The 230,686-nt window shown below is 44.4% G+C and carries 197 protein-coding genes, 1 other RNA gene and 1 pseudogene (2 of these 199 cut by a window edge); 91 read left to right on the top strand and 108 right to left on the bottom strand.

Going from position 1 to position 230,686, the window contains the following annotated elements; translation table 11 throughout:
- Positions 1-1,130, top strand: partial view of a tetratricopeptide repeat-containing diguanylate cyclase gene (locus tag D1814_RS13175; RefSeq protein WP_118492979.1) — the 3' portion only. 796 nt of this gene lie to the left of the window's left edge; only the last 1,130 of its 1,926 coding nucleotides appear in the window; its start codon lies beyond the left edge, outside the window; its stop codon occupies positions 1,128-1,130.
- 79 nt (positions 1,131-1,209) lie between these two features.
- On the opposite strand, the gene D1814_RS13170 is transcribed toward D1814_RS13175, so the two are convergent.
- From D1814_RS13170 to D1814_RS13160, 3 genes are all read right to left on the bottom strand, one after another.
- Complete coding sequence (locus tag D1814_RS13170; RefSeq protein WP_118492977.1) at positions 1,210-2,097, bottom strand: SDR family NAD(P)-dependent oxidoreductase; 888 nt, start codon at positions 2,095-2,097, stop codon at positions 1,210-1,212.
- Between the two features lie 346 nt (positions 2,098-2,443).
- Complete coding sequence (locus D1814_RS13165; protein WP_118495391.1) at positions 2,444-3,136, bottom strand: SDR family oxidoreductase; 693 nt, start codon at positions 3,134-3,136, stop codon at positions 2,444-2,446.
- A 92-nt stretch (positions 3,137-3,228) separates the two neighbouring features.
- A complete protein-coding gene (locus D1814_RS13160; protein ID WP_118492975.1) occupies positions 3,229-3,780 on the bottom strand; it encodes a type 1 glutamine amidotransferase domain-containing protein in 552 nt (183 codons plus the stop codon).
- 307 nt (positions 3,781-4,087) lie between these two features.
- Between D1814_RS13160 and D1814_RS13155 the strand changes: the two genes are divergently transcribed.
- From D1814_RS13155 to D1814_RS13135, 4 genes are all read left to right on the top strand, one after another.
- Entirely contained in the window at positions 4,088-5,041 is a 954-nt protein-coding gene (locus D1814_RS13155; protein WP_118492972.1) for a YihY/virulence factor BrkB family protein, read from the top strand.
- Positions 5,042-5,216: 175 nt separating this feature from the next.
- A complete protein-coding gene (locus tag D1814_RS13150) occupies positions 5,217-5,450 on the top strand; it encodes a hypothetical protein (RefSeq protein ID WP_118492970.1) in 234 nt (77 codons plus the stop codon).
- Positions 5,451-6,170: 720 nt separating this feature from the next.
- Positions 6,171-8,420, top strand: a complete 2,250-nt coding sequence (locus tag D1814_RS13140) for a marine proteobacterial sortase target protein (RefSeq protein WP_232368883.1) — start codon at positions 6,171-6,173, stop codon at positions 8,418-8,420.
- Positions 8,413-8,976, top strand: coding sequence for a class GN sortase (locus D1814_RS13135; RefSeq protein ID WP_118492963.1), 564 nt, complete (start codon positions 8,413-8,415; stop codon positions 8,974-8,976). The genes D1814_RS13140 and D1814_RS13135 overlap by 8 nt, the downstream gene beginning before the upstream one ends.
- A gap of 25 nt (positions 8,977-9,001) precedes the next feature.
- On the opposite strand, the gene add is transcribed toward D1814_RS13135, so the two are convergent.
- Together add and D1814_RS13125 are read right to left on the bottom strand one after the other, a co-directional pair.
- Positions 9,002-10,003, bottom strand: coding sequence for an adenosine deaminase (gene add, locus D1814_RS13130; protein WP_118492961.1), 1,002 nt, complete (start codon positions 10,001-10,003; stop codon positions 9,002-9,004).
- A gap of 160 nt (positions 10,004-10,163) precedes the next feature.
- Positions 10,164-10,805: a peroxiredoxin-like family protein gene (locus tag D1814_RS13125; RefSeq protein ID WP_118492959.1), complete on the bottom strand. Its 642-nt coding sequence runs from the start codon at positions 10,803-10,805 to the stop codon at positions 10,164-10,166.
- 271 nt (positions 10,806-11,076) lie between these two features.
- On the opposite strand from D1814_RS13125, the gene D1814_RS13120 reads away from it, so the two are divergent.
- The 3 genes from D1814_RS13120 to D1814_RS13110 all read left to right on the top strand — a co-directional run bounded on the left by D1814_RS13120 (position 11,077) and on the right by D1814_RS13110 (position 12,608).
- Positions 11,077-11,625, top strand: coding sequence for a YaeQ family protein (locus D1814_RS13120; protein ID WP_118492958.1), 549 nt, complete (start codon positions 11,077-11,079; stop codon positions 11,623-11,625).
- The gene (locus tag D1814_RS13115) at positions 11,625-11,933 is read left to right on the top strand and encodes a hypothetical protein (RefSeq protein ID WP_118492956.1); all 309 of its coding nucleotides are present in this window, start codon (positions 11,625-11,627) and stop codon (positions 11,931-11,933) included. Before D1814_RS13120 ends, D1814_RS13115 begins: the two co-directional genes overlap by 1 nt.
- A 264-nt stretch (positions 11,934-12,197) precedes the next feature.
- A complete protein-coding gene (locus tag D1814_RS13110; protein ID WP_118492954.1) occupies positions 12,198-12,608 on the top strand; it encodes a hypothetical protein in 411 nt (136 codons plus the stop codon).
- A gap of 98 nt (positions 12,609-12,706) precedes the next feature.
- Here D1814_RS13110 and D1814_RS13105 read toward each other — a convergent pair whose 3' ends face one another.
- Positions 12,707-13,213, bottom strand: a complete 507-nt coding sequence (locus tag D1814_RS13105) for a retropepsin-like aspartic protease (RefSeq protein WP_232368882.1) — start codon at positions 13,211-13,213, stop codon at positions 12,707-12,709.
- A gap of 282 nt (positions 13,214-13,495) precedes the next feature.
- Between D1814_RS13105 and D1814_RS13100 the strand changes: the two genes are divergently transcribed.
- The 3 genes from D1814_RS13100 to D1814_RS13090 all read left to right on the top strand — a co-directional run bounded on the left by D1814_RS13100 (position 13,496) and on the right by D1814_RS13090 (position 16,161).
- The gene (locus tag D1814_RS13100) at positions 13,496-13,864 is read left to right on the top strand and encodes a hypothetical protein (RefSeq protein ID WP_118492952.1); all 369 of its coding nucleotides are present in this window, start codon (positions 13,496-13,498) and stop codon (positions 13,862-13,864) included.
- Between the two features lie 186 nt (positions 13,865-14,050).
- The gene (locus D1814_RS13095) at positions 14,051-14,725 is read left to right on the top strand and encodes a nitroreductase family protein (protein WP_118492950.1); all 675 of its coding nucleotides are present in this window, start codon (positions 14,051-14,053) and stop codon (positions 14,723-14,725) included.
- 263 nt (positions 14,726-14,988) lie between these two features.
- A complete protein-coding gene (locus D1814_RS13090; RefSeq protein WP_118492948.1) occupies positions 14,989-16,161 on the top strand; it encodes a sugar efflux transporter in 1,173 nt (390 codons plus the stop codon).
- A 120-nt stretch (positions 16,162-16,281) separates the two neighbouring features.
- On the opposite strand, the gene nei is transcribed toward D1814_RS13090, so the two are convergent.
- Both nei and D1814_RS13080 read right to left on the bottom strand, forming a co-directional pair.
- Positions 16,282-17,103, bottom strand: a complete 822-nt coding sequence (gene nei, locus D1814_RS13085) for an endonuclease VIII (RefSeq protein WP_118492946.1) — start codon at positions 17,101-17,103, stop codon at positions 16,282-16,284.
- Between the two features lie 209 nt (positions 17,104-17,312).
- On the bottom strand, positions 17,313-18,434 hold the full coding sequence (locus D1814_RS13080) for a zinc-binding dehydrogenase (RefSeq protein ID WP_118492944.1): 1,122 nt from the start codon (positions 18,432-18,434) through the stop codon (positions 17,313-17,315).
- A gap of 405 nt (positions 18,435-18,839) precedes the next feature.
- Here D1814_RS13080 and D1814_RS13075 point away from each other — a divergent pair, with 405 nt between their 5' ends.
- The 3 genes from D1814_RS13075 (at position 18,840) to D1814_RS13065 (ending at position 22,390) form a co-directional block, all read left to right on the top strand.
- The gene (locus D1814_RS13075) at positions 18,840-19,433 is read left to right on the top strand and encodes a hypothetical protein (protein WP_118492942.1); all 594 of its coding nucleotides are present in this window, start codon (positions 18,840-18,842) and stop codon (positions 19,431-19,433) included.
- Between the two features lie 161 nt (positions 19,434-19,594).
- Positions 19,595-20,320 (top strand): transposase, encoded by a 726-nt coding sequence (locus D1814_RS13070; protein ID WP_118492940.1) that lies wholly within the window; start codon positions 19,595-19,597, stop codon positions 20,318-20,320.
- Between the two features lie 45 nt (positions 20,321-20,365).
- Positions 20,366-22,390: a RecQ family ATP-dependent DNA helicase gene (locus D1814_RS13065; RefSeq protein WP_118492937.1), complete on the top strand. Its 2,025-nt coding sequence runs from the start codon at positions 20,366-20,368 to the stop codon at positions 22,388-22,390.
- Positions 22,391-22,543: 153 nt separating this feature from the next.
- Here the strand turns inward: D1814_RS13065 and D1814_RS13060 are convergent, their stop codons facing one another.
- Entirely contained in the window at positions 22,544-22,984 is a 441-nt protein-coding gene (locus D1814_RS13060) for an SRPBCC family protein (RefSeq protein ID WP_118492935.1), read from the bottom strand.
- Positions 22,985-23,159: 175 nt separating this feature from the next.
- On the opposite strand from D1814_RS13060, the gene D1814_RS13055 reads away from it, so the two are divergent.
- The 3 genes from D1814_RS13055 to D1814_RS13045 are packed head-to-tail and all read left to right on the top strand — an operon-like array spanning position 23,160 to position 27,435.
- Positions 23,160-23,987: an SAM-dependent methyltransferase gene (locus tag D1814_RS13055; protein ID WP_118492933.1), complete on the top strand. Its 828-nt coding sequence runs from the start codon at positions 23,160-23,162 to the stop codon at positions 23,985-23,987.
- Between the two features lie 14 nt (positions 23,988-24,001).
- On the top strand, positions 24,002-24,205 hold the full coding sequence (locus D1814_RS13050) for a hypothetical protein (protein ID WP_118492931.1): 204 nt from the start codon (positions 24,002-24,004) through the stop codon (positions 24,203-24,205).
- Between the two features lie 59 nt (positions 24,206-24,264).
- Positions 24,265-27,435 carry a tetratricopeptide repeat-containing hybrid sensor histidine kinase/response regulator gene (locus tag D1814_RS13045; RefSeq protein ID WP_232368880.1) on the top strand — a complete coding sequence of 1,057 codons (3,171 nt, stop codon included), beginning with the start codon at positions 24,265-24,267 and terminating at the stop codon, positions 27,433-27,435.
- A 58-nt stretch (positions 27,436-27,493) separates the two neighbouring features.
- Here the strand turns inward: D1814_RS13045 and D1814_RS13040 are convergent, their stop codons facing one another.
- From D1814_RS13040 to D1814_RS13030, 3 genes are all read right to left on the bottom strand, one after another.
- Positions 27,494-27,946: a DUF3010 family protein gene (locus D1814_RS13040; protein ID WP_118492927.1), complete on the bottom strand. Its 453-nt coding sequence runs from the start codon at positions 27,944-27,946 to the stop codon at positions 27,494-27,496.
- Positions 27,947-28,049: 103 nt separating this feature from the next.
- Complete coding sequence (locus tag D1814_RS13035; RefSeq protein ID WP_118492925.1) at positions 28,050-30,704, bottom strand: ATP-binding protein; 2,655 nt, start codon at positions 30,702-30,704, stop codon at positions 28,050-28,052.
- Between the two features lie 90 nt (positions 30,705-30,794).
- Entirely contained in the window at positions 30,795-31,979 is a 1,185-nt protein-coding gene (locus tag D1814_RS13030; protein WP_118492923.1) for a PQQ-dependent sugar dehydrogenase, read from the bottom strand.
- A gap of 510 nt (positions 31,980-32,489) precedes the next feature.
- On the opposite strand from D1814_RS13030, the gene D1814_RS13025 reads away from it, so the two are divergent.
- The 3 genes from D1814_RS13025 (at position 32,490) to D1814_RS13015 (ending at position 36,228) form a co-directional block, all read left to right on the top strand.
- Complete coding sequence (locus D1814_RS13025) at positions 32,490-33,674, top strand: alpha/beta hydrolase-fold protein (protein ID WP_118492921.1); 1,185 nt, start codon at positions 32,490-32,492, stop codon at positions 33,672-33,674.
- Between the two features lie 92 nt (positions 33,675-33,766).
- On the top strand, positions 33,767-35,278 hold the full coding sequence (locus D1814_RS13020) for a serine hydrolase domain-containing protein (protein ID WP_118492919.1): 1,512 nt from the start codon (positions 33,767-33,769) through the stop codon (positions 35,276-35,278).
- 389 nt (positions 35,279-35,667) lie between these two features.
- Positions 35,668-36,228: a TonB-dependent receptor gene (locus tag D1814_RS13015; protein WP_147402514.1), complete on the top strand. Its 561-nt coding sequence runs from the start codon at positions 35,668-35,670 to the stop codon at positions 36,226-36,228.
- A 175-nt stretch (positions 36,229-36,403) separates the two neighbouring features.
- On the opposite strand, the gene D1814_RS13010 is transcribed toward D1814_RS13015, so the two are convergent.
- The 11 genes and pseudogenes from D1814_RS13010 to D1814_RS12960 all read right to left on the bottom strand — a co-directional run bounded on the left by D1814_RS13010 (position 36,404) and on the right by D1814_RS12960 (position 53,198).
- Positions 36,404-37,228: a LytR/AlgR family response regulator transcription factor gene (locus D1814_RS13010; RefSeq protein ID WP_118492915.1), complete on the bottom strand. Its 825-nt coding sequence runs from the start codon at positions 37,226-37,228 to the stop codon at positions 36,404-36,406.
- Positions 37,215-38,333, bottom strand: coding sequence for a sensor histidine kinase (locus D1814_RS13005; RefSeq protein ID WP_232368879.1), 1,119 nt, complete (start codon positions 38,331-38,333; stop codon positions 37,215-37,217). The genes D1814_RS13010 and D1814_RS13005 overlap by 14 nt, the downstream gene beginning before the upstream one ends.
- Positions 38,334-38,373: 40 nt before the next feature.
- Positions 38,374-39,150: a family 16 glycosylhydrolase gene (locus D1814_RS13000; RefSeq protein WP_118492913.1), complete on the bottom strand. Its 777-nt coding sequence runs from the start codon at positions 39,148-39,150 to the stop codon at positions 38,374-38,376.
- 385 nt (positions 39,151-39,535) lie between these two features.
- Entirely contained in the window at positions 39,536-42,064 is a 2,529-nt protein-coding gene (locus tag D1814_RS12995; protein WP_118492910.1) for a glycoside hydrolase family 3 protein, read from the bottom strand.
- Between the two features lie 107 nt (positions 42,065-42,171).
- Positions 42,172-44,865: a TonB-dependent receptor gene (locus tag D1814_RS12990; protein WP_118492908.1), complete on the bottom strand. Its 2,694-nt coding sequence runs from the start codon at positions 44,863-44,865 to the stop codon at positions 42,172-42,174.
- A gap of 464 nt (positions 44,866-45,329) precedes the next feature.
- Positions 45,330-45,860 (bottom strand): annotated as a pseudogene (locus D1814_RS12985) (IS5 family transposase); the annotation flags it as partial.
- A gap of 236 nt (positions 45,861-46,096) precedes the next feature.
- Complete coding sequence (gene gcvP, locus D1814_RS12980) at positions 46,097-49,006, bottom strand: aminomethyl-transferring glycine dehydrogenase (protein ID WP_118495388.1); 2,910 nt, start codon at positions 49,004-49,006, stop codon at positions 46,097-46,099.
- A 121-nt stretch (positions 49,007-49,127) separates the two neighbouring features.
- Positions 49,128-49,517 carry a glycine cleavage system protein GcvH gene (gene gcvH, locus D1814_RS12975; protein ID WP_118492906.1) on the bottom strand — a complete coding sequence of 130 codons (390 nt, stop codon included), beginning with the start codon at positions 49,515-49,517 and terminating at the stop codon, positions 49,128-49,130.
- A 39-nt stretch (positions 49,518-49,556) separates the two neighbouring features.
- Entirely contained in the window at positions 49,557-50,636 is a 1,080-nt protein-coding gene (gcvT, locus tag D1814_RS12970) for a glycine cleavage system aminomethyltransferase GcvT (RefSeq protein WP_118492904.1), read from the bottom strand.
- 366 nt (positions 50,637-51,002) lie between these two features.
- Positions 51,003-52,139, bottom strand: a complete 1,137-nt coding sequence (gene nagA / locus D1814_RS12965) for an N-acetylglucosamine-6-phosphate deacetylase (RefSeq protein WP_118495387.1) — start codon at positions 52,137-52,139, stop codon at positions 51,003-51,005.
- Between the two features lie 144 nt (positions 52,140-52,283).
- On the bottom strand, positions 52,284-53,198 hold the full coding sequence (locus D1814_RS12960) for a BadF/BadG/BcrA/BcrD ATPase family protein (protein WP_118492902.1): 915 nt from the start codon (positions 53,196-53,198) through the stop codon (positions 52,284-52,286).
- A gap of 428 nt (positions 53,199-53,626) precedes the next feature.
- Between D1814_RS12960 and D1814_RS12955 the strand changes: the two genes are divergently transcribed.
- Positions 53,627-54,475 carry a LysR family transcriptional regulator gene (locus D1814_RS12955; RefSeq protein ID WP_025256097.1) on the top strand — a complete coding sequence of 283 codons (849 nt, stop codon included), beginning with the start codon at positions 53,627-53,629 and terminating at the stop codon, positions 54,473-54,475.
- Between the two features lie 68 nt (positions 54,476-54,543).
- On the opposite strand, the gene D1814_RS12950 is transcribed toward D1814_RS12955, so the two are convergent.
- From D1814_RS12950 to D1814_RS12915, 8 genes are all read right to left on the bottom strand, one after another.
- The gene (locus D1814_RS12950; RefSeq protein WP_118492900.1) at positions 54,544-55,476 is read right to left on the bottom strand and encodes an exopolyphosphatase; all 933 of its coding nucleotides are present in this window, start codon (positions 55,474-55,476) and stop codon (positions 54,544-54,546) included.
- 165 nt (positions 55,477-55,641) lie between these two features.
- The gene (locus D1814_RS12945; protein ID WP_232368878.1) at positions 55,642-56,685 is read right to left on the bottom strand and encodes an MBL fold metallo-hydrolase; all 1,044 of its coding nucleotides are present in this window, start codon (positions 56,683-56,685) and stop codon (positions 55,642-55,644) included.
- A gap of 78 nt (positions 56,686-56,763) precedes the next feature.
- On the bottom strand, positions 56,764-57,639 hold the full coding sequence (locus D1814_RS12940) for a DMT family transporter (protein WP_118492898.1): 876 nt from the start codon (positions 57,637-57,639) through the stop codon (positions 56,764-56,766).
- A gap of 42 nt (positions 57,640-57,681) precedes the next feature.
- Complete coding sequence (locus tag D1814_RS12935; protein ID WP_162889859.1) at positions 57,682-59,241, bottom strand: M28 family metallopeptidase; 1,560 nt, start codon at positions 59,239-59,241, stop codon at positions 57,682-57,684.
- Between the two features lie 329 nt (positions 59,242-59,570).
- Positions 59,571-60,743, bottom strand: a complete 1,173-nt coding sequence (locus tag D1814_RS12930) for an FAD-dependent monooxygenase (RefSeq protein WP_118492894.1) — start codon at positions 60,741-60,743, stop codon at positions 59,571-59,573.
- Complete coding sequence (locus D1814_RS12925) at positions 60,730-62,136, bottom strand: FAD-dependent monooxygenase (RefSeq protein WP_118492892.1); 1,407 nt, start codon at positions 62,134-62,136, stop codon at positions 60,730-60,732. The genes D1814_RS12930 and D1814_RS12925 overlap by 14 nt, the downstream gene beginning before the upstream one ends.
- 43 nt (positions 62,137-62,179) lie before the next feature.
- The gene (gene pepP / locus D1814_RS12920; protein ID WP_118492890.1) at positions 62,180-63,493 is read right to left on the bottom strand and encodes a Xaa-Pro aminopeptidase; all 1,314 of its coding nucleotides are present in this window, start codon (positions 63,491-63,493) and stop codon (positions 62,180-62,182) included.
- Between the two features lie 76 nt (positions 63,494-63,569).
- Positions 63,570-64,136: a UPF0149 family protein gene (locus D1814_RS12915; RefSeq protein ID WP_118492888.1), complete on the bottom strand. Its 567-nt coding sequence runs from the start codon at positions 64,134-64,136 to the stop codon at positions 63,570-63,572.
- 530 nt (positions 64,137-64,666) lie between these two features.
- Here D1814_RS12915 and ssrS point away from each other — a divergent pair.
- The 7 genes from ssrS (at position 64,667) to serA (ending at position 71,581) form a co-directional block, all read left to right on the top strand.
- A non-coding RNA gene (gene ssrS / locus D1814_RS12910) (6S RNA) lies at positions 64,667-64,849 on the top strand.
- 21 nt (positions 64,850-64,870) lie between these two features.
- Positions 64,871-65,767, top strand: a complete 897-nt coding sequence (locus D1814_RS12905) for a ribokinase (protein WP_118492886.1) — start codon at positions 64,871-64,873, stop codon at positions 65,765-65,767.
- A 22-nt stretch (positions 65,768-65,789) separates the two neighbouring features.
- The gene (locus tag D1814_RS12900; RefSeq protein ID WP_118492884.1) at positions 65,790-66,731 is read left to right on the top strand and encodes a nucleoside hydrolase; all 942 of its coding nucleotides are present in this window, start codon (positions 65,790-65,792) and stop codon (positions 66,729-66,731) included.
- 60 nt (positions 66,732-66,791) lie between these two features.
- On the top strand, positions 66,792-68,420 hold the full coding sequence (locus D1814_RS12895; RefSeq protein ID WP_118492881.1) for an ATP-binding protein: 1,629 nt from the start codon (positions 66,792-66,794) through the stop codon (positions 68,418-68,420).
- 31 nt (positions 68,421-68,451) lie between these two features.
- Positions 68,452-69,096, top strand: coding sequence for a 5-formyltetrahydrofolate cyclo-ligase (locus D1814_RS12890; protein WP_118492879.1), 645 nt, complete (start codon positions 68,452-68,454; stop codon positions 69,094-69,096).
- 89 nt (positions 69,097-69,185) lie between these two features.
- Positions 69,186-69,842 (top strand): ribose-5-phosphate isomerase RpiA, encoded by a 657-nt coding sequence (gene rpiA / locus D1814_RS12885; RefSeq protein WP_118492877.1) that lies wholly within the window; start codon positions 69,186-69,188, stop codon positions 69,840-69,842.
- Between the two features lie 509 nt (positions 69,843-70,351).
- Positions 70,352-71,581 (top strand): phosphoglycerate dehydrogenase, encoded by a 1,230-nt coding sequence (serA, locus tag D1814_RS12880; RefSeq protein ID WP_118492874.1) that lies wholly within the window; start codon positions 70,352-70,354, stop codon positions 71,579-71,581.
- A gap of 208 nt (positions 71,582-71,789) precedes the next feature.
- Here serA and D1814_RS12870 read toward each other — a convergent pair whose 3' ends face one another.
- The 7 genes from D1814_RS12870 to D1814_RS12840 all read right to left on the bottom strand — a co-directional run bounded on the left by D1814_RS12870 (position 71,790) and on the right by D1814_RS12840 (position 80,299).
- On the bottom strand, positions 71,790-72,536 hold the full coding sequence (locus D1814_RS12870; protein WP_118492870.1) for a DUF481 domain-containing protein: 747 nt from the start codon (positions 72,534-72,536) through the stop codon (positions 71,790-71,792).
- Positions 72,537-72,749: 213 nt separating this feature from the next.
- A complete protein-coding gene (locus D1814_RS12865) occupies positions 72,750-73,553 on the bottom strand; it encodes a DUF481 domain-containing protein (RefSeq protein WP_118492868.1) in 804 nt (267 codons plus the stop codon).
- A 134-nt stretch (positions 73,554-73,687) separates the two neighbouring features.
- Positions 73,688-74,512 (bottom strand): HDOD domain-containing protein, encoded by an 825-nt coding sequence (locus D1814_RS12860; RefSeq protein ID WP_118492865.1) that lies wholly within the window; start codon positions 74,510-74,512, stop codon positions 73,688-73,690.
- Between the two features lie 21 nt (positions 74,513-74,533).
- Positions 74,534-74,824 (bottom strand): DUF1289 domain-containing protein, encoded by a 291-nt coding sequence (locus D1814_RS12855; protein WP_118492863.1) that lies wholly within the window; start codon positions 74,822-74,824, stop codon positions 74,534-74,536.
- A 187-nt stretch (positions 74,825-75,011) separates the two neighbouring features.
- Positions 75,012-75,722, bottom strand: coding sequence for an SIMPL domain-containing protein (locus tag D1814_RS12850; protein ID WP_118492861.1), 711 nt, complete (start codon positions 75,720-75,722; stop codon positions 75,012-75,014).
- A 177-nt stretch (positions 75,723-75,899) separates the two neighbouring features.
- A complete protein-coding gene (locus tag D1814_RS12845; protein WP_118492859.1) occupies positions 75,900-79,022 on the bottom strand; it encodes an efflux RND transporter permease subunit in 3,123 nt (1,040 codons plus the stop codon).
- A complete protein-coding gene (locus tag D1814_RS12840) occupies positions 79,022-80,299 on the bottom strand; it encodes an efflux RND transporter periplasmic adaptor subunit (protein ID WP_118492857.1) in 1,278 nt (425 codons plus the stop codon). Before D1814_RS12840 ends, D1814_RS12845 begins: the two co-directional genes overlap by 1 nt.
- Before the next feature lie 153 nt (positions 80,300-80,452).
- Here D1814_RS12840 and D1814_RS12835 point away from each other — a divergent pair, with 153 nt between their 5' ends.
- A complete protein-coding gene (locus D1814_RS12835) occupies positions 80,453-81,523 on the top strand; it encodes a LysR family transcriptional regulator (RefSeq protein WP_118492855.1) in 1,071 nt (356 codons plus the stop codon).
- Positions 81,524-81,530: 7 nt separating this feature from the next.
- Here D1814_RS12835 and D1814_RS19615 read toward each other — a convergent pair whose 3' ends face one another.
- From D1814_RS19615 to ampD, 7 genes are all read right to left on the bottom strand, one after another.
- Entirely contained in the window at positions 81,531-81,968 is a 438-nt protein-coding gene (locus D1814_RS19615; protein WP_232368875.1) for a hypothetical protein, read from the bottom strand.
- Positions 81,969-82,104: 136 nt separating this feature from the next.
- On the bottom strand, positions 82,105-83,526 hold the full coding sequence (gene lpdA, locus D1814_RS12820) for a dihydrolipoyl dehydrogenase (RefSeq protein WP_118492851.1): 1,422 nt from the start codon (positions 83,524-83,526) through the stop codon (positions 82,105-82,107).
- A 132-nt stretch (positions 83,527-83,658) separates the two neighbouring features.
- Positions 83,659-85,692, bottom strand: coding sequence for a pyruvate dehydrogenase complex dihydrolipoyllysine-residue acetyltransferase (aceF, locus tag D1814_RS12815; protein WP_118492849.1), 2,034 nt, complete (start codon positions 85,690-85,692; stop codon positions 83,659-83,661).
- Between the two features lie 21 nt (positions 85,693-85,713).
- On the bottom strand, positions 85,714-88,389 hold the full coding sequence (aceE, locus tag D1814_RS12810) for a pyruvate dehydrogenase (acetyl-transferring), homodimeric type (protein WP_118492847.1): 2,676 nt from the start codon (positions 88,387-88,389) through the stop codon (positions 85,714-85,716).
- A 208-nt stretch (positions 88,390-88,597) separates the two neighbouring features.
- Positions 88,598-89,344 (bottom strand): pyruvate dehydrogenase complex transcriptional repressor PdhR, encoded by a 747-nt coding sequence (pdhR, locus tag D1814_RS12805; RefSeq protein WP_118492845.1) that lies wholly within the window; start codon positions 89,342-89,344, stop codon positions 88,598-88,600.
- A 365-nt stretch (positions 89,345-89,709) separates the two neighbouring features.
- Positions 89,710-90,615, bottom strand: a complete 906-nt coding sequence (gene ampE / locus D1814_RS12800) for a beta-lactamase regulator AmpE (RefSeq protein ID WP_118492843.1) — start codon at positions 90,613-90,615, stop codon at positions 89,710-89,712.
- Positions 90,616-90,648: 33 nt separating this feature from the next.
- Positions 90,649-91,197 (bottom strand): 1,6-anhydro-N-acetylmuramyl-L-alanine amidase AmpD, encoded by a 549-nt coding sequence (gene ampD, locus D1814_RS12795; protein ID WP_118492841.1) that lies wholly within the window; start codon positions 91,195-91,197, stop codon positions 90,649-90,651.
- Positions 91,198-91,410: 213 nt separating this feature from the next.
- Here ampD and D1814_RS12790 point away from each other — a divergent pair, with 213 nt between their 5' ends.
- From D1814_RS12790 to D1814_RS12750, 9 genes are all read left to right on the top strand, one after another.
- Entirely contained in the window at positions 91,411-91,929 is a 519-nt protein-coding gene (locus tag D1814_RS12790) for a retropepsin-like aspartic protease family protein (RefSeq protein ID WP_118492838.1), read from the top strand.
- A gap of 32 nt (positions 91,930-91,961) precedes the next feature.
- A complete protein-coding gene (gene nadC, locus D1814_RS12785; RefSeq protein ID WP_118492836.1) occupies positions 91,962-92,816 on the top strand; it encodes a carboxylating nicotinate-nucleotide diphosphorylase in 855 nt (284 codons plus the stop codon).
- 400 nt (positions 92,817-93,216) lie between these two features.
- Positions 93,217-93,666: a pilin gene (locus D1814_RS12780; protein WP_118492834.1), complete on the top strand. Its 450-nt coding sequence runs from the start codon at positions 93,217-93,219 to the stop codon at positions 93,664-93,666.
- Between the two features lie 75 nt (positions 93,667-93,741).
- On the top strand, positions 93,742-94,950 hold the full coding sequence (locus D1814_RS12775; protein ID WP_118492832.1) for a type II secretion system F family protein: 1,209 nt from the start codon (positions 93,742-93,744) through the stop codon (positions 94,948-94,950).
- Positions 94,951-95,103: 153 nt separating this feature from the next.
- Positions 95,104-96,021, top strand: coding sequence for a prepilin peptidase (locus tag D1814_RS12770; RefSeq protein ID WP_118492830.1), 918 nt, complete (start codon positions 95,104-95,106; stop codon positions 96,019-96,021).
- Between the two features lie 18 nt (positions 96,022-96,039).
- Positions 96,040-96,651, top strand: a complete 612-nt coding sequence (coaE, locus tag D1814_RS12765; protein WP_118492828.1) for a dephospho-CoA kinase — start codon at positions 96,040-96,042, stop codon at positions 96,649-96,651.
- A 357-nt stretch (positions 96,652-97,008) separates the two neighbouring features.
- The gene (zapD, locus tag D1814_RS12760) at positions 97,009-97,761 is read left to right on the top strand and encodes a cell division protein ZapD (protein ID WP_118492826.1); all 753 of its coding nucleotides are present in this window, start codon (positions 97,009-97,011) and stop codon (positions 97,759-97,761) included.
- A gap of 97 nt (positions 97,762-97,858) precedes the next feature.
- On the top strand, positions 97,859-98,086 hold the full coding sequence (gene yacG, locus D1814_RS12755; RefSeq protein WP_118492824.1) for a DNA gyrase inhibitor YacG: 228 nt from the start codon (positions 97,859-97,861) through the stop codon (positions 98,084-98,086).
- A 40-nt stretch (positions 98,087-98,126) separates the two neighbouring features.
- Positions 98,127-98,999 (top strand): aspartoacylase, encoded by an 873-nt coding sequence (locus D1814_RS12750; protein ID WP_118492822.1) that lies wholly within the window; start codon positions 98,127-98,129, stop codon positions 98,997-98,999.
- 193 nt (positions 99,000-99,192) lie between these two features.
- Here the strand turns inward: D1814_RS12750 and mutT are convergent, their stop codons facing one another.
- The 21 genes from mutT to D1814_RS12645 form a co-directional block, all read right to left on the bottom strand.
- A complete protein-coding gene (gene mutT, locus D1814_RS12745) occupies positions 99,193-99,573 on the bottom strand; it encodes an 8-oxo-dGTP diphosphatase MutT (protein WP_118492820.1) in 381 nt (126 codons plus the stop codon).
- The gene (gene secA, locus D1814_RS12740) at positions 99,573-102,281 is read right to left on the bottom strand and encodes a preprotein translocase subunit SecA (RefSeq protein WP_118492818.1); all 2,709 of its coding nucleotides are present in this window, start codon (positions 102,279-102,281) and stop codon (positions 99,573-99,575) included. The genes mutT and secA overlap by 1 nt, the downstream gene beginning before the upstream one ends.
- Positions 102,282-102,460: 179 nt before the next feature.
- Complete coding sequence (locus tag D1814_RS12735) at positions 102,461-103,339, bottom strand: M23 family metallopeptidase (RefSeq protein WP_118492816.1); 879 nt, start codon at positions 103,337-103,339, stop codon at positions 102,461-102,463.
- Positions 103,340-103,536: 197 nt separating this feature from the next.
- Complete coding sequence (gene lpxC, locus D1814_RS12730; RefSeq protein WP_118492814.1) at positions 103,537-104,448, bottom strand: UDP-3-O-acyl-N-acetylglucosamine deacetylase; 912 nt, start codon at positions 104,446-104,448, stop codon at positions 103,537-103,539.
- A gap of 213 nt (positions 104,449-104,661) precedes the next feature.
- Entirely contained in the window at positions 104,662-105,828 is a 1,167-nt protein-coding gene (ftsZ, locus tag D1814_RS12725) for a cell division protein FtsZ (protein ID WP_118492812.1), read from the bottom strand.
- A 109-nt stretch (positions 105,829-105,937) separates the two neighbouring features.
- Positions 105,938-107,167, bottom strand: coding sequence for a cell division protein FtsA (gene ftsA, locus D1814_RS12720; RefSeq protein ID WP_118492810.1), 1,230 nt, complete (start codon positions 107,165-107,167; stop codon positions 105,938-105,940).
- A 7-nt stretch (positions 107,168-107,174) separates the two neighbouring features.
- The gene (locus D1814_RS12715; protein WP_118492808.1) at positions 107,175-107,945 is read right to left on the bottom strand and encodes a cell division protein FtsQ/DivIB; all 771 of its coding nucleotides are present in this window, start codon (positions 107,943-107,945) and stop codon (positions 107,175-107,177) included.
- Between the two features lie 2 nt (positions 107,946-107,947).
- Positions 107,948-108,931, bottom strand: coding sequence for a D-alanine--D-alanine ligase (locus tag D1814_RS12710; RefSeq protein ID WP_118492806.1), 984 nt, complete (start codon positions 108,929-108,931; stop codon positions 107,948-107,950).
- 1 nt (position 108,932) lies between these two features.
- Positions 108,933-110,378, bottom strand: coding sequence for a UDP-N-acetylmuramate--L-alanine ligase (gene murC, locus D1814_RS12705; protein WP_118492803.1), 1,446 nt, complete (start codon positions 110,376-110,378; stop codon positions 108,933-108,935).
- Positions 110,378-111,508: an undecaprenyldiphospho-muramoylpentapeptide beta-N-acetylglucosaminyltransferase gene (gene murG / locus D1814_RS12700; RefSeq protein ID WP_118492801.1), complete on the bottom strand. Its 1,131-nt coding sequence runs from the start codon at positions 111,506-111,508 to the stop codon at positions 110,378-110,380. Before murG ends, murC begins: the two co-directional genes overlap by 1 nt.
- Positions 111,501-112,925: a cell division protein FtsW gene (gene ftsW / locus D1814_RS12695; protein ID WP_118492798.1), complete on the bottom strand. Its 1,425-nt coding sequence runs from the start codon at positions 112,923-112,925 to the stop codon at positions 111,501-111,503. Before ftsW ends, murG begins: the two co-directional genes overlap by 8 nt.
- Positions 112,922-114,430 (bottom strand): UDP-N-acetylmuramoyl-L-alanine--D-glutamate ligase, encoded by a 1,509-nt coding sequence (gene murD, locus D1814_RS12690; protein ID WP_118492796.1) that lies wholly within the window; start codon positions 114,428-114,430, stop codon positions 112,922-112,924. Before murD ends, ftsW begins: the two co-directional genes overlap by 4 nt.
- A 21-nt stretch (positions 114,431-114,451) precedes the next feature.
- A complete protein-coding gene (mraY, locus tag D1814_RS12685) occupies positions 114,452-115,534 on the bottom strand; it encodes a phospho-N-acetylmuramoyl-pentapeptide-transferase (RefSeq protein WP_014950432.1) in 1,083 nt (360 codons plus the stop codon).
- Positions 115,528-116,937 carry a UDP-N-acetylmuramoyl-tripeptide--D-alanyl-D-alanine ligase gene (locus D1814_RS12680; RefSeq protein WP_118492794.1) on the bottom strand — a complete coding sequence of 470 codons (1,410 nt, stop codon included), beginning with the start codon at positions 116,935-116,937 and terminating at the stop codon, positions 115,528-115,530. Before D1814_RS12680 ends, mraY begins: the two co-directional genes overlap by 7 nt.
- The gene (locus D1814_RS12675; RefSeq protein WP_118492792.1) at positions 116,934-118,499 is read right to left on the bottom strand and encodes a UDP-N-acetylmuramoyl-L-alanyl-D-glutamate--2,6-diaminopimelate ligase; all 1,566 of its coding nucleotides are present in this window, start codon (positions 118,497-118,499) and stop codon (positions 116,934-116,936) included. Before D1814_RS12675 ends, D1814_RS12680 begins: the two co-directional genes overlap by 4 nt.
- Positions 118,489-120,264, bottom strand: a complete 1,776-nt coding sequence (locus tag D1814_RS12670; protein ID WP_118492790.1) for a peptidoglycan D,D-transpeptidase FtsI family protein — start codon at positions 120,262-120,264, stop codon at positions 118,489-118,491. Before D1814_RS12670 ends, D1814_RS12675 begins: the two co-directional genes overlap by 11 nt.
- Positions 120,261-120,596 carry a cell division protein FtsL gene (gene ftsL, locus D1814_RS12665; protein WP_118492788.1) on the bottom strand — a complete coding sequence of 112 codons (336 nt, stop codon included), beginning with the start codon at positions 120,594-120,596 and terminating at the stop codon, positions 120,261-120,263. The genes D1814_RS12670 and ftsL overlap by 4 nt, the downstream gene beginning before the upstream one ends.
- Complete coding sequence (gene rsmH / locus D1814_RS12660; RefSeq protein WP_118492787.1) at positions 120,593-121,534, bottom strand: 16S rRNA (cytosine(1402)-N(4))-methyltransferase RsmH; 942 nt, start codon at positions 121,532-121,534, stop codon at positions 120,593-120,595. The genes ftsL and rsmH overlap by 4 nt, the downstream gene beginning before the upstream one ends.
- Positions 121,531-121,989, bottom strand: a complete 459-nt coding sequence (mraZ, locus tag D1814_RS12655) for a division/cell wall cluster transcriptional repressor MraZ (RefSeq protein ID WP_012519465.1) — start codon at positions 121,987-121,989, stop codon at positions 121,531-121,533. Before mraZ ends, rsmH begins: the two co-directional genes overlap by 4 nt.
- 426 nt (positions 121,990-122,415) lie before the next feature.
- On the bottom strand, positions 122,416-123,240 hold the full coding sequence (locus tag D1814_RS12650) for a hypothetical protein (RefSeq protein WP_118492786.1): 825 nt from the start codon (positions 123,238-123,240) through the stop codon (positions 122,416-122,418).
- A 175-nt stretch (positions 123,241-123,415) separates the two neighbouring features.
- Entirely contained in the window at positions 123,416-124,174 is a 759-nt protein-coding gene (locus tag D1814_RS12645; RefSeq protein WP_118492785.1) for a SapC family protein, read from the bottom strand.
- Positions 124,175-124,565: 391 nt separating this feature from the next.
- On the opposite strand from D1814_RS12645, the gene D1814_RS12640 reads away from it, so the two are divergent.
- On the top strand, positions 124,566-125,804 hold the full coding sequence (locus D1814_RS12640; protein ID WP_118492784.1) for a dipeptidase: 1,239 nt from the start codon (positions 124,566-124,568) through the stop codon (positions 125,802-125,804).
- A gap of 85 nt (positions 125,805-125,889) precedes the next feature.
- On the opposite strand, the gene D1814_RS12635 is transcribed toward D1814_RS12640, so the two are convergent.
- The 6 genes from D1814_RS12635 to D1814_RS12610 form a co-directional block, all read right to left on the bottom strand.
- Positions 125,890-129,219, bottom strand: coding sequence for an efflux RND transporter permease subunit (locus D1814_RS12635; RefSeq protein WP_118492783.1), 3,330 nt, complete (start codon positions 129,217-129,219; stop codon positions 125,890-125,892).
- A complete protein-coding gene (locus D1814_RS12630) occupies positions 129,212-130,978 on the bottom strand; it encodes an efflux RND transporter periplasmic adaptor subunit (RefSeq protein ID WP_118492782.1) in 1,767 nt (588 codons plus the stop codon). The genes D1814_RS12635 and D1814_RS12630 overlap by 8 nt, the downstream gene beginning before the upstream one ends.
- Before the next feature lie 2 nt (positions 130,979-130,980).
- Positions 130,981-132,414 carry a TolC family protein gene (locus D1814_RS12625; protein ID WP_118492781.1) on the bottom strand — a complete coding sequence of 478 codons (1,434 nt, stop codon included), beginning with the start codon at positions 132,412-132,414 and terminating at the stop codon, positions 130,981-130,983.
- 168 nt (positions 132,415-132,582) lie between these two features.
- A complete protein-coding gene (locus tag D1814_RS12620; protein WP_232368874.1) occupies positions 132,583-133,086 on the bottom strand; it encodes a hypothetical protein in 504 nt (167 codons plus the stop codon).
- Between the two features lie 155 nt (positions 133,087-133,241).
- Positions 133,242-134,330, bottom strand: a complete 1,089-nt coding sequence (locus D1814_RS12615; RefSeq protein ID WP_183037596.1) for an alpha/beta hydrolase — start codon at positions 134,328-134,330, stop codon at positions 133,242-133,244.
- An 84-nt stretch (positions 134,331-134,414) separates the two neighbouring features.
- Positions 134,415-135,155, bottom strand: coding sequence for a glutathione peroxidase (locus tag D1814_RS12610; protein ID WP_118492779.1), 741 nt, complete (start codon positions 135,153-135,155; stop codon positions 134,415-134,417).
- Positions 135,156-135,392: 237 nt separating this feature from the next.
- Between D1814_RS12610 and D1814_RS12605 the strand changes: the two genes are divergently transcribed.
- The 4 genes from D1814_RS12605 to D1814_RS12590 all read left to right on the top strand — a co-directional run bounded on the left by D1814_RS12605 (position 135,393) and on the right by D1814_RS12590 (position 138,968).
- The gene (locus D1814_RS12605; RefSeq protein ID WP_118492777.1) at positions 135,393-136,088 is read left to right on the top strand and encodes an AAA family ATPase; all 696 of its coding nucleotides are present in this window, start codon (positions 135,393-135,395) and stop codon (positions 136,086-136,088) included.
- Positions 136,048-136,371 carry a replication protein RepA gene (locus tag D1814_RS12600; protein WP_118492775.1) on the top strand — a complete coding sequence of 108 codons (324 nt, stop codon included), beginning with the start codon at positions 136,048-136,050 and terminating at the stop codon, positions 136,369-136,371. Before D1814_RS12605 ends, D1814_RS12600 begins: the two co-directional genes overlap by 41 nt.
- 129 nt (positions 136,372-136,500) lie before the next feature.
- Entirely contained in the window at positions 136,501-138,633 is a 2,133-nt protein-coding gene (locus D1814_RS12595) for a tetratricopeptide repeat-containing diguanylate cyclase (protein ID WP_118492773.1), read from the top strand.
- A 17-nt stretch (positions 138,634-138,650) separates the two neighbouring features.
- Complete coding sequence (locus D1814_RS12590) at positions 138,651-138,968, top strand: GFA family protein (protein WP_118492771.1); 318 nt, start codon at positions 138,651-138,653, stop codon at positions 138,966-138,968.
- A 162-nt stretch (positions 138,969-139,130) separates the two neighbouring features.
- Here D1814_RS12590 and prsR read toward each other — a convergent pair whose 3' ends face one another.
- The 3 genes from prsR to D1814_RS12575 form a co-directional block, all read right to left on the bottom strand.
- Positions 139,131-140,492: a PEP-CTERM-box response regulator transcription factor gene (gene prsR / locus D1814_RS12585; protein WP_118492769.1), complete on the bottom strand. Its 1,362-nt coding sequence runs from the start codon at positions 140,490-140,492 to the stop codon at positions 139,131-139,133.
- Positions 140,493-140,573: 81 nt separating this feature from the next.
- Complete coding sequence (gene prsK / locus D1814_RS12580; RefSeq protein WP_118492767.1) at positions 140,574-142,619, bottom strand: XrtA/PEP-CTERM system histidine kinase PrsK; 2,046 nt, start codon at positions 142,617-142,619, stop codon at positions 140,574-140,576.
- A gap of 291 nt (positions 142,620-142,910) precedes the next feature.
- Positions 142,911-144,035: a beta-ketoacyl-ACP synthase III gene (locus D1814_RS12575; protein WP_118492765.1), complete on the bottom strand. Its 1,125-nt coding sequence runs from the start codon at positions 144,033-144,035 to the stop codon at positions 142,911-142,913.
- A 626-nt stretch (positions 144,036-144,661) separates the two neighbouring features.
- Here D1814_RS12575 and D1814_RS12570 point away from each other — a divergent pair.
- The 4 genes from D1814_RS12570 (at position 144,662) to D1814_RS12555 (ending at position 153,089) form a co-directional block, all read left to right on the top strand.
- On the top strand, positions 144,662-145,540 hold the full coding sequence (locus tag D1814_RS12570; RefSeq protein ID WP_118492763.1) for an NAD(P)-dependent oxidoreductase: 879 nt from the start codon (positions 144,662-144,664) through the stop codon (positions 145,538-145,540).
- A gap of 51 nt (positions 145,541-145,591) precedes the next feature.
- Positions 145,592-146,905 carry an MFS transporter gene (locus D1814_RS12565; protein WP_118492761.1) on the top strand — a complete coding sequence of 438 codons (1,314 nt, stop codon included), beginning with the start codon at positions 145,592-145,594 and terminating at the stop codon, positions 146,903-146,905.
- Positions 146,906-147,263: 358 nt separating this feature from the next.
- On the top strand, positions 147,264-149,978 hold the full coding sequence (locus D1814_RS12560; protein WP_118495383.1) for a poly(beta-D-mannuronate) lyase: 2,715 nt from the start codon (positions 147,264-147,266) through the stop codon (positions 149,976-149,978).
- A gap of 84 nt (positions 149,979-150,062) precedes the next feature.
- Positions 150,063-153,089 (top strand): TonB-dependent receptor, encoded by a 3,027-nt coding sequence (locus D1814_RS12555; protein WP_118492759.1) that lies wholly within the window; start codon positions 150,063-150,065, stop codon positions 153,087-153,089.
- Positions 153,090-153,418: 329 nt separating this feature from the next.
- On the opposite strand, the gene D1814_RS12550 is transcribed toward D1814_RS12555, so the two are convergent.
- The gene (locus D1814_RS12550; RefSeq protein WP_118492757.1) at positions 153,419-155,221 is read right to left on the bottom strand and encodes a choice-of-anchor I family protein; all 1,803 of its coding nucleotides are present in this window, start codon (positions 155,219-155,221) and stop codon (positions 153,419-153,421) included.
- Between the two features lie 407 nt (positions 155,222-155,628).
- Here D1814_RS12550 and D1814_RS12545 point away from each other — a divergent pair, with 407 nt between their 5' ends.
- Positions 155,629-156,426 (top strand): M48 family metallopeptidase, encoded by a 798-nt coding sequence (locus D1814_RS12545; protein WP_118492755.1) that lies wholly within the window; start codon positions 155,629-155,631, stop codon positions 156,424-156,426.
- 108 nt (positions 156,427-156,534) lie between these two features.
- Here D1814_RS12545 and D1814_RS12540 read toward each other — a convergent pair whose 3' ends face one another.
- A complete protein-coding gene (locus D1814_RS12540; RefSeq protein ID WP_118492753.1) occupies positions 156,535-157,377 on the bottom strand; it encodes a mechanosensitive ion channel family protein in 843 nt (280 codons plus the stop codon).
- 792 nt (positions 157,378-158,169) lie between these two features.
- On the opposite strand from D1814_RS12540, the gene D1814_RS12535 reads away from it, so the two are divergent.
- The 4 genes from D1814_RS12535 (at position 158,170) to ruvX (ending at position 161,120) form a co-directional block, all read left to right on the top strand.
- The gene (locus D1814_RS12535) at positions 158,170-158,898 is read left to right on the top strand and encodes a 16S rRNA (uracil(1498)-N(3))-methyltransferase (RefSeq protein ID WP_118492751.1); all 729 of its coding nucleotides are present in this window, start codon (positions 158,170-158,172) and stop codon (positions 158,896-158,898) included.
- Between the two features lie 138 nt (positions 158,899-159,036).
- Positions 159,037-159,990 (top strand): glutathione synthase, encoded by a 954-nt coding sequence (gene gshB / locus D1814_RS12530; protein WP_118492749.1) that lies wholly within the window; start codon positions 159,037-159,039, stop codon positions 159,988-159,990.
- Positions 159,991-160,129: 139 nt separating this feature from the next.
- Positions 160,130-160,696: a YqgE/AlgH family protein gene (locus D1814_RS12525; protein ID WP_118492747.1), complete on the top strand. Its 567-nt coding sequence runs from the start codon at positions 160,130-160,132 to the stop codon at positions 160,694-160,696.
- Positions 160,689-161,120 (top strand): Holliday junction resolvase RuvX, encoded by a 432-nt coding sequence (ruvX, locus tag D1814_RS12520; RefSeq protein WP_118492745.1) that lies wholly within the window; start codon positions 160,689-160,691, stop codon positions 161,118-161,120. The genes D1814_RS12525 and ruvX overlap by 8 nt, the downstream gene beginning before the upstream one ends.
- Positions 161,121-161,166: 46 nt before the next feature.
- Here ruvX and D1814_RS12515 read toward each other — a convergent pair whose 3' ends face one another.
- The 3 genes from D1814_RS12515 to D1814_RS12505 all read right to left on the bottom strand — a co-directional run bounded on the left by D1814_RS12515 (position 161,167) and on the right by D1814_RS12505 (position 163,782).
- A complete protein-coding gene (locus D1814_RS12515; protein WP_118492743.1) occupies positions 161,167-161,484 on the bottom strand; it encodes a putative signal transducing protein in 318 nt (105 codons plus the stop codon).
- Positions 161,485-161,617: 133 nt separating this feature from the next.
- On the bottom strand, positions 161,618-162,730 hold the full coding sequence (locus D1814_RS12510) for a PilT/PilU family type 4a pilus ATPase (RefSeq protein WP_118492741.1): 1,113 nt from the start codon (positions 162,728-162,730) through the stop codon (positions 161,618-161,620).
- A gap of 8 nt (positions 162,731-162,738) precedes the next feature.
- Positions 162,739-163,782 (bottom strand): type IV pilus twitching motility protein PilT, encoded by a 1,044-nt coding sequence (locus D1814_RS12505; protein WP_118492739.1) that lies wholly within the window; start codon positions 163,780-163,782, stop codon positions 162,739-162,741.
- A gap of 27 nt (positions 163,783-163,809) precedes the next feature.
- Between D1814_RS12505 and D1814_RS12500 the strand changes: the two genes are divergently transcribed.
- The 5 genes from D1814_RS12500 (at position 163,810) to D1814_RS12480 (ending at position 168,932) form a co-directional block, all read left to right on the top strand.
- Positions 163,810-164,496, top strand: coding sequence for a YggS family pyridoxal phosphate-dependent enzyme (locus tag D1814_RS12500; protein ID WP_118492737.1), 687 nt, complete (start codon positions 163,810-163,812; stop codon positions 164,494-164,496).
- Between the two features lie 62 nt (positions 164,497-164,558).
- A complete protein-coding gene (gene proC / locus D1814_RS12495) occupies positions 164,559-165,380 on the top strand; it encodes a pyrroline-5-carboxylate reductase (RefSeq protein WP_118492735.1) in 822 nt (273 codons plus the stop codon).
- A 20-nt stretch (positions 165,381-165,400) separates the two neighbouring features.
- The gene (locus D1814_RS12490; protein WP_118492733.1) at positions 165,401-165,937 is read left to right on the top strand and encodes a YggT family protein; all 537 of its coding nucleotides are present in this window, start codon (positions 165,401-165,403) and stop codon (positions 165,935-165,937) included.
- Positions 165,938-166,048: 111 nt separating this feature from the next.
- A complete protein-coding gene (locus D1814_RS12485; RefSeq protein WP_118495382.1) occupies positions 166,049-166,498 on the top strand; it encodes a DUF4426 domain-containing protein in 450 nt (149 codons plus the stop codon).
- 343 nt (positions 166,499-166,841) lie between these two features.
- Entirely contained in the window at positions 166,842-168,932 is a 2,091-nt protein-coding gene (locus D1814_RS12480; RefSeq protein WP_118492731.1) for an NADPH-dependent 2,4-dienoyl-CoA reductase, read from the top strand.
- Here the strand turns inward: D1814_RS12480 and D1814_RS12475 are convergent.
- The 3 genes from D1814_RS12475 to D1814_RS12465 all read right to left on the bottom strand — a co-directional run bounded on the left by D1814_RS12475 (position 168,929) and on the right by D1814_RS12465 (position 172,192).
- Positions 168,929-169,264 (bottom strand): VOC family protein, encoded by a 336-nt coding sequence (locus D1814_RS12475; RefSeq protein WP_118492729.1) that lies wholly within the window; start codon positions 169,262-169,264, stop codon positions 168,929-168,931. The two genes, D1814_RS12480 and D1814_RS12475, sit on opposite strands and share 4 nt — an antisense overlap.
- Before the next feature lie 162 nt (positions 169,265-169,426).
- Positions 169,427-171,271, bottom strand: a complete 1,845-nt coding sequence (locus D1814_RS12470; protein ID WP_118492726.1) for a DUF885 domain-containing protein — start codon at positions 171,269-171,271, stop codon at positions 169,427-169,429.
- Positions 171,272-171,550: 279 nt separating this feature from the next.
- A complete protein-coding gene (locus tag D1814_RS12465) occupies positions 171,551-172,192 on the bottom strand; it encodes a glutathione S-transferase family protein (RefSeq protein ID WP_118492723.1) in 642 nt (213 codons plus the stop codon).
- Positions 172,193-172,548: 356 nt separating this feature from the next.
- On the opposite strand from D1814_RS12465, the gene sodC reads away from it, so the two are divergent.
- Positions 172,549-173,091, top strand: a complete 543-nt coding sequence (gene sodC / locus D1814_RS12460; RefSeq protein ID WP_118492721.1) for a superoxide dismutase family protein — start codon at positions 172,549-172,551, stop codon at positions 173,089-173,091.
- 111 nt (positions 173,092-173,202) lie between these two features.
- On the opposite strand, the gene D1814_RS12455 is transcribed toward sodC, so the two are convergent.
- Positions 173,203-173,637: an OsmC family protein gene (locus tag D1814_RS12455; RefSeq protein WP_118492719.1), complete on the bottom strand. Its 435-nt coding sequence runs from the start codon at positions 173,635-173,637 to the stop codon at positions 173,203-173,205.
- Between the two features lie 573 nt (positions 173,638-174,210).
- On the opposite strand from D1814_RS12455, the gene msrA reads away from it, so the two are divergent.
- Both msrA and D1814_RS12445 read left to right on the top strand, forming a co-directional pair.
- The gene (gene msrA / locus D1814_RS12450) at positions 174,211-174,813 is read left to right on the top strand and encodes a peptide-methionine (S)-S-oxide reductase MsrA (protein WP_118492717.1); all 603 of its coding nucleotides are present in this window, start codon (positions 174,211-174,213) and stop codon (positions 174,811-174,813) included.
- 93 nt (positions 174,814-174,906) lie between these two features.
- Complete coding sequence (locus D1814_RS12445; RefSeq protein WP_118492715.1) at positions 174,907-175,428, top strand: DUF421 domain-containing protein; 522 nt, start codon at positions 174,907-174,909, stop codon at positions 175,426-175,428.
- 36 nt (positions 175,429-175,464) lie between these two features.
- Here the strand turns inward: D1814_RS12445 and D1814_RS12440 are convergent, their stop codons facing one another.
- Genes D1814_RS12440 through D1814_RS12430 form a run of 3 tightly spaced genes read right to left on the bottom strand, consistent with a single transcriptional unit; the run spans position 175,465 to position 177,048 of the window.
- Positions 175,465-175,812 carry an AzlD domain-containing protein gene (locus D1814_RS12440; protein WP_118492713.1) on the bottom strand — a complete coding sequence of 116 codons (348 nt, stop codon included), beginning with the start codon at positions 175,810-175,812 and terminating at the stop codon, positions 175,465-175,467.
- The gene (locus D1814_RS12435) at positions 175,802-176,524 is read right to left on the bottom strand and encodes an AzlC family ABC transporter permease (RefSeq protein WP_118492711.1); all 723 of its coding nucleotides are present in this window, start codon (positions 176,522-176,524) and stop codon (positions 175,802-175,804) included. Before D1814_RS12435 ends, D1814_RS12440 begins: the two co-directional genes overlap by 11 nt.
- Positions 176,521-177,048, bottom strand: a complete 528-nt coding sequence (locus D1814_RS12430; RefSeq protein ID WP_118492709.1) for a helix-turn-helix transcriptional regulator — start codon at positions 177,046-177,048, stop codon at positions 176,521-176,523. The genes D1814_RS12435 and D1814_RS12430 overlap by 4 nt, the downstream gene beginning before the upstream one ends.
- A 541-nt stretch (positions 177,049-177,589) precedes the next feature.
- Here D1814_RS12430 and D1814_RS12425 point away from each other — a divergent pair.
- The gene (locus tag D1814_RS12425; protein WP_118492707.1) at positions 177,590-178,849 is read left to right on the top strand and encodes an MFS transporter; all 1,260 of its coding nucleotides are present in this window, start codon (positions 177,590-177,592) and stop codon (positions 178,847-178,849) included.
- A 61-nt stretch (positions 178,850-178,910) separates the two neighbouring features.
- Here the strand turns inward: D1814_RS12425 and D1814_RS12420 are convergent, their stop codons facing one another.
- From D1814_RS12420 to yaaA, 3 genes are all read right to left on the bottom strand, one after another.
- Complete coding sequence (locus tag D1814_RS12420; RefSeq protein ID WP_118492705.1) at positions 178,911-179,264, bottom strand: RNA recognition motif domain-containing protein; 354 nt, start codon at positions 179,262-179,264, stop codon at positions 178,911-178,913.
- A 175-nt stretch (positions 179,265-179,439) separates the two neighbouring features.
- On the bottom strand, positions 179,440-180,882 hold the full coding sequence (locus tag D1814_RS12415; RefSeq protein ID WP_118492703.1) for a hypothetical protein: 1,443 nt from the start codon (positions 180,880-180,882) through the stop codon (positions 179,440-179,442).
- A gap of 503 nt (positions 180,883-181,385) precedes the next feature.
- The gene (gene yaaA, locus D1814_RS12410; protein WP_118492701.1) at positions 181,386-182,162 is read right to left on the bottom strand and encodes a peroxide stress protein YaaA; all 777 of its coding nucleotides are present in this window, start codon (positions 182,160-182,162) and stop codon (positions 181,386-181,388) included.
- Positions 182,163-182,547: 385 nt separating this feature from the next.
- Here yaaA and tal point away from each other — a divergent pair, with 385 nt between their 5' ends.
- The 3 genes from tal (at position 182,548) to D1814_RS12390 (ending at position 185,711) form a co-directional block, all read left to right on the top strand.
- Positions 182,548-183,507 (top strand): transaldolase, encoded by a 960-nt coding sequence (tal, locus tag D1814_RS12400; RefSeq protein WP_118492699.1) that lies wholly within the window; start codon positions 182,548-182,550, stop codon positions 183,505-183,507.
- A 15-nt stretch (positions 183,508-183,522) separates the two neighbouring features.
- Positions 183,523-185,172: a glucose-6-phosphate isomerase gene (gene pgi / locus D1814_RS12395; protein WP_118492697.1), complete on the top strand. Its 1,650-nt coding sequence runs from the start codon at positions 183,523-183,525 to the stop codon at positions 185,170-185,172.
- 362 nt (positions 185,173-185,534) lie between these two features.
- Positions 185,535-185,711, top strand: coding sequence for a DUF3545 family protein (locus tag D1814_RS12390; RefSeq protein ID WP_081765847.1), 177 nt, complete (start codon positions 185,535-185,537; stop codon positions 185,709-185,711).
- Positions 185,712-185,799: 88 nt separating this feature from the next.
- Here the strand turns inward: D1814_RS12390 and ung are convergent, their stop codons facing one another.
- The 6 genes from ung to D1814_RS12360 all read right to left on the bottom strand — a co-directional run bounded on the left by ung (position 185,800) and on the right by D1814_RS12360 (position 195,328).
- Entirely contained in the window at positions 185,800-186,471 is a 672-nt protein-coding gene (ung, locus tag D1814_RS12385; protein WP_118492695.1) for a uracil-DNA glycosylase, read from the bottom strand.
- On the bottom strand, positions 186,471-187,754 hold the full coding sequence (thrC, locus tag D1814_RS12380) for a threonine synthase (protein WP_118492693.1): 1,284 nt from the start codon (positions 187,752-187,754) through the stop codon (positions 186,471-186,473). Before thrC ends, ung begins: the two co-directional genes overlap by 1 nt.
- Positions 187,755-187,909: 155 nt before the next feature.
- Positions 187,910-188,854 carry a homoserine kinase gene (gene thrB / locus D1814_RS12375; protein WP_118492691.1) on the bottom strand — a complete coding sequence of 315 codons (945 nt, stop codon included), beginning with the start codon at positions 188,852-188,854 and terminating at the stop codon, positions 187,910-187,912.
- Between the two features lie 147 nt (positions 188,855-189,001).
- Complete coding sequence (thrA, locus tag D1814_RS12370; RefSeq protein WP_118492689.1) at positions 189,002-191,467, bottom strand: bifunctional aspartate kinase/homoserine dehydrogenase I; 2,466 nt, start codon at positions 191,465-191,467, stop codon at positions 189,002-189,004.
- Positions 191,468-191,842: 375 nt separating this feature from the next.
- Positions 191,843-194,368: an excinuclease ABC subunit UvrA gene (locus D1814_RS12365; protein WP_118492687.1), complete on the bottom strand. Its 2,526-nt coding sequence runs from the start codon at positions 194,366-194,368 to the stop codon at positions 191,843-191,845.
- Positions 194,369-194,449: 81 nt separating this feature from the next.
- Entirely contained in the window at positions 194,450-195,328 is an 879-nt protein-coding gene (locus tag D1814_RS12360; RefSeq protein WP_118492685.1) for a LysR family transcriptional regulator, read from the bottom strand.
- Positions 195,329-195,515: 187 nt separating this feature from the next.
- Here D1814_RS12360 and D1814_RS12355 point away from each other — a divergent pair, with 187 nt between their 5' ends.
- Positions 195,516-196,673: an S-(hydroxymethyl)glutathione dehydrogenase/class III alcohol dehydrogenase gene (locus D1814_RS12355; RefSeq protein WP_118492683.1), complete on the top strand. Its 1,158-nt coding sequence runs from the start codon at positions 195,516-195,518 to the stop codon at positions 196,671-196,673.
- Between the two features lie 53 nt (positions 196,674-196,726).
- Here D1814_RS12355 and D1814_RS12350 read toward each other — a convergent pair whose 3' ends face one another.
- Both D1814_RS12350 and D1814_RS12345 read right to left on the bottom strand, forming a co-directional pair.
- On the bottom strand, positions 196,727-197,371 hold the full coding sequence (locus tag D1814_RS12350) for a response regulator (protein WP_118492681.1): 645 nt from the start codon (positions 197,369-197,371) through the stop codon (positions 196,727-196,729).
- Positions 197,368-198,663, bottom strand: a complete 1,296-nt coding sequence (locus D1814_RS12345) for a sensor histidine kinase (RefSeq protein ID WP_118492678.1) — start codon at positions 198,661-198,663, stop codon at positions 197,368-197,370. Before D1814_RS12345 ends, D1814_RS12350 begins: the two co-directional genes overlap by 4 nt.
- A gap of 173 nt (positions 198,664-198,836) precedes the next feature.
- Between D1814_RS12345 and D1814_RS12340 the strand changes: the two genes are divergently transcribed.
- From D1814_RS12340 to arsB, 6 genes are all read left to right on the top strand, one after another.
- Entirely contained in the window at positions 198,837-199,604 is a 768-nt protein-coding gene (locus tag D1814_RS12340) for a hypothetical protein (protein ID WP_118492676.1), read from the top strand.
- Between the two features lie 228 nt (positions 199,605-199,832).
- Complete coding sequence (locus tag D1814_RS12335) at positions 199,833-200,483, top strand: hypothetical protein (protein WP_232368873.1); 651 nt, start codon at positions 199,833-199,835, stop codon at positions 200,481-200,483.
- Between the two features lie 137 nt (positions 200,484-200,620).
- Positions 200,621-200,965: a metalloregulator ArsR/SmtB family transcription factor gene (locus D1814_RS12330; protein ID WP_025256218.1), complete on the top strand. Its 345-nt coding sequence runs from the start codon at positions 200,621-200,623 to the stop codon at positions 200,963-200,965.
- Between the two features lie 134 nt (positions 200,966-201,099).
- Positions 201,100-201,567, top strand: a complete 468-nt coding sequence (locus D1814_RS12325; protein ID WP_118492672.1) for an arsenate reductase ArsC — start codon at positions 201,100-201,102, stop codon at positions 201,565-201,567.
- 74 nt (positions 201,568-201,641) lie between these two features.
- On the top strand, positions 201,642-202,316 hold the full coding sequence (arsH, locus tag D1814_RS12320; RefSeq protein ID WP_409049186.1) for an arsenical resistance protein ArsH: 675 nt from the start codon (positions 201,642-201,644) through the stop codon (positions 202,314-202,316).
- A 23-nt stretch (positions 202,317-202,339) separates the two neighbouring features.
- Positions 202,340-203,380, top strand: a complete 1,041-nt coding sequence (gene arsB / locus D1814_RS12315; RefSeq protein WP_118492668.1) for an ACR3 family arsenite efflux transporter — start codon at positions 202,340-202,342, stop codon at positions 203,378-203,380.
- 85 nt (positions 203,381-203,465) lie between these two features.
- Here arsB and D1814_RS12310 read toward each other — a convergent pair whose 3' ends face one another.
- Positions 203,466-203,864 carry a response regulator gene (locus D1814_RS12310; RefSeq protein WP_118492666.1) on the bottom strand — a complete coding sequence of 133 codons (399 nt, stop codon included), beginning with the start codon at positions 203,862-203,864 and terminating at the stop codon, positions 203,466-203,468.
- Positions 203,865-204,043: 179 nt separating this feature from the next.
- Here D1814_RS12310 and aceK point away from each other — a divergent pair, with 179 nt between their 5' ends.
- The 3 genes from aceK to D1814_RS12295 all read left to right on the top strand — a co-directional run bounded on the left by aceK (position 204,044) and on the right by D1814_RS12295 (position 208,119).
- Positions 204,044-205,777: a bifunctional isocitrate dehydrogenase kinase/phosphatase gene (gene aceK / locus D1814_RS12305; protein WP_118492664.1), complete on the top strand. Its 1,734-nt coding sequence runs from the start codon at positions 204,044-204,046 to the stop codon at positions 205,775-205,777.
- A gap of 264 nt (positions 205,778-206,041) precedes the next feature.
- Positions 206,042-206,722 carry a response regulator transcription factor gene (locus tag D1814_RS12300; RefSeq protein ID WP_118495381.1) on the top strand — a complete coding sequence of 227 codons (681 nt, stop codon included), beginning with the start codon at positions 206,042-206,044 and terminating at the stop codon, positions 206,720-206,722.
- A complete protein-coding gene (locus tag D1814_RS12295) occupies positions 206,719-208,119 on the top strand; it encodes a HAMP domain-containing sensor histidine kinase (RefSeq protein WP_118492662.1) in 1,401 nt (466 codons plus the stop codon). Before D1814_RS12300 ends, D1814_RS12295 begins: the two co-directional genes overlap by 4 nt.
- A 164-nt stretch (positions 208,120-208,283) precedes the next feature.
- Here D1814_RS12295 and D1814_RS12290 read toward each other — a convergent pair whose 3' ends face one another.
- Together D1814_RS12290 and D1814_RS12285 are read right to left on the bottom strand one after the other, a co-directional pair.
- Positions 208,284-208,844, bottom strand: coding sequence for a DUF3833 domain-containing protein (locus tag D1814_RS12290; protein ID WP_118492660.1), 561 nt, complete (start codon positions 208,842-208,844; stop codon positions 208,284-208,286).
- 57 nt (positions 208,845-208,901) lie between these two features.
- Complete coding sequence (locus D1814_RS12285) at positions 208,902-209,558, bottom strand: chalcone isomerase family protein (RefSeq protein WP_118492658.1); 657 nt, start codon at positions 209,556-209,558, stop codon at positions 208,902-208,904.
- Positions 209,559-209,666: 108 nt separating this feature from the next.
- Here D1814_RS12285 and D1814_RS12280 point away from each other — a divergent pair, with 108 nt between their 5' ends.
- Together D1814_RS12280 and D1814_RS12275 are read left to right on the top strand one after the other, a co-directional pair.
- The gene (locus tag D1814_RS12280; protein ID WP_118492656.1) at positions 209,667-210,587 is read left to right on the top strand and encodes a 1-aminocyclopropane-1-carboxylate deaminase/D-cysteine desulfhydrase; all 921 of its coding nucleotides are present in this window, start codon (positions 209,667-209,669) and stop codon (positions 210,585-210,587) included.
- A 173-nt stretch (positions 210,588-210,760) separates the two neighbouring features.
- Complete coding sequence (locus D1814_RS12275) at positions 210,761-211,006, top strand: DUF4282 domain-containing protein (protein ID WP_118492654.1); 246 nt, start codon at positions 210,761-210,763, stop codon at positions 211,004-211,006.
- 75 nt (positions 211,007-211,081) lie between these two features.
- On the opposite strand, the gene D1814_RS12270 is transcribed toward D1814_RS12275, so the two are convergent.
- Together D1814_RS12270 and D1814_RS12265 are read right to left on the bottom strand one after the other, a co-directional pair.
- Positions 211,082-211,894, bottom strand: a complete 813-nt coding sequence (locus D1814_RS12270) for a sterol desaturase family protein (protein WP_118492652.1) — start codon at positions 211,892-211,894, stop codon at positions 211,082-211,084.
- Positions 211,881-212,309 carry an SRPBCC family protein gene (locus D1814_RS12265; RefSeq protein ID WP_118492650.1) on the bottom strand — a complete coding sequence of 143 codons (429 nt, stop codon included), beginning with the start codon at positions 212,307-212,309 and terminating at the stop codon, positions 211,881-211,883. The genes D1814_RS12270 and D1814_RS12265 overlap by 14 nt, the downstream gene beginning before the upstream one ends.
- 98 nt (positions 212,310-212,407) lie before the next feature.
- Here D1814_RS12265 and D1814_RS12260 point away from each other — a divergent pair, with 98 nt between their 5' ends.
- From D1814_RS12260 to D1814_RS19490, 5 genes are all read left to right on the top strand, one after another.
- On the top strand, positions 212,408-213,445 hold the full coding sequence (locus D1814_RS12260; protein WP_118492648.1) for an AraC family transcriptional regulator: 1,038 nt from the start codon (positions 212,408-212,410) through the stop codon (positions 213,443-213,445).
- A gap of 184 nt (positions 213,446-213,629) precedes the next feature.
- Positions 213,630-214,040, top strand: a complete 411-nt coding sequence (locus D1814_RS12255) for a hypothetical protein (protein ID WP_118492646.1) — start codon at positions 213,630-213,632, stop codon at positions 214,038-214,040.
- Between the two features lie 228 nt (positions 214,041-214,268).
- Positions 214,269-215,471 carry a saccharopine dehydrogenase family protein gene (locus tag D1814_RS12250; protein WP_118492644.1) on the top strand — a complete coding sequence of 401 codons (1,203 nt, stop codon included), beginning with the start codon at positions 214,269-214,271 and terminating at the stop codon, positions 215,469-215,471.
- Positions 215,472-215,660: 189 nt separating this feature from the next.
- Complete coding sequence (nspC, locus tag D1814_RS12245; protein ID WP_118495380.1) at positions 215,661-216,791, top strand: carboxynorspermidine decarboxylase; 1,131 nt, start codon at positions 215,661-215,663, stop codon at positions 216,789-216,791.
- Between the two features lie 252 nt (positions 216,792-217,043).
- Complete coding sequence (locus D1814_RS19490) at positions 217,044-218,399, top strand: CsgG/HfaB family protein (RefSeq protein ID WP_183037597.1); 1,356 nt, start codon at positions 217,044-217,046, stop codon at positions 218,397-218,399.
- 76 nt (positions 218,400-218,475) lie between these two features.
- Here the strand turns inward: D1814_RS19490 and D1814_RS12235 are convergent, their stop codons facing one another.
- Together D1814_RS12235 and rsmI are read right to left on the bottom strand one after the other, a co-directional pair.
- Positions 218,476-218,739 (bottom strand): hypothetical protein, encoded by a 264-nt coding sequence (locus tag D1814_RS12235; protein WP_118492642.1) that lies wholly within the window; start codon positions 218,737-218,739, stop codon positions 218,476-218,478.
- 103 nt (positions 218,740-218,842) lie between these two features.
- Positions 218,843-219,679 (bottom strand): 16S rRNA (cytidine(1402)-2'-O)-methyltransferase, encoded by an 837-nt coding sequence (rsmI, locus tag D1814_RS12230; RefSeq protein ID WP_118492640.1) that lies wholly within the window; start codon positions 219,677-219,679, stop codon positions 218,843-218,845.
- 141 nt (positions 219,680-219,820) lie between these two features.
- Here rsmI and D1814_RS12225 point away from each other — a divergent pair, with 141 nt between their 5' ends.
- The 10 genes from D1814_RS12225 (at position 219,821) to D1814_RS12180 (ending at position 229,175) form a co-directional block, all read left to right on the top strand.
- Positions 219,821-221,836 (top strand): penicillin-binding protein activator, encoded by a 2,016-nt coding sequence (locus tag D1814_RS12225; protein WP_118492638.1) that lies wholly within the window; start codon positions 219,821-219,823, stop codon positions 221,834-221,836.
- A gap of 3 nt (positions 221,837-221,839) precedes the next feature.
- Entirely contained in the window at positions 221,840-222,181 is a 342-nt protein-coding gene (locus D1814_RS12220; protein WP_118492636.1) for a YraN family protein, read from the top strand.
- A 181-nt stretch (positions 222,182-222,362) separates the two neighbouring features.
- Positions 222,363-223,451, top strand: a complete 1,089-nt coding sequence (locus tag D1814_RS12215) for a glycosyltransferase family 4 protein (RefSeq protein WP_118492634.1) — start codon at positions 222,363-222,365, stop codon at positions 223,449-223,451.
- Between the two features lie 175 nt (positions 223,452-223,626).
- A complete protein-coding gene (locus D1814_RS12210) occupies positions 223,627-224,223 on the top strand; it encodes a phosphoheptose isomerase (RefSeq protein ID WP_118492632.1) in 597 nt (198 codons plus the stop codon).
- An 11-nt stretch (positions 224,224-224,234) separates the two neighbouring features.
- Complete coding sequence (locus D1814_RS12205) at positions 224,235-224,822, top strand: BON domain-containing protein (protein ID WP_118492630.1); 588 nt, start codon at positions 224,235-224,237, stop codon at positions 224,820-224,822.
- Between the two features lie 40 nt (positions 224,823-224,862).
- Positions 224,863-226,224 (top strand): MFS transporter, encoded by a 1,362-nt coding sequence (locus tag D1814_RS12200; RefSeq protein ID WP_118492628.1) that lies wholly within the window; start codon positions 224,863-224,865, stop codon positions 226,222-226,224.
- Between the two features lie 125 nt (positions 226,225-226,349).
- Positions 226,350-226,946, top strand: a complete 597-nt coding sequence (locus D1814_RS12195; RefSeq protein ID WP_118492626.1) for a DUF7010 family protein — start codon at positions 226,350-226,352, stop codon at positions 226,944-226,946.
- Positions 226,947-226,973: 27 nt separating this feature from the next.
- Entirely contained in the window at positions 226,974-227,303 is a 330-nt protein-coding gene (locus D1814_RS12190; RefSeq protein WP_118492624.1) for a DMT family transporter, read from the top strand.
- A 16-nt stretch (positions 227,304-227,319) separates the two neighbouring features.
- Positions 227,320-228,558, top strand: a complete 1,239-nt coding sequence (locus tag D1814_RS12185; protein ID WP_118492622.1) for a sensor histidine kinase — start codon at positions 227,320-227,322, stop codon at positions 228,556-228,558.
- Entirely contained in the window at positions 228,555-229,175 is a 621-nt protein-coding gene (locus tag D1814_RS12180; protein ID WP_118492620.1) for a response regulator transcription factor, read from the top strand. The genes D1814_RS12185 and D1814_RS12180 overlap by 4 nt, the downstream gene beginning before the upstream one ends.
- A 7-nt stretch (positions 229,176-229,182) precedes the next feature.
- Here the strand turns inward: D1814_RS12180 and D1814_RS12175 are convergent, their stop codons facing one another.
- The 3 genes from D1814_RS12175 to D1814_RS12165 all read right to left on the bottom strand — a co-directional run.
- Positions 229,183-229,515 (bottom strand): hypothetical protein, encoded by a 333-nt coding sequence (locus D1814_RS12175; RefSeq protein ID WP_118492618.1) that lies wholly within the window; start codon positions 229,513-229,515, stop codon positions 229,183-229,185.
- Between the two features lie 48 nt (positions 229,516-229,563).
- On the bottom strand, positions 229,564-229,839 hold the full coding sequence (locus tag D1814_RS12170) for a hypothetical protein (protein ID WP_118492616.1): 276 nt from the start codon (positions 229,837-229,839) through the stop codon (positions 229,564-229,566).
- 126 nt (positions 229,840-229,965) lie between these two features.
- Positions 229,966-230,686, bottom strand: partial view of a TonB-dependent receptor gene (locus D1814_RS12165; protein WP_118492614.1) — the 3' end only. The gene runs 1,487 nt beyond the window's last position; the window shows 721 of its 2,208 coding nt (coding positions 1,488-2,208); its start codon lies beyond the right edge, outside the window — the gene reads right to left on this strand; its stop codon occupies positions 229,966-229,968.

Raw genomic sequence — 230,686 nt, 5'->3', positions numbered from 1 at the left:
AAACAGCTGTATTACGAATTATTGGTGATACGTATAAAGGTGAAAATAATCTCACCCAAGCCATTGACAACTATCAGGCGAGCTTGAACATCGCTAACGAGCTTGGTAACAATTTATTTAAGGTGAAAGCGCTTTTGCCCTTAGGTGAAACATACTTTCAACAACAAGACTTAATCGAAAGTGCGCGAGCTTTCAAAAAGGCGCTAATCTTTTCTAAGGGTTTACAAAACAAGACTTATCACTTAGCTGCACTTAAAGGTCTACGTGAAGTGAGCTCTGCTTCTGGCCAATTTCAAGACGCCCTTGAATTTGCTGAAAAAGAACTGGCGCTAAGCGAACAGATACAGCTTGAAAACAGCGAAAAAGATCTGGAGAAAGCCAAAGCCAAATTGCTGTCGTTTAAATTAGAAAATGAGGTAGAAGCACTTAAAGAACAGACTCGTTTAGATGAACTAGAAATAGCGAGAAAAAATAATGAAATTGAAATTTCGCGAAAAGAACAACAGATAGCCAACCTTCAATTGTCGAAAGAGCGATACGCAAAGCTAATGTTATCGCTAGTGGTTATCGTATTAGTAAGCATCGCTTTAATTTTATATCGAAGCTACTCCGCGTCGCGACGTAAAAATGAAGAACTTCACTACCTTGCTACTCACGATTCACTCACCGATTGCTTTAACCGGCGCTATCTGTTTGATTCATTAAAAAACCTTTTCTCAGAATCACACGCTAAAAAATCTTCCTGCCTTGTGATGATAGATATTGATCACTTTAAAAAAATAAATGACGACTATGGTCACAATGCAGGAGATGACGCACTCAGAGGCGTCGCACGCGTACTGCGCCAAAACATATCAGACAACGATGTGCTAGCTCGCTTCGGCGGCGAAGAGTTCTGTATAGTCTTGCACAGTTCATCTTTAGAAGATGCTTTGAACTTGAGTGAAAAAGTACGTTCGCAAATTGAAGGTTACGCCTTTGACGAGATAAAGCTAACATGTAGTATTGGTGTTACTTCTCTTGAGCATGGCGCTTCATCCCCTACTGAACTAATAGAGCAGGCTGATAAAGCGCTTTTCTTTTCAAAGGCAAACGGTCGTAATCAAGTTAATGCTTATACCGCTACCTAGGTAGCTATTGTTTGTATTACTTAATTATCCAACCTACCGATTTACTATCCCTAAAAGTCAAAACGAGAAATAACTTCCGTTAAAACGTAACAATGTCATCGTTTTTTAAATGGCCCACAACTGGGCTTAATTCTGCATCTTCAAATGCCGCGTCAATAGCTTTAAATCTACCAGAGGTAACCTTGCGATAATTTGGGTGGGTGTAAATATAAGTTTGTTTTGATTGAAGGGCTTCTATTACGCGCTCTGCTAGCACGGAGGCAGCTATACCAGACTCTACCGCTTTAGTTGCCGCTTGGGCACCAGCTTTGAGCTTCTCTTTATCAATGCGCTTTTCAGCTGCCACAGCGTACTTTTCCTGTCTATTCCTGTACGACTCGTGAATGCGTGTCTTCACAAACGCTGGGCATAATACCGAGGTATGAATACCAAAGGGCTTCAATTCTGGTACCCAACTTTCTGTCATAGATACCACTGCCGCTTTTGAAGCGCAGTAAGCCCCCGCATACGGCATTCCCATCATTCCAGCCATGGATGCCACATTCAATATCCAGCCGCCTTCACCGTGTTCTTTGATGGCTGGTACGCATGCTTGCGCGCCATAAAGTACGCCCATTACGTTGACGTCCATAACCCAGCGCCAGGTTTCATGTTCTGAATCTTCTACTTTACCCGGCGTTCCACCCACACCAGCATTGTTGATCACCATGTGAACCTTACCGAATTTCTCTTTGGCATTGGCAACTATATCTTCCCACTGAGAGTAGTCGGTAACATCCAGAGCACAGGTCAACACATCAAAACCTTGTTCCCGTAATCCCTTGCTCGACTCAGTTAACGTCACGTTATCGATATCGCCCATAACAATATTCATGCCCTGCTGCGCCAACGCCTCTGCCAACGCTAGTCCTATGCCTCCAGCGGCCCCAGAAATGATGGCGGTTTTACCCGCGAACTCTTTAGACATCCTACTCTCCAATTATTGTTGTAGCGCTGTTGGCTTGCTGAGTAAAGCTTTTCAACAGGCACGAAAGAAAGATTCTTTCGTATAGTTAACTAACGCCTCGGACAGTCATTCAGCACTCGTAGAAACAAATAGATTAGGGGTAAACCAACGGGGAACATACTTTATTTGGCTAATTTGGAATGCTTCACGAAATTGATAGGGCACATAACGCCAGATAGTAACTATCGACAAAAGATATAAAGTGAATAAAAGCTTAAAATTGAAAGGTATGAGTTAAATCTGCAAAGAAAAAGGGCAGTGCGCTCACTGCCCTTCTCTAATTTTCGCTAAGCTATGCTGCCCTTTTTTATTTCGCAGGCATCACATAAACTTCTCGAACACAGGCCGACTCATTAGCGCTTAATGCAAACAATACTGACTTTGCTATATCTGCTGGCTGAAGCTTATCTTCCTTAGGCTCGTCAAAAAATGGCGTGTTCACCATACCGGGGCAGATGGTGGTGCAACGACCGCCCCACTCACGCATTTCCTCGGCAAGATTTTGGCCGAAACCATAGGCAAACCATTTACTTGCGCCATAGACAGAACCTTTTAGAGTCACTCTTCCGGCAACCGAGCTAGTAATGATAAAATGACCTTTCGTTTTTTTAAGAAAAGGTAGACTCGCCTTAGCGGTATAGAGTAAACCATTGACGTTAGCGCCTAACATCCCATGCCAGTCTTCTACGTCGCCTTTCTCGATACCAGCAGCTTTGGCGCCTCGCCCAGCGTTGGCAAATACGCCATCTAAACGTCCAAAATGTTCATATACTTGCTCAAATGCGCGGTTCACTTCATCGAAGTTACTCACATCAGCTTTGATAGCGCGAGCATTGTCTTCGCCTAACTCTTTAACTAATACGGTTAACTTATCTTCACTTCGCGCTAAAAGCGCAACTTTGTAACCTGTATCAACCAATTGCTTTGCCGTTTCTTTGCCAATTCCGCTAGAAGCGCCGGTAACTACGATAACTTTGTCGCAAGGTGTGGTGCCTGTCATATCATCTCCCATTTTTAACTCATTAAAATCAATCTGATTCTGCTTCTCTCACAGCTTGGCACTGTGAAGAGAAGCTGAAGTTTAGGAAGACACTATGCAATCATCTTACTAATTTGATCGACGAAGGCAGGGATATCATTAGGATTTCGGCTTGTAACTAACTTATCGTCGGTTACCACTTCCTTATCTACCCAATTGGCACCTGCGTTTTTTAAATCTGTTTGGATACTAGGGAACGAGGTAAGTGTTGCTCCTTTCGCTAAACCCGATTCCACTAACAGCCATGGGCCGTGGCAAATTGCACCTACAGCTTTAATGCTGTCTGTACTGTTTGCCTCCTTAATAAAGTTTACCGCGTCTTTATTAGCACGAAGTACATCTGGGTTTATTTGACCGCCGGGAAGTACAAGGGCGTCGTAGTTATTAAGGTTAGCGGATGATACCTGCAAATCAACGTCTACATCTTTGCCCCAATCGTCTTCATCCCAAGCTTTGATTGAGGTTTGATCTTCAATAGATAAAATATCAACGTGTGCGCCACGCTCGGTGAACATCTCTTTAGGTTGAACCAATTCACTTTGCTCAAAACCGTTAGTTGCTAAAATAGCAATTTTCTTACCCTGAAGATTTTGCGAGTTGCTCATATTTGTTACTCCTTTTGCACGTTCTATCGAATTCCCGAAGCCCTACTAACGTCGCAACGATTAAACAGCGCTACGGATATCGATTTAGTAACAAGTGAACTGCAAATTACAAACCACCCCGTCAAAAAACAGTAAGTTACTATTTTAAATGAAGTTATTCATTGAAGGTTAACTTAAGCCTTTTTACAGGCTTCATCAATTATTTGCACGCTCCATGAATGATTTACAAAGAAGATTAAGCCGTCTTCTTCATTTTGATGTATGAAAGAATATAAACGCGTACTTATCGAAAAAGATTCGAGGAACTATGAGCAAGGGACGATTCAGCCACGCAAAATCTGCATTCGAGCTTTCACTGAAAAGTTGGTGGAGCATAATAAAACGTATATTCACTAGCCTACAAAAAGATAATATTCCCCTTATCGCTGCAGGTGTTGCTTTCTACTGTTTACTGGCGATATTCCCCTTACTCGGTGCAACTATCGCCCTTTATGGGCTTATGGTTTCGCCGCAAGAATTACAAAACCATATGTCGTTACTTGTTAACGTAGTGCCAGCCGATAGCCGGTACATTATTGAAGAACAGCTTACCAATTTAACCGAAAAATCGAGCACAGCGCTGGGCTGGGGCTTTCTATTTACCCTTTTGCTCTCACTTTGGAGCAGTAGTAAAGGTGCTAATGCACTTATTAAAGCGTGCAATATTACCTACAGTGAATCTGAGGGACGAAGCTTTCTAAAAGGAATTTTGGCTCGTGTGACCTGCACCATATTCATGATCTTAACTGTTATAGTCGCCCTAGCCTGCATAACCATTTTACCAGAAGCGATAGTCTGGGTAACGGCAAAGGCTATTAGCGCTGAGCAAGCTACATGGATAACCTGGCCCATCATGCTTGGTTTGTTCAATTTAGCTTTATCAGCGTTGTACCGCTATGCACCACACCGCCGTGAAGCCCAATGGCGCTGGGTTACACCGGGCTCACTGTTTGCCACCATATTATGGCTAGTTGCATCCTACGGCTTTTCTTTTTACTTGAATGAGTTTGCAAGTTACAACAAAACCTATGGTTCGGTGGGCGGCATTATCATCTTACTTATGTGGCTATATATAAGTGCCTACATCATACTTATCGGTGCAGAGGTCAATTCGGCAATAGAGCTTCAAACAACAGCAGATAGTACCAAAGGCGAAGATAAGCCCATGGGCGAGCGAAACGCTTTTGTAGCTGATCATACCCCAGATGATGTGAAACGTTAGCGGTTACAAATTAAGCAACGCGCGGTAACATTGAATACTAATTTGCGAGCAAGTAAGTGAGCCGTGTAATAAGGACTTATTACAAAACTATACCTCTATTCAGTTATATTCATTTAGTGTTTTGTATATCTTTTCCCTTACCCAATGTTGGGTAAATCATAAAAGGAATTATACAATGCAAGAATTAAGTTTTACTGAAATAGAGAACGTTTCCGGCGGCTGTGAAGAGCACTGCTGGGGTGATTTTAGCTGGGGAGGTTTTTGGGCCTCAGTAGGAGCTGGCGCCATAGGTGGAGGAGCTGCTGGTTGGGGCGGCGCTGCCTTGGGCGGCTTATCTAGTGGTTTAGGTTACGCTGGTGGCAAAATAGGCGACAAAATGTCAGAACGCACTACTGAAACTGACGAATAAAAAACGGAGGCTTTTTGCCTCCATTTCAAGGAACTTCTTAATGAATATCTCAGTCCTGCAAATAGTTAAGTATATTGCTTATATGCTCTCAATTATTGTTTTAACCGTTTTTTCGCTTAACACTGCCACACATTATTTCAGTCTCAATGGACGTACAGAAATAGTCGTGACATCAATAGTTGTTTTCATTATTTCACTACTTTGTACTATCGTAGCGAAAAAGCTAAATGTCTTCCCCTCCCCTACAATTAAGCGCTAGCCTGAAAACAACTGCATCTGTATGTAACGTGTTTTTTGGCTAACGCTTTCTAAAGGTGGGTAGTTTTTCGCTGCTATTTTTCGCAGCTTTTTTCGCTAGTGCAGCTCATTTGAAGTTAACGTGTTTAAGTGTTCTGCTTCGCGAATGCCCAGAACAGTAAGCGGAAAACACACTTTCGCCATTTTTCTTCATCACCTCGCCATAATAATTGTTCATAATTCGCCCTAATTGGGGCATTTAATAATAAGCATCGTCACCTAAAGCGAGCTTATTCCATGCTATTTTCCAAAACACCCAAGCGCGACTACTTCAACCCGAGTAATACACATAAGCCCTTGTTTCGCGAGCGGCGACAATCGCTAAAGCCTCACAATCATAAATTGTACATACTTGTGTCATTTCTCTGTTTCTTGCTTGGTGTGGTGTTAAGCCCATTAAGTCGCGCAGAGTCTGGTGAACTCATGATGCAGAGCAAGGACGGAGAGTCGTCACCGGCCTTATTGCACTCAACTCATGTCGAGCTGCAAGTTAATGGCATGATTGCTCATGTCACCTACTCCCAAACGTTTACTAATGATAGCGATAAATGGAAACATGGTGTGTATACCTTTCCGCTAAATGAAAACGCGGCAATAAATAGTATGCAAATGCTCATTGGCGATAGGGTTATACGCGGAAAAATAAAGCCGAAAACAGAAGCTAAACAAGCATTTGATGCAGCCAAAAAAGCGGGAAAGAAAGCCAGCTTAACGCAACAACAACGTCCGAACTTGTTCACTCAACACCTGGCAAACATTGCCCCGAGTGAAAAAATAACGGTTAAGCTACAGTACATACAGCAAGTTAACTATGACAATGGGGAATTTAGTTTCCATCTACCTACAACCCTCACCCCACGCTACATACCGGGTATTACTATCAAAGATTTAAGCGATACTGTTCTTTCTACACACGCTTTCGCTAACAGCGATAAAACTGAAATTAAAAGTAATCAAGCCCCGCAAAGTGTAGGTAACGACAGCAGTCGTATAACTACCAGCAGTCGTATAACTACCAACAACACATTTGTTTCAGGCTGGGCACTACCCACAAATGAAGTCAGTGACGCCGATAAAATAACACCATTTATGGCTCCAGCACAGTCCGATAGCAATACGAATCAGCTTTCTTTCACTGCAACTATAAATTCAGGCATGCCGCTTGATTCCATCAATAGCGCAGGTTACAAACTTAACTGGCACTCTATTGAAAACGCAAGATATCAATACCGCGCTTGGCTTGGTGATAATCACATCACTATGAATAAAGATGTGTGGTTGCGGTGGCGTCCGTCGAAGGAATCTACTCCACAAGCAGCTTATTTCGCTGAAGATATAGATTCAGATCACTACGCGTTAGTTATGTTAACACCGCCTCAAGTTAATCCTGACGATCTTCAAGACTTTCCGCGCGACGTTACTTTTCTCATAGATACGTCGGGTTCGATGGGCGGACGTCCAATTGAGGATGCCAAAGCCGCGTTAAAGCTGGCCATTGAAAGACTAGACACAAAAGACAGGTTCAATATTGTGGCATTCAATACAAGCTACAAAAAACTATTTAGTCAGCCCGCGAATACTAAGCCGCATAACATAAAGACCGCGCTCTCTTTTATTTCTAATTTGCACGCCAACGGTGGTACTGAAATGGCGGGCGCCCTTTATGAAGCGCTAAACGTACAGCCACAAGAAAACAACATTAAACAGATTGTATTTATCACTGATGGCGCCGTGGGAAATGAAGCTGCACTCTTCTCAATGATTCAACAACAGCTAGGTAGCGCAAGGCTTTTTACGGTAGGAATTGGCAGCGCGCCTAACAGCTACTTTATGACCCGCGCTGCACAGTTCGGACGGGGTAGTTATGTGTTTATCGACAACCAGAATAACATTCAAAAAGAAATGCAGCGCTTGTTTAGCAAGCTTGAAAGCCCTGTGTTGAGCAATCTTTCTTTAACCCTACCTAAGGATATGCGACATAAAGACAACGTTGAAGTTTACCCAAAACGCCTGCCTGACTTGTACGCTGGCGAGCCACTGCTCATTAATTTAAAAGTACCCGACCTTACCCACGAAAAGCGCAAACATAGCAATAATTTAGATGACTATATCGCAGTCAATAGCCTTCAGCTTGAAGGTACATTAACCGACAAAGACGGTAATACCCATAAGTGGCAACGCAGTATACAAGCGCGTTATTTAACAGCAGAACGTAACAATAACGTAAGCGATACTTCAGCTAATGCTAAACCACCTCACTCAACACAAAGTAAAGGTATCGCCACCGCATGGGCGCGCAAAAAAATTGCGGCGCTTATGGATGAAAAAGCCCTTGGTAGAGATGAAAACGAGGTTAAAAACGACATTATTAACGTAGCCTTACCGCACAACCTGATTACGGCATATACCAGCTTTGTTGCTATTGAAGAGGTAGTATCAAGACCTGAATCGGTAAACGTTCAATCGCAAAATATAAAAAACCTAATGCCGCAGGGTACGCAAATGCGCGCCGTTAGCTATCCGAAAACCTCTGCTGGAATTAATTTTCACATGGCTATAGGTGCTCTTTCACTACTCTTGTTGATACTGCTCTACACAAGTGAAACTCAGCGTTTTCTTTTAAGGCAATACCGTATTTTTATAAAAGACCAAAGAGTAACGCATAATGGTTAGGCCCAAAGTACTTATAAGTGTATTGCTTATTGCAGCTGTAACCTTTGGGTTTGGCAAAGCTGCGTGGATAGCCTTAAAGGCGGAGTTAGCCCAAGTACTGATTCAAAAAGCGTGGACAGAAACCTTGCAAACGGGCGCTGGAGTTAAGCCTTGGCGATGGGCTGACACGTGGCCCGTAGGACGGTTAGTGCACCCCAAAAGCGATACCGACTTGTATATACTAGAAGGTGCCCAAGGAAATGCGTTGGCCTTTGGCCCAGGAAGACATACCAATGCAGGAGAGTTAGCCAGTGAAACCAGCGTGATTGGAGGCCATAAAGACACGCATTTCGCTTTTCTTGAGAAGGCAAATATCGGTGACGCACTACAACTTCAAACTTCTGATGAGATATGGCACCCCTATCGAATTTCTGCGAAGCGCATTGTTGATATAAAAAACCAAACGCTGAATGTTCAGCTCAATCAAAAAAGGCTGTATTTAGTCACTTGTTACCCATTTCATACCATCGCCCAAGACAATCATTTAAGGTTAGTTGTCGAGCTTAAGCCTTCATAGAATCGAAGCTATGGGGTCAGTGTCGTTACTCTGACCCCACTTTCTTGATAAGCGCGGCTTTCTCGCTTTCGCTTAAAAACGCTATTGCTAGGGCGTTTTCTTGCGCTTGCTTAATATGAGAAGGAGTCAGGCCTGCTTGCTTGGCCGCTACATTAAATTCGTGATCTAGCTCTATACCTTGAACGGCTGGATCGTCGGTATTTAGGCAGGCGAGTATGCCGTGTTCTAAAAAGGTTTTTAACGGGTGTTCCGGTAATGAAGTGACTGTATTTGTAAGTATGTTACTGGTTAAACAACTTTCTATGCCAATGCGCTTATCGCGCAAATAGTCCATAAGCTTAATATCATAAATGGCATTAACACCATGCCCTATTCGCGTAGCACCTAAGTCATTGATAGCTTGCCAAATACTCTGAGGGCCCGCCGCCTCACCCGCGTGCACTGTGATAGCTAACCCTTCTCGCTGCACCTGTTTAAAGTGCTCTACGAACAAGTCACCAGGGAAGCCTTTTTCATCGCCGGCTAAATCGATAGCAGTAATGTGCGTTTTGCACGCCAGTATTGCATCTAACTCTTGTTGACATGCTTTTGCGCCATAAGAGCGCGACAATATCCCTATCAGGTTAACCTTAACATCGTAATCTTTGGCTGCCCTTTTTACACCGTCTATAACCGCTTCAACCACACCTTGTGTAGGCAAACCGTGGCTTTCAGCCATAAAGTAAGGGCTAAAGCGCAGCTCTGCGTAATCAATGCCCTGCCTTGCCGCATCCTCAACGTTTTCAATAGCCACCCTTCTACAAGCATCAAGATTGCCTAAAACCTTAACGCCCCACGTTAGCTTATTTAAAAACGAGACCAAATCCGGCGCGATTTTCATTACTTGAACGTGCGGTCGCAACCCCTCTATCGAGTTACCGGGCAGATCAATATTAAACTGCTGCCCAAGCTCAAGAATGGTTTGCGGACGCACATTACCATCTAGGTGGCGGTGTAAATCTAGAAGCGGAAGTGTGTTATTAATCATGGGAATACGATTTGAATAAGAGCATTCTCAAGTATAACACCTACCGCATTAAACCTCGCTTTCTGCCCGAAAATAACTTTTTTATAGTGGGACAAAACTGTGCTTTTTTGTAAACAATCCCTTATTAAGGACTACGCCTTAATAAGGCTTGCACGAGTCATTACATCTCTTTTTTAAGGGTTTTCGCTACCGCTAATACCAGTTCTGCCGAAGGGCGAACTTTGTAGTCTGGGTTCACATAACTAAATAAAACCTTCCCTTTTTTATCTAGCATAAAAATAGCAGGCGCTGGCAAAACGCTTTTTCCACTTTCACCTTTGGTTAAATCAATACCATAGGTTTTGTACTTCAATTCTGTCACGGTATCAACGTAGAAACCAACGCCGAATTCGCGAATGGTGTCCAACTTATCATCAGATAAAAGTGTAACCAAAAACTCAGTTTCAAGTTTTTGCTCTTGTAAACGCGCAGGCGATTCAGGCGAAATTGCCAATATCTGATACCCCATATTCACTAAGTCTTTTTCAATATCTTTTAGCTGGGCAAGCTGTTCGTTGCAGTATGGACACCACCCGCCACGATAAAAAAGTACAATACTGGGCTTTTGCATAGTCAGCGCTTGTAAGCTTACCGGTGTTCCGTCAGCCATTTTAAGCGTTGTTTTAGGCGCAACCTGGCCATTGAGTAATGGCGTCACCGAATTAGCATCTTCTGCAATGGCTCCGCGCTGTAAAGCATGTACATTTGATGTACCCGCAATACAGGCGAATACCATAGCTGCCATAGCGACGAGTCTTTTCATTAATCCTTCTCCAAATTTATATTCTTATTGTGGCTTGTTTACTGTTTTAGTTATTCGCGCTTCGCGCGATGCCCAAGAACATGACCGAGAAGGTTTGTTTAAAATTTCATTACGCATGAAAATAAACGCGTACTTACCTGCGATATAGGCCTCTTAGCTACAGCAGGCAACGCATTTTACTGGTAATATAGCGTCAAAATTTGCTGTAGCGTTTGTTCGCATGGCACACGAGGCTTTTCTCAAGCCTTAATAAAAACAAAGCAGGATCACCATGGCTCTTAAAGCGACCATTTTTAAAGCTGACATATCAATAACAGATATGGATCGTAACTACTACAACGATCACAACCTTACTATTGCCCGGCACCCATCAGAAAATGACGAGCGCATGATGCTGCGTATTATCGCCTTTATTGTTAATGCGCATGAGCGCTTACAGTTCACCAAAGGGCTGTCTGACGACGAAGTGCCTGATTTGTGGCAGAAGAGCTTTAGCGATGAAGTCGAGTTGTGGATTGAGTTAGGTCAACCGTCAGAACAGCGCATCAAAAAGGGCTGTAATCAAAGTCAACAGATGATGATTTATTCATACGCTGACAATAGCTTTGATGCCTGGTGGAAGAAAGAGCAAAACAAGTTACAGACAAGAAAGAACCTATCAATTTTTACTTTGCCAGAGCCGCTAGCTGCTACGTTGGCTAAAGCAGTTCATCGCTCTATGCAAATACAGGTTACCATTCAAGACGGGCAAGTCTGGTTAACTATAGAAGGTGCCGATATCACCGAAAGCGTTGAAGTAGCTATCGAGAAACACCTGTAATGAAAAAGCTCTCTGCAGTTCAGCTTAAACAACAGGCACTGGTTTTCAGTATAGCCGATAGCTTGGAAGCACAAGGATTTGAAGAACTTGAAGGTATGCAACAATGTTGGTTTGACGTTCAATATCATCAATTCCCTGGTTCTTTACTGCTGAGATTTCAATTCGAAAATGAAGAGACACTGTCACGGGCCGAGCCTGAATTAAAAAAATGGCAGCGACGATTAAGCGCAGCGCTACTTAAAAAAGGTGTAGTTTTGAAAGACATGCGTCGACATCTTGTGTTTACTACGCAAGGTCCAGAAGATTAACCCGCGTAGTACATCACAAAATAACATCTTGCGACGCACTTATTTTCTATAGATCGCACTTTTTTTGTTATAAACCTTTCATTTTTTCACATAAAGTCTACTTACACTTTACTAGATAAGTAGGCTAGACTGGGTTGGTCGAATATTCAGCTTGCCGAATAATACTATTATATGGCTAGTAACACTTAGCCATACGCTGCATGTTCGAACACCATGTTGACCGGTTATAAAAATAGCCACTATCCCAGCAAAAGGAGCTTCATAATGAAAACTAAAGCAATGGCGTTAGCACTACTACTGTCTTTAATGGGCTGTACAGAGTCTAACGACGAAACAAAAAACGAAGTAAGCAAAGAGATGGAAAAGGCGGGCGAGACTACTTCTGAAGCCTATGAAGACGCTAAAGAAGGCGCGGCAGATTCTTGGGATGAAACCAAAGATGCAACATCTGACGCATACGAAGACGGTAAAAAAATGGCTTCTGATGCCTATGAAGATGGCAAAGAGATGGCTTCTGATGCGTATGAAGACGGCAAAGATATGGCCTCTGACGCGTATGACGCAACTGCTGAAAAAGCAGGTGAGTTTAAAGATGCAGCGGCGAAGAAAGCACATGAAGCTTGCGTGAAAATGAAAGAGCAAATGGGCGGCGACGTTAGCGAATGCGACGATTAATTTAATTGCGCAATAAAAAATAGAGAGCGAGCCTTCGGGTTCGCTTTTTTGTTAGTGTTTAATTTAGCGTATAATAAAACTGGGTGTTCTAACTAAGGCTAATCACACCCTGCTAAGATCACAGAATCAGACGTTATCGTTAAGGGGGCAACTCTTAATAACGTATTAATGCCTAAGATGTTATTTCCTTTCGGAAGCACAGCGACCTCCACTGGCCCGACTTCACACGTGTTACCAATTCGAACAGAATTTAACTGATACTGCGATATCTTTACGATTTTTCCATTCGCCATTCTCGCTGCCGAGGTCCGGGTGGCAAGCAACTTTTGGTTGTGTGTTAAAGCATCGAAGGTGGCCTGATTTAGGGTTAGCAGACTTGAGCCCGTATCCAATAAAAATGAGGCATTCACATTCGATTCTAAGGTTGCTTCTAAATAAAGCGTGCCGCCTTTGCTTTGTGAAAGTGGAATACTTTGTTCTATCGCCGACACTGTCGATGTAAAAGCGATCAATAAAGTTGATAGCGCCAGTGACGACACCTTGAATTTTAACTTCACCGCAAGTGTACCAAGTACCGGTTCTAAATGAGTATTAGGTGACAGCAAGATAAAGACCAAAAGCTAAGTGATTGATTTAGCCAGCAGACTCTAAAACCACGCAGTTCCATAGCACCAGAACGGTGCAGCCACTCATTTCCCCTGCACTATGATTAACCATCTAATTTCTATCATGGCCCGTTATCACTAAACGCGCTCGCGCTCCTCTTGATTGCTAAAGTATCTTATAAACAGCTAGGTGATAGCATATGACTATCACCAATCGCCATTGTTTAGAACTTTTTTGGTCATACAATAGACTAAAGTAGCAATTCAATAAGAGGACACAACATGAAATTACGCTATGTATTGGGTTCATTAATTACCGCGGTTTCACTTGGCGTTTCTGCAAATGCAGCACAGGCAATGTCTGCATCAAGCGATGAAACTGTGGATGTGCAAGTTGTCGATTACTCTGGCAAGCCACCGTTCAAACGCAAAATCATAAGCTTATCGGTTAACGATGTTGCACAATTAGAATCGGTAGGGCAAGACGCCATTGAGTATGTAGAAGTGAAAGACGTCATTATGCGCGGTAAGCCACCATATCGCAGAGTGACGAAAATGATGCCAGTTTACGACGTCGCTCAACTTGAGGTACTCGAAGAACAAGCTGACACACAAAAACGCGGTACGCGCCCGCCATTTAAGCGTCACTAATAGTCCTATACAACTTCCCAACTACTTGTAACAAAGCGATTCACTTTTGCCTGGGTGAGTCGCTTTTTTATTGTGTATACATGACCTTCTATTTAACTCTGTACTACAGCATTTGTTTTTCCCTTTTATTTCTAAAAACGCGTCAGAAGCGATAAAGTAATAAAGAACAAAAAAAAGAGATAATAAATGCAGCCTCACGACCATTCACCACTTGATGATTTTATTGAATACCCTGAAGAGCAAATGCTAGCTCGTAGCGAAGAATTCTTGAAAACCATGCAGCGTCGCCACAGCGTTAGACACTTTAGCGACCGCCCCGTTGAAAAGGCGGTTATCGAAAACTGCATTTTGACCGCAGGCACCGCGCCTAGCGGGGCGAACCATCAACCTTGGCACTTTGCCGCAATACAATCGCCCGAAGTAAAACAACAAATACGCGAACAAGCTGAAGCCCATGAACAAGGCTTTTACAACGGTCGTGCTGGGCAACAATGGTTAAATGACCTTAAGCCTTTGGGTACTGATGCAAGTAAACCTTATTTAGAAACAGCACCTTGGCTTATTGCCGTATTCAGCCAGAAGTTTGGTGAAACGGAAACAGGAGAAAAAAGCCAAAACTATTATGTGCATGAATCCGTTGGTATCGCTGTGGGAATGCTCATTACCTCACTTCACAACGCAGGTTTAGCAACCTTGACCCATACGCCAAAACCTATGAACTTTCTAACCGATGTGTGCCAACGACCAGACAACGAGCGCGCTTACATGCTAATTATTGCAGGATACCCAGCAGATAATGCCACCATCCCCGCCCACGCCAAAAATAAGAAGTCGCTTAGCGAGATTGCGAGTTTTCTATAGAGCAAGCGCACACGTTTAGCGTGTGCGCACAAACTTATAAATGCACTCAAGCAGCACAGCTTTATCGAACAATGGATTTGCTGTGCCGTTCCCTCCTTTTTGTCTTATCCATATGAGCACAATTCATGTGGGCCTAATACTATTAACGGCATAGACATGAGAAATTCAGCACTTATAATGCGCCCTCGTTATTAAGGGTTGCTACCTTTTCACTGCGAATTTTGGTCACCCACATTTAACAGCCCCTCGGAGCTTGTACCCTCATGTCATCGCGTCACCCATTTTCACCGCAACTTCCTTTTCTGCTGTTAAGTCTATTAACTGGGTTAACCTCGTCATTTGTTACGCCACTAATGAGCTACTTTCTTATTGACGAGATAAATGTTGAGCCTATATACATCAGTATTTATATGGTTTCCGTGACGTTATCAGGCTTGGCGATCAGCCAATACTTAGGCCACTTGGCCGACAAAGGTTTTAACGCAAACCGCCTTTACGGTCTCACTATGGTTTGCGTAGGCATTGCCATGGTGGCGTTTATCTTCAGCAAGCAGTTCTGGCACGTGTTTCTTGCTGGCGTTTTGTTTATGTCGGTAGGTGCTGGGGCAGTGTCTCAGATGTTGACTGTTTCGGGGCTATGGGCAAAAAACCAAGACATCGATTTAGCCGCTTTTAACTCGAAAGTTCGCGCAGCTATATCTCTTGCTTGGGTGGTAGGCCCACCACTAGCATTTACTCTGGTTGCCAACTTTGGCTTCGCCGCGTCTTTTTCTGTGGCTATCGCTTGTGTGATTGTTGCGACGCTATTTGTCGTTCACGTAGTACCGCCACAAAAAGCCAATCAACAGTCACTTAACACGAGCCTTAAAGGCTCACTGTCGCTGCCTTTTTGGCTAGTTGGTTTGGCGATACTTGCTGGAATGGCTGGCAACGTTATGTATCTATCATCCATGCCCTTATACGTTATGAATGAGCTAGGATTAGCGGAAAACTTGCCTGGGCTAATGATGGGCGTGGTAGCCGCGCTTGAAATACCTACCATGCTGCTTGCAGCCAAATTAGCGCGACGCTTTCCCCCTGCTGGCATTATGGCGGTAGCATTTATTTTTGGCTGTTGCTTTTACGTTGGCGTGTATTTCTCTCAATCAAGTTGGGAGCTCTTAACACTTCAAATATTAAATGCCCTATTTTACGGATTATATGCAGGCATTGGATTGACCTTGCTGCAACAACAAGCGCCCGATTTAACCGGGTTTACATCAGCGTTTTATTCAAATGCAACCCGCGTGGGCATGATGTTAGGTACTATCGGTGCGGGTACAGTGGCCCAATTTTTTAGCTTCAGAGATGCCACTATCGGGTCACTCTGTATAGCCATATTCGGCCTAAGCGTGATGTTGGTATTCATGTTTGCAAAACGACGAGCTCTTCGCTAAGCGGCAGCCTCTTTGAGTTGGATTGCACGCAAAACCCAATCAAAATGAGGTACCGTTTAATACATAATGCTGTTTAAGTCGATACTAGGTTATTTGTCGGCTAAAAGTAAGCGGTTGGTATCACTTCGCCTGACACTGGCTACACCAATAGAGACGTCGCCCGTTATACGTTTGGCGTTTTATTGGAGTGGCACAGATTCTACAAGGCTGCTCTTCCCTATCGAACACCATAAACCGCGTGCCTTCAAAGTTAATGCCTTTTGCTTCAAGCACTTCGCGTAGTTCTGTGTACACGGTATAGCCACCGGTTTCATAACTGCGTTTGCATATTGCTAAGGTGTGATGTGATAAGCTGCGCAGCTGCTCATCATCTAACTGAGAAGGTTTGAGTGAAGGATGAACACCTGCTGCAAATAGTATTTCGCTGCGAAGGTAATTCCCTAACCCTGCCATAAAGCGCTGGTCTAGGTATAGACCACTCAGCGCCCTGTTATAAAAAGCTTTTGAACGTAGTCGTTCTAACACCAGCTCTTCTGTTACCACATCGTTTAACACATCAGGCCCTACTCGCTGCAAAAAAGGGTGCTCGTGAATAGTTTGTGTTGGCCAAATACTAATATCGGAGGCACTATACAAAATAGCACTGTGAGTTTCGGTATGAAGCCCAACCCTTAACTGACGTTTAGTATCAGGTAATTCATTGCGTTTGCAGGTATGCCACACGCCATAAAGTTGATTGTGTGAATACATAGAAAGGGCGTTGCTAAAATGCGTGATTAGCGCCTTCCCACGGGTTTCCATACGCAATACTTTTTCGCCTTCCAATTGTTTAACGTAGAGTTGAAGCTGCGCTAACCCAAACTCTACTTTTTCTAAATGAGCATCTTTTATTACCGCTTCGACTTTGTCCGCAGCGCGACGAATTTCAGGACCTTCAGGCATGTTGTCTCAAATACCTTTTATCTGGGTTACTTTTAGCTCATATCACCTTAAGCGTATTTCCCGCTTACTGTTAGCTGAATGATAATGAATACAAAAAGGGACTGTTGTTCTTTAATGTACTTTAAACCTTAGTTTGTACATCGAAGATCAACAGACCCTTTTTCTAATTTAACTAAAACTCAGATTGCCTTATTCGAACATTCTGCTGATTAGTCCTTGCTTGGCACGATCAGATACTTAGTGCCTGTCTTTTTCGCATTGTACAAAGCCACATTCTCTGGTTGTAGTGCTTCTTCCAGGCTTAACTCTTTGCTGTACGATGAAGCAAAGGTAGTGTTAATCTCCGTAGCTACCTTTTGATATAGCTCGCCCACACGTTTCTTATCAAGCTTTCCTAAGAAGCGCATTAACAACCAGCCACCTATACTCCACGTCATACCGTAAGCGCGGTTTAAAATTGTCGGCGAGAAATCTAAGCCGCCGTAGATATACACTTGTTTATTGCTGTCAGAGCCATAAGTGTTGAAGCCTTTTGCATTTTTACTGCCCGACGCTTCCATCATAGTAAGAATATCGCTAACTAGCTCACCGCCACCAATGGCGTCAAATGCTAGCGTAGCACCAGTGCTGTCGATGGCCTGGTAAAGTTCAGCTTTGAAATTCTCGCTGCTGGAATCAAGTACAATCTTCGCGCCAATACCTTTAAGTAGGTCTACCTGCTCTTGGCTACGAACGATATTGACCAGCTCTACGCCTTCCTCTAAACAAATTTTGTTTAGCATCTGCCCAAGATTAGAGGCCGCTGCAGTGTGAACCAAGGCTTTATGCCCTTCCATACGCATGGTTTCAACCATACCGAGTGCAGTAAGCGGGTTCACAAATGACGACGCAGCCTGTTGCGGCGTAGTGCTATCCATATGAGGTAAACATGCCTGTACGGGCACGCAAGCATACTCTGTATAAGCTGCGCCGGTTAGAATAGATACGGTTTTACCCATCAAAGCCTGCGCTTCAGGGCTGTCACCCGCTTTAACAACCGTTCCTGCGCCTTCATTCCCTATAGGTAAAGTTTGGTCAAGACGAGACTTGATACGGCTTAGCAAAGGCTTGTGTACCGGTGCAACCAATGCATTTTTATCCGCATCGAAGGTCGCTTTATCAAGACTTGCGGGGCCAAACATAGGCCACATATCTGAAGGATTTATCGGAGAGGCTTCCATGCGCACAATCACTTCATGTGCCTTCGGCTCTGGAACATTAACTTCTTTTAGCGATACCTGAAGCTCACCTTCTGACGTAATTAGCGTAAATAGTTGTTTAGATTTATTCATATTGACTCTTGTGCCCTAAAAATTAAAACGCTCTATGTACTGTTAAGCTAACACGCCACCACTATCAGCAATATTTATATTTCGAATAGATATGCGTTTCGACCACTTATACAGCAAAAAAATGGGGTCAGAGTACTTTTTTGTGAACGCTTTTAAGTAGTAACCCAATCGCTACACCAAACGATTCTCCAAATCGGTTTTCACACAAGCGGCACGCCTTTGAAAAATGGGGGCAGAGTACTTTTTTTGCGAAAACTTCCGCGTGCCACCCCGTCATCTGCATCAAGTAATACTGCTACTTTCCCATCACACAGTGCGACATGGCATTAATCGATAAAGTACTCTGACCCCATTACTTGGGTTACACTGTTATGCCTCTATCAACTTGCTATGATGAATTGAGAAATGAAGAAGTTTTATGCATACCTATTACTTGGGCTTACTGGAATAAGCAATGTGGCGTTTGGTAAAGCTGCACCTTTGGTCTCAATTCCTACCCACGACGCGTTTTTTAATTCAATAAAAGCGCACTGCGGAAAAGCGTTTCAAGGGAAAGTGAGTAAGGATAATGTTGGTAATACCTTCGGTGATGCAGAACTTGTTATGCAAGTACGAAAGTGCACAGACTCAGAAATTCAAATCCCTTTTCGTGTGGGCGATGACGCATCTCGCACCTGGATATTAACAAAAACTGGCGCTGGTCTTATGTTAAAACACGACCACAGAAATAAAGACGGCAGTTTCCACTCTTCAACCATGTACGGGGGGCACACTGTAGATGAAGGATATGCCCAAGTTCAATCATTCCCCGCAGACGCCTACTCAAAAGCATTGTTTATAGAGTCTGGGATTGCAGCATCTACTGATAACGTGTGGCAAATGATGATTTACCCCAACCGCTTTAGCTACCGACTAGTTCGCCCGGCGCGCGAAGTACAGGTAGATTTTGATCTCGAAAATTCCATAGCAACGCCAAGCGCCCCTTGGGGATATGAATAATGGGGTCAGAGTACATTTTCTAATTTAGGAGAGCCTACTACGCTATTCTTTTCATCTTTTCAGCTTGCCCGTTAGACCAGTTTTGGCAGGTACAGGGTTGTAGCCTTTACTCAATTCACTCATTTTAGTAGAGAGAATACAGAAAGGGATTTGGTGAAAATATGGCAAGGAAACCTCGTTTGGCTCCCGCAGGCTATCCTCAACACGTCATCCAAAGAGGTAACAATCGCTCAATATGCTTTAAGTGTGAGAACGACTACATCGCTTATATTAGCTGGCTTAAAAAGTTCTCTTCGAAATTTGATGTAGGCATACATGCTTGGGTATTGATGACCAATCACGTTCATTTACTTTGCACTCCTAATCTTGATAACCTTGGCGTAAGCAAGATGATGCAAGCGCTTGGTCGCATGTATGTGAGGTACTTTAACCACAAATATGAGCGCTCTGGAACGTTGTGGGAAGGTAGGTTTCATTCCAGCCTGGTCTCTAACGGCGAATATCTTCTCACGGTTCACAGATATATCGAGCTGAACCCTGTAAGAGCAAACATGGTCGAAAAACCGGTTGAATATAAATGGTCTAGCTACAGAATAAATGCGTTAGGGACACATTCGTCACTGCACAGTCCTCATCCTGTATACCTAAATTTAGGAGCTTCAGAACACCAGCGCCTTGTGGCTTACCGAGCTCTGTTCGATGATGAACTGCCTCAAACTGTCATTGATAAAATTCAAAGCGGTACTCGAAGAGGACTAGTGCTGGGAAGCGATTCATTTAAACAGCAAATTGAAAGCCTAACTGGACACCGCTTAAAGCGCGAAGCGTTGGGTAGACCACCGCAAACCAGTGAACAGTTAACCACTGCTCGCTCGGAAATAACTTAATGTACTCTGACCCCATTTTTTATATCGTAACTTGGAAGCTTATTAATGTACTCTGACCCCAATATTTTACAGCAGCTTTTTGGTTTCTCAGCGTTTCGCGTGGGGCAAAGAGAGGCGGTGGATTCTTTACTTAGTGGGCATTCAACGTTAGCTATCTTTCCTACTGGCTCGGGTAAATCGTTGTGTTACCAGTTCGTCGCTACGCAGCTGCCACATTTAACTCTAGTGATTTCTCCATTACTGGCGCTAATGAAAGATCAGCTTGAATTTTTGCATAGCAAAGGCATTGCGGCAGCTAGCATCGATTCCACATTAACGCCCGAGCAAAACAAGCGAGTGATGAATGACGTGCGTTCAGGGCGGTGTAAAATTTTAATGGTGTCGGTAGAACGCTTTAAGAACGAGCGCTTTAGGCAGTTCATTGAATCCGTTCAGGTCAGTATGTTGGTGGTTGATGAAGCTCACTGTATTTCTGAGTGGGGACATAACTTTCGCCCAGACTATCTTAAACTTCCCGCCTATCAAAAAGAGCTGAATATTCCATTAGTATTGCTACTTACAGCAACGGCCACTAAAAAAGTAAAAGAAGATATGTCGGCCCGTTTTGATATTAGGCCTAACAATATTATTCAAACTGGGTTTTATCGACCTAACTTAAATTTATATGTTCGTCCGGTTCTCGAATCTTACAAAAACCAAGCGTTAGTTGAAGAAATTCACAAACAACAAGGTGCTGGGATTGTTTACGTTACACTACAGCATAGCGCTGAGAAGGTTGCGCAAATTCTGCAGCAGCAAGGGATAGCCGCGAAAGCCTACCACGCGGGTCTAGATAGTGAAATAAGGCAAGCTATCCAACAAGACTTCATGAACAACAAGATTCAAGTCGTTGTAGCTACTATTGCCTTTGGTATGGGCATAGATAAATCGGATATTCGTTTTGTAATTCATTACGACCTGCCAAAATCTATTGAGAACTACAGCCAAGAAATTGGCCGGGGCGGACGGGATGGAGAAGCAGCAAACTGTACCGTACTCGCGAACCTAGATGGGCTTGTCACCATAGAAAACTTTGTTTACGGCGACACGCCAGATAAGAGCGCAATCGAGCGCGTAATCAACGACATTAAATCGCAAACTCCTGCTATACCAAATAAGGCCAAGCAAGATAGAGCTCAGCACGTTGCAGTTACCCAAACTAGCTCATCAGTTGACAATGAAAATGGCGTTTACCAATGGGAAACACAGATAAATAGCTTATCAAGTGCGAGTAACATTCGTCAGCTCCCACTTAAAACCCTATTGGTACAGCTTGAACTGGCTAACGTCATTCGTCCTTTATATGCCTATTTTGCAGAATACAAATTCCGCTTCATTTCAGATAAAGCCACTATATTAAGCCTATTTTCAGAAGAACGAGCGCGCTTTCTAGACGCCGTATTCACGCATTCAAATATGAAGAAAGTATGGGGCGTGGTCGATTTTGATAGTATTTTTCAGCACTACGGCGCAGAGCGTTCTAGAGTTGTAGCGGCCTTAGAATATTTGCACGAACACAATCATATAGAGCTTGCGTCGCGCTTAATTACCGATGTGTACCGTATTAACAACGAGTTACTGCAAAATGGCGAACTACCCAACCAACTAGCGCACTATTTTGCAGAAAACGAGCGTAAAGAGATCGAGCGCATCAGCGCACTTGTAAGCTTTTTCGAACAAGACACCTGTTTAAGTCATAACTTATCAGTGTATTTTGATGATACTCAAGCGCCGAAGGCGTGTGGACATTGCAGTGTATGTAAAGGCGATGTAGCAAAGCTTAGCTATTCATCACCCATACCAACACCCGATAGTGAGCAAGTATCAGAAGCTATAACAGCGCTAAGAGCGCATTTAAGCGGCAAGTTTGAAGGCCCCATTACACCTTCTATTTATTGCCGCTTTCTAACTGGCATGACCATGCCTTTGTTTAGTCGCTTGAAAATAAGACAAGTTGAAGGATTTGGCAGCTTGGAACACTGCCGATATGCCGACGTTTTAAAAGAAGTGAACGCTGTTTTATGCCAATGACCAACTGTACTGGCTATTGAAGGGTCGGTAACGGGCCTGTCTTTAATTAAATTCGTGCCCTGTTACTAAAAAGGGCACATTCCGCTTACTATCTGCCGGTAGCGTGAACCATGTTCATCACGCGTTTAGCGACTTTTTAACGCTAACGTCTGATTACGCCATATTATCAATCTGCTTTAAAATACTGCCGAAAGCACGGCTCCCAACATTTTGAATCTGTTTGTCAAAGTAAAGGCTACCTAAAAGAAAAATGGTAATGTGCCCTTTCGAGCGCCAAGTAACATGCGTTTTTTCACCTTCTTCTTTCAGCGTTATTTCACCTAACTGGTGGTCGTATGGCAAGGGCTTAGACTTTACCACTTTATAGCCCAGTTTATACGGCGGGTCGTAGGCTACTATCTCTTCGTGAAGATTCGAGCCTCCGGAAATAATCTCGCGAACAGCACCCAACCCATTTGTTTCAAGTTTACCTTTGACCAATAAATTTGACTGCTCAATAGCTTTGAATTGCTCGTAGTTAACATGGTCACTTAATATGGAAAAAACTTCTTCGATAGGTTTATTTATGGTTCGCGCTACATGAATCGAAAACACGCTTTAATCCTTTTTATACATTCTTATTAGCGATATTTTTCGATAATAGCTTAAACAAGACCAAACGTTTACTTAATAAAAGTTATCGTTCACGGGCAATCTTGTGAATATAGCAAAAACCTTAATTCTACTTTATAGTGGCAAAAGAAATAGTGTCGCAAACGGTATAGGAAGTATGGGCACCAATAAAAAGGGATCACTTGTTGTGGTCGGCACAGGCATTAGTGTTGCAGGGCAAATGACTATTGCCGCTAGAAGTCATATTGAGAATGCCGATATCGTCTTCATGGGTATTATGAACAAAATTGGCGAGCATGTGGTAACTACGCTTAACCCAAATAGTGTATCGCTAGACGACCTTTACGAAGAAGGTAAATCCCGCGCCCTTACCTATTCTCAAATGGCCGATAGAATTGTCGAGTCTGTAGTAGAAGGCCATAAAGTATGCGTTGCTTTTTATGGCCACCCCGGTGTTTTCGTCACTCCCTCTCATGAAGCTGTCCGCCGTGTGAAGGAGATGAACTTAGAGGCCAAAATGTTGCCCGGTGTCTCGGCAGAAGACTGTTTAATAGCCGATTTGGGCATCGATCCTTCACGCTATGGCTGCCAGTCATACGAAGCCACTCAGTTTCTGTTTCGCGATTACCGCATTGACCCGCATATGACACAAATAATCTGGCAAATTGGTTTAGCCGGAGAAGCCACATTAAGCGTGTTAGATGCAAACCATAGCCAATCTGGCTTGGCCATGTTGGCAGATATATTGGCAGAGCATTATCCAGCGGACCACGAACTTATTATTTATGAAGCGGCGACACTGCCACTTTGCGAACCCAAAATAGAAAAAGTTCTGCTTAGTGAACTCGAATTTGCAAAACCCACTTTAATCTCTACTCTCGTTGTTCCTTCCAAAGGGGTGCCAGCGTATAGGCAAGACCGATTGGCAAAGCTAGGGTTAACAGAAAAACAAGTTACGAATTATAGAAACCCAACTGTAAATTAAAAAGGATAATAAAAATGGCAAAATCTATTCAAGATTTCATGGTTGAACTAGACACTAACAGCAAGCTTATGGAGGCTTACAAAAGCGATCCTGTGGCAACGGCGAAAAAATACGGTTTATCTGCCGAAGATGTAAAAATTATTGCTGATCAAAATTGGGATGAGCTATCTAAGCGCTTTGATGATACCAGTAAAACGATTCGCGTTATTAGCTACTAACTACTAATAAACGAATAATGAAGCTCTATGTTTTGTATATTGTCAGTGTCATTGCATTAATGACACTGTCTGCGCGCGCTTTCGCTGTGCCGCAAGACAAGGCTTCCTCTGCCATACACCAGCTTGATGAGCTAAAAGCACGCATTCAAGAAAACGACCCAAACGTTCAAAATACGTTTAGGGAATTGCATACTTTTTTTGCAGCTCAACCCAATGATTTCGACCATGCACGCTTTTTAAACATTAAGTCGTATTTTTATGTTTTAAAACAAGACTATGCGTCGGCATATGAGGCATTACTAGAAGCCCGGAAGTATGCAAATTCATCAGAGAATACGTTGGCCCTTGCAGAGTCGTATCGCCTAGAGGGTTTAATTCTAGATTTGTCAGGCGAGCACGCTAGTGCACTAGAAGCCATGCACCAAGCGCTAGATTTTTACAATGAAGTTGAAAGTGACCGTGTTCTTTTGGTGTATAGCGCCATGGGCAACGTTTACATGTCGCTAAAAAATTATGAGATAATGCTGACATTTGCGCATCAGTATTTGGCTGCCGCGCAACGTTTTAATAATAAAGAGGGTGAAGGAACCGCCTATTTTTTCCAAGGGTATGCACAACGTGCGCTAGGCGAATATCAAAATGCGAAAGTAAGCCTATTATTAGCTGAAAACTTGCTTCGCGAAGCTAACTATCCTTTTATAGGCATTGTACACAGCGCAATGGTAGAGCTTCACATTGCACAAGGGAATTTGAGCGAAGCATTAAAAAAACTGAATCAAGCAGCAGAGGCCGACCGCCAGGTTGGGTTTCGCTATAACGAAGGCTCTCACCTTCTTCATCTTGTAGACATCTACAAGCAACAGGGTGAAATTGAACTTGCTATTAGCGAACTTGAAGCTGGGCTCGAGAAAGATGTCATTAAAAATGACAAAGTATTGGTCACCGACCTTTTAAACCAGCTTATCTCGCTTCACGAGAAAAACGGAAACCTGGAAGCCGCACTTAACTATTCAAAGCAACATAAACAAGCATTTAAGAAAAGCTTTAATGAGCAGCAGTCGAGACTGATGGCGCTGCACCGCGTGCGATTGGCCGTGTCTGAAAAAGAAGAAACAATAAAGCTTCTGGAAAAAGACAATCAGTTAAAAGAACAACGAAACCTGATCCAACAGAAAAAAAACACTCAGCAACTTTATTTTATTGGCTTTGTAATCCTTTCTTTAGGATTGGTAGTTGGGCTATGGCTTAGAACCCGACTTCAGCGAATAGCCCTCAATACTCTGACGCAGGACTTACGTAAAGCGACCAAGGCTAAGTCAGATTTTCTGGCCCGTATGAGCCATGAAATTCGCACACCGCTAAACGCAATTATTGGCCTTACCAAGCTTTCTCAGCGCGCCGCAGAAGACAAAGAGCAGCAAACAAACCTAATTCAAATTGAGGGCGCATCGCAAACGCTGCTAAGTATAATCAACGACATTCTCGACTTTTCTAAAATTGAGGCTGGCAAGCTGGATATCGAGTCGACGCAATTCAATTTGGATGCATTGGTAAACCAAACTATTAGACTGCATCTAACCCGCGCACAAGAAAAGCATATAGAACTTATACAACATATTTCTCGAGACGTGCCGCTAAACTTAATTGGCGACCCATTGCGCATACAACAGGTGCTCAACAACCTATTAAGTAATGCGCTTAAATTCACTGAAGATGGGCTTATCTCTGTTAGCGTTAGGTGCGCACAAGCTGCAGACGATATTCAGCTTGAGTTTGAAGTGAAAGATTCAGGCGTTGGCTTGAGTAGCGCTCATCAAGCCCAGCTGTTCCAACCGTTTAATCAAGGTGACGAATCCATTTCGAGACGCTACGGTGGCACAGGTTTAGGACTAGCAATTTGTAAACAGCTCACTGCTTTAATGGGCGGCGAAATTTGGGTAGAGAGCCAGTTAGGAAAAGGCTCTATTTTCCACTTTACCGTAAAGGTACAGCAAGACGCGTCTCAACAAATTATTTCTCCATCTAAGCAGCTTTCAGCATTAAAAGTGCTTATAGCCGACGATATTGAAGCTTCGCGAGACGCAATTTCTGAAGCCCTTTCAATGGCCAACATTCACGCTGATATCGCCTCTGGCGGAAAAGATGCGATTGTTAAAATGCGTGCAGCTTTAGGCACATCATCACCCTACGACGTACTTATTTTAGATTGGAATATGCCTGATATAGATGGCCTTGAAGTAGCGGCGATAATGAGTCAAGAATTTTCAGTTAAGCAGCCAAAAGTGATCATGCTTTATGCGTTTGAATCGCCACGTATGCGAGAACAAGCGAACCAACTTGGCATACGTAACTTTATTAAGAAACCATTTAGCACAAGTGAGCTGGTAGATAAGCTGCAAGAGCTATGTCTTAACGTAAAAACTAAAGCCTTGCCTAAAGACAAGCCAACAGTGCCTAACTTGAAAGGCACACGTATTCTTTTCGCAGAAGACAATGCACTAAACCAAAAAGTAACTATTGGTCTTTTAGCTGAAACTAGAGCCTCGATTGAAGTTGCCAATAATGGTTTAGAAGCAATAAGCATACTACGTAAAGATAGCTCATTCGACGTGGTATTGATGGATATCCAAATGCCGGTAATGGATGGATTAACGGCAGCCAAACACATTAGAGAAGAGCTAAAGTTAACCTTACCTATTATCGCTACAACCGCTCACGCCATGCAGCAAGACATTGATAAAAGCCTAGCGGCTGGCATGGATGGTCATATTAATAAACCTGTCGACCCTAATCGCTTTTTTGACGTACTTGTTGAGGTATTGGATAAAAGGCAGTCTTCGGCCACCTCAGCGGTAAATAACGACAAGCTTGTAGCGACTGATTCACTTACGTTAATAGACAAATCAAAAGCCGTAGAAACCTTGCTTGGTGATGAAACGCTTTATAACGACCTGCTTAACGATTTCGTGGCTTTAGAAGGTGAGCTCAGTGCGCTCAAACAAGCTGTTGATACCCATGACTACCCTTCCATCGCAAGAATAGCGCACATCTTCACAACAGCGCTTCGTTATATTGGCGCCTTTCCACTTGCTGAATTAGCAAGCACAGTAGAGCTAACCATAAAGCGCAGCGAGCACAAAACAACCGACAACTTTAATGAGAAGCTAGAAGCCCTTCGCGAAGCTTTGTTGGAATTAAATCAAAAAGTTAAGGGGATGATGGGTGAATAGCGAAGCCTAGGAAAAGGTCTAGGCTTCATTTGTAAAAACAAGCACAGGAGCGCTAATACTAGCCTTCACTAGACTCTTGCGACGCATACTCATTTTTCATAAGCCATGCATATGCTGTAGTAAACGCTGTTTCTTGGAACTGCTTTAAACCAGTTTCAGAGAACGGAACTGCTAGCGGGTTTCTGCGAAGCGACTCTTTGATATCTGTAGGGCTAAATACAACAACCTCTAACCCATCAATTAGTTCGATAGCTGCCTCTAGTTTGAAGCCAATTGCGCTTCCCGCAAATTTACCTTTGCTTTGACGCTGGCGAATGATCACAGCATCAATTTTATAATCTTCGACAAGCTTAGCGAAAGTGCTTTGAAAGCTTTTTAGCCCCTTGGCACTGGTATCGGCAAGGGTTAAGCGGCGCGTACGGCAGTCGGGCAAATGAAACAAACCGTCAGCTAGCGACACCAAACTAATAATTGCTTCATTACCTTTTAAATCTATACCACAGACTTTCATATTTTTTCCTAATTACGTTTGCCTGTTATTATAACCCGTTTCTCGGCTGTTATTCACTTGCGAGTACTTTTCTTTACTTACCACGCTAATACGCGCAGCAACATTAGTTTAGCACTGACTTAATTGTCTCTTTAGACAGGGGCTTTACAAAATGTTCGTCGAACCCAGCAGATTTAGAATCCTCTACGTATTTGTCTGATCCCCACCCGCTTTGAGAGTAAAACTTAACGTTTTCTGCTTCGGGCAAAGCCTTAAGCATTTTAACTAATTCATATCCGTCTATATCCGGCATGCCGATATCAAGAAATGCATAGTCAGGCTTAAACGCGCTAAATGCGTCAACCGCGTCTTTTGGCGAAGTAATTCCCAAAGCAGTAATACCCATCGACTCAGCTAGTAAGCAATAAGCGTCGATAAGGTCGGCATTGTCATCTACGAACATGACTTTACTTTTGCTCTGAACCACCGGCTCGACTTCTGTATTTTCTGTTTGGTCGTAAGCAGTTTTGGAAATAGGTAGCCTCACTTCAAAGGTACTGCCCTGATCGACGCCTTCACTCATCACAGACACTTCACCGTGATGTAATTCCACAAGCTTACTCACTAAGGTTAAACCTATACCAAGCCCGCCCTTGGTATGTGTAGAATGAGCTTCAATTTGAGTGAACATATTGAACACATCTTTTAGCCTATCTTCAGGAATGCCCATTCCGTTGTCTTTAACAGAGACAACAATCATCACACCTTCTTTTCTGATATCTACAACGATTTTCCCAGATTCTTTTGTATACTTGGTCGCGTTATGAATAATGTTTGAAAAAATCTGGCTTAAGCGTGCTTTATCTCCATAAACGGTTACATCTTCTTCTAGACAATTTACCGTAATATCGTGCTTTTTCGCTTTTACTTGCTGTTCAACAATTTCAAGAGAATCAGAAAGCACGTCCTGAATGCTTAGTCTCTCGAATTCAAGCTTTACCTTGCCGCGGGTTATACGAGATACGTCCATTAAATCATTAATAAGTTTGGACATGTATTCGGCTTGACGATTGATAATAGCCGTTACTCTTTTACGCGTTTTATCATCATCAACCGACTCTAGAATACTTGCACCAGACATGATTGGACCTAAGGGGTTTCGCAACTCATGAGCCAATGTAGCAAGAAATTCATTTCTGTAATTATCCTGCTTTTCAAGCTCTTGAATACTTATGTGCATACGCTCTTGCACATCAAGGGCGTATACCAAGAACATTCGGTTTAATCGATTGGCTGTATCGACATCGGCTTTATCAAACGCTGTTGAACGCCCTTTAATGGTTCGAGTATGGATAGTAAACGCCGAACGAGGTTTAAGGCGCTCAGATTTTGGCGCATCTTCTGATTTTTCATTTTCTGCGCCAATCCACTTTTGCACTCGGTGGGTTTCTTTTCTAAACCAAGCGGTGAAGTACTGCTTTTTCTCAAATAGCGGAATGATCATAATACCGGCAATACCATACTCACGCGCTTCGGGGTAATCTTCATATAAAGCATCATTAGTGTAAGGAAAATCGCCTTCGCCACTCGCTTTAGAAAAAATATCTTTAATGAGTTCTATCGGTAAGGTAGCGCCTAAGGTAATGGTTTCATACTGTGAGTGGTAAACAAACCCAGAGCTATTAAGCGCATCTAAAAAAGCTCTTTCTCCGCTTTTCACTACACGACTGATAGGGTTTGCCGGCCCTATCTTGTCAAGCATGGCATCCACAGCCTCGTCGGTAACATACTTTTTGTGTTTGGCAATTTCTTCTTCTTTTGCCAACAGGTGCCAACTGAACAGTTGACTTAAATTCTCGCACTGCAGCCTTACATTTTGGGGTATATAACAGGTTTCGCGATGATGACAGGAAATGAGCCCGTATAACTCTCCATCTGTCACCAAGGAAATAGAAAACGATGCGCGTAGCCCTTGGTTTCTAATGTACTGAAGATGAATGGGCGAGAACGTGCGCAATAGCGAGCGAGTGAGGTCTAACCGCTCTCTTCCCGACTCCTTGGCAGATGGAATTAACTTTGCAGGGGGAAGCTCTGTATCAGGTACTAGCCGTACCCAGTTTGTTTTGTACAGCTCCCTGGCTTGTTTTGGTATGTCTGAAGCGGGAAAGTACAAGTCTTGGTAAGATTCCATATCCTCAGCTTTAGCTTCCGCGATAACCTTACCTGAGTAGTCATCGTTGAACTTGTAAAGCACCACTCTATCCATGTTAGTGAGATATTTAATGGTCGACACCATCTCTTGTGCCATCTCGCGTAGCGATGTCATTTCTTTAAATCGCGGAGCGATAGACATTGAATAAAGCTTTATGAATTGTTCTGCACTATAAGTGTCTCTAAATTCTGTAGCAGGCTCTAGCTCCACGACATAATGATGACCTGAATCATAAACAACCGCTAAATAATCTCGGGCCTCACCTTCTACTAAAAGCGACGAATTTAAAATCAGTTTAATGGGCAGCCGTATTTTGCTCTTCGACACTCTATCGAAGGTTTCTTCAAGAAACGCGCGCTCGTTAGTATCAGAGGAAAGAATATCTAAAAAGTTTTTCCCAATGATCCCCTCAGCAAATATCGTTTCGCAGTTTTCACTGACAATTGAGATATTTAGATCGTCGTAGCTAAACGCAATAAGAAAACCATAACTTTGTACACTTTCGGGAATATGTATGGGTTCGTCTTCACAACGTTCAAAGTTAAAGTTTTGAGGAGATTGAATCATAGAGGTCCTAAATTTTGTATCCGTGTTCCATACTTAAGCTTGAATCAAAAATTATCGCATAGACAAGCCTATTAATAATGCGCTTGCGTTTTAACGGCTTAATTTAATTAAGCGCCCGCCTTCCTTATCTTCAAGCACATAGATATTGCCCATGCTGTCTTGTTCAACTTCACGCACTCGCTTGCCCCACTCGTAACGCTCTGCTTCTTCAACTTTCCATTTGCCTTCGTCGTCTTTATTAAAGGAAACACGAACCAAAGCTTTTGAAGACAAGCCACCAATGAAGCCATTACCTTTCCAATCACTGAACTTGTCGCCTTTATAAATGATAAAACCCGCAGGGCTAATAGCAGGTACCCAGGCTAGTTCGGGCGATTTAAAAATAGGTATATCTTCATGATTAGGAATTTTTACGCCTGAATAATGGTCGCCCTGCGACACGGTGGGATAACCGTAGTTGCGACCTTTCTCAATAAGGTTAAGTTCGTCGCCATGGCGCGGCCCCATTTCGTGAACCCATAAATTGCCGTGTTCATCAAAGTCGATGCCAAGCGGGTTGCGGTGCCCTAACGTCCAAATTTGCTCGGTTACACTACCCTGCCCGTAAAAAGGGTTGTCTTCTGGCACACTTCCGTCTTCGTTCAAGCGTAAAATTTTGCCCAAATTCATTGCCATGTTTTGAGCTGGCGTAAATTTTTGGCGCTCGCCAGAGGTAATAAACAAATAGCCATCAGGCGAAAAAACCATACGATGTGAATAATGGCCGTTACCCGTCATCTTGGGCGACTGACGCCAAATAAGCGTTCTATCAGATAGCTTCGCGCCACTATCAGTAACGCTCAGCGTAGCTCGCTCTATTACCGCACCGCTAAACGCATCGTCTTTTTCATCTCTTTCAATATAGGAAATGTAAATAGTGTTATTAGACGCAAAATCTGGGTGAATAATGACATCACCTAAACCGCCCTGCCCGCGCGCTGTAACACTTGGTACATTGCTTACCGCAAAACGCTTTTGCTGATTTTTATCAAGCAACCAAAGCGTGCCTGCTTTTTCGGTTACCAAACTGTGCCCGTCTGGCAAGAAAGTCATCGCCCACGGGCTGTCAAAAGTAGCTTGTACACTACCGTTAACAGTGGCGCCATTACTGCCTTTCATTTCAATCTGTTTAGATGAGTTTGTCTGGGCAAAGCTACAAAATGAGGTAGCAATAAGCATAACCAATAATGCGGCTTTTCGGCTCATGCGGCTTTTGTGCATATTTGTTGTTTGCATCTGCGTTCTAACCTTTTTAACGGTTTGCGTATTGCTGGTTACACGTTGAGGCGTTAATTACACGTCAACGGGCGGCGCAAATAATTTCAGTTAGCATTAGTTACGTAGGTTTAATTAAAGAGGTTTATATTATTGCTTACGTTTTGTTTTTCACATTTCTAAGTTATGAGGTTTCCATAAACTTTCTTTAATGAAGCCGAGCTTTACTTAAGCCCCGCCTATGTTACTTTCGATGTAGTTTTAGCAACGAAGATAAGGAGGTGATCATATGTCTAGAGTTAAGGTATTTGAACAGGCAGCTATGAGTGAGGGTCGTTCTAGCTAACCCCTTTTACGCAATTGCTCTGTAAGGCTGCCTAGTCAGCCCAGCTCGGAAAGCCGCATCACGTTGCTGATTGCGGCTTTTTTCTTTTTAGCTGGCTATTTTTTGACAAGCAAGAGCGACTATGACAGCGTAGGATAAACAAACTATAAAAAACTCGCGCCTGATAGCGAGAAAGGGAATTTCAAATGGTTCAAAAGCTTGCCTGTGTTTTTATCGGCGCCGTATTTACCCTCAACCTAAGCCTTAGCTTTCACGTAAACGCCAAAGTGCGTGGCGAAGCCGAAGTTAAATCAATAAAGTCAGAAATTTTGAATGAGTCGCGAGAACTGCTTGTTCACTTACCCAATAACTATTCCCGCTATAAAGACACCACTTACCCAGTTTTATATTTGCTAGATGGTCAACGTAATTTTGCGCATACCGTAGGCACGCTAGATCTGCTAAATCAGTCTGGAATGGCACAGGAAATGATTGTTATCGGTATTACCAACACCGAGCGCACGCGAGACTTCACACCTACCTATGATGAAAGCTACAACCAATGGGGAATATCTGGTGGTGCCGACAACTTTTTAGACTTTCTAGAAAAAGAACTAAAGCCTTACGTAGGGGAAAACTATCGCACCAATAACTACGCGATTGTTTCTGGGCATTCATTAAGCGCCCTTTTTACCTTATACGCACTGCAAGAGCGGCCTGAACTGTTTCAAGCTTACTTCGCATTTAGCCCAAGTTTGTGGTGGCACGAAGAAGTGGTATTTCCAGAGGCAAAAGCGTTCTTTGCGTCAGATAGCGACCTTAACAAATACCTTTATATCAATATGGGTAACGAAGGTGGAAACATGCTAAGCGCATACGAACGTTACGCTGAACTACTAAATAGCAGCGAACGAAAAGGGTTTACCTTTGATACCGAGCTAGACACATCTGAAAGCCACAATACGACTGCACTTGCAGGTATGAGCTTGGCGCTTCAAAAGCAGCTTAACTCGTTGCGCCCAACAGGTGCAATTATACAAGAAGGCATTCCTGCGGTAGAGCAATACTATAAAGACCTTTCTGCAAAATACGCTTTTGAAGCAAAGCCAGAATATAAAGCCGTAAACCACGCGGGTTATGCGGCGCTAAACAACCAAGACTTTGACTCTGCCATTGCAATTTTTAAGAAAAATATAGCTCGTTTCCCTAACAAGTCTGATGCCTACGACAGCCTAGCGGACGGTTATGAAGCAAATGGCGATTTAGCCATGGCGCTCGAAATGCGAGAGAAAGCGCTGGCAATGAGCTTTGAAGAAAATGTTGAAAATGGCTCTTATAAAACGCGGCTAGCTAACTTGCAAAAGAAGATTGCGGAAGGTACAGGCGACTAGCTAGTGAGCGCCTGATTTAGCATATTGCTAGCATTGACCGAATAATAGTAGGAACGTACTCTGGTACGTTCACTCGTAATGGAATACACATAATGACATCAATCAAGCTCTTTTCCTCTTTAACACTTTCGTTTTGTTTAGCTTCGTTATTGGGTTGTACAGAGCCTGAAACCCTGTTCCCCCCTCCCTCTGCTGCCGCAGAATCAAAAGAAGCCAACCTTTTGAAAACTGGGCTTGCTGAACGCATTCGAATTGAAGGGCAAGAGGTTGATTACCAATCTTTAGAACAAAGACAAGCGCATTATGATGTACCTGGTGTGTCTGTCGCGTTTATGAGAAATGGGCAAATAGCTTGGACCGTGCAAAGCGGCGTTAAAGATTTAACCACTGAATTGGCTGTTGATGAAAACACGGTATTCCAAGCAGGCAGTATTTCTAAACCCGCATTTGCCGCAATATTAATGAAATATCGCGAAGATAATCCGCTAGATTTAGATGCAGATATTAATACCTTACTCACCAGCTGGCAGTTACCTGAACATGAGTGGACTGAGCAAGACGTTGTTTCATTACGCAGATTATTAAGCCACACGGCGGGCACCACAGTGCACGGCTTCCCCGGTTATGCAGCGGGCGAACCAGTACCTAACTTGCAGCAAGTGCTAGAAGGTACATTTCCCACCAATACGGATGCCGTTGTTGTTGATATTCAACCTGGCACGCAAATGCGTTATTCCGGTGGCGGCACAACGCTTGCTCAGCTTACCTTGCAAGACATAGCTAACGAGCCCCTGCCAACTATGTCACAACGGCTTTTGTTTAAACCTTTAGGCATGACGCGTTCTGGCTTCGAACAACCCATATCGACCAACTTGTCAAACAATATGGCTACGCCGTATGACGGCGACGGTGCGCCAATTAAAGGTGGCCCGCATACCTACGCCACATTAGCAGCGGCTGGCATGTGGAGTACGCCATCAGACATGTTGAAGATGGCAAACGGCGTTCGTAGCGCGTATTTAGGGCAGAAAACCGACTGGATATCGCAAAACACCGCGAAAGAAATGTTAACCAACAATACGCCAAGCATTGAGCCACCTATTGTAGGCATCGGCTTTTTTATCAACATGGGCGACGATGGAGAAATTCTGGGCTTTGGCCACGGCGGCGCAGATGCTGGGTTTATGTCGCAGCTATACCTTGAACTAGATACCGGCAACGGCTACGCCATTATGACTAATGGCAATAATGGAACACAGTTAATAAGAGAGCTAGAAATACGCTTAAAAGAAGCATTAAACGTAGGTTACTCGGAAGCTGAAGTTAAGAAGTTAGTACCCATAAGCCAAAAGGAGCTAAGTAAATACATTGGAACCTATGTGGTAACTACCCCCGTAAATGTTAATGTGGTGCTAGAAAAAACAGCCAATGGTTTTGTGCTCAACGCCTTACCTTATGTTGAGAATGAAGAATATTTTCATGAGGGTGGCGGACGATTTTTTGCAAAGAATGGGAGTAGTGTTCGTTTTGAAGTGGATGATGAAAAAGGGCTGGTTAAGACGGTTATAATGGATGGGAATATTCGGGGGGTTAGGAAGGAGTAGTTGATAAGGTTATAAACGTTAACTTGAGCTATACCGTTTTGTGCTAGTTGCGCCGTTGACATATTCGAAGCCAGACGGCAGCTAGGTGCGTGAAGCAGACGCCCAAGAATAGAATTCTCCGTTAAACAGATACAGCAAAGTTGTTTTAATTGTCACCATGTTGTCTTGTAGTCCTATTTAGAAATTTAACCGATGAGTTAATTCAGTAACTATAGGCGGCAAGACTTGTGAACTTATGCAGTTGAGCTAAAAGAATAGTTCAAGTAGCTCCTTTCGCCCGCTGGGGAAACACATGGCGCCACTTCGTTATTTTGCCTGACATACTGGCGTCTTTTACCTTAAAGTCAAGCTATCCGAGGAACTACGAACTACAGAGATGGTTCACTATGATGGATGACAATCGGAACGAATTCGAGACCGAAGCCCCCCCCTCAACCGGAAATACACGCCGTGTAGAGGCCTCGAGCGTGTTTGTGCTGGGCGTGGTCAACGAAATTGGGGCGGACCATCCGTATTATTTCGTCAAGAATAATGTCCTGCGACTTAAAGGCTACAAATTTCCCTATACCGAAAGTGAAATTAGCCGGGATTTGGATACCGGCAACGGCCACAGCAATGTAAACGTGCCACTTGAAGAGTTATCTCCCCGTGTGTATGCGGCCATTCTGTTTTATGACTATAAAGATTTCGATAGACGCCTTAGCGTCCAGTATCGCTCATCTTACTTAGGTAACGTCAACGGCTCCAGTAATAACCTAGCCTTCATAACGGAAGAGACCATTTTTGATTATCAAGCTTCCTTTGACATCACCGAAAACTTCGACGCGCTTGTATCGGTTAATAACTTAACCGATGAAGCCAATCGCTCATATTATGGTGATCGTTCGAAAACGGGCAATATACAGTATTTTGGCCGTAACTATTTCGTAGGTATCGATTACTCATTCTAAGACACTGCGAAACACTTCGTTCGACCCACTGGGGTTAGCTTCGGCTACCCTTTTTTAATTGATTACAAGAAAAATTGTGTCTTACCGACAACGCGCTTAGCACAACAAACCTTTGCTCCTGAGCTCTTTAAATAAGCGTCATTATGAGCAGCTATAATATCGCCAGCGCAGAGTACTACTGCTCTATCACATTGAGAATTTTCGCTTTTAACTCTTTGCTGTAAGTACGGCTGGCTTTGAGCACCTTACCATTCACCAACTGAACGTTAAACTCTGAATTACGCAGGCTCTCAAGGTGTTGAATGTGGCGCAAATTAACAATGGTAGACTTATGAATTTGCAGAAACTCATCAGGTAACGTGTCGTGCAGCAAGTTTTTAAGCCGGGCCCGCATAACATAAGTTTCACTGCGGGTATGCACACACATATAATCCCCTGCCGCATCGACCCAAAATATATCAACGAAAGGCACTAAAGCGGTGGGGGAGCGGCCATCCTGAATGACTAGCTTTTCCTTATCGACGTAGTAACCTGTCGAATGCAACGAGTCCTGCTCACTCCACGTTGCATGCGGTGCAGATGACTTCGTCATAGACTCCTGTGTAGCAAGCATGGTTGCTTTAGACGTCTGCAGTCCGATATTTTCCTGTACTCGGGCAATGGCCTCGCTCAGACGAGCCATTTTTATTGGCTTAAGCAAGTAATCCACGGCCCGCACCTCAAACGCTCGAATAGCATACTGATGATAGGCGGTGACAAAAATGATCGCAGGATAAGTTTCTGGTTGCAGCGCTTTTAACAAATCAAAACCAGATTCCCCGGGCATTTCAATATCCAGAAAAACCAAATCAGGCATGCAGCGGTTGATAACTATCAGTGCCTCATTAACGCTGGTAGCCTCATCAACAATGTCTATAAACGGAAATTGCTCAAGTCGTATGCGTAACCCTTCTAAAGCGCTGAATTCATCATCCACCAACAAGGCCTTAATTCGCTTCATGGCTTGCTCCCACGGTCACTGGGATCCATATTTTCACCCATGCCCCCCCCTCAGCATTATTGCCGGTCTCAAGCGAGGCGTGACCTTGGTAAATCAGTTTCAGACGTTGCTCGCAATTGCTCAGTCCAATACCGGAGTCTCTCTGAGAGCTGGCAACAACGTCCTCGGACGGGAAGCCTTTGCCATTATCTCTGACTGTTACCAACAATCCTTTATTATGCGTCACGAAATCCACATTAATTGTAATAGGTTGCTCTGGGATCATGCCGTGTTTCAGAACGTTCTCTACCAAGGGTTGTACAATTAGCGAGGGGATCAGGACATTGTGGCAGTCAGGACTAGCCTGAATATTTATCTGCAGACGGGATTGAAAACGCCCTTTCTCAATATCCAGATAATTATTTAGGATCTCAATTTCCTCTGCGACCCGGATAGTCGACAGCGGATCGGTATATAAACTGTAGCGCAAAAAGTCGCAAAGCTGTTCAAGCATTGATATGGCATGGCTCTTCTCATTTTTCAGAATTAATGTGCAGGTCGCATTAATGCTGTTGAACATAAAGTGTGGATTCAACTGATACCGCAGCATTTTCAATTGCGCTTCATTCGCCAAATGCAAGGCTTTGTCGGCTCGTTCGCGCTCTTCTACACTGGTTAGGTAATTTTTAATGCCGTAGTAACCGCCAGTCCAGGTTGCCAGCATGGTTAGTGACGCAGATGTCCAGGTTCCAAAATCGAACCAGGTCATCGGTACCCACCAAGAGCCGTATAGCGCTTGTAGCGTATACCATTTAAATTGCGTCCAAACTAAGGCGGCCACCAATATCAGCATCACATGTTTAACCACCACATATTGCTGCGATGTTGATGCCTGGCGATAAAGCCAGCGTAACGCTAATGTAATGGTAATACCACACAAGGTGTCCAGCACCAGGTGGGGCAAATGAATGCGCCATGGTTCGTTACTGGACAATTTGATCATAATTTCAGTAAGCAGGGCATAAACGGCCCAGCCGCTCAACTGACAAAGCCAAAAAAGTCTTATTCGGGAAGGTAATTTTTGCACAAATATATCAATGCTATTATCGATAACGTTGTTTTTCAAAACGGCGGGCCCTTAGTCTGCCCGCGTTTACAGAGACGATTTAATGTGGAATATATTCAATAAAATCGTAATACGCCCACGCGGCCTGGTTATAATACTGGCCTGGAAAATAAAACGCTTCTGCGCTGTTGTCACCATGCCAATGGTTGATCATAATTTTGGTGTTATCCACTGGCCACGCATAAGCCGGAATTTCATCCTCGGCAATATAGCCATCACCATTATCTTTATACACCACCCGCAAAGTTTGCTCATTGTCTGAAGCATCATAGACATACCAACGAATTTGCGTAGCCGACCAGTCAAACCCGATAGTCAGTAGTTCATTCTGAATATTTAGCCCGAACTGCCCTAGCGGCACATCCTGCTCCCAGCTTTGATACTGACCACCTTCGGGCTGATAAATGACATTAGTATGTACCACATTGCCGAGGCTAGGGAGAAATTCAATATCAATTTCCTGCCATGCCCGTCCGGGTTCATCCCACCACGAAGTATAAGTGAAAAGCGATGACACGGTGCCAGCGGTATTGCCGGTTTTTAATGAGCCTTGGAGTTTACCGTAACTGTAATACTCGCTCGACTGTAATTCGGAACAGGTCCCATCGGAAACCGATAGTGTAATGCCATGGGAACTGGGTGAAATAGCGCCTTCGTTGAAAGTACAACCGAACGGGGTTCCATTAGCACCATTTCGTGCTTGCCATACTGAAGTGTTGTAGCCCCAGCTAAAATCATCTCTAAAATAATCAGCAGCAAATGCCCCCGCACTACTTGTTATAGTGGCCGCGATACACAGCATTGGAAGGGTTTTCATAATACCTCCTGTTTTGAGTAGGTGCAGACAGCCACTAAAAATTAAGTGAGTGACAGTCCGCAAGTGAGTGGAGTAAAACAACAAAATGCCGACCAGTATGTCGAAGTAGCTATCCGCCTATTCACAAGCAATATTTAACCTTTGATAACAGGCAAGAAATCACCTCTAAACCGAAATCCTACACACTGGCTGCATTTTGTTAACAAACTACATACAAAAAACCTTAGCTGGAACGGAATTTCGCTAACCCGAGTGGTAAATACAATGACGCGTGCAAAGCCGCTTTTTATTGAACAAAGAAGCTAGCGTCGATTGCTTAAATTAATCATCATACGACTTCAGCAAAAAGTAGAGGTAGGTAGAGAACCTACCTACTGCTATCAGTTTACTGACAAGACATTACCCTATAGTTTGTCGCCGGATTTTTCGCCAAGGCTATTTCAGCCACAGCCAGGCTGAGTTCACCTTTACCGATGATGCGTAGCGCTGAGTCCGTTGCGTTATCTGAGCTCTCAGTATCCAGACAGTCGGCAGCAACACTAATCCCCACCCATTGTCCCGCTAGCAACACTGATTCGTCTTTATCTATCGCTACGGTGTTCTGACATGTGCTGTCTGAACATTGCACCTGCAATGTAATCGGTGACGAAGACTGCCAGTCATCAAGACGAATTTTCATATTCAGGTAACGCCCTGCAAAAACATCTTCTGCCTGATAAGCCTCAGAGTAGGTCAATATCGCGCTTCCTAATGCCGCTTTCTTCCAACTAAACTTGCGGCCATCTTCCTGATAAGCAAGGTTCACCGATTGCATAGTCAGCGAGCTGCCATCAGGACTAACGCCAGAAGAAGATGCCATCAACGCGATCTTATTTTTGCTATCAGATAATGCCCATTTCACACCATCACTGAGATTGCGAACAAACAATGGCTTCATATCCTGAGTGTTTTTCTCGTCAGCCACTGTGACTGCTTCGCTGACTTTCTCAACTTGTGTATGGTCCTGATATGTGAGCCCATAACCATAAGGGAAGAGCGGGTCATAATTTATGTCGTTTCTATTAAGTAAATATTGATCATCAAATTTTGGCCACGAAAAGCTCAACCTTCCGGTAAAGTCGTAGTTTATTCCGCCTTCAGGTTTACTTAAAATAACATCCGTGACACCCTGCCCTTCAGAACCTGGTAACCACGCAGCGACAAACGCATCAGACTTATTCAATATTGGATTTATCCAAAGAGGTCGCCCACTTAAAAATACAGTAACAACCGGCACCCCCTCCGATTTGAGCTTTTCCAGTACTTTCAGGCTTTTATTATTGTTATCCTCAAACCTTAAGGTTTTTATGTCGCCAAACCATTCGGCATATGGCTGCTCGCCGAGTACAACAACCGCAGCATCCGGTTTTTGTTTGAACATGCCGCTCTCACTGTATTGCACCGTACCACCTGCAGATTCAACACAGTGTTTTATGGCCGCATAAACAGACGTTGCATTGGGAAAATCCGCGTTAGTATTGTCTGTGCCCTGCCAAGACACACTCCATCCGCCGGCCTGCATAGCAATATTATCAGCGCCCTCTCCGGCCACCAAAATATGACTATCCGCCGCTAGCGGCAGCGTATTGCCATTGTTCTTGAGCAGCACCAGTGATTTTCTTACCGCTTCCCGTGCTAAGGTTTTGTGCTCAGTCGCATTAAGCCATTGTGGATGCTCTGCACCTAGTCGCTGTGTAGGTTTGCCTCGTGACAACACACCCCAGCGTATTTTTGCTCTTAAAAACCGCCTAACTGCGTCATCAATTCTGGAAATAGGAATAATACCGTCTTGAACCTGTTTCACCGTATTATGAAAGAAAGCCTCGTAATGCTCTGGCACCATCAGTACATCTACTCCGGCGTTTATGGCGGCAGCGCATTGCTCCAAATCGCAGCCATCGACAAACTTATGGGCATTCCAGTCACTGACAATAAAACCATCGAAGCCCATCTTGCCTTTAAGCACCTCGGTCAGCAGATATTTGTCACCATGCACCCGCTTACCATTCCAGCTGTTAAACGATGCCATAACCGACTGCACTCCGGCTTGCAATGCGGACACATAGCCCGCGGCGTGGATATCTCTTAGCGTTTTCTCATCTAATCGGGTATCGCCTCGGTCAATGCCGCCCTGCGTACCCCCGTCGCCGATAAAATGCTTGGCGGTAGCGATACGGTGGAAGCCCTTGAGAAAATCCTCTTCTGGATGTCCCTGAATCCCCATTACCATTCTGTCTGCGTAGTCAGCGACGATTTCAGGATCTTCTGAATAACTTTCGTAGGTGCGTCCCCAACGGTCATCTCTGACGACCGCCACTGTTGGCGCAAAACTCCACTCAATGCCAGTTGCTGCTACTTCTTTGGCAGTGGCAATGCCAATTTTTTCGATAAGATCCGGATCCCGGGCGGCGCCAAGCCCGATATTATGAGGGAACAATGTGGCACCAAAAACATTACTGTGGCCGTGCATGGCATCGGTTCCCCAGATTGTTGGAATGGTGCTGCCATCCAGCGTCGCGTCAACTGACGCTGAATACATCTCATCGGCATATTTCAGCCAGGTTTGCGCATCCGCTTGCTTGATCCCATATGGCGCAGAATTGCCGCCGTTAAGATAAGAGCCAAAGCCATATTTACGCATTTCGTCAACCGTCAAATAGCCAATCTCTGGCTGAATCATCTGCGCGACCTTTTGCTTCAGCGTCATCCCAGATAGCAACTTTTCTACCTGGCGTTCAACTTTTTCATCATCGAGGTTAGGTTTAGCTTCGACTGACCAATCTACACCTGTTGGTTGTGCAGAGGATAAATGGCAATAGCAAAGCAGAAAAAACAGTGAGCATGTACGCTGCACTGTTGTTTTGAAGTTGTTCATTTCAACATTCTCAATTAGGAATTTAATTACAACAAATTTGTGCGGAATAATGCTACAGGCCTGTTGGGCTAAAGGCCTGTAGTCAGCATCGAAAGTAGACTACCTCGTTAGAAGCTAATCCCAGCTCTGACACCATAGTAGCGTGGCATTCCAAAGCTTCCCTTCCCAATACCTTTACTCGTGTTATTCCAATACTGAACCACTTCATCGGTAGCATTATTGACAAAGACTTCAGCAAACCATTTTTGATTGAGCGGTTCGTATTTGACCGAAGCATTCAACAAAGCGAAGCTGTCTCGAGTGTCATTCATGTAGCTAGTGGTTTCGTCTGGCACCACAAAGTCCATGTCATCCAAGTGCTTGTCCAAATTCCAGATTGTGGAATAAGACTTATCCTTCCAGCTCACATTAAACCAACCATGTAAATACCCGTAACTCCCAAGATTTACGGTGTGGGTATAACTGACATTGGCCGTAAACTTTGGCGTCATAGCCATATTGTTACCCTTCAGATTAGTGGTCAGCGTCTCATTGGTTGGATCGATGGATTCATCATAGGATATGTTAAACAAATATTCAGGATCGTAGTCCCATTTTGTAATCCAATCCTCAGTAACCTTGGCATCTGTCCAAGTGGCATATCCAGTAATTCGTCCACCAGCATAAGGCTTCCAGTCAAACTCAAGTTCAATTCCCTTAATCGTGGAACCCGGGACATTCTGAGTGTAGTACGCTATTACTGGCTGATTTTGAAAATCAAGAACCGGTTGTCCATTGTCATCTAAAATGGGACTCCCCTCTTCATCTTCTACCGCAGATAAGCGCTCTACATTTCCAATAGAGCCCACAGAAGCATATTGCATATCGGTGTAGTCGGTGTAAAAGAACACGGCTTGTAAATTCAAAGAATTATTCAGTAGGCTCGACTTTGCTCCAACTTCCCAAGTCAGTACTTCCTCGGGGTCAAACGTCGTTTCAAACCGCGTAATGTCGCCCGTACGGTCGTTCACCACTTCGTATACGTCACCAATACCACCAGCCTTGAAACCCGATGCGATATAGCTGTAAATCATAGTGTCCGGGGAAACATCGTAATCTAGCCCAACACGAAAATCATGGTGGCTCCAGCTGCCTTTGTTATCGTTAGCAAAGAAGCTTGAATAGATAGACGGGTCCTCAAAGTAGTCAGTAGGCAAATCATTTAGGATGGTGCGTCCAAACCAACCAGGAGCGCATCCATCGGCATTAGAGCAGCGATAGGTGCGGCCTCCTACGTCTTCTTTAGTTTCATCGCTAAAGCGATATCCCAGCGTGAGATGTAAATCGCGGCTCAAGTTATAGGTAGTTTGACCGAAGATCGCCATAGCGTCGGTAGAACGATCCGGTTGATCCCAAAACGCTTTGTCGTCCATAGGATTATCATAATATCCTAAGGTTGTGGTTTTTTCGTGAAAATAATTCACCCCAACAATCCAGATAAAATCGCCCATTTCATCCGACTGCAGTTGCAACTCAGTGGAATAGGACGTAGCACCTGTGCCATCAAGAAAATAAGTGGCTCCATCCCAGGGATCCAGACCAATTTCAGAATCCTGTCGGGATGAACGCTCCATGTCTTCATAGCCCAATAGCCAAACCATCGTCAACTCATCGGTAAGATTATAGTTAAAGGTGTTGCGCAGATAGGTAATATCCAGATTAAGCTCACCAGGCACGTTCACCACTGCCTGATAAGTATTGTCACTTGGCAGTAAATTGTTGCAATCACCACCATATTCAACAGGTCTGCCTCGTAATTTATCGCAGTTAACCAAATCAACATTACCACCGCTTCGATTCACATAGTGTTGAAACACGGTATGGTTCGAAAAATCACCGTCAAGTGGTGCCCACAGCGTACTGATACGAAATGAATATTCATCTGCATTGTTATAAAAATTATCTTTACTTGCTGGCGTTAGTGCTCGTACCTTCTGTGCTTCAGGATCGGTTCCCGCTGCGTCAATCCACCAATTTTCCCGTTGCGTAACGGTACTGCCAATACCTTGATAAGAGTCATCTGAAATTACCGGTGCCGACAGCACCTCATCACTCAACCAGCGTGTATCGTACTGGTTAGGATCGTAATAACCTTCCAGATATGAATCCCGCTTCAATCCCTTGGCAGCAAAGCGAACAGCAAAGTCATCGCTGACCGTAATATTTAAAAAACCGTCCAATACTCTGCTCTGATAGTTACCCGCCTCCACATTTACAGCACCATTAGTACCGCCAAATGAAGGCTTGGCAGAAATCACATTTATACTGCCCACCGTGGAATTACGTCCGAATAAGGTTCCCTGAGGGCCGCGCAACGCTTCAACACGGTCTACGTCATACATCAGGGCCAGCGCGCCTTGCATGCGCGGCGAGTATACGCCATCAAGGTGAACGCCCACCGCTGGATCACCGAGCTCGGTAATGTTTGTGGAACGCACACCACGCATTGAAATCACTGGCGCAGACTGATCGGTGGCGGTTGAGATATCCAGGCCCGGTACCAGATTGGCAATGTCTTTAACATTATTCACGCCATTTTGTTTTAATTGCGCCTCACTTAACGCCGAAATAGCCACTGGCGTATCCATAAGCAAGGTTTTACGCTTGGTAGCAGTGACGGAAATAATCTCCAGACCGAGTTCATTCTCTTGGGTATTTGACTGGATGGAAACTTCTTTTTGCTCTGTTTGAGCTTCCTGCCCGTGGGCAGAAAAAGCCAGGCCAACTAACATGGCCAACGTAATTTTATTGTAATTTTGCATCTATGGTGTCCCAACTTCATATGGCTATTAATTGCAAAGTACTCAACCCGAGCCCTTTACTATCTGTTAACAATTTACATACAAAATCGCGATGCGCGAATGAGTTTTCGCCAACCCGAGTGGTATATACTATGACACGTGCAAGGTCGTTTTTTACTGTACCAATGAGCCGAAAAAAGCAGTCTAAAGCGGCAAAAAATGAAGTGTGATTACATCGAACGCGCCAGGTTGTCTTGTTGCCAGTATTTCTTCTTAATCACACCAGCATTGGCGAATGGGTTTATCATTCTATCCAGATGTCAAATGTCACTAAGACTAGGGAAACTGCGAATAAGTCCTGCAATTTAGTCCTTGAGCCAGCCTTTGCATTCGCCGTCTAATTTTGAACGCAAAATTCTCAATTTTGGCCAATTTACTGCCGTTTTAGGCCGGATTTCGACCTAATTCCGGGCTATTCTCGGATTTTAGACAGATCTTGGCTGTCTTCGTAGCATTTGGTCTACTTTAAACAGGTTCGCCAAGGTGAATAGCATGGCTAACTGCGAGTCATTTTTCATCAGCCCTTTATAGCGTGCGTTGATAAAACCAAATTGGCATTTGATGATGCGAAACGGGTGCTTAACTTTTGCTCGGATGCTGGCTTTTAAATATTCGATGTTGATGGCCGTTTTGTTTTTGCGGGGATGCTTTTTCAGTGCCCGAACTTTTCCGAGACTCTCAGCAATCAGCCATTCCACATCCTTTTCTTTAAGTTCTTCACGCTTCTCTGCGCCTTGATATCCAGCATCGCCAGAGATGAATTCCTCATAGCCATGCAACAGGTTCTTCATCTGATTCAGGTCATGTTCGTTGGCGGCGGTGGTCACCAATGTATGGGTCAGGCCACTCTTGGCATCCACACCAATATGGGCTTTCATGCCGAAGTGCCATTCATTACCTTTCTTGGTCTGATGCATATCCGGGTCACGTTCATTCTTTTTATTTTTAGTGGAGCTAAACGTTGGCCAGAAAATGGCGATAAGTTTAAGCCCGTACCTGAAGGCTTTCGCTTAGCAAATAACCGGAAAGTACTTCCTCCTAAATAAAACTGTATGAAAACAAAAAAGCGAACCAGAAGTGGTTCGCTTTTTTATTTTTACTGACCTCTAAATCCAACTATCGGTTGCAAACTTTATTCGAGTTGCAAACTTAATTCCGATAGTTGCATTCTTTATTCGCAACCTACACTAACCTACTCCTCAACATAACTCTCGATGCTAGGGCATGAACAGATAAGGTTACGGTCGCCGTAAACGTCATCAATACGGTTAACCGTTGGCCAGAACTTGTTTCTGTGTACTTCTGGTGCTGGATACGCCGCTAGCATGCGGTCGTAGCTGCGGTTCCAGTCGCTGTCACAGATGTCTGCTAGTGTGTGCGGTGCGTTGTGTAGCGGGTTGTCAGTGGCATCCCACTCGCCGCTTTCTACTTTCGCAATTTCTTGGCGAATGCTCACCATCGCATTAATGAAACGGTCTAGTTCGTACTTCGCTTCCGACTCGGTTGGCTCAATCATAAGCGTACCTGCTACTGGGAAGCTCATGGTTGGCGCGTGGAAACCGTAGTCGTTTAAGCGCTTCGCAATATCTAGCTCGGTTACACCGCTTGCTTCTTTAAGTGGGCGAAGGTCAATAATACATTCGTGCGCTACGCGGTCGTTGTTGCCTTTGTAAAGCACTGGGAAGTGCCCTTCTAGCTTCTTAGCTACGTAGTTAGCATTTAGAATTGCCACTTCGGTTGCACGGCGTAGGCCAGCGCTACCCATCATTTTGATGTACATGTAGCTAATAGGCAGAATAGATGCACTGCCCCATGGCGCTGCCGATACCGCACCACAGTCTTTGCCTGCGGTTTCTACGTTAACAACCGTGTGGTTTGGTAGGAATGGTGCAAGGTGCGATTTAACACCAATTGGTCCCATACCTGGGCCACCGCCACCGTGTGGAATACAGAAGGTTTTGTGTAGGTTAAGGTGCGATACGTCTGAGCCAATAAAGCCAGGTGACGTAATGCCCACCTGCGCGTTCATGTTGGCGCCGTCCATGTAAACCTGACCGCCGTGCTGGTGAACAATATCACAAATCTCGCGCACGGTTTCTTCGTATACACCGTGGGTAGACGGGTATGTGATCATGGCGCACGATAAGTTCTCGCCCACTTCTTCTGCTTTTTTGCGAAGGTCGTCAAGGTCTACGTTACCGTTAGCGTCACACGCGACTACTACCACTTTTAGGCTAACCATTTGCGCAGAAGCTGGGTTAGTACCGTGAGCAGAGCTTGGAATAAGGCACACGTTTCTGTGACCTTCGCCACGGCTTTCATGATAGCGCTGAATAGCTAATAGACCTGCGTATTCACCTTGTGCACCTGAGTTAGGCTGCATTGAAAGCGCGTCGTAGCCTGTTACGTTAATTAGCCACTCAGCTAGCTCGGCAATCATTTCTTGATAGCCCGCTGCTTGGTCTAGTGGTGCAAACGGGTGAAGCTGACCGAATTCAGCCCATGTTACAGGGATCATTTCAGCCGTTGCGTTTAGCTTCATGGTGCACGAACCCAATGAAATCATTGAGTGGTTAAGCGCCAAATCTTTGTTTTCAAGGCTCTTGATGTAACGCAGCATCTCTGTTTCAGAGTGATACTTGTTAAACACTTCGTGTGTAAGAATGTCGCTAGTACGTACTAAACCTTCAGGAATAGATTTTACGTCTTGCGTGGTTACTTCTGCATCCAGACCGTCCACGGTTAAGCCGTGCTCTTCGCCAAGCAGTACGTCGAATAGCGCAACAATGTCTTCACGTGTGGTAGTTTCGTCAAGCGACACACCTACCGCACCTTCAAGGTCTGCGCGCAGGTTCATGCCTTTTGCGTAGGCGCTTGCTAGTACGTCTTCTTTGTTGTTTACCATTACGGTTAGCGTGTCGAAGTACGTGCTGTGCTTAAGGGTTACACCTTTATCTGCACCTTTCTGGCTAATACCAGTGGCAAGAATGTCGGCGAAGCGGTGAATGCGTTCAGCAATAGTTTTAAGGCCTTGTGGGCCGTGGTACACCGCATAGAAGCTTGCCATGTTGGCTAGCAGTACCTGCGCTGTACAAATGTTCGAGTTCGCTTTTTCGCGGCGAATGTGCTGTTCACGGGTTTGTAGCGCCATGCGAAGTGCTGGGCGACCACGGCTGTCTTTACTTACACCGATAATACGGCCAGGCAGTGAACGCTTGTAGCTGTCGCGTGTTGCAAAGAATGCCGCGTGTGGGCCACCGTAGCCCATTGGTACACCAAAGCGCTGCGCACTACCAAGTGCAACGTCTGCACCTAGCTCGCCTGGCGACTTAAGCATTACCAAGCTCATTAGGTCAGCGGCTACTGCCACAATCCCTTTTTTCGCCTGTACCGCAGCAATGATGTCGCTTATGTCTTTTACTTCGCCTGTAGAAGTTGGGTATTGAAGTAGCGCTCCAAAAATATCGTGCTCTGCTGCTTCTTCTGCCGCACCTTTGATGATTTCAAAACCAAACATTTCGGCGCGAGTTTCTACCACGTCAACCGTTTGCGGGTGAACGTCGTTTGCAACAAAAAACGCATTCGCTTTTTTGTTTTTAGATACGCGCTTAGCAAGGCCCATGGCTTCTGCTGCGGCTGTACCTTCGTCAAGTAATGACGCCGATGCTAGCTCTAGGCCAGTTAGGTCAATGGTCACTTGTTGGAAGTTAAGAATGGCTTCCAAACGACCTTGGGCAATTTCTGGCTGGTAAGGCGTGTACGCGGTGTACCAACCTGGATTTTCTAGCACGTTGCGAAGAATAACGTTTGGTACGTGTGTGTCGTAGTAACCCATACCAATGAATGAACGGTTAATTTTGTTCTTTTCTGCAACGGCTTTAAGTTCACTTAATGCTTCAACTTCTGTCGCTCCTTCACCACATTTTAGTGGCTCTGGTAGCGCAATACCTGCCGGTACAGTTTGCTCGATTAAATCGTCTAGTGAGCTTGCACCAATGGCAGACAGCATTTCTTCAATTTCGCCTTTACCCGGGCCAATGTGACGGCGGATAAATGTATCTTTTTGCTCTAATTGAGCCAATGTAGGGGAAGTATTCGACATAACGTTGTTAAGCACTCGTAATGGTTGCCGCAAGGGCGCGTTAAATCTTTAAGTTAAAAAGGGGCTGAATTATCTTCATGCCCCTTTTCAAATTATGTTTTTTTTAAAACTGCGTAACGAATTACTCTTCGTCTATGCTGTTTTCGTAGCCTTCAGCGTCTAGTAGACCTTCTACTTCAGCCGCGTCGTCAGCTTTAATTTTGAATAGCCAACCGTCGCCATATGGGTCAGAGTTAACGAGTTCTGGTGAATCTTCTAGGTCTTCGTTTACTTCAACCACCTCACCTGAAATTGGCGCGTAAACGTCAGACGCTGCTTTTACCGATTCAGCAACACATACGTCGTCACCAGTGCTTACTGCGTCGCCAACATCTGGCAATTCAACGAAAACCATGTCGCCAAGTAAGCCTTGTGCGTGCTCAGAAATACCTACAGCGAAAACACCGTTACCTTCAGGGCGAACCCACTCGTGCGTAGCGGCATAGCGTAAATCAGTTGGGATGTTGCTCATAATCGTTCCTGTTAATCTTTGTAAACTTAAGAAGTAATTTTATAAAACACTTTTTCCATTGCGAACAAAGGAGGGCTTAACCACTTTTACTGTAACCCACTTTTTGCGCATTTCCACTTCTACTGTTTCACCAACATCACTTGGTACTCGTGCCATCGCAATTGAGTGACCTAGTGTTGGAGAGAACGTACCTGAAGTGATAACGCCTTCGCCGCTTTCTGTTTTTACTTTAAGACCGTGACGCAGCACGCCTTTTTCAGTCATCACCAAGCCTACTAGCTTGTCGGTACCCGCTTCGCGCTGCGCTTCTAATGCTTTACGCCCTACGAAGTCACGTTCTGCCGGTTCCCATGTAATTGTCCAGCCCATATTCGCAGCTAGTGGCGATACTGTTTCGTCCATATCTTGGCCGTACAGGTTCATGCCCGCTTCTAAACGAAGGGTGTCGCGTGCACCTAGGCCGCACGGCTTAACGCCCGCATCTAGTAGTGCTTGCCAGAAATTTTCCGCTTGCTCAGCTGGCACCATAATTTCATAGCCTGCTTCACCGGTATAACCTGTGGTAGCAATGAACAAGTCTTCTGCTTGTACACCAAAGAATGGCTTCATGCCCGCTACTGCTTCTTTTTGCGCTGCGCTGAACAAAGTGGCTGCTTTTTCTTTTGCGTTAGGGCCTTGTACGGCAATCATGGCAAATTCAGGGCGCTCGGTGATGGTTACGTCAAAGCCTTCTGCTTTACTCATTAACCAGTTCATGTCTTTTTCGCGCGTTGCTGAGTTAACTACTAAACGGTAGTTAGTTTCGTCGAAGTGATAAACGATAAGGTCGTCTACAACACCGCCTTCTTCGTTAAGCATGCCGCTGTATAGGGCTTTGCCTTTGTCTTTTAGTTTTGCCACGTCGTTGGCTAAAAGGTACTGAAGATACGCTTTGGCTTGCGCGCCTTTTACGTCAACAATGGTCATGTGAGACACATCAAACATACCGGCGTCTTGACGCACGGCGTGATGCTCTTCAATTTGTGAACCATAGTTAATTGGCATATCCCAGCCGAAGAAATCGACCATTTTCGCACCGGCTTCTAGGTGCTTTGCGTGTAGGGCGGTGGTACTAGACATTCCACTTACTCTTTTTAATTTGAAAGGTAGAAAACGAAATTGAGTATAGTGAGGGAACGTTTATGCAACAAATTGGAAATTTTTATCAATACATTTAAAAAGCAAATGTATTTCTGGAAAAACATGAGAAAAGCAAATATGTAAGCGTTTACCGCTCTTTTAGATAGCTCAACGAAGATCGCGACCTCGACTATCGAACCTGAAAAAACTTAATATCAGATGGTATTTAGAATGAGGGCTTACAATTTAATAGCTACCTTTTTTAAAACGTTGTTTGAGCGCTTGCTGAGCAATTGTTGAGGCCGTTGTAAGAAATATTTAAATACTGATTAGTAGCCTGTTGTAAGTTGTTCGATAACAAGTGTGTTAAACGCATACCTCGCCATTTTGCCAAACATTTGCAAGTGCGTTGTCTTCGCTTAGCTCTACGAAGTTTGCCTTTTGATCTACCGCAATACTGCCTACCCTTTCATTAATTCCCATAAACGTAGAGGGTGTTGCACTTGCCATATAGCTCGCATCTTCTAGCGAAATTCCGATGTCGTTAACGCAGTTAATAACCGCGCCGTGCATGTCTAAGCAGCTTCCTGCAAGAGTGCCGTCTGGCGTAGTAAGCTTGTTTCCTACGCGGGTAATATGCGTATCGAAAAATTCGATAACGTCTTCGTCAGCCCCTACGTGGGCCATGGCATCGGTAACCAGCATTAATTGCGATGGCCCTTTGGTTTTATAGGCAAGTTCTACGGCTTTAGGGTGCAAATGCTGATGATCGACAATAATGCCGCAGGCGTTGTTGCTTAAAAGCGCTGCGCCTACCATGCCAGGTTCACGAGAGGTAAACGGCGACATAGCGTTGTATAAATGAGTAAACCCAGTCGCGCCCGCTTCAATCGCCCTTTCAACCACTTCAAACGATGCATTAGAGTGCCCTAGCGCTACAATAACGCCTTGATTTACCAAGTCGCGAATAACATCACTCGAGGTATTTTCAGGGGCTACGGTAATCATAACCTTGCCGAGATTTTTTCGGGTATAAGTGGCAAGCTCTCTGTCGGTGAGCGGGCGAATGTATTTCGAAAGGTGTACACCTTTTTTCTCAACGCTTAAGTGCGGCCCTTCAAAATGAATACCTTCAACGCTTGGGTGGCCGCTTTCTATCGCTTCACTTACCGCATTGGCAGCGCTTTCGATAGTTGCTATGTCGTCGGTAATAAGCGTGGGGAATAATGTGGTGGTGCCAAACTTACGATGGGCTTTAGCCATTGTGCTTATGCTTTTAAACGTTGGTGCGTGATTAAACATTACGCCACCGCCACCGTTCACTTGTGTATCTATATACCCAGGAATAAGCCTGTTAGACACGCGTTCAGAAATTTTTTCGCGCTGTTTTTTTGAATTAGAAAGTGCTTCGATGTGAGTAATTACGCCCTCTTTGATCGTGAGTACTTGGTCTTTTTCCCACTTACCATTTATCAAAACGTTTTCGGCTAAAATTGTTTTCATCATTGGGCTTTCACTTTCCTAATTACGTGCGGTTGTAGCAGAGTTTTTTGCTGCTTCTAACGTTGTTTAAATCGTCGCATTTTTCGTCGCTCGTCTCATTTCTTACATCGAAATTTGCCAAGTGACCTTATGGCTTACTTGCCGTTATTGGTCATCATGTATTGCCTTAGCATACTTGATAGCGCCCTGCTCTGGCGATAGTTCACATGCTTTTAGGCGCGTACGGGTATTCTCAGAAAAATAAGGTACATACACATTGCTTAACCCACCAATTAAAGCAAGTTTATACGTATTATCACCTAGAAGCCGCTGTGCCATAGTTTCTAAGTATTCTGCCCCTTCTTTAAAGATACGAACCGCTTGGTTATTACCTTCACGTAAAAGCGGTAGCATACAGGGTGCTAAACGCGCGTAGTGATGAGTACTAAACCCAGCACATTTAGCCACAATCTCATCGGCATTTGAGGTACCAAGCTCTGCATATACTTTTTTGGCGAGGCCATCAGGGCTTCGAATATTGTCTATACATAGTAAGGTGTGCTGAATAGCTTTTAAACCCAGCCAAGCGCCACTGGCAAAGTCGCCGACAGGAAAACCGTGCCCACCTAAGTCTGTAAACTTATCCTTATTGAATACGGTGCCAGCCGAGCCCGTACCCACAATAATTACTGCTCCGGGCTTGCCGTTGTGAGCGCCTACGCAGGCAGCATGTAAATCACTTAGTATATAAAGCGAGTGAAAGGGGTGCGCCCAGGTTTCAAAGCGCGTTTTCGCGGATGTAATATTAGCGCCAGCAAGACCGGCTGCTACTACGCATTGTGACACTGTGATAGGTGTTATGGAGGCATCACTGCTTTGTGAAGCTAAAAAGACGTTGGCAGATTCAATAGCCTTTTCTACTCCATCCAATATAGAGGTTTTAGCAAGTTCTGCGTTTCGCATTATATTAGCGGGGCCGCTAATGCCCTCACCTAGCTGCGTGCCGTTCTTATCTTGTAGTATGACTCTGCACTTAGTACCGCCGCCATCTATACCGATAAAATACAGATCAGAGTTCATTACGTGTTCTCGTAGTTAACATCATTCATTACATACCTAGCCAGCACATCGTTTTGCGCAGGTAACTCACTTTAAATGCTCAACACTTCTTAAATCGACACGCTGATTTAAATTTTTTAAAAGCGCCGTTAGAGCGTAACTGTTTGCTGCTATTAGTTAATTATCGTATCGATATTTACTTGCTAAAGCCTATCACAATTGCGCTTAGCTTAACCTAGTTTGCTACGTTTGTTAGCTTGAATTCGTGAATTCATAAACGTGAGTACGCTTACTCTACATTGACGTGCGGTACTTAATAGGGCGTATTCACGCTCGCTTTTATACAGCTAACAACGTAAATCTTATCTAAGTTGAGAATATGGGCTTTCAGTGCCATACATTTACAAATACAATAACAAAGGGCACTTACATTAATAAACCTGATAGATATGAAACAGCTTTCTCTAGATACCTTACGCACCTTTGTTAGTGTTATTGAGCTTGGTGGCTATGCAAAGGCCGGCGACTTTTTGGGTCGCTCTCAACCTGCTATTAGTTTGCAAATCAAAAAGCTTGAATCGCAGCTAGACAGAAAGCTGTTCACCAAAGTAGGTCAACGCCATGTACCTAGCGCCGATGGAAACTGGCTTTACCCAAAAGCGAAAGAGCTTCTAGAGCTTAACGACAATATCTTTAGAAGCCTTACTCCTGCGCCACTAAGCGGCAGATTACGTTTAGGTATTCCAAATGAATTTGCCTCTACTCTATTACCGGGCTTAATTGGTGAGTTTTCAAAGCGCTATCCAGATGTATCGTTAGAGGTTACATCGGCGTTAAGTCGCGATCTGCTTCACCCGTCTCAGCGAGATCACTTCGATTTAATATTGGCACTGGTGAACCCAGATGAACAAACCGAGGGAGAAGTAGTAATAGAGGATGATGTGGTTTGGGTAGGTGATACCTCTCACCCTTTGGTAGGAAACAATATACCACTGGTGCTAGCGCCAGATGGCTGTATGTATAGAAGCCGGGTGATTGAACAGCTAAAGCAGCAAACCTTCGCTTGGAAAATTAGTTACACCAACGCCGATTTAGGCGGTTTAGTTGCCGCCATTCAACAAGGGCTTGGTGTTACAGCATTAGCAAAATCAAGCTTACCGGCAAATTTAGCAGTACTAAACCACCCGCACCTGCCCAAGCTAGGAAAGGTCAACATCTGCCTGTTTAATCAAGACACCCAGCACCCAGTTATCAGCAAAACCCTCGCAGAATTTTTCAAAGTGCGCCTAACGCAATAAAAAAGGGGTCAGAGTAAAAAAGGGGTCAGAGTACTTTTTCTGCCCCACCGCTTCTATTCTAGTTAACGCTAGCCATCATTTGTGATGGTGTCGATAAGCTCAGCAAGCACAGTCTCTGCTTTACTAGTTTCAACTTGGCAGGTACCCGCATTCATGTGGCCGCCGCCACCATACTTCAAACACAGTTCACCCACATTGGTGTTAGAGCTACGATTTGTAATGGACTTACCAATTGCAAACACCACGTTCTGCTTTTTAAGCCCCCACATTTTGTGGATAGAAATGTTGCAGTCTGGGTACATGGCATAAATAACGAAGCGGTTCGTGGCGTAAATAGTCTCTTCTTCGGTTAAATCGAGTACCACAAGGTTATCGTGTACGGTAGAGCACTTAGCAATTTGCGCCTTCGCCATTTCATTGTGCTCGTGGTACAAACTCACGCGCTCGGCCACGTCTTCCATTTGCAGTATTTCTTCAATGCTGTGGTCTTTACACGCATCAATCAGCTTCATCATTAGCTGATAGTTCGAGATTTTAAAGTCTCTGAAACGACCAAGCCCAGTACGCGCGTCCATAATGAAATTCATAAGCACCCAGTCGGTAGGCTCTAAAATTTCTTCTTTTGAAAACTGCGCTGAGTCGCCTTTATCTACCGCGTCCATCATATCTACTGAGATATTAGGAAATTTCTCGGCTCCACCGTAATAATCATACACTACTCGAGCGGCTGACGGTGCTTCTGGGTCGATAATATGATTCTCGATATCGCTAGCGTTTCGTACGGTTTCACTAAGGTGGTGATCAAAGGCTAAATGGCAGCCTTCTACGTAAGGCAAGTTAGTTGTAATGTCGTTTTCAGCGATGTCTATTTTGCCGTCCTGCATGTCTTTAGGGTGCACAAACAAAATATCATCAATCATGTCTAAGTCTTTCAGTAATACTGCGCATACTAGCCCGTCAAAATCACTTCGGGTAACTAATCTAAACTTTCGTTCTGACATCACGTGTTTCCTTTATTAACGATTATCAGGTAAGTGTAACAGCTAGTAAAAATTTTGAGAGATTACCTATATAGATTTTGATTACAAAGTCGTAAAACGCGACAAAAGTATAACTAAAGACCTGATTACTCGAACGTTTACTTACTTCACTATTCCCAACGGCAATTAGAAGATGAGCGACTGACCTTGTGTGGCTAGTATGAAATTAAAGCCTAATTTATTAGCCTGCTCTAGCTCTTTTGATATGACAGAACGTGGGTTTTCTCCTGCTTTTAAACTGTACTTGATGTGGCTTATCACAATATTTATGTCTGGAATCTGGCTTTTATCTTCAACTAGTTTGTAAAAGCGAGTAAGTTCTTGCATTAACCACTTAGGCGTAAGGTGTCCGAACAGTAGATTGTCAGGGCAACTGTTATCAAAAGACACTTCAATAACCATACCTCTTAGCGTTTTGCTTCGCATTTGCTGTGCGAGGTAGCGCCATATTACGCCCAGCTTTCCTTCTTTCTCGACATCGTCGGTGCCAGTATCACCAAAATAAACAAACATATCGTCGCCACTTTCAATAACAAAAGCCGTCGATTCTAAAGGGTGGCTTAAACTAAAGGGCGTTACCGTTAAATTGGTGCCTTCGATGCTAGTAGAATGTTTCGGTGCCAAATCGACAACATCGTATTTGTTTAGCTTTGGCTCTAAGCCTCGATTCGTAAAGTTTGCCCATGCCTGCCAATTAAAGTAGGTCGCCCCCATGGTGTCGTTTACTGACTTTAAGGCATATATGGGTTTATTGTTATCATCTGGTGAAGCCACGAGTAACCCTGCTACATGGTCAAGGTGACCATGGCTAATCAAGTATGCAGCAACGTGATTATGCAGTATATTGCCGTTAGCTCGCAGGTTATCGTCGGGCTTGCTTTTTAAATTGTCAAAAGCCCCTTCTTCCAGCGCAACATCAATGCCATTAACAATGCTTCCTGCGTCTAGGGCAACATAGCGTTCCTCTTCTAAACTTCTCAGTAAAAATGCGCTCAAATTGCCGTCTTTAATACCGCCTGTATCGCCTAATGTAACAAGTTGAAATGCAGGCGCAACGCTTCTTTTGCTTGCTTCAATGGCAGTGTCGTATTCCTTTTCACTGTCTTTCACTGATACAGTGCTGCAAGCGCTTAGCGCTGAGAAAATCAAAAAGCCAAATATATATTTCAAAATTTCTTTATCCCCAAAAAAAATATCTATTTCTTAGGCCTTTGAAAGCTGAGCAAAAAAAGGAAAAATTACAGAACATCAAGCCCACATCACCATAATAGCGGCAACGCCAATTAAGAGCAGCCCAATAATTTCGCGTTTTGTAACTGCATTTTTTAGCCAGTAATGTGAGAGTACCAAGGTAAGCAACACCTCTAACTGCCCAAGTGTTTTTACCAGCGCAACATGCTGTAGTGCCATGGCCGTGAACCAACAAATTGAGCCCAAACAACTTACCGTGCTAATCGCTAGCACCTGCTTTCTAGCGCTTATTAATTGCTTAAATACAAATGGTTTAGTTAGCGTAATATAACCACTTAAAGCTGCCGCCTGAACGCAAAGTACCCATAAAAGAACCCAAGCTGCTGCAAGGGTGTGTTGTATATTAAGTATATGGCTAGCTTCACGCACTAATAAAGACGTGAGAGCAAAACAGGTGCCACAGGCAAGACCAAGCAACATAGTTTTTAAACTAATGCCTTGAAGCCTATTCCCACTGCTTAATACAAATACAGCAACACCGCCTATGACTATGCCAGCCCACCCAAGGGGTGTTAAGTAACTGCCAAAAAAGAGCATGCCTACCACTCCCGCCACTAAAGCTTCACTTTTTGCCAAGCCTGCTCCAATAGCGAAGTTTTTTTGCTTAAACAAAATCACCATAAGTGAGGTGGCCGCTATTTGAAGTAGGGAAGCGCACAAGATCACTGCGATAAATGAGCCCGTAAATTGCGGCAGCTTGCTGGTACTACTGCTATAGAGAATAAGCAAATAAACAAGGGCTATGGGCGGAGCCAAGATAAAGCGTGATAGCGTAACACCTGAGGTGTTAACTGAACTACTTAGTTTGCTTTGCAGCGCATTGCGCACGGTTTGCATGATTACCGCGCCCAATGTGAATAAGACCCAACTCATTAGCGTCGCACTACCTTGAAATTCGTATTTTAACCTACCGTTTTAGCGTGTTTTAGTATCGTTAGTTTCGCTACCAGACAACGCCTGTAGACGCTTTGCTTTGAAGTCACTTTCGCGCTTCCAATAAGGCCATACATCACCTTGGGCATAATGAGTAAGCATGGTTCCAATAAGAGATAGGTCTTGTTTTACGCCACCTAATGTCCAGCTTTGAAGATAGTCATCGTCTGCTTTGTGGTAGCGTTTAGCGATAAAGCTTGGGTCGGTATCGCCTAAGCTCATAAACAAAATAGAGGGAACGCCCTGTTTGGCAAGTGCGAAATGATCAGAGCGGAAGAACAGGCCATTTTGAGGGCGCGGGTCCATCTTAACGGTTCGCCCCTGTAACGCTGCTGCCGTCGCTAAATCATCTTCAATAGATAGATAGCCTTCGCCATACTGCAAGATATAATCCACATCATCGTTTACATTCATGCCGTCGATATTTAAAAATGCTACCATGCTCTTGGTGGGTACAGGTGGGTTATTGGCAAAATAGTCAGCTCCCAACAAACCGGTTTCCTCTGCGGTAAACGCACTGAACATTATAGTTCGAGAGAATGCTTTTTCCGTTTTTGTAAGCGCGTCGGCAAGGGTTAATACACCCGCTGTGCCTGACGCATTATCTACCGCACCATTGTAGATGGTGGTTTTGCCGTTCTTCTCCACTTTACCAAGGTGGTCCCAATGCGCGTGCAGCATTACCCACTCTTCTGGCTTTGAGGTGCCTTCTATAATACCGGCAACATTCTGCGATTCAGCATGCTCGATAGCATTGGTGAATTTTAGTGAAGCTTTGGTGTTTAAAGAGATAGGCGTGAAGCCGGGCTTGGATGCTTTTCTTTTAAGCTCGCCGTAATCTGAGCCGGCTTTTTCAAAAATCTCCCTGGCAGCATTAAGATGAAGCCAACCCATCACGCCTACTTGTGACGCATTATTGTTGCCATCAACTAAGCTGAACTTGGTATTAGAATTTGAGTTTTCAACAACGCCCCAGCCGTAGCCAGCAGGCATGGTTTCATGAACAATGAAAACAGCTTCTGCGCCTTGCCTAGCGGCTTCTTCGTATTTGTATGTCCAACGACCGTAATAGGTCATGGCATTGCCTTGAAAAAGGTTTGGATCTTTAGAAGCAAAACCTGGGTCGTTTACCAGCATTACGACCGTTTTTCCTTTAACATCAAGGCCGGCGTAATCATCCCAGTTGTACTCGGGCGCGTTTACACCGTATCCCACAAAGATCAGCTCACTATCAGTTAGTGAGTATTCATTTACTATACGTTGTGTTCGAGCAGTAAATTCGCTTCCCGCTTCAAAAGAAAGGTCGCCAATACTTAATGAACTCATGTCACTAGGCGTAATTTTCGCGAGAGGAACCGCTTGAGTATAGCTTTCACCAAAAGCTGGTTTCAGCCCTAACTTTTTATACTTTGCCACCAAGTATTCTACGGTTTTCTTCTCGCCTTCTGATAACGGCCCTCGCCCTTCAAACTCATCACTAGCCAGGGTTTTAACATGCTCGCGATAAACGCCTAAATTAATAGGAACGTTACCAAGCTTCATCTTCTCACTTGTTAGCGTTGCCAAAGATGCTTCACCAGCGTTTTTGATAGTAGTTTCTGCATTCGCTAAGCTAATAGAAAGAGCAGTGGTAAATAGAGAGGCGTAAGCGAAAGACAAGACTCGAAAAGGTTTGAAAAGAGAAATAGTCATAAACCGTTGGTACAAATAAAAAAGGATACCGAAGAGTATCCTTTACCGCTAACTATCTCAACGCCAAGAATGGGGTCAGAGTACATTACTTAGCTTTGCTCAGCGTAAAATCGAAATAATGTACTCTGACCCCATTATTGAAGCTGTGAAATGTACTCTGCCCCCATTATTTTTTGGGTTTAAAGGCCCATGGCGTGGCTGACGAAAGCGTTTTTGATGGTTGTGAGTTTGTCTGTGGCTGAAAGCCCTATGCCGCGAACTAGCTTTTTGAGCGGGTCGTTGCCGTCAAATAAGAATTTGAAGCCGTCCATTGCAGCTATCATTTTTGTGGCTTCTGTTTTACGGCTTCGCTCGTAGCTTCTAAGGTGCTTGTATAAACCGATATCTTTACCAGCAGCGCTTAGACTGATTAGTGACTCGGCCAGCGCGAGGGCGTCTTGCATTCCGAGGTTTGCTCCCTGCCCGGCTAGCGGGTGAATGGTATGCGCAGCATCGCCCACTAACACCACCCCATCTTTGGCCCATTGCCTTGCATAGCGCATGGTTAATGGAAACGCGGCGCGCTCGGTTTCAAGCGAAATAGTGCCTAGAACGCTATTACTTGCGGCGGTTAACGCATGGCAAAAAGCGTTATCATCCAACGCCATCAGCGCGCTTGCTTGCTCTGGCGTTTGCGACCAGACAATCGAGCAGACATTTGGTTCAGCCATTGGAAGAAGCGCTAGCGGGCCTGTGGGCGTAAACGCTTGTCGCGCCACATTGTTGTGCGACTCGTCGGTTTTGATATTAGCTACAATAGCTGTGTGCTCATAATCTTTAAAGGTAATGGGCAAGCCAGCTTGCTTCCTTACAAAAGAGTTAGCGCCGTCTGCGCCAACAAGCAATCTGCAGCTTAGCACGTCGTCGTTGTCTAGCATCAGCATGGTTTGATTCGGGCCAGCTAATACTCTATCAATACTCGCAGTAATCAACTCTACATTAGGCTGCGCTTCCACAGCTTTAGACAGTGCATTAACTAAAGCTTGATTCTCTACAATCACACCAAGTGTATCGCTACCCATCTCGTCACATGAAAAATGTATATCACCAAAGCTGTCTTTGTCCCACACATGCATTGCAGTGTACGGGTTGGCGCGGTCTTGTTGTAAATGGGGCCACACATCAAACTGTTGCAGCGCTTTAATATTAGCCTGATTGATTGCGCTAACACGCGCCGTCGGCTTATCTGCAAGTGCCTGATAGCAAGATGACTTGTCGATAATCGCTACATTTAGTTCACTGTTCTTGAGCGCAGCGGCTAGGGTTAACCCTACAATTCCGCCACCCACTATTGCTATATCAACATGCTGCATTGTTATCTCTATTTCCGTGTGGTGTTACGCCATAACCCGTGGTGTGCTTTACAAAGGTTTTCTTCACTTGCGGCATCATGCTTAATGCAAGTAAGGAAACATTTCTGCCTATAACGGTAGGAAAATACTGGTTGGAGAAAGTTCGCACTAAGGTATCGGTAAGTGCAATCGTGTTGTCGCGATCTTTTTTACGTTCGTTCGCATAGCGTTGAACGATAGCAAAAGCGCCAGCGTCAAAGTCAGCGCCACCTTCCGCTTGCTTTTTTTGAGCGTTTTCTTGCGTAACCCCTCGCGACATAGAAAGCTCAGATACAGCACTTTTTAGTACAGACTCTCTTTTCAATACGGACTCTCTTTTTAGTACAGATACTAAGGCACTCAAATCGCGTAAGCCCAAATTGAACCCCTGCCCCGCTATAGGATGTAGCGCCTGCGCAGAATTCCCCACCACTACCGTTCGGTGGCTGGTGACTTGCTGCGCTTTAGTAAGCGCCAATGGATAGCTAGCCGTATTACTCACTCTTAGTATTTTGCCCTGACGATAACCGAAAGCTTGTTGAAGCGCGTTAATAAACGATGCTTTATCCATTTCCATAAGTGTTTTAGCGGCTTGTGTTTCTAACGTCCATACCACTGAAAAACCATTGCCATTTGCTTTTACGCCGTTAATCTCACTATCAAAGGGTAAAAAAGCAAGGGGGCCAGAATCGGTAAAGCGTTCGTACGCTTTGTTTTCATGAGGCATTTGCGTATGCACGTTAAATACGATGGCGGTTTGGTGATAATCACTGACTGTTTTGGTAATACCCACACGCTCGGCTAAACCTGAACGACCACCATCTGCAAGTATCAGCAACTTAGTGGTTAGTACATCTCCACTATCTAGCAAAACGTCTACATGGTCGCGGTGCTGTTCAACGCCGGTCACTTTTGCAGGCGCTATGTGCTGATACGCTGTACTTGCATTTGCAGCTAGGCGGGTGAGTGCACTTAAACTTACTACCTGGCCAAACGCGTCGATGTGATAATCTAGGCTATGCAGGTTTAAAAGGCCAAGGTGTCCCTTATCGCTAACTTCTATCTGCTTTATTTTGGGAGGTAGTTCGCCGTTGTGCTGTTTTGCTAAATCATCGAGGCTTAAACCAACATCGGCTAATTCGTTAACCGTACGCCTTGCTAACGCAATAACTCGTGTATCGGTAAACGGGTTAAAATCGTTGAGGGTGGGGTTAGTTTCTTTTGGATCTGCAGCGTCAATCAGTGCGACACTTAATCCGCTATTTTTACCTTCAGCTTTTTCAAAAGAAATGTTCTCTGAAAGTGCTTTAGCAAGCACGGTCCCTACAATCCCACCACCGATAATAACTACATCAACCGCTGCTGATTCCACTATATTTGTCTTCCCGTCGCTTTAGCTCTAGCGCTTTTTTGTTGTTCTAATTTTTCGCCATTAGTGATTCGATTTCATCAATCTCTTTAGGCACTTCAGAGGTCAGAATTTCTACGCCCGACGCTGTAATAACCGCATCGTCCTCAATACGCACACCTATACTCTTGTACTTTTCAGGCGCTTCACTGTCTTGACTGATATAGATACCGGGCTCTACCGTTATAACCATTCCAGGCTTCAATGGGCGGTCCTCGCCGTCAATCTTATAGTTACCGACATCGTGCACATCAAGTCCTAGGAAGTGACCTAACCCATGCATATAAAACTGGCGCCAGCTTTCGTTCTCAAGATTCTCTGCCACACTACCTTCTAAAACACCAAGGTCAACTAAACCTTGGGTAATAATTTCCACGCTGTGAAGCATTGCTTCAGAAAGCGTTACGCCGGGCGCTAACATATCCAGTACGCTTTTTTGCGCTTTTAATACAACGCTGTAAATTTCGCGCTGAGCGTGACTGAACTTACCATTTGCAGGAAACGTTCGGGTAATGTCTGCAGCATAGCCTTGATATTCAGCACCGGCATCGATCAAGATCAAATCACCGTCATTTACCTGTGCATTGTTTTGTGTGTAATGCAAAATACAAGCATTATCACCGCTTCCTACAATAGTGCTGTAGGCCGGAGAACGGGCCCCCGCCATGGCAAACTCGTGGTGAATTTCGGCTTCTAGTTGATACTCGTAACATCCAGGCGCAGCAAATTTCATAGCCCGTTTATGAGCTCGGGCACTTATGTCACCCGCCGCTTTCATCATTGCCACTTCACAGGCAGACTTAAACAGTCGCATTTCATGCAGTTGGGGGCGTAAATCGTGTACCGCGCTAGGCGCTAATGATTCTTTTGGCGCTTCACGCAAAGTATTAAGGGCTTCAGTAAATAGTCGGTCGTGACGTTCGTTATGACCTAAAGCAAAATACACATTATCTTGACCTTGAATGGACGCCAACAAGGCCTCTTCTAATTCATGCGTATTAAACGCTTCATCTAGGCTAAATCGGGAAAGCGCAGCTTCAGCACCGACTCGCTTACCGTGCCAAATTTCAGCGCTTTTGTCTTTTTCCTGAACCACCATAGCCCGATAACTCTCGCCGTAACGAGGATGATTAGACAATATTAACCATGCATCAGGCTCTTCAAACCCCGTTAAATACCAAAAGTCGCTGTCTTGCCTAAAGATATACTCGGTGTCTCGGCTTCGCGTTACTAACCCCGCGGCAGGCACTATACACACACTGTTTGGTTGACACTGTGCCAGCAGCCTGTCTTGTCTGGCAATAAACTCTTGAGCGCTAATCATAAACAAGGAAACCCTAAATAAATCAATGCAAAGTAAACTGCGTAAAAAGTCGCTATATTTTACTTTTCTCTAATTATTAGTGTACGGATGGCGTGTCTTGTTGATCATCAAGAAGTGATTGACCAAGTTCACTGAAGCATAAAATAGCTGAGATTTTCACGTACTCTTCCACTTCAAAGAGCGCTTTTTCAGATTCTTCATCAGCATCCATCGGTTCTTCCATACGAGAAATATCAGAGAAATCTTCAAGGGCTTCTTTGACATCGTCAGAACACTGCACTAAATCTTGCTGGTGTAAACCAAAACCAAGCATAAAGCCCTGCACCCAGTTAATAAGCGCAGCACCCCGGTCGTTAATAGGCGCGTGGTCTTCTGGAAGCAATAAGCTAAGCGCAAATTCAGGCTCTAACAACTGCTGACAGGTTTGATTGAAAAGCGTATTGAGGAGATGTTGAATTTGATCGCTAAACGCATCACCTTGATTGATGGTTTCACTTAGGGCTTCCAACCACTTTTGATCGGTCAGTGACATGCCACCACAAAGCATTCCGGTCAGAATGCCGTGCACTTCTGCCGCATCTACAATGATACTTTGCTGTGACAATTTATTAGTTACGCTATCGTAATCGAGCTGTTTTTCCACGATTCGTTCTCTTTATTTAAGATGAGTTGAGATTTCACAGCCCTTTTCGATTTGGCCGTTACTCCGTGATGGCGTTAATACTAGCAAAAATCAATATACAAAGCCTACTTTTGACAATTTAGCGTGCGGTGTTCAAACAGCGCTTTAATAGCAAAGTTTATACTTTGTACAATACACGCAAACATTGTTTACTCACTGTTCAAACAACCGCGAATTGGCGTTAATTTAACGAAATGAACACCTCTATCCCTAGCAACGAACGCATAATTAAACTAAGATCTACGTCACTGGATAAGGAATTCCTCTCGCAGCAGTATTTAAAAGACTTGTAAGTTAGTAACTAAATTAGCTGTTTGGTTATTATTGAGCTTATCTTATATGCGTGTATAATTGCTGACCAATTGGTCAAGAAAATAGTATTTTTTTACCGCTGTTATATTCACCACGCAAAATAGTTATAAAGCGCTTTATGTGATCCTCTTCACTGGATCTTGCGTTTGTTATACCCTGTTGCGTTAATACAACAACAATGTTTCCTGGGATGTTTGCTAGTTCATTCATGTCCCTGGCCGATGCTTTAAACCTAGGAAGTTGAAACAGCTGCTATTGTGCAAGCTCGACACGTATCGAGAAGCCTACGGCAATTGTGATACTTCCGCCCTGAACTTTTCGGTTCACGGGCGAAACATGAACAGCGGCATTCTGGGAAGCGCCCTCTTTCGACGGAAGAAGAAATGGCAATAATAAATTTTGGCTCTATAAATATTGACCACGTTTATCAGGTAGACCACTTTGTACAACCTGGGGAAACGTTGGCCTCAACCCATTACCAAACTTTACTAGGTGGTAAGGGTGCAAACCAGTCGATTGCTTTAGCGCAAGCAGGTGCAGACGTACGACACGTCGGCAGCATTCACGAAAACGACGCCTCTTTCAAACAAGCCCTTATTAAAAAAGGGGTAGATTGTCGTGGTGTTAAGTGTTCAGAAGTCCCTTCTGGTCACGCTATCATTCAAGTTACGCCTAGCGGCGAAAATGCCATTGTGCTTTTTGGTGGTGCTAACCAAACCATTACAGCCAAAACGGTAATGCAAGCGTTAGACGATACTCGCCCCTCAGATTGGGTACTAACCCAGAACGAAACCAGCAGCATTGAAGAAGTACTTCGCCAAGCAAAAGAAAAGCAGCTAAAGGTCGCCTTTAACCCAGCCCCTATGAGCGAGTCGGTTAAGCAGCTACCACTGGAATGCGTTGATTTACTTATTGTCAACGAAACAGAAGCGGCAGCCATAACTGGCAAGGAAGAATTTGAAGATATTGTGACAGTGTTTAAAGAACAATGGTCACACTGCGAAGTTATCATTACACTGGGTAAAGCAGGCGTAATGATGCTGCGTAAAGACGAAGTAATAGAAGTAAACGCTTTTTCTGTAGATGCAGTTGATACAACTGCAGCAGGCGATACCTTTATCGGTTATTTTTTATCTGCCTACAGTAACCACACCGACGCTAAACAGGCGTTGCGTCGTGGCTGTGCCGCTTCAGCGATTGCAGTAACTCGTGAAGGCGCAGCACAAAGTATTCCAACACAAAAAGAAGTGGATCGTTTCTTAGCGAAACACGCCAACTAGCAAGACGCACTGAGAAAATTTGATGGCACATAAGATCATATTAGATACGGATCCGGGGATTGATGATGCAATGGCGATTTTTTTCGCTTTCCAATCTCCAGACATTGAAGTACTTGGTTTAACCACAGTTTACGGAAACGTTCCGGTAACAATGGCTGCGCAAAATGCGCTAACCCTTTGTGAAATGGCAGGTAAGGACATTCCTGTAACCAAAGGTGTAGGCATGCCGTGGGTAGGTCCTGAGTCAACGTACGCACACTTTGTACACGGCGAGCACGGCTTTGGTCATATTAAGCCTGAAGCGCCTAAAACCGAGTTAGACCCTCGCAGCTCTGCGCAGTTTATCGTTGATATGGCGCGTAAATATCCAGGTGAAATCACGTTAGTGGCGATTGGTCCATTAGGTAACTTAGCCCTAGCTCTTCGTCTTGAACCCGAACTACCTAAGCTAGTTAAAGGTGTTAGCATAATGGGTGGCGCGGCGTTTGTACCTGGCAACGTTACGCCTGTAGCAGAAGCAAATATTTGGAATGACGCCCACGCGGCAGAAATCGTATTTGCGGCAGATTGGGAACTGACCATGTTTGGTCTAGACGTGACTAATTTCACGCCATTCTCGCCAGCGTTTGTTGACAAGCTCGAAGAGAAAAACAATACGCTTGGTGGCTTTGTAAAAGAAAGTGCTCAGTTCTACATGGACTTTTACTCACAAAACCGTGAAGACCGTGTATGTTTCTTTCACGATGCATTCCCGATTGCTCACCTTCGCCACCCAGAGTTATTTGAACTGACTGAAGGTCACGTTCGCGTTGGTACTGGCACGCTAGACAGAGGCCAAACGGTGGTTGCACCAACTGGTACAACACCTAGCCCACTTTGGAACGAAGCTAATACCATTAAAGTGGCAACTAAAGTTGACCATCAAAAACTGGAACAACTATTCGTAGACACCTACGCTCTGTGATATGTTTAAGGGATTGTGAATATACAGTCCCTTTTTTATTTCTGCGTTAGGTTTTTATAAATGGAAGCAGCTGCACTCCCTAAAAATGAAGATGAACGTCTTGCCGAACTACTCAGTTACGATGTTCTTGACACTGAAGCGGAGCAGCTTTTCGACGACCTCACAACGTTAGCTTCTCAAATATGCGAAACCCCCATTGCACTTATTAGTCTTATTGACCCTGACAGGCAGTGGTTTAAGTCTCGCGTTGGACTAGATGCAGAAGAAACTTCCCGGGAAATAGCCTTTTGCTCGCACGCTATTTTGCAAGAAGAAGTGTTTGAAATCCCTAACGCAACGTTAGACCCGCGATTCCATGACAACCCTTTAGTAACTGGTTCGCCAGACATACGCTTTTATGCAGGCGCGCCGCTCATTACTCCATCGGGCCACGCTATTGGTACGCTTTGCGCCATCGACCGTATGCCTAAAACGTTAACTGAAGCGCAAAAAACGTCATTGCAGACATTAAGCAAATCAGTGGTCGCACATTTAGAGCTAAAGCGGAAAAATCGAGAACTTGAACGTACTAGTCAATTTAAGTCCGACTTCCTGTCCTACGTCAGCCATGAAATCAGAACGCCGCTTAACGCGATAAACACGTTCAGCCGGCTTCTTGAAGGCGAAGCTCAAAAATTAGCTTTACCGTCATCTTTTACCACCCCACTTTCACATGTAAGCCAAAGCGGCGAAAGGCTTCTAGAAATCGTAAATTCGGTATTAGATATCAAGCAAATAGAAGCCGGTAAAATGCGCGTAATGGCACGAGCGGTGAATACAAGTGACTTCTTTACACATCTTTTTTCGTTAACTAAGATTCGCGCAGAAGACAGCGGTATTGTATTTTCCACCAGCATTGATAAATCGGTCCCCGACTCGTTATTTTTTGACGACACTAAATTTGGCCAGGTTGCACTTAATTTGCTCTCTAACGCGATTAAATTCACCAACAAAGGGAAGTCTGTAAGAGCGCTAGTAAAATACAAGGGTGGAAAGGTTGTATTCAACGTCATAGATGAAGGCATTGGCATTAGCGAAGATGATCAAAAGCGACTCTTTGAGCCTTTCGAACGGATGGGTAACGCCCAAGAGATAAGTGGAACTGGCTTAGGCTTAAATATATCTAGGCGTCTTATCGAGCTTATGGATGGGACGATTAAAGTTAGCAGTAAATTAAATCACGGTACCCGCATAAGCGTAACCTTGCCCGCCGATGCGCTAAGTGCGAACCAATTCGTTGAGGCACAACCACAAAGCTTTGTAGCACAAGTTAACACTGATAAATCTGCAAACGTGTTGGTGGTTGAAGACCACTATATAAACCAAGTGGTTATTCAGACTTTGTTTGAAAAATTAGGTGTATCGCTTTCTGTGGTAAGTACTGGCGAAGAAGGCGTTGAATATGCTAAGTCTAACCCTGTCGACTTAGTACTAATGGACCTTAACTTACCCGGCATTCAAGGCGATGAAGCGACGACGCAAATAAAAGCTCACAAGCCAAGTTTACCTGTTGTAGCATTAACGGCTGACGTAATAACTGAGTCAGAGTATTTGCGAGAGCGGGGTCTTGACGACGTGCTAACCAAACCTATAGACAATAGTGAGTTGGTTCGCGTGCTCAATCACTATTTAGGGCAGAAGAACCACTAACAGCTCTTCACGCCATGCAAGGTTGCTCAATATGCAAGTAAGCGTTTCACAGGAAAAACAGAAAGCTAGAGCCCAACTTCGTAAAGAGCTTCGCGAAGCGCGCCGAAGTTTACCTGACGAACAGCATGAAGAGGCTGCGCAGTGCATCGCGGCTCAGCTAAACACCCTACCTTTTGTCAAAAGCGCCAATACCGTAGCGGGGTACTTGGTTAACGATGGCGAGGTAAACTTAAAATACTACATTGAATCAACCTGGCAGCTCTCGCACAAAAAGTTCGCATTGCCTGTGCTACACCCTGTATGCAAAGGGCACCTGCTATTTTTAGATTACACCCCTCACTCTCAGCTAATTAACAACAAATACAATATTGAAGAGCCTGTATTGTCTTGCGAAAACGTTATTCCCGTTACGCAATTTGACGTTATTCTTATGCCGCTAGTGGGGTTTGATACAAGCGGCAACCGCTTAGGTATGGGTGGGGGCTATTACGACCGCACCTTAAGCTTTACGCAACGCAAGTTGAATACTCAATCGGCCTTAAACCAACATAATCCAAAATTAGTGGGTATCGCTCACGATGTTCAAGAAGTTGATGCCCTTCCAATTGCGCCATGGGATGTGCCGCTTGATGCTATTGTGACCCCTTCTCGCACGCTTATATTCACTAAACCGTAATTTCACTATATCAAAATGCGCATATGAACTTATGGGTTCATGTGTACTTATAAGTTACACTTGTAAGCAAAATAAGTTGGAGAGTTACCATGGATCAGAACGCAAAGAAGCAAGCCGTAGCCCAAGCAGCCATCGACTATGTTGAAGCTGACAGTATTGTCGGTGTGGGTACAGGCTCGACTGTTAATTTTTTCATTGAAGAGCTAGGAAAGATCAAGCACAAAATTGAGGGCGCTGTTTCAAGTTCAGAGGCATCTACCGAGCGTTTGAAAGCCTTAGGCATTGAAGTGTTCGAGTTAAACGAAGTCAGCAACCTTTCAGTTTATATCGATGGAGCCGATGAGGTCACCGAGCATAAACATATGATTAAAGGTGGAGGCGCAGCACTTACCCGCGAGAAAATTGTAGCCGGTGCCGCGACCACGTTTGTTTGTATTGTAGATGAAAGTAAACGTGTACCTGTTTTAGGTAGCTTCCCACTCCCTGTAGAAGTTATTCCTATGGCTCGCTCTTTTGTCGCTCGCGAACTGGTAAAACTAGGGGGCGACCCCGAGTACAGACAAGGCGTTGTGACAGATAACGGCAACGTTATTTTAGATGTTCACAACCTTGAAATACTAAACCCTCGTGAATTAGAACAAAATATAAATAATATTCCGGGCGTAGTGACTAACGGTATTTTTGCGTTACGTGGCGCAGATATTGTGTTAAGTGCAACCGATAGTGGTGTTGAAACTTTTAAGTGATAGTCTTTTGAGTGACAGTCTTTTAAAGGAAAATTAAGCACGGCGAGTATCGAACCAAAACGAGCTGTTATTTAAGTGTGCGCTGGTACTGCATCGCAAGAAGCGTTATTACTCGCCGGTTTATTTAGTTAGCACATGCGTTATAGACGGTTAAACCGTCTGTATCGCAGCTTTTTGTTGAAAAGCTAAGCGAAATACTGCTTTCAACTTAGCGTGTTTTCTGTTAATTTCCGTTTAGACGTCTAGATGTCTTCAACTTGAAACATTTAACGTTCAGCAGTTACGTTGCTTAAGGCTAAAAACCTTTTACCGTAGCAATTAGCGTGTGTTAAAAAGCTAAATAGCAGGCGCTAATATAAAGGCTCTATTGGCAATAATGCGGAGTTACCGCAGTAAAGTAGCGCGTTATTTAATGTTTACTATTTGACGCATGCTACCCAAACGTACATTAGAGTTTATATTTGGCACTGTCAGCAAACCCAATTACATCAGCGAGAGATAGCGAGTTCATGAGCAAAGTTTCATTAGAGAAGGATAAAATCCGAATTTTGTTGTTGGAAGGTGTTCACCAAAGTGCTTTGGAAACACTACAAAGCAATGGGTACAGCAACATTGAATTTCTCAAAACCTCTCTTCCCGAAGATGAGTTAATTGAGAAAATTAAAGACGCCCATTTTGTTGGTATTCGCTCACGCACTCAAATTACCGAGAAAGTGGTTGATGCTGCACAAAAACTTGTTGCCATTGGTTGTTTCTGCATAGGCACCAACCAGGTTAATCTTGAAGCCACACAGCGTCGTGGCATCCCCGTTTTCAACGCGCCATTTTCTAACACCCGCTCGGTTGCCGAACTTGTTCTTGGGCAAATTATTCTTTTGCTTCGCCAAGTGCCAAGCAAGAACGCCAAAGCACACCGCGGTGAATGGGAAAAAACCGCAGTAGGCTCTTATGAAGCTCGCGGTAAAACTCTAGGTATTATTGGCTATGGCCACATAGGTACACAGCTTAGTATTCTTGCTGAACACCTTGGTATGCGCGTTCAATTTTTCGATATCGAAGACAAGCTAGTGCTGGGTAACTCAACTCAGGTAAAATCGCTTGAAAAGCTGCTTAATACCTCTGATGTGGTATCACTACACGTTCCTGAAACGCCGCAAACCCAATATATGATTGGCGAAAAAGAATTGTCGCAAATGAAAAAAGGCAGCATTCTTATTAACGCATCGCGCGGTACAGTAGTTGATATTGACGCACTGGCTAAGGCACTGGAAAATGGCCATCTCAACGGCGCTGCCATTGACGTATTCCCAGTAGAACCTAAGTCTAACACTGAAGAGTTCGAATCTCCGCTTCGTGCGTTTGACAACGTTATTCTTACTCCTCACGTAGGCGGAAGCACACAAGAAGCGCAAGAAAATATTGGTATTGAAGTAGCGGGTAAGCTAGCAAAATACAGTGATAACGGCTCTACATTGTCGGCAGTTAACTTCCCTGAGGTATCACTGCCTGAGCACACTGGTCGTTCGCGTTTGCTTCATGTACATAAAAACCAGCCAGGTATTCTTACGCAAATCAACAAAGCCTTTGCGGAAAAAGACATCAATATTGAAGCTCAGTATCTACAAACCAATTCAGAAATTGGTTATGTAGTAGTAGATGTTAAAGAAGATCGCGGCTATGAAGCATTAGCCGAACTTCAACAAATTGATGGTACGATCAAAACCCGTATTCTTCACTAAAAAGCGTTTTTTTCGACAAGCTTTTTTTGAAGAAAAACGGAATAAAAAAACGCTGCAACATTGCAGCGTTTTTTTGTATCAGTCTTTCTGTTATATGCTGTATTGGCCTGGTTCTAGTGCCACCTCGGCGATAGCCTAAAAAAGGTTCAGCAACATATAACATTGCGCGCCTAAACCCATGTTAAAAGGCTTAGGCACTCAGCAAAGCTTAGAAGAAGTTGTAAACTAAGCTTACAGCTGTTTCTGTATCAAGTTTTTCTACGTCTTCATCAACGTTTGTGTTGTGATCCAATTTAAACGAAAGACGCATAGAAAGGTTTCCGCTGATCGTAGCAGTAAGAGCAGATTCAGCACGTGACTTCGTGTTGTCAGAACCCACTTCAGTACTCACGGTTTGCGTGAATTTAGCAGTATCAGAAATTTTCCAAGAATACGCTGTTGATGCACGAACAATCATGCTATCTAGATTTTCATCTTCTTGGGTTTCAATGAACGAGTAACCAGGACCGATTGAGTATTCAAGGGTGTGGCGATCATTCTCTAGCACTTTTTGGTTCCAACCCGCAGCAACCGTTGATTGATAGTTAAAGTTGCTAAAGCGGTCGTCTTCATAAGATGCGAAAACAAATAGACGGTTATCAGGGTTTTCTAGCTTATAGTTACCCTGAGCTGAGCCGAAGAACTTTTGAGCTGATGTATACTCAACGTCTTCGCCATTGTCATCTTCTGTGGTTTCTTTTTTATATAGACCTTCAAGGGCGTAGTCATTGCTCCACTTTTCCAGCTCTTGATGCGCAGTAATACCCGCACTTATTGAAGTCGTTTCAGTGTTACCTGATGTAGATATGAAGCCAAGCTCCCCTTCCATTGTAAAAGGTTTTACTTCTTTATCTTGAGCGAATACGGCAGGAGAAAGAGAAATTGCAACTAGAGATGCAAGCACTTGCTTTTTCATTGAACAATCCTATTGATTATCGGTCCATTCGTTGTACGCGACACCTTAAGTACTACAAGGCGGTACAACACGAGTTTTAAAAGAGGTCTGCTAAATAGCGTCACAAATAAGCCAACGCTACAAGCAACGGTGCGCAGTGTACATTTTCAACGCTCTCAGTCAATCCACCCGCGGTAAAAAGCCCGTATTAAGCCTTAAATTTACACTAATTGACTAAAAAAACTGATAGACCAATGCTACAGATGTCTCTGTGCTTAATGCCGCGACATCTTCAGGCGTGTCGGTTTCATGACTTAATATAAACGACAGTTTCATCGCTAATGAGCCAAATACATTTGCTGAAAGTGAGGTTTCGGAGCGGGACTTAGTATTTTCTTCACCCGCCTCTGTGCTCACGAATTGACGCAGTTTCGCACCTGAGCTCCAGTGGTATTTGTACTCGGCAGATGCGCGTACTATTACCCCATCATTAACAATAGTATCGCTGTCTTCCTCTGCTTCGATAAAGGTATAACCTGGCCCTACACTATAACGAAACTCACTGTCTTCATTTCGCCATACACGCTGTGACCAACCCGCGGCTAATGAAGCTCGGTGCTCATAGCCTGTAAATTTATCATCTTCATAATCGCCATACATAAAAAGGCGGCGCCCGGGCGTAAGAAGTTTATAGTCGAATTGCGCGCTGGTAAAAAAACGCTGTGCGCTAATGTCGCGTTCTGTGGTAGGCGTACCGCTTTCTTTGTAAAGCAGCTCTGCAAAATAGAGACTACTCCAGTTTTCGGTTTCATGGTCGGCATTTACCGCCGCTTTAACACTTGCAGCAGATGTATTGCCAGTATTGATAAGAACACCTAGCTCTCCATCTAGTGTAAAACGAGGTATTTCGTCATCAGCATCGGGAGTAAAATCGGCGTGATAAAGGGTCTCAATAAGATCTCTTGCATGCGCTGAGAAACACATACAAATGCAAAGAGCACCTACAACTAGATGTGGCCGGAAGATTTTTGTAAACATAATCTGTTTTTACGTTGAGCTTTTTAGTTATTAGATTACGTCTAAATGAGACGCTTATAATACCAATCCTCTGGAAGAGCTTTACTGTGTTTTACAGTATATCAGTGCTGTAACAGAATTGAGACACTGTGAGCTCAGTGAATAAGCGAGACAATTTTTGCTGTTTCTTGCTCAGCATATTCAATTGAATTACTTATCACTTCCATGTCGAGACTTACTGTATTGGCTATCTCAGGCGTAAAAAGTTCAATGTCAGCATAACTTTCTTTATCAAGTTGACTAAGCGTTATACGACTAGCAAGCGCAAGGACACAAATATCAACATCAGAAGAGTACTTTGCTTCGTCGTTCATAAATGATATCGGATAGTACAAACCAATAGGCAAGTGCCATTTTTCCAATATGATACCGCTACAATGTGCAAACGTAAAACCGAAATGGGCCAACTGTTCAATATGTGGCAACTCGCTTTTTTGAGCATGACGGTAATCGTCATAACGCTTAGGTTCTTTTTTAGCGATAATGAGCTCACTGAGATTTTGGAGAATTCCCATTACAAAAAAACGTTCAGCGCCACGAAGGTTCAGTCGCATCGCTAGACTCTTCGCCACCATGCCGCAGTAGACAGAGGCATTCCAGTGCTTGTCCAAGTCAATTAATATAGTATCGAAGTGCTTAAAAGCAGTGGTTGCCGTTTCAGCAATGACTAAATTATAGAGCGCTTCGCCACCGATCACGTTAATAGCCTTTGTCAAAGACGCGATTTGAGAGGGAAAACGAAAAAGTGAACTGTTGGCTAGCCGCAGAACCTTTGCAGTTAGAGAAGGATCAGCGCTAACTAATATAGCAATGTCTTCGATACTAGAACGAGGATCATCTAGCGTTGAGCGCAAGCGAACGCATATATCGGGTAACGTAAACGATTTCGCAGCATACGAAACATACTTATCTAACGGCATCAAAAAATTCTCTAACTCTTTTTAACTTCTTTCAGGCGGCTCATCGAAAAGAGAAAACTGTTCTGTTGCCCCCTCACCTTTGAGTTCTTGCGCTTTGCGTAACTTTGCCATCACTGCTTTTTTACGTCTTACACATGCACTGATTATTTTTCGTTTTGTTGCATCATCAACTTTAAGCCAATAGAGTCGCTCATCTCGACTTCTATAGCAGCCTTTGCAAAACCCTCTTGGACCAGACTCGCAAACACCTACACATGGACTTGGAATTTCGAAAAATTCAAGCTGCTGGGACTGCGCTTTAGGGTCCTTCATTTCAGGCTCGCCACCTTTAATTAATAAGCGTAAAGCGCTAAAATACTCAGCGCTTCTTTAAATTAAAACGTATACCCGCAAATCTAGCCACTAGACATTAGCAGTAATCTAATACACAAAGTGCACAAATGCGCGAACTAGCCGTGTCTAGTCAATTCACGTTGCCAGTCTTAGCATAGCATGAATATCAATCGACAAGCGTATATTGAATGGTAGACACCACCCTTACTTTCTTTATGTGTGGATGATGGCTGTCACGACTAGAAATACTGAACTGCCCTTGGTTAGCACGTTTAATTTTGCCCAGCGTACTTTTTGAGTCTTTGGCAAACTTTTCCGCCACCTCTCGTGCGTTAAGCGTAGCCTCTTCTATCATTCCGGGCTTAACTTCATTTAAACGAGTAAACACATAATCAGGTTGGGCGCGGTAACTTTGCTCAGATAAAACAATGCCGGTTTTAATAAGTTCTCCAATTTGCTGCATAAGGTCTCGCACCTTTTCAACCTCATTGGAAAAGACGGTTACTGTTTGGATAGCGCTGTAGCGAAATGGCGCTTTTTCACTACTTCCATATTGCTGTGCTAATTTGTCGTTTATTTCGGGCTTTCCAATAGTAATGCTCTCAGCGGGAATACCTTTCTCTTTTAAAAAGCGAGACACTTGAAGGCTATTTTTCTCGATATGATCATATAGCTGAGGTAGGTCGTTGCCTGCATCGACAAACTGGATAGGCCAAATGACTTGGTCAGCGATATATTCGCGCTCGGATAGCCCTTTCACCGTAACCACCCTATCCCACGTTTGCATATCATTCATTGATGAAGATACCTGAACGCCGAGCAAAGACACCGCTACCACCATGCCCAGCGCCATTACTATTGCCGCACCTATTTTCATTTGAAACTCCGTTCTGTCTACTGTGCTTTTCAATTAATCCTAAGGATATAAGCAAATATAAACTTTTCAGTTTTACAAAACGAGATGAATACTGACCAATGGTGGCAAAAAAGAGGCCACTCAAATGAGTGGCCTAAAGAGCCCCTTAAGAGGGCAACGCTTGGGTAGACGGGAGAGTTAACCTTTACGCTGTATGAGGTAATAAAATACCGGGGTTAAGATAAGTCCAAATACGGTAACACCTATCATGCCTGAGAATACCGCCACGCCCATGGCTTGACGCATTTCTGCACCCGCTCCAGTAGAGATAACCATAGGTAATACCCCCATGATAAAGGCAATTGATGTCATTAAAATTGGACGTAAACGTAAGCGGCTTGCCTCTTTAATTGCCGAAAGCGCATCCATGCCGCTGTCCTGCAGCTCTTTAGCAAACTCGACAATAAGAATGGCGTTCTTTGTAGCAAGACCGACCAATACAATTAGACCAATTTGGGTAAAGATATTGTTGTCACCACCGTAAATCTGAACACCAATAAGGGCGCTCAATAAGGTCATAGGAACAATCAATATAATTGCCAGTGGTAAACGAAGGCTTTCATACTGTGCAGCTAGCACTAAGAACACGAGAAGCACAACCAGTGGGAATACAAAAGCTGATGCATTACCGGCTAATATTTGCTGATAGGTTAACTCTGTCCACTCGTAGGTCATTCCTAGCGGCAAGGTTTCAGCCAAAATCTCTTCGATGGCCGCTTTCGCTTGGTCTGACGAATAGCCAGGCGCTGGAGCACCATTGATTTCGGCGGTAACGTAGCCATTGTAATGCATCACTCGGTCTGGACCGGCGCTATGCTGAACGTCTAGGAATGAACCTAGCGGTATCATTTCACCTTGGCTATTTCTGATTTTAAACTGAGTTATGTCGCCTATCTCTTGACGATATTGGGCATCAGCCTGCACGTTCACTTGGTAAGTACGACCAAACAAGTTGAAGTCATTTACATAAAGCGAACCTAAGTAAGCTTGCATCGTGGTAAATAACGTATCGATGTTTACCCCTTGGCTCACTGCTTTTTCACGATCTACGTCTACATCAAGTTGTGGCACGGCTACAGTAAAGCTTGTGAATGAACCTGTTAGCGCTGGGTGCGCCCACGCTTTACCTATCACTTCCTGGGTTACACGCTCTAGCTCTTCAAAACCTAAGTTTCCTCTATCTTCCACTTGCAAGCGGAAGCCACCGATAGTGCCTAGCCCCATAACCGGAGGTGGCGGGAAAATAGCGACATAAGCCCCTTTGATAGAACCAAACTGCTGATTGAGTTTTGCTGCAATAGCACCTGCAGATAATTCTGGTGACTGTCTTTCACTAAAAGGCTTAAGCGGCGTAAATAAAATTCCAGAACTTGGGCTATTAGTAAAACCGTTAATATTTAAGCCCGGAAACGCGACGGCATCTGACACGCCAGGGTGTTCCATCGCAATGCGAGACATTTCACGGATCACCTCTTCCGTTCTGTCTAAACTCGCCGCATTAGGAAGTTGCGCGAAAGCAACCAAATATTGCTTATCTTGACCTGGAACATAACCCGTAGGTGTAGTGGCAAACTGGTTATAAGTAAGCGCAATAAGGCCTGCATATAACACAAGTACAATGCCGCTTTTACGGATTAACCCGCCTACTGCGCCCGTGTACTGCTTTGACCCGCGCTCAAAAACACGGTTGAAAGGCGCAAAAACAAAGCGACCAAATACTTTATCCATACCGCGCGTAAGCCAATCGTTTGCTTTACCGTGAGGCTTCAATAGTAGAGCAGATAAAGCAGGGCTCAGTGTTAACGAGTTAATTGCAGATATTACCGTTGAAATAGTGATAGTAAGTGCAAACTGTTTATAGAACTGCCCTGTTAAGCCGCTCATGAAAGCCGTTGGAATAAATACGGCAGCCAGAACCAGCGTGGTAGCAATAATCGGCCCAGTTACTTCTTTCATTGCTTGGACAGTAGCGTCAAATGGAGACTTACCTTCGGCAATATTTCGCTCTACGTTTTCCACTACAACGATGGCATCGTCTACAACAATACCAATCGCTAACACTAGGCCAAATAAAGACAGCGCATTAAGAGAAAAGCCCATTAACTGCATAAAGGCGAATGTTCCTACCAGCGAAATAGGTACAGCAACTAATGGAATAATGGATGCACGCCAAGTTTGAAGAAACAGTACAACTACAAGAACAACAAGCAATACGGCTTCTAAGAGCGTGTTTACTACGGCCTCAATCGAGCCTCTTACAAACACAGTAGGGTCGTAAACAATGTCGTACTCTAGGCCATCGGGAAACACCTTTGAAAGCTCTGCCATGCGCGAACGCACGTTGTCAGATATTTCTATGGCGTTTGAGCCTGGCGCTTGGAATATTGGAATTGCCGCTGCTGGGTTATTGTTAAGCAGCGATCTTAAGGCATAATTGTTCGCCCCAAGCTCAACGCGAGCCACATCTTTAAGACGCGTAATCTCGCCGTTCTCACCCGTCTTAACAATGATATTTTCAAATTCGGCTTCGTCTTTTAAACGACCGCGCACATTGATAAGCAGCTGAAATTCACTGGTGCCTGTCGGCTGCGCACCAAGACTTCCTGCCGCAGCTTGCTGGTTCTGTTCCGCAATAGCCGCTGCGACATCACCAGGGTTTAATTGAAGTGCTGCAAGCTTGTTAGGGTCTAGCCATACTCGCATGCTAAACTCGCCTGCACCGAATAGACGTACTTGCCCTACCCCATTTATTCGGGCTAGTTCGTCTTTAACAAACTGGTCAGCATAGTTTGAAAGATACAGCATGTCATAACGATTATCGGGCGACGTTAAATGCACCACCATGGTTAAATCTGGTGATGATTTTTCGGTAACCACGCCTAAGCGCTGCACTTCTTGAGGCAAGCGTGGTGTTGCGCGATTCACACGGTTTTGTACCAGCGTTGTCGCTTCGTCTGGATCGGTACCGATAGCGAATGTAATCGTTAAGGTCATGCGGCCGTCACTGGTAGCTTGAGAAGACATATACAGCATATCTTCGACACCGTTAATTTCTTGCTCTAACGGCGTGGCTACGGTTTCGGCGATAACTTCAGGGTTTGCGCCAGGGTAGTTCGCGGTTACCACCACAGTAGGCGGCACCACTTCAGGGTATTCAGTAATGGGCAGTTGCCAAACGGCGATGGCACCACCAATAAAAATAAGTAGGGAAAGCACGCCCGCAAAAATCGGGCGGCTAATGAAAAACTGCGAGATATTCATTACTTAAGACCTGCCGTTGCTGTACCTGAGGTAAATGAACCACCAGATAAAACATCTTCATACTGCGCCATGTTTTGGCTTACTTGCGTAGCGTTATCAACACGTGACTGCCAGTTGGATAAGTTTGCAAGCGCATCTTCATCACCCATGGGGACTTTATTTGCGGCAACTTGTGCACCAGGGCGCACACGCTGTAGGCCATCAACCACAATAGTGTCGTTAGCATTTAGGCCACTTGTGATAATGCGCATGCTGCCCACTTTGTCACCCAGCTTCACTGCACGGTATTCCACTTTGTTTTCGTCGTTGACCACTAACACAAATTTATTATTAAGGTCTGTTCCAATGGCTTTTTCTTTAATTAGAATGCCTTGTTCTTCGGTATCACCTGCCAATTTTAGATGCGCAAACAAGCCAGGGATTAAACGCCCTTCATCATTGTTAAAAACTGCGCGAACTCGCAATGTACCTGTATTGCCGTTAACCTGATTGTCGATAAAATCGATTTGACCCCAATGGTTGTACTCAGACTCGTTAGCAAGACGCATCGCTACCGGCTGGTCGCTTACCGCCGTCGACGCACTTTTATCGCTGTTAACATAATTTAGGTAAGTCTGCTCATCTATATCGAAATATGCGTACAAACGGTCAGTCGACACTATACGGGTTAGCTCTGTTTGTCCCGCTGTAACAAAGTTACCTTCGGTAATATTGGCTCGCGATACACGCCCAGATATAGGCGCTTCAACACGAGCAAAGCCACGATTTAAGCGTGCAACTTCAAGTGCAGCTTGAGTTTGGTTTAAACTTGCTAACGCTTGATTCTTTTCTGCCAAACGGGCATCAAGTACTTCTTCAGACACCGCTTGGGTTTTGCGCAATTTGAAGGCGCGGTTGTAGTTTTGTTCGGCCAGTTTCACGCGGCTTTTCGCTTCTTCAAGCTGAGCGGTTAGGCGATTCACTTCTGCTTTAAATGAACGGTTATCGATTAAAAATAAGGTTTGCCCTTGCTCAACGTACTCACCTTCATCAAACGCGACAAAATCGATATAGCCTGACACGCGAGGTCGAAGTGCAACAATGTGAGGCGATTCTAAACGGCCTGTGAAATTATCCCACTCGGTTAAACGCTGAGTCACCACGGTAGCCACATCAACAGGGACACCTGCATTTGCGTTTGCGCTCATTGATTGACTTGGATCCTGCTCGTCACCACCGCATGCAGCGACTAACGCGGTTAGGCTGACTATTGCCAATAAACGGGTAAAAGTATTCATTGCAAGATTCTCTAAAAAGTTAAACTAAAGTTTGATGCCGCGCATTATGCATATGCCAAAAGAATAAAAATAATTATATTTTTATATGCAACACATCACATGATGTTATATATTTAAATTCAAGCATAGAGAAGAAAGACAGCGGAGAAAACGATGCGTCCACACGACTTAAATTTATTGATGATTTTCGATGCCATCATGACTGAAGGTGCTATTACCCGAGCGGCTGACAGGTTATCAATGACGCAACCGGCGGTCTCTAATGCGCTATCTCGGATGCGCACCGCCTGGAACGACGAGTTGTTTGTTAAAGATGGGCGTGGTATTCAACCTACCTCTTTCGCTAAAAACCTTTGGGGCCAAATACAAGGCCCTCTAGGCGAGCTTGAAGTTGCCGTTAACCCCACCGATTTTAACCCTGCTACAGCAAAGCGTACTTTTCGCATTGCAGCCACTGACAGCATTGTATCTATGGTGTGGGCGCCCCTGCGCAAAGTTATTGAGAACGAAGCACCTGGCATCAATATCCATGCGATTCCCAATTACGACATGGAAACGGATAAAATACTTAAAGATGCAGAAGCTGAGCTGACTTTCTCTAAATACCAAGAGCCTGGCTCTGTGATTCGTGCAGAGCACGTTCTTGACCCAAGCTGGGTTGTAGTTATGCGGCCCGATCACCCATTAGCAAAATCACAGCTAAGTTTAGAAGACTTTATCGAAGCTGATCACTTATTAGTGTCAGTGACTGGCGATGTTACTGGCCCAACCGATCAGGCGCTAGCAAATTTGGGGCTTAAGCGACGTGTAGCTATGTCGGTCAATCAGTTTCACAACGCCGCACCTTTACTTAAGGAAAGTAACCTAATTTGCGTAGCCCCATCATTAGTGATGGAAAAGGAAATCTTCTCTGGAGAGTTAGCGGTATTTGAAACACCTGTGGAGATAGTAAGCACTCCATTGTCAGTGATGTGGCATAAGCGCCAAGACCAAGACGCAGGCTTGCAGTGGCTTCGGAGCTTAGTGGTTAAATTTATACGTGAGCGTGTTCAGCGCCACGAAATGCTGCTTTCTCAATGCTGCCGTAAAGCGTATTGCGCTGACACTGTGAAGCGTTTTTTGGAAGAGCGCAATATGGGTTGCGACGAATTTACGCCCGCGCATTTACAAACACCAAGTAACGATGAAGAAGCAAAAGTTATAGTTGGAAAAGAGACAGCCTAAGCGTTTATTAGTCAACCTCTAAAAAGCAGCCTAGGGAGGCTAACCAGTCAAGTGCATCATTTTCAGAATCACTGAAATAGCATGATAAATTGGCCGCTGAATAGACGCGCTCGAACTGACTTTTAACCAAAGCGGGTATATCTGCATTGCTCGTAACAAAAGCACACGCTTGCATACCGTATTGCTTTCTAAGACGCACAGATTCAATTAAAGCTTGCTCGGCATCTGGAGTTAAAATTCCCACACCTTGCACAAAGATCAAAAAGCCCCACGGCTGTCCACCTAAAGGTATAGCGAGTTTTTTGACATCTTCGTGATAGTGTTGAAAAAGCGCTTTTGTTACGACCCCCTTTCCGTCTAGGCGAATAATGTTACCTTTTAGTTCAACGGTATATTCGCCAAACTTCGACTGTACTTTAATTGGGTCTTTAATATTTCCTGACATCTACCACCGCTTAGTATTTTCTGACGCCTAACATGTATGTTCGGATTGAGCTTTGAAATCACATTTGAAATAAAAGTGTAGTACAAAAAAACCCGCTTAAAAGCGGGTTTTGAAAGTAATTTAAAAAGAAGCTATTTTACTTCTTTTTCTTCGCTTTAGGGTTCGGTAGGTCAGTAATGCTTCCTTCGAAAATTTCAGACGCAAGACCAATAGACTCATTAAGCGTTGGGTGAGCGTGGATAGTTAATGCTACATCTTCAGCATCAGCACCCATTTCAATAGCTAGACCGATTTCGCCAAGCATTTCGCCCGCGTTTGTACCAACCATTGCGCCACCGATAACACGGCCTGTTTCTTTTTCGAAGATCATCTTGGTCATACCATTAGTTGCATCAGATGCAATGGCACGGCCTGAAGCTGCCCACGGGAACGTTGCTGTTTCGTAGCTTACGCCCTGCTCTTTCGCTTCTTTTTCAGTTAGACCAACCCAAGCAACTTCTGGCTCAGTGTACGCTACTGAAGGAATAGCACGTGGGTCGAAGTAGTGCTTCTGTCCAGCAATTACTTCTGCAGCAACGTGACCTTCGTGAACCGCTTTGTGCGCAAGCATAGGCTGACCTACAAGGTCACCAATTGCGAATATGTGGTCTACGTTAGTACGCATTTGCTTATCAACATTGATAAAGCCACGGTCGTCAACGTTTACGCCAGCTGCATCTGCGCCAACTAGCTTGCCGTTTGGCTTACGACCAACAGCAACAAGTACTTTGTCGTAGCGTACTGGCTCTGCAGGCGCTTTCTTGCCTTCAAACGTTACATATAAGCCATCATCTTTAGCTTCAACCGCAGTAACTTTGGTTTCAAGCATGATGTTAAACTTGTCTTTGTAGTCTTTCATGAATACTTTCATGATGTCTTTGTCAGCTGCAGGAATTAGCTGATCTAAGAATTCAACCACATCGATTTTTGAGCCAAGTGCTTCGTATACTGTACCCATTTCTAAACCGATGATACCACCGCCTAGTACTAGCATTTTCTCTGGAATGTCTTTCATTTCCAGCGCGCCAGTTGAGTCGATTACGCGGTCATCTTCTGGGATGAACGGTAGGCTTACAGGCTCAGAACCCGCAGCGATAATCGCTTTCTCGAAAGTAATAGTAGTAACGTCGTCACCATTTTTTACTTCTAGGGTGTTTGCGCCAGTGAACTTGCCGTAGCCTTGTACATGCTTGGTTTTACGCATTTTAGACATTCCGCCAAGACCGTTTGTTAGTTGGCTAACAACACTGTCTTTATATTCGCGGATTTTGTCTAAATCGATGGTAGGCTCGCCAAACGTAACACCATGGCTTGCAAGGTGCTTCGCTTCTTTCATCACTTTTGCAACGTGAAGAAGGGCTTTTGAAGGGATACAACCAACGTTAAGACAAACACCACCAAGCGTGTCGCGTGAGTCTACGATAACTGTTTCAATACCTAAGTCAGCCGCACGGAATGCTGCTGAATAACCGCCAGGGCCGCCGCCCAGTACCACCAATTGCGTTTTAATTTCGCTCATTGTGAACCTCAATCCTGTTCTTGTAGGGTCATGCTATTACTTTTGTGTAATAGCATAACCTAAATGCCACCAAATGGGCTTATAAAATCGTCGAAAATGTTACTGATATTGTAAACTTTTTCGACCTTTTACTTAAAGTATGATTCTGCGTAAGTCAGTTAGGTTTGCAGCAACCTCAGTAGAGAATCTTGCACCTACCGCACCATCGATTACTCGGTGGTCGTAAGACAAGCTTAGCGGCACCATTAAGCGCGGCTCGAACTCTTTACCATTCCACTTAGGCTTCATCTCAGACTTAGATACACCTAATATGGCGACTTCTGGTGCATTTACAATAGGCGTAAACGCCGTACCGCCAATTCCACCTAGGCTAGATATAGTAAACGTACCGCCCTGCATGTCGGCCGCTTTAAGCTTGCCTTCGCGGGCTTTCTTAGATGTTTCGATAAGCTCGCGAGAAAGCTCTTCAATACCTTTCTTATTCACATCGCGAATAACAGGTACAACAAGGCCACCCGGTGTTTCAACCGCAATACCAATGTTGATGAACTTCTTGATGATTAAGCTTTCGCCGTCGTCAGAAAGTGATGAGTTGAATACTTCGTATTTCTCAAGGGCTTTCGCTACCGCTTTCATTACGAATACCAATGGCGTGATCTTAAGACCAGACTTAATCTTCGCGTGGTAAGCGTTTTGCTCTTTACGGAAGTCTTCCACTTCAGTGATGTCGGCTTCGTCGAACTGTGTAACGTGCGGGATAGTCGCCCAGTTACGGTGTAAGAACGGACCAGAAATCTTTTGTATACGAGAAAGCTTTTGTTCTTCAATCTCACCAAACTTGCTGTGATCAACAGGTTTAACTGGCACGATTTGAAGTACGTTGTCACCCGCTGGCGCACTGCCAGAAGCTGCTGCCGTGCGAGGCTTAGCAAGCTCAGCTTTAACGTAGGCTTGAACGTCTTCTTTCAAGATACGGTTTTTAGGGCCTGAGCCGTTAACTTGCGTCAGGTCTACACCAAACTCGCGAGCGATACGGCGAACTGAAGGAGAAGCATGCGCTTTACCATTGCCTTTCGCTGCTGGCGCCGGGGGTACGGGAGAACGACCTTGCGAGGCTTCTTGCTGCGAAGCTTGCTTAGGCTCTTCCTTTTTAGGCGCTTCTTGCTTAGGCGATTCAGCTTTAGGCGCTGATGACGCTTCGCCACCGCTGGTCTCTAGTTTAACAACTAGTGTGCCTTGCTTTACTTTGTCGCCTGTTTTAATAAAGACTTCTTTGATAGTACCTGCATGTGTTGAAGGTACATCCATAGTGGCTTTATCAGTTTCTAGCGTAATAAGACCGTCTTCTTTCTCAACCGTATCGCCAGCCGATACAAGTACATCGATAACGTCAACTTCGCCGTCTTCACCAATGTCAGGCACGGCTACTTCAATGGTTTCACTACTTGCAGACGCCGCAGGAGCTGACTCTTGCTTTTCGCTTTCCTGCGCAGCCGGTGCAGATGCTTCAGAAGAAGCATCGCTAGACGCCGATTCACTTGAAGACGAGCCTGAGCCCGCTACTTCAAGCTTAATAACAACTGTACCTTCTTTCACTTTATCGCCAGTGCTGATGAATACTTCTTTCACCGTACCTGCATGTGTTGAAGGAACGTCCATGGTTGCTTTATCGGTCTCAAGGGTAATTAGTCCATCTTCTTTTTCAATGGTGTCGCCCACTGAAACCAATACATCGATAACGTCAACTTCGTCGTCAGAGCCAATATCTGGTACTGCGACTTCAATCACTTCGCTGCCGCCAGACGCAGCAGGTGCTGCGTCTGACTTGCTTTCTTCTTTCGGTGCTTCATCTTGCTTAGGCGCTTCTTCTTGTGAAGCGTCGTTTGAAGATGATTCTTCAGCAGCGCTCTCACCAGCACTATCACCACCAGCAACTTTCATTTCACCAATCACGTCGCCTTCTTTGATTTTATCGCCTACTGATACAGATAGGCTTACAATCTCACCTTCAAACGGTGCTGGGATGTCCATTGATGCCTTGTCACTTTCAACAGTAACAACGCCTTCATCGGCTTCAATGTTGTCGCCTACGGCAACACATAGCTCGATAACTTCAACTTCGTCACCGCCTACATCGGGTACGATAATCTTTTGAATATCTGACATATGTAAAATACCTTATCTGGCTTACGCGTAAAGTGGGTTAAGTTTTTCAGCGTTAATATCAAAACGCTTAATGGCTTCTGCTACCACTTTCTTCTCAACGTCACCACGCTGAGCCAATTCGTAAAGTGATGCAACCACAATGTATGACGCATTAACTTCAAAGTGAGTACGCAAGTTTTCACGGCTATCGCTTCGACCAAAACCGTCTGTACCTAGGCAGCGGTATTCAGTTTCGATGAACGCGCGTACTTGGTCTGAGTAGTTCTTCACATAGTCAGTGGCAGAAATCGCAGGGCCTGCGTCTTTGGTAATAACCTGACCAATGTAAGGGACTTTTTGCTCAGCTTCTGGGTTTAGCATGTTCCAACGTGCTACATCTTGACCTTCACGGGCTAACTCGTTGAACGAGGTAACAGAGTAAACGTCAGAAGATACGTTGTAGTCTTCACACAGAATTTGTGCCGCTTTACGTACTTCGTTCAAGATAGTACCTGAGCCCATTAGCTGTACGTTAAGCTTAGACTTGTCGTTTTCAACGCGCTCAAGCTTGTAAATACCTTTAATGATTTGCTCAGCAACATCATCACCTTCTGGCATTGCAGGGTGCTGATAGTTCTCATTCATCAACGTTAGGTAGTAGAAGACATTTTCGTTGTTACCGTACATGCGACGTAGGCCGTCTTGAACGATAACCGCTACTTCGTAACCGTAGGTTGGATCGTAAGTAATACAGTTAGGAATTAAGTTCGCCTGAACGTGTGAATGACCATCTTGGTGCTGTAGACCTTCACCGTTAAGCGTAGTTCTACCTGCTGTTGCGCCTAGTAGGAAACCACGCGCTTGGCTATCACCCGCTGCCCATGCAAGGTCACCAACACGTTGGAAACCAAACATTGAGTAGTAAATGTAGAACGGAATAGTTGTAGCGTTACACGTTGAGTAAGACGTACCCGACGCTACCCACGATGCCATTGCGCCTAGCTCGTTAATACCTTCTTGCAGTACCTGACCTTTCTTATCTTCGCGATAGTAAGCTACTTGGTCGGCATCTTGAGGAACGTATTTCTGACCTTCGTTAGCATAAATACCTACCTGACGGAATAAGCCTTCCATACCAAAAGTACGGGCTTCATCAGGAATGATTGGCACTACACGCTTACCAATTTTCTTATCTTTCAACAATGCGTTAAGTACACGTACAAACGTCATCGTTGACGATACTTGACGGTCGCCTGAACCTTTCAAAATAGCATCGAATGCGCTTAATTCTGGAACTTCCAACTGCTCTTCTGCCTGTTCGCGGCGAGAAGGCAGGTAGCCCCCTAATGCTTCACGACGTGCGCGAAGGTATTTCATTTCTTCGCTGTCTTCGTCGAACTTGAAGTATGGTAGTTCTTCAATTTTCTCATCAGCTACTGGAATATTAAAACGGTCGCGGAACTGTTTGATTGACTCAACGTCCATTTTCTTCACGTTGTGCGCTACGTTTTGCGCTTCACCTGAAGAACCTAAACCGAAACCTTTAACCGTTTTAGCAAGAATTACTGTTGGGCGACCTTTGGTATCAATCGCTTTTTGGTAAGCTGCAAATACTTTAACTGGATCGTGACCACCACGGTTTAGACGCCAGATGTCATCGTCAGACATATTTGCTACAAGCGCCGCTGTTTCAGGGTACTTGTTGAAGAAGTTTTCACGTGTGTACTTACCGCCTTTGGCTTTACAGTTTTGGTATTCACCGTCTACCGTTTCACCCATAAGCTGAATTAGCTTGCCAGATTTATCACGTGCTAGGAGTTCGTCCCAGTAGCTGCCCCAAATCACTTTCACTACTTCCCAGCCTGCGCCGCGGAACGTACCTTCAAGTTCTTGGATAATTTTGCCGTTACCACGTACCGGGCCATCTAGGCGCTGTAGGTTACAGTTGATAACAAACGTTAGGTTATCTAGGCCTTCGCGAGACGCCAGACCGATAGCACCCAAGCTCTCTGGCTCGTCACACTCACCATCACCCATGTAGCAGTATACGCGCTGACCTGAACAGTCCTTAATACCACGGTTAGTTAGGTACTTAAGGAAGCGTGCTGTATAGATAGCTTGAAGCGGACCAAGACCCATAGATACGGTCGGGAACTGCCAGTAATCTTTCATCAAGTGAGGGTGTGGGTAAGACGATAGACCATCGCCAGCGCACTCTTGGCGGAAGTTATTCAACTGCTCTTCCGTTAGGTTACCTTCCATATAAGAACGCGCATAAATGCCCGGAGAAATATGGCCTTGAGCGAAGATAAAGTCGCCGCCCTGATTTTCATTAGGCGCTTTGAAGAAGTGGTTAAAGCCTACATCGTAAAGCATAGCCGATGATGCAAAGCTGCCAATGTGGCCACCAAGCTCTAGGTCTTTTTTCGATGCACGCAATACGATCATTAGTGCGTTCCAACGAATAGCCGCACGGATGCGCGCTTCGATGGTCAAGTCGCCAGGCATGTTTGGCTCTTGCGCTGCAGGGATAGTATTGATGTAGGCAGTAGTAGCGTCATACGGTAAATGCGCTCCGCTGCGACGTGCTTTATCAATAAGTTTTTCGAGTAAATAGTGGGCGCGTTCTACGCCTTCCTCTTCTAAAACCGACTCAAGCGCATCAATCCACTCTTTAGTTTCTTGAGGATCTACATCTTGGTGCATCATATCAGACATGGTGCCATCCTATTTTTTGCTTATATAGAAAATCCTCCCTTAGCATTGCCTCTATCTTAAAGGCGCTAAAAGAAGGAAAACTAAATTACGTTGTACTCACAGTGACCCAATCTGGCTCACCTGCTTTTGCAGTGGCACAGGAAAAACCTGACCGGCCTCTGCGAATGAATAGCTAACTAGCCCTTATTACGAGGGTAAGACTAGGTAACTAAATCTCTAATCGTCGCAATGCGCGCTGTACGCGGGTATCGCGTTGATTAATAGTTAATAGCGTTTTTTCAATAAACGCTAAATGCGTGTTACATGCCTGGCGGGCAGCTTCAGGGTCGCGAGAAGCGATAGCTTCTACAATTTCACGACGCTGCTTTGCGATGTCTTCCACCGCTTCCGGGTGCGCAGCCAGCATGTCAAAGTTTCGTTCAATATTGTCCACCAGCATGCTTTGCATGGTGCTCATTACGTGCAACAACACCATATTGTGTGATGCTCTTGCCATAATGATATAAAACTGTCCTAGCGCCTCCGCTTGGGCACGCTTGCTTTCGTGCGCTTTGGGCGTAGGCACATTGTTTAATGCTTGCTTTAATGCATCGTAGTCTTCAGGTTGACCACGAAGTGCCGCGTAGTACGCTGCCATTCCTTCTAAGGCATGGCGAAATTCAAGCAAATCGAATTGAGTTTCAGGGCGCTGGCTTACAAGGTCCATCAGCGGATCTTTCATGGCTGAATTGAGGTTGCGATTAACGAACGTACCGCCGCCTTGCTTACGCTCTACCAGACCGCGCGCTTGCAAATTACCAATGGCTTCTCTTAATGATGGACGAGATACATCGAATTCAAGCGCAAGCTCTCTTTCTGGCGGTAACTTTTGACCGGCCAATAGCGTACCGTCGAGTATCATTGACTCGAGTTGTTCGGTAATTACATCAGAGAGTTTTTTTCGCTGCTGACGCATGCGCTCAACGTATCCTTCTATTTAAACCATGCTCTATAACAATATCGAAGATATAAGAGCGGTGAATGTAAAAAATAATCATGGAAAATTTAAACACAAACACAATTGGTAATACCATTTTACCTATCTAGTTTAAGGCAGATCGTTTTCGAGGTAAATACTCCCAAGCATAGCAAAGCCTAGATGATTTGCTCGGTGTTAAGCTTTATTGTTGAATTTGTTAAGAAAAGTATTCACTATGAAACTGGTCTGATGAGAGGCGAAGTGGAAATTAGATTAAGCGAAGCGCCTGATCTACATACAAATAATAAATAGACCAAACGCTCTTATTAGCAAGACGCTTTAGTAAATGTTAAAAATAATGATTATGCCAAGCTGCCTACAAGGGTTAGCGCTGCCGTTATAACAAGTAGAAAAATAACATTACGTTTTGCTAACTTTACTAGCACTTGGGGTTCAACTGCTGCATTTTCGGCCTGTAACTGCTGTTCGTCTGGGGTTAGCACCTCGGCTTTCGAGGAAATTTGCGTCAGCACGTCGTAGGCAGGCACGTCGAACTGGAGCGCGTGTTTTAACCATTCAGGCAACGCCCTTGAGAAGTGCCCCATCATCAGCATGCCGAAGGCTGTCACACGAACAGGAATATAGTCGAGAGCGAACATCAACCTACCCGCCGCTGCTTTTAGTGGATGATTAGCGTTACATAAAGCTTCAGTGGTGCTTCTACTTAGGCAGTAAAACAGTGCGCCCGGTGCGCCAAACGCTATAAACCACAGCATCACCGCCGCGTAGTGCTGGTAGTTTAGCCAAGTAAGGTGCTGGCCAAAACTTTTACCTTCTGTGCCCGCACTGCCGTCGCTTTCATTTCGACTTGCACAATGACCCAGCTGGTCGGTATACATACTACACGCCTGAAGGTCTCCTCGGTCGGCGGCATTCAGGAAATTCTTATAAATGCCCCTTAGTACCGGACAGCCAATACATATGAAGAGCACTAGACTTTGCTCTATAAAGGTAAGGAATGCGCCAAACAACCAGTACTCAATAGCTCCTAACACAAATGCGGGAAGTAAAAGGTAAAAATAAAGCGCAATTGACGAAGCCTTCTTATCATTACCTTCGCTTTCTTCTTCTGTTTCTTGGTATTTGATTAAACCTTTATCTTTAAGAAAAGCTCGATATTGCGTGGCATACTTTTCAATATGCCAATTCGAAGTTTTTGTTATCAGTCGCTCAAGACTAAGCACTAATAGCAGGCTCATTAACATCATAGGTATCGCGTTCCTTTTTTTCAGCGACCTGGATCAATTAGTGTTCTTCAATCCAGATACGCCCATTCTGTATTTTGCCCAATCGAAAGCAACACCGGGGTCGGTTTTTCGCCCCGGCGCAATATCATTATGACCTACAATACGTCCTAAAGTGATCCGAGGATAGTATCGAGTGATAAAATCAGTGAGCTCGCCGAGAGCCTGATACTGCGCATCAGTAAAAGGAAGCGTGTCTGTACCTTCCAGTTCGATGCCAATAGCATAATCGTTACAGCGATTGCGGCCTTGAAAGGTTGAAACACCTGCATGCCACGCCCTTTGTTCAAAGGGTACGAACTGTTCTATTTCGCCAGTTCGATAAATCACACAATGAGCAGAGACCCGTAGCCCGGCAATTTCCTTATAAAACGGATGGTCATCAGGGTTTAGCGTACCGGTAAACAATTGTCGTATGCCAGGCGTACCAAATTGTGAAGGCGGCAATGAAATATTATGTATAACTAATAAGCTGACATCAGCATCGTCAGGACGAGCGTCATAATGTGGACTTGGGGTGTAGTTCGCTTTGTTATAAAGCACCATAGTATTTGCTTCGGTAATTGATTTTCTGGGTAATAGCCTACATTGTATGAGGATATAAGTGTATAGGGCTATAAGCGCTATAAGCCATTTCTAAAACACTATTTAAATGGGCAATATTAAAGCCGCTGTTTTAATAGGTAGGCTAAGTGAGGGCCTCAATAAAAAACAGTACATCATTGCTATTAGTAAGGCAGTTATCAATAAGGTAAAAACATGAATGAACAACAAGACCCGACGACCTCAGCGGGCAAATGGATGGTTGCCCTTGCATGGATTTGCGGTTTCGGTTTACTTGTTTTTGTCTTTTCTGACTTACTAGAAAAACAAATAAACCCAAACAGCGAGCCCACGTCCGAACGGATTGGTTCACAAACTGAGGTACGCCTTAAACAAAACCGCCAAGGGCATTATGTGACCACAGGCTACATCAACGGTGAGGAAGTCATATTTCTTGTTGATACGGGTGCCACTGATGTAGCGGTCCCCGCACACTTAGCGAACAGGCTTCAACTAAAAGCCGGACGTGAGGGTTTAGCCAGTACTGCCAATGGCGTAGTGAGGGTTGCCGAATCGACAATTGACACCTTACGCATTGGCGAAATTGTTGTACGTAATGTAGACGCAAACTTGAACCCCGGTATGCAAGATGACCATATACTGCTTGGAATGAGTGTTCTTCGCCAATTAGAGTTTACTCAGCGCGGAGAATGGTTAATATTGCGTACCCTTTGAATATATAAATAGCATAGATAAAAGCGATGAAAATGACATCACCAGATATGCAGGCGATCAGAGAGCAAGTATCAAACGCGCTTGTAGAAGATCTTGGCGGCGAAGTAAATGCTGCAAACGACATTACCGCTAACCTGATAGATGAAAGTGTAAACGCCAAAGCGACTATTATTACTCGCGAACCTTGCGTGGTTTGTGGAATAGCTTGGGCTAATCAAGCATTTGCGCTTATTGACGAGTCGGTGTCGCTAACCTGGCATGTAAAAGATAGCGACAAGGTCGAGGCTGACACAGTATTAGTGAGTTTGGAAGGCTCTGCTCGCGCTATATTAACTGCCGAACGTACAGCGCTTAACTTTTTGCAGACACTTTCTTCAACAGCTACAGTGACTGCTTTTTATGCCAAATTTTTAGCCGGCTCTAACACTAAAATTTTAGACACCCGCAAAACTTTACCCGGACTGCGCTATGCACAGAAATACGCAGTACGTTGTGGCGGTGGTCAAAACCATCGCGTAGGTTTGTTCGATGCATTTCTAATTAAAGAAAACCACATTTTTTCTTGTGGAAATATCGAAAAAGCCGTGAGTCGAGCGAAAACCATGATGCCGGGTAAGCCTGTTGAAGTAGAGGTAGAGAACCTAGCTGAATTCGAACAGGCCCTTTCAGCGGGTGCTGACATAGTTATGCTGGATAATTTTTCTAACGAACAGATCCAACAGGCAGTAGCGCTTAATAAAGGCCAATGTAAACTGGAAGTATCAGGAAACATTACTGATGAACGACTGGCATCACTTGCGCAACTAGGTGTAGATTACATTTCATCTGGCGCATTAACCAAACATGTTCAGGCAATTGATTTGTCGCTTCGAATTACTTTGTCGTAGTAGAGCAGTTTATAAGGCGTTTTAGTTAGCTAACTCGGTGTCAACACCTAAGTTAACTGCGATGCAAGAAAGCGTGAGTTGTAGTATGATCAAAGATACTAGAACTCACGAATATCCCCAGTTATTTCTCATCATGTTTTGCTGTGTATAGATAGATATACGTAGATAAGTCATTAACTTTTATACGAAAGTACAAGTGATCACGCCTGCCATAGCGCAGCTATCCATGTCATACTGCAAAAGCTAGACATACGTATATTTGCCTATACTTGTCAGTAACAAATAAAATTCTATACTGAGTATCAAGTACCAGGGGCGTTGAAAAGGACGACTCGGGTATAAACGTCAATTTGAATTAGATTTTAAACTTTACGTGTTATACACGTCCCGGAGAAAAACCATGATGAACATGAATAACAAAAACCAAAAAGGTTTCACACTAATCGAACTAATGATTGTTGTAGCAATCATCGGTATTCTTGCAGCAATCGCGCTTCCTGCTTATCAAAACTATACGCAGAAAGCTCGTTTCACTGAAGTTACCAATGCGACAGCAGCAGCGAAAACAGCTGTTGAAATCTGTGCTCAAACAGTCGACGATTCACTAGCGACCTGTGATGGTGGTACCAACGGAATCCCAGCAGATATCACCGCGTCAACTACCGGCTACACAACTGCTATGGTAAGAGTTTCGACATCTAACGGAGCTATCGTTGCCACAGCGTCAGGTGATTCTGGTGTAACTCAGGCAGATGGTTCAACTCCTGCAACCTACACATTGACACCAGCAGTAGCTGCAAACGGAAACGTAAATTGGACTGCTACTTGCAACCCTACAACTCTTTGCTAAGTACAATTGCTTACATTTAACAAAGAAAAACCCAGTTCAATGCTGGGTTTTTTGTAATTTTTTAGGTTTAAGTTTATGGCAAAGGCTGCGACTATATTTACTTGGCAAGGCAAAGATCGCAAGGGACAAGCTCGGAAAGGCGAGATTTCTGCCACATCACTTTCTGAAGCAAAGAACCTTTTGCGTCGCCAAGGTATTTCTGCCAATAAAGTAAAGAAACTAACTAAGCCCCTTTTTGGTGGCGCAAAAAAAATAACTCCCGCTGACATTTCCGTTATCTCTCGTCAAATTGCTACTATGCTGGCCGCTGGCGTTACTTTAATTCAGTCTCTTGAAATGATCGCTCAGGGGCATGCGAACCCGTCAATGCGCAAACTGCTTGGCGAAATAACCGAAGAAGTAAAATCGGGTAATCCACTTTCTTCAGCACTCAGAAAACATCCTCTTTACTTTGATGACCTGTATTGCGATTTGGTTTACACAGGCGAACAGTCGGGTGCTCTTGAAACTATTTACGACCGTATAGCCACCTATAAAGAAAAAGCTGAAGCACTAAAATCAAAGATCAAAAAAGCGATGTTTTACCCTATCGCAGTTTTGGTGGTTGCTTTTATTGTTACAACCATCCTACTTATTTTCGTTGTACCTCAATTTGAAGAAATATTCAGCAGTTTTGGCGCTGAACTGCCTGCATTTACTGTATTTGTGCTGGGAATTTCGCGATTTGTGCAAGACTACGGTATTTTTATCGCCATGGGAGTGGCAGCAGCAGGCTTTATGTTTGTGCGAGCGCACAGACGTAGCCAAAAGCTGCGCGATAGCGTAGACCGCAATATTTTAAAAATTCCGGTTATAGGTGAAATACTTAAAAAAGCCAGTATTGCCCGCTTTACCCGTACCCTTGCAACCACCTTTGCTGCAGGTGTTCCACTAATAGGCGCCCTTGAATCTGCCGCGGGTGCATCTGGCAATGCGGTTTATCGTGATGCCATTTTGTATATACGTAAAGAAGTAGCAGGCGGTATGCCTATGCATGTAGCCATGCGTGCTACCCAAGTATTCCCTGATATGGTCACGCAAATGATTGCCATTGGTGAAGAGTCGGGCGCGGTCGACGAAATGCTGAGCAAAATTGCCACCATTTACGAAGCAGAAGTTGACGACATGGTAGACGGTTTAACCAGTTTACTTGAACCTATGATCATGGCTGTACTAGGCGTAGTTATTGGCGGCTTAATTGTGGCCATGTACTTGCCTATATTCGAAATGGGTAACGTGGTATAACTTGCACATATTGCTAGCTTTGTGATTATTAGTTTTACGATTGCTAGCTCTATAAATGTGAACGATTTGGGCGACGCTTTTTAGTGGCGCCCATAAGCAAGGTTTAACACCCGACTTTTCCAACCACTATTATAACTAAAAGATCTGCACTTCATGGACGCCATAATAACACTTAGTCAGCTCTACCCTGCTGTATTTTATTCTCTTGTTTTCTTTGTAAGCTTAATGGTGGGCAGCTTCCTAAATGTTGTGATTTACCGCCTGCCTATTATGATGGAGCGCAGCTGGCAACAAGAGTATGAAAGCTATTTTAGTGATAGCGCAAGTGGCAAGGAAAACGACGGCGCCACTATATCTGCCGATGACAAGTCCCCCGTATCCACAGATACATTCAACCTAGTAAAACCTGACAGTACCTGCCCAAGCTGCGGCCACAAAATTCGCGCGTGGGAAAATATCCCTGTTATCAGCTATCTATTTCTAAAGGGTAAGTGTGCTAAATGCAAAGTAGGTATTTCAATACGCTATCCACTTGTTGAACTTTTCACTGCTATAGCTTGTACCTTCGCTGCTTATCAGTTTGGCGTGACTTCACAGGCAGTGTGGGTGGTAATCTTCACCTATGTGCTTGTTGCACTGCTGTTTATTGACTTAGATAAAATGTTGCTTCCCGACCAGTTAACACTGCCTCTGCTTTGGCTAGGTTTACTGCTAAGTACACAAAACATATTCGTAGGCACTACCGATGCTATTATCGGTGCAGCGGCAGGCTATTTAAGCTTATGGTCTGTTTACTGGCTATTTAAGTTAGCAACAGGCAAGGAAGGCATGGGCTATGGCGATTTTAAACTGCTCGCGGCACTTGGGGCATTTACTGGCTGGCAAGGCCTACCTGTTATTATCTTGTTGTCTTCATTTGTGGGTGCCATTGCAGGCATACTCATTATGGTCATTCAGAATAAAGGCAAATCGTTAGCTATTCCTTTTGGACCCTATTTGGCTGTGGCAGGCTGGCTGACGTTGCTTTTTAAAGATGCGATCATCGCTACCTATCTCGGCTACGTGCTTTAACAACAGGGTTTAGTTGATATGGACAAACAAAACGCGTTCGTAGTGGGCCTTACCGGCGGTATAGGTAGCGGTAAATCGGCAGCAACGGCCGTTTTTGAAAACCTGGGTATTGATATTGTTGATGCTGACGAAGTCGCACGTGACGTTGTTGAAGTAGGCTCAGAAGGCTTACGACAGATTGCCGAGCATTTTGGAGAAACGATTTTGCTAGAAGATGGAAGCCTTAATCGCGCCGCCCTTCGCGAAAAAGTATTCGCCGAAGCAGAAGAAAAGCATTGGTTAAACGGTTTGCTGCACCCCTTTATTCGCTCTCGAATGCAGCAGCTTATTAGTGAGTCGACCTCATCCTATTGCATTTTATCTGTGCCCTTACTTGTTGAAAACAAACTAACCGAAATGTGCAACCATGTAGTGGTGGTAGATTGCCCAGAAGTAATGCAGCTTGAACGAGCGTTAAAACGGGACGGCAGCACTGAGCAAACTATAAAAAGTATTATGGCTTCGCAGGCTACACGTAAAGAACGCATTGATGCGGCAAATGATGTACTTGATAACAGCACAAGCCTAGAGGCGCTTGCCAGTCAAGTGTTAACTCTACACCAGAAGCTACTAAGCCTTGCTTCAATGTAAACGTAAGCGGTTTGCAAAATAGCAAACCGCTTCTATCTCTACTTGTCATATCTACCGTTACTGTCTGGCTTTTCTGCTTGCCACTTTTACCCAACTGTTCTAATTCGCTCTGCTGTTTCGTTCTTCTGTTTCGTTCTTCTGTTTCCGTTTGAGGCCTTACCATTCTTTTCTTATAACGGGCCTTCCCGGTCAACAGAGTTACTTTTTGAAACTTTTTTGACCAATTAGCGTCAAACTATGCATTTGTCGAACAAGTAGACTTGGCTTAAATGCCTTGATGCTTTAGGCTTGCTGTTATTCGCCGCACTACAAGGTTGTAGTGCAGTTTCTCTAAGTCTATGTGTTTTAAGGGGTTCCATGGGTAGCGCTGTATTCGAGTTTCCACTAAAGGAAAAAGTACGTAACTATTTACGTGTTGAGCAGCTGCTTGGGCAACTTAAAATAACCGCCAAATCAGAACACACGCACCTTCAGCTTGTGTTCTTTGAACAACTTTTTGAACTTCTCGACCTAATAGAAAGACTGGATCTTCGTTCAGATTTAACCAAAGATCTTGAAGCCCACGAAAAGAATTTAGTCTACTGGTCGAAACACCCTAAAATTGACAGTAAAGCGTTAGAGCAAGCGCTGAAAACCGTGCTTACCTTGAAGCAAAAGCTGAAAACAGACCGCCGTTTTGGTAGCGCGCTTAAAGATGATAAATTGCTTAGTGCTATTAGACAGCGCTTTGCCATACCCGGCGGCGCATGTAGCTTTGACCTGCCAAATTTGCACTTTTGGTTACAGCAGCCGCTTGAACAGCGTCAAATCGAAATTGCACAATGGTTAGAGACTTTAGGGCTTCTTGACGATGCTATTGCTGTTAGCCTATCGTTCATCCGCGAGCGAGGTCAGTTTGTAAATGCGGTGGCAGAGAACGGCTTTTACCAAGGTGTGGCGGAAGATAAAAATGAACTTATTCGCGTAAAGTGTAGCGTAGACGAAGGCTACTACCCAACCCTAAGCGGTAATAAGTACCGTTATGCCCTGCGCTTTATGTTGTTTTCTCCACAAGAAAGCCAAACAAGCTCAGTGGAAAACAATATTCAGTTTCGCTTAGCAGCCTGCTAAACTTCGGTTCTATTCAATGCTTTTCAACTTTTTTCGTCTTGGGCACGGTTAACTTTCTTGATCTGTGCCGCAATGACGTATTTCACTGGAGTCTACTATGGAAGTGAAATGCCCTATTTGCGCCAAACAGGTGGTGTGGGCACCTACAAGCGAATACCGCCCTTTTTGTAGCAAAAAATGTCAGCTTATTGATTTAGGCGAATGGGCTGCAGAAGACAGAAAAATTGCCGGCAAGCCTGCAGAGGAAGCCACGCCGAAACATATAGACGTGGAAGAAATTGAGGCGATGTTAGCACAGCAGTCTGACGACTTTTTCAAACACTAATTTTATAGCCGCATTTTCACACTAGTAAAAAGGAATAGTAATGTTTAACTCTATCGCACTTGTTGGTGGTACTCATGGCAACGAGACCAGTGGTATTCAGCTTATTCGAAACTGGCAACAGTTTGGGCTACCTTCGCGATTTAATGAGCTAAACGTTTCATTGAACATAGCCAACGAAGCTGCCCTAGATGCTAACGTGCGTTTTGTAGAAGAAGATTTAAATCGTCAGTTTACCTTTGAGCGTTTATCAGATAGCAACACCGCTAAAGAAGCTGTGCTTGCTAAATCATTGAATCAAAAGTTCGGGCCGAAAGGTAATTCAAATACCGACTTCGTTATTGATATTCATAACACCACCAGCGAGATGGGCGCTACGCTCATTATCTTAGAAGCAGATGAATTTCACGTACAGCTAGCACGGTTTGTTAAGCAACAAATGCCTGAAGCAAATATTCTAGTGGAGGATGAAAAGCCTTATTTAGAGCATGGCTATCTGTGCACTACGGGTAAGAAAGGCGTAATGATTGAAGTGGGTGGTCAGCCTCAAGGCGTATTAAGAGAAGATGTGTACCTTTTAACACAAACCATGGCCGAAGCCATTTTAGATTTTTGTGTAGCCTATAATAAGCAGGAAATAAAAACAGACGTATTACCACCATGTGAAGCATTTCGTTTGGGAGAAAACGTAAGTTTTCCTTTAGACAAAAATGGCAATCGCACCGCTATGGTTCATCATTCATTGCAGGACAATGACTTTAAGCCATTGTTACCCGGCGCTCCCATGTTCAGAACCTTTGACGGCAAAGATATTTTGTGGGGCGGAGAAAAAGAAACCTACCCTCATTTCATTAATGAAGCGGCGTATTTCAAATTGGATGTTGCATTCGCCACTGCAGAGCGTATAGAGCTCTAAATATACGCTTGCAGGCGGGGAACTGTTTCTATTTAAATGAGCCACCCAAATATGCTATTTAAATGCTATATAAATACCATTTAAATGCCCTGCAGCTTAAGTGAACAGTATCCCTGTCTGCTTATTTGAATTAGCGTGTTGGACTTAATACGCTGATAAAAAAATGGCCACATCTTGATGTGGCCATTTTTTATTACTGCAATGCGTTGATTATAGGGACGTTCGCTTCTGGGAAGTCTTCGGCGTTAAGCGCCTGCACATTTACCCACCGCGACTGTTGACCTTCTTTGCCATGAGGTTCACCGGTAAAGTCTAAAACGCGATGAACGTCTAGCTTAACTTGCTTATCGCCATAGTCATGGGTGATAACAATCACTGGCTCACAGCGATTAACGCTAATTCCCACTTCTTCAGCAAGTTCACGCTTTAAGGCGTGAAGCACGGTTTCGCCTGCTTCCACTTTTCCGCCTGGAAACTCCCATTTCCCGCCTTGATGAGCATTGTCAGGCCTAAGGGTAATAAATATGTCATCGCCGCGGGCGATAACGCCCACAGCAACATGTACCACTTTCATTACTTAAGCTTACCGTGACACTGCTTATACTTTTTACCAGAACCACAAGGACATGGGTCGTTACGGCCTACTTTTGCGCCTTCGCGAACTTGGGTACGCACTTTGTCACTTGCCTCTTCTGGCGTTGCGTTCGCTTCTTGGTGTTCAAAGTTCTTAGGCACATCGTCAGCTTGACGACGTTGCTCTTCTACTTTTTGCACGTCTTCTTCAGCTTGTACTTTTACACGCGCAAGAATGGTGATCACTTCAACTTTAAGAGCTTCTAGCATTTGCGAGAACAAAGCAAACGACTCACGCTTGTATTCTTGCTTAGGATTTTTCTGCGCATAACCACGTAGGTGAATACCTTGACGTAAATGGTCCATGGCAGCCAAATGCTCTTTCCAGTGACTGTCTAGGTTCTGAAGCATTACCGCTTTTTCAAACTGACGCAGTACTTGTTCACCTACCACTTCTTCTTTTTGCTTATAGGCGCTTACCACTTCACCTAAGATTCGCTCGCGAAGCTTCTCTTCATAAAGCTTGTCGTCATTTTCAAGCCATGTTTTGATTGGCAAATCTACGGCGAAATCGGCACGCATACGCTCTTCAAGGCCGCTTACATCCCACATTTCCTCTAACGATTGTGGTGGAATGTACTCATCGACAACGCTTGAAATAACATCTTCACGGATGGCAGCAATCGTCTCGCTAATATCGCCTTCATCAAGAAGTTCATTACGCTGTTCGTAAATAACTTTACGCTGGTCGTTGGCTACATCATCGTATTCAAGTAGCTGCTTACGAATATCAAAGTTACGGCCTTCTACTTTGCGCTGTGCATTTTCAATGGCGCGAGTTACCCATGGGTGCTCAATGGCTTCACCACGCTCCATACCCAGACGCTTCATCATGTTGCCCATTTTTTCAGAGGCAAAGATACGCATCAGCGCATCGTCTAATGAAAGGTAGAAACGGCTTGAACCTGGGTCACCCTGACGACCTGAACGGCCGCGAAGCTGGTTATCTATACGGCGAGACTCGTGACGTTCTGTACCAATAATATGTAAACCACCTGCTTCAAGTACGGCATCGTGGCTTTTCTTCCATTCTGCTTTAATCTTTTCGATTTGTGCTTCAGTTGGATTTTCAATCTTCTCAACTTCCGCCTGCCAGTTACCACCTAACACAATATCGGTACCACGACCTGCCATGTTGGTTGCAATGGTTACCGCACCAGGCTTACCTGCCTGAGCAACGATATCCGCTTCATGTTCGTGGAATTTAGCGTTAAGTACCTTATGCGGGATTTTCGATTTTTTAAGAATACGAGAAATCAGCTCTGAGTTCTCGATAGAAACGGTGCCCACAAGCGTAGGCTGACCACGTTTAACGCACTCTTTAATGTCTTCGACGATGGCTTCGTATTTTTCTTCTGCAGTAAGGTAGATGAGGTCCGCCATATCTTTACGTTGCATAGGGCGGTTAGTTGGTATAACAACCGTTTCTAAGCCGTAAATATGGTTAAATTCAAAAGCCTCTGTATCGGCAGTACCTGTCATACCCGCAAGCTTGTTATACAAGCGGAAGTAATTCTGGAAAGTAATTGAAGCAAGGGTTTGGTTTTCATTTTGAATACGAACCCCTTCTTTCGCCTCTACAGCTTGGTGCAAACCTTCAGACCAGCGACGGCCTTCCATAGTACGACCCGTGTGCTCGTCAACAATAACGATTTGGTCTTCTTTAACAATGTAGTCTACGTCTTTCGAGAACAACTTGTGCGCGCGAAGTGCCGCATTGATGTGGTGAAGCAGTGAAATATTACCTGCAGCAAAAAGCGATTCACCTTCAGGCAACAAACCTTCTTCATGAAGGATTTCTTCTACATGAATTTGACCGCGCTCGGTAAGGTGGATTTGTTTTGCTTTAAGATCGATAGTGTAATCACCGTCGCCTTCTTGGCCTTCTTCATCTTCTTTTTCTTGCTGAACAAGCTTAGGAATAATGGTGTTAATACGGCGATAAAGCTCTGAACTATCTTCAGCTTGGCCAGAAATAATAAGTGGCGTACGGGCTTCGTCAATAAGGATGGAATCAACTTCATCCACTACTGCATAGTTAAGCGGGCGCTGAACGCGGTCTTGCGGGCTAAACGCCATATTGTCGCGCAGATAATCGAAACCGAATTCGTTGTTGGTACCGTAGGTAACATCTGCTTGGTAAGCATCGCGCTTTTGCTCGGGTGACATTCCCGGTACGTTGCAACCTACGCGCATACCTAAAAACGTGAATAACTGATTACTCCACTCAGCATCACGTCGTGCCAGGTAGTCATTCACGGTAACAACGTGAACACCTTTACCCGATAGTGCATTTAGGTAAGTTGGCAAAGTAGCGGTAAGGGTTTTACCTTCACCGGTACGCATTTCAGAAATTTTGCCTTCATGTAGTACCTGACCGCCAAGCATCTGAACGTCGAAATGACGCATACCGTAAACACGTTTACTGGCTTCGCGCACCGTAGCAAAGGCTTCAATAAGAATACTGTCTAGGGTTTCGCCCTTTTCAATGCGCGCTTTAAATTCGTCAGTTTTGGCCTTTAGCGCCTCATCGGAAAGCTTTTCAAATTCTGCTTCCAGTGCATTGATGGCATCTACGTTTTTGCGTAATTTTTTTAATAATCGGTCGTTTCTACTACCGAATACTTTTCGAAGGATGCTTGAAAACATTAGCTTTTATATTCCACTACTTGTCGAGGCGCCGCACATCGTGCACAGCTAAATTAAACGTATAAAACACAACATTAAATACGCTGTGTTTTGCGATGTTCTAAAATTATGCTTCTCCGTTTCAAATAACCTCATTTAATAAGGTATTTTCCACGAGAACTACCTGGCTGCTACCTAGTCTACTTTTTGTAAACGAAAGGTAGAGGATCGATTGGTTTTCCGTTTCTTATTACTTCGTAGTGGACATGAACGCCGGTCGAGCGCCCTGTATTGCCCATTTTTGCAATTGGCTCCCCTTTGGTCACCACATCACCTATTGAAACAGTAAGGGTGTCGTTATGCCCATATCGGGTAACAAAGCCATCACCGTGATCAATTTCTACTAGTTGGCCATAGCCGTAGCGCTCCCCTGCCCAGGTTACAATTCCTGCAGCAGTTGCTACTACGTTTTCCCCTGCTTTACCTGCGAAGTCTAGCCCTTTGTGCATGGTAGGTTCGCCGGTAAACGGGTCGGCCCGCATACCATAATAAGAAGACAACCATCCTGACTCTATCGGACGACCAGATAATTGGCTCTGTTCGTTGATATGGTGACCCCTTACCAAACTTTCAAGCATAGACAACTGTTGAGACTTTAGATCAAGAGACTGCTCTAGTTTGGCTATTTCATGAAGGACAGGATCGTCGTGGAGGTTTTCCGGTATCGATACCGGTACGAAAGCGTCCAGGTCAGCCGCTGACATACCTAATTCTGTTGCGATTTGCTTACTCTTTTCATCAAGCAGCGATGTCTGTGCAGACAATTCTGCGACATGAGTAAGCAATGCTTTTAATTTTACCGTGGTTTGTTGTTTAAGCGCTTCAACGTCTTTTTGTTTTTCGCTGACTTCTGTTTGCGCTAAACGAACGCGCGCAACGTCTTCTGACACAGATTCAGTAGAGCGGCTCGACACTAGCATAAAAATAGACGAGAGCACGGTCGCACTCACAAGCGTACGGACACTAATACTGTGCCTGTAGCGTTTATTTTTACCTGCTAATGTGATTGTTAATTTCATACCACGAAGAATGTTTCTGTTTCACGCCACTTTTTCAGACCACTGTGAATAGTTTTGTAGACAAAAGCAAAGACCTTTGACTGATTATTTTTGTGTCACGTGGGTGAAATTTATATTAATTATTCGGCTACTGTATCATTTATTTCAGTAAATGCCATACGAAAAAAAGCCGCCCGTTAGGCGGCTTTTTGAAATTCTTACGCTAACACGGGCTGAGCATAACGAATAGGTGCCGTTTCCTGCGAGTCGTAGGTCACGAACTCCCAACACTCTTTTTGCGCAAGTACCGCATTTAATAGCTTGTTGTTAAGACCGTGCCCAGTCTTATAAGCACGCAGCTCACCAATCAAACTATGACCGCCAAGATATAAGTCACCAATAGCATCCAAAATCTTATGCTTTAAGAACTCATCATCGTAGCGTAACCCTTCTGGGTTAAGCACGCGGAACTCATCTAGCGCCACTGCATTTTCCATGCTTCCACCCAACGCTAGGTTGTTAGCATTCATGTACTCCAAGTCGCGCATAAAGCCAAATGTACGAGCACGACTAACTTCGTTTACATACGAGCATGAATCAAAATCCATAACCATATGCTGGCGAGTCTGGCTGATTACAGGGTGGTCAAAGTCAATCTGAAAATCGACACGAAAGCCGTCGTAAGGTACTAACTCGGCCCACTTATCACCATCTTCTACACGAACTGGCTTTTTAATACGAATAAACTGCTTAGGCGCGTTTAGCTCTTCAACACCGGCAGATTGAAGTAAAAATACGAACGGGCTAGCACTTCCGTCCATAATTGGCAGCTCGTTACTGTCTACTTCAACAATAATGTTGTCGATACCTAAACCCGCAAGCGCAGACGCTAAGTGCTCTACCGTCTGGATAGTTACACCGTCTTCATTATTTAGACACGTACACAGCATAGTATTACCTACCGCATTCGCACGCGAAGGTATGTCAACATGTGGTTCAAGGTCAACACGCCTAAACACGATACCCGTGTTTGCTGGCGCAGGTCGGAGAGTCATTGTGACCTTTTCCCCTTTATGAAGCCCAATTCCGGTCTCTTGTACCGATTGCTTGATTGTACGTTGTCTAATCATCTGCTTAAGCTTTTACCTATTAAAAAAGCGGGCGCGAATTATAGTGAGTTATTACTCACATGTCAAAAAACACCCGTCCTGGCAAGTTTTACCTTGTCAGATTACGCATCTTTTTGACCTATCCACGCGAAATTCTTCACGCTGTGTAAATACATCCTACTAAGTAAGACAACACAAACGTAAAATAATTCCCTTCCTTTTCAGGCAGCTAAATTAGTCTGCCTGCTTGCGAAGAAACGCAGGAATATCTAAATACTCCAAATCGTTATCTGGCTGAGCACTGTCGTCAGCTTTCAGCGCTTGGTTGCCCTCTGTACCACCTACTGCAGAGCGCGGTTCACTTGTCTGTGAATTACCGTATTCTTTAGCTGGCTGTGTAAGACGAGAACCTTCTGCGCTTACTAATGAAATGTCAGGCTTGCGCTCTGCGCCAATGCCGGTCGCAACAACCGTTACGCGAAGCTCATCCGTCATTTCCATATCGATAACCGTACCCACAACCACGGTCGCGTTTTCAGATGCGAACGCTTTAACTGCGTTACCCACGGTCTCAAATTCATCAATCGCAAAATCTGGTCCCGCTGTGATATTCACAAGAATACCCCGTGCACCTGACAGGTCGATATCTTCAAGAAGTGGACTGGCGATAGCTGCTTCAGCAGCTTCTTCAGCACGGTCTGGACCGCTTGCTGCACCGCTACCCATCATAGCTTTACCCATCTCAGACATAACAGTACGTACGTCTGCAAAGTCAACGTTGATCAGACCTGGGCGAGTAATAAGCTCCGCAATACCCTGAACTGCACCGCGTAGAACGTCGTTTGCCGCGCTGAATGCTTGCAGAAGCGGCGTACCTGGCCCCATTACTTTTAATAGCTTTTCGTTAGGAATAGTAATTAGCGAGTCAACATTGTTAGCAAGCTCTACAGTGCCTTGCTCAGCAAAAGAGGTACGCTTTTTACCTTCAAATGGGAACGGCTTAGTCACTACCGCTACCGTAAGAATACCCATTTCTCGAGCAATCTTCGCTACTTCAGGTGCTGCACCTGTACCTGTACCACCGCCCATACCGGCCGTGATGAAAACCATATCGGCACCGTCTAGCGCCTGACGAATGGTTTCTCTGTCTTCTTGCGCAGCTTCGCGACCAATGTTCGGATCAGCACCCGCACCTAACCCTTTTGTTACGCTAGAGCCGATTTGAAGTGTAACGTCTGCACTTGAGCTGCGAAGCACCTGTGCATCGGTGTTAACTGCGATAAATTCTACGCCTTCAATGCTTTGAGACACCATGTGCTCAACAGCATTACCACCGCCGCCACCGACACCGATGACTTTGATTACGGCTTCTTCGCCGTGACTATCCATTAATTCGAACATACTTACTCTCCGGTTGTACGTCTTTTTAAACACTACGCCAGGTCATTCCCTTAGGCTATTTGCTTCCTGCTAGCCTTAATGCCGTAGCTATAGCGCCCCCAAAATAAAATTAAAATTCACCTTTAAACCAGCTTTGCACTCGATGAAATAAGCTTTCACCGGGTTTCTGCGTACTGGACTTCTTATTATCAGACTGTACTTTGCCATATTGCAGCAGTCCTACAACTGTCGCAAAGCCAGCATCATCAACGTATTCGGACAAGCCTTTTACATTGATGGGTTTGCCCACGCGCACGGGCATCTGGAAAAGTTCTTCGGCAAATTCCACAGCACCTTCCATCTTAGCGGTACCGCCAGTAAGTACAAGACCTGCTGCGATTTGCTCCTCCAGACCGCTGGCACGAATTTCATCATGTACCAGCTCAAAAAGCTCTTGGTAGCGAGGTTCAATGACCTCAGCTAGCGTATGGCGAGACATGACCCTAGCCGGGCGTCCACCTACGCTAGGCACCTCAATACTGTCTTCCATACTCACCATATCTTTCAATGCACAGGCGTAATTCACCTTAATTTCTTCTGCATTGCTAATAGGCGTTCTAAATATTTTAGCGATGTCGCTGGTAATTTGATTACCCGCAACCGGTATAACTGCCGTGTGGCGAATCGCACCATCTGTGAATATAACCATATCCATAGTACCGCCACCAATGTCAACCACACATACGCCAAGTTCGCGTTCATCGTCAGTTAACACTGCATAACTTGATGCCAATGCTGAAAAGATCAGCTGATCGGCATTAAGTTCACAACGCTCAACACACTTCACCATGTTTTTCGCCATATCGTCGGCACAGGTAATAATGTGAGCATCAGCTTCCATTCTTACTCCTGACATACCGATTGGGTTTTTAATGCCTTCTTGTACATCAATGGTGAATTCTTGAGGTAGCACATGAAGTAAACGACGTTCCGCTGCAATCGGCACACTGCGCGCTGCATGAATAACGTTATCTACATCTTCTTGTGTTACTTCTTGGTTATTAATCGGTACCATACCGTTTTCGTTTTGGCATTTTACGTGACGTCCCGAGATAGACATGAAAACTGAAGACACACGGCAATCTGCCATTAACTCCATCTCGTTTACTGCACGCTGTACCGACTTAACGACCAGGTTTAAATCGTTAACGCCGCCCTTATCCATGCCTTTCGATGCATGGGTGCCCACGCCTACGATACTGATTTGATCGTCTTCTAGTAATTCACCCACCACGGCCTTTACTTGGCTGGTGCCGATATCTAGCCCTACAATCAAATTGCGTTCAGCAGGTTTTGACATGGTTTCCTTAACTCTCTTTATCTGTGGCGCTGTCATCTTTCCATCCGACTGCTACGCCCGTGTCATAGCGAAGGTCGACGTATTTCACCGCCTTCTCTTGTTGCGCCAGAAGTGGATACACATCAATAAACCTTTGTAGTCTATCGATAAACTCCTGGCGTCCTAAATTCAATTTAATGCCGTTTTTCAACTGCACTTGCCATGCAAATCGTTCACTCAATGACAATTCGTCTATTGCCATGTCTGTTGTTGCAATCAGCGCGTGCATGGCGTTGTAGCCTTCAAGGGCGGTTTTTTCACTACCACCTGGGCCGTAAAGACGCGGTAAGTCTAACTTCACGCCCTCGTTATTAAACGTATCCCCATAAGGGTTTAACAACAAATCTTCATTCCATTGCGCAACAGGCTGCTGCTCAACCAAATAAATTTTTAACGTATTTGGCCATTTTTTTCTCACTGATGCGCGGTAAACCCAAGACTGCGCTTCAACCAGCTCAAATACTTCATTAACGTCGAGCGCGAAGAAGCTTCCTGGCTGCGCTTGGCGAATTAAACGCTCTAACTTGGTTATATCGATGTGCTGATAATCACCAGAAAAATCGATAACCTGAACCGGCATTTGCTGTTCGTCCTGCAAATACTGGTTTGCTTTAAGCCCGCCAAATACTAATCCAGCAATTACAAACAGTAAGAAAGCGACGCCGCCCCATACTGCCGTTTTGCTTTTGCCTGCCTTTTCAGAAGCTGGCTTATTTTGATTAGTATTGGTATCAGCCACATTTACGCCTTGTTTGCAACGTCATCAAAACTGGTAGAAAGAATACTTAGTACCAGTTCATCAAATGTTAATCCTGCAACTTTGGCTGCCTTAGGCACCAAACTCTTTTCCGTCATGCCAGGAACCGTATTCGCCTCTAGCAAGTAAAATTGCCTTTGGTTGTCCTGCATAACATCTATCCTTCCCCAGCCGCTGCCAGAAATAGCGTCAAATGCACGAGATGCTAATTTCGCTAACTGTGCTTCTTGCTCTTCAGACAAGCCGCTTGGGCAATAGTATTCTGTTGTATTATCCTGATATTTCGCAGCATAATCATAGAATGTATGTGGAGTAGACATGCGAATAGACGGCAACGCCTGCCCCTGTAATACAGAAACAGTAAATTCGGGGCCGTCTATATACTGCTCTAACAGGACTTGATTATCGTATTTAAAAGCGTCCTGAATGGCAGTTTCGAGTTGTTTAGCGCTTGTCACTCTCGCCATGCCAATACTCGACCCTTCTCTGGCCGGTTTTACCATGACTTCATTCCCCAATTTATCCATTATAGCGCTGCACTTACCAGCTTCAAAGTGCCTTTTATCAGCAATTTCATATTTTGCAGTGGGTAGACCTAAACTTTGCCACACTTGCTTAGTATGAATTTTATCCATTGCCAGCGCAGAGCCTAAAACTGGGCTCCCCGTATAAGGTATTTTCAAGAACTGAAGCGCACCCTGCATAGAGCCATCCTCACCGCCACGACCGTGCAGCATGATTAGCGCTCTGTCGACTTTTAATTCGAGAAGGTCGGTTAGCGGTCGTTCTGCCGGGTCAAATCCAAAGGCATCCACGCCTTGCCTTAATAGCGCCTTTAATACCGCGTTCCCTGAATTGAGTGATACTTCGCGCTCTGCAGAGTCACCACCAAGCAGTACAGCCACTTTACCGTATTCGCTAGGTGAATGCGTTTTCTGTGAGTGAATACTTACTGAGGGAGTAAACATTTTATTTTCCTTCCTTAGCAAGTGTTGCAGGCTCTAACTCATGTCGAGCCAAAAGCTTGGCAATTTGTCCAATGTTACCAGCACCTTGAGTCATGACGATGTCGCCGTCCTGCATAATATTAGCCAAAATAGCCGGCAAGGCGTCTTTGTCGCCTACATATACAGGCTCTATTTGACCGCGTTGACGAATGGAACGACACAGCGCTTTACTATCAGCACCTTCAATAGGCTGTTCGCTCGCAGCATAGACATCTAGAAGCAACAGTGCATCAACGCTCGACAGTACTTCAACGAAATCTTCATAGAGATCTCTGGTTCGTGTGAAACGGTGAGGCTGGTAAACCATGACTAAACGTTTATCTGGCCAGTTTGCGCGAGCCGCTGCGATAGTTGCTCTTACTTCCGTTGGGTGATGACCATAGTCATCCACCAAACACACCTCGCCTTTGCTGGTATTAAATGTGCCTAGCTGCTCGAATCGACGACCTATTCCACCAAAGCTAGCTAGTGCACGGACAATAGCATCGTCATCCACGCCTTCATCGCAAGCCACTGCAATAGCAGCTAGGGCGTTAAGCACATTGTGATTGCCGGTGAGGTTTAACGTAATATCTAAGGGTTCACGCTCTGGGCGAATAACGGTAAAATTCGCTTTGCCGAATGACAGTGAAACGTTTTCTGCACGGTAGTCATTGTGAGACTCAAAACCGTAGGTAAGAATGCTTCGGCCTATACGAGGGCGAATTTCTTGAATATTCGCATCGTCACCGCACACAATGGCTTGTCCGTAAAATGGTAGGTTCGACAAAAACTCAACAAAGGTATCTTTTACTTTCGAGAAGTCTCCGCCATAGGTATCCATATGATCCGCTTCAATATTGGTCACAACCGATACCATCGGCTGCAAATGAAGAAACGATGCATCGCTCTCATCAGCTTCTGCTATGAGGTAACGGCTTTTACCTAAACGGGCGTTAGTACCGGCACTGTTAAGCAAGCCACCGATAACAAACGTAGGGTCGTACTCGGCTTCTGCGAAAATTGTTGATATCAAACTGGTTGTGGTTGTTTTGCCGTGGGTACCCGCCACTGCGATACCGTGACGGAACCGCATCAATTCTGCCAACATTTCAGCGCGGCGAATGATGGGTATACGCTTCTCACGCGCTACGATTATTTCAGGGTTTTGCTCATTGATAGCGCTAGATACAACAATAACGTCCATGCCTTCGACATTTTCAGCGCGATGACCTATTTTCACATCAGCGCCTAATTCACTTAAGCGCTGCGTCATTGGCCCCTCTTGAATGTCAGAGCCAGCAATTGCATAACCTTCGTTCAGCAGTACTTCTGCAATACCACCCATACCGGCACCACCGATGCCGATAAAGAATATATTTTTAACCCTGCGCATTTGCGGGCTTTCAAATGGGGTTTTAAAAACCATTAGTCCCCTACTCCTACCACACTTTTAACGTGGCTTACTACATTTTCCGTGGCATGGGTGCTCGCACATGTTTTTGCAACGCGCCCCATATTCAAGCAGCCTTCAGGGTGTTGTAACCACTGACGCACCGCCTGCCCTAAATTTTCTTTTAATACTGATTGAGCAATCATCAGTGCGGCATTTTGCTTCACTAACGACTGCGCATTTTTCGTTTGATGATCGTCAACTGCGAACGGTAGCGGAACAAAGATAGCTGCACGACCCGCTGCTGCAACCTCACTCACCGTAAGTGCACCTGCTCTACATACAATAAAATCTGCCCATTCGTACGCTGCAGCCATGTCCTCAATAAAATCGCTGACATCAACTTTCGACATATCAGCGCCTACAGATTTATAAGCTTGAGCAACATTTTCACTGTTACCTCTACCGCACTGGTGCTTTATTGATAAGCCTTCTAGTACACCGCATGTCTCGGGCACAGTTTCATTCAAAATCTGTGCGCCTAAACTGCCGCCAACCACAAGCATATTTAAACCTTGCTTGTGCTCACTGGTGTTTTCAAGAGGGTTTGCACGAGCGCCTGCGCTACTATCTTCAGCTTTGGGCATCACCTGCCAAATTTCATCGCGAACAGGATTGCCAACAGTATGCACTTTATCCGCAGCCCCTGAAAATTGTTCTTTAGCATCGTTAAAGCCAAGCAATACGCGACTTGCGATTTTGCTAAGAAGCTTATTGGTCATACCCGCCGCTGCATTCTGTTCATGCACTATCACAGGAATACCTAAGCTTTTTGCTGCAACCCCGCCTGGGCCACTCGCATAGCCACCAAAGCCAATAACAATGTCAGGTTGAAGACGCTTTATGATGCGTCTTGCTGAAAATAAGCTTTTGACTAAGGCAACGGCGCCTTGAAGACGTGCCGATACCCCTTTACCACGAAGCCCTTTTACAGGAATAAAGTGGATAGGAATATTGTGCTTGGGCACAACTTGCGCCTCCATTCGCTCGGCAGTGCCTAGCCAATGGATATCCCAGCCTTTATTTCGAAGCGCGTTTGCCACTGCAAGACCTGGGAAAACATGGCCGCCTGTGCCACCTGCCATAATTAAGCAACGCTTAGCCATTGTCCGCCTCCTGCGCTACGCGCGCGAGTATGGCTTTAATGCCAGCTTTACCTTCATCTTCTACGCTTGATGTTTTAGCGCTAGGTTTAGCTTCGACCGTTGCTGTAGAAAAATCGGCTTCATCGGCCTTGCTTTCTGCCCTTGCCTCACCCTCAGCATGTGACGCTTTAGATTTGGACGCGTTTGTAGGAATAGGCTTTTTACGGCGAGCTTTACTCTTACCGGATTTGCTGTCGCCCCGACCAATCGCCTGTACGCCATCAACACGTAATTCAAAATCGATTCGAAGTAATATGGCTACTGCTACTGACATAATAATAAGTGACGAGCCACCGTAGCTAACCAACGGCAGTGTTAACCCTTTGGTGGGCAGGATACCGGCGCTTGCGCCTATATTTACCGCCGTTTGGAAACTAAACCAGATGCCTATGCTGTAAGCCATATAACCATCAAACGCCCGCCCTTTTTCAAGTGCCTTGTTACCGATGCTCAGCGCACGCAACACCATCCATAAAATAAGACCAAGTACTGCAAGCACCCCAACAAAGCCGAGTTCTTCAGCTAAAATAGCCATAACAAAGTCAGTGTGTGCTTCGGGTAAGAATTCCAATTTTTGCAAACTATTGCCAAGGCCTTGCCCAAACCAGTTCCCGCGGCCATAGGCCATTAAAGACTGGGTTAGCTGATAACCCGCACCAAATGGGTCGGCCCAAGGATCTAAAAAAGAGGTAACCCGTTTCATTCGGTACTCTTCGAACACGATAAGCGCTACAACCGCCAATATGCCGGCAAACACCAAGGCGAAGAACTGCCAAAGTCGTGCACCCGCTAAAAACAACAAGCCAATCGTGGTTGCAAACATCACAACGACCGTACCTAAATCTGGCTGTAGCAGTAACAACATCGCTAACGCAAAGAACACCACAAGGGGCTTAATAAAGCCTTTTAGATTTTCAGTAACTTCTTCGTAACGACGAACTAAATACCCAGCTAAATACGCAAAGAAAAAGAGCTTAGCTGGTTCGGCCGCTTGAATGGTGATGGGCCCAATCGCCAACCACCGGGTACTACCGTTTACGGTTCTTCCCACTACCAGTACCGCCAATAATAACGCGATAGCCGCAAGCAGAAGGTAGGGGTTGGTCATGCGCCAAAACTGCATAGGCAAATTCAGTACGACCATTGCGGCAATGATGGCTCCAACAATATAAATACCGTGGCGAATAGCAAAATAGAAGGGATTGTCATGCAGTCTATCAGCCACCGGCATTGATGCTGACGTAACAATAACAACTCCAATGCTCATTAGCGCGAGCGCAATTAAGATAAGCGTCACGTCATAGGGGTGCGATGCCGAAGATTGTCCGTCGTGCTTCGCGGCAAATAGCGCGCTAAGTTTAGTAGAGGCAGTCATCATAATTCAGCCTCCACTGCACCGTTGTTCTGGTTATGTAAATTATGTAGATCGTGTACATCTTGCTTAAACACGTTACCGCGATGTATATAGTTCTTAAACATATCTAGGCTTGCGCACGCAGGTGAAAGCAGTACTACATCACCAGGAACTGCAAGCCTTGTGGCCGCTTTTACCGCATCTTTCATGGTTGCCACACAAGTAGTATGCGCAAAACTCTTTTCAAACAGATGGGCATCTTTGCCTAAAGCAAATACGTGAGACACATATTGACTTAGATAAGGCGTAAGGCAGTCTATATCAGCGCCTTTAGCGTCTCCACCGGCAATAAGAACAAGCTTACCTTCTAGGGTTGGAGCTAACCCTTCAAGGGCTGCAACTGTGGCACCAATGTTTGTTGCTTTAGAATCGTCGATATAGCGAACGTTGTTTACTCGCGCTATTTCCACACAACGATGTGGTGCAGATTTGAAACTATGTAGGTGTTTAACCGCCGTTTCAGGCGAAACACCTAGCTCAAAGCAGAAGCCTAACGCAGCCATAATGTTAAGCACGTTATGCATGCCCGCTAAATGAATATCGTTAAGGGAAATAAGCTTTTCGCCGTTAAACGTAATGTATAGGCTTTGTTTATCGTCTGAGCCACTGCTTCTATCTTCAAAAGGCGCAATCGCAAATCCTGTGTTCGACTCTCCCAGTCCATATTCAATAATATTTTTTGACGCTAACGCACCTTCATTGGATACGATATTTGATGCAGCATTACACTTTGCCTCAGCAGTAATCTGCTCGTCTGGCGCTACAAACTCACCGTCGCGCCATACAACCGCAGATTTCGCATTATCAAAAATCCGATGTTTGGCATCGATATATGCTTCAAGGGTACCGTGACGGTCTAGGTGATCATCAGAAATATTAAGTACAGTGGCAGCTTCAAGCACCAGGCTAGACGTAGTTTCAAGTTGAAAGCTTGATAGCTCCATCACCACGACATCTGCATCGCTTTCCAATGCTTCAAGCACAGGGCGACCCACATTGCCTGCTTCAATGCTCTTTACCCCACAGGCATTAAGCAAATGGTTCACCAACAAGGTAACCGTGGTTTTACCGTTAGAGCCTGTTATGCCAACAACTCGTTTAGTTGGCATAGTACTATTTTCAGATGTATTTAAACGGGCAAACAGCTCGACATCACCAATGACTTCTACGCCGCACTTTTGCGCTAAGGCAACCTGTTCAATGTCTAATGCAAGACCCGGGCTTAGTACTAAGGTGTCAACGCCATCGAAGTAATCAGCACTTAAGGCATTGCAAGTGATCTTCTCTGCCATAAAAGCTTGTATGCCAGAGTCGAGATCACCATCAAGGTCAACAGGTGCAGTAAAATTAGCACGGGTATCAAACGCTTTAACCCTAGCCTGCTTTTGCAACAAAAAGCGCACGCAAGCCTGACCTGTAACACCTAGGCCACCGACTACATAACTATGCTCACGTACGTTATACGACATTACTATTTATCTCTTTACCGCTTATCTAAGTTTGAGGGTAGCAAGCCCCACCAAAACCAAAATGATTGAAATGATCCAGAAGCGCACGATAACCCGCGGCTCCGGCCAGCCCTTCAATTCATAGTGATGGTGAATAGGCGCCATGCGGAAAATACGCTGGCCACGCAGTTTGTATGAACCTACCTGAAGGATGACCGACAGGGTTTCCATAACAAAAACACCACCCATGATGATTAACACCAGTTCTTGGCGTACCAGTACAGCTAACACACCTAATGTGCCGCCTAACGCTAGTGAGCCAACGTCCCCCATAAATACTTGTGCCGGATACGTGTTAAACCATAAAAAGCCTAAGCCTGCACCAACCATGGCGGTACACACAATCACCAGTTCACTGGTGAGTGGAATATGAGGAATATTCAGGTATTCGGCAAAGTTCGCGTTACCTGTCACATAGGCAAAAATGGCAAATGCGCCTGCAACTAGTATGGTTGGAACGATGGCTAAACCATCCAATCCATCAGTAAGATTTACCGCATTGCTGGTACCTACAATGGCAAAGTAAGTAATGATAATGAAGAACGCACCTAACTGTGGAAACACTTCTTTGAAGAAGGGTACCAGTAGCGAGGTTTCAGCACTTATCGTTGCGCTGCTGTATAAATAGAATGCGACGCCTAATGCAACTACCGATTGCCAGAAATACTTCCAGCGCGCGATAAGCCCTTTCGAATCTTTGCGGATTACTTTTCTATAATCGTCAACAAATCCGATAATACCGTAGGCCACAACCACAGTTAGGGTTACCAGCACATAGCGATTAGTCAGGTCAGCCCAAAGCAGACCACTTACTACAATGGCCGCAAGGATCAGCAACCCGCCCATAGTGGGTGTACCGGATTTTGATAAATGGCTTTGCGGGCCATCATCACGCACCGTTTGGCCAATTTGCATGCGCTGCAAATAACGAATCATCTTAGGGCCAATAAGAATGGCAATAAGTAGTGCGGTCAGCGTGCTTAAAATTGCACGAAGGGTAAGGTATGAAAATACGTTAAACCCTGAATCAAATTGTGTCAGCCAGTCGGCTAGCCAAATTAACATGCTATTCGCTCCCGACGGCTATCGTGCTTTCCCAGCGTAGAGGCCTCGACTGCCTCTACCACGCGTTCCATTCTAGAACTGCGTGAACCTTTAACTAAAATTGAAATATCGCGCTGCTGCACTAACAAATCACTCTCCATTGCGGCCAACAAACTTTCAACATCGCTGAAATGGCCACCATTTTCATTAAACACAGCACTCGCTGATTGACTCAAAACACCCATGGTATACAGGTAGTTGATTCCTTTTTGTTTAGCGTATTCCCCCACCTGCTCGTGGTAAAAACGCGCCTTTTCACCCAACTCTTTCATGTCGCCTAGCACAAGAACGCGAATGCCTGAAAAGCTACTTAGTGTATCAATTGCTGCATTAACAGACGCCACGTTGGCGTTGTAGGTATCATCTAACAGGCGAACTTGCTCGGTGAGCTGTTTTACATTCAAGCGGCCGCTAACTTGCTTCATGGCAAGTAAGCCGTCGCGCACATTTTCTAACGTGGCGCCAACTTGTAGTGTTAGCGCAGCAGCAACAAGGGCATTCCCCACGTTATGAACGCCAGGAATGGTAAGCTGAATAGACATCTCACCGTGTGGGCAAACCAAATGGAATGCGGCGCAGCCGTCTAATCCAATGGTGATATCTTCTGCTCTAAAGTCGGCTTTGTTTTTCTGCTGCGGGGAAAACGTAAGCGTTTTAGTTTGTTTAAGCTTGCCTTGCCAAAATTCGGCAAATTGACTGTCGACATTGACTACTGCCACACCATCATTGTCTAAGCCTTTAAAAATTTCACTTTTGGCTCGCGCCACACCTAGCAAGCTGCCAAACCCTTCTAGATGAGAAGCGGCGGCGTTTACGATAGTGGCTACGTCCGGCTTAACAAGGTTCGTGGTATAGGCGATTTCACCAATATGATTTGCGCCTAACTCCATAACCGCATATTCATGCTGAGGCTCTAAGCGCAGAAGGGTTAGCGGCACGCCGATATCGTTATTGAAGTTGCCGTTTGTGGCTAATACATTACCTCTTCGCTCCAAAATAGCGGCGCACATTTCCTTTACGGTGGTTTTACCGCTGCTTCCGGTGATGGTAATGGTTTTTGGCGCCACATACGATTTTACCGCCGCACCTAACAGACCAAGTGCTTCTTTGGTATCTTCAACCACGATGACAGGTAGCGAGGTCGCTACGTCTTCACTGGCAATAACTGCGCTTGCTCCGGCTTGTTCTGCCGTTGAGATAAAGTCGTGGCCGTTGAAATTTGGGCCTTTCAAGGCCAGATAAACTGCGCCATCTTCAAGGGTACGGGTATCGGTACTTACTGCAGATACTTCGATATCAGCAGCGCCTTTTAATAATTTCCCATTAACCTTTTCGGCTATCCATGACAGCGTTGTTGTTATCATTTGCTGTACTCCTGTTGCAGTCGCGCCACAACTGCACGTTCGTTATAATTAGTCTTTTTGTTACCGATAATTTGGTAATCTTCATGGCCTTTTCCGGCCACAATGATAATGTCGCTTTCATGCGCATGCTCAAGGCAGTGGCGAATAGCTTGCTCGCGGTCCGGTATAGATACTGCCAGCTCAGAATTTTTTAAGCCCGCAATGATGTCCTTGGCTATAGACTCAGGACTTTCGCTTCTGCTGTTGTCGGTGGTGATCACAATAGCGTCAGCGCCTGACTCAGCAGCCTGGCCCATCAAGGGACGCTTACCTTTATCACGGTCGCCACCGCAACCAAACACACACCACACCTTACCTGTGGTATGGAACTTGGCGCTTAACAGCACTTTCTCCAGAGCGTCTGGCGTGTGCGCATAGTCCACTACCAAGTTGGCCGCCCCCGTTACAGGAAATACTTCCATTCGCCCGGGTACGGGCGCGATGGCATTTACCGCGTTAACCACGTCATCAAAACGCTCACCTTCAGCTAGTAACGTACCTATGGCGCTAAGTACATTGCTGATATTAAACTTTCCGAATAATGGCAGCGAAATAGCTGCACTTCCCCAAGAACTTACAAGCTCAAAGCTACATCCACCTGCATGATAAGAAGCATTTGTGGCGAAACAATGGCGACTTTGTGGATTGTTATGTTTGCGCAATAGTCCACTTTCACCGTTTCCATCCAGACCACTTTCGTCTATCGCTGTCCAGATTCGTGTAATCGTCTTATCTGCTGCGCCATCCCACCTTTTACTTTCATCATCATTAGCATTTAAAACCACAGTCTTTAAACCGGGCTGCTGAAGCAGCAAGCGTTTGGCTTTGCCGTACTCTTCCATAGTGCCGTGATAATCGAGGTGATCTCGAGTGAGATTGGTGAAAACAGCGATATCGGTTTTTACTGTACCAAGACGCCCCTGAACCAATGCGTGAGAACTTGCTTCAAAAGCCGTATGGCGCACTTCGCTTTGCACAAAGTCTGCCAACAAATATTGCATACGTATGGCATCGGGCGTGGTGTTCTCCGCTGGCGTGTTCGACCACTGGGTTTCATCGCCCTCAAACACACTACTCCCTAAGGTTCCTATGCTTGCGCTACGTGTACCTAATGCGCTCTTAATCTGTGTAAGCAGTTGAACTGTAGAGGTTTTCCCGTTAGTTCCTGTCACTGCCACCGTGGCCATTTTTTGTGCGGGATAGTCATAAAATGCAGCAGCTAATGCAGAAAGCATTTGTGGTAGTTCATACAGCGAAATGATGACGCTGTGGTCGCGCATTTCCATTTGACCATGGGCTCTACTGTCTTCAGTTTGCGCCAGAATTACACGAGCCCCTAAACTTATTGCTTGTGGTATAAAATCGCGACCATCACGTTCATGCCCCTTAACCGCTACAAACGCTAAGCGCGTATTCACTTCACGGCTGTCTAACGTTAAACCTTCAATGCGAATATCTGGGGCATCTACTCCAAATTTTGCTAACAAGGCTTTAATACTTTGAATAAAGGCACTAACTACCACTTTGACCTCCCATCAGTAAACGACTTGAAGTAACCTGTTTGTCATCTGGTGTCACGTTTAGCATGTGCAGTGCACCACCCATAATTGACGAAAATACAGGTGCTGCGGTATCCCCTGCGTGATACAAATCGCCGCCTGGTTCGTTGATCAATACAATAGTGACTAGCCTTGGGTCAGACACTGGAGCAATACCGGCGAAAATGTTGACATACTCTTCCCCGTAGCCGCCAGCGACCGCTTTTCTGCTGGTACCTGTTTTGCCCGCTACGCGATAGCCTGGAACTGCCGCTTTGGTTGCCGTGCCGCCGCGCTGGGTTACGCTTTCCATCATTTGAACAATGGCTTTTGCGTTCTCTTCACTAATTACTCGCTCTGATTGAGCTTGCCATGAAGGTTGCTCAGGCGATTTGATAACATTGAGAGGTGTTTTAACGCCGCCGTTTGCCAATGTCGCGTAAAGTCTCCCCAGCTGTGCCGTGGTTACAGAAATGCCGTACCCAAATGACAAGGTGGCTAATTCAAATTCAGACCAGCGACTACGCTCATGGAAAATACCACTGCTCTCGCCGGCCATGTTAAGCCCGGTATCACTCATAAGGCCCATGTTGTAGTAAGTATCAAGCAGGAACTGTTTAGGAACAGACAGCGCCAGTTTCGATGTGCCCATGTTCGAGGAGTGCTGAATAATTTCTTCTAGCGTTAGCTCGCCATAGTTGCGTGAGTCTTTTACTAGACTGCCGCCCAAACGCATCCAACCTGGGTTAGTGTTTACTGAATCTTCAGGCTCAACTTCACCGAATTCTAATGCAGTAAGCACTGCCAGTGGCTTCAATGCTGAGCCCGGCTCGAACGCATCAGTAATAACTCGGTTACGCATTCTGTGCGCAGACAGTTTGCTTCTGTCGTTCGGGTTGAAGGAAGGTGCATTAACCATTGCCAATACGTCGCCGGTTTTTACATCAATAACAATGGCTGAAGCCGAACTTGATTGATAATAAATCATGGCTTCTTTGATTTCTTTGTAGGCTAGAGCCTGAATACGCTGGTCGATGGTCAGCTGCAGGTCACCAGCTTTTTCACCCGACTTAGTCTCTAAAATTTCAACCTGACGTCCTTTCGCATCGCGGCGTATTTTACGAGAACCCGGCGTGCCCGTTAGCCACTCGTTATACATGCGTTCTAAGCCTTCAACGCCTGTGTCATCAACATCGGTTACGCCGATTAACTGCGCTGAAACTTCACCTGTAGGATAGTAGCGGCGGCTCTCGCGACGCAGATAGATACCTGGAATATCTAGTTTATCAACGTACTCTGCCATGGCCGGCGACACCTGACGCTGTAGATAAACGAAGCGACGCTTGGGGTTAGCCACTTTTTCTTTCAATTCATTAACGTCTTGGCGCAGTACATCCGCTAGCGCTTCCCAGCGGCGCTCCTCTTTGAAGCCTTCATTTTCATGAATAATTTTTGGGTCTGCATAAATGGCGCGAACAGGAACACTTACCGCTAGCTCAACACCGTTTCTGTCGGTGATAAGGCCACGGTAGGTCGGCATATCACGGGTTCTAAGCGTGCGGTTGTCGCCCTGTTGAATAAGCTCATCAGGCTCAATAACTTGAATGTAGGCTGCGCGTGCCGCTAACACGCCAAACACTAACATGATAACAATAAGCACAACCACAAAACGCCAGTGCACTAGGCTTGGCGTTACATTTTGTTTTGCACCTGTCTTTTTGCGTTTACGAGAAAGTGCAGATGTACTCATTTTAGCCTCACCACTACTTCGTCGTCTGCCGTGGCACGGTACATTTCTAACTGCTTTTCAACCAGGTTTTCTATGCGGTTATGCTCAGTCAACGCTCGCTGTTCGAGCACGAGGTTACGCCACTCAACATCAAGCTCATCCTTCTCTTGCATAAGGTCTTCAAGGGCAATGACCTGCTGTCTGTTGTGATGGCTGCTGAGCGTTACCGCCATAGCACTTGTGATAACCATTAAATACAACAAAACCCGCAACTTGTTGCGGGTCAAATCTGAAACAATTATTAGCAGTAATTTAAAATTAGTGCTGGCCTTGTCTGGTATGGCTTTGGTCATAACTTTTCTGCCACACGTAATACCGAACTGCGGGAGCGAACGTTGTTCGCAATCTCCTGCTCTGAAGGTTTTATTGCTTTACCCAGAGCTTTGAGCACTTTATCTGCATCTATTTCAGCTTGGGTTATCGGTAAATTGTGCGGTACAACTTTCCCTTTACTTTGATCCTTAATGAAACGCTTTACTAAGCGGTCTTCTAACGAGTGAAATGAAATAACGGCTAAGCGGCCTTCTTTTGCTAAGACTTGAGTAGCCGCTTTAAGGCCCACGCGAAGTTGTTCTAGCTCAGCATTGATATAAATGCGAATACCTTGGAATGCACGGGTTGCAGGGTGTTTGAATTTGTCTTTTACAGGTACGGCTTCATCAATGATTTTGGCGAGCTGTGCAGTACGCGTGATAGGTGTATCTTTACGCGTGTTAACAATAGCGTGAGCAATGCGCTTGCCGAACTTTTCTTCGCCAAACTCTTTAATAACCTGCGTAATGTCTTGCTCTTCTGCGCTAGCCAGCCAATCAGCAGCACTTTGACCGCGAGACGTGTCCATGCGCATATCAAGGGGACCGTCGCGTAGAAAGCTGAAGCCGCGTTCAGCATCGTCTAGCTGAGGTGAAGATACGCCTAAGTCCATTAGCACACCGTCAATCTTACCGGTTAGCCCTAACGCGTCAATTTCTTCTGCCATATCTCCAAACGGTGAGTGGATAATGCTAAAGCGCATATCATCGGCAAAGCGTTCTGCTGCTTTGATTGCTTGTGGGTCGCGGTCAAAGGCGATGAGGCGTCCGTTTTCACCTAGTGCCTCTAGAATATGCGCTGAATGCCCACCACGGCCAAACGTGGCGTCAATGTAGATACCGTTCGGTTTAATCGCTAAAGCTTCGATGCATTCGTCAAGCAATACTGAAATATGTTTAAATTCGCTAGGCTGCGTCATAGAGAAAAGTCCTGTAATCGTTCGGTAAGTTCAAATTCGCCTTTGCGTTCGGTGTCTATATCAGCTTCAACTTGTTGTGCCCAAATATCGGCATCCCAAATTTCGAATTTGTTTAACTGACCAACTAACATGACTTCTTTTGAGAGTTTTGCGAAACTTCGCAGTGGAGTAGGAACAAGAATACGCCCGCTTTTATCCATCTCACCTTCTGAAGCATATCCTAGTAGCAATCGCTGCAAGCGACGCTCGGCTGGGATCATGCTTGAAAGTTTAGAGAGTTTAAGCTCAATCTCTTCCCATTCGGGAAGTGGGTAAAGCAGCAAACAACTTTGTTGTGTATCGACTGTGCAGACCAGTTGTCCCTGACAATCATCCAGCAGCGACTGACGATACTTCGTCGGTATAGCCAGTCTGCCTTTTGTATCCAGATTGATTGCGTTAGCGCCGCGGAACATTCCCCTAGCCTTTTATTATTTGCTCTTGGTTTTCTTGTTTTTTGAGTACTAATCTGCAAAGTGATGATGATTTGATCCACAATTCGCCACATTTACCCACTGAGATACAGTTTAGGTATCAATGATCCCCACTGTCAAGTAGAAAAAAGGCGTGAAGGCCGCATAAACACTGGGTTCAAACTGGTTGGATATACAGTATTTTTAGGAAGTGTATGATTAGGCGTGTAAAAAAGATTAAAAAATATTCAGGTGGGTAAAATTAAACTTAAAATTTATCGATGAATGGCTGTTTTTATCTAAATTGAATGCGTTGCTTAACATAAAAGCAACCTCTAGGAATAAATGCAAAAAAAATGAACTACCAACCGAAGTTGATAGTTCATTGTTAATAATTACTAGCTATCAATAGCTGATGGCTAATCTACTTTAAAAACGGTAAGAAGCTGTGAGCGATGCTACGTCGCTTTCGATATCGCTATCAAAATCTGTTTCATAGCTTGCCGCTACTGAGAATTGCTCATTCACCCAGTAATCTAAAGCCACCCCTACAGTTTTTAAGTTGTCAAAGCCGTCTGGCGCATTGGTGTAGCTATAGCTGCCTTGAACACTTAGACCTGGGCTAAAGAAGTAACGCGCACTTCCAGATAATACATCAACATCATCGGCAATGTATTGGGCGGCGAAGTCCCAACCGGTTCCCCCGTTACCTACTGTGGTATAGCGAGTGAAAACTAGAGGTGAAGTTTCATTCTCGCTTTCGCTGTATCTATCTGTACCGTCATTAATATCGTAGCTGGCGCGCTGATAAATTACCCCTGCGCCTATTTGCCATTGACGTGACAAGTTAAATCCTACTTTTAAATCGATATTGGTGTAATCTTCATCACCAAAGTCGTCGTCAAATTTACTGTGGGCACCTTCAATGGCTAGCATCCACGTATCGTCGAAATAAAAAGTAGTACCTAAGTTAAACACGTCGATACCATCTAAATTAGCGTAACCACCAGACAAACTAGATACGCGTTGCAGATATGGGTTAATTAAATAAGCGCCGCTGTTTCCGCTAACTTCATCAAGGTAGCGCACATATCTAGCACCGTAGAGGTTGTCATCTACCCCTTCAAGATCGACCGCGGTTACTTGTACTTCGTTTTGTGTAGCTGCATGTGCCGCTGAGACTGAAAATACTGAAGCCGTAATAAGTGAAAGTGCGGTTAGCGTTGTTGAAAGTTTATTAGATTTGATGTTCATGTCTTTTGTCCTTAAAAAATGTGTTGGGAACGACGTGTAATAACACTACGCATAAGATAAGACATTAAAACTTAACGGATTCTGAACGAAACATGACGAAATATGAACATAGTGTTTAGACATAAAAAAACCCGCGACGAAATCGCGGGTTTTTACATTTAAGTTTGAAGCGCGTTTACGCGCTTGGCGCTGCTTCTTCTGCTTTAACAGCAGAAAGCTGCATGTTGCGAATTGGGTTGTCTGTATCGTTTGAAAGCTCAACAAGACGATTAAGCTGACCAACCGACATCATTACCGCATAGATTGCACCTAGGAAGCCTTGTTTATGTAGCTCAAGTACTTGCTCTTCAGGTAGCTCAAGAAGTTTTTTCTCGTTAATGCTCATCATGCCTGTAACATTGCGCTGCTTACCGTCTTGGTAAGTAAGGCGAATTTGAATTGGATCAAGTAGGTCTAGCTCAACAACTTTCGCTACAAAACGCTGTGTTAGCATTTCGCTATTCGCTAGGTCTGCTAGGAACTTCTGACGGCTATCAAGGAACTCGCTTGCTTCACCAGCTTCAGTGAATAGAGCTTGGCCTTCATCAGAAATAAGGTCAGAGTTTTCGTCAATGTAAACGCCAAGCTTGTCGCCGTCTGGACGTACGTCAAACGGATAGCGAAGGATGTTCATTGGAACGTGAGGTCCTTTCCAGCTATCGCCAGTTAGGAAAAGGTTTTGACCTTGCTCCATACCAAGCATAGTCACAACGTGGTGACGCTTAGACGCAGTGTCTTCAATGAACACTAGCGGCATTGTTGCAGCTAGTTGTGCAAATTCACGGATAGTTGCCGCTGCAAGGTGTGTGTTTTTCGCAAAGCTGAAAGATGTGTTTACCGCGACCTTTAGGTCTTTATGCTTTTCTTTATCTAGCGGTACAAAATTAATAGCCATATTTATTTCTCATACTTGTTAGCTGTGGCCCCGGCTTAATTATGTGAGAAGAGCGGGTGCCACTAAAAAATTACGTCGGCCGCGCTGATGCATATTTGACATCGATAATAAGCGGAGCGCTTGGGAGTATCCCGTATTCGCGCAATGAAGTCACGCAGTCTTCACCATAACAAGTTTTAAATTTTTATTGCAATGTAAACTTGAGGTAAACAAGCACAAGCGCTCTAAAAATGAGCAATATCGACTAATTTAAGGATTCACGAGATCAATTTGAAGTAAATGCGTAGCAAGTAAAAGCCTATTGTCGCGGTGTGCATTATCCTTTAGTCTCGTAGTGCTATTAAGTTAGCGGTTGTTGACCTAAGCGATAAAAACAAAATAAGGATTTTCTATGAAGGGGCGCTTTCCACTTTCATCTTGCGCATTAATTATTTCTGCGCTTTTTGCTTCACACTCTGTCATTGCTGACACTCCCACGTATTCAGCATCTGAAAAAGCTATAAAGATTGCACAAGAAACTATTATTGTAGATGGCCATATTGATGTTCCTTATCGCGTTAAGGAAAAATGGGTAGATGTTACCAAAGCCACCGAGGGCGGAGACTTTGACTACCCTCGTGCGGTATCTGGCGGCCTGAACGCTCCCTTTATGAGTATTTACGTGCCTGCTAGTTTGGACAACTCACCTGAATCTACCCAGCTTGCCCATGAACTCATCGATTCAGTTGAAGCCATTGTTGCCCGCGCACCGGATAAATTTGCCATTGCTAAAAGCCCTTCTGACGTAAAATCTCAATTTGAAAAAGGGGTAATTTCACTGCCGATGGGTATGGAAAATGGTTCTCCAATTCAAGGTGATTTGGCGAATCTAAAGGCTTTTTACGAGCGTGGCATTCGCTACATTACACTTGCTCATAGTCAAGCTAACCATATTTCTGACTCTTCGTATGACTTGCGTAGAAAATGGAAAGGCCTTAGCCCGTTTGGCAAAACCCTGGTGGGCGAAATGAACAACATTGGCATTATGCTGGATATTTCTCACGTGTCCGATGACGCTTTTTATCAGGTTATTGAGCTAACAAAAGTACCGGTCATCGCATCGCACTCTTCACTGCGCCGTTTCACCCCTGGCTTTGAGCGCAACATGAACGATGACATGATTAAAAAGCTCGGCGAAAATGGCGGCGTGATCATGATTAACTTTGGTTCTAGCTTTGTGTCTAAAGAAGCCGGCAAATGGCGCAGCGGCCTTACCGCTGCACGTAAAGCGCTGATTGAAAAAGAAGGCGAAGACAGCCCTAAGCTAGAGAACTTTGAAGAGAATTATCGCAAAGAAGTGCCTTACCCTTATTCAACCCTTGATGAAGTGCTTGACCATATCGATCACGTGGTAAAACTAATTGGTGTCGATCACGTGGGTATTGGTTCAGACTATGACGGTGTAGGTGACTCACTACCCATTGGGCTTAAAGACGTGGCGAGTTTTCCAAACTTAGTACAAGGGTTGCTTGATAGAGGTTATAGCCGTACCGACATTGAAAAGATATTGAGCGGCAACCTTTTGCGCGTTTGGCAACAAGTTGAAGAATATGCGGAAGGTTATGCGAAAGATCACGCGGTAGCGCACTAGTCGCGCGACGCCTAAAAAATGAAGCGTAGGGAAGCGTGTTATCGTTTCCCCATGCTTTATCTACGCTATTGCACTTTCAATTCTATCATTTTTTGCGTGACACAATTAAGTAAAACGCGCTTGGCAATACCAACAGCGTTAATACCAGTGCACTCGCCATACCGCCTACCATAGGCGCCGCAATTCGCTGCATCACCTCACTTCCGGTTCCAGTGGCATAAAGCACAGGCAACAAGCCCACAATAATAGAAAGCGAAGTCATCATTACAGGGCGAAGCCTTGCCGAGGCGGCATGGACAATAGCCTTTTTCACAAGCTCATCTTTTTTAGTGTTGCCATTTTCTGTTGCGTGGCTAGTAAGTGCTTCTGATACATATTGGTTTAGATAGACCAACATGATAACGCCTATCTCTACCGCTACACCTGCTAAGGCAATAAACCCTACGCCTACCGCCACCGACAGATTGAAGTTAAGAAGGTAAAGCAACCATACACTGCCCACCAGCGCCAACGGTAAGGTAGCAAGTATGAGTGCCACATCGCGAAGACGTTTAAATGCCAGATAAAGCAAAAGGCAGATAATGGCTAACGTTAGCGGTATAACCACCGACAGTTTTGCTTTCGCGCGCTCAAGGTAAGCAAACTGCCCCGCCCACGTAATGGAGTATCCAGTGGGTAAATCAAGGTTCTGTGACAAATGACGTTTCGCGCTATCTACATAGCCCCCTAAGTCAATACCTGTGGCCGAGTCTGACGAGATATCGATGTATACCCATCCATTTAATCGGGCATTTTCGCTTTTAATCCCCGCCGGCCCGTCGTCAATACGCACAGTTGCCACATCTCCAAGAGTAATGTGAACACCGCTTGGCGTGACGAAAGGCATGGATGCTAAAGATTCAGGCGTATCGCGGTAGTGCTGTAAAAAACGCATGGCGATAGGAAAACGCTCACGCCCTTCCACTGACTGCGTAACCACTTTGCCGCCCACTGCCGAGCCCACAATACTGTGAACATCGTCTATCGTCATGCCAAAACGCGCCGCCAACTGCCTGTCGATATCGATATAAACGTAGCGGCCACCTACTACCCGCTCAGCATATACTGATGCTGTGTTGGGCAGGTCTTTAAGCAGTGTCTCTATATCCTTTCCGATGGCTTCAATCCCTGCTAAACCAGGCCCCGCAATCTTGATCCCAACAGGGGTTTTTATCCCGGTTGCCAACATGTCGATGCGGGTTTTAATTGGCATGACCCACGCATTGGTCAGCCCAGGAAATTGCACCAAAGCGTTAAGCTCGTCTTTGAGCTTTTCAGTGGTCATGCCCGCCCTCCACTGCGCTTTCGGTTTAAGCTGAATGAAGGTTTCAATCATCGTCAATGGTGCAGGGTCCGTGGCCGTATCGGCGCGTCCAATTTTCCCGAATACCGTTTCAACCTCGGGTAAGGTTGCAATAAGCTTGTCCGTCTGCTGTAAAAGCTCTCTGGCTTTACCCACTGAAATACCCGGGTAGGTTGTAGGCATATACATCAAATCTCCTTCGTCCAGTTCGGGCATAAATTCACTACCTAGTTGGCTTAACGGCCAGTACATGGAAAGCAACAAGCAAAATGCCCCTGCCAAAGTGAGCAGTGGGTAGTTAAGCAGCCGCGTCAGCAATGGTTGATATACGCGCTCTAAAGCTCGATTTACCGGGTTCTGGGCTTCAGATCGTATTTTTCCGCGTACAAAATAACCCGCCAGCACAGGAACTAAAGTAATTGCCAGCGCCGCAGCTGCTGCCATGGCATAGGTTTTGGTAAAGGCAAGAGGCGCAAAAAGACGCCCTTCTTGCGCTTCCAATGCAAAAACAGGAATAAAGGATACGGTTATAATTAGGAGCGCAAAGAATAAAGCTGGGCCAACTTCTGTGGTCGACTTAGTCACCAGTTCCCAACGTTTGGCTGCCGAAAGCGGTGCAGATGTCGACGCAGAGATTGGTATAGATGCTCGCGACTGGGCATTCCCTGAAACGCCCTGATTTGCTGAAATAATTTCATTTGCTGAAACACCCTGACTTGCTGAAACCCTTTGAGTGGCTGAAACCCTTTGAGTGGCTGAAACCCTTTGAGTGGCTGAAGCTCCCTGACTTGAAAAAACAGCATGCTGATGAATGTGCTTGTGTAAATTTTCAACCACAACAATAGCGCCATCCACCATTGCACCAATAGCGATAGCAATGCCACCTAAAGACATGATGTTGGCATTAAGTCCCTGCAGCTTCATTACGATAAAGGCGGCGAGAATACCAATAGGCAAACTGATTAGCGCAACCATCGATGAACGTATGTGAAACAAGAAGATAGCGCATACCAAACCAACAACCAGCAATTCCTCCACTAGCTTATTGGTGAGGGTATCGACGGACTTATCAATAAGGGTGGAGCGATCGTAAACGGGGACGATATTCACCCCTTCCGGCAAGCTCGCTTTTAATGTATCCAGCTTAGCTTTAACCGCATCGATAGTGGCCTTTGCGTTTTCGCCATAGCGCATAACTATAATGCCACCCACGGTTTCGCCATTCCCGTTTAGTTCTGCAATACCGCGGCGCATCAACGGGCTTTCTACCACTTGAGCTACATCGTTAATTGTTATGCTAACGCCGTCCTTGATAACGCCTGTGGGCAACGCCAGTATGTCGTCAATGCCCTGAATATAGCTTTGCGCACTAACCATGTACTCTGCCTCGGCCATTTCAATAACCGAAGCGCCTGACGCACGGTTACCCCGTTTAAGGGCAATGTCTATCATGGATGGCTGAATGTTATAGGCACGTAATTTTTCAGGGTCGACAACAACTTGGTATTGTTTAACCATCCCTCCAACAGACGCAACTTCAGATACGCCTTCAACTGACTGAAGCTCAAACTTTAAGAACCAGTCTTGCAACGCCCTTAACTCACCAGCATCTAGCGCATTTGGCTGTCTAGCATCGTTTTCCAACGCATAAATGTAAACCCAACCTACCCCAGTGGCATCTGGGCCTAGCTGAGGTGTCACGCCTTCAGGAAGTTGCGAAGATACTTGGCTTAAGTATTCCAATACGCGGCTTCGAGCCCAGTACATGTCTGTATCATCATCAAAGATAATATACACGTAGGCATCGCCGAAGAATGAATACCCTCGCACTGTCTGTGCGCCAGGCACTGACATTAGCGTAGATGTGAGTGGAAACGTCACCTGATCTTCCACCACTTGTGGCGACTGACCGGGATAGTTTACTTTCACTATAACTTGGACATCAGATAAATCAGGGATAGCATCAACGGGGGTGTTTTTCACCGCCCAGACACCCGCAATACTGAGCATAATAGCGCTCAGCAATACCAGTATTCTATTGTTTACCGACCAGCGAATTACCGATTCAATCATGGTGCATATGTTCCTTATGATTTATCGATTTTTGTTCTGCCGACTTATGCTCCATCGATTTATGAATCATTGACTTATGAACTGTGGGCTCCAGAGCATCGCTTTGATCTCCATCGCCCTTCCGCTCGCCCGCATTATGTTTATGATTACTGTGAACTGAGTCATGCACCATGCTCTTACCCAAGGCACGCTCACTATGTTTACGCATATCAATAACTGTAAACTCTTCGCCAGTCACAAAGGTGAAAACGATCTCGTCGCCCTCTTTGAATTTAGATACGTTAATATGCTTTGAAACTGCAAAAGACATGGTCGTAGGGCCTCGATTCCACTTTTCTATGGGGCCACGGGCAATAACTATTTCTGCATTGTGTTGTCCTTCACCTGCCTTGTTTTTGACGGGTAATTCGATTGATTCAATAGTACCTGTTGTCGTGGCCTGGTGGTTGGGCGCTTCCATTCGCTTAAAGTCACTGCTTTTCGAAGACTCCGAATCAATTAAGAATTGTGCTGATACCACAACATTATCCTCAGGCAGCAAACCTTCTGTAACTTCAAAGTGCGTACTATCACTTTGCCCCAGAGTGACGCGTACCGACTTAAAGTTGCCATCGCCATCACTGAGTACTACTTTTGCGCCCTCAGCCGTGCGAATAACGGCACTGCGAGGAACCAGTAACGCAGCCTTACGTTGAGTAGGCTTTATTCCAACGTGGGCAAACATATTGGGCTTTAACGTGTGGTTGTTATTGTCTAGCGGTATGCGCACTTTCAGGGTTCGCGTTGTTTCTGACAAAGACGGATAAATATACTCTACGTGGCTTTCCCATTTAGCATCGGACCCATGATCCATTTCGTCGAGGGTAACCACAGCGCTATTATGAGGCGCTATGATTTGCGCGTATTTTTCAGGTACCTCAGCAATTACCCACACAGTATCTAGCTGTGCGATACTCATTAAGGTTGTACCGGGCTGAACGTAAAACCCTTCTCGAATATTCAGCGCTTCTACCACTCCGCTTTGTGGCGCGCTAAATGTGACGGTTTGGGCAACCCGTCTACCTTTAGTCAGGTCATCGATGGCGCGCTGCGACATACCTAATGTTTTGAGACGTTCAGCGGCCCCAGATATTAAGCGAGAGTCTCCTCGTTTTAATGCTAAAACGTATTCTTCTTGTGCACTTACCAGTTCTGGGGAGTATAAAGTGTAAAGCGCTTGGCCTTTTTCGACTTGTTCGCCTTGAGACTTAATAAACAACCTATCGACCCAACCCGATACTCGGGGGTGAATGTGCACAATGCTGTCCTCATCATAAGCCACATTGCCTACCGCCGTTACGGTCTGTTGAAGTGAGCCAATGGTGACAGGGGCAACGCTAACCCCCATATTGTGCTGCACATTTGGTGGGATCATTACCGTACCCGGCGTGCGAGCATTGCCTTGCATAGAGGACTCTGTATCAGTGGCGTATACCGGCACCAAGTCCATTCCCATCGGTGACTTTCCCGGTTTGTCACGGCGATAGCTGTCATCCATAGGGGCTACCCAGTATAGCGGGGCTTTTTTTCCGCTATGGGCAGTTTTATCGCTATGGGCATTTTCATCATTTCCGTGTTTTGATGAGTCAGATAACAATAATGAGGCTAAGCCGAACGCTAACAGGCCGCCGAATAGTAGACCTATTAGCAAACCTTTCGTTAGCGGGCTATTCAAAACAGCGCTTTTCGATTGAGTTTTGTAATTTGATGAAAGCGTCATATTTACTGCTCTCTCTGCAAAAGGTTGGCGTTAGATGACAGGTACAAATAAGCAAGCGACGCCAAAGTTTTTGCCCGCTCGACCTCAATTTTGAGTAGGTCTTCCTGCACTTCTACTTGCTTGAGGTTGGCATTAACAACATCATCGATATCGCCGGTGTCTGTGGTATAAGCTGTCAGCTCAGCTTCAGAAAGCTGTTGTACTTCGCCAATTAACGTTGTTTCGTAAAATGCTTTCCTCTCACTTAATCCCGATAGCCGTGATTTAAGCATTTCTGCCTTTGCCGCAAGCTCATTTACTTTTAATCTAAAGTCGGTCTCAGACGCATTCACCCTTGAAGCCGCCGATGAAATTGAAGCGTCTTGGCGGGATTTATTGAAAAACGGAAGATCTACCTGAACACCCAATGACACAAAATCAGCGCGGCTCGCGCCGTTTTGTGCGTCTTGCCTGTATCCATAACTAGCTTCAAAGGCCCACTGAGACTTAGTTTGCTCTCGGGCTATATTAAGATCTTGCTTTTCTATCTGAGTTTGAAACTGAAGCAGCATAGCCTCGGGATGATGCTGTAATATCGAGAAAGGTTCGCTGCTGTCGATGAAGGCTAAAAGTGAAGCAAGGCTTGTATAGCTGCGATTTAAAATAGCATCTAGTTCTAGAAACGGCTGCCCTGACAGTGACTTTGACTTTGACTCTGACTTTGATAGCGCCAGCGGCAGGCTAACGGCTTCATCCAAAGGCGCACCAAGCCACTTTGAAAGTGCAGCTCGTGCTTCATTTTCTTGCTGATAAGCCTGTATGTATTTATCGTCTAACGATAACAAAGCTAAGCGTACCTGAAGTACGTCCTTCTGAGCTGCCGCAACGACACCTTGGCTGTATCTTGAGTCAGTAAAATCGAGAAGTTGAGTAAGCAATGACCTTTCTTGGTCTAATAAGCCAATGCGACGTGCAGCGTAAATCCAGTCGAACCAGGCTATAGTGACTTCACGTTTAAGCCACGCCTTTCTCGCCTGGCTCTCTATCGACATTTTGCTGGCCATAACCTGATATTTTTTCTGGCTGTACTGATTTTCATTGCCTCTTGGCAGCTGCTGTTTCACACCTACCCTAAATTGCGTCATCGGCTCTTGGTCTAGCGCTAAACCATCGGTAGGTAGATTTTGTACCGACACCGAAATTTGTGGGTTTTCCCAATATGATGAAGCCTCAGCTTCTGCCTGAAAGCCATGTTTGCGATGTTCGTTCCCTTTAAGTAAAGGATCATGCTGAATGGCTAACTCAAGCGCGTGTTCAAGACTTAACCACTGCGCTCTGACAGGCTGAGCAAACAATAAGAAAAAAGAAAGTACGAAAAATACGGTGAAGACAGCGCTTATTTTATAAAACGCCTTAGCACCTTCACTTTCATTATTAGGTACCAGATAGTAGGTCATGGTTTACATCACTTTTTCGGTTGTAATACGTGTGGGAGCAGCCTAACTTTCGTGGTGTTTAAGGCTTAGCACGTATCACATAGACAAAACTCAAAGGCACTTTCAATCGCAGTAATGACGTCTTAGATAAAGTGCACATGTTCAGCGAAACACGTCCGCTAGATAGATCTATGCTGTGAAAAGTGATTTAGGTGGGCGAAACTGCCCGAAGTGAGGAGATGTACGCTGCCCCAGAATAGGTGCAGTGGCAGCCATTCTCGCTACCGATACTTCGGTCTCGACTGTAGGCTGAATAAGCGCACTAGCGGTAAGATTATAACAGTGTTCGGCTGGACAATTACATTCATCTTTACAGCAAGACATATCGCTCATTTGCACTGCGCTCGCGCTATTAACGCCTGCATCGCCGAGTTGGGCGCCGTTAAATTGGGCCGGGTTGCTCATACTGTTTTTAGCACTTAAATCTACGTGTTGTGATGACAATTCTTGGTGCTGACAATGTGTATTAGCAGACTCAGGGGTTGGAACCTGATGGTTAGCATGAGCCGCATCCGACTGCGGTGTCATCACCGACGCTGAATGCACATGATTGTATGAATGCTCAATAGATACAGCGCTGCCTGACGACACAAGAGCCATCATTAAAACCAGTATAAATACCAACGACCCCATGTTGGTAGGTCTATACCGTTTAAGCGTGGAATGAAGCTGGAAGCTGGTCAATTACTGTACTCTGGCCATTGCTGTATCGACTGAAATTTCACCTAGATGATAGCGTGATGTTACCGAGCAGTAAAGCCCTCGGCGTGGGCCATCACGCTTGCTTTTTATTTAAATTGCGACAAGTAATCTCGCAGCATTAAGCCCATGGTGGGAAATAGCGGGTTTGCTTTGGGCACCGCACATTCTTCCTGCTGATTTACCATGTTTGCATTGAAGTTCATTTTATTCAGCAAATTCGTATTTACCACGAGATCGGCGTGGCACAACCCGTACGACTCATCGATAACAAAGAAGGTATTCGGCCCTTGGCTTGCTTCCATCAACTGCTCTATGCCGTGAATTGGCGTTGTTACGTCAGCCTGAGAATGAGCGGCAAACAATGGCACTTCCAATTGCTGTCCTTCTTCTACTTTTTCGCGAATGGTATTTATCAGGTCCATCAACTCTAACCCCGCTAAACCCGCCACATTGGGATATTTATAAGGGTTTGGGCCATGAGTTTGATAGCTTCCATCAATAATTCTTGCTAAAAGTTTAATCCCCCAAATTCGAGACATACTTTCAGCATTATCAGACAACGCCAGCGCGCCAGAAAACAACATAAGACCATCAATATTATTTACTTCGCTTCCAGTACTATCCAGATAATGTTCAACTGCCAAGGCGCCGCCTGTAGAAAAGCCACCTACAAGCAAGGTATCACCCATGCTATCAGCCAATTTAATGACTTCATCAACGTGTGACTGCCAGCGCTCAGCTAAATCCCAGTCAGACATGTCATCATCTGCATCTCGTTTACCATGCCCAGGTAAAAGCGGCACAACTACGGTAAAACCCTCATCAAATAAGATGTCGGCGATTTCACGCATGAAGAAAGGTGAGTCGCTTAGGCCGTGGATGAGCACTGCCACTTTGCTACTTGATTTTTTGGTCAGCATGAAAGGTGAGTTGCCTTCGTTGCGCAATACATTGCTGCACACAGAAAAACGACTGAGTGCCGTTTCTCTACACGGCTGAGTTTGCCCCCATTCTTTTTCGTAAAATGCTTTAAATTGATTTTGCAGATCTGAAAAACTTCTGCTTTTCATTTCGCTAGTATCGGGCATAGATAAATTTGCGGCTATAGCCATATTTGCACTTAAAAGCGCAACAATACCTGTGAGCATTTTTACAAAAAACTTCGATGACACCATTATTCTCCGCTACGGATAATTAATAAAAAACGGGAGCAGTTTACCATGCTCCCGTTTCTTGTGAGGATTAATACGTAAATTACGTTAGCTAAAGTAAACCTCTAGATCGTCAGAACCACCGATGTGCTTACCGCCGATGAAAACTTGCGGCACGGTTTCGCGGCCACTAATCGCTGTTAAGCTTGTTAATGACGCGCCTTTGCCCAGCACAACTTCTTCGTATTCGAAGCCCTTTTCATCTAGCAACTGCTTAGCTTTAGCGCAGAAAGGGCAGCCAGGTTTTGTGATAATAGACACAGGAGCATTGGTTTGCTCTTCTGGCGCAATGTAAGCCAGCATAGTATCTGCATCTGACACTTCAAACGGGTCTCCAGGAACATCTGGTTCGATAAACATCTTGTCTACAACGCCATCTTTGACAAGCATCGAGTAACGCCAGCTTCTCTTGCCAAAGCCTAGATCCGCTTTATCTACAAGCATCCCCATGCCGTGGGTAAATTCACCATTGCCATCTGGAATCACTGTTATATTAGCGGCTTCTTGGTCAGCCGCCCACGCGTTCATAACAAAGGTGTCATTTACTGAGATACATACAATGTCGTCGATACCGTGCTTAGCAAACTTTTTTGCTAAGGCGTTATAACGCGGTAGATGCGTGGACGAGCAAGTGGGTGTAAATGCACCGGGTAAAGAGAATACCACTACGTTTTTGCCAGAAAATAATTCATCTGTCGTTCTCGTCACCCATGCATCACCCTCCCGACATGGAAACGACACGCTTGGTACTTTTTGGCCTTCTTTGGAAGTGAAGCGACTTTCTGACATAACAACCTCTTATCGGTAATTTCTACTGTAAATTTTCATTTAAGAGTAGAAGACTAGAATGAGTACTGTCACAAATCAATAGGTATTATCTTACATTCGTTAATATCGATTTTGATGCTGAACCTCGCCTCTAGCCTGCCTATGCTTTTTATCGAGGTTGAGTACAGTCGTGTCATCACTGACAGTCTCCGTAACGCTCAACATTTTAACGTAAAGCGATATTCGAGGGTTATCACCATGATTATTTTAGTTGGTGGGGAAAAAGGCGGTAGCGGAAAGAGTTGCCTAGCACAGAACATTGCAGTGTATCTTCGCACTGAAAAAGGCGCCAAGGTGTTAATGGTCGACTGCGACCCACAGCGAACGACCTCCGACTGGATCCAAGAACGCAAAGCAAATCCTCGTCTTGCTGAAATTAACTGTGTTCAGTTATATGGGAAAATACGTAACGAATTGCTCAGCTTGCGACAGTACTACGATTACGTCGTCATCGACTGTGGTGGTCAAGACAACCTTGCATTGCGCTCGTCAATGGCAGTTGCTGATCATATCCTTATTCCGCTTAGGCCTAAGCGTCGCGACCTTAAAACTGTGCCTCATATGGAAGATATTCTGTCTACTTGTAAAATGGTTAACCCTAAAATGAACGCGGCCTTTGTCATTACACAGTGCCCTTCGCTTCCTAGTTTAGCTAACCGCATTCTAGAGGCAAAAGAAGTGTGTCGTTCATTCGGCATCCCTGTTTTAAACGCTGTCACCTTCAGTAGAAACATGTATGACGATTCTGAGGAATCAGGGCAATCAGTGATTGAGAGTGAACCCGAGGGTAAAGCCGCTACGGAAATAAGAACGCTGTTTGAAGAGCTATTGGCTGGCAAATTGGAGGACGCTTATGAGTTTGCTCAACCTCAAAAAGTCGAAGCCGTTAGCTAAGCCCAACCTTCGTTCGATAGAAGATTTTATTGATGATGCACTGCTTTATGCGCAGGGCAAACTTGATAAGCAAGAAGAACAGGAAAGCAAATCTAGCGGTAAAACAGTAAATGGCCAGAGCGTTGTACCCATGAGAAAACCGGCAAAAACGGAAGGTATGCGTCACGCTACCTTTACGTTAACACCGCAGTGTATTGAAAAACTAGCAGATTTAGCTCACAGGACAGGAAAAGCAAAGTCAGCGCTTATTCGCGAATGGATTGAAGAAAACAGCAAAATTTAAACGAAAGTATAAATCCAAATACGTATAAGATTCGTTTTATCCTTCAAAATAATAAAGTTGCTAGGCCGAAGGCCTATTGAGATACTTAGTGTTAAGCGTATTCTGACAGCGTATAGGAGATACAATAGAATGGGCCGTGGAGGAATAAGCACAGCGCGCGTGCTATTGTGTGCCCTAGTGATCGCTGTACATCTAATACCGAGCAAACCGGTAAAAGCATTCGAACTGTTTCATGCTGAAGTTACACGGATCGAAACCCTGCTCAATGCTAAACAGTATGCAGATGCCGACAGCACAGCGCTCTTGGTACTAGAACAGGCATTGCAACAACGGCAAATGCCTGCAGATACTTTTTCATCACTGGGACAACTACTGCAAAGTGCATCTCGCTTTGAAGTATCGAAAGCTATTTTTAATGCTGCTCTAGAGCGTTACACCCTTGAAGGCCGCCTCAATAAAATGGCATTAACGCTTCTACAGCTCGCCACTTCCGAGCGACATCTGTCGAATTATACGAATGCAGTAACCTATATCAGGCGCGCCATGTCTATCGCACAAATTGAGCGCGATGATATTCTAAAAGCTCGATTGAACCTTGAACTCGGAATTATTCAACAGGAACAAGGCGAAATAGAAGCGGCTTTAGAGCCGCTGAAACAAGCACTGCTATACTTTCGCGAAAATGACATGGCTAACGAAATGAGCCTTTCCCTACTTCGCATTGGAGAAATTTATAGCTTACTTAACCAAGCTACGTTGGCCCACACCTACTACCAAGATGCATTCGATAGCATTCAAAGTTCGGGGAACCTTAAACTGCTTGGTTCAATAAAAACGCGTATGGGCGAATTGTCGCTAAAATCTGGTGCTGTCAAACAAGCCATTAAAACCATAAATGAAGGCCTTACTCTCCTACTTACTACCAATGACGTCGGTGCCATTGCACAAGCAAAGATGCTAATGGGTAAAGCGTTAGTTGAGGATGGCGAGGTTGCTAAAGCTAGAGCACTTCTACAAGAAGCCATGCAGTTCGCAAGTTCATCAGGGCAAACAAAACTAATGAAAGAAGGACGGCTCGCCCTTGCTCAAGCCTATATGAAAGAGCAAAACTTTGAACTAGCACTCGCAGAAGCGAGAACGGGTACTATTGATGCTCGCAAAAATAGAGATATTCGGGGGCAGCTGAGCTTTCTTTCATTGCAGCTTAGTGCTTTTGTATCCTTGGGTGAGTTTAAAAAAGCCTTGGACGTTCAATCCGTCATTCAACAGTTGCGTGAAGTACTTCTCGATTCAGAAAACAAGTCTGCCATCGAAGGGCTTCAGGCGGAAATAGAGCTTGTGCGTCAGTCCCGTACGCTAGAAAAACTGGAAGAGTCGAAACAACTTGCACTTGCCCAAGCGGAGCGTGAAAACTTACAAACTACCTTGTTTTGGAGTATATCTCTAGCAGCCCTGTTACTGACATTTTTAGTTTGGAGTCGTTACAAACAGCGCCAACAAACTATTATTCTGCGCCGCGAGGTCAGACAGCAAACGTTAACACTACAAGAGAAAAACCAAGAGCTGGAGCGAGCCTACAAAACCTTAGAGGAAGTAAGCTTACGCGACCCTTTAACCGCCTTGTACAACAGGCACTATCTAGAGTCGCAGCTTCCAGGCGAAATTAGGCGCAGTCAATTTTCAGCAAGACAAAACCCAAATACCAATAAGTCCAAACAAGACTTACTCTGCCTTCTGATTGATATCGATCACTTCAAGCGGATCAACGACGACTATGGACACATGGCGGGAGATAGGGTGTTATCGGCATTTGCCAGTGTTCTAAAAGAGGTGTTCCGACAAACCGATCTTATTATTCGGTGGGGCGGCGAAGAATTTTTGGTAGTGTGTCGACAATCAAACAGAGAAGAATTACCAGAGCTGGCAGAGCGTTGTCGGGAAATGGTAGCTCGCACACCTTTTGATATCGGGCTAGAAAAGCCTATCTACATTACCTGTAGCATTGGTTTCTCACTCCTTCCCCCAGATAAAGAAGATGATTTTGATACCGCATGGAAACGCACGTTTGCGGTTGTAGACTACGCGCTATATGCAACCAAGCTGTCCGGTAGAAACGGCTGGGTGGGCGTAATAGAAACCCTCGAAGCACCCAGAGCGCAACCAACCTTATTAGATACTAAGTTCAACTTTCCTGGTTCAAGAATTGCCACGTCTTTCAATAACGTGGCCAGCATTCAATGGCCAGACACCCTCGATAACTAGCAGTAGAGGAATGAGATATGTATAGAGGAAGCTGCAGCTGCCAAGCCATTCAATATGAAATTGAACATATTGACGAGTTTGAAGCCGACGATGAAACACTCACTCAGACAGATACAAGTAAACTGCGTACGGCAGTTGAAAAAGAACGACTTGTCATTGACTGCGCCCCTTCCGCGCTAGCCGAATTACATCAAGCAAACGGTGAAACACACCATGTATGTAACGTGTGTGGAAGCGTGATATGTATAGAAGTAAGCCCAAATAAAGTGCTACTTGACGTAACCTTTAGCGGCCACGACGCTCTAGCCGAGCCTCACCGCCAATTTATCTTATAAAACGGCGATGGTCAGTTGAGCTCAGTTCAGGTAAGCTCAGTTGTATAAAGACAAGCGATATATAGCAAAGCCTAACCCTTGTTAAATGGCGCTAATGAAAAGGGTGAGATGCTTATCCCTCGCCCTTTTCGCTTGAGCACCCACAGCGGTGGTGACAAGCTTTTAGTCACTGCTTTTAATGTCTTCCATGTGATACTTATCAATTAACGAATAAAGTGTTGGTCGGGTAACGCCAAGCAGCTCGGCTGTTTTCGACATATTTTTATCCGCTTTTTGGTAAGCCCTTCTAATGGCCCGACTTTCAGCTATTTCCCGCACTTCTCGTAAATTTAATGTTTCAGGCTCATCATGGGCATCTACAGGCATAAGCCCTAGGTCGTCAGGCTGTATAACCGTGCCCTCAGCCATAATCACTGCTGACTTGAGCTTGTTTTGCATTTCGCGAATGTTGCCCGGCCATTTGTGAGCTAACATGGCATTGACGGCCGTTTCTGAAAAACTCTTAGCTTTGGCTTTAAACTCTTCGCGATAAATATTTAAAAAGGTACGAGCAAGCAGAATAATGTCTTGATCCCTTTCCCGCAGCGGCGGGATCATAATGGGCATTTCGCCCACTCGATAATATAGATCTTCTCTAAAGGTTTCTTGCGCGACCATGGATTGTAAATCTCGGTGAGTCGCACAAATCACGCGTATATCAACCGGAATTTCATTGCGTCCACCCACCCGTTCAATCACTCTCTCTTGCAAGAAACGCAGCATCTTAGCTTGCAAACCAATAGGCATATCGCCAATTTCATCTAGAAATAGCGTACCGCCCTGTGCCGTTTCAATCTTACCTATAGTGGTCTTATTAGCGCCTGTAAATGCCCCTTTTTCATACCCAAACAACTCACTTTCCAGCAAGTTTTCGGGTATTGATGCACAGTTAATAGCCACAAAAGGTTTCTCTTTTCTGGGGCTATGTTCATGAATGCTGCGCGCAAACACTTCTTTACCCGTGCCACTTTCACCAAGCAACAGCGTACTGATATCGGTATTGGCAATTTTCTCGGCGCGGCGCACCACCTTTTGAATAGCCTCGCTATTGCCTACTATCCTTGACATACCTGAACGAGTGCGCGCTAGGATACTGTTCTCATGTTCTAATTTCGACAGGTTTAAAGCGCGATTGACGAGTAATTTAACAGTGTCTGAGTCGATAGGTTTTTGATAAAAATCGTACGCCCCGAAATCAATGGCTTTAAGCGCATTTTGCTTATCACTGTTACCCGTGACAACTATGACCTTTGTTCTCGGCGCCAATTTAATGATGTCGTGAAGAATTCGTAAACCCTCAGAAGCGTTGGCGGGGTCTGGTGGAAGCCCTAAATCTAGTGTAACAACTTTGGGTTCAAAACGACGCAGCTGCGCAATGGCAGAAGTATGATCGTCAGCAAAAACAACATTGTAATCCGTAAGACTCCATTTAAGCTGTTTTTGAATGCCTAAATCATCATCTACTACCAAAATGGTATCGGTCATTTCATCATCCTATTAATCTACTTCATCCATCCAAGGAACGTGGATTTTGTCACGCAAGCATCCACTTTCTACTTATTCGTTCTATCCTATCGGAAAATGCAGCGTAAAACAGCTACCGCGTCCCGGTTCACTTTGGACCGTTAGTTTACCACCAATAGACTCGATATAGGTTTTAGCATCGTAAGCGCCAATTCCCATACCTGCATTTCCTTTTGTGGTATCAAAGGGTTTAAATAAACGTTCTTCGATAAAGCTTTTTTCCATACCCACGCCGGTATCTTCTATCAACACAAGTTGAGTATCACTGTCGGAATTAGCAGTAATCACAACATCAACCTCGCCGTCATCGCCTGTTGCTTGTTGCGCGTTACTGATTAAATGGTAAAAGACATTGGCTACTTTTTCTTTATCAACAATAACGGCCGTTTCTTTAAGCACATGCACTTTAGGAATAGGTTTTAACCCTGAGCAACGGCTGCTTACCACATCCTTAGCCACATCTGATAGTAACAGTTCAGCGTCTACCCCTTCCTGTACCGCCTTTTTATCAGTGAGTTGCTTTAGCATTTTTTCCATTCTAGCTTTAGTATGCTCTAAGGTTTCGAATGTATCGTCGATAAACTCAGGATTGTGCTTATGTTGTTGAGCGTTCGCCAAAATAAGGTCCACTTGAGCAAGCACATTTTTTAAATCGTGAAGTACGAATGCAGACATGCGATTAAATGCAGCAAACTGTGCATTTTCAGCCACTACTTGTGCCGCCTCATGGTGCTGCATGTATGTACCTACTTGCTCAGAAACAGCAGTAAGATAGTCTTTAACTTCCCAATTGAGACTAATTTTTTCCTTATCTCCTGGCGAGAGTAAGGCAAATCCCCATAACCCACCGTCTTTCAGGAAAGGTACAAAGAGCTGGTACCCCCACTCCTTCAAAGCATTGCGGTCTAGCTTTAAGCCTTCGTAATCAAAGGGCTTAACCAGATAAGCATCCGTATCAATGATCCAACCGTTTTTATCACTGTATTGCGCTAGGGTTTCTAACGTAGCGCAAGTAGCTCTGTTTTGCGCTTCGCTGGTCGCATTTATAGTAGGAGATGCCTCGGCCACGCGTTCATAGCCATTTGCATTCACCTTAAAGAGTTCGCCCGATTCATATTGAATTGCGTTTAGCATGCCCGTTAGCCCAGCGTGATAAACATCTGATGACGAATCCCCAGTCCGAGTCAGCCATTGGGTTAATTTCACCCATTCAACGCGATAGTCGAACTGATTGGCAAAAAAATGTTTCGTTATAAAAACTTTTATTTTGGTACGAAAGGCATTCGATAAAAATACGGTGGCTAACAAAGCAAATGACATCACCACGAGGATAATTTGTACGGTAGCGCCCCAGTTACCCCCCACATAGTTTATGGCATAGCCAACCACGGCCATGACGAATAGGTAACCACCCGCCACAAGCAATAATGAGCTATGTAAAACCACATCACGGGATATAAATATATCTATCCCCCAGTGATGAATACGGCGAATTGATATCACAAGCAAAGGCATGAGCAAAAAGTAGATATAACCCCGTGCAGCGATATACCCAATTTCCACTTGGTTAACCATGGTCGCATTAGCGTAGGTTACAAACTCGAACAAGTTCGTTGCGCCAAGATAAATAATAAGCGGTTTAAACGCCCACTGCTCTCTTCCCGCTTGCCGGTAGACAACCTCTAAAAGTACAAGAACTTCTAAAGATAGTACGATTAAAACGAGAAAACTCCACGCAGGGTTAATTGCCAACAAATAAGGTGCAAGAAGCGCGATAAGTGCTGGAGCGACGATAATCAGCGTAATAGGACGTTTTAATACAGCAGCAATATTACTGAAATTGGTTTGAATACAAGCCGACAGAAACAGAAGCCAAGCCAACTGCTTCACAACATCAATGCTTAATAGCCAACTAAGAGAAATGGGGCCGAACAGCGAGGTAATTAAACTCGTCGACCATAAAAAAGTGGCAGCGGTCGCAACGACAAGCAGGTGCTTGGCTACGCCTGGCTTTCGTACTGTTAGTAACAACAATAAAAGGGCTAGGTGCGCCAGACTATTTAGCCCATAGCCTACATCTGAAATCATCCTTTTATCTCACCTTTATTATCATTATTAGGAGACATAGATCTACGTACTAGCAGATCATTACATTGATAATACTCGATTTGTTCCGTCCATGTTAGATGCTGCATTAGAAGCTGCAAAATTCTTTCTCTTTTTCTGTACAACTCCTAATTAGAAGCAAGAACCTTTTTTATGCTGGCCACCTTTTGCTATTGCTGCATCAGATAGAGCATCTAGTTGAGTAAAACGGGTTTAACAAACATTTAACTTACGTTCTTTGTGGTGCGCAGGCCAAACCTGCGCTTTGAGCTTTTACCGTTTACGAACTACCAGTGAGCCAATTGAATAGCCTGCTCCGAATGAGCACAGCACCCCGATATCGCCAGAGACTAAATCTTCATGATTCAAACCGAAGGCAATGACAGAACCCGCAGAAGCTGTGTTCGCGTACTCATCTAGTACAATAGGCGCTTCTGTCCTGTCTGCGTCGCGACCTAACAAGCGCTTACAAATCAATGTGTTCATGTTGATATTGGCCTGATGCAACCACCAGCGCTTCACACCTTCAGGTGTAATGTCATGAGTTGCTAGGTGCGCTTCAATATGAGCCGCTGCCATTGGGCATACTTCTTTAAATACTTTGCGCCCAGCTTGGTGGAAAAGCTTGTCAGGTCCGTAAGGGTCGACATCTTCAGCACGTGTCATATAGCCAAAATTCGAACGAATATTATTTGAAAACTTCGTCAGAGCCTTGGTACTAAGTACATCATAAACGTGTTCACTTTTAGCCGTTTCAGCGAGCTCTAACACAGTTGCTGTTGCTACGTCACCAAAAATGAAGTGGCTGTCGCGATCTGCGTAATTAATTTGAGGAGAAACCAGCTCAGGGTTTATAACGAGTACGCGGGTAGCATTGTTAGCACTCAGCATCTCATAAGCGCGATGCATACCGAAGGTTGCTGCTGAGCAGGCAACTAACATATCAAAGCCAAAGCCCTCAATATTCAGTGCTTCTTGTACTTCGATAGCAATAGCTGGATAGGCGCGTTGTGTGTAGGCACATGATACAATAACGGCATCAATCTCACTCGCACTCACGTTCGCGGAAGCCAGAGCCAGTTTAGCTGCCTCAACGGCAATTTCTGCCTGATGAGAAAGTTCATCATCTGTTCGCGGCGCAATTTTTGGCTTCATTCGAGTGATGTCCAGCGCCCCCTCTTTTTGATAGATATAGCGACTTTTAATTCCCGACGCCTTTTCAATAAACTCTGCACTTGAGTAAGGTACGGCGGCTACATCACCCGCATCAATTTTAGCTTTATTTTCAGTGTTAAACGCGTCGGCGTATGCGTTATAACTCTCTACTAACTCTTCGTTGGAAATACTGTCTTTTGGGTGCCAAACACCCACACCACTAATCACTATCTGTTGAGACATAAGCATTCTCTATTATCTGTTAACACTTCTGGCTTTTAGAACGTCGCGTTACTTCGTGTCCTTCACGCAACGGCGCCAGTGCAATTAAGCCTAATCGTACCTTTTATTAGCAATACGACTGCGTTTTATGAGCTATAGCTTACCTTAATCCTTTGGCGGTGTAACTATGGTGAAAGTCACGCCGCCCCTTGAAACAATTAAATTGTGGCTGAAAAAGAATTGACTTGACCAATAAAACAACACACGTCGCCCCAGTCAGAAAAGAATTGTTTATTCTAGGATGCAAACTCAGCATTTTTTTTCATCACATGAACATTTCGACAAAGCAAAAAAATAACACTATTAATCAGCATGTTAAATGACGTAAAAAGTGACGACACAGAATACCTGACAGATAGGTGCGCCTAACATTCCTACAATTCATTTACAAAATAATGACCTCCACCTCGATATTGGTTGACAAATTGGCAAGATAGAAATAGGGTTTAGACATTAAATTGGTAATAACAATAGTCTCTCGATTATTAAGTGTCGGCTTTTCGGCAATAATCTGTTTAGGACTAGGTGATACCAAAGATGACGAGGTTGTATCTAACCTTCGAAATTTTACTTATGAGGAAAAGATAATGTCTAAACCATCAATTGGTTTCATCGGGCTTGGTCTAATGGGCGGCAACATGGTTGAAAACCTTTTAAACAAGGGCTTTCCAACCACAGTTATGGACTTAAACCCTGACGCAGTTGCTAAGTGCACGGAACGCGGCGCTAAGGTAGCAAAAACAGGTAAGGAACTAGCTGAGAGCGCGGATATCGTCATGCTGTGCTTAACGACGTCGAATATTGTCGAATCAGTAATGTATGCTGAAGACGGTATTATGGCGGGTCTTAAAGAAGGCGCCGTGGTTATTGATTTTGGAACATCTATTCCATCTTCAACAAGAAAAATTGGCGCAGACTTGGCAGCCAAAGGTGTAGGCATGGTAGATGCACCGTTAGGACGTACACCAGCGCATGCAAAAGATGGCCTACTTAATATTATGGCTTCTGGCGATAAAGAAACATTTGAAAAAGTGAAACCTGTACTTGATGAACAAGGTGAAAATGTATTCTACCTTGGCCAGCTTGGCGCAGGTCACACTACAAAACTTATTAATAACTTCATGGGTATGACCACCGTCTGTGCAATGTCACAAGCTTTTGCGGTAGCAGAGCGCGCTGGTGTCGATCGCCAACAGCTTTTTGACATCATGTCAGCAGGTCCATCTAACTCACCATTTATGCAATTCTGTAAAAACTATGCAGTTGATAACAATAGTGATTTAGGGTTTTCTATCGCTAACGCTAACAAAGATCTAGGCTATTTCTTGAAAATGGTAGAAGACTTGGGCACTGAGTCAAAAATTGCTGAAGGTTCATCAGCGAATTTGCAAGCAGCTTTAGACGCGGGTTTGGGTAACGGCAATGTACCTGAAATCTATGACTATTTTGTCAAACTAGATAAGTAGTAAACGAACGCTCTGGCGAAACTATACACAACCTAAAAGAGAAGTGATGCCGTGAAAATTCAAGGTCTACGTTGGTGGGTAATTACACTTATTGCTCTCGCAACAATTATAAATTACATCGATAGGCAAGCTTTAAGCGTATTATGGCCTGCTATTGTAGAAGACTTGTTTCCCGATGAATCAGCGTTAGAAAGGAAACAGATTTACGCTAATATCTCCATCGTGTTTGTTTTCTCTTACGCGTTTGGTCAGGCGATTTTCGGTAAGATTTTCGACTGGATTGGAACGCGAATTGGCTTCGTCCTTTCTATTGGTGTCTGGTCCCTCGCCACTATTGCTCATGCTTTTGCGCAAGGCATGTTGAGCTTCAGTATCTTTAGATCGATTTTAGGGATTGCCGAGGCAGGCAACTGGCCTGGTGCGACCAAAGGTAACGCGGAGTGGTTCCCCACGAAAGAACGCGCGTTAGCCCAAGGTATCTTTAATTCTGGTGCAGCCATTGGTGGCATCATAGCCTTCCCCATTATTGGCTTTTTAACCCTACATTTTAGCTGGCAAGCAGTATTTATTATCGTAGGTGTCATCGGTCTTTTATGGCTATTGCCTTGGGTAATTATAGTTAAAGCTCCACCAGCGATGCACGCATGGATTACCGAGGAAGAGAAACACTATATTCTTTCTGGTCAGCGCACCATGAGCGAAAATAAAGATGAAAATGGTAATGCCAAGGAAATGGAAGAATACAGTCCTTCAACAGGAGAACTGCTTTCTCGTAAAGAGAGCTGGGGTGTAATTATCGCTTCGGCGGCAATCGACCCTATTTGGTGGTTATTTGTATTCTGGATACCTATCTACCTTAACGAAGTGTACGGCATGAACGTTACCGAGATAGGTATATACGGCTGGGTACCATATGTAGGTGCAATGCTTGGTGCATGGTTTGGCGGTTTGTTAGCGCAAAATCGCATAGCAGCTGGCTGGACGCCGAATAAGACAAGGAAGCTAGTTATCACCTTAGGCTGTCTAATAATGCTTCCTGCACTTATCGCAATGTCAGACCCTGGCGCGCCAACAGTAGCTGTTCTTATTATGGCCGTTATCCTGTTCGGTTTCCAAACAGCAATAGGTAACGTTCAAACCCTTCCAAGTGACTTGTTTGGTAAAAGAGCGGTGGGTACCTTATCCGGTTTTTCTGGAATGGCGGCAAAACTAGGTGCTGTAGGGTTAACATCGTTAGTTCCATGGCTTACTGCAGATGGTAACTATACGCCAGCCTTCGTCATCGGAGCATCGTTAGCTATCGTTGCGATTGCGGCCATTTGGCTTCTTATTCCAAAAATAGAAATGCTTAAGCCTAAGCGTTAGTACACCGATGCGCTACCAGAATTATTAAATTGTCTGGTAGCGCTTTTTGTACACAAAGCTCTAGTGTTGCTAGCAAATGACGTTAGTTTGCCCCTTAACCTAAAATCCATCTGAGTGTTACAGAGAAAAGTACTCTTACCCCAGACCTATCTGACCAATTCAGCTCATATCTTCTAATGAGCTAATTTGAAACGCTTTAATTTTCAAGAAATTTAGTAAATTTGCTAGCAAATGTTAATAAATTGTGTTTTTATTAGCATTATTACCAATTTGGTAAAGACAAATACACATATTGGTAACACCAAAACAAAATAAAAACTTTACCACCCTACAATTTAACTCGGAGCACGATGCCATCATGAAGATTAAAGCATTTGCACTTTGTGCCATAGCAGCAGCCATTACGGGATGCGATGTAGATTCTGATAATAACCCTAATACGCTAGGTAGTATCACGCTATCTGGTACGCCAACTTCTGGCGAAACGCTAACTGCCTCAGTCAGTGACCCAGATGGTATTTCATCAGACGTAAACTACTTTTGGTACGCAGACAATCAACTTATTGCTGACGCCAGCGGTGCAAGTTTTACTCTTACTGACGATCAAATTGGTTCGGCTATAACAGTACAAGGCTCTTACACCGACGATGGTGGTATTAACGAATCTCACGTAAGTGAGCCAACAAGTGATGTGATGGCAATAGCGTTTGAATCAAGTATCGCCATCTCTGGCGATGTGGTAGTAGGCGGCATGCTGACTGCGACAGTTTCAGATGAAAACGGTGTAGAACCAGAAAATGTTGTTTATACATGGTTCGCAGATGATGTTGCTATTGAAAATGAAGTTACATCTACAATCACGCTCACAGAAAATGAGTTTGGTAAAGTTATTACCGTATCAGCGACTTTTACTGATAACCGCGGTTTTGATGAAGCGCCTATGTCTGAACCGACAGTCCCTGTAGGTCGTGTAAATTCAGAAGGTGCAATCGCTATTGTAGGCACGCCTACTGTTGGCAACACCCTTACTTCAGAAATTAGTGATGAAGATGGCGCTACCGGTGAAGTGACATACCAATGGTATGGTGATGAGGCTGCGATCTCGGGAGCTACTCAAAGCAGTTACGTTGTTGATGCGAGTCTGGTTGGACAAGTAATTACTGTCGAGGCATCTTACACTGATGATAACGGATTTGAAGAAGTTATCACTTCTGAACCTACTATACCGGTTAACGAGCAAGCTGTAGACGAGGCTGGCTCGATTGAGATAACAGGATCCGTTCCCTATTTGGTAGACGGTGTTTTAACGGCAACACTGACAGACAACAACGGGTTTGACGAAGCGAACGTAGAATACACATGGTTTGCTGATGGCGTAGCTATTGCCGATAGTAACAGCAGCACTTACACACCAAGTGCTAACGCTGGCGCAATTATTTCTGTGGAAGCCTCGTATACGGATAATGATGGTTTTGAAGGTTCTGCATCAGATGCGGTAGATACCATTGTTTACACTACCGTTGTTAACGATAAAGCCGGTCTTGAAAGTGCCCTTAATAGCGGCCTTGCCGACGGCGATGTCGTAGGCCTAAACACCAACGTTTATGCTGACCTAGCACCCATTATGTTAACTAGTGCTGTAACCATGACTGCCGTAGAAGGCGAAACCCCGGTTATATCTGGTGAAGCATGTGTGAATATTGCGAGCACGGTAGACGGTGCTGCGATAAAAGGCATGCGTTTTGAGAACATTGATACGGCATTAGACTCTTACTGTGAAAGCGAAGCCGCTGCAGTTATCTATTCAGAAGGCGATAACTTTACTTTTGCTGAAAACACAATGGATGGTGACCAGACCACATTGAATGAAGAAACTCATCATTGGCTTGTTGTTAATGGTGAAGGCGCAATGATTGAGCGTAATACCTTCCGCAATAGAAACAACGCGGTTAAAGGTTCAGTAATCAAGCTCTCTTCTTCGGGTCTAAACCATACAATTCAGTACAATTTGTTTGAAAATGCGGTTAACCCAAACTTCAACCAATCAAGCCTATTACTTCTTAACGTTGGAAGTACTACGGGTGCAGATGCGGCAGAAGACGCGAACTTTGTTGTTCAGTACAACCGTATTGATAACTTCACTTCAGGCCGTCGCCTAATGCGCGTTCAAACGTCTGGCGCTACTATTCAGGGCAACACTATTATCGATGCTAATGGTGGTATTTCGCTAGAAGACGGTGGGTTTAACACCGTTAATGATAATATCATTATCAGAACAACTGATATTTCTGGTTCAGACGACCGTCCAAGTGGTGTATTGATGACACCGCTCGGCCATACAGTAACTAACAACTACATAGCAGGTATCCGTTCAGGCAACAAAGAAGCTGGCGGCTTAGTATTCACTGCTAACCCATTCTCACAGGCTGACGGCGGTGTACCTAACGCAGGTAACCAAGCTGTGCTTGACGGCAGCGGCGACCTAACGCTTACGGTTACCAATAATACTGTTCTAAATTCACTTCAGCCCATCGTATTTAGTACAGAGATTGGCAGTAAAGCACCAGTAGGCGATTGCGATGAATTAACTGCAGATAACGCCCCTATTCTGTATGGCTTAACCAAAAACTTCTTCGTAATCGACTTCGATGCTAATGCTATTGCTAATGGATTTAACGAAGCAGATAAAGAAAGCACCTTAGGTTTTGCGTTTGACTCAGAAGCAGTGAGCAGTGACCACGCTTTTGAATACGACTGTGATCTAATCAATCACGAAGAATCATTACTTTCTAACAACTTCGGCTTTACTGATAGCTATGCATCAGGCGATGTTGAAGATGAGTCTTGGGTAGACATTCGCAACCTTAACGGCAATGGCGAATTTGATACCGACGGCGCTATCGACCAAAACCCCGCAGACAATGGCAAGGAAGTGCCAGAGTTTGTTACCGCTACCAACGGTCTAATTGAAACCGACCCGAACGGTGCACAAGCAGTCGCTGGAGCTAAAGGGCTTTACTACATTCAGTCTACTGATGTAGGTGCTGGCTCTACTTGGACAGCAGACAATTAATACATAAAACACAAATACCCTACACATTAAGTCACTGCGCCCTTCGGGGCGTTAGTGCATCGATAACACAACGGAGAAATTGTAATGTCGTTGAAAAGAAGCACACCCTTTGCACTAAATCCAACTGCGCGTTGGGTAAGAGCTGCATTCATCGCTGGTGTAGCCAGCACTGCCGCTTTTTCAGTACAAGCGCAAGAAACGCAAGAGCAGACCGCGGCGGAGGACGTAGAAGTTATTGACGTTGTTGGCTCACGTCGTACTATACAAGACCAGATTTCGATCAAGCGCGAATCTACTACTGTTGTTGACGGCTTATCGGCCGAAGACATTGGTGATTTACCAGCGCTTTCGATTGGTGAAGCACTAGAATCAATTACGGGTGCTGCTTCGCACCGTGAAAATGGTGGTGCTACAGAAATTACTATTCGTGGTCTAGGTCCGTTCTTAAGTGCTACGCACATTAACGGCCGTGAAGCGACTAACGGTAGTGGTGACCGCTCTGTTAACTTCTCACAGTTCCCAAGCGAACTGGTTAAGAAAATTGCTATTTATAAAACCCAAGACGCCTCTATGATTGAAGGTGGTGTGGCTGGTGTTATCGCCCTTGAAACTGTAGCCCCTCTTGATTACGGCAAGCAGCGTATTCAGGGTGAAGTTAAAGGCAACTATAACCCTGACGAAGGCAATGTAGATAATTCACTTCACAGTGACTTAGGCTATCGTGGAACGATAAGCTATGTTGACCAGTTTGAGTTCAACAACGGCTCTGCGTTAGGTATCTCTATCGGTGCCCAGCGTCAGGATATAACTCAACCTGAAGCCGAGTACAGAAGCTCTAGCCCAACGGGTTCGTCACTATGGGCATGTTTAAACGATCCGACAAATACCAATGAAGGCTTTTTCCGCAGCAGCGCTGGCGACTGTGAAGACCAGGTAAGCGGCAGCTCAAACCAAGGCTATAACACGGAAATCGACCCAGAGACTGGTGAGGCAATTAGTGCAGGTTCACCTTATGCGTGGACAGGTAGCTCTCGTAGTTATCGTCAAAACGAAACATCTGACGAACGTGATGCATTCTTCTTAGCACTACAGTTTCAGCCTAATGACGCCTGGGATATTAACACTGACTTCCAGTACTCGAATCGCTTACAGCAAGAAGCAAGGCACGACTTAATCTTCCTACAGAAACGTGCGATACCTGGCTTGACCGGCCCTACATTGGTAACCAATGATGTAGGCGGCATTTTACATTGGGAAGGTCAAGACCGCATTGAAAGCTCTGGTGAGCAATTCTCTCGCGACGAGACTTATCATGGTTTTGGTATCAATGTTGAACACTTTGCTACTGATGCATTAACGTTAAGTTTCGACCTTGCCTACTCAAAAACCGAGCGTGAAGAACTACAAATTTCAAACCGTGCCCGCACCGAAGATAGACAATTCTTCTCATGGGATATGGGCGATGACATTCCTCATTTCACGGTACAGAACTTTGACGTGACTGATATCACAAACTTTTACGATAGCTTACGTACACGTGCTGATAGAGAAAACACGCGCGAAAACGAAGTTAAGTCAGCTAAAGTAGATTTCAGCTACATTCTTGACCATGATGTTTTCGTAAGCATAGAAGGTGGCTTACGTGCATCTGAAATGACATTTGTACAACTTGGTGGTTCTCAGGGTAATGGTTCTAGAACTGAATGGACGTTCTCGCCTACCGAAGGCTCAAGTGACGAAGAAGAAATCGCTCAGGCAATTGCACTCATGCAAGGTTGTCAGATTGACTTCCCGGAAAGTGATTTCTTATCGTCTGTCTCAGATGGTGACATTATTACTCACGTTGATGGCAACGGAAATACGGTAGATAGCGGTACTGGTTCTTCTTGGGCAACGTATGACAACAACTGCTTCGCCCGTGCCGTAGCTGCATCTAATGGCGATGACTTTGCTTACCCTGAGTTAGAATATGAAAACTCGGGAACAATAGATGTAACTGAACGCACTTATGCCGGTTATTTAATGGCAAACTACGACACAGAAATGTGGGGTAAGTTCGTTCGCGGTAACTTTGGTGTTCGTGTCGTAAACACTGAAGTTACTTCAATTGGCTTCAGAAATTCATTTGAAGTTATTGAAGGTGAACTGGGTACACTGACACTTGTTGAAGATGACTCCGTCGTTGAACGCATTGAAGGTGGCGGTAGCTACACTGAGATACTTCCAAGCGCTAACTTTGTAATGGATTATAGCGACGATATTTTACTGCGTGCAGGCATCTATCGCGGTATGTCTCGCGCAGACCCATCAGACCTAGGCTTTAGCCGTACGTTCCAAACAGATGATGAAGTTGCTCCAACCACTATTTCAGACCTAATTGTTGGCGTAAATGGTTCAGGTAACCCAAGTACAGAGCCACTTATGTCTTGGAACTATGACGTTGCCATTGAATGGTATCCGAATGAAGACTCAATTTTTGCTTTCGGAGTTTACTACAAGCAGTTTAACGGTGGCTTCCAACAGCAAACAGTGCTAGAAACCTTTGAGATTGAAGGTGACGATTATGACTTGCCTATTACTAACTCTGTAACAACAGACGAAAGCAGCAGCATCATCGGTATCGAAACCTCAATCGCTTACCGTTGGGATAGTGGTATCGGTGTTAAATTCGGCTATAACTATGCCGACACTGATTACGAGTTTGAGGACAGTAATTACGGTGATACATTTATTACCGACCTTGACGGTAATACTACTCAGTTAACTCAAGGTATCATTCCTCCAGGCGCTGTACCTGGCTTCTCTGAGCATGTATTTAGCGGTCAGGTTTACTACCAGATTGGCGACCTAGATACAGCGCTTATCTACAAGTACAGAAGTGAGTACTTCCAGCCGTATACCAGCAATGGTACTCGTCTTCGCTACGTAGATGAAGTTGGTGTTTGGGAAGCCCGCGCATCGTATAAAGTTAATGAGCATGTACGCGTTAAGGTTGAAGCAATTAACCTATTCAGTGCGCCTAAGTCTCAAGATTACTACGTTCAGGGTAACCTTGGCGAAGTTAACGACTATGGTCCACGTTTGTTTGCAGGTGTGACTGTTAAGTACTAAGCACTTCCAATCGTAGCAAGTAATGCCCTCGCAAAAGCAAGGCATCACTTGACGCTAGAAGGCCCGAGTTCAAGCTCGGGCTTTTTTATTCGCCCTCCACAAACCTTGCAGCAAACCTATGGTAAGTAATGCTACCCGTACTCTCCACTGGCTTGTTAATGCCCGATAACCTGACAGGCTATATACCCTAGAAGACAGGACATACATTGATGAAGGCTCTATATATCCAAAAAGCTGAAAGGTTTAATTGAAGTGATATACCACCAATTTAATGGCAATAAAAAACCCGCTTAGTAAAGCGGGTTTTTGACTAACTATTGAATGTTAAATTACAGCTGGTTTATTTGCCATACCGTTACTGTGCCGCTCACTTCGTTACCCACAACAAGCAGAGGAACACCGCTCGGGCTGTCTTCAGCATTAACAAATACCAAACTTTCTGGCGCAAGGTCGCCAATAACGTTATCGCTAGTTAACCCTTCCGTAAGGTCGCGGTTGATTACATACTCTGAAAACTGAACGTCGTATGGGTTAGTCACGTCGTACACAAAAATTCCGCCCATGCGCTCAGTGCCGATGAATGCATAAGTGCGGTCACCTACTTGCCCCACGGTTAATGCTTCAGGCTCAGGTCCTTTATCCTCTGAACGCGAATCGCTAGCATTTTCGTCGTCACCGTTGTTGAACTGCGCGCCGTGAACTGAAGCGGTAATGCGCTCAAAATCATCGCCAGAATCATAAACCACCAGGCCATTCTGGTCCCAAACGGTGAATGAACGTGCACCGTACGCATATGCCGCATCGTATTCACCATCACCATCCGCATCGCCCATAGCTGCAGTTACACGCAAACCATCAGCTTCACCTGTTGCTTGTAGCATCGCCAACTCTGAATTTGCCGCAGCAGTTAGGTCTTCTACTTTCACTTCATCGGTATACGCAAGGCAACCATCGTCTTCATCAAAATCAACACCACCAGCTTCAGTACATGCAGCTTCATCAGCAGCTTCAAAGAAGTATTCACGGGCGTCGCCTTCGTTCGCTGTTACAATGAAAGTTGCGTCTTTCCAAGTAAAATTAGCGATAGTATCTGGCTGATATACGCCATAAAGGCCAGTATATTGACCAAAGCTAACCGTATCATTCTCTTGGATATCAATGTTAAGCCCAGCCCAAGATTTGGTGCCTAAGCCAACAATATCCACGGTTAATTCTTCTAAATCTAAAATTGCTAAACCATTGTTTTCCTGGAGGCTTACATAGGCAACATCGTTAGTCGCTGTAATATATTCCGGCTCTAGGTCTTTCGCTACAGTCGAGGTGATAACTGTTCCGTTAATTGTGCGCCCTGCTGGGTTTGGGAACATCACGCCTTGTGCCATAAGCTCAGCTTCACTGCCGTTAAGTGCAGTAAAGCCTACAGTAGTACCTGTTTCTTCAGGTTCGCCACTGGCAAGAATGTTGATAACCGAAATAGAACCTTCAGGGTCAACGGTATAGTCATCCGACGGCTCGCCTTCGTTCGCTACCAACACTTTACCGCCATCAGGGGTGAAAGTGACCATATCAGGTAGTGCGCCTACCTCTACCGAGTCTAAAAATGCGGGAGCAGAGCTATCAAGTCCGTTGTAAAACAGCACATAACCGTTGTCAGTTTTAACATCTGCCGGGACTGCAACAGCCATAAGATCACCGCTTATTGCAATACTTGTTAAGCTGCCAAGCACCACGCCGTTAATGTCAGCTGGCAATGCGATCGTGGACGACGTTAGGGTAGTTGTATTAATTGGGTCTGACATTGCTGCTGTACTAACGCCTGAGGCATCAATAACCGCAATTGTATTAGTTTCGCCGTTAGTGGCGTAAATAGTGCTAGTGTCAGAATGATACTGAACGATCTCAGCTGCTGTTTGATTGCCTAAAAAGGCGCGACCCACGATATCCATCGCGATACCGATGGAAGCATCGGTGCCATCGTTACCATCAGTGCCCGGCTCACCTTGTTCGCCCTGTGGTCCCTGTGCCCCTGTTTCTCCCTGAGCACCATCATCACCGTCAAGGCCGCATCCTGTGAGCGCAGCTGAAACTAGAAATGCAATTAATCCATATTTAAACTTGTTACGCACTGCCATTTGATTTCCTTTTTAATTGTTTTTTGTCGTACGTTGTGAGGTCCGAGAAATCTTAAATTTCTACTCTTAGTACACCAGAAAATTTATTTAACTTCTATGTATAAATTAGAATCAGTTTATGACACAAATATTAAGAAGGCAAAAGCGTGTCATTTTTCTATAAAAAAGCACGCACCTAGCCTACTTTACGTCAATTGTAAGAACATATTTCAACGTTTTTCCTACTTACTGAATTCAATAGAAACGGTCACAAACACGAAGCAGGATCTTTAGCGCGAATGTCTAGTTTTATTTGCTCCCGCTATCTGATACTAATACGGTCAAACAGATGTATAAACTGAATGGAATATCATTTTTTGTGACAGCGTCATGAAAATGAGGGTATTCAGCAATCAAAAGGATTAACTATGAAATTGAAATTCACTGCCTCAGCGGTTATTGCTGCTGCGCTCACATTAACTGCATGTGCAACCTCGCCTACCGGTAGAAACCAAGTATTACTTTATTCAGAAGCCCAGCTAGCACAAATGGGCGATCAAGCTTTTTCAGGCATGAAAGAAGAGCTAAAAATATCGAGTAAAGCTGTACAGAATACTTATGTGGAATGCGTTGCAAACGCCATCACAACTCAGGTTCCGACGAGTGTTTTTAGTGGCCAATGGGAGGTGGTGGTGTTTGATGATGAACAGGTTAATGCTTTCGCGCTACCTGGCGGAAAAATAGGTGTATATACCGGATTATTAAATGTAGCAGAAAACCAACATCAGCTAGCGGCCGTTATTGGTCACGAAGTAGGTCACGTTATTGCGGAACACGGTAACGAGCGTATGTCTCAGTCAACGTTAATTAATGTAGGCAGTCAAGCGGTAGGTCAAGTGTTGGCCGCGAACGAAGTGCCTCAATCAGGCCCTATCATGGCAGCGATTGGTTTAGGTGTTCAAGTAGGAGTTCAGCTTCCTTTTAGCAGAACTCACGAGTCAGAAGCCGACGTCATTGGTCTTCAGCTAATGGCAAAATCTGGGTTTGACCCAAGGCAGTCTGTAAATTTATGGCAAAACATGGATGCGGCGAGCGGCGGCGAACGCCCGATGGAACTATTATCAACTCACCCTGCACCTCAGACAAGAATTAATAACCTACAGGCAAATATGCCCGCTGCCTATGCTGACTATCAGGGCACGGCTTATCGACCTAACTGTAAATAAAAGCACAGCCTTATAGGCTTATAGTTTATTTAGTGCCTAAATAATCCACTTATTTTTAGGCAAAAAAAACGCTGCATTTAGCAGCGTTTTTTGTTTCCAAGATAACGGTTACTCACCGTCTTGTTTGTGTAGGTGCACATCCATTTGCGGGAATGGAATTGATATACCTTCTTTATCAAAGCGAAGTTTAACTTGCTCTGTAAAGTCGAACTTAACTGCCCAGAAATCTGCAGCATTTACCCAAGGGCGTACTACAAAGTTAACACTGCTATCAGCAAGTTCAGAAACCGCTACGGTTGGAGCAGGTTCAGCTAGAATACGGTCATCCGCTTCAATCATTTCTTGCAGCACTTGCTTAGCTTTAAGTAAGTCTGCGTCATAACCAATACCAACAACCATATCTACACGACGAGTATCTTTCGCAGAGTAGTTAGTGATGTTACCGCTATAAATATTGCCGTTTGGAACGATGATTTCCTTGTTATCTGGCGTATTCATTGTAGTTGTGAAAATACCAATTTTTTTGATTGAACCAGCGGTACCTGCAGCTTCAACAAAATCACCCGCTTTGAACGGCTTAAATACTAGTAGCATTACGCCTGCTGCAAAGTTTTTAAGTGAATCTTGTAATGACAGACCAATGGCTAAACCAGCCGCGCCTAAAATGGCTACAAGTGAAGTAGTATCTACACCTAGTTGATCTAGTGACGCGACGATAACAAATAGCATCAAGATAGCACTAAGTATCGCTTCTAGAAAATCGACCAACATATCATCGTATTTAGATTTAGCCATTAGGCGTCTAAATACAGACAGAATAAATCCAACTACTATTTTACCGACTACATAAATCGCTATCGCCATTAGGATATTAATGCCCCATGGAATGGCATAGTCGTTTATGTACCTTTCAACATCACTTGCTGAAAAAAGTGAGAGTTTCTCTTCCATTATATGGTCCTTGTCATGGTTAGTTGTAATTAGCAGAGATACGTTAGCAGCTATTCGTATTATCACCAATACATAATAGGGCCAAACAGCGTAAATTCGCCCTAAAGTCTAAGCTTTGTAGGCTCCTGATAGTGTTAGCATTATCCAAAAGTAGCGGTAAGTATCGCTACTTTCGGATTAAATATATACCAAAGTTTAAGTATTGTTTTGCATAATTGTCATACGTTTGTCACTCAGTAAATGCACTATTTTACGCCGAAGCTTGAATGCGCTTTGCTGGCTTTATCACTTTTTTGGAAGTTACCGAGTTTTAAGACATTTTTTTTGATGATTTTTCAGCTTTAAAGTTTTAGACTAAAGTCTCATAAGAATTGATGTAGATTATGGGTTTCGGTCCTTTTTCGCTAATTCTTATGAACGAGCTTTAGCAAACTATGTCACTTAAAGGATTAACGCATGTTGCTTCTCATAACCCTGTTTTCGGTCGTTTTGTGTTTATTTTTATATTCACTACGCACTGATAAAGGAAAACACACTAAGTATGCAAGAGCGGAATACCGCCCAGCACCAAAATCGAAGCCTTCTTCCGCCGTGTTGAAAACCACTTCGAGTAATTCTTCGCCCTCTGCGGCGTAGAGTAAACCTACGAGTCAGGTGATTATTAAAAGATAGGTCGCGTGTTGCCGTTTGTGTAAGTTTTTATTTAATTATTTACATGATGCCGTCGACAGCATTGCAACCTGCATATCCAGACACGTATCATACGCATCAAAACCAAACACCTGATTCCTTATGCGTATACCAAGAGTTTATTATCCCAACCCAATTCCTTTAGAACAAGAATTTGAATTAACCGAAGATGCGGGTCATCACATCGCTACCGTGCTGCGCATAAAACCCAATCGCCCTATCGTACTATTCAATGGCGATGGCAACGAATACAGTGCGCAAGTCATAAGTGTTCAAAGGAAGAAAGTAACGGTTGAAGCCGATGCATGTCTTTCTTTAGCAAAAGAGTCTCCCCTCCACCTTCACTTAGGTCAGGGCGTCTCTAAAGGCGATAGAATGGACACTGTATTGCAAAAAAGTGTAGAGCTTGGCGTAACAGAGATAACGCCTGTTATTACTGAACGGTGTACAGTAAAGCTTGATGAGTCACGTTGGGAAAAGAAAATTCAGCAATGGCAGAAAATTATTATTGGCGCTTGTGAACAAAGTGGTCGCAATATTATTCCCGTGCTCAACGCCCCAGTAAGTTTAAGTCAGTGGCTGTCCTCCTCAACCAACACTACGCGGTTAGTGCTAGCACCCGGTGCAGAACAAAGTTTGGCGAGACAACCTTATAATACGCAGGGCTTTAGACTGCTTATAGGCCCAGAGGGCGGGCTATCATACACAGAAATCCATCAAGCCAACGAAAACGGTTATCAGTCGGTAAGTTTAGGGCCACGTATTTTACGTACCGAAACGGCGGCAATTACCAGTTTGAGTATTCTTCAGGCACAATTCGGCGACTTTTAAGCCTATATTTTAAACCCATTTTTTTACAGAGCCCTGCTAGGTCAGTAACTTGAAGTATTAGGGTGTGACCCAATATACAAAGATTATCAGCAGGGCTATAAGAGCCGGCATTTTATAAACATTCAAAGTGAGAACATTATGCAATATACCGTTGGCGTAATTATGGACCCCATCGCAAGCGTTAAGCCACATAAAGACACAAGCTTTGCGATGATGCTTGAAGCTCAGCGCCGCGGTGCAAAGGTTGTTTATTTCGAACTAAAAGACCTGTATTTAGACAATGGTAAGCCTATGGGTTTGGGCAAAACCGTGTCGGTTAAAGACCAAGCGACAGATTTCTACGCGATTGAAGACGAAGCAACCCTGCATTTAGGGGATATTGATGTTTTACTTATGCGTAAAGACCCACCTTTTGACAGCGAATTTCTGTACGCCACCCAGATATTGTCGCTGGCGCAAGACGCCGGGGCGCTGGTTGTAAATAACCCTCAAGCTCTTCGTGACTACAATGAAAAGTTGTTTACCTCGTATTTCCCAGAGCATATCCCGAATACTTTAGTTTCGAACAATCAGGCGCTTATTCGTGAGTTTCATGCCAAGCATCAAGATATTATTTGTAAGCCCTTAGACGGCATGGGTGGCGCCTCTATATTCAGAGTAAAGCCTGACGGTAATAACCTAGGTGTAATTATTGAAACTCTGACTCATCTAGGCACGCGCTATATGATGGTACAAGAATACCTTCCAGAGATTAAAGACGGTGATAAGCGTGTATTGATTGTAGATGGTGAAGTAATGCCATACTGCCTAGCGCGGCTGCCAACTAAAGGGGAAACGAGAGGCAACTTAGCCGCCGGTGGCACTGGCCGCCCTCAGCCAATTTCTGATTCAGACCGCGCATTAGCACAAGCCATTGCCCCTACCCTAAGAGAAAATAATATTCTGTTTGTAGGGCTTGATGTTATTGGCAATAAAATTACAGAAATAAACATTACCAGCCCAACGTGCGTAAGAGAAATAGAAGCCGCGTACGACGTAGACATTATGGGCGCACTGTTTGACGCAATTGAAAAGCGCTTAGCCAACAGATAAAACGTGCTTTGCACTAGCCGCCGGCGCGGGGAGTTCGGAAGAGGCCCAACATGGGTGAATGCAGGGCCTTTTAACCTTAGTGTTTGAAGACCCCAAAAGTAAAAGACGTTTATAAATTATAGTAGTAAAAAAGCAAACTATGACGGAATTAAAAAGCCTACAAAATCATTTTCTGGTCGCAATGCCTAGCTTGGACGATCCCTACTTTTCACGCTCACTCATTTATGTTTGTGAGCACAATGCTGAAGGCGCTATGGGTATTGTAGTAAATCAGCCCTCTACTATGAACGTCAAACAACTTCTTGAACAAACCGATAAAGAGTTGACGGTTTCTGAAGACAAAGCAGAACAAATTGTCTTAGCGGGAGGGCCGGTCAACCAAGAACGTGGATTTGTTTTGCATTCGTCGCAAAAGTCTTGGGCATCTAGCCTTAAGCTCGCTCCGGGAATAATGGTTACTACATCAAAGGATATTCTGACGGCTATTGCCAACGATGAAGGTCCAAAAGACGTACTTATTGCTTTAGGTTACGCCGGGTGGACACCCGGGCAGCTTGAAAAGGAAATGCAGGAAAACGCCTGGCTAACCATAGAAGCGGACGAAGAAATCTTGTTTAACACACCTATGCATAAAAGATGGCAAGCAACGGTAAATAAACTCGGTGTTGATGTATGGCAGCTAGCGCCAGGAGCAGGACATGCCTGATCTAGGAAGTCGCACTGTATTGGCGTTCGATTTTGGTACCAAAAGTATCGGCGTAGCGGTCGGTCAGGAAATTACTGGCACTGCCTCACCTCTTGCGGCGCTTAAGGCACGAGACGGCATTCCAGATTGGGCATTAATTGAAAAGCTTTATGAAGAATGGCAACCCCATGTTGTCGTTGTGGGTTTGCCGCTAAATATGGACGGTACAGAACAAGAAATGACCCAACGAGCTCGCAAGTTTGCCAATCGACTCCACGGACGTTTTCGTGTTGCAGTGGAAACCTGTGACGAGCGTCTTACTACTACAGACGCTAAAGCTATGCTGTTTGAGTTAGGAGGCTATAAAAAGCTTACTAAAGATAAAATTGATAGCGTATCAGCTTGCGTGATCTTTACCAGCTGGAGCGAAAGCCAGTACGAGTAGGCGCCTTTGCGCTACTCTTTGTTTTTAATTTTTAGTTTCTGGACTTCTACTTTTCCGCGCCACACTGCCAGCATACATCGAATGCGCTGCCGTTTTCCTCACCACACGCGTCACATCGCCAGTCTTCACTGATGTTATTCGTATTATGTGATTTGGGAACGATGGCCTCTATAACTTTCGATGCTCGCGCATACCAGCTATCGTCGACGAGCCATACCTCCTGCTGAGAATCCTGCCAAGGTAGCTCTCCTATTGCGCCACCAGCAAATTCATTTTTTACCATATAGGGAATAGACAGCGCATCGAGTTCGCTGCGAACCGCCTGCATTTCAAAAGCGTCTTGTGAGGAGAAAAGTTTTTTCAATGACTATCCTATTGCAAAAAATAATGCATACCGCGTAGAGCTTATACGAGAAAGCAGCCCTTGAGCTGCTTTTTAAGTAATTATCCAGGTACCCCTTTTTCAAAGTGTAACTGCAGTACTGAAGAAGCAGTGCCTAGTCATCCATATCAATAGACACATTAGACAAGGTGCCTAAGCTAGAGCCGTCACTGGTATCAAGCTTGATCATTAAGCGCAGATCGTTAGGCGAGTCAGCATGGTGAAGCGCCTGGTCCATATCAATCTTGCCCGCTTTATAAAGGTCATAAAGAGCCATATCAAAGCTTTGCATGCCCTGCTCTTTACCCTTTTTCATAGCTTCTTTTAATGCGCCTATTTCGTTGCGCTGAATAAGGTCGCGCACTAACGGCGAATTAAGCAGTATTTCTATAGCCGCTACCCTGCCCTTACCGTCTGGTGTCGGCACAAGTTGTTGAGCAACAATAGCGCGTATGTTCAGGCTTAAATCGAAGCGCAGCTTATCGTGCTGATCTTTAGGCGCCAAGTGCATAATGCGCTCTATAGCTTGGTTCGCGTTATTGGCGTGTAGCGTTGCCACACATAAATGCCCTGTATCGGCAAACGACATGGCATATTCCATGGTTTCCATTGAACGGATTTCACCAATCAAAATGACATCAGGGGCCTGACGAAGCGAGCTTTTAAGTGCGTCATCGAAAGACTGGGTATCGATACCCACCTCTCGCTGAGTAATTACGCAATTCTTATGCTCGTGGACAAATTCGATAGGATCCTCAATGGTTAATATATGCCCATGAGAATTCTCATTTCTATGCCCAATGAGCGCAGCCAGTGACGTTGATTTACCTGTACCTGTTCCACCTACAAATAGAACAAGACCGCGTTTAGACATAATAATTTCTTTTAGTACTCGCGGCAGACCCAAATCATCAGCTTTAGGAATTTGTGTCACGATTCGACGGATAACCATACCCGCTTGGTCGCGCTGCCAGAATGCTGAACAACGGAAACGGCCAATACCGTCACGTACGATGGCGAAATTACATTCCTTCGACGTATGAAATTCGTCTCGCTGCTTTTCGGTCATCGCTTCGTGAACCAGCGCGAGCGACTCTTCTACCGACGTAGCACTTTCCGTCACTGGCGTTAGTTTACCGTTAATTTTGGCGCTTACCGGAAACTCAGCCGTTATAAATAAATCCGACGCATTGGTATCGACCATTTTTTGTAATAGTGAATCTAGCATAATGGCCTCTAGAAGTTGTTCATAGACTGTTTATCTACTGACTTTGCCGCCGCATCTTCTTTGCTAATGACCCCCATAGCTACCAATCTCTGTAAGCACTGATCCATGGTTTGCATACCATGCGCTTGCCCGGTTTGAATAACCGAGTACATCTGCGGCACTTTATCTTCACGAATAAGGTTTCGTATAGCTGGGATGCCCACCATTATTTCATGGGCTGCAATTCGGCCTCCTCCTACTTTCTTAAGCAGGGTTTGCGATATAACCGCGCGAAGCGACTCCGATAACATCGAACGTACCATGGCTTTTTCCTCTGCTGGGAACACATCAATGATACGGTCAATGGTTTTCGGTGCTGAATTGGTGTGTAGTGTACCAAACACCAAGTGGCCTGTTTCTGCAGCTGAAATAGCAAGGCGAATGGTTTCCAAGTCACGAAGCTCACCCACCAAAATTACATCGGGGTCTTCACGAAGCGCTGAGCGCAGGGCGTTGTTAAACGAGTGTGTATCGCGGTGTACTTCACGCTGGTTTACTAAGCAGAGCTTATTCTCGTGGACAAATTCAATGGGATCTTCAATGGTAAGAATATGTTCGCGTTTGTGCGTGTTGATATGGTCAACCATAGCCGCGAGGGTGGTACTTTTACCCGAGCCTGTAGCGCCAGTGACTAGCACTATTCCGGTAGGCTGATTAATGATGTCTTTAAAAATTTCGGGGGCGCCAAGGTCGTCTAAGGTCAGCACCTTGCTAGGAATAGTACGCAATACCGCCGCAGCCCCGCGATTTTGAACAAAGGCATTAACACGAAAACGAGACAGACCGTTTACTTCGAATGAAAAATCGGTTTCTAAGTTTTCTTCGTACTCTTTGCGCTGCATGTCATTCATAATCTCGTAAACAAGACCATGAACTTGCTTGTGATCGAGGGCAGGCACGTTAAGTTTACGCATCTCGCCATCTACACGAATAATTGGTGGGAGGCCCGCTGATAAGTGTAAATCTGAGGCGTTATTCTTAACACTGAAAGCCAAAAGTTCGGTAATATCCACAACCACTTCTCCAAAACAAGGTGAATAATGCAAACAATAGCAGAAAGACTAGATTCCGCACGAAAAGGAATAGACCAAGCCGCTACCAGTGCACATCGTCCACCAAAAACCGTTAAATTGCTAGCGGTTAGCAAAACAAAACCCGTATCAGATATCATTGAAGCGTATGAAGCGGGACAACGAATGTTTGGCGAAAACTACGTGCAGGAAGGTGTTGAAAAGGTTCAGGAACTTTCCGGGTTCAAGGATATTGAGTGGCATATGATTGGCCCTATTCAGTCAAACAAAACTAAAGTAGTAGCCGAACATTTCGATTGGGTTCAGTCAGTAGACAGAGAGAAAATAGCCCGCCGCCTAAATGAACAACGCCCAGCCTCAATGCCGCCTTTAAACGTATGTATTCAGGTAAACATTGATGATGAAGGCAGCAAGTCTGGCGTAGCGCTTAACGACTTAGCTTCGTTAGTCGAGTTCGTAGCATCTCAGGAGCGCCTTTGTTTACGCGGATTGATGGCAATTCCCAAAGCAAACCCAAGTGAAGAACAACAGCGCGTTACACTATCTAAGCTAAAAGAATTATTTGACCACTACCATACATCACTGAGCAATTTTGATACCCTATCCGTAGGAATGAGTAGTGATATGGCAGAAGCGATTCAACATGGGTCTACCATGGTTCGAATAGGTACCGCTATTTTCGGTAAACGTACTTAGCCACACCTAGAATGCTTAGCCTTGCTACACAGACTTAAATGCAATCAACAAATAGGATTTACATGCAACAGAAAAAATTAGCATTTATTGGCGCGGGCAACATGAGCCGCAGCATCATCAGTGGTCTTATCAAATCTGGGTATTCAAAAGAAAATATTCTTGCGGCAAACCCGTCCACACCAAAGTTAGACGGCCTTAAAGCCGAGTTTGGTATTCACACCACTCAATCTAACGATGAAGCTTGCCAATTCGCTGACGCCATTGTGCTTGCGGTAAAACCACAAATTATGGGTGATATGTGCGGCGAACTGCAAAAAAATAACGACCTATCAGGTAAGTTGTTTATGAGCATCGCGGCCGGTCTACCCGTTGCCAGATTACAAGAGATGTTAGGCGGCGAATACCCTGTGGTTCGTATTATGCCAAATACACCAAGCTTGTTAGGCAAAGGCATGTCGGGTATGTACGCCGACGATACAGTGTCTGAATCTGACAGACAGTACGTAGACGATGTGATGAACAGCGTGGGCGAAACCGTTTGGGTAGATAAAGAAGATGGTATTAACGGTGTTATTGCCGCAGCAGGAAGCAGTCCAGCCTATTTCTTCTTGTTCCTACAAAACATGCAAGAAGAGGCCATGAACATGGGGTTTGATCAAGCCCAGTCACGCCTTATGGTGCAGCAGGCTATGTTGGGCGCAGCTGAAATGGTTTGTAACAACCCTGATCTTGAATTAAGCGAGCTTCGTGCCCAAGTTACGTCAAAGGGCGGCACTACAGCCGAGGCCGTAAATACCTTCATTGATGAAGGCTTAAAAGATATTGTCAGCAAGTCGATGCGGGCAGCCGTAGCGCGTGCTGAAGAAATGGCAAAACAGCTATAACGTTTTAGGAAAAACACAACATGAATGCAACGGTATTTTTGGTTGATACCTTATTTAGCCTTTATTTGATGGTGGTTATTCTGCGCCTTTGGTTACAAATGGTTCAAGCAGACTTTTATAACCCAATGAGTCAATTTGTAGTAAAAGCAACCCACCCTATCGTGGGGCCGTTGCGCCGTGTTATCCCGTCAATCGGCAGATTCGACACCGCTACCTTTGTGTTGGCGATAGCGGTATGCGCGCTTAAACTTATTACTCTTGGACTTATGTTTGGCGGTACTCTAAACCCCGTAGGCATAGCTATTTTATCGGTAATTGGCGTGATAAAAGAAACCCTATCGTTAATGTTCTGGGTATTGCTGTTACGTGCAATTTTAAGCTGGGTATCGCAAGGTCAATCTCCGGTAGACTATGTGCTGTATCAACTAACTGAACCTTTTTTAGCGCCTATTCGCAAAGTCATTCCTCCGCTAGGTGGCCTTGACTTGTCGGTACTGATTGCCATCATCGCATTACAGTTTTTACAGCTTCTGATCCAAGACACTTTCCCTATGTAAACAATGTTTACTACAGGCATTAAAGGTGAAACCTTAGGTCATACAGTATTAGGCAGCGGGTACTCCCGCTGTTTTGTAAAAGAAAAATATGAAGGCAAAGTAAGGTCTATCATGAGTAAGATAAAACAAATTAATAAAGGCTATGTGGCATTTCTTGCTATAGCTATAGCTTGCTTAAGCTTCTCTGCATTTGCCGAACAGAAGAAAACGCTTGGTGAATGGGATGTACACTATATGGTAGTAAGTACGCCTTTTTTAACGCCTGAAGTTGCAGCTAATTACGGTATTGTTAGAAGCAAGTTTAACGCGCTGGTTAATATCTCTGTACTCGACAAAACTTCAGGTAAAGCGCAACGTGCAGACGTAACAGGTACGGCAAAGAACCTCTTAGGCAATGCTCGCAAACTTACCTTCAAGAAAGTGGAAGAAGGCGATGCCATTTATTATCTCGCCGTACTACCGTTTCGCGATCAAGAAACGTTCAGGTTTGAAATAGACGTACAAAAAGGTGCAAGTAAACAGACGCTGAAATTCCAGCAAAAAATGTATGTGGATGAATAGGCAACTACAGGTTACTTTCTTAGGCAATAATGTTTACGCAGTAAACCTTGCCAATGCTGATAATTTGTAACCTCTTTTTACTAAACATACTTTTAAAATTGATAAAGCGAGATAGCCTTAAATGGGTATCTCGCTTTTTTATTGTGTTAAAAAATTGATAACCCCCCTTTACCAATCTGATGCAGTAGTAAATAATCAAGACAACTGGTCGGGCAAGTTAGCTCGTGAAAATTAAAGCATTAGATACTGAAGCTTGTTGATGTGCGATTAAATTTGGTTTCGACTCACTTTAGTTGCTAAGCAACATGCTAGCTGCCTTCATAGCAAAAAATAGAGAATAAATATGAATACGCCCTCGTCTCAGTCTGCACCTCAGACCACCGCGACCCATTCTGCCAATAACGCAAAACAGCAGTCACCTTTCTTCCCTAACCTATTAGCCCCATTGGATTTGGGTTTTACTTCATTTCGCAACCGTACCTTGATGGGCTCAATGCATTTAGGTTTAGAAGAGGAAAAAGGCGGCTTTGATAAACTGGCAGCTTTTTATGCCGAGCGTGCCAAAGGCGGTGCAGGGCTTATTGTGACTGGCGGTATTAGCCCTAACATTTCAGGTTGGGTAGCGCCCTTCGCTGGCAGAATGACGCGCTCTCGTCACGCCAAGAAGCACCGTGTTATTACCGATGCTGTACATAAAGAAGACGGTAAAATTTGTATGCAAATACTGCATTCGGGTCGCTATGGTTATCACCCGCTTGCTGTTTCCGCTTCCCCCATGAAGTCGCCCATTACCCCTTTTAAGCCTCGTGAACTGTCCTCGCGCGGTGTAAGAAGCACAATTAAAGACTACGTCAAATGCGCCAGTCTGGCTCAGAAAGCAGGTTACGACGGTGTGGAGATTATGGGTTCGGAAGGCTACCTCATAAACCAGTTTTTCTGTGAGCGCACCAATCATCGAAATGATGAATGGGGCGGCAGTCTAGAAAACCGAGCCCGCTTAGCAATTGACATAGTTAAAGGTGTACGCGCGAAAGTAGGTACTAACTTCATTATTATTTATCGTTTGTCTATGCTGGATTTAGTTGAAGGCGGCGCTAAGTGGGATGAAGTCGTGTACTTGGCTAGAGAAATTGAAAAAGCAGGCGCTACGCTAATTAATACTGGCATTGGTTGGCACGAAGCGCGAGTACCGACTATTTCCACATCTGTACCTCGTGCAGCGTTTACTTGGATAACCGAACGCATGAAAAAAGAGGTGAATATTCCTCTTATCACCACTAACCGTATTAATACACCTGAAGTTGCAGAATCGGTTCTCGCACAAGGCCATGCTGATATAGTATCGATGGCGCGACCTTTCTTGGCTGACGCACACTTTGTAGCCAAGGCCATGCGCAATGAATCTAAACTTATAAACACGTGTATTGCCTGTAATCAGGCCTGCCTAGACCATGCGTTTGAACAAAAGCGTGCAAGTTGCTTAGTAAATCCACAAGCGTGCTATGAAACCGAACTTACCTTTACACCAACGCAAAACAAGAAAAAGCTAGCGGTAATAGGTGCAGGTCCAGCTGGATTGGCATTTTCAATGTATGCTGCTGAGCGAGGGCACGACGTGCATTTATTTGATAAAGCCAGTGAAATTGGCGGTCAATTTAATTACGCCAAGCAAGTGCCGGGTAAAGAAGAGTTTTATGAAACCCTGCGTTACTTCGACAATCAGCTAGCGCGGGTTGGCGTTACGGTTCACCTTAACACCGAAGTGAACACAGAGAGCCTCGTCGATGAGGGGTTTGATGAAGTGGTGCTAGCAACAGGCATCAATCCACGTAAACTTTCTATTGAAGGTCACGACCACCCTAAAGTGATGAGTTATTTAGACGTATTGCGCGACCACAAACCAGTGGGTAAAAAAGTAGCCATTGTAGGTGCTGGCGGTATTGGCTTCGACGTAGCAGAGTTCTTGGTTGAACACGAACATCTAGCTAACGACAAAGACAAATGGCTAGCCCATTGGGGTATCGATAAAAATTATTCGGCACCTGGCGCACTTAAAGAAAAAGCTATCGAGCCCTCTGAACGCGAGGTGTATTTGCTACAACGTAGGACTTCAAAGGTGGGCAAAGGTCTAGGTAAAACAACGGGCTGGATCCACAGGCAGTCATTGAAGCACCACAACGTTCAAATGATAAATGGCGTTTCCTACGAGAAAGTGGACGACGAAGGGCTGCACGTACTCATTAACGACACGCCTAAGGTGCTGCCTGTCGATAATGTTATTGTATGTGCAGGCCAAGAGCCCTTTAAACCTCTGCAGCAACCTCTAGAAGATGCAGGCTTAACCGTACATATTATCGGTGGTGCTGACGTCGCGGCAGAACTCGATGCCAAGCGTGCTATTCGCCAAGGCGCAGAACTGGCAGCGCGAATTTAAAACTGATCAAACATGATAGCGTTGCCATCTGGGTCCTTTACGATAAAGTGCCCTGGGCCGCTATCGCCTTTCACGGGTACATCTAATGCAATGTCTTGTTCAACTAAGCTAGCCTGAAGTGTTCTAACATCGCTGGGGTTAAAGGTCATAATGTTGTCTTCAAACATACCTTCGAATAAGCCAATCATGGTGTTGCCGTTTTTCATCATTAACCATTTGTCTTCCACCGAGCCACATGAAGGCATAGCTTCAAAGCCTAATGCTTCGTAGAAGGCTTTCGATTTATTAATATCTTTGACCGTTAAACTTAATGAAAATAACCCTAACTCCACCTTGCGCTCCTTCAAACCTTTAGAAAAATTGTACAATTACTACTCTAGTGAAGCTATTCGTCAATATCACTGCTATTGGTCGCAAAAACGAAAAAAGCCAGCAAGGTCTTAAACTTACTGGCTTTATTGTGTATTAAGTTCTACTTAATTTGTCGCTTTTCACTAACTTTTTTGGCTAGCTATCCAGCGGTCAATTTTTTGTTCAAGAATGGCAAGTGGAATACCACCCGTATTTAATACTTGTGCGTGGAACTCACGAATATCGAAATCGTCGCCTAGTGCTTTCTCTGCGCGAGCGCGCAGTTCTTGAATTTTAAGCGCGCCAACTTTGTAAGACAGTGCTTGCGACGGTATAGCAATATAACGCTCTACCTCTGCCACGACTTCTGTGCGAGTCATACCTGAGTTTTCGAGCATAAAATCGATAGCTTGTTCACGGCTCCAACCTTTGGCATGAATACCTGTATCTACCACCAAACGCATGGCGCGCAGCTGTTCATCCTGAAGCGTGCCGTAACGGTTCCATGGGTCATCAAAGAAACCCATTTCATACCCTAGCGTTTCAGAATACAGTGCCCAACCTTCACCGAAGGCTGGTAGGAAGCTAAAGCGCATGAAAGAGGGTAGCGCTTCATTTTCTTGCGCAAGGCTTACCTGGAAATGGTGGCCGGGAGCGCCTTCGTGAAGATACAATGTAACGTTGCCTGTAGTTAAACGGCTAGGCAAGTCGTAGGCATTAAAGTAAAAAGTACCAGGGCGAGAGCCATCTGGCGTGCCCGGTTGATAGGAGCCACCCGCACTAAATTGCTCGATAGCAGGGTCGTAAGGTTTTATTTCTAATTCAGATTTTGGCAGTAGAGAAAAGTATTGATCAATTTTCTCATCCACTTCACGACCAATATCATAATAGCTCTGGGTTAGTGCCTCACGGCTTTCAGGCTTGAATTTAGGATCGGTGCGTACATAGTCGAAGAACTCGTTTAATGTTCCTTCAAACTTTACTTCGTCTTTAATTTCAAGCATATCATTTTTGATACGCTTAACTTCTTTTAAACCAAGATTGTGCAGTTCATCAGGGGTCATTGGCAGCGTCGTTGAACCTTCCACCATCAATTGATAAAGCTTTGCACCACCTTTCATATCGCTAAGGCCAACGCTTCCACGAGCAACGGGAAAATACTCGTCGCGCAGGAAGTCGCGCATGCGTGTGGTTGCATCGTAAATCTCTTGCGTCGCTTTCTCGTAGTCAGCGGTTAAGCGGGCTTTTTCCTCATCAGAGAAACTTTCTGGGAACATGGTAATTGGCCCCCAAAATTGTGACTCTTTGATAGGGATAGCCAGTTGAGTATCTAACTGCTTGATGACACGGTCGATGGTTAACTTAGTTTCCAGCACGCCACTTTCCATGCCTTCGCGAAATTTGCCTATAGCGCGGTCAGAAATAGCAATATAATCTTTGTGGCGAGATAGGTTATTGTCGTAATCTTCAATTGTTTTGAATGGGGCTGCGCCCTTTCCGCTCGCAAATGTTGGATAGAAAGTATGAAACCCTCTAAAGTGATTCACAGGACGTACTTCTGTAAGGGCTTCAATTTCATCGCTCGACATTTCTAGCGAGCGCTCTTGGTTGTATGCGAATACGTCGTAAGCGAGTTTATCGGTGTCGCTTAGCTTACTGCGGTCAATTTGTTTAAGCTCAGATAAATTCAGCAATGTCGCTGTTTTTCCCGCTAAGGCGTGAGAGTCTGTTAAGAAGTCGCCCATTCTGTCTGCGTAACGCATATCGCCACGGAATATAGCCATTATCGGGTTAAGCTCGATATTGCGCTGATCTGCAGCGGCAAATAGCGCAAAAAGTTTTTCGTGCTCAGACATTTTTTCTGTCACTGATTCACTTTTTGGTGAACTCTGCATATCTGCGTGATTGTGTGCATGGGTTACCGCTGAGCTAAGGCCCAGTGCCATAGTTACTGCACTACTGACGAGTAGTGTTTTAAATGATTTCATTTGTGATTACCTTCTTGTTTTATTGTCTCGCCGCTAGTGTTACGCAAGCTTCTGTATCAGCCTTATCTTCTGCTTTTAGGTCAGCTTTTATAACAGCGGCGCTGTCGTTATATGTTTTTGCCCTACAATGACGTAGCAAACTGCTTCGATTATTGGGACCTGAACCGGGTACTTAATATAAAATTTATATTTGATGAATTGTAATCTAATGCACACTCGGCCAGGCGTGTAATTAGCACCACGTCAAACCAGCCCAGGGATGTCAGGCTCTGTAAGTAATTATTCAGGTAAATGAGCCATCTCTTGTCGCCATGCTCTTTCATAGGCTTCACGACCCAATACACGTTTCGCGTAAGCCCCTACATTTTCTGTTTTACCGTCTAGCGTGATATCGAGTTTACTGCCTTTCGCCCACGCCAAAATATGACCTGCTATCACGTCGGTCATGGTAAACAGGCCGCCGCACGCAAATTCTTTGTCGCCAAGCATAGAGGAGAAAACCGGCAATACTCGCTTAAATTCCCATTCCGCTATTTTGCGCATTGGTTCGAGCCTCTGCTCTTTTGGCAGGGCAAAGGTGTGTTTTGCCAAATTCCAAATGGGCTGCTCTAATTCACTGGTAAGAAACATCATCATTTCTTCATATTTTGCACGCTCGAAACTGCCGGACTCTGGAATAAATTCGTGCATGCCGTGTTTTTCAGCTAAAAACGTGACAATAGCAGCGGACTCGGTCAAGGTACCTTCGGGTGTCGCTAGCACTGGAATTTTTGCTGCCGGGCTTATGGATTTGTATTCCTCTGACAGGTGCAGCCCTCGTTTTAGGTCAATCAACTTGTATTCAAAAGGTAAGCCTAGCTCCTCTAAAGCCCATGCCACGCGAACTGAGCGGGTCTTCGGATAACCGTAAAGTGTATACATGACAATATCCTATAAAAACTGAATGTGGGCTAACTGTAAGTCGAATAGGAATAAAGTGCCACTACCATATTGTTACCGAGTTTTACCGCGCTACTTCAAGCTTATCCGCATTCAATTCATTAAACCTAGAAAAAGAATATAGAAATACATTGGGTAACTTTTTCACAGGAACGCTATAAGTCTTGCACCCAACGTGGGGGATTTTTTTGAGAACTGAAAACTATGTATGACCTAAAGCTCACATTAGTAAGGTCTGCGGCACCTTTTCTTTGACTTCGCTCGAACTGGTTTATTTTATGCTGTTTAACTTCGTAGTTGCTCGAAAACGAATCATTAATTTAGTGAAGGAGAATACTATGAAGAAGCGTTTATTTACTACTTTAGCAGGCTCAATTTCTTTGGTCCTAAGTGCTGGGAGTTTTGCCGGCCATCACGAAGAAGGGAAAGAAGTGGTGATGAAAAACTTAGAAACTGGGAATACTATTGGTACAGTTATGGTGAGTAGTCACGATGATGACGGCGTGGTATTCACACCTAAGCTGTCAGGGTTGACGCGGGGAACCCATGGCTTCCACGTTCATCAAAATGGAGATTGCTCCCCTGCAATGAAGGATGGCAAAAAGGTGTTAGGTGGCGCAGCCGGCGGTCATTTTGACCCAGAAAATACCGATAAACACAGAGCTCCGTGGTCTGAGCGCGGTCATGAAGGCGATCTTCCCGTGCTTTATGTAAATGAAGAAGGTGAGGCTACTCAGCCAATTTTCGCGCCAGAACTTGAGCTGGAAGATATTGAAGGTCGCGCGCTAATGATTCATGCAGGCGGCGATAACTATTCTGATTCCCCTAAAAAGCTCGGCGGCGGTGGCAAACGCGTGGCTTGTGGTGTAATTAGCAAATAAATCATAGTTAATATAAAAGAGCGGCTTTGTTAAGCCGCTCTTTTTTTGTTCCGTTGTTTTCAAAAAAGTTCGCATGGTTTTTCAGCAATGTGAGCTTTTTTATTGAAATTGCTAACCCTTATTCAATCGGTATTCTAAGGTAATATTGGCATTAAGAAGTTGAGACACTGGACAGTTCTCCTTTGCTTCTTGGGCTATTTTCTCGAACTCGTCTTCGGTGATCCCGTCAACTTCAGCGTCTAACGTCAATGCCGACTGAGTAATTTCGAATCCGTCATCGCTCTTATCTAGGCTGATTTTAGCCGTTGTATTCAATTCACCGTCTTCATACCCTGCATCAGACAAGGCAAAAGAAAGCGCCATGGTGAAGCAGCTCGCATGGGCCGCACCAATTAATTCTTCGGGGTTAGTCCCTTTTTCATCTTCAAAGCGCGTGTTGAAGCCATAAGGCTGATTGGACAAAGCGCCTGTTTCCGTAGAAATACTGCCCTTTCCTTTTTTACCTAACGGCTTATAAGCTGCACTACCTGATTTTACTATAGACATATTATCTTCCTTACTTTTCTACTTAAATAAATTGAAGCCGAGCCCTCTTAGAGAGCGGAAAAACCGACAACCTAGCGCACGAAGTAAAGCGGTGTTTGATTAGCGTTAAGCAAAGCTGAACTGCCTCACTAAGTGAGATCACAAGTTGTCACGTATTTTAACTCACACGTAATTCCTGTAATGCAAGTGCTCTGCCGACCGAAAGGCTCTTACTCCTGTCCCTGTCGTGGCAGGGCTACAGAGCAGATGGGCAACATCAGATGCAAGTAACTTTGCTACTAGTGAAAGCAGGCTACAGGGTCTGATGAAAATTTTACTTACCCTCTTTTGGCATCAATTGTTTTTAATTCTAGTGCGATACTGTTAATGGCTAGCTAAGCTTCCGCTTTTCCTAAGCGAGGAAAAAGTGATCCATCAGACTGCGATGAAATTTATTGCAGCCTAAACCGTTCTTTATCTAATACTCGTATAGATTCATTAACATAGTCTCACTTTGTGAGTTGAAATACTTAGCAGAAAAATTTAGACATAGCGCACTGCGATATCGCTCTGTCAAAACGTAAAAGGTACAAGATGAAATCTACAATCACCGCTGTGTTGTTCGGCGCAACTTTGAGTGCCGCGGTATTTACACCATCTACAAATGCCGATGAAGCAATTTTAGCTGGAGGCTGCTTTTGGTGTATGGAATCTGACTTTGAAAAATTAGAAGGCGTAACCGACGTAGTCTCTGGATTTACTGGTGGAAGTGCACCAAACCCTACCTACAACGGCAATCATAAAGGGCATTATGAAGCCGTAAAGATTACTTATGACGGCGAAGTGCTTTCTTATGAGGATATACTCGATCATTTTTGGGTGAATATTGACCCATTTGATGACAGAGGGCAATTTTGCGACAAAGGTCCCAGCTACCTAAGCGCTATTTTTGTTGCGGACGATAAAGAACGTGCTATCGCCGAAAAAACAAAAGCTGACGTAATCTCCCAGTTTCCGAATAAAGACGTGGTGACGCCAATACTTGATGCTTCTACTTTTTATCCAATTAAAGGTGATGAAATAGGTCACCAAGATTTCTATAAGAAAAGTCCCGTCCGCTATAAGTTCTACCGCTGGAATTGTGGTCGCGACCAGCGCTTAAAAGAAATCTGGGGCGACAAAGCCATGGGGGAATAAAATAACGCACAGCGAGTTTGGCTAAGCACAAATCTTAACGCTTCAGCTCAACGTATTGTTAATAATCTACGTAAATAAACGGATATTGGTTAAATGTTTAGCGCTAGCCCCACACTCGACTTGTTATGTAGAGGCCTTTTTCTTACCGTGATGGCAATGATATGGGTAGTATTATTGGTGCGTATTAACGGCTTACGTTCTTTTTCAAAGATGACAAACTTTGACTTTGTCATGACGGTAGCAGTGGGCTCATTGCTTGCCAGTGCTTCACAAACTACTAACTGGATAGCTTTTACTCAAGCCATGATTGCAATGGCAGCCTTGTTTATCGTGCAGTCGATCACTGCCAATCTACGTAGAAAATCCGACCAAATTGAAGCGATAATGCAAAACACGCCGGTTATTTTAATGAGAAACGGCAAAATTATTGATGATGCCCTCAAAGAAACCCGAGTGGCGCGAAGTGATTTGCTAGCCAAGCTTCGGGAGGCTAACGTATTAAATCTAGATGAAGTTAGGGCGGTAGTCCTGGAAACCACCGGTGACATCTCGGTGCTACATGGCGAGCACTGCTCAGAGGCCTTGCTAGAAGGTACAAAAAGCGTAAAAGGCTAACTACCAATAAACTTTTCCATTTAGCCCGCGTTATATCTATAGAACATGTAAGGCGCACCAATATATTACGCCAAAAACGGTGACGCCCGCAAAGACAGGTATGCCCAATGTCTTGGTTTTACGCCAAACAAGTATTGTTATGGCTGTTGCAACACATGTGGCAATCCAACTAGATGCTGACGGAGCTTTAGGAACAAGCGAAGCCCCCAACATAGCGGCTATCATTAATGGCCCCAACACACTCAACCAGGTAGGCAAGCGCGCTTCGGAATTGTTGGCTTTGTGTTTATTGAAGTGTCGCTGTGTCCATAACAAAGGAGCAACACGCAATGCATAGGTCCCTATAGCCGCTACGATAATTGCCACCCAAATATCAGTTTGCATGAGACGGTTTCCTTCCAACATGGGAGGTAAGAACATAAAATGTAAGTGCACCAAATAATGCAGCTAAAGGTATAGCCGCATTTTTGAAACTACTAAGCGCAATGAAAAGAGCGATAGAGATAGTGACCAATAAGGTAACCACCCATTGTTTACTGGAAAACTTTGGCGCTAATAGAACAAGAAACAAGGCTGGTAAGGCAAACGGCATTACACTATCTAAAACAGGCCACTTCTGGGTAAGCGAATTTCCCGCTATACCTCCCAGTGCTGTACCTAGAATCCAACTAAACCATGCCACCATTGAAACACCTTTAAACCAATCAACTTTCTTTGCGTCTTCCATAGAGGGTAAACGGGTATGGGCTAGCGCAAAAATTTGGTCGGTAAGCCCATGCATTAAATAGGGCCACGCCTTACTCTGTGGTAAGTAAGGCACTAAGTTGGGCGCGTAAACCACATGACGTACATTAACTAATAACGTCATACACACCGCTAGCCAAAGGGGTGCACCTGAAGCCACCATGGCAACTAGAAGAAACTGCGACGCGCCGGCGTAAATGAACACAGAGATCAGTGTTGCTTCTAATGTTGAAAAGCCAGCTTGAATAGCGATCACGCCAAATGAAATAGCAACCGGGATATAACCTCCTAGCAAGGGTAACCCATCTATAATCCCCTGCTTAAGCCCGCTTTTTGAAGAAATTTGGCTCATTCCGTTGCCTCTTTGTGATAAACGATAGTAATAAGGCAGGTTGCCCAGCCATCCTGCGTTTTGTAGACGTGAGGTAAATCAGCCCTAAAGTCGGTACTTTGGCCGGGGAGCAATAGTTGAGTACTACCAATATTTCCAGCTTCTAAGGAACCGCTTATTACCGTAATGGCTTCCTTTGTTCCAGTCGCGTGAGCCTCGGCTTCTCGCAGTGTATTAGGTGCGACCGACATCCAGTAAGCATCAACATTGGGTACACCCTGCCCTTGTTCAATAAGGCGCACTTCTACCCCATTCTCTCCAACGCTTGTACTAAGGGGCTGAACGAGCTGACCGAAGGGCACGTCTAGTTGTTTTGCCAATCGCCAAATTGTATCTAACGTAGGATTGCCGTTGCCCTGCTCTAGCCTAGAGAGATTAGATTTGGCGATACCCGCCCCTGCGGCTAGTTGAGAAAGCGAGACACCTTTATCTTGCCTAAGTTTCTGCAGATGCCTACCTAAAATATTGAGGGTGGATTGATTCACACGTCGCCAAACTATTTTGTTCTATTTACAGAACGTTCTATATATAGAACGAAGTAAAGTCAAGAAATTTGTTTTTTGACATGAATAATCGTTGAAAGATAAAACCGGCTATGTCAGCTAGCCTTGCATAAAATGTTAATAGTTAGCTGAGTAAAAATGACAGATGTTGAGGACTTTTACGCTCAGAAAACAATCACTTTAGTATTGAGTTAGCACTCATGTGTATCACTGAGAAAATGACGTGAATCAAACCATTAACAAACACACTACATTTAAAGCGCTGAAATGATTAAGAAATCTTATCAGCTACCGTTACTAAATAGTCATTCGCTGCTAAGATCTTAGCTTATTAATGAACGAAAATTGCACAAGCTTGAGGCTTTTGGCCTTATCTGAATAGCCAAAACATTAGCTTTTAAAAATAGAAAACCGGCAGACATACCATTTGCCGGTTTTTGTATTCTAACCTTGTGCAATTGCGCCATGCTCAAGCAGCAAGCAAACGTTTGAATGGTGAGAAATGAAGGAACAAAGGTAGTTTATGGCGAATAAAACTGACGACATCACTTCTACTCAGACTGCGTCTTATCGATCCCGCTCGGAAGAAAAGTCAGCGACAGGAGAATATTCACTGGCAACGATTACGTTCTGGCTAGCTTTCGGTACTTTCGTAATAGGTTGCAGCGAATTTGCGGCAATGGGTTTACTGCCATACTTTGCGGAAGATTTTAGTATTACGGAAAACGTTGCGGGCCATGCGATTAGTGCCTATGCCATTGGCGTTGTCGTAGGCGCACCACTTATCACTATTTTCTTTTCTCGCCTTGCACGACGTACCATGCTTATTTCAATGATGGTCTTTTATGCTGCAGGAAACTTGCTAACAGCACTAGCATGGTCAGAATGGACAATGAATATAGCTCGCTTTATTGCTGGCCTTCCACACGGCGCTTATTTCGGTATTGCAATGCTTTTCGCCGCTGACATTGCCGGAAAGAACAAGCGTGCACAAGCAGTCAGTAACATCATTTTGGGCTTAGCCATCGCTAATATAATAGGTGTTCCATCAATTAGCGGCATCGGGCAAATGTTCGGGTGGAGAACCGGTTTCTTTATGATTTCAGCCTTTGCCTTAATTACCGCATTAATGGTGTGGAAAACTGCCCCCTACCGCGGACCAAATCCAGATGCCAAACCATTAACTGAGCTTAAAGCGCTAAGAAACAAAGATGTGCTACTGGTTCTACTTATGGGCGCTATAGGCTTTGGTGGTATGTTCTCGGTGTACTCTTATTTTAGCGCCTCATACTTAAACACAACCTCAGCACCTGAATGGGGAATCTCAGCAACCTTGCTTATCTATGGCATTGGCGTAACCCTCGGCAACATTATCGCTGGGCGTTATTCTGAAGGCAGACTGCTAACCTCAGCCATCGTCTTTCAGGTTCTACTCGGTTTATCTGCAGCCGCTTACGCCGCGTCTATGGGTAATCCTTACCTGATGGCGGCCTCACTGTTTTTTATTGGCATTGGCGGCGGTATGGTAGTACCACTTCAGACCAGATTGATGGACGTAGCTGGCGAGGCACAAACCTTAGCGGGTGCTATGAATCATGCAGCATTCAATACCGCCAACGCGCTAGGGCCTTGGTTAGCAGGAATGACGCTTTCTGCAGGATTTGGTTATACATCCACAGGCTGGGTAGGTTTGGCATTAGCCGGTGGTGGCGTGTTGGTATGGCTAGCCATAGTTATGACTGCTCGCAATACTCAAGTACAAACAGCGACCGTATCTGGGTAAATAAACATTCAGCGCTGACAATCTTGGTTGTCAGCGCTACATCGTTACATGTTCTGCAGCATTACTCCGCATCGTTTTCGTGTTCAGAATTATTACGAGAGGCCATTCCCCATACATCTTCGGGTATGTCTCTTTTAGGCGCGGGTGCGTCGTCTATTGCTGCTGCTTGTTTCTTCTCTTGATTAGACCACTTAACACGAATCTTTTTACCTTCGATAACTTTGGCGTTAAGCGCTTCAATCGCTTTATCGGTTTCTTCTTGGGTACTCATTTTAACGAAGCCGAAGCCTTTAGATAAACCCGATGCTTCATCCATCACCAAGTCGCATGACGCTATAGTGCCAAACTCAAAAAACAGGTCTTCAAGATTTTCCTGAGTGAATATTTTAGGTAAATTACGGACTAATATGCTCAAGGTTATGCCCTATTGTGTGGATGAGTGATAATGAGCGTATTGTAGCATGCAGTGGTAAGTATGATAGTGATTATCGCTCTGCGTCGCCCACAGAGATTTCACGTTTAGTGAGAATTCTTTTTAAAGGAACGAAATAAGAACCTATACTTGGTGCATAGGCTCTTAATCGTTATGTCTAACTCAGAGGGTGGTTCAACGGAGACAGCTGATTATTTCTATTATTACAGCCACTCCAGGCCTCGAAAACATCGTCTTTTTCCAACCAAATCGTGTCTGAAAAACCTTGGAGGGGATTGCTTAATGCAATTTGAATCATAGGATATTTCGCTTGAATGACTCTACCACAAAATGTGAGATCTCCAACTTGTAATTGTTCTCGCCATTTTTCTAACTTCGCAAGAGCAACTCTTCGCTTCTCTATTTTTTCATTCTTAATACGAAGCTCCCACTTTTCAATCTTAGCTTTTACATTAGGGACTAAATTAGCTACATCATTCCTACCGTAAGTATGTATGAAAACTCGCGCGTCGTGCACTGTTCTAATTTTATTAAAAGCTATTTCCTGTTCTTTTTCGGTTAACGAATTAAGTTTCTTTTTTGCACTCTCCAACAAACCCGCTTCATCTAAACCTGCGTACCTATTGATAAACTGCCTCATAGACGAAGATGATTTAGCTGAAGCGAAGGCTTCCTTTTGATGCTTTACATAGTGTGCTTTAGCTTTTACTAGAAGTGTTTCATATTCTTTTTCTAAAGCTAAACTGGAACTGGCAAAGAAATCGTCCATCTCTAAATTAATTCTTGTGATAACCGAACCAATATCGCCATAAGCGGGAATACTGAAATTAAACGTATCTATCTCGCTTAGCGTCAATGGCTGATACTTGCTAATAGCTTCACTTTTTATAAGATAATTCTGCTGCCATTCATTTGCTAACGATGTTCTTTTTTCCGTTAGCTCTTCAAATGCGGTACTCGCCGATGCCATATAGTCAATGTAGTTTTCTAAAGAACCATGTTTGGCAGTTATAGCTGTCACGGTTTCTGCGTAAAAGGTGTCATGGTCAAATTCAACCCAGTTGTGACTCCAAACTGAGCCGTGACTTATTAAATTGGCAGTCCCCCCCAACAATATGAGAGGACCTCCAACTAAAGCAACTGCCGGTCCTACAATAACTGTAGCTACTCCCGTCATTGCTACTTCACCCGCAGATATTCCTGGTTTTTTTCCATCGGCAACCCGTTTCTTGTAGGTGTCACCATAATCGCTGTCTGTGCCATTTACTTTAAGAAAAGGCGAATCAATATTTTCATATCGCTCACAATTGTCTTCAGCTAACGAGCATTCAAACCTTTCAGAATCAAATAAAGGGAATAGTGTCTTCCCATTAAAATGCCAACTATCTATTGACAGCATATCACTGCTAGCACTTTTTTCGCTCGAAAGATGGGGTCCCAACAAGAATTTATCTTGTTCCCGAATTAGATAACCATGCAATACAATTTTATCTAATTTTTGCTGTACCTGTTTAGTTGCTTCTTCATTTATTGGTGGTGTAGAACTACAGCTAGACAACGTCGTTATCGCGACTATGCCCGCTAAAAGATGATTTTTCAAAATATAAGACCTAAAGAGTAATAATTTTTTATTAGCGTTTAGTTTGTGAGTAAAAGTTTGTGCAGGAACAATGGGGGAGGTAAATAGTATAAGACTATATTTGATAACTTCCTTGTGAACTTACCGTGAGGGAGGGTAAGACAGTTTGACTGTACGACTGTTACATCAGCGCTAAAATTCTACCCAAAAGTCTTATATAATAAAAGCTTATAAACTCAAAATTTCTCTTGTCATAATAATTTTGATTAATTTGAAACTAGAAGGCTAAGCATTGGAACTTAGTTCAGCTATTTATCTATCAATGTAAATGGCAATAACTTGACCTATCAAAAACAATATCAGGCAAAGGCTTGTTTCAAATTGAATACATTGGAACGCCATTTTACGTCGCCACCGCAGCAGTACGAAGGCAACGTATTAAGAAATAGTTTTTCTAATTAACAACAATGGCCGTTGTTAACACTTGTCAAAAATGTTTAGTCAATACTAAGCGAGAAGCATTATTAACTTTCTTGATTACGCAGAAACACTAGTTCTGTTGATGAGCTTTGCTCTTCGCTAAATTGATAGCCGTCTACATCGAAGTTTTTCAAGCCATCTACATCTTCAACACGATTTTCAAGAATGTAGCGCGCCATTAAGCCACGGGCTTTCTTTGCGAAAAAGCTGATAATTTTATACTGACCGTTTTTGTAGTCTTTAAAGGTTGGCGTAATGATCATGCCGTCTAAAGACTTCTTCTTTACTGCTTTAAAATATTCATTTGAAGCAAGGTTGATTAACACATTATCACCCTGCGCTTCCAACGCCTTGTTTAGTACATAGGTAATACGATCATCCCAAAACGCGTACAAGTCTTTACCCTCAGGGTTCGCCAGTTTAGTCCCCATTTCTAGGCGATAAGCCTGCATTAAATCTAGGGGTCTAAGCAGTCCATATAGACCGGACAAAATACGAAGGTGTTTTTGTGCGTATTCTACGGTGTCGCTGTCTAGCGAGTAAGCATCAAGCCCGGTATAAACATCGCCATTAAACGCATACATCGCCTGACGCGCATTCTCTGGTGTGAACGGTGTAGAAAATTCAGCAAAACGGTTTGCATTTAAGGTTGCCAGTTTATCACTTATTTTCATTAGCGATGACAAGTCTGCCGGAGATAAAGTGCGGCAAACTTCCATCAAACGTTCAGTGTCCTCAAGCATTGCAGGTTGAGTAAACTCACTTACTGGAATTTGACTTTCAAAATCTAGGTTTTTTGCTGGGGATACTACAACTAACATTTCGACTCCTTTACTTTCACGCACTTATTGTACCACCTGATACGCATTAAAAAGCAAAATAGCATAAGAAAGACACAAATTGGCTTAACAGAGAAATCCGATTAGTGAATTTGTCATTATTCAATGTATGAATTGTCACACGGGTTTGATATAAATAGGGTTACAAAAAATATTCAAACAATAACCTTGATGCGCGGCTTATGAGTGCTTCTTGAAAACCAAAGCGCTATTTTCGACTTAGCTTAGTTTGTTTTTTACAAGCTAAGTAAACAGAGAGAAAACGCAAGCGCAATATCCTACAAAAACGCGCAAGCGTATCGTTTTATTCAACTGGCTTTTCTAGCGAGTTGTCCAAATTTATTATTGATAAAGTACAGAGAGAATTATGAGCAATCAGTTAGCTTCATTACGTGATATCACTACCGTAGTTGCCGATACCGGCGACATCGATGCCATCAAGAAATATCAGCCGGTTGACGCTACTACCAACCCGTCGCTACTGCTAAAAGCAGCAGGTCTTCCTCAGTATGCAAGCCTAATTGATGACGCTGTAGCGTGGGCAAAACTTCAGTCAAACGATGCTGAGCAGCAGTTAACTGATGCTTCAGATAAGTTAGCAGTCGCCATTGGTAAAGAAATTTCTGCGACCATCCCTGGCCGTATTTCAACAGAAGTAGACGCGCGCCTATCGTTTGATACTGCTGCAACAATTGAAAAAGCGGAGCGCTTGGTACAGCTATATAAAGATGCAGGTATCGATAAGTCACGCATTCTTATTAAAATTGCGTCTACGTGGGAAGGTATTCAAGCTGCTGAAGCACTAGAGAAAAAAGGTATTCAGTGCAACCTAACTCTGCTATTCAGTTTCGCTCAAGCGCAAGCATGTGCAGAAGCAGGCGTTTACCTTATCTCTCCATTCGTAGGCCGTATTCTAGACTGGTACAAAAAGGCCACTGGCACTGAATCTTACGCACCAGATGAAGACCCAGGCGTAGTATCAGTGACCAAAATTTACAACTACTACAAAGAGCACGGCTACAAAACGGTTGTAATGGGCGCGAGCTTCCGCAATATCGGTGAAATTCAAGCTCTAGCTGGCTGTGACCGTCTAACTATCAGCCCTGCACTACTTGAAGAACTAGTCAACGAGCCAGGTGAACTAGAAGTTAAGCTAAAAGACCATGGCGCGACAAAAACGCCAGGCGACCGTCTAACAGAAAGTGAGTTCCGCTGGGCAATGAACGAAGATGCGATGGCAACGGAAAAGCTATCAGAAGGCATTCGCAACTTCGCTGCTGACCAAGAAAAGCTTGAGACCATGCTTCGCGAAAAACTAAGTGCATAAGGAACTGATTAGACAATGAGTGTTTTAACTTCTCTTCCGGAATGGAAAAAGCTGTCTGAACTCGCTTCAGCGGTAAAAGATGCCCACATGCGCGACTGGTTTGCGCAAGATCCAAGCCGTGCGGATAACATGCAGCTTGAAGCCTGCGGTATTTTCCTTGATTACTCAAAAAATCGCGTAAATGACGATGCGCTTAAAGGGCTTTTCGATCTTGCTCGCGCATGCAAACTAGAAACCCTTCGTGACGCTATGTTTTCTGGTGAGCAGATTAACTCAACAGAAGGCCGCGCTGTGCTTCACACCGCACTTCGTAACTTCTCTGACCGCAAAGTAATGGTAGACGGCGAAGACGTCATGCCTGAAGTACACGCCACCCTTGAAAAAATTGAAGCCTTCACTGCCTCAATCCACAGTGGTGAACACAAAGGCTATACTGGCAAACCTATTAAGCACATTGTAGCGATTGGTATTGGTGGTTCGTTCCTTGGCCCTAAAATTATGACCGAGGCGTTAAAACCTCACACGGTTGAAGCGGTTAAGGTTCACTTTGTTGCAAACGTTGACGGCTGTCACATTCACGATGTGTTATCTAGCGTTGATTTTGAAGAAACCCTTGTGGTTATGTCATCGAAGTCATTCTCTACTCAAGAGACGCTGCAGAACACGCTAACGGCTAAAGACTGGTTCTTGAAGTCTGGCGGTACACAAGAAGATATCGCTAAGCACTTTGTAGCAGTATCTTCAAACGTTAAGGCAGCAACCGAATTTGGTATTAGCGCCGATAACATTTTCCCTATGTGGGATTGGGTAGGCGGTCGTTACTCACTATGGTCAGCTATCGGCCTGCCTATTTCACTTGCTCTGGGCTTTGCAAACTTTAAAGGCTTGCTTGAAGGTGCATTTGAAATGGATACCCATTTCACGACGGCACCGCTTGAAGAAAACATGCCTGTATTGCTTGCATTGTTAGGCGTATGGTACAGAAACTTTTTCGATGCACAATCTCATGTACTACTGCCTTATTACCACTATCTTCGTGGTTTACCTGCTTATGTACAGCAGTTAGATATGGAAAGTAATGGTAAGGAAGTCACTCAAGAAGGTGAAAATGTAGACTATCCTACTGGCCCTATTATCTGGGGTAGCGAAGGAACAAACGGTCAGCACAGCTTCCACCAGCTTATTCACCAAGGCTCTGGCGTGATACCAGCAGACTTCATGCTGCCGCTTAACGTTCCTAACCAAGACGACACCCATCACGCTATGCTCGCGTCTAACTGTTTTGGTCAAACCCAGGCGCTGATGCAAGGTAAAACCTTTGAAGAATGTTATGCAGATCTTGATGGTAAAGGCCTAGACGACGCAGAACGCAAACGTTTGGCTGCCCATAAGACTATGCCTGGTAATAAGCCTAGCAACACTTTCTTATTCGATAGCCTTACACCTAAAACACTTGGCGCGCTGGTTGCAATGTATGAGCATAAGGTATTCGTTCAGGGTGTTATCTGGAACCTTAACTCATTCGACCAATGGGGCGTAGAGTTAGGTAAAGTACTAGGAAACCAAGTACTTGCTGGCATTCAAGGCGAAGCAGACAAAGATAATTTCGACGCTTCAACACAACAATTGATTGCTAAATTCAGGGCAGCGAATGCACCAAAATAAGGAACTCGAGGTGATTTAAAATCACCCACCTGGTGCAAATAACAAACTGAACGGCTAGCTTTCTCGGGAGCTAGCCGTTTTTTGTTGCGGTGTTTATCAAGTATACGACAGACATTTTTGATATCCGTAGCACTGTATTATTGTTTACTAATAAAACAAATAGATTCAATTAGATACAGGTTTTGTTTACGCTTTGAACACACTGAACTTTCCTTACCCTTGTCATCATATCGTCACAATTTGTTAATAAAAGGTAAATTAAACTATTTTATTTTAGTGGCGGCTGTGATACAAAATTGTACAGAGGGAATTAAAAACAAAAAACTCTGTATTAGTTGTAGTGGTATAAAAAGGAGATCCCAGTGGATAAATCAGATCTATTTGCCATGTTAGACATCGAAGCAAGCCCAGCAAAAACCAAAAGTAAAAAACGTAAGTGGAGAGAAATCGAAGCGCTACGCGATAGGTACGCTTTAGAAAAAGAACTTGCCGAACTCGACTGTGGTTTCGAGTACGAGCTAGAAACACTGGAAAGATAAAACGAAGGCCGCCTGTTACACAGGCGGCCTTTTTACTTTCTAGCGTGCTGTAAATGCTTCATACGTAAGCTTAGCGTGTGAACAAATACTATACCTGCCAATTGATAGGTGCTTTGCCCTTTTCAATCAGGTATTGATTGGTTTGGCTGAAGTGTTTACAACCTAAAAAGCCTCTGTGCGCTGAAAGCGGAGATGGATGAGGTGCATGTAAGACGTGGTGTTTTTCACGGTCTATGTGCTTACCTTTCTTTTGCGCGTGACTCCCCCACAAAAGAAATACAACGTTGTGGCAGTGCGTATTGACGACATCGATAACCTTATCGGTGAAGGTTTCCCATCCCCATTTAGCATGGCTATGCGCCTTCCCCTGTTCTACCGTTAGCACGGTATTGAGTAAAAGTACGCCTTGTTCTGTCCAGGACGTAAGCGTGCCGTGATTAGGCTCGCTAAAACCGTCTATATCGGCTGACAATTCTTTGTACATGTTCTTCAGAGATGGAGGGGTCTTAACGCCCGCTTTTACTGAAAAACATAGCCCGTGTGCTTGATTAGGTCCGTGATAGGGGTCTTGCCCCAATATCACGACTTTAACCTTATCAAGCGGTGTGTATTTAAGTGCGTTAAATACGTCAGACTGAGGCGGGTAAATAACACTACCCGCTACACGAGCGTTTTTCACCCGCTCAAGCAATCCAACAAAATAGTCTTTTTGCTTTTCATCACCTAGCGTGCTTTGCCATGTTAAAGCCGATGATGTCATTACTTAAGCAAGTCCATCATATGTTGTTTAAGAGCATCGTAAGACGCGGGTAAGTCCACCGCTAAGCTGTCTTCTCCCGCTACGTCGGCCAACGCTTTAGGTAGGCTGATAGGATTACCTAACACGTTTTCTACTGTCTCTCTGAACTTAGCTGGGTGTGCCGTTCCTAAGAACAAACCTATTTCACCGTCTTCTAAGTCATGGCTTACCGCGCGATAGGCAATAGCGGCATGAGGCTCGCTGGTATAGCCTTGTTGAGCTAATTGACGCATAGCAAGCTGAGTATACTCTTCGTCTACCATCTCACCTTTAAGACACGATTTGTCGATGTAACCACGCTCTATAAGCGCCTCAATACGAGGCCAGTTATTTGGCTGACTAACATCCATCGCGTTAGACATAGTTGCAACGGTCGTTTTAGGGTCCCACTCACCTGTTTTAAGGTAGCGAGGCACAGTGTCGTTTAGGTTAGTTGCCGCGATAAAACGCTTAATAGGTAGACCTAAGGATTTAGCAATCATGCCAGCAGTCAGGTTACCAAAGTTACCGCTAGGTACTGAAATAACAAGCTGATCACGCTTCTCTTTAGGCAGCTGACTTACCGCTTCAAAGTAGTAACACACTTGCGCCAACAAACGGCTGATATTAATTGAATTTGCTGAGTTTAAGTGAAGACCCTCGCGTACATCAGGATCGTCAAATGCAGTTTTAACCAACGATTGGCATGCATCAAAGTCAGACTCTACTGCAACAGTATGAATATTGCCGCCTAGCGTGGTGAATAGTTTTTCTTGCAACGCGCTGATCTTGCCTTTAGGGAACAAGATAACCACGTTGATGTTATCGATACCATGGAACGCGTGAGCAACCGCGGCACCTGTATCACCTGATGTTGCGGTTAAAATAGTTACTGGCTTGCCTTCGCTGATACGTGAGAGAGTTTGCGCCATGAAGCGGCCGCCGAAATCTTTAAACGCCAGCGTTGGACCGTGGAACAGCTCTAGGCTATAGACATTGTCATTAACCTGCTCAACCGGCGCACCAAATGCAAACGCGGTTTGAACAATCTCTTCTAATTCACCATTGTTCAGCTCATCGCCAATAAGTGCGCGCAGCACGTCAATACTGCGCTCGACAAACGGTTTTTCCAACAATTCGTCAATATTATCTAGAGTAGGAATATGCTCTGGAAAATAAAGCCCTTGGTTTTTACCTAAGCCACGCTTAACGGCTTCGGCAAAATTTGCTGTGTCCGATGAATCTTTTAAATTTACCAATTCCACTTGCTGTTACCTTTATAGTTGGGCAGATATGCTGCCCTTTTAATCTTTTAAAAAACCACTGCGCTTTTATAGGTTACTATGACTTTGAGAAATCATGTGCTTTTAAGAAGTCATGTACCTTTAAGAAACCATATGCCTTTAAGAAATCATGTCCTTTAAGAAATAATAGTACCTTGGCTTGGTATTTGGCACACATGGCTAAAGCCATCTTCGTTTTGAATGTATTTTTCAGTTAAATATGCTGCGACTTCTTCCGCTTGCGCCTTGCTTGGACATACAGCAAATACCGTTGGTCCTGAGCCCGAAATACCAAAAGCTAGTGCTCCGGCTTGCTCGCTAAACGCACGTGCTTCATCAAAACCTGGCAGTAACGATTTTCTGTAAGGCTCGGCTATAACATCTTTCATTACCGACGCCGCCAAATCAAAGTTACCCGCATGCAAGGCATGAACAAACACTCCTAACTGACGTCCGAATGTTAGTGCTGTCGCCATATCCACTTGCTTAGGTAGGATATCGCGAGCAGCCGCTGTTGATACGCTAATGCCCGAATAGCACACTGCATAGTACCAATCATCGTTAAGAGGTAAAGACAGTGTGACCGGCGCGTCGCTACCTGTCATCAAAGTCATGCCACCTAAGTAACAAGGCGCTACGTTATCGTAGTGAATACTACCGCTTATTTGTCCTTCTAGCTCACCCATCATAATAAGTAGCGTATCTTCATCAAATGGCGTATCGAAGTAAGCATTGAGTGCCGCAAACGCTGCCACAATAGAACTTGCGCTTGAACCTAAACCACTACCAATAGGTAGGTTTTTATGTAGCGTTAGTGCAACTGGAGACGTTGGCTTTCCCGCTTTTTCCATCTGCTCACAAAAATAGTGGTAGCACTTGGTGACAATATTGCTATCTGCATCACCTGGAAGTTTGTGGGCAAAGCGCCCCACCGTTTCCAATGAAAATGATTCAGCCGCTTTAATTTCTACTTCGTCACCTAGCTTGGTGCCGTCAATCGGCGCAAGGGCCGCGCCAAGTACGTCGAAGCCTAAGCTTACATTCCCAATTGATGCCGGCGCAAAGGCCTTGAATGCTTTCATATAATTTCTCTTACTTCGCTTGCAACATAGCTCAATACTTTAGTCCCATAAATGGGCGCAATAAACTCACTGACCTTGGTCGCACGTTTGCGTTTTTACTTCAACTACTTATTGATAGAGCTAAGCACGATAAACGTTCACTAGATGTTAATGAGCCATCTGTTTCCACGGCATAGTACGTAAAATGTCGGCAAATACCCCTGCAGCGGTAACTGTACCACCTGCACCATACCCTCTGATTACGTAAGGAATTGGGCTATAGTAGTCACTATTAATCGCCAGCGCATTCTCACCGTCTTTCACCTGAGAAAGCGGATTACTAGCAGGTACGGCCTGTACACTAACTTTGCACTTTCCATCTTCAATGCTGCCAATATAACGAAGCACTTTACCTTCGGCCTTAGCCGTCTCAACTTTTTCATTCATCGCAGCATCTAACTTAGGTAGCTGCTGCATAAATTCGTCGATAGAACAGTCTTCTGCAAATCCCGCAGGCAGTACCGACTCAATCCCTATATCAGAAAGCTCAAGCTCTAAATCGGCTTCACGGGCCATAATAAGTAGCTTACGCGCTACATCCATACCGCTTAAGTCGTCCCGAGGATCTGGCTCTGTAAAACCGTTGTCTTTGGCGGTTTGTGTAGCTTGAGACAAACTCATGCCTTCTTCAAGTTTACCGAATACATAAGATAGGCTACCTGAAAGTATACCTTCAAAACGATGCAGCACATCACCTGCGCTGAATAGTTTTTGTAGATTGTCGATAACAGGAAGACCCGCGCCCACTGTCGTCTCATAAAGGTATTGACGGTTTGTAGTAAGTGCCGTTTTACGCAGCTTACGGTAATAAGCCATAGCGGAAGTATTCGCCTTTTTGTTAGGCGTTACTACATGGAAGCCGCTTTCCATCATATCAACGTACTGATTAGCGATGGCTTCATGGCTAGTACAATCAACAATGACTGGGTTGACCAAACTGTTATCGTTCGCAAACTGATGCAGACGCTCTACACTCAAGCCTTCACTTGCAGAATCAAGTGCCGCATTCCAATCGCTGCTTAAATCAATACCTTGGCTGTTCAACAGCAATTTACGGCTATTAGCAATACCATAAACGCGCAGCTGAATATTGCGTTTTAAAAGTGCCGGCTGCTGCTTTTGAATTTGGCCAAGCAGTTCGGTTCCTACATTGCCACACCCTACTAGGAATACGTCTATGGTATGGCGATCAGAGAAAAAATTCTGGTGAATAACCTTAACCGCTTTCTTGGCACGCTTACTTTCGATTACTGTTGAAATAGAACGCTCTGAAGAGCCCTGAGCAATAGCAACATTGTTTACTCGTGCTTGGGCAAGCGAGTTAAAGAAACGCGCTGCCAACCCTTTAGTCTGACGCATGCCATCGCCCACTAAGGTAACAATGGCTAGGTCATGACGCACTTCGATAGGGTCTAACAATTGGTTTTGAAGCTCTAGTGCGAAGGCATCTTCAAGTAGCGTTAATGCGCGGCTGGCGTCTTTGCTTTGAATACAGAAACTAATTGAGTATTCCGAAGATGATTGAGTAATAAGGCTAATTGAAATATTGGCGTTAGACATCACCTCAAACACACGACTCGCCATGCCCACCATGCCTTTAAGACCTGGGCCTGCCACGTTGAACATAGTGACATTATCAAGCTGTGAAATACCTTTAACCGACGTCCACACTTCGCTTTTTTCATTACTGATTAGCGTACCAGGCGCTGCCGGGTTTAACGTATTTCTAATTAAGCAAGGAATGTGGTGCTGGGCGATAGGACCGATAGTTTTGGGGTGAAGCACTTTTGCGCCGAAATAAGACAACTCCATCGCTTCTTGATAAGTAAGTTTATCTAGCAGTACCGCACCTTCTACTTGGTTCGGGTCAGCGTTGTAAACACCGTCTACGTCTGTCCATATTTCACAACAGCTTGCGTCAATGCAGGCCGCCAAAATAGCCGCTGAATAGTCAGAGCCATTGCGTCCTAGGGTTACTTTTTCGCCTGCTTCGTTAACGGCAACAAACCCAGGCATAACCAAAAACTCACTGCCATCGGTAGGCACATCTGAAAAACGCGCTTTACTTAGTGAAACGTCGGCAATACTGTCTAGGTAATCACCCTCGGCAAGTACATATTTAACCGGGTCGATAACGCGATTTGCGATCCCTTTAGCCGATAGCATAGCGCTAAAAAGCGTCACTGAGATGTATTCGCCAATGCTAAGAATACCAGCAGCAACATTATCTGGCGCAACGCCTAGCAATTTAATGCCTTCAAGGTGCTGCTTCAATACTGACAACTGACTATTGATAAATTCCACCACACTTGTGTGCTCAAACCCGTCGAACTCATCATTCAGGTCGTTGGCAATGCCGGTAACCGTGTCGTTCAACTTATCGAATAATGGCTGGAAATCTTCACCCGCGGCTGCTTGTTCACAAAGTAGTGAAAGCGCGTTCGTTACCCCCTTTGGGGCAGAAAGTACAACCGCAGCACCGTCGGTTTGGTGGGTTGCCGTGCTAATTTCCATAACGCGCATGTATCGCGGTGCATCGGCTAGAGAAGAACCCCCAAACTTTAAGACTTTCATATGCTGCTCCTTAAGGTTACGCATGCTAAAACGTGTGTAAAAAAAAGCCCGCTCTGTGTTAGGCGGGCTTTCGTTGTCTTTTGCTTACTTGCACTAGTCAGCGACCGCCCTTTTTAAGGTGGTAATTAACATAATGGTGGTGCGAGTAAGTAGAATCTTTTTCATACAAGCAATTTGCCGTATAGACGTCTATAAGTCAACCGCAGTTTTCACCACACTGTATTGCAAAAAATGAAACACTCTTTAATTAATATTTCTATTTAAGGTACAAATACAGTTTAAGCAGTTTCTATTTGGTTAACTACTACTTTAGTCCCCCTTAAAGGGTACTTATTTCTACGCTTAATCAAATAGAATTCACCAACAGAAAGCGATTCAGGTGGCTAAAATCGCCTTCAAGAATGAGGCTGTTGCACTTTGCTCGACCTTAGCAACCTCCTCTGGGCTGCCTTCAGCAACTATTTCTCCTCCCTCATCACCAGCGCCAGGCCCCATATCTATAATGTGATCGCAAGCCCCAGCCACCTGCATATTGTGTTCAACCATCACCACCGTATTCCCCGTTTCAACTAACGTGGTTAAATGCTGCATTAGTAGCGAAGTGTCTGAAAGGTGTAAACCTGTTGTAGGTTCATCGAGCACGTAAACGGTATTAGCATTTTGAGCGCGTTTCAGTTCTGACGCTAATTTAATGCGCTGCGCCTCGCCGCCTGATAATTCGGTAGCACTTTGCCCCAGGGTAAGGTAACCAAGCCCTACGTTTATTAGCGTTTGAAGGCCCCGCGAAATAACTTGATTACTATCAAATACAGATAATGCTTCTTCAACCGTTAGCGATAATACATCAGCAATAGAATGTTCGTTGTAATTAACTTCCAGTACGTTGTCGTTAAAACGCTGACCGTTACAAACTGTACAGGGGGAATAAACACTCGGCATAAACAATAGTTCTACCGATACCACTCCCAAGCCTTCACAATGTGGGCACCGTCCTTTTGCAACGTTAAACGAGAAATGGCCCGCATCGTAGCCACGTGATTTTGCTTCTTCGGTTGAAGCAAATAAACTTCTGATTTGGTCAAATATGCCGGTATAGGTTGCCAAAGTTGAACGGGGTGTCCTGCCGATGGGAGACTGATCTACCACAACTATACGACTTAACTCTTCAAGCCCGCTTTCAATGCAGCCTTGCTGCGGCTCACTTTCATGCGAAAAAGCGTCTTGAGCAAGAAGCGAATTGGCGTCAGTAAGCAGTTCTTTCGTTTGTTTCCCTTCCTTACCAGCTGACCTTAAACCATCTTTGACCAACTCAACCAATGCCTGGCTAATTAAGCTCGACTTTCCAGAGCCGGAAACGCCAGTGACACAGGTCATCACACCAAGTGGAATATCAATATCAACATGTCTGACATTATTTCTGGACACGTCTTTTAAACGCAATATCCCAGATGATTTACGCTTGATACGCTGGCTTAGGGCTTTATTGTTAAAAACATAGTCTGCCGTTGGGGAGTTTTTTATGCTTGCCAGTTCCTTAACCGGCCCACTATAAACAAGCTCACCTCCGTTTACCCCCGCTCGCGGCCCCACGTCTACAACCCAGTTAGCGCCTTTAATAACGTAAGGATTGTGCTCGACAACAAGCAGTGAATTTCCCGTTTCGGTAATATTGTGAAGCGCGCGAATAAGCCCTTCGACATCGCGAGGGTGAAGACCTGATGAAGGTTCATCCATTACAAAGACAACGCCAAATAAGTTTGATTTAAGCTGAGTCGCCAAACGCAACCGCTGTAGTTCGCCTACTGAGATACTTGTTGTACTTCTATCTAACGAAAGGTAATGAAGCCCTAGCGCTATTATCGGCTTCACTCTTTCAATAACGTCGCCCGCAATATTGCGTATTACCTGACCACGCTCTGAAGTATCGCCGTCGACTGAATTTCTTAACGCCTGAAGCTTTTCGTGAACTTGCTGTAGTGGCAGCCTTGAAAAATCAATAATATCTAATCCATCAACTTTCACTGCCAGCGCTTTTTGCTTAAGCTTTTTTCCACGACAAACCGGACATGCTTCAACAGATATGAAGGGAGCTATTCGCTGCTTCATTTTCTCTTTTTGAGACGTTTTGAAGGTATCGAGCACATGACGCCGCGCACTGATAAACTTACCATTGTAGCTGGCAGGTTCACCCTCTTTCTGTGCTTTACGGGTTTGCGCTAGGTTATAATTTCGATATACGGGTACCTGTGGCATTTCGTCGGTATATAGGATCCAGTCGCGCGTTTTTTCAGACAACTCACGCCATGGAATATCAACATCAATATCAAGGGATAATAGCACCCTAACAAGGTTTTTACCCTGCCACGCGCCAGGCCAAGCTGCCACAGCGCCCTCACGTATAGTGAGGCTGTCGTCGGGTACAAGGCGATGAGCTAGTGTGTCAAAAACTTTTCCAATACCGTCACAGCGTTCACATGCACCTTCAGGCGTATTAGGAGAGAAACCGTCAGCGTAAACAATGTTTTGTCCTTCGGGATAGTCGCCTGCCCGGGAATACAGCATTCGCAGACTATTAGATAGCGTGGTGATACTGCCGACAGAAGAACGAACTGAAGGTGCGCCTCGGCGCTGGTGTAGCCCCACAGCGGGCGGTAAACCTTCAATTGCGTCTACGTCAGGCTTCTCCACCTGCTCAATTAACCGTCTGGCATAAGGTGATATTGAATCTAAATAGCGGTGCTGAGCTTCTGCGTAAAGCGTACCGAAAGCCAAAGAAGATTTTCCTGAGCCAGATACACCGGTAAACACTACCACTTCATTTCGCGGTATATCGATACTGATATTTTTTAAGTTGTGTACACGGGCACCGCGTATGTGAATTTTTCCCTCATCATTGTGCACTTCATCACCTGCATATCACCTTTATTAAAGAATATTTAGACAAAGGCGCTGTATTTCGATCACTATTTTTAAACAAGCACGTCAGCTGTCTGAAATGAGATGTTGAGCTAAAAAATCCACCAGCAACCTAATTTTTGGTGCAACATTTCGGTTTGAAGGAAATACAGCCCAAATAGCCTCTTGCTTGTCTTTGTACTCGGGGAACAGCTCTATTAGCTGACCTGAGGCTAGCGCTTTACGCACGTAAAACCCAGGTAGTTGTGCAATACCTAAACCAGCAACCGCGGCGCTGCATAGGGCATTCCCGCTGTTATACCGTACTCTCCCCTGTACAGAAATTGATTGAATTTTATTATCGATAAGTAAACGCCAATATGGCTGTGACCCCACCAGCAGCGAGTGCTCTTTTAACTCTTCAATACTTGCAGGCTGACCTTGCTCTCTAAAATAATCCCTACTTCCGCATACAAATAAATGTCGGGTAGCCAGCTTTTTAGCAACTAAGGTCGAGTCTTCTAATTTGCCAATGCGGATGGCCAGGTCGAGCCCCTGCTCTACAATATCGAGCTTTTCGTTTGAAAAGGTGCATTGCACGCTAATGCCGGAATACTTTTGCATAAAGGTATTGAGCAGAGGCGCGATGAATGCTTCGCCGAAAGCGACCGGAGCGGTGAGCTTAATCAACCCTTGGGGAGACGCTTGAAGTGCGCTTACGGATAGCTGGGCATCTTCAAGCGCTTTTAACGCGGGTAAAACTTGGTGAAAATACTGTGTACCTGCTTCAGTAAGTGAAACACTTCGCGTAGTGCGCTGCAATAATTTAACGCCAAGCTGCTTTTCAAGCGATGCGACTTTACGACTTATTTGGGCCACTGACGTATCAAGCTTATTCGCTGCTCCAGTAAAATTTCCAACGTCGGCCACAGCACAAAATTCTGCTATTCCCTCAAGATATTTCATTATTGCCACTCGCTATCGATACGTTCTTCAACGCAGTACTTATTTCTTATTACATTCTATTTGGCAAAATTCATTATTACAAATATGAAATAGTGATTTACTAAAAACGTATTTATCATTAGTAATCCGTCTCTTATACTTTGGCCTATAAAACATCATCGTATATTTATGATTAAGGAGTCATCACATGACATCGTTCAAAGATTCGTTGCAAGAAGGTCAAACGCACATCAAGTCAAAAGCTGCAGTGGCTTGGGGCCCGGGTGAGCCGTTAAAAATGGAAGAAGTTGACGTAGAGCTTCCTAAGAAAGGTGAGGTACTTGTACGCATCGTTGCAACTGGCGTATGCCACACTGATGCATTTACGCTGTCCGGTGATGATCCTGAAGGCGTATTCCCTTCAATTCTAGGCCACGAAGGTGGTGGTATTGTTGAAATGGTGGGCGAAGGCGTTACTAGTGTAGAAGTGGGTGATCACGTGATCCCTCTTTATACAGCAGAGTGCGGCGAATGTAAGTTCTGTAAATCAGGTAAAACTAACCTTTGCCAAGCAGTGCGTGAGACGCAAGGTAAAGGCCTAATGCCAGATGGTACAAGTCGTTTTTCTAAAGATGGCGAGCCAATTTATCACTATATGGGCTGCTCAACGTTTTCTGAGTACACAGTTCTACCTGAAATATCGCTAGCGAAAGTAAACAAAAATGCGCCACTAGACGAAGTTTGCTTGCTTGGTTGTGGTGTAACTACGGGTATGGGTGCTGTACTTAAAACTGCAAAAGTACAGGAAGGCGACACGGTTGCTATTTTTGGCCTAGGCGGAATCGGTCTATCAGCCATCATTGGTGCTCGTATGGCAGGCGCAGGTCGCATCATTGGTATCGATATTAATGAAAGCAAGTTTGACCTAGCAAAACAGCTTGGCGCAACTGACGTGGTAAACCCACAGAATTTCGATAAGCCTATTCAGGAAGTGATTGTTGAAATGACCGATGGCGGCGTTGACTACTCGTTTGAATGTATCGGCAACGTAAACGTTATGCGCTCTGCGCTTGAATGCTGTCACAAGGGCTGGGGCGAATCTGTGATCATTGGTGTTGCGGGCGCAGGGCAAGAGATTTCAACGCGTCCATTCCAGTTGGTAACAGGTCGTGTATGGCGCGGTTCTGCTTTTGGTGGTGTTAAAGGTCGCTCAGAGCTACCAGGAATTGTTGAACAATACCTAAACGGTGATTTTGGCCTTCAAGAGTTTATCACTCATACCATGGGCCTTGATGCAATAAACGAAGCGTTTGATTTAATGCATAAAGGCGAAAGCATCCGCTCTGTTGTGCATATGGATAAATAAGCTAAGTTGTACTAGCGCTATACATTTCAGGAGAAGCTCTGCTTCTCCTTTTCTTATAATACCCCCTGCTCTAACGCTTTGAGCACGGCCCTTGTTCTATCTCTCACGCCAAGCTTAGCCATGATCGATGAAACTTGGTTCTTAATTGTGCCTGTAGATTTGAACATCGCATCCGCAATTTCCTTGTTACTGTAACCTGCGGCAACTAGCCGAAGAATGTCGACTTCCCTCTCAGAAAGGGGCTCCGGATTTTCAAACGACTCAAACTCTACGTTTAGACCTTTCAAGCCTTGCAACACTTTTTCGGTCACTGCGGGCTGAATTAGCGTTTTACCATTCTTTATTTGTGTAATAGTGTCTACCAAGGTTTCTAGCGACACATCTTTAAGGAGATACCCCTTTGCTCCTGCGCGCATAGCGCCATTTACCAACTCATGATCGTCAAACGTTGTAAGCATTAGCACCGGCGTATTAACACCTTTATGACTTAGCGCAAGTAGAGTATCAATACCCGATAGCTGGGGCATGCGTATATCCATCAATATCACATCACAATTTGAAGCGTTTTCACTGTCAATAAGCTGCTGACCGTTTTCATATTCCCCAACAACCTCAACACTGTCATCAAGCCCTAAAAGCGATTTAATCCCCTCTCGCACCAGCATTTGATCTTCAACTAAAATAAGGCGTGTTTTCATTCGCCCTCCGGAATGTGAATTGCGATGCGAAAACCCTGTTCGGTTTGCTGCCAGCTGATAGTTCCATTTAGCTCATCAACCCGTTCCTGCATTCCTTTAAGCCCATTGCCAGCCACCACATGACTTGAAGTGTCTGATCCGCTTGGCCCCGCCTCCTTTTGAACGCCTTCTTCATAAGCGCCTTCTGTATAGCTACATGGTGCTTTGTCGAAAAATTTTATGCTACTTGGCTGTTCGCCACTTAGTTTCTTATCAGCAGTATGCGGCACCATACTATCTTGCATTAGTAGTTTGTAAGCCCCGTTGTGTTGCGTTAGTGATATGGAAAAATAATGCGCCTGTGTATGACGGACCACGTTAGTTAGCGCCTCCTGCATATTTCGCAATAAGCAATCGGCAATACGTACGTTGGTTAACGTTAAATTATCGTCTATGTGTAGATTTACCACCGGCCTAGGCAAGTCTTTAATCAGTGCGTTTACCGCTAATGAAAAATCAATAGCCGCATTTTCTCTGATGTCAGATATCGCTTCTCTGACATCAGAGAGTAAAAGCTTTGCAATACTGTGGGACTGCTCAACGTGTTGCTTTATGGCTTGCGATTCAGAGCTCTCTAATAAATCTGCCTTTCTCGACGCGACTTGAAGATTGATGGTAAGCGCCGTCAAATGATGCCCTAAAACATCGTGAATGTTTCGCGCTATACGCAGGCGTTCATCTTGAGTAAGCGCCTGCTTCATTAGCTGCTGAGTACTTAATAATTGTCTATTTAGTGCATCGGCTTCTTCTCGCGCTTTCGATTCTTTAATGGCCGTGTTCGACATGATCATAGCGAATACATTGAATGTCCAAAAAAGCGCTCCAGTTAACAACGCATACTGTTCACTCCATACTGCGTTTTGAATAATAACGGTAGGTAAAGAGATTGGAATAGAAAGGGTAATGCACTGCTTCCACGGCATGTAGTAAGGGAGAATGGCGCAACAGATCACTACGAAAATAGCGAGGTAAACATAAGGAACAACCAACTGGCTAACAATCGCAATGAAATACATAAAACCCAAAATATAAAGACTTGAGCTATGGTTTATTCGGTGTTTACTGATGATGGCGAAGCAAATCGCTAGTGTAATAAAAATGGTTGCGGCGGATAGTGTGCGCCAATGGATTAACGAGAATTGGTTTATGAGAAAATAAAGCGCAGAGCAGCTTATTACCAACCAAGTAATACATGCTGAGGCGTGCTCTATATCCATTTTCACCTGCTTGTGAGCAGGGATTGAGGTGTTCATTCGTGTCTGACTACCTATATTTGTTCGTTCTTATAACGCTACTTTGACAAAAAACACAGTTCAATGCATAGGCCAGAAGTCACTTTTTAATTCATGACTTCTGGCACTGTTGTCAATCTCGTGAAGTTATCACTATAAACCTACAATTTTGTTCATTGCCAAAGGAAAGCAAGATGCAAACAATTCACGGCTTTATAGTAACGCTTCATATCATAACGGGCGCATTGTCACTTTTACTGTTTTGGGTGCCTAGTCTTACGAAAAAGGGCGGAAAAGCCCACAAGCAATTTGGTAGCTACTACGTAAAAGCGATGCTATTTACGTCTATTAGTGGCGTTGTAAGTTCTACCATGGTGTTGTTTTTTCCGCTAGTCATCTACCCAACAATGCCCGAGCACTTCGAGTCTGTTGCATATTTCACTGCATACCTTAGAGGTCAATATGTATTTTTGCTGATGTTAAGCCTGTTGGTGTGGAACAACGTAAGGCATTCTGTAGCGGTGCTGAATGTGAAGTGCAACATTAATCAACTGCGCACTATTGAATATTTATGGCTACCCGTACTGCTTTTTGTCGTCGCTTCCATTGCGTTGTATCAGGGTATTACATACGGCATCACGCTAACTTGTATCTTTGCCCCTATTGCGCTGTTAAATGCCATTGGTATTGTGCGCTATGTTTATCAAAAAGACATCGTTGCAGGTTCGTGGGTGACTGAACACATTGGGCATATCATCGGCTCTGGTATTGGTGCATATACCGCATTTTTTGCCTTTGGAGGACGCGCATTATTTGAAGGCTCGCCGTCACTGCAAATTGCCAGTTGGATTCTACCTGCCCTTATAGGCGTTCCTTTTTCAGTCTGGCTTAACTGTAAATACAAACCAAAGTCGTCCAGTCTGAAGAGGCCTTCTTTGAAGCCTAAGGCGGTAAAAAGCTGAGGGCTTAACCCAAAATTTAACGGCTGTTATCTATGTTAGTGTTTGGGCTTGTTGACCTTTACTTAAAATTAAAGGTGAACAGGCCCTTATTACAAAAGGGTGACTTTGCCGTTTGGACAACACGCAATCAAATGTGTAACGTAAGAAGTGACAGCAACGCCCCTTTTAAACAGTGTCAAACTTGAGCGTTAAATTATGAAAAAGCCCCAGCCAGCAATAGATACAAGAATGAAAAATTCACTATCGTTTAAAAAGCCTACATTTAGTTTTATTGTTGCCACTGCTTGTATCAGTCTAGGGCTAGCCTTAAGTGGATCTGTGAACGCTCACGCTACAGCATTGAAAACGAGTACCGACACGCAAGTTAAGGAAACCACTCCTACCCTATCGACGCTCACCAACTACCAAAAAAACGCGCCCTTTATGTACTCTTCAGGCTTGCCTGATGCCTCTCACCTTTCTTTGCTAAAAGAGGAAGGGGTGACACACGTTATAGATTTGATCCCAGGAAATCGATCGAGTGAGATTTTAACTACCTCAGAATTAGGCCTCGACTACTTTAATGTGCCCGTTGATTGGGAAGCTCCTACGTTGGCTAACTTTTTAAATTACGCGGCATTTATGCAAAGCGTAGATGTTAAGAAGGACAAGGTACTCACTCACTGTAAACTGAATTGGCGGGGTGCTGCTTTTACCTACCTTTATAGAATTAACGTTCTGGGTGAAAGTGAACAAACCGCAAAAACAGACCTAATGGCCATTTGGCACCCCAACCCTACATGGTACGTCTTTATGAACGAAGTTATCACCCACTACAATGGGGTAAACGGCAAACAAGTAGCGATGTCGTTTGAGGCCGCCGTTCCTGAAAGCCAATAAATTTAGGCGCTTCCTTAGTTAGCTTTTAAACCACTTCATTCCTATTACACATATATGAAATTTCAGATGCGTTATTGACACATACGGAATTTCATATACGATACATCACATACGAAATTTCATATGTGAAGATTTTTATGTCGAATTGTTGTGAACCCGCGCAATTAGCGCCCCTAGCATTTTTTAAATGCCTGTCGGAAGACACTCGCTTGAAGACGCTACTCATGCTTAGCGTAAAAGGCGAGCTATGCGTGTGCGACCTCACCGATGCGCTTCAACTAAGCCAGCCGAAAATTTCGCGACATCTTGCAGATTTACGTAAATGCGGTTTAGTGCTCGATACCCGTAAGGGCAAATGGGTGTATTACCAACTTCATCCTGACTTACCTGCTTGGGCACTAGACGTTATCAAAAACACGGCGTCGAATAATAGTGCATACATCGAAGAGCCATTAGCGAACTTGCTCTGCGAGAATTGCTAACTCCTACGTAGTGTGGTGCAAATCAATAGTGATGATTGCATCTTGGTAAGCCGCCAGTTTTCTATTTTTCAATATTTTTTCAACTTTTTGATAGCTATTCAAAATAGCGTCAGCCAATTAAATAGGGTTTTTATATGAAGGTTTTATACATTTGTACGCACAACCGTTGCCGCAGTATTCTTTGCGAAGCCATCACTAATGCCTATAACGGTAATGTAGAAGCGCGCAGTGCGGGCAGCCAGCCTGTCGGTGAAGTACACCCTCTTTCTCTTAAATACCTTGCAGAGCGCGGATTTGATACAAACGGGCTTCAAAGTCAGTCGTGGGATGAATTTGAAGATTATGATGCTGATCTTGTCGTCACCGTTTGTGATTCAGCGGCGGGTGAGTCATGCCCTGTTTATTTCGGTAAATCGCTTAAGGTGCACTGGGGCTTAGAAGACCCGTCAAAGTTAGAAGGTAGTGAGCAAGATAAAGCCGATGCATTCAACAACACCATCGATATTATCGAAAAGCGTGTAGCGGCATTAGCAGAGCTTGCTGAGAAAAACTTAGATAAAGCAGCGCTTAAAGAGGCGCTATCAAAATTAGGCGCCCAGTAAAGAGTAAAGGTAAATCAATGGAACAGAAAATATCAACAGCTGAAAGCCCCTCTGATAACGCAGTAATGGAGCAAATGCACAAGCCGATTATGGCTAACTTTGCATCAAGGTTTTCAGATCACAAGCCGCGCATTTTGTTACTTTACGGTTCGCTTAGAGAACGTTCTTACAGCCGCCTAGTTATAGAAGAGTCAGCGCGCTTGCTTGAATACTTTGGCGCAGAAGCCAAAATTTTTGACCCTCGCGGTTTGCCGCAGCCAGATACTGAAGATGATTCACATCCGAAAGTTAAGGAGCTACGCGAGCTTATGATGTGGTCTGAAGGTCAAATTTGGTGTTCACCTGAGCGTCACGGCAGCATGACCGGAATCATGAAAAGCATGATTGACTGGGTACCGCTTAGCCTTGGTGGCGTGCGCCCTACTCAAGGGAAAACGCTGGCCATTATGCAGGTATCAGGCGGTTCACAATCGTTCAATGCGGTGAACCAAATGCGCATTTTAGGCCGCTGGATGCGTATGTTAACCATCCCGAACCAATCCTCTGTGGCAAAAGCGTTTTTAGAATTTGATGACAATGGACACATGAAACCGTCGCCTTACTACAACCGAATAGTAGATGTAGTAGAAGAGCTTGTGAAGTTCACCTTGCTAACTCGCGACAACAAAGACTTTCTAGTTAATCGCTATTCCGAGCGCGTTGAAAGCGCAGAAGAAGTAAGCAAACGTGTTAATCAAAAATCGCTGTAAAATTAAGACAAAGGTGAGTAGAAATGGGGTTCTTTGAACGTTATTTATCAGTGTGGGTTGGTCTTTGCATTATTGCGGGGGTGGGCCTAGGTTATACTTTGCCTAGCGTATTCGAGTCTATTGCAGCGCTTGAATATGCACACGTAAATCTTGTAGTGGCAGTACTTATTTGGCTAATGATCTACCCAATGATGGTGCAAATAGACTTCGGCTCTATTAAAGATGTGGGTAAAAAGCCAAAGGGTCTAGTGCTAACGCTTGTGGTAAACTGGCTTATCAAGCCTTTCACTATGGCGCTATTAGGCTGGCTATTCTTTAAAGGTATTTTTGCCGACTGGGTAGACCCGCAAACTGCCACTGAATACATTGCAGGTATGATTTTACTTGGCGTCGCTCCTTGTACTGCCATGGTTTTTGTATGGAGCCACCTTACCAAAGGAGATGCTAACTACACCCTAGTTCAGGTATCAATTAACGACCTTATTATGGTCGTTGCCTTTGCCCCGCTTACCGCCATGCTGTTGGGTGTAACAGATATCACAGTTCCTTGGGACACGCTGCTACTGTCTGTAGCGCTCTATGTAGTATTGCCGCTGGTAGCGGGTTATATCACGCGCCACCACTTGGAAAACAAAAACAACAGCACACAGAAGACAGGTTCAGGAAATAACGCGGTCGACACGCTAGTAAGTAAATTTAAGCCATTTTCAGTCATTGGGTTACTGCTAACAATCGTTATTTTGTTTGGCCTTCAAGCAGAAACTATATTATCGCAGCCCCAGGATATTGTGCTTATTGCGATCCCCCTGCTGATACAAACTTACGGTATCTTTGCTATTGCCTACTTTGCCGCAAAACGCATGAAACTGCCGCACAATATTGCAGCACCAGCATGTATGATTGGTACGTCGAACTTTTTCGAGCTGGCGGTAGCCGTAGCCATTTCACTGTTTGGTTTACACAGTGGTGCTGCACTTGCTACTGTGGTGGGTGTATTAGTTGAAGTGCCCGTTATGCTTTCGCTAGTATGGTTCGCCAACAAAACTCGCCACTGGTTTGGCTAAGCAGTGATATACCCGTCTGCAGCGGTGAAATCGCGGGAATAAAAAAGGGCGAGCCAACGGCTCGCCCTTCTCATTTTTTAAATTCTTAAACTGCAATCGGTGTTTTGTAAGTATCGGGAAGAATAAAACCAAAGCGTTGTAGGACCGACGTAAGTTCGTCGCGCTTAATTGGCTTTTCAATAAAACCTAATGCGCCCAATGACATCACTTTTTCTTGCATCAACGGCTGAATGTCACCCGAAATAACAATGACAAAAGTCTCAAGTTTACGGCGTTTAATTTCGCTCAAAACACTGAGGCCGCCCAGCACAGGCATTGTTAAATCTAGTAATACAAGGTCAATAGTATGATGTGCTAATACTTCTAAAGCGTCCATACCATTTGACACTTCATAGATAGCTTCAGCGAACCCACTTGGCAAGTTACTTCTGGCCATTTTACGTGCAAGCGCAGAATCGTCACAAATTAGAATATTAAAACCCATCAGATACAATCTTATAAGTGGTTACTAATGCACCAATAGAATACATTAAACGAAAGTATAAGAAAATAATAAAAACATTGAATTATTGGCTACTTACTCGATAACTACACCAAACTCCCCTCTCCTGATAGCATGTTTTGTGGTAGATATAAGGCGTAATAAAAAAGGAAAACATCCCTATGCAAGAGCTAGCTGCAACCCAAGACAAAAACTTGGTAAAAAGAGTTGCCTATCAGATATTGTCTCATTTCGATAAGAGCTACCGGTGGTTCACCCGCATTACACGGGGCGCTCAAGAAAGATTTGAAAAGGGTAATTGGAAAGAAACCCAGCTAGCCTCTAAAGAGCGGATTACCATTTATGAGCAAAGCCTGTCAGACGCTGTTGCCGAAATTTATCAGCTTACACAGGTCCACCAAAAAGATGATGCTTTTTGGCAAGAGCTTAAAAAAGTGTTCGCGCTCCAACTTGAAGGCCACCCGCAATTTGAGTTAGCCGAAACCTTCTATAACTCAGTGATTGGACGGCTGTTTAAGCACAGAAAAATAGACAACGACATGATGTTTGTTCTGCCTAGCCGCTGCTTTTTGCCTGGGCAAGACAGAGACAAAGTAGTCAACAGCTTTGACACCACCACTACCGTACGTGAGATGTACGAGTCGATATTTAAAATTTACCGATACAATATTCCGTTTGAAAACTTTGAACGGGACTTACAAAACCTTGAGACTGCCTTACGTGCGCGATTGAACAAAGAACAGCTAGCCAGTGTTCAAGCCGTTGAGATCCTTAAACCTACTTTTTTTCGGGGTAAAGCAGCTTATTTGATTGGTCGCATTTGTATGCCCGACGAAACTCTGCCGTTTGTCATTGCCATGCGAAGATACAACGAGCCACACATGTTCGTTGATGCCCTTCTGACCGACCGCAAAGATCTAAGCGTTATTTTCGGCTTTGCTCGTAGCTATTTTATGGCCGACACACAAAACCCAGCCGAGGTTGCCGCTTTTCTACAAGAGTTATTGCCGAATAAAAAACACTTTGAACTATACATGTCAATGGGGCATTACAAACACGGCAAGACTGTTTTCTATCGCAACTTCTTAGCACACTTAGACGAGTCGAAGGACAAGTTCGAAGCTGCGCCGGGCATTCGCGGCTTAGTGATGATGGTTTTCCATCTGCCCTCATACGGCGTTGTATTTAAAATTATTAAAGATGAGTTTGCAGAAAGTAAGAAGATCACCCGTGAACATGTAAAAGAATGCTACAAGTTAGTAAAAATGTCGGACCGTGTAGGGCGAATGGCTGACACCCATGAATACGTAAACTTTAGGTTTCCGTTAAATAGAATTGAACCCGAGCTAATTGAAGAACTCAAGGAAACGTGTGCATCGAGTTTAGAATTTACTGAAACAGAGCTTATCATAAAGCACATGTACATTGAGCGGAAAATGACCCCGCTGAATATATACCTTCAAGAAGAAACTGACGAAGAAAAAATAACGCGTGCGCTTGATGAGCTTGGCCTATGCATTAAGCAAATTGCCATGGCAAATATCTTTCCAGGCGATATGCTGCACAAAAATTTCGGTATTACCCGTCATGGTCGCGTGATTTTCTATGACTATGATGAAATTTGTTTAATGAACGAGCGTAACTTCAGGGAGTTGCCAAAATCCGATGACCCCTATGCTATCGATACACTTTCAGTAGCGCCTAACGACGTATTCCCCGAACAATTCGAGCACTTCATCGTCGGTAAACGAAAGTTCAAAGATATACTTAAGTCATTGCACGGCGACTTGATGACACCTGAATACTGGCATGGCGTACAAAAGAAGTGCGCCCGAGGAGATGTGCAGCATTTTACCCCTTATAACCCAGGCATACGCTTTGACAAAGGTGGGTAGGTCGAATGCATAAATAATTAGCATCTTCCCTATCACCTTAACCCAAGGTTTGAAGAGGTAAAGAGCTCTATATTTGAGAACAAATTTTAGCTACATGCGAAAAAGCTTAAAAGTGATCGTTTTAAGTCATATAGCTCGTAAAAGAGTCAAAGCAATATTGCTTTTTGACTGCTTGTTTTTGCCTGCTGCTCGTTTAATACCGCATATCGGTATCAGCAGTGCCAAACAAGTGTGTGAATGTAGATAAACAGAAGAATCCTGATGATGAAAGTGCTACTTGTAGAAGATGATCCAAAGGTTGCCTCGCATATTGCAAATGGACTATTGGGTGAAGGGCATGAATGTATTACTGTAGGTGATGGAACATCAGGCTACCAACAAGCCGCCAGTAACGAATTAGATGCGGTAATTCTAGATGTAATGTTACCCGAACTCGACGGTTTCACTGTGCTTGAGAAGCTACGCGAAGAAGGTAACAAGACCCCTGTTTTATTACTGAGCGCCAAGAGCCAAGTTGAAGATAAGGTCAAAGGCCTTCGCACCGGCGCTAACGACTATCTAACTAAACCCTTCGCCTTTGAGGAACTGCTTGCTCGCGTTGAAGGTCTGGCTGGTCGCAATAAAGAAGGCGACGACAAAACGCTGATAAAAGTTGGCGACCTCACGCTAGATTTGGTTAACCGCAAAGTACTTCGTGGCGATCAAGAAATTGACCTTCAATCAAAGGAATTCCAATTGCTTGAATGCCTACTTCGACATAAAGGTAAAGTAGTGACGCGAAGCATGTTGCTTGAACAGGTCTGGAACTATCATTTTGACCCGCAGACTAATGTGATTGACGTTCATATTAGCCGTCTACGTCAGAAAGTAGACAAGGCATTCAATGTTCCACTTATTGAAACGGTAAGAGGCACGGGTTACCGCATTGCGGACGGGCTTGCATGATAGCAATACGCGACTTTACGCGTAGTTCTAGTTTTCGCGTAGGCGTATTGCTCACCACCCTTGCTTGTATTGCCATTGTTTTAATCGTTTATTTTTGGCGATTAACGAGCAGCGACTTGTTCATTTCCGAATCTAATGCTGCCGTTAATGCCAAAGCGAACGCACTTATAACGCTTTATGAAAACCTTGGTATTGATGCCGTAAAATCGGCCATCATAATTGACAACAATCAACCACCTTCTAGCGCGAAAACAAGCTCTTCTTCATTCGAGCATTTACGGTCGTTTGTGGTGCTTAGTAAAGATGAGCGAGTCATTGCAGGTAATCTCGCGTCTGTTCCACTGGTCCTAGAGCGGTACAAAGGGGCTAGTTTTGATACTGCAGAAATCGTTATCACCCAGCCTAACAGTTCATCAAGGAAAACCTTGCGCCAAGCATTGATAAGGGAAGATGTACTAGGGGACTATACCCTGTACGTCGGGCGTGGTATCGATGACTTATATAGCGCACAGTGGTTTGGCAAAACCTTTAGCTGGATCATTGTGGTGCTGCTTTGTGCCTTAAGTATTCTAAGCTTTGCCATCGCCGTGTATGTGGTTAATAGAATTAACCGCATGTCTCAAACTGCTGATAAAATTATAAAAACTGGTAATTTAGAAGAAAGGTTAGAGATTGATAGTAACTGGGACGACCTCAGCAGTCTTTCATTCGTTTTTAATCAAATGCTTGACACTATCGAAAGCTCGGTTAATAACATCAAATCGGTCACAGACAGTATTGCTCACGACCTGCGAACGCCACTTTCGAGGCTTCGTAATACGCTAGAAAGAATCGAAGACGATCAGCTTCGAGAAGACACCACGCAAGAAGCAGACAACCTTCTTAATATGTTCAATAGTCTATTGCGCATAAGCGGTCTTGAAACTACAAATAAGAAAGAGGGTTTTTGTAGTACCGATGTCCGCGCTATCGTCGAAGACGTAGTTGACCTCTACCATCCCCTTGCTGAGGAGCGCAATATTCAACTATCCAGTCAACTTGAAAGCGTGTCTATGCTTGCTGATCCTAATTTACTTTTTCAGGCCGTAGCCAACGTGCTAGACAACGCGATTAAGTATTCAAACGAAGATAGTAGGGTTACGGTGCAGCTAACTACCACCTCTCGGCTTATCGTTATTGCCGTCAATGATGCAGGGATAGGCGTTGGCGAGCACGAAATTGTAAATTTAGAGCGCCGTTTTTATCGCGCCGATGGCAGCAGAACAAGCAAAGGAAACGGGTTAGGGTTGTCGCTCGTCTCGGCAATAGTGAAGCTGCACGATGGGCACACTTGGTTTGTGCACGACCCACTAATGCAAGGAAACGGTCTGGGTGTTGTTTTTTGTTTCCCCCGTTAGTAAAAGTCAGATCAGTAGACTAAACTCAATCAAAGTCCATAAGAAGTAGTCGCTATCGATATTTCAGGTACGTTAGAACGTACTCGCTAAAGTAACGAACCTTAGCTTTCAAAATGCTGACCTATAGATGGTATAGGTCAGCGAGATTCCCAATATTATAGATATCAATCACTTTGCTTCTGCATAAAGATAGTGACTTCTGCCATCACAATACCGAACTTACGAATGTATGAGCGGTTCATCATGGTGGTGTCATCAAAAGCCCAAAACCAGTCATCGAACGTCACTGAATAGGTCGTATCGTCTATCGGTAAATCCATCTCGTAGTGAAAATTAAATGCATTGCCGTAGCTTGTGCCTTTTGCAGGCCCGTCAATATCACTCGCCTTTCCGATAAAGCTTCCATCACTCTGCTTTACAATAGTCCATGTACGTGATTTTGGCCCTTCGCCAACGCCATATTCAAAGGTTTCATCGAGCGTTAATGTATCGCCCTCTATTGAGCCATCAATGTTTACCACAAACCTTTGTACCACCTCACCTGAGCGGTTTTGTACTATGCCCCACGCCTTAACGTTTCCATCGAAAAACTGCTCAATATCGAACGTTGGAGACACCGACTGATAGTCTTCACCATCGACTGACACAGAGCATCCAGATAGCCCTGCCATGGTCAATGCTGCAAACCCTACTCCTAAACATAACTTCATCATATTTTTTATCATTTTACATACCCTGCTCAACTAACCCTGCTTGGGCTTTATTTCTATAAAATCACTAAACTAATCTTTTCCGAGTAACTTTTTTCTAAACTTAGGTTCCGACGTTTCATCACTTAACCAGATATCAAAAAAACGCTGCGTAAAAGTTTTGTCGCTTATCTCATCAGCTTTTTCGCCGTTTACGTAAAACACGCTTGTGCCTTCTTTCGTTGCGATCCCTGTAATTACATCGCCCTCACTAACGTCAGGAAAGATACGCTCCATTAGCGATAACCATTTATCAGCATCCTCGGCAGCGATATCTCCTTGTTTTTTCATTTCATCAATAGAGCGCTCGGCAATCTTCTTTCCTTCAAGATCCCGTTGGTAGGTCAAGCGAAGTGCAAAAGGAGGCTGATTATCGTATTCACCTCCAGAAGCAAAAAGCTCACCGGTATATACGTCCCAAAAGTAGTAAGAGAACATGCCTTTCCCTACCAGTTTCGCGTTGGGAACATATTCATTAATGTTCTCTAAATCATACTCTTGCGCATAGGCGTTGTTTGACATGGTTAGGCCGCTCAGTGACATGGAAACAAACATAATTAAGGTGAATGCCGCAGCTACTTTATTAGTGTAAGACGTAAAAGAAGCGCTAGCGTTTTTTACGTAATGAAGAAACCCTGATGGTGTATAAATCACAGGTTTTTGCGAAATACCGTTTTTCTTAGTAACCATAAAAATGCTCTTATAAAGCGTAATAAAAATGACAGGTCTTTTATTGAATTTCTAACTGGTTATACTCTTGCCAATGTTCAATTGATCAACTGTCTGTAGGCCCTCATCGTGCTTTCCCTTGATGAATTTAAAGCGTCACTCACTCTTCCTTCGCCTCTTATCCTTTTTAAACCGAACTGGGAGGGTGCAAGCAAGGTATCGCTTTATGTTAAGCGTGACGATGCAATTCACCCTGTGATGTCGGGAAATAAATGGCGAAAGCTAAGCCATGCGCTAACGAGCCCTTTACCAAGCGCTGTAATAAGTTTCGGCGGCGGCTTTTCTAACCACCTTCATGCATTGGGGTTTGCTTGTTACAAACTTGGTATTCCCTTTACCGCCATTATTCGCGGCGACTACAGCGCTGCACCATCGCCAATGATTAAGGATTTGATGCAGTGGAATACTCACATCGAATATGTAAACAGAATTACCTACAAAAAGCGTAACGACAGTGCTTATTTAGATGAACTAAAGCTGGAGTTCCCTAACGCGATTGTCATTCCTGAAGGTGGAAGCCAAGCCCTAGCGCTTCAGGGGATAAAAGATATGGTCGATGAAATCGAGGTGGACTTCGATTTTATCATTACGCCGGTAGCAAGCGGCGCCACATTGGCGGGAATTGTGAGTGCATTAAATAAACGTAATAGTACAACGGGTACTGACTTTCGTTCTCGCAATAAAGCCATTGGCATAGGCGTACTAAAAGGTGAAGGCTATTTAGAGGAGTTGGTTGAGCATTTTCTTCCAATATTTAACCAGACAAATTGGCATATCGAGCACAGATACCATTTTGGTGGCTACGCCAAAGCGCCAAGTGAACTTCAAACCTTTTGCAACGATTTCAATAACACTATGGATTTTGAGATAGAGCCAGTTTACTCAGGAAAAGCTTTCTGGGCCGTTAAAGATATGCTGGCTAAAGGAATGTTTGAGGACGGTTCACGCATTGTTATATTGCACACAGGTGGTTTACAAGGTGCAAGGTAAAACCTTGTTATAACAAAGTATTGTTTTAATTACGTATGAGTGATACAACTAAATTTGTGGGCTTGCTCACATTAGTCATAAATAATAAACCAACGATAACAACAAGAAGTTTGTCGCAGGATGCGGCATAAAAACCAAAGCTTGCGACCTGCAAACTTCATCAAGGAATGATTATGAAAGATATTTTCTTCTTCGATTCAATGCTAACCCCTAAAATTATCACTTTTGTGTACTGGCTATTGCTTCTAGCGTCAGTGGTAAGTGGCGTAACAACAATGTTTGTGGGGTACGATGCGAGTTTTGTGTACGGCCTATTTATTATCGTGTCTGGCTGTATCGGCGCAAGAATATGGTGTGAACTACTTATCGTCCTCTTTAAAATTCACAGCAATCTTCAAAAAATTGCAAATAAAGAATAGTCTTATATCAAAGCTAGCGCTTCTCTAGGTAGCGCTAGCATTCAATCTCTTCCCGGTCTTTTACGAAACCATTCATCAATTTGCGACAGGATAGCCAAACAGTCTCTTGAACTTTGCTTTTATTCCTTTTGCCTGCTGAAGCTGTTCACAAAGCACACCTATTTGACTGAAGTTGGCGCTTAGGGGGTTATCATCAGGCATCTTTCCAACGATGCCGTACTTTATCGATATCGTTTTGTCTTCTTCAACAAATGTGCCGAATAACTTATCCCAGATGATAAGCACCCCACCGTAGTTTTTATCAATATAAGGCTTATTGGTTGCGTGGTGAATGCGGTGATGAGTGGGTGTGTTGAGGATATCTTCTGCCCAGCCTAAATGGCCAATGGTTTGCGTATGCACAAAAAATTGATAAGCAAGATTTATTGCGACTATGGCAAATACTAGGCTGGGTGAAAAACCAATTAAAATCATTGGCAACCAAAAGAGCCACATGCCCACAAATGGGTACAAAATGCTTTGTCTAAACGCTGTGGTGAAATTCATTTTTGTTGAGCTGTGATGCACCACATGAGCCAGCCAAAACCAGTGTATGTTATGTGAAGCCCGATGAAACCAGTAGTACAAAAAATCTTGTAGGATAAAACCTGCAAAAAGTGACATTGCTGTAAGCTCTATGCTAAATAGCGAAAACTGATGCAGCCGAATAAAAAAGGGCATTAAGAGTAGTAACACCAAGGCATCAGAGCCCTGGTGAAGTAGTGCAAGTAAGGCGTTGTTCACACTGTCTTTTACGTTATAAAACTGCCGTGCCTTTTTAAACTCGATAAAAACACACAGTAAGAAAATCGGGCTTAAGCCGAGTAAAATAAGCTCAATGGGTATCAAAGCGCGCTCCTAACTTATCCAGGCATTGTTCAATATCGTTTTGCAACATGCGTGTCAGTAACCAATTGGGCATATACCAAGGCGCGCAACAGCTAATGCGATAAAAAACTTTGGTTAGGCTACCCTGTGCAGAAAACCTGATGCTTCCCCTGTGCGCGTGCACTGGAAAGTCATCAACAACACGATAATCAATGCCACTTGTGTCTGCTTTAACAATCTCTTCTTTAAAGCGAACACCTAAAATACTCACCTCTCTAACGCAGCCCACTCCACCGCTTACTTCACCATCATTTTCGTCCTTCAATACCTTAAATGATGCGTTAAAGAAGTCGCTTAAATTCTGGTGGTCAAGCAGCGTATCGCGAAGCACTTGTGGCGTTGCATTGATAATTCTCTGGTAGTGAACGTTAACCATCTACACATATCCTTTTCTTATGGCTATAAGCATAAATTGACATCCATGTTTGATCTTGCGTTAATACGTCATGTTTTTTGTTATTTTGCGACATAACCATGCCATCAGTCTCTTTTGCCTATATCAAAAGTATAGAAAGTTATCTAGCTAGTTTAGGGGTAGGTACGGAGGAACTGTCGCGACTCTCGCACAAGCATAGCTCACTTTCAGGTTCTTCCCGTGTTTCTATGGAAGCCTATACCGAGCTGTTAAACCAAGGTGCATCGCTCACCAATAATTCATTATTTGGGTTTGAGTTAGGCAAACATATTCAGGCAAAAGATTATGGGGTGTTGGGTTACCTCGTTGAAAGTTGCGAAAATCTAGCTCAAGCCATAGGGGCGCTTACCCGTTTTGATGCGTTAGTCGCGGACATCGGCACAACAAGCGTGTTTTTTGAATCTGAAGATGCCCGGGTTGAATGGGAGCCTAAAAACTCAGATTGCAAACAAATGGTATTGCGCAATACCACCGGGTGGGTAGCGACCGTTTATAAAATATTGGGTCCAGCCTGCCAATTAAATGCTATTACCTTTACTTTCCCCTTGAGCATGCTGGAAAAAGATACGTTAGCCCAGTGGTTTAACTGCAAGGTAGTTGATTGTGTCCACACTAACGCCATTATTTTTCCCCTAAACTTACTGCATGTTCCTTTTACTAGTGAAAATAAGGCTATGTTCAGCGCGCTTATAGATGTGACAGAAAAAGAAATGAACGAGTGCAAAGAGGAACGGTTTGCTCAAACCAACCGACGCTATTTTAACCCTAATCCACACGAAGATATCGCCCACAAAGTCGTTGCGCTTTTAAACGCTAACCCTACGCTAAAAGGATGTGATCAAAAGCGTGTGGCCGAAGCGCTATACGTAAGCCCACGCACACTACAGCGCAAGTTGAAGCAAAATAACACAAGCTTTCAGCAAATCCTTGATAGTGAGCGCAAATCTCGTTTAGATGACCTCCTTAGGCAATACTCTATTGCCGACACCGCAGATTTATTGGGGTTCCAAGAGCAATCATCATTTACCTACGCTTTTAAAAAGTGGTTTTCCAGTACACCGCTCAAATATAAAAAACAGCTAATATCGAAAGGGTAACCATTTTTGTATTTAGCCCATGGTGCAGGCGCTATTCTGGTTCGAGAAAGGATGTGTGCCTCATAAGCTTTTAGTCTGAATAGGCAATTTTTTACTATCGAAATTATGATTATTAAACTAATGTGACTGATAACGCGTAGGTATTATCAGGTGTACAGCAACGCTAACTCACAGGAGATACGCTATGATCGACCGTCCAGTTACATTGCCAACGCAGTTAAACGCACTCGTGTCAAAGTCACTTAATCTATGTGAGCTTATGTTACCTGTGTGCGATGTGTTTTATCCCTTTGCAGCTATTTACGAAAATGGTCGTATCGGCTGTATATTTGCCGACGAGAGTGGAACTAAAAAGCGCGAGTCACAGCTTATTGAACAGCTTCAGTGGCGAATAATCGATACCACCACCGATACAAACAGTTACAGTGTCTTAGTGTATGCTGCGGCAGTTAACACTCAAGACAGCAAAACGGTTGACGCTATAGCTATAGCAACTACAACACCAAACCATGAAGAGCGACTTATACTTTATCCTTACTACAGAGTAGACGGTAAAGTTGTAATTTCCCCGCCTATCGATACGGTAACGCGTTAGTTCAAGACGGTAGGGGGAATATTGTTTTTCAAATCACCTAGTACAAACCAATATTAGTTATTACAGTAGACTTCTAAGGTAGTGACGCACAGTGTGTGTACTACCTTCTACATTCGTTGTTACGATTAAAATTTTTTGTCCTTTCATAGGCTGTCTTTGCTTGCCAAATCCCATTGGTCTGCTAGCATTCAGCCCAAAATTCATTAGCAAAATTAGGGATTAGTTATTATGTCTCGCGTTTTAATTATTGGTGCTGGCGGTGTTGCGTCGGTAACTGTGAAAAAATGTGCACGTTTACCGCAACATTTCGACGAAATTTACTTAGCAAGCCGCACGGTATCTAAGTGTGAAGCGCTACAGCAAGAAGTAGGTGCAGATCGCGTTAAAGGTGTTTTCGCTGTTGATGCAGACAACGCAAAAGAAGTTGAAGCACTTATCAACGAAGTAAAACCGGACCTAGTAATCAACCTAGCGTTGCCATATCAAGATCTTCCTATTATGGACGCATGTCTTGCGACTAACACTGATTATCTAGACACTGCTAACTACGAGCCAAAAGACGAAGCAAAATTCGAATACTCGTGGCAGTGGGCCTACCAAGACAAATTCAAAGACGCAGGCATTATGGCCCTTCTTGGCAGTGGCTTCGATCCAGGTGTAACAAACGTTTATACAGCGTACGCAGCAAAGCATTACTTCGACGAAATTCACTACCTTGATATCGTAGATTGTAATGGCGGCGATCACGGTCAGGCTTTCGCGACTAATTTCAATCCAGAAATTAACATTCGTGAAATTACCCAGCGCGGTCGCTATTGGGAAAATGGCGAGTGGAAAGAAACCGATCCGCTAAGCGTACGTGAAGACTTAGACTATCAAAATATTGGGGTCCGTGCTTCTTATTTGATGTTCCATGAAGAACTCGAGTCTATCGTGAAGCACTTCCCTACTTTGAAGCGCGCACGCTTCTGGATGACCTTTGGCGATGCTTATCTTAACCACCTGCGCGTGCTTGAAGGTATTGGTATGACTAGCATTGAGCCAGTTGAATTCCAAGGTCAGAAGATTGTACCGCTAGAGTTCTTAAAAGCAGTCCTTCCTAACCCAGGTTCACTTGCTGAAGGCTATAGCGGCATGACGTGCATTGGTACTTACATCACAGGTATTAAAGATGGCAAAGAAAAAACCATCTTTATCTACAATAACTGTGATCACGCAAAATGTAACGAAGAAGTAGGCGCGCAAGCCGTATCTTACACCACAGGTGTTCCGGCGATGATTGGCGCGGCACTTATGCTTAACGGTACATGGAAAGAGTCGGGCGTTTGGAACATGGAACAATTCGACCCAGACCCATTCATGGATATGCTTAATGAGCACGGCCTACCATGGCACGTACTCGAATGTGAAAGCAGCCCTTTCACCAAATAATTGATACTCGGGCGCTTAATTCAAGCGCCCTTTTTTTTGTTAGCGCTATAACTGCATTCGAAATAACTCAAACTATCCTAGGTTGTCAAACTGCACTAGTCAGCCGTTTTTTGAGCTAAGACTGGTTATGTAATACATTAGACGTCTCATTAATGCTGTAAGCAGTTTTATTTTTTGGAGCTTTACCCATTGACCGATTTAACTCAACGCACTGATATTCCTTCTCCTTGCTATGTGCTGGAAGAAGCAAAGTTAATTAAAAACCTTGAGCTCATGAAACGGGTTCAAGACGAATCGGGTGCCCGCATCATTCTGGCGCTGAAAGGCTTTTCAATGTGGTCATGCTTCGACATTGTTAAACAGTATTTACACGGTGCAACAGCGAGTTCGGTATGGGAAGCGAAACTAGCCGCTGAGATGGGTAAAGAAGTTCATGCTTATTCTCCAGCGTACAAAGTTAGTGACGCGAAAGAACTAGCAAGCCTTGTTAATCACTTGTCTTTCAATAGCTTATCCCAGTGGAATACGCATAAAGAAACGTTATCTAACGTTTCGTTAGGCCTTCGCATAAACCCTGAGCATCAAGAAGCTGACACGCCACTGTACGATCCTGCAGCGCCTGGTTCTCGCTTAGGCATACGTGCCAGTGAGCTAGAAGGTGTAGACTTATCGGGTATTGAAGGTTTTCATTGCCACAACCTTTGTGAGTGTGACTCTTTTGCCACTGCACGCACCCTTGAAGCTATTGAAAAGCGTTTTAGCAAATGGCTTGGTCAATTAAAGTGGTTGAACCTAGGTGGCGGACATCTCATGACCCGAGACGGTTATGATGTTGAGCACCTTATTAAAACACTAAAAGACTTTAAAGCGCGTTACCCGCATCTGGACGTTATATTAGAGCCTGGCTCTGCGGTTGCGTGGCAAACAGGCCCTCTAATTTGTGAAGTAGTTGATATGGTGGAAAACGACGGAGATATCGCTATTTTAGATATTTCAGCCACTGCACACATGCCTGATGTATTAGAAATGCCCTATCGCCCGGCAATTTTAGGTGCAGGTATGCCAGATGAAAAAGCACATAATGTGAAGCTTGGCGGTAATTCCTGCCTTGCTGGTGACGTCATAGATGTCTATTCCTTCGATACCCCGTTGAAAGCAGGCGACCGATTACAGTTTGAAGATATGATGCACTATACCATGGTAAAAACTACCTTCTTTAACGGTGTAGAACACCCTGCTATTGGTATTTTACGCGCTAATGGCGACTTCGAACTGGTTCGTGAGTTCAGCTACGAAGACTTTAAGGGCCGTTTGTCTTAAACTTAACCCATCATTAAAAAGTATACGAAAAGCTAATTGATTATTATTTGTTCAATTAGCTTGTTCCCAATCAGCTCTAGTGCTATTTTGTGGATGTTGAGTCGTCAAAAGGGAATTTCGGCCTACCAGCCCTATCTAAGGTGAGTCTCTAATCTCCGTCGTCTTTTGTTCAACACCGAATTCAGGTGTTGTATCAAACCATTAAAAATTGCCTGTCTCGGTTATATCTTATCTTTATCAGAGGAATTGATCGTGAGAAGGAATAATCTAGGCTCAAGCTGTGCAACTCAAGTACACACATTTGCCAAACCTATTGTATCTGCGCTTAGTGCGCTACTTTTAACCACGGCCTGTATGTCAACAACCCCTTCTATGGGGGGGGGAAGTTCGGGTGCTGTGAGTGGTGGCGCCGGCGGCGCTAGTGCATCTAATAACAATGCACAACTGGAAAATTGTGATGAAACACTCGGTACATTAAGTGTTTTTGAAGATACAAGTTTGCCTTGGTGGTCAGAGTATCGCAGAACTTACCCAAAACTCGGCAGCACCATTCCTGTTATCAGGTTAATGATTCAACAGTCTAATTGCTTTGTTATTGTTGAGCGCGGCCGTGCTATGAATGCAATGAACACCGAGCGTCAGCTAATGCAATCAGGGCAACTTCGCTCTGGCTCTAATATTGGGGGCGGTCAAATGGTAGCAGCCGATTACACGCTTAGTCCATCTGTACTGTTTGCCGAAAAAACGCAGGGTGGAAAAGCCATAGCGGGTGCCCTGTTTGGTACGTTAGGCTCTATCGTTGGCGGAGGTTTTAGCAAAAATGAAGCGGCTACCTCGTTACTGCTTATAGACAACCGTTCGGGTGTTCAGGTTTCTGCTGCAACAGGCAGTGCTGCGAATCACGACTTTAGCTTATTTGGTGGCATGTTTGCTGGCGCAGCAGCAGGAGGCGCTGGCGGCTTTTCAAAGACGCCCGAAGGTAAAATGTTAGTAACTGCATTTGCTGATTCTTTTAACCAAATGGTGGTCGCACTTCGCTCTTACAAAGCCCAAGAGGTTGAGGGAGGTTTAGGTAAAGGTGGAAAGCTAACAGTAGGAGGCGCAGATGATGCCATGCCAGAAGCTACCGACGCGCCAGCGATAACCACATCAACAACAACCACTGCTGTCTATGTAGATAACACCCCTTCAAGGGTTACAGTTTCTGATCGTCGTTCTTATAACTTTGATGTGGACGAATATGATGAGAAAGCCTTTAATAGGTACTACGACTGGCTTAAAAACTATGGCCCATTAATGACGGCGTTTGTTTCTTTCGACCCAGAAAATAATAACCCTAACTGGCCGGGCGGCATGTCTATGACGGCAGCCGCTACCATGCTTCTAACTCAGTTAGACTCTCATCGCATTGAACTTGAAGCATGGCCATACGAAGCTAGGGTTCAAGCATGGAGAAAGATGGGAAGAAGATTGGAAAGCCACACTGAACTTTTTGAGCGCAACCGGGCATTAGCGCTTCGAAATGAAAAACTCGACGACGAAGTTCGTCAAGTTATCGAAAGCATACAAGTAGTAACAAAAGAGAGTCTGTTCCCAGAAGGCATTTAATTTCGATACATTGTAACCGAAGCTGCAAATTGCGGCTTCGGCTCTCAATAATATTGATAATACTAAGGCATTTCAGCTAAACCACACCACTACCCGAAGCAGTTTCAGATTTATCAATCTCTCCTTCAGCTAGAACGTCATCACCGAGTTCTATTTTAAAAGTTGTGCCTGACTTCCCCTGCAAACTGTAGCGAAATCCGTACATTTCACCTTCGTTTAATGCGACCTCAGTAACATCATTTGGATGAATTAAATCGTAAACGCCAGAGTCATTCGCCTGAGAGAATATATCTACCAGCCATTTACCACCAGACATAGTGATCTTAAGTGTCTTCGTCATCTGCGTCTCCTTCAGTAACCAGTCTCTTTATCTTGGACTGCCATACAATGTAATACTTTGTATTTCGCCGATGACGCTTAAGATCAATCTTTCTTAAAGCAAATTACGCTTTTGCTTCAAGCCCAGCTTGATAAAGCGCATTCTTTTTCAAATCGTAATGACTGGCTACCACCGCTGCGGCTTTTTTCAGCGGCATGTGCTCGCACAGGGTTTGCAATAATGACATTGCTTCACTAGGTATCGCTTGTTCATTTATCTTGGCAGGACCTATCATTACAACAAATTCGCCTTTTTGGTGTGCTGGTTCGGCATTCAGATAATCAATGACGTCTTGCGCACTACCACTTACATAGGTTTCAAAGGTTTTAGTCAACTCTTTAGCGACAACAATGTGACGTTCGCCTAATATGCGCTGAATGTCAGTAACCGTGTCTAGAATTCGACGAGGTGCTTCATAGTAAACCGTGGTAAAAGTTCTATCTAATAGCTTTGATAATAAGCCTTCCCGCGCTTGGGTTTTAACCGGCAAAAAGCCTTCAAATGTGAATTTATCTGTAGGCAGCCCTGACGCGCTCAACGCAGTAATTGCGGCGCATGGTCCCGGCAAGGCACTAACTGGAATGCCTTGCTCACGGCATTTACGCACTAAAACAAAACCAGGGTCGCTGATAAGTGGCGTGCCCGCATCACTTATCAAAGCAACAGATTCACCACCTTTCAAACGTTCGCACAGCAGAGCAGTACGCTTGTCCTCATTATGCTCGTGAAGTGAAAGGGTCTTAGTTCCAATACTAAAGTGCTGTAGAAGTCGCGCGCTATGACGGGTGTCCTCGGCAGCAATCCAGTTAACTTCACTTAATACGCGAATTGCTCTAGCGCTCATGTCATCGAGGTTGCCAATAGGCGTAGGAACAATATATAGAGTGGCGGTGTCTGTCATAACAGTGGTTAAGTCTTACGTTAAATTGAAAGGTTATGCGATAAGTGTATCACGCCATTAGTCCAGATTATGCTGGCAAGCGTAGATTTTCACACTGGTTAAGATAAACTTGACCTATAACGATGTAAAAGGAATGAAACTGTGCGTCATATCGGACAATCTGGAAAAATCTTTACGCTATCAGCCATTGCTTCGGTATTGGTACTATCGGGTTGTGGGAGCACGCCAAAAACTCAGTCGAAACCTGTGGTAGTGGAACCGTCTCCAATTGAAACCACCCAGGTTGAACAGAACGTCACACCTGAGCACAAACTCCTAGAAGCTAAGAGGGTATGGGAACGTACCCGCAATAAAGAACAGCGTAATAGCTTATTACTGCAAGCCGCTGACTTATACCTTCAAAACCAACAACCAGTATTAGCGCAGCAGGTGTTGTTTGAAGTTAAAGAAGATGGTGTGTCAGAACGCAACCACTCGTACTACTCCCTTTTAGTTACCAAAGCCTATGCGGGAATGTCTGATGCGTCAGCAGATGAATTGCTGGCAATGCTGGACGGAGTAACTGGCACAGGTGAAACTGCGTTCCAAAAAGCAGAACTTCAAACTCAGCTGTACTCACAGCAAGGTAATTTTGCAGCAGCCGCCAATAGCGTGCTACAAACCAATTTGCCAGATGAAGATAAAGTACAGCAGGTATGGCAGTGGCTCACTTCCATACCGACAGAAACGCTTACAACAGTAGGAAAAGCTTATCCCGCACTCTCACCTTTCATCACGCTTCGCGAGCTGACTGAAGCGAATGCTTCATCGCCCGCCACATTGGCAAGAGAGCTTCAAAAGTTTCAGCAAGTTTATCAAGGCCACATGTTAGAAACGACTTTACCTGACAATGTGCTTAAAGCAACACAGCTTACCGACGCTGGCGCCAATGATATAGCAGTCTTGCTGCCTCTTTCTGGTCGCTTAGCGCGTACGGGGCAAGTAGTAAAAAATGGGATAATGTCGGCCTATTACACCGACGTTGAAAAACGCCAAGATGAACACTTGCTGCCACGCCTACGTTTTATTGACACAAACGGCGTTGATACTCAGCACCTACTCAATGAAATTGGCGACACCAAATTTATTGTCGGACCGCTACTAAAAGATACCGTAGAGAAGTTAATTCCTAATCTACATGCTGGGGTGAATGTACTAGCATTGAATCGTCCAGAAGAACGGATAGACCAGGTAGCAGCAAATAATATATCGAACAACAATACGATAACGACATCACCCAGCCCTGCATTAAATAGTGACGCAGATATGCCTGAAAGCATACTGACAGCTACCGATACCCAAGGGGAACTGGATGCACTGGGCCTCGCCACCTCGTTAAACTATTTCGGACTTGCGCCAGAGGATGAAGCCAAGCAGCTTGCCGAATATATCTTCAATAAAGGCTACCGTGCACCTATCGTTATTGCGGCTCAAAGCAGTTTGTATCAGCGAATGGACACCACGTTTAAAACGCACTGGAGAGCGCTTAACAATAAAGAGAACAAGCGTCGTGCTAACATAACATCGGTTACTTTTAACGACAGCAACTCGCTTCGCGAGGGTATTACTCAAGCACTCGATGTTGCCCAAAGCAACGATCGCATCAATCAAATTGAGTACATGACCAATGATGAAGTGTACAACATGCCTCGCAGCAGGCGAGATATTGATGCCATAGTCGCGTTTGCGTCTCCGCAAGACACAGAGCTGCTAAACCCAATTATTGAAGCAAGTTTGAACCCTTACGACGGTAAGCAAGTTCCTGTGTATGCCACGTCTCGCTCGATGGATTACGACAGCGGAAAAAACCAATGGCGTGACCTACAGAACGTGCATTTTATCGATATGCCATGGTTGATGCCTTCACACAATTGGCAACCTCTTCAACAAGAGGTGGAGCAGGCTTGGCAAAATCAAAATACCATGCAAAAACGTTTGTTTGCGTTTGGCTTTGATGCCTACCAGTTACTTCCACAGCTAGGCATGCTTAACACGCTTAAGTACCTTTCACATGAAGGGTTGACCGGAACCCTTTCGCTTAACGAGAGAGGCGAAGTGATCCGCCAGCAGCCTCAAGCTATGATTCGTAACGAAAAAGTATACATGCTGTCGGAGTAAGATATGTCAAAACTGCAAGGGAATGCAGCAGAGGACAAGGCCTGTCAATATCTTGAGGAACAAGGTCTTAGGCTTCTGCATCGAAATTACCACACGCGACGTGGTGAGTTAGATATTGTAATGCAAGACGGCAATACTATTGTGTGCGTTGAAGTCAAATATAGAAAACGTAATCAATATGGTAGTGCCTTAGAGTTTGTTACTGTCCAAAAGCTGCAGCGAATTCAGGCTGCGTTTAATTTCTATTTGTTAGATAATGGCTTAAATCCAGCGTCTACTCCTCTGCGAATAGACGTTATTGCCATAGACGGAAGCAACCTTCAGTGGTTGAAGAACGTGGGCTAAAAACTGACAACATACAAATTTAAAACTGATGTTGCTCTAAGAGGACTCTATGCGTACGCCATTCATAAACCCGTCCGTAAATTGATAGAAATGTCTTTATGCCAAAAGTATTCCGTTTGTTTTATCTTAGTTTTGCAAGCTTTCTTCTAATTGATGAAAGTGTCTTAGGTTCCTACAAATAATGAGTCACCCCAATAGAAAGATATCACCTAGCAGTGTTGATGACCAAGAGATAGAATTAATAGTTGGCAACTCAAGCGCCAACTTTTCTGGTGTAACATCCACTATGTTGCAAGTGACGTCGTTTCAAAAACACATGATGAATTTGCGAATAATGGGTAAGCACTTCGTTTCAGACCCAGCGATGACTATTACGTTTTGGGAGGCTGCCAAAATATGTCGACGGCCGCTTAGCAATGGTAAATGGCGAATTTTTCATGCACGCCGCGTTGATGAGATGATTCAGGGAATTCTCCTTAAGTACCTTTTTCGTGCGAAAATAAAGCTAGTGTTTAGCTCAGCCGCTCAGCGAAAGCGCTCTGCTTCAACGGTATGGTTAAGTAATAGAATGGACGCAATTATTGCGATGAGTAATCGTTCCGCAAAGTACTTAAACAAACCTCCTGCTAAAATTAATCTTCACGGTGTGCAGGTTGATAACTACACACCAGCCGAAAACAAGCAAGAAGCTTGGCAGGCGTTGGGTTACGGCGGCAAATACGGCATTGGTATTCTAGGTAGAGTGAGAGAGCAAAAAGGGGTTCACCTTTTTGTGGAGGCTTGCATCAAAGTATTACCTAAATACCCTGATGTGAATGCGGTAGTGGTGGGCGCCATCTCTTCGAACAACAAAGAGTTTGTTAATCAGCTTAAAGAGAAAGTTTCTGAAGCCGGTTTAACTGACCGCATCATTTTCACCGGTGAGTTGCCTTTTGAACAGGTACCTAGAATATTCAGTGCATTGTCTCTAGTGAATGCACTTAGCTACAACGAAGGTTTTGGTTTAACTGTGCCTGAAGCCATGAGCGCTGGGGCGGCTGTACTAGCGACACAAGCAGGCGCATGGGAAGATATCGTTAGACCAGGTATTGACGGATATATAGTACCTACCAGAGACCAGCAATCTGTAACTAAACATATGGACTTGCTTCTTTCAGATATGGATAAACTTGCAGAAATGGGCAAAGCAGGTCGAGAACACGTTGTAAAAAACTTTAAGGTTGAAGATGAAGCAAAAAACTTGGTTGAGTTCTTTCGCTCTCTTCAATAAATAACGCCTTAGCATTGCAGTATAGGTCAATGCCACGTGGTATTTGATATTAATAAGACAAAGCATAAGCAAAAATTATGTAAATACTGGTCATTACGTTTAGCCGTACGTTGTAACTTAGTGCTACAACCACTAAAAAGTGAGCAGTAGGCAGTTGAAAATAAAGAGATGACAGATGATTGAACAGATAAAAGCGAACTTTACCGAGAGCATTCAGACAAAAATTGCAGCATCGGAAATATTGCCGGAATATATTGAAAAAGCGGCGTACATGATGGTTGAAGCCTTGATAAGAGGCAATAAAGTATTAAGCTGCGGTAATGGTGGTTCTGCTGGCGACGCACAGCACTTTTCATCAGAAATGTTAAACCGCTATGAGCGTGACCGCCCTAGCCTGCCTGCTATTGCGTTAAGCACAGACACGTCGACCATCACGTCTATCGCTAATGACTACAGTTACGACGAAATATTTGCCAAACAGGTACGTGCTTTAGGCCAGCCTGGCGATATCCTTTTGGCTATTTCCACTAGTGGCAATTCACGTAATGTTATCGCCGCAATGGAAGCTGCTTTGTCTCGCGATATGACTATTGTCGCGCTTACCGGCAAAGACGGTGGTGAAATGGCTGGCTTTTTAAGTGAGCATGACGTAGAAATTCGCGTTCCTTCTAACCGCACCGCACGTATTCAAGAAGTGCACCTGCTAGTTATTCACAACCTATGTGAGTGCATTGACGACAGCTTATTCCCTGCTGACCATGGCGATGACTGATAAAATTAACTATGAGTAGACAAGTAAAAAATTTAGGGCTGCTGGGCTCTGTATTAGCCCTGATTCTAACATTACAAGGTTGCGTAGTGGCCGTTGGCGCAGCGGGCGCAATGGCTGCAAAGGTCGCCAACGACCGGCGTACTGTGGGTACACAACTTGACGACCAAAATGCCGACGCTGCGGTGTCTTATCAATGGTCGAAAAGCGATGCGCTCAAAGAGCAAACCAATCTACAGGTCGACGTTTATAACGGTGTTGCCTTGCTCACTGGCCAAGCCCCCAATCAAGGGCTTATAGACGAAGCCGTAAGCCGTGCTCAGGAAGTCAGCTACATCAAGAAAATTCACAACCAAGTACGCATTGGCGAACCAATAGGCGCTGGTACACAGGCAAATGATCTGTGGCTAGCGTCAAAAGTACGCACCAAAATAGTCGCGGATGAGCGCGTTCCGGCCCTTCAGGTTAAAGTGGTTGTGCAAGACTCAGAGGTATTTTTAATGGGTCGATTAACCAACCTTGAAGCTACAGCAGCGGTAGATATTGCTCGCAATGTTACGGGTGTAGCTCGCGTGGTTAGAGCCTTTGAAATTGTTCAATAGAGAGTTAGCCACTGCCCTTTTGGTAGCAGGGGCACTCTTTATGGAAATTTTGGACGCCACGGTAATTACCACGGCGCTCCCTGTTATTGCCGCTGACTTTAACGTGCCGGCAGCCCACCTTTCTATTGGCGTGTCGGCCTATTTAGTAGCCGTCACGCTCTTTATCCCTTTAAGTGGTTACGCCGCTGACAAATTTGGGGCTCGAACAATATTTATAGCGGCGATTGCCGTTTTTACTTTTGCCTCGGTCCTTTGTGGTTTGAGTACCAGCTTATTCGAATTTACCCTCTCTAGAATTCTTCAGGGTTTAGGTGGCGCCATGATGGTGCCGGTTGGAAGATTGGTAGTATTGCGGGACTTGCCCAAAGAAAAACTAGTAAAAACCGTCGCCATTATCACATGGCCCGCCTTGAGTGCACCGCTATTAGGCCCAGTGCTCGGCGGCTACATAGCCACACATTTTAGCTGGCAGTGGATTTTTTATATGAATATTCCGCTGGGTATTATTGCAATGGTCGCCTCTGTCTACCTATTGAGAAACACCAAAGGCGATGTGGGTAAGTTTGATATTAAAGGCTTTTTACTTACTGGCGTCGGCTTTGCGCTTTTTATGGCTGGTATTGAGTTTCTTGCCAGTACCAGCGACAAACTTTTTCAGTCACTTGGCGTTGTCGCCATTGGCTTAGTACTCATGATTTTCGCAATACGGCATGTTAGGAAAGCCAAAAACCCTCTATTTTCATTCGATGCAATGCAGCATAAAACCTTCAGACTTTCTGTATACGGTGGTTCTGTTGTTCGCGTGGCTCTTGGGAGCGCACCATTTCTTGTACCGCTTATGCTGCAGCTAGGGCTAGGTTACTCGCCTGTAGAGGCAGGCTCGCTGTTGCTGTGGCTTTTTGCAGGGAACTTGGCGATAAAGCCAGCAACAACGTGGATCATGAATACGTTCGGTTTCAAACGTGTGCTTGTGGTGAACGGCGTGCTTATCGCTCTTGGCTTTGTCGCGCTAGCGATGATAAATCACACTACATCGTCGTTTACCATTGCCGCTATTTTGTTTGCTAACGGCGTGACCCGCTCAATGCACTTAACGTTAATAAACACCATTGCTTTTGCCGACGTACCGCCTAATAAAATGCGAGATGCAAACACCTTAGGCGCAATTCTAATGCAAATGAATCGCGGTCTTGGTATTACCCTATCAGCGCTTGCTATCGCAACGGCATCGTTCATTCTTGGACAAAGTCCCGACACGCCGAACCTACAAACGTTTACGCTATCTATGATATTTATGGGTGCTGTGGCGTTAGTAAGTATTTACGACAGTTTAATGCTGTCTAAGGAAGATGGCAATTCAGTGTTGAATAAACGGAAAGCAAAAAAAGCGCGACAAAACTAGCCCGAACCTATTGTTTGTAAATCTAGTGACAAATGTCACATGCTATTGATGACGTTTGTGACTAACGCAATCTGAGATACTTTTACATACTTTACCTATCGACATTACGACATTAGGTAAAGCACATGGAACATACATTAGACCACATTTCTACAGCCAGTATTCAGAGCTCCCCGGTTTCGCTCGAACAACAGCGCGAAGACTTTAAAAGAAAAAGATTTATTGCTATGCCATTGGCAGGCGTATTTGTTTGGGCGTTGCTTGGTATGAGTGCTCTTTTTGTATCTGAGCTCATCATAACCTGGATGCTTTATATCGGCACAGGGGCAATTTTCTATCTAGGCGCAGGTTTGTCTTACCTTACTGGTGAAAGATTTTTTGCGAAAAACGCAGTAAAGAACAGCTTCGACCGCCTTTTCTTTGTTGGTATGTTTATGAGCCTACTGGTCTTTGCCATCGCCCTTCCGGTTGCAGCTATTGACCACACAACCGTGCCGTTGAGTATCGGCATTCTTGCTGGACTAATGTGGATGCCATTGTCGTGGGCGATAGAGCATTGGGTTGGCTATTTTCATACCATCGCAAGAACCTTCGGCATTGTTGTAGCTTGGTACTTGTTTCCTGAAGCACGAGTAGAAGCAATTTCGGCGGTAATTGTCGCAGTTTACATTGTGTCGCTAATCACACTTGAACGCCGTTATCAAACAATCAAATCTCACTAATTTCGCTTTAATAACAAGGAATACATGATGACTTACTTACTTTTAGCGATTGCAATTATCACTGAAGTTACGGCTACCATGCTGCTTAAGATGTCGAACGGATGGGAGAAATGGGCCTTTGGCTACGGCGCTATATTTTTCTATACCGTGTCAGGAATGCTGTTTGCCATGGTATTAAAAAACATGGGAATTGGCGTTGCCTATGCGATTTGGTCAGGCATGGGTATCGCGCTAATCACCGCTGCTTCGGTAGTATTTTGGAAACAAACTTTCGACATTTATGCCGTGCTGGGTATTATGTTAATTATCTCTGGTACCTTGCTTATCACTAGCAAGTCAGCCGTTGTATTTCAATAAGGACGAAGTACTCACAATGCGCAGCCATAACAGCATGCAAAATAACAACGACGCAGTGCCTACAGCTCATTTAAATGAAGGCACTGCGACAATGGGTGGCTCAATAGACCATGTAGATAAAAGCGATATGGCGCCGGTCATGCCATTGCTGGGAGATGGTAGAAAAAAGCGCTGGTCTCATGCCAGCTTGTTTTTTTCGCTGTTCTTTTTTGTGCCCCTTATAATCTCCCGCCCTCTTCCCATTGAGGTATGGGTAGTTCAAAGCTTGGGATACCTTAGCTTTATTGTTCTGTACATCAAAGCAATAAGTCAGCCTGTCAAAGCTCTACCTTCCTATTTATTATCTATGTTTTTACTTTCTGTCGCCTGCAGTTTTCAAAATCCAGGTGGCGCAACCATTATAGGTTTCATTGCATTTATCGTTGGCTATTACAACTCGTTCAAAACGGGTTTTGCGAGCATAAGCATAATGATGATCGTGCTTTTCACTCTAAACATTACTATGTTTGAAAATGCACACTTTCTCTTAGGCGCTTCAATCATTAACAGTTTAGTATTGTTTGGTTTTGGCGTTATGGAGCGTAAGGAAACCCTTCACGGTCTAAAAGAAAGCCAGCAAGCTGAAGCCTTGCGCGTATTATCCGCGATAGCTGAGAGAGAACGTATTGGCAGAGACTTACACGATGTTGCAGGTCACGCATTAAGCTCAATTTCGTTAAAAGCTCAACTCGCTGATAAGCTTATTAGTAAGAATAAAATTGCCGATGCGCATAGGGAAGTAAAGGCGTTGGCGCAACTATCTCAAGCATTATTAAGCGATATTCGTCAGGCAGTATCAGACATTAAACAACTTTCGCTTGACGATGAAATAGCGAAAGATAAAGCACTGCTAGAAGAAAACGGCTTTAACGTTTCAACCACTATTGATGACAGCGCTTTGATGAAGCTGACCTCAAAGCAAGAAAGCCAGCTTGCGCTTATAGTAAAAGAACTAACCACCAATACCTTGCGCTATTCAAAGGGAAAGACGGTATCTATTAATTTTGACCTTAATGTTAATCCGAAAACTTTGGTCATGACCTATCAAGATGACGGTGTAGTTGAGTACAGCGGGTCAATTAAGGAAGGAAACGGATTAATGGGTATTAGAGAACGTGCAGCATCTATAAATGCAGATGTGAGCATTTCTTTTTACCCTTCTGTAAACGTGCAGCTTATTTTGGAAAACCCATCGTCTGAAAAGGTGGCGTTATGAATTTAAAAGCGAAAACAACCATTTTGATTGTTGAAGACCAATCGCTTATTCGAGATGCCATAGCCATGCTTCTGTCACTAGAGGACGACCTTACCATCGCAGCTAAATGCAGTAATGGGCAAGAAGCGATTAAGTATTTAAGCGATCACCCTGCGCCTGACATTATCCTAAGTGATATTGAAATGCCGCTGGTCTCAGGGCTAGATTTAGCCGCCCACGTGACAGAACAATGCCTTAGTAGCAAGGTAGTTTTAATGACTACATTTTCGAAACCGGGCTATATTAAACGCGCATTGAGCCTAGGGGTTAAGGGGTTTATTTTAAAAGAATCTGATAGCGACTACTTGATAGATGCCATACATAAAGTGTCTGCGGGGGAAAAAGTAATTTCGACCGAGCTTGCTATCATGGCTCTCGATGACAACAACCCGCTTTCACAGAAAGAAATGGCGGCACTTAAGCTTGCGTCAGACGGATGCAAGACCCAAGACATCGCGCAATCGTTGTTTTTATCAGAAGGTACAGTAAGAAATTATCTTTCAGAAGCTATATCAAAGCTTGATGCGACAAACCGAGTGGACGCAGCCCGTATTGCAAAACAAAAAGGCTGGCTATAGCACTAAATCAAAACCATGTGGACGCAATCGTTGTAGAGGTCGGTATGTTTAGCTTTTCGGATAAACCGATAAGCACTCGCTCGGGACCGTAGATAATGCCCTGCTGTTTTGCAGTCCATACGCAAGTTAAAATGCTGGTACCTTTACGTAATTCACACTGCCATTTAGCTGTGGTTTCAGCGAGTCTTTCATAGTCATCTTCGATTTCCCAACCTGCGTCAACATGCTCTACGATAAGTTGTTCGAATTGAGTAAACGGAATAGGCAGAATGATTACCCACTCATTTTTCTTAAACTTTCTTTCTAACCGCGATTTTTTGAAACTGGTAAAAAAACCCACGCTCCATCTCCGTATGATTGAAAGGCTTTACGTACAGCCAAAGCATTTCTAATATTTTGACACCGTACCCATAATTTGCCCTGAAGGAGTCGGACAAGAACAAGACGTTCCAACCATTTCACCGTTTGACGTTGGGCATATGCCGTACTCGCCGTTACTACCATAGCGGCACTGGTTACCAAACTCAGAGTTGGCTGATGCTGCCCTTTCATTGTTAGTGGCGCTTCCTGCTTCATCATCCGGTAGATATACAGTGTATGTACAGCTAAAAAGCAGACTTGTCGCCACAATGGTGCTTAGACGAGAAATTGATTTTAGCTTCATTGTTATTGGTCAATTATTTTTAATACAATTTTAAACCTATGCTAATAATGCAGATAAAACAAGAAAAAGTAAGCAAAAAAAAGCCAGTCATAAGACTGGCTTTATTATTATAACTCGTTGTTGATATTAGAATTCAGTTGAGAACCTAACACCAAACTCGCTCGCATCGTTGCTTAGAATTTGTAGGATATATTCATCGGTATTCAAGCGCGCGTTGTCGTAACGCTCATCGAAAATGTTGCGGCCGTAAAGCGCTACGGTATACGCGTCATTGGCTGGTGTATAGGCAATATCGAAGTTGACTAACTCCCGGCTGTCTAATTCAGACATACGCTCAACTGCTGAAGTTGGCTCTCCGTACATTTCTGCGCGATACGAATAATCAGCGCGTACGCGAATTGAGTCACCACCATCAAGCTCGAAGGTGTAAGATGGACCAATAGCAAGCGTTAAGTCAGGTGTTAGAGGCGCTACAGGCTTGTAACCTTCCTGCTCTTCCACATCGACATCCATATAACCAGCACTCGCCATCATACTAAAGTTACCGTAGTTAAAAGTAGTGTCTAGCTCAATACCACGAGAGGTTTGTGTCACAATTTGGTTGTCGGTTTCAAACCCATTTTCAGTTACCTTACTTACCTGATACGGTAAATCATCAAATTCTGTGTTAAATACAGCAACGCTCACATCGAAATATTCATTAACACGGCCTTTTATACCCACTTCATAGTTAACCGCGGTGATATTATCTGACGCAACAAAACACTCGATATTACCAAACAAACAATAAGGTCTCGCTGGATACTGACCAGACTGGTAACCTGACTGAATTGTGGCGTAACCAGTC

Source organism: Alteromonas sp. BL110 (genome assembly GCF_003443615.1).
In the GTDB taxonomy this organism is placed as follows: Bacteria; Pseudomonadota; Gammaproteobacteria; order Enterobacterales; family Alteromonadaceae; genus Alteromonas.
Note: the sequence above shows the minus strand (reverse complement) of the source record. Positions and strands in the feature narration are given on the sequence as shown.

What these genes read in the sequence shown, in the direction of transcription:
- D1814_RS12470 (WP_118492726.1), bottom strand. Translation starts at nt 171,271, where the DNA reads ATGAAATCATTTAAAACACTACTCGTCAGTAGTGCAGTAACTATGGCA.
- D1814_RS12645 (WP_118492785.1), bottom strand. Translation starts at nt 124,174, where the DNA reads ATGGCTATTAATTTTGTACCGCTAGATAAAGAAAAGCATAAAGACCTA.
- D1814_RS12650 (WP_118492786.1), bottom strand. Translation starts at nt 123,240, where the DNA reads ATGAACATCAAATCTAATAAACTTTCAACAACGCTAACCGCACTTTCA.
- D1814_RS13090 (WP_118492948.1), top strand. Translation starts at nt 14,989, where the DNA reads ATGTCATCGCGTCACCCATTTTCACCGCAACTTCCTTTTCTGCTGTTA.
- msrA (WP_118492717.1), top strand. Translation starts at nt 174,211, where the DNA reads ATGAAATCTACAATCACCGCTGTGTTGTTCGGCGCAACTTTGAGTGCC.
- D1814_RS12445 (WP_118492715.1), top strand. Translation starts at nt 174,907, where the DNA reads ATGTTTAGCGCTAGCCCCACACTCGACTTGTTATGTAGAGGCCTTTTT.
- gshB (WP_118492749.1), top strand. Translation starts at nt 159,037, where the DNA reads ATGCAATATACCGTTGGCGTAATTATGGACCCCATCGCAAGCGTTAAG.
- murD (WP_118492796.1), bottom strand. Translation starts at nt 114,430, where the DNA reads ATGTCGTATAACGTACGTGAGCATAGTTATGTAGTCGGTGGCCTAGGT.
- D1814_RS12535 (WP_118492751.1), top strand. Translation starts at nt 158,170, where the DNA reads ATGCGTATACCAAGAGTTTATTATCCCAACCCAATTCCTTTAGAACAA.
- D1814_RS12605 (WP_118492777.1), top strand. Translation starts at nt 135,393, where the DNA reads ATGATTATTTTAGTTGGTGGGGAAAAAGGCGGTAGCGGAAAGAGTTGC.
- D1814_RS12840 (WP_118492857.1), bottom strand. Translation starts at nt 80,299, where the DNA reads ATGAATACTTTTACCCGTTTATTGGCAATAGTCAGCCTAACCGCGTTA.
- D1814_RS12890 (WP_118492879.1), top strand. Translation starts at nt 68,452, where the DNA reads ATGCAAGTAAGCGTTTCACAGGAAAAACAGAAAGCTAGAGCCCAACTT.
- D1814_RS12775 (WP_118492832.1), top strand. Translation starts at nt 93,742, where the DNA reads ATGGCAAAGGCTGCGACTATATTTACTTGGCAAGGCAAAGATCGCAAG.
- ung (WP_118492695.1), bottom strand. Translation starts at nt 186,471, where the DNA reads ATGACATCATCGGCTTTAACATGGCAAAGCACGCTAGGTGATGAAAAG.
- D1814_RS13170 (WP_118492977.1), bottom strand. Translation starts at nt 2,097, where the DNA reads ATGTCTAAAGAGTTCGCGGGTAAAACCGCCATCATTTCTGGGGCCGCT.
- D1814_RS12735 (WP_118492816.1), bottom strand. Translation starts at nt 103,339, where the DNA reads ATGAAATTAACAATCACATTAGCAGGTAAAAATAAACGCTACAGGCAC.
- D1814_RS12990 (WP_118492908.1), bottom strand. Translation starts at nt 44,865, where the DNA reads ATGCAAAATTACAATAAAATTACGTTGGCCATGTTAGTTGGCCTGGCT.
- mutT (WP_118492820.1), bottom strand. Translation starts at nt 99,573, where the DNA reads ATGAAAGTGGTACATGTTGCTGTGGGCGTTATCGCCCGCGGCGATGAC.
- yacG (WP_118492824.1), top strand. Translation starts at nt 97,859, where the DNA reads ATGGAAGTGAAATGCCCTATTTGCGCCAAACAGGTGGTGTGGGCACCT.
- D1814_RS12640 (WP_118492784.1), top strand. Translation starts at nt 124,566, where the DNA reads ATGAAGGGGCGCTTTCCACTTTCATCTTGCGCATTAATTATTTCTGCG.
- D1814_RS12275 (WP_118492654.1), top strand. Translation starts at nt 210,761, where the DNA reads ATGAAAGATATTTTCTTCTTCGATTCAATGCTAACCCCTAAAATTATC.
- D1814_RS12195 (WP_118492626.1), top strand. Translation starts at nt 226,350, where the DNA reads ATGGAACATACATTAGACCACATTTCTACAGCCAGTATTCAGAGCTCC.
- D1814_RS12285 (WP_118492658.1), bottom strand. Translation starts at nt 209,558, where the DNA reads ATGGTTACTAAGAAAAACGGTATTTCGCAAAAACCTGTGATTTATACA.
- D1814_RS12710 (WP_118492806.1), bottom strand. Translation starts at nt 108,931, where the DNA reads ATGTTTACTCCCTCAGTAAGTATTCACTCACAGAAAACGCATTCACCT.
- D1814_RS12560 (WP_118495383.1), top strand. Translation starts at nt 147,264, where the DNA reads ATGAAGATTAAAGCATTTGCACTTTGTGCCATAGCAGCAGCCATTACG.
- D1814_RS12455 (WP_118492719.1), bottom strand. Translation starts at nt 173,637, where the DNA reads ATGTCTATAGTAAAATCAGGTAGTGCAGCTTATAAGCCGTTAGGTAAA.
- D1814_RS12855 (WP_118492863.1), bottom strand. Translation starts at nt 74,824, where the DNA reads ATGAAGGACCCTAAAGCGCAGTCCCAGCAGCTTGAATTTTTCGAAATT.
- D1814_RS12600 (WP_118492775.1), top strand. Translation starts at nt 136,048, where the DNA reads ATGAGTTTGCTCAACCTCAAAAAGTCGAAGCCGTTAGCTAAGCCCAAC.
- D1814_RS13165 (WP_118495391.1), bottom strand. Translation starts at nt 3,136, where the DNA reads ATGACAGGCACCACACCTTGCGACAAAGTTATCGTAGTTACCGGCGCT.
- proC (WP_118492735.1), top strand. Translation starts at nt 164,559, where the DNA reads ATGCAACAGAAAAAATTAGCATTTATTGGCGCGGGCAACATGAGCCGC.
- D1814_RS13100 (WP_118492952.1), top strand. Translation starts at nt 13,496, where the DNA reads ATGAAATTACGCTATGTATTGGGTTCATTAATTACCGCGGTTTCACTT.
- pdhR (WP_118492845.1), bottom strand. Translation starts at nt 89,344, where the DNA reads ATGCGTCAGCAGCGAAAAAAACTCTCTGATGTAATTACCGAACAACTC.
- D1814_RS12860 (WP_118492865.1), bottom strand. Translation starts at nt 74,512, where the DNA reads ATGCCGTTAGATAAGTATGTTTCGTATGCTGCGAAATCGTTTACGTTA.
- D1814_RS12235 (WP_118492642.1), bottom strand. Translation starts at nt 218,739, where the DNA reads ATGACGAAGACACTTAAGATCACTATGTCTGGTGGTAAATGGCTGGTA.
- D1814_RS12480 (WP_118492731.1), top strand. Translation starts at nt 166,842, where the DNA reads ATGAATACGCCCTCGTCTCAGTCTGCACCTCAGACCACCGCGACCCAT.
- aceK (WP_118492664.1), top strand. Translation starts at nt 204,044, where the DNA reads ATGCAAGAGCTAGCTGCAACCCAAGACAAAAACTTGGTAAAAAGAGTT.
- rsmI (WP_118492640.1), bottom strand. Translation starts at nt 219,679, where the DNA reads ATGACAGACACCGCCACTCTATATATTGTTCCTACGCCTATTGGCAAC.
- nagA (WP_118495387.1), bottom strand. Translation starts at nt 52,139, where the DNA reads ATGAAAACAATTTTAGCCGAAAACGTTTTGATAAATGGTAAGTGGGAA.
- D1814_RS12425 (WP_118492707.1), top strand. Translation starts at nt 177,590, where the DNA reads ATGGCGAATAAAACTGACGACATCACTTCTACTCAGACTGCGTCTTAT.
- D1814_RS13115 (WP_118492956.1), top strand. Translation starts at nt 11,625, where the DNA reads ATGAAAAAGCTCTCTGCAGTTCAGCTTAAACAACAGGCACTGGTTTTC.
- D1814_RS12465 (WP_118492723.1), bottom strand. Translation starts at nt 172,192, where the DNA reads ATGTATACACTTTACGGTTATCCGAAGACCCGCTCAGTTCGCGTGGCA.
- D1814_RS12680 (WP_118492794.1), bottom strand. Translation starts at nt 116,937, where the DNA reads ATGATAACAACAACGCTGTCATGGATAGCCGAAAAGGTTAATGGGAAA.
- mraZ (WP_012519465.1), bottom strand. Translation starts at nt 121,989, where the DNA reads ATGTTCCGCGGCGCTAACGCAATCAATCTGGATACAAAAGGCAGACTG.
- D1814_RS12325 (WP_118492672.1), top strand. Translation starts at nt 201,100, where the DNA reads ATGAAGGTTTTATACATTTGTACGCACAACCGTTGCCGCAGTATTCTT.
- D1814_RS13120 (WP_118492958.1), top strand. Translation starts at nt 11,077, where the DNA reads ATGGCTCTTAAAGCGACCATTTTTAAAGCTGACATATCAATAACAGAT.
- thrB (WP_118492691.1), bottom strand. Translation starts at nt 188,854, where the DNA reads ATGAAAGCATTCAAGGCCTTTGCGCCGGCATCAATTGGGAATGTAAGC.
- D1814_RS13065 (WP_118492937.1), top strand. Translation starts at nt 20,366, where the DNA reads ATGTACTCTGACCCCAATATTTTACAGCAGCTTTTTGGTTTCTCAGCG.
- D1814_RS12670 (WP_118492790.1), bottom strand. Translation starts at nt 120,264, where the DNA reads ATGAGTACATCTGCACTTTCTCGTAAACGCAAAAAGACAGGTGCAAAA.
- lpdA (WP_118492851.1), bottom strand. Translation starts at nt 83,526, where the DNA reads ATGAGCGAAATTAAAACGCAATTGGTGGTACTGGGCGGCGGCCCTGGC.
- D1814_RS12625 (WP_118492781.1), bottom strand. Translation starts at nt 132,414, where the DNA reads ATGACCTACTATCTGGTACCTAATAATGAAAGTGAAGGTGCTAAGGCG.
- D1814_RS12200 (WP_118492628.1), top strand. Translation starts at nt 224,863, where the DNA reads ATGGAAATTTTGGACGCCACGGTAATTACCACGGCGCTCCCTGTTATT.
- D1814_RS12955 (WP_025256097.1), top strand. Translation starts at nt 53,627, where the DNA reads ATGAAACAGCTTTCTCTAGATACCTTACGCACCTTTGTTAGTGTTATT.
- D1814_RS12750 (WP_118492822.1), top strand. Translation starts at nt 98,127, where the DNA reads ATGTTTAACTCTATCGCACTTGTTGGTGGTACTCATGGCAACGAGACC.
- D1814_RS13155 (WP_118492972.1), top strand. Translation starts at nt 4,088, where the DNA reads ATGAGCAAGGGACGATTCAGCCACGCAAAATCTGCATTCGAGCTTTCA.
- D1814_RS13030 (WP_118492923.1), bottom strand. Translation starts at nt 31,979, where the DNA reads ATGCAAACAACAAATATGCACAAAAGCCGCATGAGCCGAAAAGCCGCA.
- D1814_RS13075 (WP_118492942.1), top strand. Translation starts at nt 18,840, where the DNA reads ATGAAGAAGTTTTATGCATACCTATTACTTGGGCTTACTGGAATAAGC.
- thrA (WP_118492689.1), bottom strand. Translation starts at nt 191,467, where the DNA reads ATGAAAGTCTTAAAGTTTGGGGGTTCTTCTCTAGCCGATGCACCGCGA.
- D1814_RS12595 (WP_118492773.1), top strand. Translation starts at nt 136,501, where the DNA reads ATGGGCCGTGGAGGAATAAGCACAGCGCGCGTGCTATTGTGTGCCCTA.
- D1814_RS13095 (WP_118492950.1), top strand. Translation starts at nt 14,051, where the DNA reads ATGCAGCCTCACGACCATTCACCACTTGATGATTTTATTGAATACCCT.
- D1814_RS13050 (WP_118492931.1), top strand. Translation starts at nt 24,002, where the DNA reads ATGGCAAAATCTATTCAAGATTTCATGGTTGAACTAGACACTAACAGC.
- D1814_RS12630 (WP_118492782.1), bottom strand. Translation starts at nt 130,978, where the DNA reads ATGACGCTTTCATCAAATTACAAAACTCAATCGAAAAGCGCTGTTTTG.
- D1814_RS12850 (WP_118492861.1), bottom strand. Translation starts at nt 75,722, where the DNA reads ATGAAAATAGGTGCGGCAATAGTAATGGCGCTGGGCATGGTGGTAGCG.
- zapD (WP_118492826.1), top strand. Translation starts at nt 97,009, where the DNA reads ATGGGTAGCGCTGTATTCGAGTTTCCACTAAAGGAAAAAGTACGTAAC.
- D1814_RS12620 (WP_232368874.1), bottom strand. Translation starts at nt 133,086, where the DNA reads ATGGGGTCGTTGGTATTTATACTGGTTTTAATGATGGCTCTTGTGTCG.
- D1814_RS13045 (WP_232368880.1), top strand. Translation starts at nt 24,265, where the DNA reads ATGACACTGTCTGCGCGCGCTTTCGCTGTGCCGCAAGACAAGGCTTCC.
- D1814_RS13015 (WP_147402514.1), top strand. Translation starts at nt 35,668, where the DNA reads ATGGATGACAATCGGAACGAATTCGAGACCGAAGCCCCCCCCTCAACC.
- D1814_RS12485 (WP_118495382.1), top strand. Translation starts at nt 166,049, where the DNA reads ATGAGTAAGATAAAACAAATTAATAAAGGCTATGTGGCATTTCTTGCT.
- D1814_RS12950 (WP_118492900.1), bottom strand. Translation starts at nt 55,476, where the DNA reads ATGTCAGAACGAAAGTTTAGATTAGTTACCCGAAGTGATTTTGACGGG.
- D1814_RS13125 (WP_118492959.1), bottom strand. Translation starts at nt 10,805, where the DNA reads ATGAAAAGACTCGTCGCTATGGCAGCTATGGTATTCGCCTGTATTGCG.
- D1814_RS12295 (WP_118492662.1), top strand. Translation starts at nt 206,719, where the DNA reads ATGATAGCAATACGCGACTTTACGCGTAGTTCTAGTTTTCGCGTAGGC.
- D1814_RS12960 (WP_118492902.1), bottom strand. Translation starts at nt 53,198, where the DNA reads ATGAACTCTGATCTGTATTTTATCGGTATAGATGGCGGCGGTACTAAG.
- D1814_RS12590 (WP_118492771.1), top strand. Translation starts at nt 138,651, where the DNA reads ATGTATAGAGGAAGCTGCAGCTGCCAAGCCATTCAATATGAAATTGAA.
- D1814_RS13035 (WP_118492925.1), bottom strand. Translation starts at nt 30,704, where the DNA reads ATGATTCAATCTCCTCAAAACTTTAACTTTGAACGTTGTGAAGACGAA.
- D1814_RS12510 (WP_118492741.1), bottom strand. Translation starts at nt 162,730, where the DNA reads ATGCTAGATTCACTATTACAAAAAATGGTCGATACCAATGCGTCGGAT.
- D1814_RS12835 (WP_118492855.1), top strand. Translation starts at nt 80,453, where the DNA reads ATGCGTCCACACGACTTAAATTTATTGATGATTTTCGATGCCATCATG.
- D1814_RS12635 (WP_118492783.1), bottom strand. Translation starts at nt 129,219, where the DNA reads ATGATTGAATCGGTAATTCGCTGGTCGGTAAACAATAGAATACTGGTA.
- D1814_RS13055 (WP_118492933.1), top strand. Translation starts at nt 23,160, where the DNA reads ATGGGCACCAATAAAAAGGGATCACTTGTTGTGGTCGGCACAGGCATT.
- D1814_RS13140 (WP_232368883.1), top strand. Translation starts at nt 6,171, where the DNA reads ATGATGCAGAGCAAGGACGGAGAGTCGTCACCGGCCTTATTGCACTCA.
- D1814_RS12870 (WP_118492870.1), bottom strand. Translation starts at nt 72,536, where the DNA reads ATGAAAAAGCAAGTGCTTGCATCTCTAGTTGCAATTTCTCTTTCTCCT.
- rpiA (WP_118492877.1), top strand. Translation starts at nt 69,186, where the DNA reads ATGGATCAGAACGCAAAGAAGCAAGCCGTAGCCCAAGCAGCCATCGAC.
- ftsZ (WP_118492812.1), bottom strand. Translation starts at nt 105,828, where the DNA reads ATGTTCGAATTAATGGATAGTCACGGCGAAGAAGCCGTAATCAAAGTC.
- arsB (WP_118492668.1), top strand. Translation starts at nt 202,340, where the DNA reads ATGGGGTTCTTTGAACGTTATTTATCAGTGTGGGTTGGTCTTTGCATT.
- D1814_RS13150 (WP_118492970.1), top strand. Translation starts at nt 5,217, where the DNA reads ATGCAAGAATTAAGTTTTACTGAAATAGAGAACGTTTCCGGCGGCTGT.
- D1814_RS12330 (WP_025256218.1), top strand. Translation starts at nt 200,621, where the DNA reads ATGTCGAATTGTTGTGAACCCGCGCAATTAGCGCCCCTAGCATTTTTT.
- D1814_RS12995 (WP_118492910.1), bottom strand. Translation starts at nt 42,064, where the DNA reads ATGAACAACTTCAAAACAACAGTGCAGCGTACATGCTCACTGTTTTTT.
- nadC (WP_118492836.1), top strand. Translation starts at nt 91,962, where the DNA reads ATGACATCACCAGATATGCAGGCGATCAGAGAGCAAGTATCAAACGCG.
- D1814_RS13000 (WP_118492913.1), bottom strand. Translation starts at nt 39,150, where the DNA reads ATGAAAACCCTTCCAATGCTGTGTATCGCGGCCACTATAACAAGTAGT.
- D1814_RS12170 (WP_118492616.1), bottom strand. Translation starts at nt 229,839, where the DNA reads ATGAAGCTAAAATCAATTTCTCGTCTAAGCACCATTGTGGCGACAAGT.
- D1814_RS12545 (WP_118492755.1), top strand. Translation starts at nt 155,629, where the DNA reads ATGAAATTGAAATTCACTGCCTCAGCGGTTATTGCTGCTGCGCTCACA.
- tal (WP_118492699.1), top strand. Translation starts at nt 182,548, where the DNA reads ATGAGCAATCAGTTAGCTTCATTACGTGATATCACTACCGTAGTTGCC.
- D1814_RS12215 (WP_118492634.1), top strand. Translation starts at nt 222,363, where the DNA reads ATGAGTCACCCCAATAGAAAGATATCACCTAGCAGTGTTGATGACCAA.
- D1814_RS12555 (WP_118492759.1), top strand. Translation starts at nt 150,063, where the DNA reads ATGTCGTTGAAAAGAAGCACACCCTTTGCACTAAATCCAACTGCGCGT.
- D1814_RS12255 (WP_118492646.1), top strand. Translation starts at nt 213,630, where the DNA reads ATGATCGACCGTCCAGTTACATTGCCAACGCAGTTAAACGCACTCGTG.
- D1814_RS12525 (WP_118492747.1), top strand. Translation starts at nt 160,130, where the DNA reads ATGACGGAATTAAAAAGCCTACAAAATCATTTTCTGGTCGCAATGCCT.
- D1814_RS12930 (WP_118492894.1), bottom strand. Translation starts at nt 60,743, where the DNA reads ATGCAGCATGTTGATATAGCAATAGTGGGTGGCGGAATTGTAGGGTTA.
- yaaA (WP_118492701.1), bottom strand. Translation starts at nt 182,162, where the DNA reads ATGTTAGTTGTAGTATCCCCAGCAAAAAACCTAGATTTTGAAAGTCAA.
- D1814_RS12345 (WP_118492678.1), bottom strand. Translation starts at nt 198,663, where the DNA reads ATGAACACCTCAATCCCTGCTCACAAGCAGGTGAAAATGGATATAGAG.
- prsK (WP_118492767.1), bottom strand. Translation starts at nt 142,619, where the DNA reads ATGATTTCAGATGTAGGCTATGGGCTAAATAGTCTGGCGCACCTAGCC.
- D1814_RS12780 (WP_118492834.1), top strand. Translation starts at nt 93,217, where the DNA reads ATGATGAACATGAATAACAAAAACCAAAAAGGTTTCACACTAATCGAA.
- D1814_RS12360 (WP_118492685.1), bottom strand. Translation starts at nt 195,328, where the DNA reads ATGAAATATCTTGAGGGAATAGCAGAATTTTGTGCTGTGGCCGACGTT.
- D1814_RS12935 (WP_162889859.1), bottom strand. Translation starts at nt 59,241, where the DNA reads ATGAAGCTTGGTAACGTTCCTATTAATTTAGGCGTTTATCGCGAGCAT.
- D1814_RS12610 (WP_118492779.1), bottom strand. Translation starts at nt 135,155, where the DNA reads ATGTCAGAAAGTCGCTTCACTTCCAAAGAAGGCCAAAAAGTACCAAGC.
- D1814_RS12500 (WP_118492737.1), top strand. Translation starts at nt 163,810, where the DNA reads ATGCAAACAATAGCAGAAAGACTAGATTCCGCACGAAAAGGAATAGAC.
- D1814_RS12440 (WP_118492713.1), bottom strand. Translation starts at nt 175,812, where the DNA reads ATGCAAACTGATATTTGGGTGGCAATTATCGTAGCGGCTATAGGGACC.
- murG (WP_118492801.1), bottom strand. Translation starts at nt 111,508, where the DNA reads ATGGCTAAGCGTTGCTTAATTATGGCAGGTGGCACAGGCGGCCATGTT.
- prsR (WP_118492769.1), bottom strand. Translation starts at nt 140,492, where the DNA reads ATGACCGATACCATTTTGGTAGTAGATGATGATTTAGGCATTCAAAAA.
- D1814_RS12355 (WP_118492683.1), top strand. Translation starts at nt 195,516, where the DNA reads ATGACATCGTTCAAAGATTCGTTGCAAGAAGGTCAAACGCACATCAAG.
- D1814_RS12575 (WP_118492765.1), bottom strand. Translation starts at nt 144,035, where the DNA reads ATGTCTCAACAGATAGTGATTAGTGGTGTGGGTGTTTGGCACCCAAAA.
- D1814_RS12205 (WP_118492630.1), top strand. Translation starts at nt 224,235, where the DNA reads ATGAGTAGACAAGTAAAAAATTTAGGGCTGCTGGGCTCTGTATTAGCC.
- gcvT (WP_118492904.1), bottom strand. Translation starts at nt 50,636, where the DNA reads ATGTCTAGTACCACCGCCCTACACGCAAAGCACCTAGAAGCCGGTGCG.
- D1814_RS13040 (WP_118492927.1), bottom strand. Translation starts at nt 27,946, where the DNA reads ATGAAAGTCTGTGGTATAGATTTAAAAGGTAATGAAGCAATTATTAGT.
- D1814_RS12900 (WP_118492884.1), top strand. Translation starts at nt 65,790, where the DNA reads ATGGCACATAAGATCATATTAGATACGGATCCGGGGATTGATGATGCA.
- D1814_RS13020 (WP_118492919.1), top strand. Translation starts at nt 33,767, where the DNA reads ATGACATCAATCAAGCTCTTTTCCTCTTTAACACTTTCGTTTTGTTTA.
- coaE (WP_118492828.1), top strand. Translation starts at nt 96,040, where the DNA reads ATGGACAAACAAAACGCGTTCGTAGTGGGCCTTACCGGCGGTATAGGT.
- D1814_RS12265 (WP_118492650.1), bottom strand. Translation starts at nt 212,309, where the DNA reads ATGGTTAACGTTCACTACCAGAGAATTATCAATGCAACGCCACAAGTG.
- add (WP_118492961.1), bottom strand. Translation starts at nt 10,003, where the DNA reads ATGATTAATAACACACTTCCGCTTCTAGATTTACACCGCCACCTAGAT.
- arsH (WP_409049186.1), top strand. Translation starts at nt 201,642, where the DNA reads ATGCACAAGCCGATTATGGCTAACTTTGCATCAAGGTTTTCAGATCAC.
- sodC (WP_118492721.1), top strand. Translation starts at nt 172,549, where the DNA reads ATGAAGAAGCGTTTATTTACTACTTTAGCAGGCTCAATTTCTTTGGTC.
- D1814_RS12190 (WP_118492624.1), top strand. Translation starts at nt 226,974, where the DNA reads ATGACTTACTTACTTTTAGCGATTGCAATTATCACTGAAGTTACGGCT.
- D1814_RS12540 (WP_118492753.1), bottom strand. Translation starts at nt 157,377, where the DNA reads ATGGAAGAGAAACTCTCACTTTTTTCAGCAAGTGATGTTGAAAGGTAC.
- D1814_RS12435 (WP_118492711.1), bottom strand. Translation starts at nt 176,524, where the DNA reads ATGAGCCAAATTTCTTCAAAAAGCGGGCTTAAGCAGGGGATTATAGAT.
- D1814_RS13010 (WP_118492915.1), bottom strand. Translation starts at nt 37,228, where the DNA reads ATGAAGCGAATTAAGGCCTTGTTGGTGGATGATGAATTCAGCGCTTTA.
- mraY (WP_014950432.1), bottom strand. Translation starts at nt 115,534, where the DNA reads ATGTTAATTTGGCTAGCCGACTGGCTGACACAATTTGATTCAGGGTTT.
- gcvP (WP_118495388.1), bottom strand. Translation starts at nt 49,006, where the DNA reads ATGTCGAATACTTCCCCTACATTGGCTCAATTAGAGCAAAAAGATACA.
- D1814_RS12310 (WP_118492666.1), bottom strand. Translation starts at nt 203,864, where the DNA reads ATGGGTTTTAATATTCTAATTTGTGACGATTCTGCGCTTGCACGTAAA.
- D1814_RS12210 (WP_118492632.1), top strand. Translation starts at nt 223,627, where the DNA reads ATGATTGAACAGATAAAAGCGAACTTTACCGAGAGCATTCAGACAAAA.
- D1814_RS13080 (WP_118492944.1), bottom strand. Translation starts at nt 18,434, where the DNA reads ATGAATAAATCTAAACAACTATTTACGCTAATTACGTCAGAAGGTGAG.
- D1814_RS12340 (WP_118492676.1), top strand. Translation starts at nt 198,837, where the DNA reads ATGCAAACAATTCACGGCTTTATAGTAACGCTTCATATCATAACGGGC.
- lpxC (WP_118492814.1), bottom strand. Translation starts at nt 104,448, where the DNA reads ATGATTAGACAACGTACAATCAAGCAATCGGTACAAGAGACCGGAATT.
- D1814_RS12770 (WP_118492830.1), top strand. Translation starts at nt 95,104, where the DNA reads ATGGACGCCATAATAACACTTAGTCAGCTCTACCCTGCTGTATTTTAT.
- D1814_RS12350 (WP_118492681.1), bottom strand. Translation starts at nt 197,371, where the DNA reads ATGAAAACACGCCTTATTTTAGTTGAAGATCAAATGCTGGTGCGAGAG.
- D1814_RS12905 (WP_118492886.1), top strand. Translation starts at nt 64,871, where the DNA reads ATGGCAATAATAAATTTTGGCTCTATAAATATTGACCACGTTTATCAG.
- D1814_RS12615 (WP_183037596.1), bottom strand. Translation starts at nt 134,330, where the DNA reads ATGGTGTCATCGAAGTTTTTTGTAAAAATGCTCACAGGTATTGTTGCG.
- D1814_RS12895 (WP_118492881.1), top strand. Translation starts at nt 66,792, where the DNA reads ATGGAAGCAGCTGCACTCCCTAAAAATGAAGATGAACGTCTTGCCGAA.
- nei (WP_118492946.1), bottom strand. Translation starts at nt 17,103, where the DNA reads ATGCCTGAAGGTCCTGAAATTCGTCGCGCTGCGGACAAAGTCGAAGCG.
- ampD (WP_118492841.1), bottom strand. Translation starts at nt 91,197, where the DNA reads ATGGTGCTTTATAACAAAGCGAACTACACCCCAAGTCCACATTATGAC.
- D1814_RS12940 (WP_118492898.1), bottom strand. Translation starts at nt 57,639, where the DNA reads ATGAGTTGGGTCTTATTCACATTGGGCGCGGTAATCATGCAAACCGTG.
- aceF (WP_118492849.1), bottom strand. Translation starts at nt 85,692, where the DNA reads ATGTCAGATATTCAAAAGATTATCGTACCCGATGTAGGCGGTGACGAA.
- ruvX (WP_118492745.1), top strand. Translation starts at nt 160,689, where the DNA reads ATGCCTGATCTAGGAAGTCGCACTGTATTGGCGTTCGATTTTGGTACC.
- D1814_RS12550 (WP_118492757.1), bottom strand. Translation starts at nt 155,221, where the DNA reads ATGGCAGTGCGTAACAAGTTTAAATATGGATTAATTGCATTTCTAGTT.
- D1814_RS12185 (WP_118492622.1), top strand. Translation starts at nt 227,320, where the DNA reads ATGCGCAGCCATAACAGCATGCAAAATAACAACGACGCAGTGCCTACA.
- D1814_RS12260 (WP_118492648.1), top strand. Translation starts at nt 212,408, where the DNA reads ATGCCATCAGTCTCTTTTGCCTATATCAAAAGTATAGAAAGTTATCTA.
- murC (WP_118492803.1), bottom strand. Translation starts at nt 110,378, where the DNA reads ATGGTTTTTAAAACCCCATTTGAAAGCCCGCAAATGCGCAGGGTTAAA.
- D1814_RS12335 (WP_232368873.1), top strand. Translation starts at nt 199,833, where the DNA reads ATGAAAAATTCACTATCGTTTAAAAAGCCTACATTTAGTTTTATTGTT.
- rsmH (WP_118492787.1), bottom strand. Translation starts at nt 121,534, where the DNA reads ATGACGCAGCCTAGCGAATTTAAACATATTTCAGTATTGCTTGACGAA.
- serA (WP_118492874.1), top strand. Translation starts at nt 70,352, where the DNA reads ATGAGCAAAGTTTCATTAGAGAAGGATAAAATCCGAATTTTGTTGTTG.
- D1814_RS12290 (WP_118492660.1), bottom strand. Translation starts at nt 208,844, where the DNA reads ATGATAAAAAATATGATGAAGTTATGTTTAGGAGTAGGGTTTGCAGCA.
- D1814_RS12845 (WP_118492859.1), bottom strand. Translation starts at nt 79,022, where the DNA reads ATGAATATCTCGCAGTTTTTCATTAGCCGCCCGATTTTTGCGGGCGTG.
- D1814_RS13110 (WP_118492954.1), top strand. Translation starts at nt 12,198, where the DNA reads ATGAAAACTAAAGCAATGGCGTTAGCACTACTACTGTCTTTAATGGGC.
- ampE (WP_118492843.1), bottom strand. Translation starts at nt 90,615, where the DNA reads ATGATGTTAATGAGCCTGCTATTAGTGCTTAGTCTTGAGCGACTGATA.
- gcvH (WP_118492906.1), bottom strand. Translation starts at nt 49,517, where the DNA reads ATGAGCAACATCCCAACTGATTTACGCTATGCCGCTACGCACGAGTGG.
- pgi (WP_118492697.1), top strand. Translation starts at nt 183,523, where the DNA reads ATGAGTGTTTTAACTTCTCTTCCGGAATGGAAAAAGCTGTCTGAACTC.
- secA (WP_118492818.1), bottom strand. Translation starts at nt 102,281, where the DNA reads ATGTTTTCAAGCATCCTTCGAAAAGTATTCGGTAGTAGAAACGACCGA.
- D1814_RS13160 (WP_118492975.1), bottom strand. Translation starts at nt 3,780, where the DNA reads ATGAGCAACTCGCAAAATCTTCAGGGTAAGAAAATTGCTATTTTAGCA.
- D1814_RS12180 (WP_118492620.1), top strand. Translation starts at nt 228,555, where the DNA reads ATGAATTTAAAAGCGAAAACAACCATTTTGATTGTTGAAGACCAATCG.
- ftsA (WP_118492810.1), bottom strand. Translation starts at nt 107,167, where the DNA reads ATGTCAAAACCTGCTGAACGCAATTTGATTGTAGGGCTAGATATCGGC.
- ftsW (WP_118492798.1), bottom strand. Translation starts at nt 112,925, where the DNA reads ATGATGACTGCCTCTACTAAACTTAGCGCGCTATTTGCCGCGAAGCAC.
- pepP (WP_118492890.1), bottom strand. Translation starts at nt 63,493, where the DNA reads ATGATTAGCGCTCAAGAGTTTATTGCCAGACAAGACAGGCTGCTGGCA.
- D1814_RS13135 (WP_118492963.1), top strand. Translation starts at nt 8,413, where the DNA reads ATGGTTAGGCCCAAAGTACTTATAAGTGTATTGCTTATTGCAGCTGTA.
- D1814_RS12220 (WP_118492636.1), top strand. Translation starts at nt 221,840, where the DNA reads ATGTCAAAACTGCAAGGGAATGCAGCAGAGGACAAGGCCTGTCAATAT.
- D1814_RS12865 (WP_118492868.1), bottom strand. Translation starts at nt 73,553, where the DNA reads ATGTTTACAAAAATCTTCCGGCCACATCTAGTTGTAGGTGCTCTTTGC.
- aceE (WP_118492847.1), bottom strand. Translation starts at nt 88,389, where the DNA reads ATGTCTGATATGATGCACCAAGATGTAGATCCTCAAGAAACTAAAGAG.
- D1814_RS13025 (WP_118492921.1), top strand. Translation starts at nt 32,490, where the DNA reads ATGGTTCAAAAGCTTGCCTGTGTTTTTATCGGCGCCGTATTTACCCTC.
- D1814_RS12300 (WP_118495381.1), top strand. Translation starts at nt 206,042, where the DNA reads ATGAAAGTGCTACTTGTAGAAGATGATCCAAAGGTTGCCTCGCATATT.
- D1814_RS13070 (WP_118492940.1), top strand. Translation starts at nt 19,595, where the DNA reads ATGGCAAGGAAACCTCGTTTGGCTCCCGCAGGCTATCCTCAACACGTC.
- D1814_RS12790 (WP_118492838.1), top strand. Translation starts at nt 91,411, where the DNA reads ATGAATGAACAACAAGACCCGACGACCTCAGCGGGCAAATGGATGGTT.
- D1814_RS19615 (WP_232368875.1), bottom strand. Translation starts at nt 81,968, where the DNA reads ATGTCAGGAAATATTAAAGACCCAATTAAAGTACAGTCGAAGTTTGGC.
- ftsL (WP_118492788.1), bottom strand. Translation starts at nt 120,596, where the DNA reads ATGACCAAAGCCATACCAGACAAGGCCAGCACTAATTTTAAATTACTG.
- D1814_RS12570 (WP_118492763.1), top strand. Translation starts at nt 144,662, where the DNA reads ATGTCTAAACCATCAATTGGTTTCATCGGGCTTGGTCTAATGGGCGGC.
- D1814_RS12490 (WP_118492733.1), top strand. Translation starts at nt 165,401, where the DNA reads ATGAATGCAACGGTATTTTTGGTTGATACCTTATTTAGCCTTTATTTG.
- D1814_RS12250 (WP_118492644.1), top strand. Translation starts at nt 214,269, where the DNA reads ATGTCTCGCGTTTTAATTATTGGTGCTGGCGGTGTTGCGTCGGTAACT.